The sequence below is a fragment of the Sphingomonas sandaracina genome, assembly GCF_036663695.1.
Taxonomy (GTDB): domain Bacteria; phylum Pseudomonadota; class Alphaproteobacteria; order Sphingomonadales; family Sphingomonadaceae; genus Sphingomonas.
The window spans coordinates 115,344-346,029 of sequence record NZ_JAXOJK010000001.1; the positions used below are offsets into that span (position 1 = coordinate 115,344).

At 65.2% G+C, this 230,686-nt stretch carries 189 protein-coding genes, 2 tRNA genes, 1 pseudogene and 4 riboswitches (2 of these 196 only partly in view); of the genes and pseudogenes, 93 read left to right on the forward strand and 99 right to left on the reverse strand.

Going from position 1 to position 230,686, the window contains the following annotated elements; translation table 11 throughout:
• Positions 1-125 carry the beginning of a MarR family winged helix-turn-helix transcriptional regulator gene (locus U1707_RS00460; protein ID WP_332798204.1) on the reverse strand. Its footprint begins 373 nt before the window's first position, so only the first 125 of its 498 coding nucleotides appear in the window; it begins with the start codon at positions 123-125; the stop codon falls past the left edge of the window.
• Between the two features lie 341 nt (positions 126-466).
• The gene (locus U1707_RS00465) at positions 467-2,044 is read right to left on the reverse strand and encodes a GH39 family glycosyl hydrolase (RefSeq protein WP_332798205.1); all 1,578 of its coding nucleotides are present in this window, start codon (positions 2,042-2,044) and stop codon (positions 467-469) included.
• Positions 2,045-2,518: 474 nt separating this feature from the next.
• On the opposite strand from U1707_RS00465, the gene U1707_RS00470 reads away from it, so the two are divergent.
• Genes U1707_RS00470 through U1707_RS00485 form a run of 4 tightly spaced genes read left to right on the forward strand, consistent with a single transcriptional unit; the run spans position 2,519 to position 10,991 of the window.
• Positions 2,519-5,620 carry a TonB-dependent receptor gene (locus U1707_RS00470; RefSeq protein ID WP_332798206.1) on the forward strand — a complete coding sequence of 1,034 codons (3,102 nt, stop codon included), beginning with the start codon at positions 2,519-2,521 and terminating at the stop codon, positions 5,618-5,620.
• A 54-nt stretch (positions 5,621-5,674) separates the two neighbouring features.
• On the forward strand, positions 5,675-7,225 hold the full coding sequence (locus U1707_RS00475) for a tryptophan halogenase family protein (protein ID WP_332798207.1): 1,551 nt from the start codon (positions 5,675-5,677) through the stop codon (positions 7,223-7,225).
• On the forward strand, positions 7,222-8,751 hold the full coding sequence (locus U1707_RS00480) for a tryptophan halogenase family protein (protein ID WP_332798208.1): 1,530 nt from the start codon (positions 7,222-7,224) through the stop codon (positions 8,749-8,751). The genes U1707_RS00475 and U1707_RS00480 overlap by 4 nt, the downstream gene beginning before the upstream one ends.
• Positions 8,752-8,786: 35 nt before the next feature.
• The gene (locus U1707_RS00485; protein WP_332798209.1) at positions 8,787-10,991 is read left to right on the forward strand and encodes a beta propeller repeat protein; all 2,205 of its coding nucleotides are present in this window, start codon (positions 8,787-8,789) and stop codon (positions 10,989-10,991) included.
• 67 nt (positions 10,992-11,058) lie between these two features.
• Here the strand turns inward: U1707_RS00485 and U1707_RS00490 are convergent, their stop codons facing one another.
• From U1707_RS00490 to U1707_RS00500, 3 genes are read right to left on the reverse strand one after another with little or no spacing between them, the layout of a single operon-like run.
• Positions 11,059-12,690 (reverse strand): alpha-L-fucosidase, encoded by a 1,632-nt coding sequence (locus tag U1707_RS00490; RefSeq protein WP_332799006.1) that lies wholly within the window; start codon positions 12,688-12,690, stop codon positions 11,059-11,061.
• A 2-nt stretch (positions 12,691-12,692) separates the two neighbouring features.
• Entirely contained in the window at positions 12,693-13,493 is an 801-nt protein-coding gene (locus U1707_RS00495; RefSeq protein ID WP_332798210.1) for an SGNH/GDSL hydrolase family protein, read from the reverse strand.
• On the reverse strand, positions 13,490-15,790 hold the full coding sequence (locus U1707_RS00500) for a glycoside hydrolase family 31 protein (RefSeq protein ID WP_332799007.1): 2,301 nt from the start codon (positions 15,788-15,790) through the stop codon (positions 13,490-13,492). The genes U1707_RS00495 and U1707_RS00500 overlap by 4 nt, the downstream gene beginning before the upstream one ends.
• Positions 15,791-16,294: 504 nt before the next feature.
• Here U1707_RS00500 and galA point away from each other — a divergent pair.
• The 4 genes from galA to U1707_RS00520 all read left to right on the forward strand — a co-directional run bounded on the left by galA (position 16,295) and on the right by U1707_RS00520 (position 25,398).
• Positions 16,295-19,225, forward strand: coding sequence for a beta-galactosidase GalA (galA, locus tag U1707_RS00505; RefSeq protein WP_332798211.1), 2,931 nt, complete (start codon positions 16,295-16,297; stop codon positions 19,223-19,225).
• A gap of 112 nt (positions 19,226-19,337) precedes the next feature.
• Positions 19,338-20,972, forward strand: a complete 1,635-nt coding sequence (locus tag U1707_RS00510) for a DUF5597 domain-containing protein (RefSeq protein ID WP_332799008.1) — start codon at positions 19,338-19,340, stop codon at positions 20,970-20,972.
• A 35-nt stretch (positions 20,973-21,007) separates the two neighbouring features.
• The gene (locus U1707_RS00515) at positions 21,008-23,896 is read left to right on the forward strand and encodes a TIM-barrel domain-containing protein (protein WP_332798212.1); all 2,889 of its coding nucleotides are present in this window, start codon (positions 21,008-21,010) and stop codon (positions 23,894-23,896) included.
• Positions 23,897-24,303: 407 nt separating this feature from the next.
• Positions 24,304-25,398 carry a serine hydrolase gene (locus U1707_RS00520; protein WP_332798213.1) on the forward strand — a complete coding sequence of 365 codons (1,095 nt, stop codon included), beginning with the start codon at positions 24,304-24,306 and terminating at the stop codon, positions 25,396-25,398.
• A 37-nt stretch (positions 25,399-25,435) separates the two neighbouring features.
• Here U1707_RS00520 and U1707_RS00525 read toward each other — a convergent pair whose 3' ends face one another.
• On the reverse strand, positions 25,436-26,458 hold the full coding sequence (locus tag U1707_RS00525; protein WP_332798214.1) for a potassium channel family protein: 1,023 nt from the start codon (positions 26,456-26,458) through the stop codon (positions 25,436-25,438).
• 123 nt (positions 26,459-26,581) lie between these two features.
• Positions 26,582-26,659, forward strand: a riboswitch (Fluoride riboswitch).
• Positions 26,660-26,682: 23 nt separating this feature from the next.
• On the opposite strand from U1707_RS00525, the gene U1707_RS00530 reads away from it, so the two are divergent.
• The 7 genes from U1707_RS00530 to U1707_RS00560 all read left to right on the forward strand — a co-directional run bounded on the left by U1707_RS00530 (position 26,683) and on the right by U1707_RS00560 (position 33,347).
• Positions 26,683-28,059, forward strand: coding sequence for a voltage-gated chloride channel family protein (locus U1707_RS00530; RefSeq protein WP_332798215.1), 1,377 nt, complete (start codon positions 26,683-26,685; stop codon positions 28,057-28,059).
• An 86-nt stretch (positions 28,060-28,145) separates the two neighbouring features.
• Positions 28,146-28,478 carry an ArsR/SmtB family transcription factor gene (locus tag U1707_RS00535; protein ID WP_332798216.1) on the forward strand — a complete coding sequence of 111 codons (333 nt, stop codon included), beginning with the start codon at positions 28,146-28,148 and terminating at the stop codon, positions 28,476-28,478.
• An 11-nt stretch (positions 28,479-28,489) separates the two neighbouring features.
• Entirely contained in the window at positions 28,490-28,918 is a 429-nt protein-coding gene (arsC, locus tag U1707_RS00540) for an arsenate reductase (glutaredoxin) (protein ID WP_332798217.1), read from the forward strand.
• Positions 28,918-30,204 carry an arsenic transporter gene (locus U1707_RS00545; protein ID WP_332798218.1) on the forward strand — a complete coding sequence of 429 codons (1,287 nt, stop codon included), beginning with the start codon at positions 28,918-28,920 and terminating at the stop codon, positions 30,202-30,204. The genes arsC and U1707_RS00545 overlap by 1 nt, the downstream gene beginning before the upstream one ends.
• Before the next feature lie 46 nt (positions 30,205-30,250).
• Positions 30,251-30,994 (forward strand): arsenical resistance protein ArsH, encoded by a 744-nt coding sequence (gene arsH, locus U1707_RS00550; RefSeq protein ID WP_332798219.1) that lies wholly within the window; start codon positions 30,251-30,253, stop codon positions 30,992-30,994.
• A 122-nt stretch (positions 30,995-31,116) separates the two neighbouring features.
• On the forward strand, positions 31,117-32,010 hold the full coding sequence (gene yghU, locus U1707_RS00555; RefSeq protein WP_332798220.1) for a glutathione-dependent disulfide-bond oxidoreductase: 894 nt from the start codon (positions 31,117-31,119) through the stop codon (positions 32,008-32,010).
• Positions 32,011-32,093: 83 nt separating this feature from the next.
• Positions 32,094-33,347 carry an NAD(P)/FAD-dependent oxidoreductase gene (locus U1707_RS00560; RefSeq protein WP_332798221.1) on the forward strand — a complete coding sequence of 418 codons (1,254 nt, stop codon included), beginning with the start codon at positions 32,094-32,096 and terminating at the stop codon, positions 33,345-33,347.
• A gap of 247 nt (positions 33,348-33,594) precedes the next feature.
• Here U1707_RS00560 and U1707_RS00565 read toward each other — a convergent pair whose 3' ends face one another.
• The 4 genes from U1707_RS00565 to U1707_RS00580 are packed head-to-tail and all read right to left on the reverse strand — an operon-like array spanning position 33,595 to position 35,992.
• Complete coding sequence (locus U1707_RS00565; protein WP_131584835.1) at positions 33,595-33,825, reverse strand: hypothetical protein; 231 nt, start codon at positions 33,823-33,825, stop codon at positions 33,595-33,597.
• 57 nt (positions 33,826-33,882) lie between these two features.
• Positions 33,883-34,680: a sterol desaturase family protein gene (locus U1707_RS00570; RefSeq protein WP_332798222.1), complete on the reverse strand. Its 798-nt coding sequence runs from the start codon at positions 34,678-34,680 to the stop codon at positions 33,883-33,885.
• Positions 34,677-35,474, reverse strand: coding sequence for a fatty acid desaturase (locus U1707_RS00575; RefSeq protein WP_332798223.1), 798 nt, complete (start codon positions 35,472-35,474; stop codon positions 34,677-34,679). The genes U1707_RS00570 and U1707_RS00575 overlap by 4 nt, the downstream gene beginning before the upstream one ends.
• Complete coding sequence (locus U1707_RS00580) at positions 35,471-35,992, reverse strand: sterol desaturase family protein (protein WP_332799009.1); 522 nt, start codon at positions 35,990-35,992, stop codon at positions 35,471-35,473. Before U1707_RS00580 ends, U1707_RS00575 begins: the two co-directional genes overlap by 4 nt.
• Positions 35,993-36,266: 274 nt before the next feature.
• Here U1707_RS00580 and rsgA point away from each other — a divergent pair, with 274 nt between their 5' ends.
• Complete coding sequence (rsgA, locus tag U1707_RS00585) at positions 36,267-37,262, forward strand: ribosome small subunit-dependent GTPase A (RefSeq protein ID WP_332798224.1); 996 nt, start codon at positions 36,267-36,269, stop codon at positions 37,260-37,262.
• Between the two features lie 188 nt (positions 37,263-37,450).
• Here rsgA and U1707_RS00590 read toward each other — a convergent pair whose 3' ends face one another.
• The 5 genes from U1707_RS00590 to U1707_RS00610 all read right to left on the reverse strand — a co-directional run bounded on the left by U1707_RS00590 (position 37,451) and on the right by U1707_RS00610 (position 39,860).
• Positions 37,451-37,789, reverse strand: a complete 339-nt coding sequence (locus U1707_RS00590) for a Rap1a/Tai family immunity protein (protein ID WP_332798225.1) — start codon at positions 37,787-37,789, stop codon at positions 37,451-37,453.
• Between the two features lie 46 nt (positions 37,790-37,835).
• Positions 37,836-38,585 (reverse strand): L,D-transpeptidase, encoded by a 750-nt coding sequence (locus U1707_RS00595; protein ID WP_332798226.1) that lies wholly within the window; start codon positions 38,583-38,585, stop codon positions 37,836-37,838.
• A 94-nt stretch (positions 38,586-38,679) separates the two neighbouring features.
• Positions 38,680-38,991: a hypothetical protein gene (locus tag U1707_RS00600; RefSeq protein ID WP_131584855.1), complete on the reverse strand. Its 312-nt coding sequence runs from the start codon at positions 38,989-38,991 to the stop codon at positions 38,680-38,682.
• A gap of 165 nt (positions 38,992-39,156) precedes the next feature.
• Positions 39,157-39,507, reverse strand: coding sequence for a hypothetical protein (locus tag U1707_RS00605; RefSeq protein WP_332798227.1), 351 nt, complete (start codon positions 39,505-39,507; stop codon positions 39,157-39,159).
• Between the two features lie 14 nt (positions 39,508-39,521).
• Complete coding sequence (locus U1707_RS00610) at positions 39,522-39,860, reverse strand: hypothetical protein (RefSeq protein ID WP_332798228.1); 339 nt, start codon at positions 39,858-39,860, stop codon at positions 39,522-39,524.
• Positions 39,861-40,046: 186 nt separating this feature from the next.
• On the opposite strand from U1707_RS00610, the gene poxB reads away from it, so the two are divergent.
• Entirely contained in the window at positions 40,047-41,795 is a 1,749-nt protein-coding gene (gene poxB, locus U1707_RS00615) for a ubiquinone-dependent pyruvate dehydrogenase (protein ID WP_332798229.1), read from the forward strand.
• Between the two features lie 17 nt (positions 41,796-41,812).
• On the opposite strand, the gene U1707_RS00620 is transcribed toward poxB, so the two are convergent.
• From U1707_RS00620 to U1707_RS00635, 4 genes are all read right to left on the reverse strand, one after another.
• Positions 41,813-42,175 carry a hypothetical protein gene (locus U1707_RS00620; RefSeq protein ID WP_332798230.1) on the reverse strand — a complete coding sequence of 121 codons (363 nt, stop codon included), beginning with the start codon at positions 42,173-42,175 and terminating at the stop codon, positions 41,813-41,815.
• Between the two features lie 165 nt (positions 42,176-42,340).
• A complete protein-coding gene (locus U1707_RS00625) occupies positions 42,341-43,606 on the reverse strand; it encodes an MFS transporter (protein ID WP_332798231.1) in 1,266 nt (421 codons plus the stop codon).
• A gap of 309 nt (positions 43,607-43,915) precedes the next feature.
• Entirely contained in the window at positions 43,916-45,508 is a 1,593-nt protein-coding gene (locus tag U1707_RS00630; RefSeq protein WP_332798232.1) for an ArnT family glycosyltransferase, read from the reverse strand.
• A gap of 126 nt (positions 45,509-45,634) precedes the next feature.
• On the reverse strand, positions 45,635-48,085 hold the full coding sequence (locus tag U1707_RS00635) for a TonB-dependent receptor (RefSeq protein WP_332798233.1): 2,451 nt from the start codon (positions 48,083-48,085) through the stop codon (positions 45,635-45,637).
• Positions 48,086-48,448: 363 nt separating this feature from the next.
• On the opposite strand from U1707_RS00635, the gene U1707_RS00640 reads away from it, so the two are divergent.
• A complete protein-coding gene (locus U1707_RS00640) occupies positions 48,449-50,881 on the forward strand; it encodes a TonB-dependent receptor plug domain-containing protein (protein ID WP_332798234.1) in 2,433 nt (810 codons plus the stop codon).
• A 69-nt stretch (positions 50,882-50,950) separates the two neighbouring features.
• Here the strand turns inward: U1707_RS00640 and U1707_RS00645 are convergent, their stop codons facing one another.
• Positions 50,951-51,628 (reverse strand): nitroreductase, encoded by a 678-nt coding sequence (locus U1707_RS00645; RefSeq protein WP_332798235.1) that lies wholly within the window; start codon positions 51,626-51,628, stop codon positions 50,951-50,953.
• 129 nt (positions 51,629-51,757) lie between these two features.
• On the opposite strand from U1707_RS00645, the gene U1707_RS00650 reads away from it, so the two are divergent.
• The 3 genes from U1707_RS00650 to U1707_RS00660 all read left to right on the forward strand — a co-directional run bounded on the left by U1707_RS00650 (position 51,758) and on the right by U1707_RS00660 (position 53,482).
• Positions 51,758-52,030: a hypothetical protein gene (locus tag U1707_RS00650; RefSeq protein WP_443025626.1), complete on the forward strand. Its 273-nt coding sequence runs from the start codon at positions 51,758-51,760 to the stop codon at positions 52,028-52,030.
• A 495-nt stretch (positions 52,031-52,525) separates the two neighbouring features.
• Complete coding sequence (locus U1707_RS00655; protein ID WP_332798236.1) at positions 52,526-52,810, forward strand: CsbD family protein; 285 nt, start codon at positions 52,526-52,528, stop codon at positions 52,808-52,810.
• 399 nt (positions 52,811-53,209) lie between these two features.
• A complete protein-coding gene (locus U1707_RS00660; protein WP_332798237.1) occupies positions 53,210-53,482 on the forward strand; it encodes a hypothetical protein in 273 nt (90 codons plus the stop codon).
• A gap of 56 nt (positions 53,483-53,538) precedes the next feature.
• Here the strand turns inward: U1707_RS00660 and glpK are convergent, their stop codons facing one another.
• Complete coding sequence (gene glpK / locus U1707_RS00665; protein ID WP_332798238.1) at positions 53,539-55,032, reverse strand: glycerol kinase GlpK; 1,494 nt, start codon at positions 55,030-55,032, stop codon at positions 53,539-53,541.
• A 113-nt stretch (positions 55,033-55,145) separates the two neighbouring features.
• Between glpK and U1707_RS00670 the strand changes: the two genes are divergently transcribed.
• The 3 genes from U1707_RS00670 to U1707_RS00680 all read left to right on the forward strand — a co-directional run bounded on the left by U1707_RS00670 (position 55,146) and on the right by U1707_RS00680 (position 59,680).
• Complete coding sequence (locus tag U1707_RS00670; RefSeq protein WP_332798239.1) at positions 55,146-56,660, forward strand: glycerol-3-phosphate dehydrogenase; 1,515 nt, start codon at positions 55,146-55,148, stop codon at positions 56,658-56,660.
• Positions 56,657-57,448 carry a DeoR/GlpR family DNA-binding transcription regulator gene (locus U1707_RS00675; RefSeq protein WP_332798240.1) on the forward strand — a complete coding sequence of 264 codons (792 nt, stop codon included), beginning with the start codon at positions 56,657-56,659 and terminating at the stop codon, positions 57,446-57,448. Before U1707_RS00670 ends, U1707_RS00675 begins: the two co-directional genes overlap by 4 nt.
• A gap of 144 nt (positions 57,449-57,592) precedes the next feature.
• Entirely contained in the window at positions 57,593-59,680 is a 2,088-nt protein-coding gene (locus U1707_RS00680; protein WP_332798241.1) for a catalase, read from the forward strand.
• Between the two features lie 143 nt (positions 59,681-59,823).
• Here U1707_RS00680 and U1707_RS00685 read toward each other — a convergent pair whose 3' ends face one another.
• Both U1707_RS00685 and U1707_RS00690 read right to left on the reverse strand, forming a co-directional pair.
• Positions 59,824-60,204: a hypothetical protein gene (locus U1707_RS00685; protein ID WP_332798242.1), complete on the reverse strand. Its 381-nt coding sequence runs from the start codon at positions 60,202-60,204 to the stop codon at positions 59,824-59,826.
• 108 nt (positions 60,205-60,312) lie between these two features.
• Positions 60,313-61,485, reverse strand: a complete 1,173-nt coding sequence (locus U1707_RS00690; protein WP_332798243.1) for a methyl-accepting chemotaxis protein — start codon at positions 61,483-61,485, stop codon at positions 60,313-60,315.
• 235 nt (positions 61,486-61,720) lie between these two features.
• On the opposite strand from U1707_RS00690, the gene U1707_RS00695 reads away from it, so the two are divergent.
• The 4 genes from U1707_RS00695 to U1707_RS00710 all read left to right on the forward strand — a co-directional run bounded on the left by U1707_RS00695 (position 61,721) and on the right by U1707_RS00710 (position 68,465).
• On the forward strand, positions 61,721-64,294 hold the full coding sequence (locus U1707_RS00695) for a TonB-dependent receptor (protein ID WP_332798244.1): 2,574 nt from the start codon (positions 61,721-61,723) through the stop codon (positions 64,292-64,294).
• Between the two features lie 7 nt (positions 64,295-64,301).
• Positions 64,302-65,573, forward strand: coding sequence for a histidine-type phosphatase (locus tag U1707_RS00700; protein WP_332798245.1), 1,272 nt, complete (start codon positions 64,302-64,304; stop codon positions 65,571-65,573).
• 225 nt (positions 65,574-65,798) lie between these two features.
• Complete coding sequence (locus U1707_RS00705) at positions 65,799-66,173, forward strand: DUF2946 family protein (protein WP_332798246.1); 375 nt, start codon at positions 65,799-65,801, stop codon at positions 66,171-66,173.
• Between the two features lie 72 nt (positions 66,174-66,245).
• Positions 66,246-68,465 carry a TonB-dependent receptor gene (locus tag U1707_RS00710; RefSeq protein ID WP_332798247.1) on the forward strand — a complete coding sequence of 740 codons (2,220 nt, stop codon included), beginning with the start codon at positions 66,246-66,248 and terminating at the stop codon, positions 68,463-68,465.
• 108 nt (positions 68,466-68,573) lie between these two features.
• Here the strand turns inward: U1707_RS00710 and U1707_RS00715 are convergent, their stop codons facing one another.
• Complete coding sequence (locus U1707_RS00715) at positions 68,574-69,923, reverse strand: sensor histidine kinase (RefSeq protein WP_332798248.1); 1,350 nt, start codon at positions 69,921-69,923, stop codon at positions 68,574-68,576.
• A 47-nt stretch (positions 69,924-69,970) separates the two neighbouring features.
• Complete coding sequence (locus U1707_RS00720) at positions 69,971-70,645, reverse strand: response regulator (protein ID WP_332798249.1); 675 nt, start codon at positions 70,643-70,645, stop codon at positions 69,971-69,973.
• A 121-nt stretch (positions 70,646-70,766) separates the two neighbouring features.
• Between U1707_RS00720 and U1707_RS00725 the strand changes: the two genes are divergently transcribed.
• The 3 genes from U1707_RS00725 to U1707_RS00735 are packed head-to-tail and all read left to right on the forward strand — an operon-like array spanning position 70,767 to position 76,647.
• Entirely contained in the window at positions 70,767-72,029 is a 1,263-nt protein-coding gene (locus U1707_RS00725) for an efflux RND transporter periplasmic adaptor subunit (RefSeq protein ID WP_332798250.1), read from the forward strand.
• Positions 72,026-75,229 (forward strand): efflux RND transporter permease subunit, encoded by a 3,204-nt coding sequence (locus U1707_RS00730; RefSeq protein WP_332798251.1) that lies wholly within the window; start codon positions 72,026-72,028, stop codon positions 75,227-75,229. The genes U1707_RS00725 and U1707_RS00730 overlap by 4 nt, the downstream gene beginning before the upstream one ends.
• The gene (locus U1707_RS00735; RefSeq protein WP_332798252.1) at positions 75,226-76,647 is read left to right on the forward strand and encodes an efflux transporter outer membrane subunit; all 1,422 of its coding nucleotides are present in this window, start codon (positions 75,226-75,228) and stop codon (positions 76,645-76,647) included. Before U1707_RS00730 ends, U1707_RS00735 begins: the two co-directional genes overlap by 4 nt.
• Before the next feature lie 13 nt (positions 76,648-76,660).
• Here the strand turns inward: U1707_RS00735 and U1707_RS00740 are convergent, their stop codons facing one another.
• The 4 genes from U1707_RS00740 to U1707_RS00755 form a co-directional block, all read right to left on the reverse strand.
• A complete protein-coding gene (locus U1707_RS00740; RefSeq protein WP_332798253.1) occupies positions 76,661-77,317 on the reverse strand; it encodes a hypothetical protein in 657 nt (218 codons plus the stop codon).
• A gap of 230 nt (positions 77,318-77,547) precedes the next feature.
• On the reverse strand, positions 77,548-79,971 hold the full coding sequence (locus U1707_RS00745; protein ID WP_332798254.1) for a TonB-dependent receptor: 2,424 nt from the start codon (positions 79,969-79,971) through the stop codon (positions 77,548-77,550).
• 170 nt (positions 79,972-80,141) lie between these two features.
• Positions 80,142-80,861: a CbtA family protein gene (locus tag U1707_RS00750; protein WP_332798255.1), complete on the reverse strand. Its 720-nt coding sequence runs from the start codon at positions 80,859-80,861 to the stop codon at positions 80,142-80,144.
• A 16-nt stretch (positions 80,862-80,877) separates the two neighbouring features.
• Complete coding sequence (locus U1707_RS00755) at positions 80,878-81,105, reverse strand: CbtB domain-containing protein (RefSeq protein WP_332798256.1); 228 nt, start codon at positions 81,103-81,105, stop codon at positions 80,878-80,880.
• A 30-nt stretch (positions 81,106-81,135) separates the two neighbouring features.
• Positions 81,136-81,286: riboswitch (cobalamin riboswitch) on the reverse strand.
• 9 nt (positions 81,287-81,295) lie between these two features.
• Here U1707_RS00755 and U1707_RS00760 point away from each other — a divergent pair.
• The gene (locus tag U1707_RS00760) at positions 81,296-81,859 is read left to right on the forward strand and encodes a histidine phosphatase family protein (protein WP_332798257.1); all 564 of its coding nucleotides are present in this window, start codon (positions 81,296-81,298) and stop codon (positions 81,857-81,859) included.
• On the opposite strand, the gene cobF is transcribed toward U1707_RS00760, so the two are convergent.
• The 5 genes from cobF to cbiE are packed head-to-tail and all read right to left on the reverse strand — an operon-like array spanning position 81,838 to position 86,303.
• The gene (gene cobF / locus U1707_RS00765) at positions 81,838-82,641 is read right to left on the reverse strand and encodes a precorrin-6A synthase (deacetylating) (protein ID WP_332798258.1); all 804 of its coding nucleotides are present in this window, start codon (positions 82,639-82,641) and stop codon (positions 81,838-81,840) included. The two genes, U1707_RS00760 and cobF, sit on opposite strands and share 22 nt — an antisense overlap.
• The gene (locus U1707_RS00770; protein ID WP_332798259.1) at positions 82,638-83,954 is read right to left on the reverse strand and encodes a cobyrinic acid a,c-diamide synthase CobB; all 1,317 of its coding nucleotides are present in this window, start codon (positions 83,952-83,954) and stop codon (positions 82,638-82,640) included. The genes cobF and U1707_RS00770 overlap by 4 nt, the downstream gene beginning before the upstream one ends.
• Positions 83,951-84,736: a precorrin-4 C(11)-methyltransferase gene (gene cobM, locus U1707_RS00775; RefSeq protein ID WP_332798260.1), complete on the reverse strand. Its 786-nt coding sequence runs from the start codon at positions 84,734-84,736 to the stop codon at positions 83,951-83,953. The genes U1707_RS00770 and cobM overlap by 4 nt, the downstream gene beginning before the upstream one ends.
• Positions 84,733-85,098 carry a cobalamin biosynthesis protein gene (locus U1707_RS00780; protein WP_332798261.1) on the reverse strand — a complete coding sequence of 122 codons (366 nt, stop codon included), beginning with the start codon at positions 85,096-85,098 and terminating at the stop codon, positions 84,733-84,735. The genes cobM and U1707_RS00780 overlap by 4 nt, the downstream gene beginning before the upstream one ends.
• Positions 85,095-86,303 carry a precorrin-6y C5,15-methyltransferase (decarboxylating) subunit CbiE gene (gene cbiE / locus U1707_RS00785; protein WP_332798262.1) on the reverse strand — a complete coding sequence of 403 codons (1,209 nt, stop codon included), beginning with the start codon at positions 86,301-86,303 and terminating at the stop codon, positions 85,095-85,097. The genes U1707_RS00780 and cbiE overlap by 4 nt, the downstream gene beginning before the upstream one ends.
• Between cbiE and U1707_RS00790 the strand changes: the two genes are divergently transcribed.
• Positions 86,302-87,051: a cobalt-precorrin-6A reductase gene (locus U1707_RS00790; protein WP_332798263.1), complete on the forward strand. Its 750-nt coding sequence runs from the start codon at positions 86,302-86,304 to the stop codon at positions 87,049-87,051. The two genes, cbiE and U1707_RS00790, sit on opposite strands and share 2 nt — an antisense overlap.
• On the opposite strand, the gene cobJ is transcribed toward U1707_RS00790, so the two are convergent.
• From cobJ to cobW, 6 genes are read right to left on the reverse strand one after another with little or no spacing between them, the layout of a single operon-like run.
• Entirely contained in the window at positions 87,027-87,785 is a 759-nt protein-coding gene (gene cobJ / locus U1707_RS00795; RefSeq protein WP_332798264.1) for a precorrin-3B C(17)-methyltransferase, read from the reverse strand. The two genes, U1707_RS00790 and cobJ, sit on opposite strands and share 25 nt — an antisense overlap.
• Positions 87,782-88,507 (reverse strand): precorrin-2 C(20)-methyltransferase, encoded by a 726-nt coding sequence (gene cobI, locus U1707_RS00800; RefSeq protein ID WP_332798265.1) that lies wholly within the window; start codon positions 88,505-88,507, stop codon positions 87,782-87,784. The genes cobJ and cobI overlap by 4 nt, the downstream gene beginning before the upstream one ends.
• The gene (locus U1707_RS00805; protein ID WP_332798266.1) at positions 88,504-89,133 is read right to left on the reverse strand and encodes a precorrin-8X methylmutase; all 630 of its coding nucleotides are present in this window, start codon (positions 89,131-89,133) and stop codon (positions 88,504-88,506) included. Before U1707_RS00805 ends, cobI begins: the two co-directional genes overlap by 4 nt.
• Entirely contained in the window at positions 89,133-90,188 is a 1,056-nt protein-coding gene (locus U1707_RS00810; protein WP_332798267.1) for a ferredoxin-like domain-containing protein, read from the reverse strand. The genes U1707_RS00805 and U1707_RS00810 overlap by 1 nt, the downstream gene beginning before the upstream one ends.
• A 32-nt stretch (positions 90,189-90,220) precedes the next feature.
• Positions 90,221-93,481, reverse strand: coding sequence for a cobaltochelatase subunit CobN (cobN, locus tag U1707_RS00815; protein WP_332798268.1), 3,261 nt, complete (start codon positions 93,479-93,481; stop codon positions 90,221-90,223).
• 5 nt (positions 93,482-93,486) lie between these two features.
• Positions 93,487-94,524, reverse strand: coding sequence for a cobalamin biosynthesis protein CobW (gene cobW, locus U1707_RS00820; protein WP_332799010.1), 1,038 nt, complete (start codon positions 94,522-94,524; stop codon positions 93,487-93,489).
• 164 nt (positions 94,525-94,688) lie between these two features.
• Positions 94,689-94,922, reverse strand: a riboswitch (cobalamin riboswitch).
• Between the two features lie 175 nt (positions 94,923-95,097).
• Here cobW and U1707_RS00825 point away from each other — a divergent pair.
• Genes U1707_RS00825 through U1707_RS00840 form a run of 4 tightly spaced genes read left to right on the forward strand, consistent with a single transcriptional unit; the run spans position 95,098 to position 99,570 of the window.
• Positions 95,098-97,383, forward strand: a complete 2,286-nt coding sequence (locus U1707_RS00825; protein WP_332798269.1) for a TonB-dependent siderophore receptor — start codon at positions 95,098-95,100, stop codon at positions 97,381-97,383.
• Positions 97,384-97,394: 11 nt separating this feature from the next.
• A complete protein-coding gene (locus U1707_RS00830) occupies positions 97,395-97,694 on the forward strand; it encodes a hypothetical protein (protein ID WP_332798270.1) in 300 nt (99 codons plus the stop codon).
• Positions 97,691-99,289 carry a PepSY-associated TM helix domain-containing protein gene (locus tag U1707_RS00835; protein WP_332798271.1) on the forward strand — a complete coding sequence of 533 codons (1,599 nt, stop codon included), beginning with the start codon at positions 97,691-97,693 and terminating at the stop codon, positions 99,287-99,289. The genes U1707_RS00830 and U1707_RS00835 overlap by 4 nt, the downstream gene beginning before the upstream one ends.
• Positions 99,286-99,570, forward strand: a complete 285-nt coding sequence (locus tag U1707_RS00840; RefSeq protein WP_332798272.1) for a DUF3325 domain-containing protein — start codon at positions 99,286-99,288, stop codon at positions 99,568-99,570. The genes U1707_RS00835 and U1707_RS00840 overlap by 4 nt, the downstream gene beginning before the upstream one ends.
• An 11-nt stretch (positions 99,571-99,581) precedes the next feature.
• Here U1707_RS00840 and U1707_RS00845 read toward each other — a convergent pair whose 3' ends face one another.
• Positions 99,582-100,148, reverse strand: coding sequence for a cytochrome b (locus U1707_RS00845; RefSeq protein WP_332798273.1), 567 nt, complete (start codon positions 100,146-100,148; stop codon positions 99,582-99,584).
• A 105-nt stretch (positions 100,149-100,253) separates the two neighbouring features.
• Between U1707_RS00845 and U1707_RS00850 the strand changes: the two genes are divergently transcribed.
• The 6 genes from U1707_RS00850 (at position 100,254) to U1707_RS00875 (ending at position 109,713) form a co-directional block, all read left to right on the forward strand.
• Positions 100,254-101,681 (forward strand): glycosyltransferase family 2 protein, encoded by a 1,428-nt coding sequence (locus U1707_RS00850; RefSeq protein ID WP_332798274.1) that lies wholly within the window; start codon positions 100,254-100,256, stop codon positions 101,679-101,681.
• A gap of 247 nt (positions 101,682-101,928) precedes the next feature.
• Positions 101,929-105,123, forward strand: coding sequence for a TonB-dependent receptor (locus tag U1707_RS00855; protein WP_332798275.1), 3,195 nt, complete (start codon positions 101,929-101,931; stop codon positions 105,121-105,123).
• A 196-nt stretch (positions 105,124-105,319) separates the two neighbouring features.
• On the forward strand, positions 105,320-106,078 hold the full coding sequence (locus U1707_RS00860; RefSeq protein WP_332798276.1) for a SapC family protein: 759 nt from the start codon (positions 105,320-105,322) through the stop codon (positions 106,076-106,078).
• Between the two features lie 5 nt (positions 106,079-106,083).
• Positions 106,084-107,112, forward strand: a complete 1,029-nt coding sequence (locus tag U1707_RS00865; RefSeq protein WP_332798277.1) for a cupin-like domain-containing protein — start codon at positions 106,084-106,086, stop codon at positions 107,110-107,112.
• Positions 107,113-107,123: 11 nt separating this feature from the next.
• A complete protein-coding gene (locus U1707_RS00870; protein ID WP_332798278.1) occupies positions 107,124-108,635 on the forward strand; it encodes a tryptophan halogenase family protein in 1,512 nt (503 codons plus the stop codon).
• A 37-nt stretch (positions 108,636-108,672) separates the two neighbouring features.
• Complete coding sequence (locus tag U1707_RS00875; protein ID WP_332798279.1) at positions 108,673-109,713, forward strand: SMP-30/gluconolactonase/LRE family protein; 1,041 nt, start codon at positions 108,673-108,675, stop codon at positions 109,711-109,713.
• A 2-nt stretch (positions 109,714-109,715) separates the two neighbouring features.
• Here U1707_RS00875 and U1707_RS00880 read toward each other — a convergent pair whose 3' ends face one another.
• Complete coding sequence (locus U1707_RS00880) at positions 109,716-110,222, reverse strand: cupin domain-containing protein (protein ID WP_332798280.1); 507 nt, start codon at positions 110,220-110,222, stop codon at positions 109,716-109,718.
• A complete protein-coding gene (locus U1707_RS00885) occupies positions 110,219-111,337 on the reverse strand; it encodes a Gfo/Idh/MocA family protein (RefSeq protein ID WP_332798281.1) in 1,119 nt (372 codons plus the stop codon). The genes U1707_RS00880 and U1707_RS00885 overlap by 4 nt, the downstream gene beginning before the upstream one ends.
• 356 nt (positions 111,338-111,693) lie before the next feature.
• Here U1707_RS00885 and U1707_RS00890 point away from each other — a divergent pair, with 356 nt between their 5' ends.
• Positions 111,694-112,620, forward strand: coding sequence for a crotonase/enoyl-CoA hydratase family protein (locus U1707_RS00890; RefSeq protein ID WP_332798282.1), 927 nt, complete (start codon positions 111,694-111,696; stop codon positions 112,618-112,620).
• Positions 112,621-112,658: 38 nt separating this feature from the next.
• On the opposite strand, the gene U1707_RS00895 is transcribed toward U1707_RS00890, so the two are convergent.
• Positions 112,659-114,632: a putative bifunctional diguanylate cyclase/phosphodiesterase gene (locus U1707_RS00895; RefSeq protein WP_332798283.1), complete on the reverse strand. Its 1,974-nt coding sequence runs from the start codon at positions 114,630-114,632 to the stop codon at positions 112,659-112,661.
• A gap of 262 nt (positions 114,633-114,894) precedes the next feature.
• Here U1707_RS00895 and U1707_RS00900 point away from each other — a divergent pair, with 262 nt between their 5' ends.
• Positions 114,895-116,091: a multidrug effflux MFS transporter gene (locus U1707_RS00900; protein ID WP_332799011.1), complete on the forward strand. Its 1,197-nt coding sequence runs from the start codon at positions 114,895-114,897 to the stop codon at positions 116,089-116,091.
• A 33-nt stretch (positions 116,092-116,124) separates the two neighbouring features.
• Here U1707_RS00900 and U1707_RS00905 read toward each other — a convergent pair whose 3' ends face one another.
• Positions 116,125-117,450: a metal-dependent hydrolase family protein gene (locus U1707_RS00905; RefSeq protein WP_332798284.1), complete on the reverse strand. Its 1,326-nt coding sequence runs from the start codon at positions 117,448-117,450 to the stop codon at positions 116,125-116,127.
• 201 nt (positions 117,451-117,651) lie between these two features.
• Between U1707_RS00905 and U1707_RS00910 the strand changes: the two genes are divergently transcribed.
• Both U1707_RS00910 and U1707_RS00915 read left to right on the forward strand, forming a co-directional pair.
• Positions 117,652-119,163, forward strand: a complete 1,512-nt coding sequence (locus tag U1707_RS00910) for an ATPase domain-containing protein (RefSeq protein ID WP_332798285.1) — start codon at positions 117,652-117,654, stop codon at positions 119,161-119,163.
• A gap of 1 nt (position 119,164) precedes the next feature.
• The gene (locus tag U1707_RS00915) at positions 119,165-121,144 is read left to right on the forward strand and encodes an ATP-binding protein (RefSeq protein ID WP_332798286.1); all 1,980 of its coding nucleotides are present in this window, start codon (positions 119,165-119,167) and stop codon (positions 121,142-121,144) included.
• An 84-nt stretch (positions 121,145-121,228) separates the two neighbouring features.
• Here U1707_RS00915 and U1707_RS00920 read toward each other — a convergent pair whose 3' ends face one another.
• The 5 genes from U1707_RS00920 to paoA form a co-directional block, all read right to left on the reverse strand.
• On the reverse strand, positions 121,229-121,843 hold the full coding sequence (locus U1707_RS00920; protein WP_443025627.1) for a hypothetical protein: 615 nt from the start codon (positions 121,841-121,843) through the stop codon (positions 121,229-121,231).
• Positions 121,844-122,212: 369 nt separating this feature from the next.
• Positions 122,213-123,172, reverse strand: coding sequence for an NAD(P)H-dependent flavin oxidoreductase (locus U1707_RS00925; protein WP_332798288.1), 960 nt, complete (start codon positions 123,170-123,172; stop codon positions 122,213-122,215).
• A gap of 89 nt (positions 123,173-123,261) precedes the next feature.
• Positions 123,262-125,454, reverse strand: a complete 2,193-nt coding sequence (paoC, locus tag U1707_RS00930; protein WP_332798289.1) for an aldehyde oxidoreductase molybdenum-binding subunit PaoC — start codon at positions 125,452-125,454, stop codon at positions 123,262-123,264.
• 5 nt (positions 125,455-125,459) lie between these two features.
• A complete protein-coding gene (locus tag U1707_RS00935; protein WP_332798290.1) occupies positions 125,460-126,410 on the reverse strand; it encodes an FAD binding domain-containing protein in 951 nt (316 codons plus the stop codon).
• Positions 126,407-127,057 carry an aldehyde dehydrogenase iron-sulfur subunit PaoA gene (paoA, locus tag U1707_RS00940; protein ID WP_332798291.1) on the reverse strand — a complete coding sequence of 217 codons (651 nt, stop codon included), beginning with the start codon at positions 127,055-127,057 and terminating at the stop codon, positions 126,407-126,409. Before paoA ends, U1707_RS00935 begins: the two co-directional genes overlap by 4 nt.
• Positions 127,058-127,164: 107 nt before the next feature.
• On the opposite strand from paoA, the gene U1707_RS00945 reads away from it, so the two are divergent.
• Positions 127,165-127,365, forward strand: coding sequence for a hypothetical protein (locus tag U1707_RS00945; protein ID WP_332798292.1), 201 nt, complete (start codon positions 127,165-127,167; stop codon positions 127,363-127,365).
• A 41-nt stretch (positions 127,366-127,406) separates the two neighbouring features.
• Here the strand turns inward: U1707_RS00945 and U1707_RS00950 are convergent, their stop codons facing one another.
• The gene (locus U1707_RS00950; protein WP_332798293.1) at positions 127,407-128,822 is read right to left on the reverse strand and encodes a dihydrolipoyl dehydrogenase; all 1,416 of its coding nucleotides are present in this window, start codon (positions 128,820-128,822) and stop codon (positions 127,407-127,409) included.
• Positions 128,823-128,924: 102 nt separating this feature from the next.
• Here U1707_RS00950 and U1707_RS00955 point away from each other — a divergent pair, with 102 nt between their 5' ends.
• Positions 128,925-129,551, forward strand: coding sequence for a glutathione S-transferase family protein (locus U1707_RS00955; RefSeq protein WP_332798294.1), 627 nt, complete (start codon positions 128,925-128,927; stop codon positions 129,549-129,551).
• A gap of 47 nt (positions 129,552-129,598) precedes the next feature.
• Here U1707_RS00955 and U1707_RS00960 read toward each other — a convergent pair whose 3' ends face one another.
• The gene (locus U1707_RS00960) at positions 129,599-131,692 is read right to left on the reverse strand and encodes a glycoside hydrolase family 97 protein (protein ID WP_332798295.1); all 2,094 of its coding nucleotides are present in this window, start codon (positions 131,690-131,692) and stop codon (positions 129,599-129,601) included.
• A 2-nt stretch (positions 131,693-131,694) separates the two neighbouring features.
• Positions 131,695-132,831 (reverse strand): annotated as a pseudogene (locus tag U1707_RS00965) (alpha-amylase family glycosyl hydrolase); the annotation flags it as partial.
• A gap of 125 nt (positions 132,832-132,956) precedes the next feature.
• On the opposite strand from U1707_RS00965, the gene U1707_RS00970 reads away from it, so the two are divergent.
• Entirely contained in the window at positions 132,957-134,063 is a 1,107-nt protein-coding gene (locus tag U1707_RS00970) for an MFS transporter (RefSeq protein ID WP_332798296.1), read from the forward strand.
• 12 nt (positions 134,064-134,075) lie between these two features.
• On the opposite strand, the gene U1707_RS00975 is transcribed toward U1707_RS00970, so the two are convergent.
• The 3 genes from U1707_RS00975 to U1707_RS00985 are packed head-to-tail and all read right to left on the reverse strand — an operon-like array spanning position 134,076 to position 135,778.
• Positions 134,076-134,645 (reverse strand): DUF1190 domain-containing protein, encoded by a 570-nt coding sequence (locus tag U1707_RS00975; protein ID WP_332798297.1) that lies wholly within the window; start codon positions 134,643-134,645, stop codon positions 134,076-134,078.
• 11 nt (positions 134,646-134,656) lie between these two features.
• Positions 134,657-135,070 carry a DUF350 domain-containing protein gene (locus U1707_RS00980; RefSeq protein WP_332798298.1) on the reverse strand — a complete coding sequence of 138 codons (414 nt, stop codon included), beginning with the start codon at positions 135,068-135,070 and terminating at the stop codon, positions 134,657-134,659.
• A gap of 33 nt (positions 135,071-135,103) precedes the next feature.
• Positions 135,104-135,778 (reverse strand): DUF2491 family protein, encoded by a 675-nt coding sequence (locus U1707_RS00985; RefSeq protein ID WP_332798299.1) that lies wholly within the window; start codon positions 135,776-135,778, stop codon positions 135,104-135,106.
• Between the two features lie 232 nt (positions 135,779-136,010).
• Between U1707_RS00985 and U1707_RS00990 the strand changes: the two genes are divergently transcribed.
• Genes U1707_RS00990 through U1707_RS01005 form a run of 4 tightly spaced genes read left to right on the forward strand, consistent with a single transcriptional unit; the run spans position 136,011 to position 138,897 of the window.
• Positions 136,011-136,445, forward strand: coding sequence for a YjfI family protein (locus tag U1707_RS00990; RefSeq protein ID WP_332798300.1), 435 nt, complete (start codon positions 136,011-136,013; stop codon positions 136,443-136,445).
• A 25-nt stretch (positions 136,446-136,470) separates the two neighbouring features.
• Complete coding sequence (locus U1707_RS00995; RefSeq protein WP_332798301.1) at positions 136,471-137,217, forward strand: PspA/IM30 family protein; 747 nt, start codon at positions 136,471-136,473, stop codon at positions 137,215-137,217.
• Positions 137,217-138,386 carry a glutathionylspermidine synthase family protein gene (locus U1707_RS01000; RefSeq protein ID WP_332798302.1) on the forward strand — a complete coding sequence of 390 codons (1,170 nt, stop codon included), beginning with the start codon at positions 137,217-137,219 and terminating at the stop codon, positions 138,384-138,386. The genes U1707_RS00995 and U1707_RS01000 overlap by 1 nt, the downstream gene beginning before the upstream one ends.
• Complete coding sequence (locus tag U1707_RS01005) at positions 138,379-138,897, forward strand: ankyrin repeat domain-containing protein (protein WP_332798303.1); 519 nt, start codon at positions 138,379-138,381, stop codon at positions 138,895-138,897. The genes U1707_RS01000 and U1707_RS01005 overlap by 8 nt, the downstream gene beginning before the upstream one ends.
• A gap of 138 nt (positions 138,898-139,035) precedes the next feature.
• On the opposite strand, the gene trhO is transcribed toward U1707_RS01005, so the two are convergent.
• From trhO to hppD, 5 genes are all read right to left on the reverse strand, one after another.
• Entirely contained in the window at positions 139,036-139,992 is a 957-nt protein-coding gene (trhO, locus tag U1707_RS01010; RefSeq protein ID WP_332798304.1) for an oxygen-dependent tRNA uridine(34) hydroxylase TrhO, read from the reverse strand.
• Between the two features lie 54 nt (positions 139,993-140,046).
• Positions 140,047-140,412, reverse strand: a complete 366-nt coding sequence (locus U1707_RS01015) for a Rieske (2Fe-2S) protein (protein WP_332798305.1) — start codon at positions 140,410-140,412, stop codon at positions 140,047-140,049.
• A complete protein-coding gene (gene maiA / locus U1707_RS01020) occupies positions 140,409-141,053 on the reverse strand; it encodes a maleylacetoacetate isomerase (RefSeq protein ID WP_332798306.1) in 645 nt (214 codons plus the stop codon). The genes U1707_RS01015 and maiA overlap by 4 nt, the downstream gene beginning before the upstream one ends.
• Positions 141,050-142,375, reverse strand: a complete 1,326-nt coding sequence (gene hmgA / locus U1707_RS01025) for a homogentisate 1,2-dioxygenase (RefSeq protein ID WP_332798307.1) — start codon at positions 142,373-142,375, stop codon at positions 141,050-141,052. The genes maiA and hmgA overlap by 4 nt, the downstream gene beginning before the upstream one ends.
• Positions 142,376-142,664: 289 nt before the next feature.
• A complete protein-coding gene (hppD, locus tag U1707_RS01030; RefSeq protein ID WP_332799012.1) occupies positions 142,665-143,726 on the reverse strand; it encodes a 4-hydroxyphenylpyruvate dioxygenase in 1,062 nt (353 codons plus the stop codon).
• 87 nt (positions 143,727-143,813) lie between these two features.
• Here hppD and U1707_RS01035 point away from each other — a divergent pair, with 87 nt between their 5' ends.
• Positions 143,814-144,302, forward strand: a complete 489-nt coding sequence (locus U1707_RS01035; RefSeq protein ID WP_332798308.1) for a MarR family winged helix-turn-helix transcriptional regulator — start codon at positions 143,814-143,816, stop codon at positions 144,300-144,302.
• Here the strand turns inward: U1707_RS01035 and U1707_RS01040 are convergent.
• Positions 144,257-145,132, reverse strand: coding sequence for a LysR family transcriptional regulator (locus U1707_RS01040; RefSeq protein WP_332798309.1), 876 nt, complete (start codon positions 145,130-145,132; stop codon positions 144,257-144,259). The genes U1707_RS01035 and U1707_RS01040 overlap by 46 nt on opposite strands.
• Before the next feature lie 94 nt (positions 145,133-145,226).
• Here U1707_RS01040 and U1707_RS01045 point away from each other — a divergent pair, with 94 nt between their 5' ends.
• Both U1707_RS01045 and U1707_RS01050 read left to right on the forward strand, forming a co-directional pair.
• Positions 145,227-147,368 (forward strand): malate synthase G, encoded by a 2,142-nt coding sequence (locus tag U1707_RS01045; RefSeq protein ID WP_332798310.1) that lies wholly within the window; start codon positions 145,227-145,229, stop codon positions 147,366-147,368.
• Positions 147,343-147,888: a gamma carbonic anhydrase family protein gene (locus U1707_RS01050; protein WP_332799013.1), complete on the forward strand. Its 546-nt coding sequence runs from the start codon at positions 147,343-147,345 to the stop codon at positions 147,886-147,888. Before U1707_RS01045 ends, U1707_RS01050 begins: the two co-directional genes overlap by 26 nt.
• A 61-nt stretch (positions 147,889-147,949) precedes the next feature.
• Here U1707_RS01050 and U1707_RS01055 read toward each other — a convergent pair whose 3' ends face one another.
• The 4 genes from U1707_RS01055 to U1707_RS01070 all read right to left on the reverse strand — a co-directional run bounded on the left by U1707_RS01055 (position 147,950) and on the right by U1707_RS01070 (position 153,529).
• Positions 147,950-149,281, reverse strand: a complete 1,332-nt coding sequence (locus tag U1707_RS01055; protein WP_332798311.1) for an OmpP1/FadL family transporter — start codon at positions 149,279-149,281, stop codon at positions 147,950-147,952.
• 49 nt (positions 149,282-149,330) lie between these two features.
• Positions 149,331-149,741, reverse strand: a complete 411-nt coding sequence (locus U1707_RS01060; protein ID WP_332798312.1) for a DUF2147 domain-containing protein — start codon at positions 149,739-149,741, stop codon at positions 149,331-149,333.
• Positions 149,742-150,065: 324 nt separating this feature from the next.
• Positions 150,066-152,393 (reverse strand): 3-hydroxyacyl-CoA dehydrogenase/enoyl-CoA hydratase family protein, encoded by a 2,328-nt coding sequence (locus U1707_RS01065; protein ID WP_332799014.1) that lies wholly within the window; start codon positions 152,391-152,393, stop codon positions 150,066-150,068.
• A complete protein-coding gene (locus U1707_RS01070) occupies positions 152,393-153,529 on the reverse strand; it encodes a thiolase family protein (protein ID WP_332798313.1) in 1,137 nt (378 codons plus the stop codon). The genes U1707_RS01065 and U1707_RS01070 overlap by 1 nt, the downstream gene beginning before the upstream one ends.
• A gap of 131 nt (positions 153,530-153,660) precedes the next feature.
• On the opposite strand from U1707_RS01070, the gene U1707_RS01075 reads away from it, so the two are divergent.
• Together U1707_RS01075 and U1707_RS01080 are read left to right on the forward strand one after the other, a co-directional pair.
• Entirely contained in the window at positions 153,661-155,346 is a 1,686-nt protein-coding gene (locus U1707_RS01075; protein WP_332798314.1) for a long-chain-fatty-acid--CoA ligase, read from the forward strand.
• Positions 155,343-155,732 carry a MerR family transcriptional regulator gene (locus U1707_RS01080; RefSeq protein WP_332798315.1) on the forward strand — a complete coding sequence of 130 codons (390 nt, stop codon included), beginning with the start codon at positions 155,343-155,345 and terminating at the stop codon, positions 155,730-155,732. The genes U1707_RS01075 and U1707_RS01080 overlap by 4 nt, the downstream gene beginning before the upstream one ends.
• A 113-nt stretch (positions 155,733-155,845) precedes the next feature.
• Here the strand turns inward: U1707_RS01080 and U1707_RS01085 are convergent, their stop codons facing one another.
• Both U1707_RS01085 and U1707_RS01090 read right to left on the reverse strand, forming a co-directional pair.
• A complete protein-coding gene (locus tag U1707_RS01085) occupies positions 155,846-158,368 on the reverse strand; it encodes a PhoX family protein (protein WP_332798316.1) in 2,523 nt (840 codons plus the stop codon).
• Positions 158,369-158,419: 51 nt separating this feature from the next.
• Positions 158,420-160,831, reverse strand: coding sequence for a TonB-dependent receptor (locus tag U1707_RS01090; protein ID WP_332798317.1), 2,412 nt, complete (start codon positions 160,829-160,831; stop codon positions 158,420-158,422).
• Positions 160,832-161,002: 171 nt separating this feature from the next.
• Between U1707_RS01090 and U1707_RS01095 the strand changes: the two genes are divergently transcribed.
• A complete protein-coding gene (locus U1707_RS01095; protein ID WP_332798318.1) occupies positions 161,003-162,679 on the forward strand; it encodes an alkaline phosphatase D family protein in 1,677 nt (558 codons plus the stop codon).
• A gap of 94 nt (positions 162,680-162,773) precedes the next feature.
• Here the strand turns inward: U1707_RS01095 and U1707_RS01100 are convergent, their stop codons facing one another.
• Positions 162,774-163,412 (reverse strand): glutathione S-transferase, encoded by a 639-nt coding sequence (locus U1707_RS01100; protein WP_332798319.1) that lies wholly within the window; start codon positions 163,410-163,412, stop codon positions 162,774-162,776.
• A 95-nt stretch (positions 163,413-163,507) separates the two neighbouring features.
• The gene (locus U1707_RS01105) at positions 163,508-165,649 is read right to left on the reverse strand and encodes a TonB-dependent siderophore receptor (RefSeq protein ID WP_332798320.1); all 2,142 of its coding nucleotides are present in this window, start codon (positions 165,647-165,649) and stop codon (positions 163,508-163,510) included.
• Between the two features lie 242 nt (positions 165,650-165,891).
• Here U1707_RS01105 and U1707_RS01110 point away from each other — a divergent pair, with 242 nt between their 5' ends.
• Positions 165,892-166,152 (forward strand): hypothetical protein, encoded by a 261-nt coding sequence (locus tag U1707_RS01110; RefSeq protein ID WP_332798321.1) that lies wholly within the window; start codon positions 165,892-165,894, stop codon positions 166,150-166,152.
• A 202-nt stretch (positions 166,153-166,354) separates the two neighbouring features.
• On the opposite strand, the gene U1707_RS01115 is transcribed toward U1707_RS01110, so the two are convergent.
• Positions 166,355-167,650 (reverse strand): N-succinylarginine dihydrolase, encoded by a 1,296-nt coding sequence (locus U1707_RS01115; protein ID WP_332799015.1) that lies wholly within the window; start codon positions 167,648-167,650, stop codon positions 166,355-166,357.
• A gap of 191 nt (positions 167,651-167,841) precedes the next feature.
• Positions 167,842-167,918 (reverse strand) — tRNA-Pro (locus U1707_RS01120).
• Positions 167,919-168,038: 120 nt separating this feature from the next.
• Here U1707_RS01120 and lepA point away from each other — a divergent pair.
• Positions 168,039-169,859, forward strand: a complete 1,821-nt coding sequence (gene lepA, locus U1707_RS01125; RefSeq protein WP_332798322.1) for a translation elongation factor 4 — start codon at positions 168,039-168,041, stop codon at positions 169,857-169,859.
• Positions 169,860-170,135: 276 nt separating this feature from the next.
• Here the strand turns inward: lepA and U1707_RS01130 are convergent, their stop codons facing one another.
• A complete protein-coding gene (locus U1707_RS01130; RefSeq protein WP_332798323.1) occupies positions 170,136-170,354 on the reverse strand; it encodes a hypothetical protein in 219 nt (72 codons plus the stop codon).
• A gap of 306 nt (positions 170,355-170,660) precedes the next feature.
• Between U1707_RS01130 and U1707_RS01135 the strand changes: the two genes are divergently transcribed.
• From U1707_RS01135 to U1707_RS01155, 5 genes are all read left to right on the forward strand, one after another.
• Positions 170,661-172,943 carry a TonB-dependent receptor gene (locus tag U1707_RS01135; RefSeq protein ID WP_332799016.1) on the forward strand — a complete coding sequence of 761 codons (2,283 nt, stop codon included), beginning with the start codon at positions 170,661-170,663 and terminating at the stop codon, positions 172,941-172,943.
• Between the two features lie 231 nt (positions 172,944-173,174).
• Positions 173,175-176,543: a polysaccharide deacetylase family protein gene (locus U1707_RS01140; RefSeq protein ID WP_332798324.1), complete on the forward strand. Its 3,369-nt coding sequence runs from the start codon at positions 173,175-173,177 to the stop codon at positions 176,541-176,543.
• 75 nt (positions 176,544-176,618) lie between these two features.
• Positions 176,619-177,374 (forward strand): molybdate ABC transporter substrate-binding protein, encoded by a 756-nt coding sequence (gene modA, locus U1707_RS01145; protein ID WP_332798325.1) that lies wholly within the window; start codon positions 176,619-176,621, stop codon positions 177,372-177,374.
• Positions 177,375-178,064, forward strand: a complete 690-nt coding sequence (gene modB / locus U1707_RS01150) for a molybdate ABC transporter permease subunit (RefSeq protein WP_332798326.1) — start codon at positions 177,375-177,377, stop codon at positions 178,062-178,064. It abuts the gene before it with no gap.
• Positions 178,054-178,653 (forward strand): ATP-binding cassette domain-containing protein, encoded by a 600-nt coding sequence (locus U1707_RS01155; protein WP_332798327.1) that lies wholly within the window; start codon positions 178,054-178,056, stop codon positions 178,651-178,653. The genes modB and U1707_RS01155 overlap by 11 nt, the downstream gene beginning before the upstream one ends.
• A 33-nt stretch (positions 178,654-178,686) precedes the next feature.
• Here the strand turns inward: U1707_RS01155 and U1707_RS01160 are convergent, their stop codons facing one another.
• Both U1707_RS01160 and htpG read right to left on the reverse strand, forming a co-directional pair.
• Positions 178,687-180,918, reverse strand: a complete 2,232-nt coding sequence (locus tag U1707_RS01160; RefSeq protein ID WP_332798328.1) for a glycoside hydrolase family 3 N-terminal domain-containing protein — start codon at positions 180,916-180,918, stop codon at positions 178,687-178,689.
• Between the two features lie 80 nt (positions 180,919-180,998).
• Positions 180,999-182,933 (reverse strand): molecular chaperone HtpG, encoded by a 1,935-nt coding sequence (htpG, locus tag U1707_RS01165; protein WP_332798329.1) that lies wholly within the window; start codon positions 182,931-182,933, stop codon positions 180,999-181,001.
• Between the two features lie 168 nt (positions 182,934-183,101).
• Between htpG and U1707_RS01170 the strand changes: the two genes are divergently transcribed.
• Entirely contained in the window at positions 183,102-183,779 is a 678-nt protein-coding gene (locus U1707_RS01170) for a peptidylprolyl isomerase (protein WP_332798330.1), read from the forward strand.
• Positions 183,780-183,855: 76 nt separating this feature from the next.
• Here U1707_RS01170 and U1707_RS01175 read toward each other — a convergent pair whose 3' ends face one another.
• Entirely contained in the window at positions 183,856-185,472 is a 1,617-nt protein-coding gene (locus tag U1707_RS01175; protein ID WP_332798331.1) for an NAD(P)/FAD-dependent oxidoreductase, read from the reverse strand.
• Positions 185,473-185,538: 66 nt separating this feature from the next.
• Between U1707_RS01175 and cobO the strand changes: the two genes are divergently transcribed.
• From cobO to cobS, 5 genes are all read left to right on the forward strand, one after another.
• Positions 185,539-186,144 (forward strand): cob(I)yrinic acid a,c-diamide adenosyltransferase, encoded by a 606-nt coding sequence (gene cobO / locus U1707_RS01180; RefSeq protein ID WP_332798332.1) that lies wholly within the window; start codon positions 185,539-185,541, stop codon positions 186,142-186,144.
• A 173-nt stretch (positions 186,145-186,317) separates the two neighbouring features.
• Positions 186,318-186,511: riboswitch (cobalamin riboswitch) on the forward strand.
• A gap of 172 nt (positions 186,512-186,683) precedes the next feature.
• Entirely contained in the window at positions 186,684-187,091 is a 408-nt protein-coding gene (locus U1707_RS01185) for a DUF1636 domain-containing protein (RefSeq protein ID WP_332798333.1), read from the forward strand.
• Complete coding sequence (gene cobT / locus U1707_RS01190; protein WP_332798334.1) at positions 187,088-188,101, forward strand: nicotinate-nucleotide--dimethylbenzimidazole phosphoribosyltransferase; 1,014 nt, start codon at positions 187,088-187,090, stop codon at positions 188,099-188,101. Before U1707_RS01185 ends, cobT begins: the two co-directional genes overlap by 4 nt.
• Positions 188,098-188,688, forward strand: a complete 591-nt coding sequence (locus U1707_RS01195; RefSeq protein ID WP_332798335.1) for a histidine phosphatase family protein — start codon at positions 188,098-188,100, stop codon at positions 188,686-188,688. The genes cobT and U1707_RS01195 overlap by 4 nt, the downstream gene beginning before the upstream one ends.
• On the forward strand, positions 188,685-189,407 hold the full coding sequence (gene cobS, locus U1707_RS01200; protein ID WP_332798336.1) for an adenosylcobinamide-GDP ribazoletransferase: 723 nt from the start codon (positions 188,685-188,687) through the stop codon (positions 189,405-189,407). The genes U1707_RS01195 and cobS overlap by 4 nt, the downstream gene beginning before the upstream one ends.
• On the opposite strand, the gene U1707_RS01205 is transcribed toward cobS, so the two are convergent.
• From U1707_RS01205 to U1707_RS01215, 3 genes are read right to left on the reverse strand one after another with little or no spacing between them, the layout of a single operon-like run.
• Complete coding sequence (locus U1707_RS01205; protein WP_332798337.1) at positions 189,369-190,841, reverse strand: cobyric acid synthase; 1,473 nt, start codon at positions 190,839-190,841, stop codon at positions 189,369-189,371. The two genes, cobS and U1707_RS01205, sit on opposite strands and share 39 nt — an antisense overlap.
• Positions 190,829-191,767: an adenosylcobinamide-phosphate synthase CbiB gene (cbiB, locus tag U1707_RS01210; RefSeq protein ID WP_332798338.1), complete on the reverse strand. Its 939-nt coding sequence runs from the start codon at positions 191,765-191,767 to the stop codon at positions 190,829-190,831. The genes U1707_RS01205 and cbiB overlap by 13 nt, the downstream gene beginning before the upstream one ends.
• On the reverse strand, positions 191,760-192,734 hold the full coding sequence (locus U1707_RS01215) for a threonine-phosphate decarboxylase (protein ID WP_332798339.1): 975 nt from the start codon (positions 192,732-192,734) through the stop codon (positions 191,760-191,762). Before U1707_RS01215 ends, cbiB begins: the two co-directional genes overlap by 8 nt.
• 102 nt (positions 192,735-192,836) lie before the next feature.
• Here U1707_RS01215 and cobU point away from each other — a divergent pair, with 102 nt between their 5' ends.
• Both cobU and U1707_RS01225 read left to right on the forward strand, forming a co-directional pair.
• Positions 192,837-193,391: a bifunctional adenosylcobinamide kinase/adenosylcobinamide-phosphate guanylyltransferase gene (gene cobU, locus U1707_RS01220; RefSeq protein WP_332798340.1), complete on the forward strand. Its 555-nt coding sequence runs from the start codon at positions 192,837-192,839 to the stop codon at positions 193,389-193,391.
• Positions 193,392-193,723: 332 nt separating this feature from the next.
• Entirely contained in the window at positions 193,724-194,461 is a 738-nt protein-coding gene (locus tag U1707_RS01225) for a Crp/Fnr family transcriptional regulator (protein WP_332798341.1), read from the forward strand.
• On the opposite strand, the gene U1707_RS01230 is transcribed toward U1707_RS01225, so the two are convergent.
• The 5 genes from U1707_RS01230 to U1707_RS01250 form a co-directional block, all read right to left on the reverse strand.
• Complete coding sequence (locus U1707_RS01230) at positions 194,458-194,676, reverse strand: hypothetical protein (protein WP_332799017.1); 219 nt, start codon at positions 194,674-194,676, stop codon at positions 194,458-194,460. The genes U1707_RS01225 and U1707_RS01230 overlap by 4 nt on opposite strands.
• A gap of 106 nt (positions 194,677-194,782) precedes the next feature.
• Positions 194,783-195,799: an arginine N-succinyltransferase gene (locus tag U1707_RS01235; RefSeq protein ID WP_332798342.1), complete on the reverse strand. Its 1,017-nt coding sequence runs from the start codon at positions 195,797-195,799 to the stop codon at positions 194,783-194,785.
• Positions 195,796-197,001 carry a hydrolase gene (locus U1707_RS01240; RefSeq protein WP_332798343.1) on the reverse strand — a complete coding sequence of 402 codons (1,206 nt, stop codon included), beginning with the start codon at positions 196,999-197,001 and terminating at the stop codon, positions 195,796-195,798. The genes U1707_RS01235 and U1707_RS01240 overlap by 4 nt, the downstream gene beginning before the upstream one ends.
• Positions 197,002-197,041: 40 nt before the next feature.
• Entirely contained in the window at positions 197,042-197,944 is a 903-nt protein-coding gene (locus tag U1707_RS01245; RefSeq protein ID WP_332798344.1) for a DUF481 domain-containing protein, read from the reverse strand.
• 52 nt (positions 197,945-197,996) lie between these two features.
• The gene (locus U1707_RS01250) at positions 197,997-198,479 is read right to left on the reverse strand and encodes an RNA pyrophosphohydrolase (RefSeq protein WP_332798345.1); all 483 of its coding nucleotides are present in this window, start codon (positions 198,477-198,479) and stop codon (positions 197,997-197,999) included.
• Between the two features lie 58 nt (positions 198,480-198,537).
• Here U1707_RS01250 and U1707_RS01255 point away from each other — a divergent pair, with 58 nt between their 5' ends.
• From U1707_RS01255 to U1707_RS01265, 3 genes are all read left to right on the forward strand, one after another.
• Positions 198,538-199,440, forward strand: a complete 903-nt coding sequence (locus U1707_RS01255) for a histone deacetylase family protein (protein WP_332798346.1) — start codon at positions 198,538-198,540, stop codon at positions 199,438-199,440.
• Positions 199,441-199,473: 33 nt separating this feature from the next.
• Positions 199,474-200,835: a cryptochrome/photolyase family protein gene (locus tag U1707_RS01260; RefSeq protein WP_332798347.1), complete on the forward strand. Its 1,362-nt coding sequence runs from the start codon at positions 199,474-199,476 to the stop codon at positions 200,833-200,835.
• A 213-nt stretch (positions 200,836-201,048) separates the two neighbouring features.
• Positions 201,049-202,293, forward strand: coding sequence for a class I SAM-dependent methyltransferase (locus U1707_RS01265; protein ID WP_332798348.1), 1,245 nt, complete (start codon positions 201,049-201,051; stop codon positions 202,291-202,293).
• A 128-nt stretch (positions 202,294-202,421) separates the two neighbouring features.
• Here the strand turns inward: U1707_RS01265 and U1707_RS01270 are convergent, their stop codons facing one another.
• Both U1707_RS01270 and purF read right to left on the reverse strand, forming a co-directional pair.
• Positions 202,422-203,132: an SDR family NAD(P)-dependent oxidoreductase gene (locus tag U1707_RS01270; RefSeq protein WP_332798349.1), complete on the reverse strand. Its 711-nt coding sequence runs from the start codon at positions 203,130-203,132 to the stop codon at positions 202,422-202,424.
• Positions 203,133-203,149: 17 nt separating this feature from the next.
• Positions 203,150-204,607, reverse strand: a complete 1,458-nt coding sequence (purF, locus tag U1707_RS01275) for an amidophosphoribosyltransferase (protein ID WP_332798350.1) — start codon at positions 204,605-204,607, stop codon at positions 203,150-203,152.
• A 131-nt stretch (positions 204,608-204,738) separates the two neighbouring features.
• Here purF and hisI point away from each other — a divergent pair, with 131 nt between their 5' ends.
• Genes hisI through U1707_RS01295 form a run of 4 tightly spaced genes read left to right on the forward strand, consistent with a single transcriptional unit; the run spans position 204,739 to position 207,874 of the window.
• Complete coding sequence (gene hisI / locus U1707_RS01280) at positions 204,739-205,101, forward strand: phosphoribosyl-AMP cyclohydrolase (RefSeq protein WP_332798351.1); 363 nt, start codon at positions 204,739-204,741, stop codon at positions 205,099-205,101.
• Entirely contained in the window at positions 205,098-205,583 is a 486-nt protein-coding gene (locus U1707_RS01285) for a hypothetical protein (RefSeq protein ID WP_332798352.1), read from the forward strand. Before hisI ends, U1707_RS01285 begins: the two co-directional genes overlap by 4 nt.
• Positions 205,584-205,615: 32 nt before the next feature.
• On the forward strand, positions 205,616-206,068 hold the full coding sequence (locus U1707_RS01290) for a MerR family transcriptional regulator (RefSeq protein ID WP_332798353.1): 453 nt from the start codon (positions 205,616-205,618) through the stop codon (positions 206,066-206,068).
• 3 nt (positions 206,069-206,071) lie between these two features.
• Positions 206,072-207,874, forward strand: coding sequence for an acyl-CoA dehydrogenase C-terminal domain-containing protein (locus tag U1707_RS01295; RefSeq protein ID WP_332798354.1), 1,803 nt, complete (start codon positions 206,072-206,074; stop codon positions 207,872-207,874).
• A gap of 151 nt (positions 207,875-208,025) precedes the next feature.
• Here U1707_RS01295 and U1707_RS01300 read toward each other — a convergent pair whose 3' ends face one another.
• Positions 208,026-208,295, reverse strand: coding sequence for a DUF1488 family protein (locus U1707_RS01300; protein ID WP_056049042.1), 270 nt, complete (start codon positions 208,293-208,295; stop codon positions 208,026-208,028).
• Between the two features lie 180 nt (positions 208,296-208,475).
• Between U1707_RS01300 and U1707_RS01305 the strand changes: the two genes are divergently transcribed.
• A complete protein-coding gene (locus U1707_RS01305) occupies positions 208,476-208,667 on the forward strand; it encodes a hypothetical protein (protein WP_332798355.1) in 192 nt (63 codons plus the stop codon).
• 72 nt (positions 208,668-208,739) lie between these two features.
• Here the strand turns inward: U1707_RS01305 and U1707_RS01310 are convergent, their stop codons facing one another.
• On the reverse strand, positions 208,740-209,075 hold the full coding sequence (locus U1707_RS01310) for a hypothetical protein (RefSeq protein WP_332798356.1): 336 nt from the start codon (positions 209,073-209,075) through the stop codon (positions 208,740-208,742).
• 37 nt (positions 209,076-209,112) lie between these two features.
• On the opposite strand from U1707_RS01310, the gene U1707_RS01315 reads away from it, so the two are divergent.
• The gene (locus U1707_RS01315) at positions 209,113-209,310 is read left to right on the forward strand and encodes a hypothetical protein (RefSeq protein ID WP_332798357.1); all 198 of its coding nucleotides are present in this window, start codon (positions 209,113-209,115) and stop codon (positions 209,308-209,310) included.
• 19 nt (positions 209,311-209,329) lie between these two features.
• On the opposite strand, the gene U1707_RS01320 is transcribed toward U1707_RS01315, so the two are convergent.
• The gene (locus U1707_RS01320; protein WP_332798358.1) at positions 209,330-209,674 is read right to left on the reverse strand and encodes a hypothetical protein; all 345 of its coding nucleotides are present in this window, start codon (positions 209,672-209,674) and stop codon (positions 209,330-209,332) included.
• A 97-nt stretch (positions 209,675-209,771) separates the two neighbouring features.
• Between U1707_RS01320 and U1707_RS01325 the strand changes: the two genes are divergently transcribed.
• On the forward strand, positions 209,772-209,972 hold the full coding sequence (locus U1707_RS01325; protein ID WP_332798359.1) for a DUF5818 domain-containing protein: 201 nt from the start codon (positions 209,772-209,774) through the stop codon (positions 209,970-209,972).
• 106 nt (positions 209,973-210,078) lie between these two features.
• Here U1707_RS01325 and U1707_RS01330 read toward each other — a convergent pair whose 3' ends face one another.
• The 10 genes from U1707_RS01330 to U1707_RS01375 all read right to left on the reverse strand — a co-directional run bounded on the left by U1707_RS01330 (position 210,079) and on the right by U1707_RS01375 (position 222,931).
• Positions 210,079-210,444 carry a DUF4440 domain-containing protein gene (locus tag U1707_RS01330; protein ID WP_332798360.1) on the reverse strand — a complete coding sequence of 122 codons (366 nt, stop codon included), beginning with the start codon at positions 210,442-210,444 and terminating at the stop codon, positions 210,079-210,081.
• 93 nt (positions 210,445-210,537) lie between these two features.
• Positions 210,538-211,329 (reverse strand): uroporphyrinogen-III C-methyltransferase, encoded by a 792-nt coding sequence (gene cobA, locus U1707_RS01335; RefSeq protein WP_332798361.1) that lies wholly within the window; start codon positions 211,327-211,329, stop codon positions 210,538-210,540.
• Entirely contained in the window at positions 211,319-213,916 is a 2,598-nt protein-coding gene (locus tag U1707_RS01340; RefSeq protein ID WP_332798362.1) for a molybdopterin-dependent oxidoreductase, read from the reverse strand. The genes cobA and U1707_RS01340 overlap by 11 nt, the downstream gene beginning before the upstream one ends.
• Before the next feature lie 133 nt (positions 213,917-214,049).
• Positions 214,050-214,388 (reverse strand): nitrite reductase small subunit NirD, encoded by a 339-nt coding sequence (gene nirD / locus U1707_RS01345; protein ID WP_175518279.1) that lies wholly within the window; start codon positions 214,386-214,388, stop codon positions 214,050-214,052.
• Positions 214,385-216,889, reverse strand: coding sequence for a nitrite reductase large subunit NirB (gene nirB, locus U1707_RS01350; protein ID WP_332798363.1), 2,505 nt, complete (start codon positions 216,887-216,889; stop codon positions 214,385-214,387). The genes nirD and nirB overlap by 4 nt, the downstream gene beginning before the upstream one ends.
• Positions 216,890-216,926: 37 nt before the next feature.
• Positions 216,927-218,309 carry an MFS transporter gene (locus U1707_RS01355; RefSeq protein ID WP_332798364.1) on the reverse strand — a complete coding sequence of 461 codons (1,383 nt, stop codon included), beginning with the start codon at positions 218,307-218,309 and terminating at the stop codon, positions 216,927-216,929.
• A 367-nt stretch (positions 218,310-218,676) separates the two neighbouring features.
• Complete coding sequence (locus tag U1707_RS01360; RefSeq protein ID WP_332798365.1) at positions 218,677-219,891, reverse strand: CmpA/NrtA family ABC transporter substrate-binding protein; 1,215 nt, start codon at positions 219,889-219,891, stop codon at positions 218,677-218,679.
• On the reverse strand, positions 219,891-220,469 hold the full coding sequence (locus U1707_RS01365; protein WP_056414275.1) for an ANTAR domain-containing response regulator: 579 nt from the start codon (positions 220,467-220,469) through the stop codon (positions 219,891-219,893). The genes U1707_RS01360 and U1707_RS01365 overlap by 1 nt, the downstream gene beginning before the upstream one ends.
• 91 nt (positions 220,470-220,560) lie before the next feature.
• Positions 220,561-222,489, reverse strand: a complete 1,929-nt coding sequence (locus U1707_RS01370) for a glycoside hydrolase family 84 protein (protein WP_332798366.1) — start codon at positions 222,487-222,489, stop codon at positions 220,561-220,563.
• Between the two features lie 365 nt (positions 222,490-222,854).
• A tRNA-Pro gene (locus U1707_RS01375) sits at positions 222,855-222,931 on the reverse strand.
• Positions 222,932-223,093: 162 nt separating this feature from the next.
• On the opposite strand from U1707_RS01375, the gene U1707_RS01380 reads away from it, so the two are divergent.
• From U1707_RS01380 to mazG, 8 genes are all read left to right on the forward strand, one after another.
• Positions 223,094-224,140 carry a lytic murein transglycosylase gene (locus U1707_RS01380; RefSeq protein ID WP_332799018.1) on the forward strand — a complete coding sequence of 349 codons (1,047 nt, stop codon included), beginning with the start codon at positions 223,094-223,096 and terminating at the stop codon, positions 224,138-224,140.
• A 99-nt stretch (positions 224,141-224,239) separates the two neighbouring features.
• Complete coding sequence (locus tag U1707_RS01385; protein ID WP_332798367.1) at positions 224,240-225,403, forward strand: D-alanyl-D-alanine carboxypeptidase family protein; 1,164 nt, start codon at positions 224,240-224,242, stop codon at positions 225,401-225,403.
• Between the two features lie 28 nt (positions 225,404-225,431).
• Positions 225,432-226,409: a DNA polymerase III delta subunit-related protein gene (locus U1707_RS01390; RefSeq protein ID WP_332798368.1), complete on the forward strand. Its 978-nt coding sequence runs from the start codon at positions 225,432-225,434 to the stop codon at positions 226,407-226,409.
• 50 nt (positions 226,410-226,459) lie between these two features.
• Complete coding sequence (metG, locus tag U1707_RS01395; RefSeq protein WP_332798369.1) at positions 226,460-228,007, forward strand: methionine--tRNA ligase; 1,548 nt, start codon at positions 226,460-226,462, stop codon at positions 228,005-228,007.
• Positions 228,007-228,798: a TatD family hydrolase gene (locus U1707_RS01400; protein WP_332798370.1), complete on the forward strand. Its 792-nt coding sequence runs from the start codon at positions 228,007-228,009 to the stop codon at positions 228,796-228,798. The genes metG and U1707_RS01400 overlap by 1 nt, the downstream gene beginning before the upstream one ends.
• The gene (locus tag U1707_RS01405; RefSeq protein WP_332798371.1) at positions 228,795-229,559 is read left to right on the forward strand and encodes an MBL fold metallo-hydrolase; all 765 of its coding nucleotides are present in this window, start codon (positions 228,795-228,797) and stop codon (positions 229,557-229,559) included. The genes U1707_RS01400 and U1707_RS01405 overlap by 4 nt, the downstream gene beginning before the upstream one ends.
• The gene (locus tag U1707_RS01410; RefSeq protein ID WP_332798372.1) at positions 229,556-230,143 is read left to right on the forward strand and encodes a retropepsin-like aspartic protease family protein; all 588 of its coding nucleotides are present in this window, start codon (positions 229,556-229,558) and stop codon (positions 230,141-230,143) included. The genes U1707_RS01405 and U1707_RS01410 overlap by 4 nt, the downstream gene beginning before the upstream one ends.
• A gap of 69 nt (positions 230,144-230,212) precedes the next feature.
• Positions 230,213-230,686 carry the 5' portion of a nucleoside triphosphate pyrophosphohydrolase gene (mazG, locus tag U1707_RS01415; protein WP_332798373.1) on the forward strand. Its footprint extends 261 nt past the window's final position, so only the first 474 of its 735 coding nucleotides appear in the window; its start codon is at positions 230,213-230,215; its stop codon lies off the right edge, out of view.

The following is a 230,686-nucleotide window of genomic DNA, read 5'->3' on the forward strand; positions in this document are numbered from 1 at the left end:
CACCACGCCGTCGTCAGTCCGACCGGGCGGACCAGTTGGTTCCCCGTGTCCACGAGGTAGCCGTTCGTCTCGAACACGCTCAAGGCGAGGTCTCGAACAGTAGCGGACGTCTCTTGTTGATCCATGACCTAGCATCCTGTCAAACTGACAATGTGCTGTCATAATACTGGTGCCGGCAGATGGTTCCGTGAACTCTCCGTTGTCGCTGCGTCCTTCCCGCTTGCAGCCGTATACGAGGACGCGGACCGTCGAGCCGGTGATGGTTGTGGCGATGGCAAGGGCCGCGGCCACGATGCTCGGCTAATCGTTCAGGTGTAGCCTGCTTGGCAGGCCACCAATCCACAGCCTGCTTGCAGAGCTTGGATCGACGTGTGCATGCGACATCAACGGATCCCGATCCTAACGATCGTATAAATTTCGAAGTTCTGCAGATCGCCTTAGCGCTGCACGATTTTTCAGATCATGATTACTCGTGGCGTAGTTCCACCATCACCACGTCTTGCTCGCGCATCGGGAGCGTCAGGCGATAGGGTTTTCCGGCTTGTACATGGACGGTGCTGACCAATGGCGTGTCGGCTGTAACATCCTGTAGTTCTTGTAGTTGCGTACCGGTCAATTTGGCGGGGCGACCCATTTTCAAATAGGTCGAGTATGCGTCGTTCTGCTGAAATCCGGTGCGTCGTGTTCGTAGCTGATATGATCCGGGCTTCAAGCCCGTCAGCTCGAGCGTGAGCGGTGTGCTCGGGGCTGGCTCACGCAGCTTGGTGAAGAACGGCCGGTTGCTGACGGGCTGCTTCGGCAGTACCGCCGTCCAGGCCAACACTTGTACCGTTCCGTCTTTCAGTGTTGCGATGCTCTGATCGTCTCGTGTGGGCAACTCACGATCACCGAGATCGGCAAGGTACTTATAGGCGAACCACGATGCCTTGCGTACGCCTTGTGGCGTCATCAGCCCGAACCCTCCCTCGAACGGGCGGGTCTGCGGTCCCGGCTCCTCGAACAGGTCGCTATATGTCCAGTAGCTCATGCCCTGCGCCAGTCCCTCGGTACGACGCAGCTTGGACAAGATGTACGCGGCACTGAGATAGTCGTCGTGAATAGGGTCGCGTGGATTGTAGCTGGTACTCCATTCGGTGAAAAAGAGGGGAAGACTGGAGCGCCCGGCGGCGTCCATCTCCTTGCGAACCTTGCGCACGTCCTGAACGACGGCATCGGGATTGCGCGAGAGCTTGTTATCGCCCTCGCCCTTTTCGTCTAAAAAGCCGCCTTCCACGCCGTAGGTGTGCGTGGTGACGAAATCGACGGGGACGCCATTTGTATTAGCATTTGCGAGAAATTCGGGAATCCATGCCGCGCCGGCAGTCGAGGGGCCGCCGATGCGCAAGAGTGGATCGACCGCTTTAACGGCGCGCGCGGTGCGTGCATAATAGTCGAAATACGCTTTCTGGTCCGCCTTTTCCCAGAATCCGTCCAGGTTCGGCTCGTTCCAGAACTCGAAATACCAGCTGCGCACTTCCTTTTTGCCGTATCGCGACACGGCATGGCGAACGAACGCGTCGACCAGTGCCGTCCACTTGGCAGGCTGAGGGTGGGAGGTATTACCCTTCCAGTAAAAGATCGTCTGATTAGACTGTTTCATGGCATCAGGCGTAAAACCGAGTTCGACGAACGGCTTCAGGCCCATTCCCAGCAACTGGTCGTAGAGACGATCGACACGTCGCCAATCATGGACGGCTTTGCCGTTTACCTCACGGTACACCCCGAGCTGATCGGCGAAGATATTGTGAAAGCGGATGTATCGGAAGCGCAGTTCTTTTTGGACGGTGTGCAGTTGCGCGATACTGTCGTCACGGATGAGCGTGCCTGGATAGTCCGCGCCGATCGACATCTGTGCCATCCGATTGCGCGACCTTGTTTCGCCGTGCACGTCCACCACGATCCGACGAGTTGCAACATCTCGCGCGGTTGCACCGCTCGGAACGATGGTTTCCAGCATTAGGCCGGATGCGAGGGCTATTGCCCGACCCGCGTGGCGAAAATCCATCCTGCGTTCCCCTGCCCAAAGCCCGTGGGTACGATGGTAGCCCTATCGGTACAACCGAACTCGCGTCGCCGTCCGCAGCGGTCGGAATGCTGGGTGTAGCGCGGCGGCAAACGGTCATCGCCAGGAAGCATTGCAGATGGACTGCGCCCGATCCAGCAAGACGTAGGACAGCAATGCTTGCTTAACCTAGAACGATCGAGGCGGGAATTGCGGCCGTAATGGCAGCGGTCCGCGCTATAGCAACAATCCGTTTTCGGGACATCGGTGGAGCGGGCAGACCCGACAGTGACTCGTCTTGGTGACTGTTTGACGAACGCCAGTCGTGGCGATTGTTCGATACCAGTCAAAAATAACAAAAATTTCAATTGTCCTATAATAGTTGTGGGGCTAACGCGGCGGACAGCATCAAGGTCATAAGATGTGTGTTGGAGGATGTGACGTGCCCGGGGCCGTCGCAGAATGGGGGAGGAATATATGAACGTGTCTATTATCGAGTCCGGTCGACGTCGGAATGGCGCGGTTGCGATGCGTGCCGGCGTATCCCTGGCGGCTTTGCTCGCGTCCAGCGGCACAGCCTGGGCGCAGGCCGAGACACAGCCCATATCCCCCAACACGACCCAGGCCGCAGCGCCGGGGCAGGGCGTTGGCGATCCAGCCGCCGACCAAAGTGGTGGCGACATCGTCGTCACCGGTCGCCGCGCCGCGCTGGAAGCTGCCGATGAGCGAAAGCGCCGTAGCGAGACGATCGTCGACTCGGTTGTCGCCGACGATGCGGGCAAGCTGCCCGACAACTCGATCACCGAAGTTCTGCAGCGTGTGTCGGGCGTGTCGATCGTCCGCTTCGCTGCGCTGGGCGATCCCGATCATTATTCCGTCCAGGGTTCCGGCGTGCAGGTGCGCGGACTGACCGGCGTGGCATCGCGGCTCAACGGTCGCGAGATCTTTAGCGCGAACAACGGTCGCGCGATCCTGTGGAGCGACGTGACGCCGGAACTGATGTCCGCGGTCGACGTGTACAAGGCGTCGACAGCGGACTTGATCGAAGGCGGCACCGGCGGCCAGATCGATCTGCGGACCAAGCTGCCGTTCGACTTCAACGGCAAGTTCCACGTCGCGGGCACGGGTGAACTTGCGCTCGGCGACATGGCGAACAAGGCCGATCCGTCGGGCTCCGTGCTGGTCACCGACTCCTTCGATACGCCGATCGGTCGGATTGGGCTGCTCGGTGACGTTGCATTCAGCCAGTTCAGCTCGCTGTCGCAGTTCATCCGCGTCAGCCCGTTTTTCAAGACGACGCTCAGCGATGGCAGCAGCAAGTACGTCCCCAGCGGCTTCGCGTATGGTGACGAGGCGTTCCAGTACAAGCGGTACGGTATCTACGGTGCAGCACAGTGGCAGCCGGCGGACTCGCTGACTTTCACCGGCAGCTTCTTCCAGTCGCGCTACAAGAGCCAGTCGAGCGATTACGGTACCCAGCTCGACTCGCAGACGTTGGCGGTCGATCCGGCGAGCAGCACGTTCGACGACAACGGTTTGCTGACGAGCACGAACGCGCTCTTCAATCGCGATACGAACACGTTCTTGCCCACAGGCGGCGCGGTCAACAGCAGCGGCAACAAGGGGTTCGTACAGAGCAATACGCGAACGCGCGATTACTCGCTGTCGTTCGCCTGGGCACCGGCAAACAGCCACCTGTCGCTGAAGGGCTCGCTGCAGCGCGTCGACTCTCGCCAGATCTATGACCGCATCGACATCTTCCGCGATATCGGTTTCGGCCAGAGCTTCGGCATGGACTTGACGGGTGATCTGCCGAATATCAGCGTCAATCCGGCGACCCAGGCATCGTTCGCCAATCCGGCGAACTATCTCTGGACGGCGTCTATGCCGCACAACGAGAGGAACAAGGGCCGTCTCGACGCCGGGCAGCTCGATGCCGAATACAAGTTCGACAACAGCTTCTTCCGGTCGGTCAAGGTCGGTGGTCGATACGCCAAGCGGACCGAGCGCGATCTTGCGAACGGCTACAACTGGGCGGCACTCGGCCGCGGCTGGAACGGCGATCCGCAGCTGACCTATGCCAACGCGGCACCGGGCGACGTCGCCAGCCACGCGTTCAAAGATTTCTTCCGCGGCGAAACGACGCTGCCGGGCAACCTGTTGTTCGCGTCGGAGGATTTGGCTTCGCGGTTCAACGTCAACCGCACCGGGCTGGTGACGGCGCCGCCTGCCGGCTTCTGCACTGGCCGTGAGTTCGACTGTTCGGCTTCGGGTCCTTTGCCGACAACCGGTTATGGCGGTCAGTTCAATCCGGACGGTACGCTGGCGATCCGCCAGCCGGGCTTCATCCTGCCGGGCGATCAGGTCGACAACCGCACCGAGAATATCGCGGGCTATGCGTTGTTGCGTTTCGGACCCCAGGAGGATGCGCGTGGCATATCCGGCAACGTCGGCGTGCGCGTCGTGCACATCGCGAATGAAGGCAGCGGCTTCATCCAGCAGAACGGTGGCACCGTCTTCATTCGCAGCAACGGCGTTCAGCAGACGCTTGCGAACACTTTCCTCGCACGCGGCGGGAAGGCCAAGTTCACCCGAGTCCTGCCGTCGATCAACTTAGAATATGCGCCGACGGACAAGATCAAGGTGCGTGGTGGCTACAACATCACGATGGATCTGCCGACGTTCAACGCGCTGCGGGCCTCGGGTTCGATTGGCGTGGCGACGACACCCAGTCAGACTCCGGGCGGGATCGGGACGTTCAACAACTTCACCGCGGACACCGGCAATCCGTTACTGAAGCCGACGCTGTCGAACAATTTTGATATTTCGCTCGAATATTACGGGCGGGCGGGTACGTCGTTCCACGTCGCGCCGTTCTACAAGCGGCTGACGAACCTGCCGATCTATTCGCTGACCAACCGGCAGGTCACCGTTCAGTATACCGACGGGACGACGGAGAGCGTCTCGGCGTCGGCCACCGATTACAGCAACGCCACCAAGGCCGCGACGGTCAAGGGCGTGGAGGTCGGGGGGCGCTTCTTCTTCGACATGCTGCCGGGCGCACTTGCCGGGATCGGCTTCGAGGGCAACTATACCTTTATCAAGAGCAGCAATCCGGGCGATGTCTACCGCGACATCACCGGGACGGTCAGGAACGACGCGCCGCTCACGGGGCTGTCGAAGCACAATCTGAATGCGACGCTGCTCTACGAGCGTAACCCGATCTCGCTGCGGATCGCTTACTCCTGGCGCTCGCAATATCTGCTGTCGACGAACAGCAACGGCACGAACGGCACATACACCTATTACAGTGCGCCGGGCGTCGTCAGCAATCAGGACGGCGGTCTCGATGCCACCACCCAGATCGCGCTGCCGATCTATGGCGGGAACTACGGGTCGGTCGATGCCGGCGTCCGCTTCAAGGTAAACGACTATCTGTCGTTCGGCGTCCAGGGGACCAACCTGACCGCGTCGACGCAGCGTACGCTGATGGGCGGCTATCCCGGCGGCAAGCTGGTCGGGCGTAGCTGGTTCCAGGCCGATCGCCGGATCAGCACTGGTATCAGCCTCGCCTTCTGACGATGATGCGCCGCTCGTCGACACAGGGTCAGCGAGCGGCATAGCGAGGTTGCCATGACCAAGCGGATCCTGATTGTCGGTGGCGGTACGGCCGGTTGGCTGACCGCGGGCTATCTCGCCAAGCGGCTTGGCGCGGACCTGCCGGACGGCGTCGCGATCACGCTTGTCGAGTCGCGGGACATCGGTATTCTCGGGGTCGGCGAGGGGACGTTCCCCACGATCCGGCGCACGCTGGCGACGATCGGGATCGACGAGGCCGACTTGGTCCGTCGCTGTGGCGCGACGTTCAAGCAGGGCGCCAAGTTCGTCCACTGGCGCCACGTGCCGGGGGAGGGGGCGACCGATCATTATTCGCACCCCTTCCAGGTCGCGGATGCGAGCGACGGCCTGGAGCTGCTGCCCTATTGGCTGTTGGGGCATGGCGGCACGGAGAATTGGGACGAGGTTTCCAACCCGCAGAAGAAGGCCGCAGACCGGCATCGCGCGCCCAAATTGGCGACGAACCCGGACTATGTCGGACCGCTGAACTACGCGTTCCATTTCGATGCGGTGGCCCTTGCCGGGCTGTTGCGCGAGCAGGCGGTCAAGAACGGCGTCCGGCACCTGACCGACACGGTCAACGAAGTGCTGCTCGATGCCGATGGCGCGATCGGTGGCGTGCGCACCGAGCAGAACGGCGTGCTGGATGCCGATCTCTACATCGACTGCACCGGCTTTCGCGCCGAACTGATCGGCAAGGCGATGAAGGTCCCGTATCGATCGTGCCGGGACGTCCTGTTCTGCGATCGCGCGATCGCCGCGCAGCTACCCTATGCCCGGCCCGACGAACCGATCGCCTCCTACACGATCTCGACCGCGCAGAAGAACGGATGGATCTGGGACATCGGGCTCGATCGCCGGCGCGGCATCGGCCATGTCTACTCGTCCGATCACGGCGACGACGAGACGGCGGAACGAGTCCTGCGCGGCTATCTGGGCGCGGCGGGTGAAAAGGCCGACGTGCGCCATTTCAAGTTCGATGCCGGCTACCGCGAGGTCAACTGGTACAAGAACTGCGTCGCGGTCGGGCTGTCGAGCGGGTTCTTCGAGCCGCTCGAGGCGACCGGGATCGCGTTTGCCGAAGTATCCGCCGGTATGATCGCCAACCTGTTCCCATGGGGCGGCGATTACGAGACGTCCGCGCGCCAGTTCAACGCGAACATGCTGCGCCGGTACGAGCGCGCGCTCGACTTCATCAAGTTGCATTATTGTATTTCGGAACGGCGCGACACGGCGTTCTGGCGCGACAACGTGGCCGATGCGTCGGTGCCCGACAGCCTGCTGGAACTGCTCGACCGGTGGCGTTTCCGACCGCCCAATGAGCTCGACATCGACGGCCAGGTCGACATCTTCACCGAGGCAAGCTGGCAGTATGTCCTATACGGCATGGGCTGGAAGACGGATCTGACCGCGAAGGCCGGCGCGCTGCGCTATCACGCGGATGCACGGCGTGCGTTCGCCGAGGTCCAGCGGCAGGCGCAATATGCGATCGCCAACCTGCCGTCGAACCGCGATCTGGTCGACTATGCCCGCACGCGTAACTTCGGCGCGCGTGTGGCGGTATGACTGCCGCCGCCGCACGGGTCACGAAAGTCGTCATCGTCGGCGGCGGCACGGCCGGCTGGATGGCGGCCGCTGCGCTCTCGCGGCTGGTGCCCGGCGGCGTGTCGGTCACGCTGGTCGAGTCCGAGGAGATCGGCACGGTGGGTGTCGGCGAGGCGACTATCCCCTCGCTGCTCGATTACAACCGGATGCTCGGGATCGACGAGGACGCATTCGTCCGCGCGACCGGCGCGACGTTCAAACTGGGCATCGAGTTTCGCGACTGGGCGAAGCTCGGTGACGCCTATATGCACCCGTTCGGTACGCATGGCCGCGATATCGGCGGGGTGTCCTTTCACCAGCTCTGGCTGCGGCAGGCGGCGTTGAATAGCGCGGATATTGGAACGATCGGCGACTATTGCCTGGCTGCGGTGGCGGCACGGCGCGGACGGTTCTCGCGCCCCAGCGCCAACCCCCAATCGGTCCTGTCGACACTCTCCTACGCGTTTCATTTCGACGCTGCACTCTATGCGGGTTTTCTACGCGACTTGGCGGAATCGGACGGCGTGGTTCGCGTCGAAGGCCGGGTCGTCGACGTCGAGCGCAACACGGAAACGGGCTTCATCGATGCGGTGCGTCTTGCAGGCGATCGTCGTATCGACGGCGAGCTGTTTATCGATTGCAGCGGCTTCCGGTCGCTGCTGTCGGGTGAAGCACTCGGTGTTCCCTTCACAAGCTGGAAGCAGTGGCTGCCGTGCGACCGGGCCTGGGCCGTACCCAGCGAGCGAAGCGGCGCACTGACGCCGTACACGCGCGCGACCGCCGACGTTGCCGGATGGCGCTGGCGTATTCCGCTGCAGCACCGGGTCGGGAACGGCCATGTCTATTCCAGCGCACATATCGACGACGCCGCCGCGAGGGAGGCGTTGCTTGCGGGTCTGGACGACAAACCACTCAGCGAGCCGCGCCAGTTGCGCTTCGAAGCGGGGCGGCGCGATCGGCTGTGGGATCGGAACTGCATCGCGATCGGCCTGTCGGGCGGGTTCCTCGAGCCGCTCGAATCGACCAGCATCCACCTGATTCAGTCGGGGATCACGCGGTTGATGGGCCTGTTTCCCGATCGCGGGTTCGATGCGGTCGAGATCGACGAATATAACCGTGGCATGCTGCACGAATACGAGCAGGTTCGCGACTTCATCATCCTGCATTATCACGCGACCATGCGGTCGGATTCGGCGTTCTGGAATCATTGCCGGACGATGGCATTGCCGCCCTCGCTACAGGCCAAGCTGGACCTCTGGTCGGGGAAGGCGCGCGTGTTTCGCGGACAGGATGATCTATTCACGCCCAACAGCTGGATCGCGGTGTTGCTGGGCCAGGGCATCGCGCCCGCGTCGTTCGACCCCCTGGTCGCCGCGCTGCCGGCCGAGGAGTCCGCGCGGTTCCTGGCGCATGTGCGCGATATGGTCGACAAGACCGCCGCGGCGATGCCGACGCACGAGGCGTTTATCGCCCAGCACTGCGCCGCCCAGACGCACCGCGCGGCATGACCCGGGGTCGACGAAACTCCGGCGGACGTCTCGCTTTGGCGAGGCACGTCGGCGCGACGCTGGCGTTGCTGATGGCGTCCGTCGCTGCGCCGGCGGCGACCCGCGCGCCCGATACGGTGGCGTATCGCTGGACCAACGTCAAAGTGGGCGCGGGGGGATATGCGCCCAACATCGTCTTCAGCGTGGTGGAGCGGGGGCTCGCCTATCTACGGACGGATATGGGCGGCGCCTATCGTTGGGACGACAAGGCGGGGCGCTGGATACCGCTGCAGGACGGCAACGCGACCCCGAGCTATATGGGCATCGAGAGTATCGCGCCCGATCCCCGTAACCCCGATGTCGTCTACATGGCGGCGGGCGTCGGTGCGCGTCAGCCTGCGGCGATCCTACGATCGGCGGACCGCGGACGGTCCTGGCGGATCACGCCGGTCCCGTTCGCGATGGGCGGCAACGAGGACGGTCGTGGGTTTGGCGAGCGGCTCGCGGTCGATCCCCACGCGACGCGGCGGCTGTTCTTCGGTTCGCGGCATGACGGTCTGTGGCGCAGCGACGATGCCGGGGCGACCTGGGCGAAGGTCACGAGTTTTCCGGTTGTCGGGCTCGGACGCCCCGGCGCTCGCCAGACCCATGGCGGGATCGCCTTCGTCGCGATCGATCCCACCAGTGGTCGAGCAGGCCGGCCTTCCCAACGGCTTTGGGCGGGCGTCGCCGATCCCGGCGATACGCATCTCTACCGCTCGGACGATGGTGGTGAGACGTGGGTCGCGGCGGCCGGCCCGGCGCTGCTCGCCGCCAGGGGCGTCGTCGATCCGCGGGGAATCTTGTGGGTAGGCTATGCAAGCGGGCTGGGACCGAGCGGCATCAGGACCGGCGCGGTGTGGCGCTACGACCGTGGCGGCGCCGGCCGCGACGTGACCCCAGCTGCGTGGCGCGATACCGGTGCGGAGGGTGCATTCCTGGGCATCGCAGTCTCGCCGATGTCGCCGGGGACCGTCGCGGTCACTACCGTCGACCGTTATCGCCACGGCGATTCGCTTTGGATAAGCCGCGACGACGGTGTCCGCTGGGACGATGTCGGATTGCGCAGTCGGCGCGACGTCTCGGAAACCCCGTTCCTGCTGCACGAAGGCAAGGGTGCCGATTTCGGCCACTGGATTTCCGGTCTCGCGATCGATCCGTTTGACCCGGGCCATGTCGCCTACACGACCGGCGCGACGGTCTATGCGACGCAAGCCTTGGCCCGTTCGGGCGTAGTGAACTGGGCTCCCTGGACCAAAGGCATCGAGCAGACGGCGATCATTACGCTGGCATCGCCGACCGGCGGCGCGCCCCTGATTTCCGGGTTCGGCGACCTTGCTGGGTTCGTGCACGACGATCTCGACCGTTCGCCACGCCCGACCTTCATCAATCCGTATATGTCGAACACGAACAGCATCGATTATGCCGGGCTGGCACCGAACGTGATCGTGCGCAGCGGCAGCCTGTATGCGGACCGGCCTCGCCAGGCTTCGATAGGCCGTTCCGATGACGGCGGCCGCACCTGGACCAAGATTGCGCTGCCACCCATGGGCGATCCGGCGAAGCGCGAGGACCTGAACGGTGATTGGCCGATCACCGTCTCGGCCGATGGCGCGACGATGGTCGTCGCAACCCCGGTCCCGTACGTCTCGCGCGATCGCGGACGAAGCTGGTCGGTCGTGCGCGGCCTGCCGGGCAAGACCCGCGCCGTGGCCGACAAGCGCGATCCGCGCGTCTTCTACGCCGTCGATGTCGAGAATGGCCGGATATTGGTATCCCGCGACACCGCGATCAGCTTTGCCCCCGTTGCGGGCCGGGGCCTGCCGGCTGATCTCGCTCCCGCCGGCCGGCAGGGTCGGGAAGCCCAAAGCGCGCTCCTTGCAGATCCCGATCGCACGGGAAATTTGTGGCTGCAGGCGGGAACACGACTGTTTCGCAGCGGCGATGGCGGCATGACCTTCGCACCGGCCAGCAGCGATCTGAGCGTCGAACTCTTCGGTCTCGGACGCAACGCCGTGTTTGCCGTCGGCTCGCTGGGCGGCACCCGCGGGGTGTGGCGCTCGGTGGACAAGGGACGGAGGTGGGCGCGTATCGACGACGACGCGCATCGCTGGGGCGGGCGGTACCGCGTCGTCACCGGCGACCCCCGGCGCGAAGGTCGGGTCTATATCGGCACGGACGGGCGCGGCGTGTTCTACGGCGATCCGGTGGCCGCGCGATAAGCTGGCAGTTACAAACGCCCGTCATGTGCCGCGAGGAGCGGCTCGAACGGGCGGATCGTCGCAATTGCTAGACCAGGCCGCGGCCTTCGAGCTTCAGCACGGGGACGAAACCCTCGCCGGGGTTGGCGGGCATCGTCAGGTGTAGGCCGCGTGCGTCACGGCGGTGCGCCACGCTGCCGCCGCCGAGCAGGGTCATGCGCTCGATCACGCCGTCGGCGAAGCGGTTGCGTCCCAGTGCCTCGATCGTGACGTCGCCCTGCGGCCAGCCGAGGAACAGTGCGTAGAGCGCGCCCTTGTTGGTGGTGAAACGCACGTCGCGCGGTGTGAAGAGGCCCGAGGACTGCTCGTTCTGCATGCCCGCCTGCAGCTTCGTCGGACCCTCGCCGTAGATCCGCCACGGCCGTGAGCCGAAGATCGCCTCGTCGTTGATGGCAATCCAGCGGCTCATGCCGTCGAGGATTTTCTCCTCCTCGCCGTCGATCGAGCCGTCGCCGGGCTGCGGTATCGAGAGCAGCAGATTGCCGTTCTTCGACACGACGTCGGCTAGCCGCTGGATCACCTGTTCGGCTGTCTTGTAGCTTTTGTCGTTGAGCCGCGCGACGTTGTAGAACCAGTCGCCGATGCAGGTATCTGTCTGCCACGGCTCGTCCCACAGATGGTCGGTGAAGCCGCGTTCGACGTCCTGCACTAGCCCGAACCGGGCATAGGGCTTCAACTGCTTGGCGGTCAGCACGACGTCGATCTTGCCGTGCCATTCGATCGAGCGATTATAGTAATCCGCCGCCGCCTGGAGCCCGATCGGCCCGAACGGCAGTTCGTAATCGTCGAAATAGCAGAAGTCGGGCTTGTACTTGTCGATCAGGTCGGTCTGGCGCAGCAGCCATTTCGCGGCATAGCCTGGATCGTTCGGCGGCGGGGTCTCGATCCACTGGCCGTCGTTCGCGTCGTGCCATGCGTTCATCGCCGCGATCGTATCGATGCCGTTCGGCAGCACCGCGTGCGCGCCGGTGTAGAGCTGTTGTGGGTCGAGACCGTCCCACCATGTGCCGTGGCCATCGGCGGTGCGCAGCGTGAACGCGTCGTATCGCTGGCCCTTCAGCGGCCCGGTCGGATCATAGCCGTAGGCTGTCTGATACCAATGCCAGCTATGCGCGGCGTGGTTCGAGACGCCGAACTTCAGCCCCGCTTTCCGTGCCGCTTTTTCCCAGGTGCCGACGACATCGCGCTTCGGCCCGACACGGAGCGAGTTCCACGCGTGATAGCGGCTGTCGTAGCAGTCGAGATTGTCGTGATGATTGGCGAGCGAGACGAGATATTTCGCCCCTGCCTTGGCATAGCGGGCGATCAGCGCATCGGGATCCCAGCGCTCCGCGGTCCAGCGGTTCATCACCTCCATCATCCCCGACTTGGTCGGATGGCCGTAGGTCTTGAGGTGATGTTCGTACGCCGGGTGACCCTGCATATACATGAAGCGGCCGTACCAGTCGCCTTGCTCGGGCACCGACTGCGGGCCCCAATGCGACCACAGGCCGAGCTTGGCGTCGCGGAACCACTCGGGGTAGCGATAGTGGTCGACCAGCGATTGCCAGGTCGGCTGTACCGGGCCGCGGGCCAGCCCCATCGGGCTTTGCGCGAGCGCGTGCGTAGCGGGGCCGAGTGCGGCGATCCCGGCGAGAACCGAACGGCGGCTGAGATCGATACTCACTTGGCGGCGACGGTGCGGCGGATCGCTGCGAGGGCGAGCGGGCGCATCACTGCATAGCCGGCGGGGGTCGGGTGGACGCCGTCGCTGGCCAGCCCCCGCTTCATTGCGCCTTCGGGGGTGGCGAGCGCGGTGTAGTAATCGACATAGATGAAGCCGTTCTTCGCGGCATAGGCCTTCAACCAGCTATTCAGCGCGCGGATCTGCGGCACCGGCTGCTTGTCCTTGCTCCACGGGAAGGCGGCGGCGGGCGGGGTCGAGGCAATAATGACCTTGATGCCGTTCGCGCGTGCCAGATCGGCCATGCTGGCGATGTTGCCCTGGACAATTTCCATCGTCGAGGCACCGGTGTTGCCGGCGATGTCGTTGGTGCCCGCCATGATGTGGACCGCGCGGGGCTTGAGCGCGATCACGTCCTCGCGGAAGCGCACGAGCATTTGTGGCGTGGTCTGTCCGCCGATGCCGCGATCGACCAGACCGCCGGTGAACAGCGTGCCGTCCGCGCCGATCCAGTTGTCCGTGATCGAGTCGCCCATGAAGACGACGCGGACCGAGGTGCGGGACGCCTTCAGCTGTTCGTTCTGCGCGCGATAGCGGCAGAGCTGGCCGAAATCGCGCGTGAGCATGTGCAACTTCCACGCCTCCCACCCGGCGCCGTCGGTCGGCGACGGATGTGCGGGGCAGGGGTCCGCGACGATCCCGACCGGATCGCCAGCATAGGGATCGCCCGGAACGTTGGTCTGTGCGACTGCCGGTAACGCGACTAGCGTCAGTGCCGCGATGGCGGTCCCGCGCATCACTTAGCCGAGACGATCTGGACCAGCGACGCGGTATCCTGCCCGGTCGGCAGCTTGCCCGATGCGGTGAGCCTGCGGGTCTTGTCGTCCCAGCGCAGGACTGCCTTACGCCCGCCCTTGGTCCGATAGTCGTTGGTCACGCCGTCGTCGTCGTACAGCGCGAAGCTTGAGTCCGCGCCGGGATAGACGCGGATGCTCTGGAGCGCCTGCGCGGTCGCCGTGCTCGGCACCTGGACGCCCATCGGGATGATCGACCCGGCGCGCACGAACAACGGAATCTTGTCGATCGGCGCATTTGCCGTGACCGTCTGGCCGCCGGTGAACCGCTGGTTGGTCCAGTAGTCATACCATTCGGCACCGGCCGGCAGATAGACCTGGCGGCTGGTCTTGCCCTGTTCGGTGACGGGCGCGACCAGGAAGGCGGGGCCGAACATGTACTCGTCGCCCATGTCGGCGACGTTGGGATCGTTCGGGAAATCCATGAAGAGCGCGCGCATCATCGGCGCATTGCTCTCGTATGTGTGGCGACCGAGCGAGTAGATGTACGGCATCAGCGAATAGCGCAGCTTCAGAAAGTTCGCGAGGACCGGCTCGGCTGCCTTGCCATATTCCCAGATCGCGGTGGCCGGCCGCTGGCCGTGGATCCGCAAGGTCGGCGTGAACACGCTGTACCCGAACCAGCGCGTGAACAGCTCTGGATAATCCGTGTAATCGGGCGCCATCGCTGTCGCGCCCGCGGGATCGAGCAGGACCGGACGTGTCGCCTTTGGTCCGTTCGGCCATTGCCAGCCGCCGATGTCGCTACCCCAATAGGCCATGCCGCTCGCGGTGAAGCCGAGCCCGGCCGGCACCTGCCGGTGCAGCGCCTCCCAAGTCGACTTGATGTCCGACGACCAGAACAGCCCGCCGTTGCGCTGTGCGCCGAGATAGGCGGCGCGCGACAGGATCAGGTTGCGCATGGTGGGACGATCCTTCGCCGATCCGTCCGCCACGCTCATCGTATGGAGCAGCGGGAAGACGTTGTGATAGCGGTCGCCCGAGCCGATCGAATAGAAGCTGCCGTCTGGCACCAGATCGGGCTCGGTCTCGTCGAGCCAGAACCAGTCAAAGCCCTGACTGGCGATGTTGTCGCGGATCCGCTCCCAGAACCAGTGGCGCGCATCGGGGTTGGTGCTGTCGAGCAACGCGCCCGCACGGTCGGAGCGGATCGGCAGGCCGTCGACGACGTTGCCGTCCTTGTCCTTGAGCAACCAGCCCTTGGTCGACAGCAGGTCGAAATACCGCGATTCCTTCTCGAAGCGCGGCCAGACGCTGATGATCGAATGCATCCCCATCGATTTCAGCTTGTCGTTCATGCCCTTGGGATCGGGGAAATACTTCCGGTCGATGTCGAGCTGGCCCATGCGCGACCAGTAGAACCAGTCGAGCACCATGATATCGAGCGGCAGGCCGCGGCTGCGATACCCCTCGGCGATACCGAGCAGTTCCTTCTCGGTCTCGTAGCGCGCCTTGCTCTGGATTAGGCCGAACGCGGCCTTGGGCGGCAGCGGGGTGGTGCCGGTCAGCGTGGCGTAGCCGGCATAGATCTCGTCGGTGGTGGCGCCGGTGATGACGAAGAACGAGACGCGCTCGCCGACGTCCGACTGCCAATGCGTCGCACTGTGCAGGCCGGGGGAGACGATTGTCGAGGACGGGTTGTCCCATACGATGCCGTACCCCTTGTTGGTGACCATGAACGGCACGCAGACCGTTTCGCCCGCCGGCGCGTCGTAGTTGTGGCGGCAGTCGATCGTGCGGCCGCGCAGATCGAGCTTGCCCTCCTGGTTCTGGCCGAGCCCGTAATAATGCTCGTCGGCGGGCGAGGCGAAGCTGGCGCCGACGCGGAACGTCTTCTCGCCGTTGACGGTGTGCGGCGCCATCTCCCAGCCGGTCATCTGCGTCAGCATCGTGCCGTCCGCCTTACGGATGGTCACCGACACGGGCGGCAGCGACGGCGCGAAATAGCGCTCCATCTGCGTCGGCGCCTTGGGCCAGGGCTTCGCGTCGACCGAGACCGACAGCGCGGTTGAAGTGAAGACGTCGGCGCCTGCGTCGTTGCGATGCGTCCAGCCGGCGGCGTCGGGCTTTGCGTTGGGCCCATCGCCGGGGGGCGCGTCAACTTGTCCGCGGTCGGTCGCGATCGTCACGCGGACGATGTTGGGGGCATAGGCTTCGACGGAGACGAGGCTGCCGTTGCGATCGACCGTCGCGATCGGGGCGGCAATCGCGGCCGTGCCCAGCGTCGCGAGCGATACCCCCATGGTCAACCGCGTGAGCAATCGTGAAGACCGGCCCATCCGTCGGTTGATGTAGGACCCGTAAGGCGACTGCGTGAAACCACGCGTTGGGGCAATGTGCATCGAAATCCTCTCCACGGGCTTATGCCCTACAGGTAGCGCTATCTTCGCTGTTCAGCGACTTTATCGTATAATTGCAGATATTGGGCGCAGATCAACTACATTTACTGTTCTCGATCGACGAATCTACCGAGACCATCAGCGACGTTCCTTTTGCCATGGAAACACGGTAAGCTGCACGCGGCGGAGCAGTTTCTGGGCGTCCGGGCTCAGCCAGTTGCGTAGATTACTGTGAATGACGCTCGATAAAACCGACCGCGACTGCCGACTAATCTGATAATATTCGACGGCCGATAGTATCGCGGCTTTCCTCCGGCCTGGTCGGGAGGTAGCGCTATCGCCGCATGAACCTAGCCGGTTGCCGGAAAGGACTTCGCCGCGCCACGAGCGCTTCGGGAGAGGGGAACGATGACGCAGCACCGGCACACGATCCGAATCAGCCGCAGGCTCTTTCTTGCGAATGGCGCAGTGCTGGGGGCGACGCTCGAGCCACTGAAAGCCGCTCGGGCAGCCGTCTTGCCGTCGCCGAAACCCGCCGCGGGGGCGTTGCCGATGCCGATGACCCGCGACGACTTGCCGGCCCGTCCCGTGATCGAGGACCCCGGCCGACTACTGCTCGACAGTGGGTGGCGGTTTCATCTTGGCGACATTCCGATGCCCGAGATCCGTGGGCATGGCTGGTCGTACAACAGCGCGAAGGCCGGGCAGGCGCAGGGTGCGGCGGCGATGCACTATGACGATTCGGACTGGCCCGAGGTCGAATTGCCGCACGACTGGGCGATGGCGATGCCCATCGCGGAAAGCGCCAACGTCTCGCAAGGGTATCGCCATCGCGGGTTCGGCTGGTACCGGCGTGCGCTGCGGCTCGATGCGCAGGATCGCGGGCGGTACCTGGAGATCCAGTTCGGCGGGATCGCGACCAACGCGACGATCTGGTTCAACGGATCGGTCGTCGCGCACAATTGGAGCGGCTACACCTCGGTGTATGTCGATATCACCGACCTCGCGCGGTACGGCAACGATCTGAACACGATTGTCGTGCGCGTCGATGCGCAGGCGATGGAGGGCTGGTGGTACGAGGGCGCGGGACTGTACCGCCATGTCTGGCTGGTGAAGCGGGATGCCACCTATATCGCCACCGACGGTATCCACGCCGATCCGCGACGCGGACCCGGCGGCGCGTGGTCCGTCCCGGTAACCGCGACGCTCGGCAATATCGGCAAGGGATCGGCCGCCGTCACGATCGAGGCGACGCTGATTGATCCCGACGGGCGCGTGATCGCAACGCAAACCGCCGACGGGACGGTGCCGTCGCTCGAGCCGACCGACGTGGCACTCACCATTCCCGTAGCGACTCCCAGGCTGTGGTCGGTCGAGACACCGACGCTCTACACGCTGCGGACCAGGCTGATCCGCGCGGGAAAAACGGTCGACGAACGGACGCTCAGGATCGGCTTTCGCACGCTGCGCTTCGATGCCGCGACCGGGTTTCACCTCAACGACCGACCGCTTAAGATCAAGGGGACGTGCAACCACCAGGATCATGCGGGCGTCGGTGTCGCGGTGCCCGATGCGCTCTGGGAATGGCGGCTCCGGCGCTTGAAGGATCTGGGCTGCAACGCAATCCGGTTCTCGCACAACGCGATCGCGACCGAGGTGCTGGACGCGTGCGACCGCCTGGGTTTCCTGGTGATGAGCGAGAACCGCAACTTCAACACCAGCCCCGATTATATCGCGCAGCTGCAATGGCTGGTGCGGCGCGATCGCAACCGGCCCAGCGTGATCATGTGGTCGGTCTTCAACGAAGAGCCGATGCAGGGGACGCCGGCGGGCTATGAAATGGTTCGGCGCATGTCGCGGACCGTCAAGGCGCTCGACGACAGCCGCCCGGTGACCGCGGCGATGAACAGCGGGATGTTCGCGCCCGTCAACGTCAGCCAGGCGGTCGACCTGGTCGGCTTCAACTACCAGCGTGACCAGTATGACCGGTTCCACGCCGCCAATCCGACGCTGCCGATGATCAGTTCGGAGGACACGTCGAGCTTCATGACGCGCGGCGCGTGGACGACCGACCGGGCTGCGCACATCATGGCATCCTATGACGAGGAACCGGCTGACTGGGGCAGTACCCACCGCGACGGCTGGAAATCGATCGCCGAGCGGCCGTTCGTTGCGGGCACGTTCGTGTGGACCGGGTTCGATTATCACGGCGAACCAGCACCCTTCGAATGGCCGTCGGTGAGCAGCTATTTCGGGATCATGGACCTGTGCGGGTTTCCGAAAATGGCGTTCTATCTCCACCGTGCGCAGTGGATCGACGACGTCCCGCTGCTCGACCTGATGCCGCACTGGAACTGGCCGGGCCGCGAGGGGCAGCCGGTCAAGGTGATGGCGCTGACCAACGTCGATACGGTGCGCCTGATGCTGAACGGCACGGTGATTGGCGAGAAGGCGGTCGATCGCTTCACGATGCCGCAGTGGCAGGTTCCGTATACGCCGGGGAGGCTGGAGGCGATCGGCTATCGCGCGGGGCGTGAGGTCGCACGCAGCGTCGTCGAGACGACCGGCGTGCCCGTCGCGCTTCGGATCACGCCCGATCGCCGTGTGATGGCATCCGACGGCGAGGACGTACAGCCGTTCACGATCGATGCGGTCGATGCGCGCGGTCGCCATGTGCCGACCGCCAATCTCCCAGTCGCCTTTGCGGTGACCGGTGGTACCATCATTGGTCTCGGCAACGGCGACCCGATCAGCCACGAGGCCGAACAGGGTGACAGGCGCGCGCTGTTCAACGGGCTGGCTCAAGTCATCGTTCGTGCCGGTAAAGGCGGAGCCGGGGCGTTGTCGCTCAAGGCGACGTCCGAAGGGCTGCGGAGCGCGACGACGACGGTTCGCCTGCTCACGACCACGCCGCGACCGAGCGTGCCGACGACTGCGGCGACGCTCATGATACAGGACTGGCGGCAATCCCCGGCATCCGCGACCCGGCCGTCGCCCGACATCGTGCTTGCGGACAACGACATGAACAGCTGGCTGTTCGTACGCGCCGGCGAGATCCAGCCGGCCCAGGGCGTGGGGACCTGGAGTGTGCTGCGTGCCAAGGTCACGCCGCATCGACCGGTGCGCGAGCATGGCGGGAAACTGGTCTTCCAGGCAGTCGTCGGTCGTGGAGAAGTCTGGATCGACGGTAAACGCGTCGGGACGAAGGCCGAGTTCGCACCGGCGACGCTCGTCGTCCCGATGCCCGCGGGCGAAGGCGAGCGAGTGATATCGATCCTGCTGGAAAGCGACGCAGGGCGACCGTCCGGTTTGGGAGGCATCGTGTTCGTCGAAGAATGACGCGCTGCGCCCGCGTCCGCCGTCGGTCCGGCGCGCAAGACTATTGGCACCGATGCGGCAGGGGGTTTCGGTCGGCGCTGCTTACACACAGAGGGATTCAATGATGGTTCATATGAAAAAGATGGTTGCGGGTTTGGTCCTCTCCGCGTCGATGATCACGGGCGTCGCGTCCGCGCAGACCGCGACCGAAATTCCGCGCATGGTCACGAAGGCCGGGCGGCATGCGCTGATGGTCGATGGTGCGCCGTTCCTGATGCTCGGCGCGCAGGTCAACAACAGCAGCAACTATGCGTCAGCACTGCCGCAGGTGTGGCCGATGCTCGACCGGATCCATGCGAACACCGTCGAGATCCCGATCGCATGGCAGCAGGTCGAGCCGGTCGAGGGCAAGTTCGACCTGAGCTTTCTCCAGACGCTGCTCGATCAGGCGCGCGCGCATGACAAGCGCGTCGTGCTGCTCTGGTTCGGGACATGGAAGAACACGTCGCCGGGCTATACGCCGGACTGGTTCAAGGCCGACAACCGGCGTTTTCCGCGGATGAAGCTGAAGGACGGCACGGACCATTATGTCCATTCGCCGATGTTCCGCACGACGCTGGAGGCCGACAAGCGCGCGTTCGTCGAGGTGATGAAGTACCTGAAGGCGCATGATCCGCAGAACACGGTGATCATGGTGCAACCGGAGAACGAGGTCGGCAGCTATCGCTCGCCGCGCGACTATGGCGCGCAGGCCAATGCGGTGTTTGCCAAGCCTGTGCCCGCGGAACTGGCGAAGGCGCTCAAGAAGCCGGGCGGAAGTTGGACGCAGATGTTCGGTGCGCAGGCCGACCGCGCGTTCAACACTTGGCACACCGCGCGCTTCGTCGACGAGATCGCCGCCGCGGGGAAGGCGATCAAGCCGTTGCCGATGTACGTCAACGCCTCGCTCGCCGGACCGTCGAACGTGCCCGATCCGACCGGCGTTGCCAGCGGTGGCCCTCAGCAGGACGTGCTGGATATCTGGAAGGCGGCGGCACCGGCGATCGATTTCCAGGCGCCCGACATCTACGACCGCGATGCGGGCCATGTCGCGCTGTACCTCGATGCGTATGCGCGGCCCGACAATGCGTTGATGGTGCCCGAGATCGGCAACGCCAAGGAGTTCGCGCGGTTCTTCTACGCGGCGCTCGGGCGCGGGGCGATCGGCTATGCGCCGTTCGGCATGGATGACACGGGGTATTTCAACTACCCGCTGGGGGCGAAGGCGCTCGACGACGACACGGTCGATGCGATCGGGCTGAAATACGCCGCGTTGTCGACGATGGCGCGCGACTGGGCGAAGATCGCATTCGAGCATCCGACCTGGGGTGTCGCCAAGCCCGACGAAGGCGCGGGGCAGACCGCCCCACAGTCGACGACGATGGGCGACTGGACGATCGCCACGAGCTACGGCGAATGGCAGTTTGGCCAGAAGGACTGGACCTGGATCAAGTCCGAACCTCCCGCATGGGCCAAGGATGCGGTCGGCGGGGTCGCGGTCGCGCATCTGTCGCCGAACGAATTCCTCGTGGTCGGCGATCATGTCCGGCTGAATTTCGGAACGGCGAAGGCCGGCCCGAAGAACGGCTCGGTCTTCCGGGTCGAGGAGGGGCGCGTTGTCGATGGACGCTGGGTGATGAGCCGCGTGTGGAACGGCGACCAGACCGATTACGGGATCAACCTCATCACGCCGGTCATCCTGAAAGTGACCATGGGCAGCTACAAATAACGCGCTAGAAGCTCGACGATATAAAGGGGATGACAATGACGAAGTCTTTCGGTTTCTCGCTGCTGCTGGCAGGTAGCGCCTTGACCTCGACGATTGCGCACGCGCAGGTCGCCAAGGGTGGTTTCGAAAAGATCGCGAACGGGATCGGCGTCGCGCCGTCGAGCGGCCCGGCGGGCTGGGTCGAGGTGACGGTGCACGGCGATGGGATCATCCATGTCGTCGCGAGCCCGACGCGCGTGCCGACCGCACCAAGCCTGATGGTGCCGACGCCGCCAATCGCCGGCCAGTATACCGTGACCCGGCAGGGCAAACGCGTACTGATCGCGACCGCGCGGGATACCGCCGAGGTCGATCTGAAGACCGGCCGCGTCCGCTTGCTCGATGCTGCCGGAAAGGTCCTACTCGATCAGACCGCCGCGCCCGCCTTCTCGCCTACCAATGCCGACGGCAAGCCGTTCGTGGTCGCGTCGCAGCAGTTCAATCGTGGCACGGACGAGGGGCTGTATGGCCTGGGCCAGCACCAGAACGCGCAGATGGATTACAACGGCGAGGACGTCGAACTTGCGCAGCACAACATGGACATCGCCGTCCCGTTCGTCGTCTCGACGCGCAACTATGGTCTGCTGTGGGACAATGACGGGATCACCCGGTTCGGCAACCCGCGCCCCTATTCGCTGGTCGGCACCGATGGCCTCAAGGTGACGAGCGGCGGCAAGCCCGGTTTCACCGCGCAATATTATCTCGGCGATCGGCTGGCGGTGACGCAGCAGGAAGCGTCGATCAACTACCAGTATATCAAGGATCAGGCGAAGTGGCCGGCTGCCGCCAAGGCGCAGACGGTCGCCGCGACCGGGGGCCAGAACACAGCGGGCAACGCGGTCGAGACGCAGAAGGTCGTGTGGACCGGTGACGTGACGCCCGACGTCAGCGGGGTGCACAAGTTCCAGCTCTATGGCTCGAGCTATTTCAAGGTGTTCATGGACGGCAAGGAGGTACTGAACCGCTGGCGTCAGAACTGGAACCCCTGGTACGCGAATTTCGACCTGCCAATGACCAAGGGCAAGCGCGTCGCGGTACGGATCGAGTGGGAACCGAACGCGGGGTACATCGCGCTGCTCCACAACAACCCGCTCGCCGCGCCCGACCGCCATTCGGTGTGGTTCACCAGCGATATCGCAAAGTCGGTCAATTACTGGTACGTCCCCGGCAAGGACATGGACGAGGTCGTCGCGGGCTATCGCTCGCTCACCGGCAAGGCCGTGATGATGCCGAAATGGGCGTATGGCTTCTGGCAGTCGCGCCAGCGCTACAATACGCAGGACGAGGTGGTCGACGTCGTCAAGACATACCGCGACCTGAAGATCCCGCTCGATAACATTGTCCAGGACTGGTTCTACTGGCCCGAAAATGCCTGGGGCAGCCATCAGTTTGACAAGACCCGCTTCCCCGAGCCGAAGAAGATGGTCGACAAGATCCACGACATGAATGCTCGCTACATGATCTCGGTCTGGCCGAAATTCTATCCGACGACCGAGAACTACAAGGAGCTTGCGGCAAAGGGCTATACCTATCGCGGCAATCTCGATTTCAAGAACAAGGACTGGGTCGGGCCGGGCTATGCCAATACCGACTATGATCCGTACGCGCCGGAAGCGCGGACGATCTATTGGCGGCAGATCAAGGACAGCCTGGCGAAGATCGGTACGGATGCGTGGTGGCTCGATGCCAGCGAGCCGGACGTGCATTCGAACCTGTCGATCCCGGAGCGGATCGCCACGATGGGGCCGACCGCCGCCGGGCCGGGCGCGCAGTATTTCAACAGCTATCCGTTGGTCCATGTCGGCGCGGTCTATGACGGCTGGCGTCAGTACAAGCCGGACGTGCGGCCGTTCATCCTGACGCGGTCGGGCTTTGGTGGGTTGCAGCGTGAGGGCGCGGCGGTCTGGTCGGGCGACGTGGCGAGCCGCTGGTACGATCTGCGAGCGCAGATCTCGGCGGGCGTGAACATTTCGATGTCGGGCATCCCCAACTGGACGCACGACATCGGCGGGTTCGCGCTGGAGGATCGCTATTCGGCCAAGACGCCGACCGCGGCGAACCTGGACGAATGGCGCGAGTTGAACCTGCGCTGGTTCCAGTTCGGTGCGTTCAGCCCGCTGTTCCGCAGCCACGGCGAAGCGCCGTACCGCGAGATCTACGAGATTTCGCCGGAAGGGTCGCCGATGCGCAACTCGATGGTGTGGTACGACCAGCTTCGCTATCGCCTGATGCCGTATATCTACACGGTCGCGGCGGACACGTGGTTCAAGGACGGCAGCATCATGCGCGGTCTCGTTATGGACTATCCGAACGACCTGCAGGCGCGGAAGGTGAACGACGAATATCTGTTCGGGGACAGCTTCCTGGTGGCACCGGTCACCGAATACCGGGCGCGTTCGCGGAGCGTGTATCTGCCCGGTACGACGGTCTGGTACGACTTCAATACCGGGCAGGCGTATCACGGCGGCCGGAGCGTGACGGTCGCGGCGCCGTACGAGCGGATGCCGCTGTTCGTTAAGGCCGGCGCGATCGTGCCGATGGGTCCGGTCACGCAATATGTCGACCAGAAGCCGGATGCGCCGCTGACGCTGGCGATCTACCCGGGGGCGAACGGCAGTTTCGGCCTGTACGAGGATGACGGCACGAGCGAGCAGTATCGTGGCGGCGCGTATAGCCGTATCCCGGTATTGTATGACGACGCGACCGGGGTCGTAACGCTCGGCGCTCGCGAGGGGCGGGGGTATAAGCTCATGCCCGAGAGCCGCACGATCCGGGTACGGTGGATGACGGCCGGAAGTCCGCTAGATCTGGACGGCGCGGGAGATGCCTCGGTGACCTATCGTGGGGCAGCGGTGAAGGTGAACCGGCCGGGTTCCAAGCGCTAGCCCCCCCGTGCTTTCTGGACCGCGACCCTTAGCCAATACGGTGAAGCTTCCCCCGGCTTCGCCGTATTACCTCTTTGCGTGCTTTACGGACGACTGAGCGCCGGCGTGAGGAGCAGTGACGGCGGAGCATGTTCGACGCCGGATCGTCTTACACCGGGCGGGCATCGAACATGCGGACGTTTACGCGTCATCACTTCGGCATGGCGAGCTGCGTGTTGACGACGCCCACCAGAGACCATGCGACGATCTCTTGTTCGACCTGACACTGCAATTCGCCGATGAAGCCTCGAGCCGTGGCCCGTTTCGTTCGTCAGCGCGTCGAACGGGATGCGAAGTGCCCCCTAGGGGTCGCCCCGCGGTTTCGGCGGGGTGACAGGGCGTTTCAAGGAGATAAAAGGGAAGCGGTGTTGTCATTCGAATCAGTGTGTCGTCGCGTCGGTAGCCTTGCCGGTGTTTGTGCTCTTGCCGCCTGCGTTCCGGCGGGACGCCAACCGGTGTCGCCCGCGTCGGTGCCGATCACCGTCGAGACGACTGCTCCCGCCAGAACGCCGCCAAAGTCATCGCCGCGGCGCGCGCAACCGTCAGCCGGTCTGCTCAATGCTGTTCAGGCGCTGGGGGCGGGCTTCAAGGGTGAAGCGGGCATCAGCGTCCGTGATATCGATGAGGGCTGGGTGGTCGCATGGGAAGGCGACAGCCCTCGTCCCCAGCAGAGCGTCAGTAAGCTGTGGGTGGCTATCGCGGTGATGGATGCCGTGGACAAGGGGCGGCTGACGCTTGCCGATCGCGTGACGGTCACGCGATCCGATCTCACCGTGTTTCACCAACCGATCAAGGCGCTCGTCGGGAAAGACGGCTACACGACGACGATCGGCGACCTGTTGCGCGGGGCGATGACGCGCAGCGACAACACCTGCAACGACGTCCTGCTGTGGCGGGTCGGCGGCCCGGCCGGGATCAACCGCCTGCTTGCGGACAAGGCGATCGACGGCGTCAGGTTCGGCCCCGGGGAGCGAGAGTTGCAGGCCCGCACCGCGGGACTGGACTGGCGACCGGAATGGGCCGGAGGCTGGGGGTTCCTACAGGCGCGCGCGGCGATGACGTATGAGGCGCGCGACAGGGCGCTGCGCCGCTATCTCGCGGCTCCGATCGATGGTGCGTCGGCCAATGGCGTTACGTTGGGACTATCTCTGCTGGCGCAGGGCAAACTCTTGAGCGCGCGTTCGACCGCCTCGCTGCTGACGTTGATGCGATCCAGCAAGACCGGCCCGCTTCGCCTAAAATCCGGACTTCGCCCCGGCTGGACGCTCGCGCACAAGACGGGGACGGGGCAGGATCTCGGCACCCTGTCGACCGGCTATAACGACGTGGGATTGCTCGTTGCGCCGGATGGACATCGCTATGCGGTGGCCGTGATGATCGCGAGCACCCGCCAGCCGATCCCGGTACGGATGCGGCTGATGGGCGACGTGACGCGCGCGATCGTGGAGGCAGCCGACCGGTAATCGCGAGTGCCGCCTCTCGGAAGCGCGCGCGTCGTGATCAGTGGCGAGGGACGACCTCGACGATCAGGTCGCCCGCTTCCAGGCGATGCGCTTCGGGTTCCCAGAATCCGAAATCCTGATGCCCGCGATAGATGCGGTGGCCGAGCCCGGTCGCGATGTCGGCAAGCGGCCTGCCGACTTCGTCTGCGGTTACGGCGCGCTCGCGAAGCGCGACCCTGCCGCCGGTCGCGGCGAGGTCGGCCATGTAATCCGCGATGTGCGGACCGTGCGTCGAGCCAGCCAGCAGCAGACCGGCGAAACTGGCAGGATTGATGACCACGGTCGCGCCCGCCTGATGCGCGATCGCTTCGTTGTCCTCGGACCGGATCACCACGCTGATCGGCAGTTCCGGCGCGATCCGTCGCGCCGTCAACACGATCAGGATCGACGTATCGTCGCGGCCTGCCGAGACGATCAGCGCGCGTGCGTTCGCCAGACGCGCGGCCTCCAGCGCCGCGTTGCGTGTCGCGTTGCCTTCCATCACGGTCGTCCCATAATCCTCGGCGGTGCGCAGGGCCGCCACATTCTCGTCGATCACGACGATCATGCCCGGATCGGCACCGCGCCGGACGAGTTCGCTGACCGCCTCTGACCCGCTCGAGCCGAAACCGGCGACGACGACATGGCCCTCGAGGCGCCGCTGGATCACCGACATACGCCATTTCTCCCAGACGCCCTTGAGCAAGAAGTCATATGCCGTCCCCAGAAAGATGAGCCACACGAAAAGCCGGATCGGCGTGACCACGAACGTATCGAACATCCGTGCCTGTTGCGTAACCGGCACGATGTCCCCGTAGCCGACCGTCGTCACGGTGATCATCGTGAAATACAGAATATCGGCAAAGGTCACCGGTGCGCCGGAATTCTGTCGGAGGCCCTCCCGGTCGAACCAATGGACCGCCAGCGCGATGCCGATCAGCCCCAGTGCGACCAGCGCGCGCCAGGACAAGGCCAGCCACGCCGGCGTACGGCTCTGGCGACGCAGGCGGTAGTGCACGGTATCGGCATCGTCGGTGTGCATTCGACGCTTTTGCAACGCGATGGGTTCGCTGTGAAGCTGTTCAGTTCGCCGTGACGCGACTGTGAGCTTTTACGGGCCTAAGTCGATGACGGAGTTGACGACCTGATCTTGCAAATCCATAAGCCGCCCCACGGTGATGGATTTCCGCCGGGCCTTCTGGGCCGAACCGCTCTGGCAAGAGCTGATGATTCCTACTTGGGACCGCTAGGCGGCAAGGGGGAATCGTGCGCGCTGTTTTTAACAATGTCATTGACCGGTCGAGCGCTGCGGCATGTGTCCGCGATCGTCACGCCCAGGCCGTGGCGGTCGTGCGCTGGGCACTGGTTCTCGTGCCGATGGCGGCAGTCGTCGGAACGCTGTGCGCGTCGTTTCTGTGGAGCCTCGATGCCGTCACGCGGCTGCGCTTCGCGTGGCCCTGGTTGCTGTACCTGCTGCCGTTGGGCGGCTTCGTGGTTGGGCTGCTCTATCATCTGACCGGCCGTTCGGTGGAGGGCGGCAACAATCTCATCGTCGAGCAGATCCACGAGCCGGGGGGCGGGGTGCCGCTGCGGATGGCGCCGCTGATCTTGTTCGGCACAGTAATGACGCACCTGTTCGGCGGTTCCGCCGGGCGGGAGGGCACCGCCGTCCAGTTGGGCGGGAGTATCGCCAGCGGCTTCGGTCACGCGTTCAATCTCGATGCGGAGGGCACGCGCATTCTGCTGATGACCGGCATCGCCGCCGGGTTCGGTGCGGTATTCGGTACACCGATCGCGGGCGCCGTGTTCGCGCTGGAGGTGCTGGCGATCGGACGCATCGAATATCGCGCGTTGATGCCGTGCCTCGTCGCGGCGCTGGTCGGCGACTGGACGTGCCTGGCCTGGGGCATTCACCACAGCATTTACCGGATCGATGCTGTGGTGCCGGTCGACGCGCTGCTCGTCGCCAAGGCCGCTATCGCCGGGGTGGCGTTCGGACTGGTCGGCCTTGTCTTTGCCGAAGCCAATCACGCGCTTGGCGGGTGGCTGAAGCGGATCGTCCCCTACGGCCCGCTGCGCCCCGTCATCGGCGGGGTCGCGGTCATCGCGCTGGTCACCCTGTTCGGGACACGCGATTATCTCGGTCTCGGGACGCTGGCGGCCACACCCGATAGCATCACCATCGCCAGCTTCTTTGGGCCCGACACCCATCCGTGGAGTTGGGCTCTGAAGCTGTTGTTCACCGTCGTCACGCTCAGCGCCGGCTTTAAGGGCGGCGAGGTGACACCGCTGTTCTTCATCGGAGCGGCGCTCGGCAACGCGCTTGCGCCCATGTTCGGCGTACCGACCGGCATATTCGCCGCGATCGGCTTCGTCGCGGTGTTCGCCGGTGCGGCCAATACGCCGCTGGCCTGCACGTTCATGGGGATCGAGCTGTTCGGTGCTACCTATGCGGTGCCGATCGCGGCGGCCTGTTTCGTCGCTTATGTCTGCTCCGGGCATAACGGCATCTACCTGTCGCAACGCATCGCCGTGGCGAAGCTGCCGGCGAGCGGCTTGACCCCGAACGCAACGCTGCGCGAGGCACGGGCATACCGCGCCGCCCGCCGCCGAGGTCCGACCCCGTTGCGTGGCGATGACTAGCACTTAGCCCGTTCCCGTGAGCCGCTTCTGAAGCGGCCAGCAACCGGAGACCTTCCCTGTATCAATGTATCGTCTATGCTGGATATATGGATACTGATTCGGCAATCCTGGCCCTGAGCGCACTTGGGCAGTGCACACGCCTAGACGCGTTCCGCCTTCTCGTGCGCCACGAACCAGAAGGCATGGCGGCAGGGGAGATCGCTCGCCAGCTTGCTATGCCGCAGAATACGATCTCGGCGCATCTCGGCATCCTTTCGCGCGCGGGCGTCGTCCGCTTCGAAAAGCGTAGCCGGTCGATCATCTACCGCGCCGACCTGGACGGGTTGCGCGCGCTGACGCTGTTTCTGGTCAAGGACTGCTGCGCCGGCGCGCCGGAACTGTGTGCGCCCCTGCTGACCGAACTCGCCCCCTGCTGTTGAAAGGACGTCCCGTGGCCGTCGATATCATCGTCTATCACAATCCCGAGTGCGGCACGTCGCGCAACACCCTCGGCCTGATCCGCAACGCCGGTATCGAGCCGCACGTCGTCGAATATCTGAAGACCCCGCTCTCCCGCGCATTGCTGCTCGAATTGATCGACCGTGCCGGCATCGTCCCCCGCGATCTGCTGCGGGAGAAGGGGACACCCTATGCGGAACTGGGTCTGAGTGACGCCACACTGTCGGACGATGCGCTGGTGGACGCGATGATGGCGCATCCGGTCCTCATAAACCGTCCTCTGGTCGTGTCGCCGCTCGGCGTGAAGCTGTGCCGACCGTCCGAAGCCGTGATCGATCTGCTGCCCGACCCGCAACAGGGGGCGTTTGCCAAGGAAGACAGCGAAAAGGTCGTGGACGCTAAAGGGCATCGCATCGCCTGATGCTGATCGCGCTCGCCATCTTCGTCGTCACGATCGCACTCGTCATCTGGCAACCCAAGGGCCTCGGCATCGGCTGGAGTGCGCTGGGCGGCGCGGCTGTCGCACTGCTCGCAGGCGTCGTGTCGCTGTCGGACGTGCCGGTGGTGTGGGGCATCGTCTGGAACGCGACCGCGACGTTCGTGGCGATCATCATCGTCAGCCTGTTGCTCGACGAAGCCGGTTTCTTCGAATGGGCGGCGCTGCACGTCGCGCGCTGGGGCGGCGGGCATGGTCGCCGGTTGTTCGTGCTGATCGTCCTGCTGGGTGCGGCGGTATCCGCGCTGTTCGCCAACGATGGTGCGGCCCTGATCCTGACGCCGATCGTCATCGCAATGCTGCGTGCGCTGGGATACAAGGACAGGGCGACGCTGGCGTTCGTCATGGCGGCGGGGTTCATCGCCGATACCGCCAGCTTGCCGCTGATCGTCTCCAACCTCGTCAATATCGTGTCGGCGGATTTCTTTCGGATCGGTTTCGCCGATTATGCCTCGGTCATGGTGCCGGTCGACCTGACGTCGATCGCCGCGACCTTGGCCGTGCTCTTCCTGTTCTTCCGGCGCGACATTCCTGTCGGCTACGATGTGGCACAACTGCGCGATCCGCGTGATGCGATCCGCGACCCTGCCACGTTCAGGGCGGGTTGGGTCGTGCTCGCGCTGCTGCTCGCAGGCTTCTTCCTGCTCGAACCCATCGGTGTGCCGGTCAGTGCCGTCGCCGCTGTCGGCGCCGTTCTGCTGCTCGCGATTGCCGCGCGCGGTCACGTCATCCAGACGCGCAAGGTATTGGCCGGTGCGCCGTGGCAGGTCGTGATATTCTCGCTTGGCATGTATCTGGTCGTCTACGGCCTGCGAAACGCCGGGCTGACCGATCACCTTGCGGGCATCCTCGACTACACCGCGCAAGGCGGCATCTGGGGCGCCGCATTCGGCACCGGAATCATCGCTGCGCTGCTGTCGTCGGTGATGAACAACATGCCGACCGTGCTCGTCGGCGCGCTGTCGATCGACGCGACGCACGCCACGGGGGCGATCAAGCAGGCGATGATCTACGCCAACGTGATCGGCTGCGACCTCGGCCCAAAGATCACGCCGATCGGCTCGCTCGCCACGCTGCTGTGGCTGCACGTCCTGGGCCAGAAGGGCATTCGGATCGGCTGGGGCTATTACTTCAAGGTCGGCGCGACGCTGACGATCCCCGTACTGCTGGTTACACTAACCGCGCTGGCAATTCGGATCGGCGCAGGGTGATCCCACCGCGACCGATCTTGCCTGATTGAACTGGATACCCTGCCTGATGCCGCTCCTTACCCTCTCCGATCCCGATCATCTGCCTGCGCTCGATCGGCGCTATGCGTTCGATCGTCCCGCCCTTGGGCTGGGCGTCGGTGACCCGCCGCCGCGTATCCTGCTGCTCTACGGCTCGCTGCGGGAGCGATCCTATTCGCGCCTGTGCATCGAGGAAGCAGCGCGTTTGCTGCAGTTCTTCGGCTGCGAGACGCGCATCTTCGATCCCTCGACGCTGCCGCTGCCCGACCAGGTGACGGGGGACGATCACCCGGCCGTCCATGAGCTGCGGGAACTGTCGATGTGGTCGGAGGGGCATGTGTGGTGCAGCCCCGAGCGGCATGGCCAGATTACCGGCATCATGAAGCTACAGGTCGATCACCTGCCGCTGTCTATGGGCGGAATGCGCCCGACGCAGAGCCGCACGCTGGCCGTCATGCAGGTGTCGGCCGGATCGCAGTCGTTCAACAGCGTCAACACCCTGCGCGTCCTTGGCCGCTGGATGCGGATGGTGACCATCCCCAACCAGTCGAGCGTCGCCAAGGCGTTCGAAGAATTCGACGACGCCGGCAGGATGAAGGCATCCAGCTATTACGACCGCATCGTGGATGTGATGGAAGAGTTGGTGCGGTTCACGGTTCTGCTGCGTCCGCACACCGTCCAGCTTGTGAACCGCTACTCCGAGCGCAAAGAGGCGGGGGTGCCGATCGACGCCGCAACCGACCTGTCGAGCATCGCCTTATCGCCAAGGTGACGAATGCCCTGGCTATCCAGGCCCATGACTATTTCTTTGGCATCACCAGGTCGGCTCTGCTTGCGCAACCCGGTGTAACGGGTCAATCCGCCAGGACGTAAGACATGCCGCGGAGATTCCGAATGACCGAAACCGGAGACTATACGCCACCGAAGATCTGGACCTGGAACAAGGAGAGCGGAGGGCGGTTCGCGAGTATCAATCGGCCGATCGCGGGCGCCACGCACGACAAGGCGTTGCCCGTCGGCAAGCACCCGCTGCAGCTGTATTCCCTTGCCACGCCCAACGGCGTCAAGGTGACGGTGATGCTCGAGGAGTTGCTTGCGGCCGGGCATACGGGTGCCGAGTATGACGCGTGGCTGATCAAGATCATGGACGGCGACCAGTTCGGGAGCGGGTTCGTCGCGGCCAATCCCAACTCGAAAATCCCGGCATTGGTTGATCACAGCGGCGCCGATCCGATCCGGGTTTTCGAATCGGGTTCGATCCTGGTCTACCTCGCCGAGAAGTTCGGGGCGTTCCTACCCACGGAAGGGGCCAAACGCGCCGAGGTGCTGTCGTGGCTGTTCTGGCAGATGGGGGCGGGACCGATGCTTGGCGGCGGGTTCGGGCATTTCTACGCCTATGCGCCGGTGAAGATCGAATATGCGATCGACCGCTTCGCGATGGAGGTGAAGCGCCAGCTCGACGTGCTCGACCGACGTCTCGGCGAAAGCGAATACCTCGGTGGCGATGCCTATACGATCGCGGATATGGCGGCATGGCCCTGGTATGGCGCGCTCGTGACCGGACAGGTTTACGAAGCCGCCGAGTTCCTTCAGGTGACCGACTATAAGAACGTCCTGCGCTGGGCCGATCAGATCGGCGCGCGGCCGGCGGTACAGCGCGGACGGATGGTCAACCGCGTGATGGGCGATCTCGCGAGCCAGCTTCACGAACGCCATGATGCGGGCGACTTCGACACCATGACACAGGACAAACTGGACGCCGCAGCGACGGCAGCCCCGGCGGGCTGAAGGTCTAGCGAAGCTAAGCTGCCACGGCCCGCGCGTCGATCGACACGCGGGCCGCAGCGCCCGAGCATGGAGAACTCGACCGAATGACGTCACACTATGACGTGCTTATCGTGGGTGGCGGCCATGCCGGCGCGCAGGCCGCGATCGCTTTGCGTCAGCGCAAGTTCGTAGGGTCGATCGGGATCGTCGGCGACGAACTCGACCCGCCGTACGAACGCCCTCCGTTGAGCAAGGACTATCTCGCGCGCGACAAGCCGTTCGAGCGGCTTCTCATCCGTCCTCGCGCATTCTGGGTGGAGCGCCAAATCGATCTGTTGCTCGGGGCGCGGGTCGTTGCGGTCGATCCGGTGGGGCATGGCGTAGCGTTGCAGGACGGTGCGACGCTGGGATACGCCACGCTGATATGGGCTGCCGGTGGAACACTGCGCCGACTGACGTGCGCCGGCCACGATCTGAAAAGCGTACACGGCGTCCGAACGCGCGCCGACGTCGACCGGATGATCGCCGAGCTTGACGACGTGACGCGTGTGGCCGTCGTCGGCGGCGGCTATATCGGTCTGGAAGCGGCTGCCGTGCTCACGAAGCTCGGCAAGGCGGTGACCGTGCTGGAGGCGCAGGATCGGGTGTTGGCGCGAGTCGCCGGGGCACCGCTGTCCCGCTTCATCGAGGACGAACATCGGAAACGCGGCGTTGTCGTCAGGTTGGGCGTGGTCGTGGACTGTATCGAGGAGCGCAGCGGTGCGGTATCGGGCGTTCGGCTCAAGGGCGGTGAGGTTGTGCCCTGCGAGATGGCGATCGTGGGTATCGGCATCGTACCTGCCGTCGGGCCGCTTCTCGCGGCCGGCGCCGACGGCGGTGATGGCGTTTCGATCGACGGTCGGTGCCGCACCAGCTTGCCCGACATCTACGCCATCGGCGACTGCGCCGCGCACGCCAATCGCTATGCGGACGGGGCCACGATCCGTCTCGAATCCGTCCAGAATGCCAACGACCAGGCGGTGGTCGTGGCCAGGAACCTGACGGGCGAGCCGGCCGAATACGATGCCTTGCCATGGTTCTGGTCGAACCAGTACGACATCAAGCTGCAAACGGTCGGCATTTCTGCCGGTTACGATCGCACCATCGTCAGAGGTGATCCCGCGGACCGATCGTTCTCCGTCGTCTATGTGAAAGCCGGCAGGGTCATAGCCCTGGACTGCGTCAATGCGGTGAGGGACTATGTCCAGGGACGGTCGATCATAGGCGGCAAGATTACCGGCATCGATGGTCTGGAAAACATCGAGAATCCCCTCAAGATGTTGTTCGAAAGTTTGGCAACCGGCCGAGTATCACCCTGACATAAGGCCGGACCGAGCTACCGGACCGACAAGGCTTGATGTCACGTACTGCCAGTCATCGGCCTGACCTGTACTGTCGGTTCTCTCGGTCACGTTGACCTTGTGATCCGCGACGATACGAACTTAACGTTTATGCTTGCGCACCGAGGATGGTAAAGGCGGCTATCCTGCGAGCGCCGTCCTCGCCGTCGCAGACAGACAGTCGCTCGCATGGTTTGCCTTCCGTCCCATACCAGATGCAGCGCGATCAGTTCGCGGTCTCTTTACGGGCGCCGACGATCATACGACGGGCAATCTGGCGGACGCCTTCGTCATCCTTGGTATCGTCGTTGGCCGGGTCTCCGAGATGGTCCAGACTGTCTTCCATGAAGTCCAGCAGTCCCGGATGCTGGGCTTCGACATACTCCATCAGCTTGAACAGCAGATGCTCGGTCGCGATCTCGCGTTGGCGGGCATTTACGGCAGTGGCGTCGGTCATCTTTATCTCCCTCATAAGAAAGCAAAACGCGCCCGAGGAGATAAGGAGCCGGGTTATCTAGCGACCTGGGTACACCGGGTCAGCGACCGCCGGCACGGCATCGGCGGCCGCCGCGCGGCGTTCGGCGCGCGCGTGCTCGCGGGTGAAGTCACCAACGCCGCGATCGGTACTGCACAGCCTGTCCCAGTGCCGGAAATACAGGCCATAATTGCATGCGTAGAGTTCATGGTGTCGTTGATGATGGCTCGCCGTGATCAGCCAGCCGCCAAGCCGTCCGGACCACATGAAGCGCGGGAAGATCTCCCATCCCATATGGTTGGTAACGCCCATCACCGTCATGATCGTCAGCACGACGGCCAGTCCGCTAACGTGGATAGGCACGAAGAAAACCAGCAACGGGATCACGACGGCGCCGGTCAGCGCCTCGATCGGGTGGAAGGCCATCGCCGCCCACGCGGTCGGTGGTCGACTGGCGTGGTGAAGCGCGTGCGCGAGCTTGAACGGCTTGGGCCGGTGCATCCACCGATGCGTCCAATAGAACCAGGCGTCATGGAGCAGGAGGTAGAGCAACACCGACACCGGCCAATACCAGAGCGGATAGGCGTCAAGGTCCGAATAGACCCGTGTCCAGTCAAGATGCTGCCAACCCCAGGCGACGATCCCTGCCGGAACGCCGTAGATCGCGGCCGACGCTAGGCTCCACACGATCTCGCGCCGAACCTGCGGGTCGAGCCCGAGATACAGGCCAGGATGCTTGCGCCGCGTCGCCCACGCGAATGCACCCGAGACGATCAGATAGCGGACCCCAACGATCACCGTCATCGCGATCGCGGAGACTGTTATGGTAAGCATCATATCGCGCGTCGTACCATCGCGGGGTTACCGGATCGTGCCGCGATGGCGCGCCGTCGCGCAGGCAGGCCCCACCACGGCGTACCGGGCGACAGATGATGCTCGTGATGATACCCGCCGAAGTGGAAGCACGTCAGCAGCGACACCAACAGCGGGATCTTGGCGCTGTGCGCGTGGTGGTGATCGGCAAAGGGTTCGTCCCGCTCGCGGTGCGGCAGCCAGGTCCCGAAGACGAACAGCTGCAATACGGCGCCGAGTGCCGGTATCGCCCAGAATACCACGATGTTGCCCAGCGGCGCCCCCAGCAGGAGCGTGTAGACCAGCGCTACGACGGTGATGCGAACGATCTGGCCGTGTGAATAATAGGTCCGGAAGAACTGTCCGAACCACCCGAACAAGCTGGGATCGCCGCCATGGAAATCGGGATCGCTTGCGGTACCGGCATGGCGATGATGGAGATGATGCTGCGGCAGGAGCGTGGCATAGGACAGGCAGGCATAGAGCGACAGGCAGGTCGCGCCGGTCAGGCGGTTCAGTCTGGGATACCCGGGCGCCAGCGCACCATGCATCGAATCATGGGCGACGATGAACAGCCCGGTACTCAGCCACGTCTGGACGAGGACCATCACGGCCGCGAGCGGCACCGTCTCCAGGCTCCAACGCCAGAAGAAAATCCCGCTGACATGAATTGCGAGCCAGACCGTGACGATCGCCGCGGCAAGCGACAGTCCGATCCATACCTGGCGCCGCGCAGCCGCACCGCTTGGGGACGCGGGCAGGGCGGTTCCCCCGCTCATTGATCCACCGCGACGGGCCCGGATGCCTCGGGCGAACGCGAAACGCGGCGTTGCGGATCGGCGTTGGCGCGCAGCTGCGCCTTCAGCACGGCGGGCTTGCGCGCGAACAAGAAGCCGTGGCTGACCGTGCCGTCCTTACCCTCGACCGCGTGATGCAGCCGATGCGCCTGCAGGAGACGCTTGAAATAGCCCTGCTTCGGGACCCACCGGAATCCACCGCGCTGATGCACCAGCAGATCGTGGACGAAGGCGTATATCCCACCATACACGGTGATGCCCAGGGCCGCCCACCAGAGTGGCGGCCACCAAAGGCCGACTACGAACATCACGATCGGCACGATCGCGAACGCGATGGCATAATAGTCGTTCTTCTCGAACCAGCCGTCCTGTTCCTCGTGGTGCGACTTGTGCCAGCCCCAGCCCCAACCGTGCATGACGTATTTGTGCGTCGCCCACGCAAAACATTCCATGAACAACACCATGCCGGCGACGATCGCGAGTTTCTCCACCCACGACATCAGCGTCTGGCCCCGTGATCGGCCGATCGATGCGACGATTTCATCATTCGCCATATATACGCGCTAAGACGTTGCGATGCGAGGCATTGCGCCGAGAATATCGCTGATCGCCCTCAACCCGCCGGGGTTGAGGGCGGCGCAAACCTATTGTCGTAAGATCGCGGAGAGGCGACATCCCACGTGCTGCGTTGCGATCGCCGGCGTCCGACCCGAGCCGGAACGAACGGCGCATTCTACCCGATGCCGGTCGACGGAAACGCGCTATAGCCGTGGCATGACACCGAGCACCGACACGCTGGCAGACCTTGGCTGGACCGCGCATTTCAACGATCAGATTTCGGACGAGGAGGCGCAGCATTGCCACCCTGTCCGCGTCATGGCGGTCCATCGCGGGACGATCGCCGTTGCGGGGGCCGGGTCCCGGGACTTAATCTCGCCGTATATCCCTGGCGCCGATCCGTCGGACGATCACCCCACGGTCGGCGATTGGCTGCTGTTCGACGATGCGATGGGACAACCGATCCGGGTCCTCCGCCGGATCAACCTGTTCAAGCGACGCTCGCCGGCCGATCCGCGCAAGGAGCAGATGATCGCGGCCAACGTCGACACGGTGTTCATCGTTGCATCGTGCAACCAGGATTTCAGCGTCGCGCGGCTCGAGCGGTATCTGGTGCTGGCTCGCGAGGTCGGCGTGCAGCCGGTGGTGGTTCTGACCAAGTCCGACCTGACCGATACGCCGGAGACATTCGCCGCCGCTGCCCGATCGATCGAACCGGGCTTGCTGGTCGAAACCGTCGATGGTCGCGATGCCGACGACGTCGCGCGTCTCGCCGCGTGGTGCGGACCGGGCAAGACCGTCGCGTTTCTCGGATCGTCGGGTGTCGGCAAGTCGACCCTCGTCAACACGCTGCGGGGCTCCGACAGTATCGCGACGCAGGCGATCCGGGCCAACGACGGTACCGGCCGCCATACGACGACCGTCCGCGAGATGCATCGTCTCGAACGAGGCGGGTGGCTGCTCGACCTGCCGGGAATGCGCGAACTACAGCTCTCCGAGGCCGCTACGGGCATAGCCGAGGTCTTCGACGACTTCACCCTCATCGCGCAGCAGTGCCGCTTTTCGAACTGCTCGCATATGGTCGAACCGGGTTGCGCGATCCAGGCGGCCATCGCGGCCGGGACCCTGACCTCGGCACGGTTTGACCGTTGGCGCAGGCTTGCGGCGGAGGAAAAAGGGCCCGCGTCAACGGGCGGTCGACGGCGGTCCTAGGCGTGCGCCCTGCGATGGCGTGGCGCCTGGCGGGTCGTCGCTAGCGTCGTGTGTCAGTCGCCGCCCCGCCGATGCCGTGACGGACAGCAATGTCGTAGTGTCCGTGCGCGGGACCTTCTACGATCCGCCGTCTGCCTTTCGTTTTCCGATCTGTACGAAGCCGCGGGTGGCGCGTCCGCCTGACGTGCCTATTTTCGCTTCCGCTTCCGCTTGACCACGGTGCTTTTGCACGGAAAGTTCAGACGCAAGGCATCGCGCACGACAAAGGATGGCGCGTCGCCCCATCTTTCGTCGTGCGTGCGCAGGTATCGACGGACCGACGCAACCGTGTCGAGCGTCGAGGCGTGCGCGGGCGATGGACAGATCTGGTGTGCCTGCGACAACGTGTCGAACGCGCCGATGATGTAGCCGGTGCAGAAGGTGGCGGCAGGATCGGAGTCCTTGCCGCGACAATCCCTGACCAGTTGCTCGGTCGTCAGCGAACTGACGACGACAGGTGCTTTCGCCGATGCCAGTGCGGCGATCATCAACAGGATCATGCGGTTCTTCTCTTCGATCGAGCTGGCGTGATGGTCATGCGGCCGGTTCGCGTTCCGCCGCGACGTCGAGATACGGCAGCAGGCGAAGCCGCGGGAACACCTCGTCGAGCGTTTTCGTGTCCGGCAGGATATAGACGACGCCGCCCGTCTTCCTGAGCAGAGGGCTGAGTTTGCGCGTGTAGAATGGCGTGCCGACGTTGATGCAACCGAACGAGATGCGGTTATCGTCCGGCGAAGGCGAAAGAAGCCGCTGAACGCGCTTCTCTTTCTTGTTCGTCGTGATGACCGCATGCAGTGCGACGGAATTGGCGTAATCCACCCACAGCACACGTTGATGGCCAAAGGCGCGACCGAACTTCGCGACGTACCGGCCGGCTGGCGTCGTCCGCTCGGCTGGCCCGATATCTTCGAGTTTCTTGGCGCCGACACCCGGCGAGGAGTCATCGCCTACACCGATACCGAGCAGCACGGGTGTCTGCCCGAGAAGCTTTCCATCAGCCGCGAACAGATAGAGCAGCGCGGCCGGCTTATCGATGACGATGTAGGGTAGCGCGCCGTTGTCTTGCGCCGCGTGGATCCAGGCGATCAATCGCGAGGCGGACTCCGTCGGGATGGAAGGAGGGGCGGCGACTTGGGTGCTGGCGACCTTGCGCTTCGCATGCGTCGTTTTCGCAGACGAGGCCTTCGCAGACCCGGCTTTCGCAGGCGAGGCTTTGGCTTGGCGCGCGGTACGGCCGGCGGTTTGCGCGCTCGAACCGCACGGTGCCACCGCAAGCGACAGCAACGCGACAATTCGAAACGAAAAGGAAAACGGCCCTGGGACTCTCATTCGTGGATTTTGCAGGGCCGTTTTCCGTTACTGACGATGTTGGTGGCGATCAGCCGCGCGGCTTGCGCTGACGCTGCTTCTGTTGCTGCTGCATCTGCTGGTCAAGGCCATCGACGCGACCATTGAGCTGGTCGATACGCTGACCGTTCTGCTGAGCCTGACCGGCTGCAGCCTGCGCCTGCGTAAGTGCCTGGCCCGACGTCCCTTCGACAGTGCGCAGCCGGCCGTCGATGCCATCGATCCGCGTGTTCACCGTAGCGATCTGATCGTTGACATAGCCCTTGGTCGCACAGCCACCGAGGCCGACCGAGCCGACCAGGATCAACGCCACGACCGAACGCTTTGCAAAGGTGGAATTCATTCTCGAACCTCTCTGTAATGGTATTCCGCGCAACCAAGCTCCCGGCCCGGACCTTTTGGCAATTGATTTTGGGTGAGATGTGCGTGTTCCGGGTCAAGATGAACCACTCTGCTTCGGCAACGTGGCGGCCAACTGCGATCGACCGTCACCTTCCCTTACAGCGTCTTAGCGTGCGCTCGTTTCGCTTGGAGCACCGGCGGCGTCTTCGTACCACTGCGCATATGGCGTGCCGGCAACCATCCGGCGATTGAGGTCCGGCGTGCCGTCATGCCACCATACCTGCCCACGTTCGCCGAGCGCGACCTTCGCCAGGTCGACGTTGGCACGAGCCTCGGCCAATGCGTCCTTGTCGGCCTTGCGCAACGCGACACCCACCGCACGTCTGGCCTGCATCAGTTCGGCGACCAGAGCGCTGCGACGCTCCTCGGGCAACGAGGGATCGGATCGTCGCCAAAGCCTCCCCCGAACGACGAAGTATCGACCGTCCGGGGTTACCGGGTGCACGTCTGCAGTCATGCCGCAGTCATGGCTCAGCGTATCTTCTTCGCCGGGGCGGCGGTGAAATCGGGATCCTTGTTCGCAACCCAGTCGACGAACTTGCGGATGGTCGGATGCGCGAGCAGGCTGTCGACGTCCATCCCGGCGCGCTGCAGTTCCGAATTGGTGAAATTGGTGGTCAGCGTCTGCTGGCAGACCGGGTGCATCGGCACGACATCGCGTCCCCCCCGGCTTTTCGGCACGGGATGATGCCAGACGATGGTGGCCCCGGTCGGTCGCCCGCACAACCAGCATTGCTCCGTTTTCGGAGCGTCCGGCTCGGCGGCAAGCGGGTCCTCATACGGCATGTGTTTCGAATGTTTGCGAGCCATGGGTGTACCTGAGCTGTGTCGACGGGCGCTTTCGACGGTCGATCTCTCAGAGCCCTTTCGTCGTCGTCGCGCAAGTCGATGCACGGTTAAAGATTGCGTGGGCTGCATCCCGTTCGTCGCGAAACGCGTTTGCGCTTCACCCGTCGCTGGACCGACAGCGTTTACCGAATTGCCTGGAGGCGTTGCATGCCGAAGACCATCGTTGCCGACCTGTTTGCCGAAACGCTGCATCTGGCCGGGGTCCAGCGCATCTACGGGGTCGTGGGCGACAGCCTGAACGGACTGACGGACAGCCTGCGGCGACAGGGCAAGATCGAGTGGGTCCATATGCGCAACGAGGAGGCTGCCGCGTTCGCCGCGGGCGCGGAGGCGCAACTGACCGGCCGGCTCGCGGTTTGCGCCGGGTCATGCGGGCCCGGCAATCTACATCTCATCAACGGCCTGTACGACTGTAACCGGACGCGCGTCCCGGTGCTGGCGATCGCAGCACAGATTCCGAGCGGCGAGATCGGGTCGAACTATTTTCAGGAAACCCGTCCCGAGGCGCTCTTCCGCGAATGCAGCGTGTATTGCGAGACGATCTCCGACGCCGACCAGATGCCGCGGACGCTGGAAACCGCGATCCGCGCCGCCGTCGGTCATCGCGGCGTTTCGGTCGTCGCGATGCCGGGCGACGTGGCGTTGCGGTCGACCACCGGTACGCTTGCCCGATCGGCGGGGGCTCTGTTGCCACCACGCTCTGCGACGGTTCCTGCCGATGCCGATATCGGTGCGTTGGCGGCGTTGCTGAATGGTGCTTCGAAGGTGACGATCCTCGCTGGGCGCGGTTGTCGTTCCGCGCACGCCGAATTGCTGCAGGTCGCCGAACGGCTTCAGGCGCCGATCGTCCACGCACTCGGCGGCAAGGAATTCATTGAATACGACAATCCGTACGACGTCGGCATGACCGGGCTGATCGGCTTTTCGAGCGGGTATGATGCGATGATGGGCTGCGATGTCCTGCTGATGCTGGGTACGGATTTCCCCTATCGCCAATTCTACCCGGTCGACGCCAAGGTTGCGCAGATCGACCTGCTTCCCGAAAATCTCGGACGGAGGACGGCGATCGATATCGGGCTGGTCGGCGATGTCGGTGCGACGCTGACGGCGTTGGTCCCGCGTCTGACCGGCGCGCGTGATGGCGCATTCCTGCAGTCCGCGCGAGACAATTACGCCGAGGCCCGTAAAGGACTCGACGAACTCGCCTCGGGCACTCCGGGCAGCGGGGTGATCCATCCTCAACACGTCGCACGGGTCGTCAGCGAATATGCGGCCGACGATGCGGTGTTTGCCTGCGACGTCGGCACGCCGACGATCTGGGCTGCGCGCTACCTGAAGATGAACGGAAGGCGGCGCCTGATCGGATCGTTCAACCACGGCTCGATGGCCAACGCGTTGCCGCAGGCGATCGGCGTGCAAGCCGCTTTCCCGGATCGGCAAGTCGTCACGCTGTCAGGCGATGGCGGTCTGGCGATGCTGATGGGCGAGTTGCTCACCGTTCGCCAGCTCGGGCTTCCAGTGAAGATCATCGTGTTCAACAACGGCACGCTTGGTTTCGTCGAGATGGAGATGAAGGCTGCGGGGTTGATCGAAACGGGCGTCGCGTTGGACAATCCCGATTTTGCGGCGATGGCGCGGGCGATCGGCATGCACGGCGTGCGGATCACGGATCCGGGCGACGTTGAGGCAGGCGTTCGCGATGTCCTGGCGCATCCGGGACCGGCGCTGCTCGATGCGGTGACGGCGCGTAACGAATTGTCGATGCCGCCCAAGATCACGTTGGAGCAGATGCGGGGCTTCACGCTTTACATGGCCAAGGCCATCATCAGCGGTCGCGGAGATTCGGTCGTCGAATTGGGCAAGACGAATGTCGGTTTGCTGAAGCGATTGTTCTAAACGATGCCGTTTCAGCATTACTGATAGCGTGCCGTTCGGTCGAAGCCGACATTCGTTTTGGCCATCTTGGCGAGCTTGCGAACGTAGGACCGGACATGGCGGTCGAAGCGGGTGTCGTCATACACGCCGCGCCAGATGAACTCGTCGCGATCCAATAGCGTCTTCAGATCGACGGCGAAGCGCTTCTGGTCGATCGCCGAATCCTTTGCCTGCATCAGGGTGCAGACCATCTCCTCGGCACTCGCCTTGTCGCAATCGTCCTGCTGGCCCCAGCCACCACGCTCGGCCGCGACCTGATCCGCGCGTGATGCCGCGATCCGGCTATCCAGCCACTTGCGGACTTTCGCCGCGTCCCAGTCGGTCGGACCTTCGTTTGCCATTGCTCATTCCCGATCGCGCAGTCGGCGGCGGTAGCGCCGGTCCTTTTCGCGAGCCCGCTTCATAACGAGCGCCATGCGCTTTGGAAAATACGGTCGCAGTTCGCTCGGTAAGATAACCCCGCTATGCCGTTAGGTACGGAACTGCTGGTGATCGCGCGGTCCGCATCAACCCCGGTTTTTAGTCTCCGGCATCGCAACCAGATACAGCCCCAGGCCAAGCCCGGCCACGACCGCCAAGGTCAGGAAGCCGGCGGTATAGCCGGCGCTTACGATGATTGCGCCTGCCAGTGACGCCGACAGCGCCGCGCCGAGCCCTTGCGCGCTTGCGACCGCGCCCTGGCTGACGTTGAAGCGGCCGGTGCCCTTGGTCAGGTCGGCGATCACGACCGGGAACAGCGCGCCGAAGATACCTGCGCCGATGCCGTCGAGCGCCTGCACGCCGACCAGCCACCACGGATCATTGGACACGGTGTACAGCGCACCACGCGCGGCCAGGAACGCGAACGCCACGAGGAACAGCGGTTTGGTCCCCCATTTCTCGGTGTTGCGTCCGACGACGATCGCGACCGGCACCATCACCAATTGCGCGGCGACGATGCACGCGGCGGTGAGCGATGTCGCCTGATCCTTGCCGACCGTGCGTGAGAGAAGCTGGCTGACCGACGTGAGCATCGCGGCATTGGCGAGATGGAACAGGAACGCGGTTGCCGCGAAGATCATCAGCGGCTTGTTCTCGATCAGCACCTTCCAGCCGCTTGGCTCCTCACAATCATTTTCCGGTTCGCAGTCCAGGCCGCGCGCGACGGCGTTGTCGATCGCGTCGTTGTTGATCCTGGACGCGGTGACGATGCTCGCCACGGTCAGCCCGCCCATCAGCCAGAACACGACGACGGGTCCGAACTTCCACGCCAACACGCCCGCCAAGGCCGCGGAGACCGCGTTGCCCGCATGATTGAACGCCTCATTGCGCCCGACGCGTTTGGCGAACAGCTTCGGCCCGACCAGTCCGAGCGTGATCGCCGATATTGCCGGCGCGAATACCGCACCGGCGACGGCCGCAACCGACTGGGTCAGCGCCACGACCGTGAAGCCCGTCACGATCGGCAGCGAGATGCTGCTGAGCGTCACGAGCAGCGCGGCGATCATGACGATCTGCGGCTTGTTCCTGGCGCGATCGATCAGGCTGCCCGCCGGGGTCTGCGATATCAGCCCGACGATCCCGGCGATCGTTAGCACCGCGCCGACGGTCGCTTCGTTCCAGCCATGCGCCGGCCCCCGGACGGCCAGCAGGTAGATGGCAAGATACGGCCCCAGCCCATCGCGGACGTCTGCGAGGAAGAAGTTCAGTGCGTCCAGCGTCCTGCCGGGGATGGGTTCGCTGCCTGTCGTCTCGCGCGTTTTTCCCGCGGGAGCGGTGTCCATCATAGCCATGACAATTCCTGAAGATCGCGATTGTGGGACACGGAACGTTCGCGCAACGGCGGGGCGGTAAACTACTGACTTAGATTAGGCTTTCCCGGCCGGGGTAACATCCTCTGTCGAATATCTCCAATGATCTCAAAACCTAAACTGAAACTGAACGCGGGTGGGGAGGGTGATTTACGCGCGAATTTATGGGTGGTGGGCAACCGGTGGTCTCGTGACAGGCTACCTGCGCCTTATCGTTGGACGTGCGGAAACTCGGTGGAGGCGACAAGCGCGCCCCGATGTCGGGCTATACCCTTACCTTCTGCGCTAGCTTCAGTCCGCGCCGGTCATCGTCGAAAAGTTGTGCGAGCCGCTGCCGGTCGCGAGGAGATCTGGTCGCGGCGTTATCGGCCCAGCGCGCACCGCGACTGACGTCGCTCCGAGGCCGACAGGGAAGCTGGTTTGGCGCTGGCTATAGTCCGGCGTCCGGACCGCGTTCGCCAGGACGACGCTGTGCGGATACGCAAACCGCATCCGTTCCCCGACGATGACGACGCCGCGAATACCGAGTTGATCGAGCGTGGCACGGGCTTCGCTCGGTGTTCGCGCGGTCAGGACATATCCGCGGCCCATGAAGTCGCTGGTCGATAGCCACTGCGACGCGCGCGCGACCCAGATCCGCCGCTGTCCGCCATCAGCATAGGCGGCCGCGGCGATCACCGCGCCTTCACCGCCGGCCCGGCCGTCGACCAGCCAGATACCCGGCGTATCGATGATGGTCCGCGCGATCGCTGGCGCGCCGAGGTCCGGCTTGGCCGGGAGGTGCGCCAGAGCCACGGCGGGGATGGCGAGCGTGGCGACGGTGCAAGCAACAGCGGCCGCGCGATAGACCGCCGCAAGCGTCCACAAGGCTTGAACGCCCAACGCAGCCAGGATTGCACACCACGGCAGCAGCGGAAGGATGTAGCGATCGACCAACGCGACCGGGATCGCGGCCTGGAAGATCAACGTGGCGAGAATGACGGAGACGGATAGTCTGACGACGGCCCCCGAGCGGGGATCCTGCCAGCCTTTGATCGTGCCGATCACAACGAGGAAAATGCCGCTCCAACCCAGATTGGCGTGCACCGCCCGGAGATTGGCGACGAGCGAGTCCCAGGCATAGGCCAGACCTGGCGCATAATTGAAACCGCCGGCTGAGATTTTGAAGGAGATCAGATACCAAGGCAGGATCAGCAGACCGGTAATGGCGCCGGCGATCCACAGCTTCCGATCGCGGAGTAGCGGCCATCGCCACGACAGGACGATATCGATCGCCGGTACAAGGGCGACGAGCAGCCCGTTACCCTTCACGAGCGTCGAAAACACCGCGAGCGCGGAGAACAGTGCGAGGCGTGACCAAGAAGGGCGGTCAGCCGCTGCCAGCCAGGCGATGGCGGCAAGTCCGACGACCAGCGTCACCGGCTGATCGAGCAGAAAATAGCGCGCGCTTTCGGCCTCAAGCGGCAACAGCAACACGGCGAATGCCGCGGCGATTGCCAGGCGCGGTGTGCCCGCCCGGAACAGGCCCCAACCCACAAGCGATGCCGGAAGGCCGGCGATGAACGCGCTGAGGATTGCCGCGCCGAAGGCGGAGGGGCGCAGGATAGCGAAGAGGGGCGCGATCAGTGCGTACCAGCCGGGGGGCCAATGGCCGATCGAAAGCTTCGGAAAGTGCGCGTAAAAGCCCTGCGCGAAGGTCATGGGCGAGGGCAGGCCAGCCCGCAGCCAGTCGCCGATGAACAGCGTGTTCACGTAATGCGAGGACTCATCGGGATCGATGAAGCTCGCCGAAAGACCGCCCGTCAGCGCGGCGAGCGCGAGCGCCGCCAGCCCGAGAAGCGGCGCGAGTGCGATTGTTCGCGTGACGGCCCCCCGGTTGGTCATCGGGGAAAACTAACCCACTGCGCAGCCGATCGCCATGATCATTCGGTACCATTCTGGCGCCGATCGCCTGGCCCGAAGCCGATGCCGTGCGGGCAGCAAGGGCTTCGGGCCGAACGCGACATTCGGTCAGAAAGCGCCGGACAGCGTGAAGAACACCTGCCGCGGGGGCGTCGCGTAGCTGTTATAGGTCTTGCTCGCCGCGCCGACGACGACTTCGTAGATGCCCTTGCGATTGGTCAGGTTGGAGACGTTGACCGAAAGCCGCAGCGTCTTGAGGCCTATGCCGCTGATCGGTGGCAGCGCGTAGCCGGCCTGTGCGCTCAGCAGCAGGCGGCCCGATACCGACTGATCGTTGGTGTAGGTGGCGAACCGGCGGCCGACGAAGTCGCCGATCACCTGCACGTCGAACGGGCCATCGTTCGCGCTGGCCACAACCTTGTTGAGCCATTTTGCGGTGTTCGGCACGTACTTGCCCGACGTCGGCACGACCGTCGTGCCGCTGATGTAATTGTCGTTATATTTCGAGCTGTTGTACGACAGCGCATCGTACAGCGAGAAATGCGGTCCGAACCGCAACGTCGTCGCGAAATCGACGCCGTTGGTCGTGACGCCACCGACATTCTGGAGGATCGACACGCCGCCGATGACCGACGAAATCACCGGAGTTGCGCTGATCTGCAACAGGCGGTTGCTGAAATCGACGTGGTAATAGTTCAGCTGCGTTTCGATCCCGGTGATCGGACCCAGCGATACCTGTCGATGCGACCGGACGCCGGCTTCGTAGGTCCACGAGCTTTCGGGCGACGTCCCGGCCTTCAACTGGTCGAACGCCTGCTGGCTGCCGAGATTATAGGGGGAAAGCCCGGCTGCAACCGAGGTCTGGAACTGGCGGACATTCTTCTGCGCGTTGGCGAACAGCTGCTCCGACGAGGTCACGTCCCAGGTACCGCCGATCGCCGGCAGGAACCATTTCTTAGTGCTGATCTTGCCTTCGGGCAGGCCGGTCGAGGCGCCCGACAACGCGCCCGGCAGTGGCTGAACGGGTACCGCGCCATTGGCGAACTGCAAACTCGACTTGAAGCCGGCCTCCAGCGTGACGGCGGGCGTGACGTGCCAGCGGTCCTGCAGATGGAACTGGACGATATCGACATCCACGTCGCTGCCATATTGGGTCAGGCGGCGCAGCGCCGGATCGGCGCGGACATAGGGCGTCGAGGGATTGTCGTTCGGAAAGGCGTACCAGCGGCGGCGGACGGTGTTCGCGTTGTGCTCGTACCATCCGCCCAGTTCGATCTCGTGGTTGCCGACGTCGATCGCGAGCCGCGACAACAGGCCCTCGCGGTCGACGGTGTATTCGGTCGTCCGCAGTGCATAGCCCGAATCGCCGAACACCTGCTTCAGGTTCTGGCCGGGATAGTAGATGCGAAACAGCGCGGGCAGGCCGGCTACCGTGATCGGCCCGGCGATCTGCCCCTCGCCGTCGTCATGATGGTAATACGCCTGGTTCGAAAACGTCACGGCATCCGAGAAGCGATAGTCGAGCTTCAGATAGCCGAGATAGTCCTTGCGCTGCGCGTCGCCGTAATAGTTCAGGTAATTGGCCGGCGCGTTGGCGGGCACGTTGCCGTCGGCATCCAGATAGGCGAGCGCTGCGGCGAAGTTCGGATACAGCAGGCCGCGATAATAGGGTTCGATCCCGCCGGCATTGTGCGCGACCGAATCCTGGTTCGGCTCCTGCTTGTTGGAATAGGCGAGATAGCCGGTCAGCGTGACGTGACTGTCCTTGTGGACGACCTTCGCATTGACCTGATAGCCGCCCTGCTTCGCGTCGAACTCCCACGCGCGTGCCTTCTGGCGGACCGCGGACAGATAGCCGCTGTTGGTGCCGCCAAGGCCTTCGAACTCGCCGCTGTCGATCCGCAGATAGCTGCGTTGCGCATCGTAGCTGCCCAGCGTCTGTGCGAAGCGGAGACCCAAATCCCGTGCGGGATCGCTCGTGAACGTCTCGATCGCGCCGCCCAGATTGCTCGCCGATGCGGTGCCGAGATCGGCGGCACCCGACGACAGGCGGACTTGGCCGACATTCTCGCTGATCACCGCGCGTTGTGGCGAGAGACCGTTGAAATTGCCGTAGGATTGATCGCCCAAGGGCACGCCGTCGAGCGTGAAGCCGAGCTGGTTCTGGTTGAACCCGTGGACGACGAGCGAGATGTTCTGTTCGTTGTTGCCCCACGGATCGGCGGTTTCGAACTGGACACCGGGCAGCGTCTGGATCGCCTTGACGGGGTTCACGCCCGGCATGGTCTTCTGCATTTCGACGCCCGACAGCGCGACCGAAGACCGCGTCGTGCGGCTGGCGGTCACCATGATCGTGCCGTCGGCGTTATCGTTACGGGGCGTGTCTTGGGTCACCTCGCTGGCGGCGGGTGCGGCTGCGGGTGTGCCATCTGCAACGGCCGCACCATTCGCTGGCACCGGCGCGGCCTGTCCAACCGACGGCGTTGCACAGGCCATCAGCCCAATCGCGGCCGAAGACAGGTATAGCGAAGCGCGACACACGCCGCGGAACTCGAACATTGCAGATCCCCTTGTCACCGCTCAAATGCGGATTGAGGGGCGGCCACTAGGCGGGGTCCGCGACACAGCGGTGTCGATACGATTACATATATTATACAGTTGCGACGAAACGCTTCAGGATACGGTCGGGCGTGCGATGGCCCCGGTCGGCTGTCGTCATCCCGTTAAACGAGCGCAGTAGCCGCGGACGTGCGACCTGTGCGGCAGTATCGCGGACGGGATGTTGCGACGCGTGCACTCGGTCAGGCGATCTTTTCAATTATCGCAGGCACGTTCAACGCCTATCGAGATCGTCGAGTACGTCCATACGTATCGAAATGCAGCGAGATCGTCGCAGAACGATCACTCAAAAGGGACCAATCCATGACCGTTTATCGTACCGCGCTGGCGCTTACCGCCTCGGTCTTCGCCCTGGCCAGCGCGTACCCCGTATTCGCGCAAGATGCGCCGGCCGTCGCCAGCGCAGACGCGGGCGCGGGCGCGTTGCCCGATACGCAGGACGACATCATCGTTACCGGAACACGCGCCGTCGGCCGATCGAGGCTCGACAGTGCGTCGCCGGTCGACGTGCTGAGTTCGGCGGCACTCCAGCGGCAGGGGACGACCGAACTCGGTGCGGCGCTGTCGGCGATCGCGCCGTCGATCGACTTTCCGCGGCCGTCCGCGGTCGATGGCACCGACGCGATCCGTCCCGCGACGCTGCGCGGTCTTCCGCCCGACCAGACATTGGTGCTGGTCAACGGCGTGCGCGGCCATACGGCGGCGTTGCTGAATGTCGGCGGCTCGGTCGGGCGCGGGGCGGCTGCGGTCGATCTGAATACCATTCCGACGGTGGCGCTCGACCGGATCGAAGTGCTTCGCGACGGCGCGTCGGCGCAATATGGCTCGGACGCGATCGCCGGCGTCGTCAACCTGCGCCTGCGCGAGGCGCGGTCCGGCGGCGGCGCGACGGTCAATTACGGCTTCTACAACACCGATATCGATACCGCGCGCGGCAGCCGCAGCACCACTGGCGAGCACGCCGTGACGGTATCTGGCTGGCAGGGCATTGGCTTCGGCGAGGACGGGTTCCTGACCGTGTCGGGCGAGTATCTGAATCGGCAGGCGACCAATCGTGCCGATTTCGATCCGCGCGTCACGCCGACCCGCGTCACCGGCAGGTTTGGGGATCCCCAGGTCGGGCAGTACAGCATCTTCGCCAACGCCGGCACGACCCTGACGGGCACGTGGAAGCTCTATGGCTGGCTCGGCTATCAGGACCGCGACACGCGCAGCGCCGCCTTCCCGCGGCTCGACAACGCCACCACCCGGCTTGCCGGCTACACCGACGGTTTCCTGCCGCTGATCAATACCAAGTCGCGCGATCTCAACTCAGCGGTCGGCCTCAAGGGCGAGGTCGCCGACTGGAACGTCGACCTGAACGTCAGCTATGGACGCAACAAGATCGGCTTCCGTACGCTCAGTTCGGCCAATTATGCGTATGGCGCGGCGACGCCAAAGGACTTTTCCGATGGCGCGCTGATCTACGACCAGCTCGTCGCCGGGCTCGACGTCAGCCGCAAGCTCGACGTGTTGCAGGGGCTGAACGTCGCGTTCGGCCTGGAAGGACGCCGCGAAGGCTTTGAGATACAGGCCGGCGAGCTCGCCTCGTACGGCTACCCGACCACCGGCGCAGTCGCCGGTGCCTCGCCAGGCGCCCAGGGGTTCGGCGGCTTTTCCCCGGCGAACGTGGTCGACCGCCATCGTCGCAACGGCAGCGTCTATCTCGATCTCGAGGCGCAGGTGACCGACAAGCTGCTCGTCGGCGTGGCGGCGCGCGGCGAGGACTATTCGGATTTCGGCAAGACCGGTACCGGCAAGATTTCCGCACGCTATGATTTTGCACCGTGGTTCGCGTTGCGCGGTACCGCCTCGACCGGCTTCCGCGCACCGGCACTCCAGCAGCAATATTACACCTCAATCGCGACCGTCATTCAGGACGGCGTACCGATCCAGACGGGCACCTTCCCGTCGGTCAGTCCCGTCGCGACGCGGCTGGGCGGCCTGCCGCTCGAGCCGGAGAAGTCGACCAACCTCTCGGTCGGCACGGTGCTGCGGTTCGGACGCTTCGACCTGACCGTCGATGCGTACCGGATCCGCATCCGCAACCAGATCGGCCTGTCGGAGAACATCACGACGTCGACCAGCCAGTCGGCCGCAGTCAACGCGCAGATCGCCAGCCTGCTCGCAGGGTCGGGCGCGACGGCGGCGCGGTTCTTCGTCAACGGTCTCGCCTCGACCACCAAGGGTATCGACGCGGTCGCGCATTACCGCATGCCGACCGATGCCGCCGGCACGTTCGACCTGACGATCGCGGGCAACGTCAACGACAGCGACGTGACGCGCGTGCCGACCTCGACCTCGACGCTGAACCCCGCGCCGACGCTGTTCGCGCGCAGCCGCATCCTGACGCTGGAGGACGGTACGCCGGGTGTGAAGGTCACCGGATCGGTCGACTGGTCGCTCGACCGGCTGGGTGCGCTCGCCCGCGTCACCTATTATGGCGACGTCAACCAGCCGGGAACCACGCAAGCCGCGGACGTTCACAGCGGTAAGCACGTCATCACCGATGTCGAACTCCGCTATCAGGCAACCAGGGGTGCGCAACTCGGACTGGGCGTGAGCAACCTGTTCGACGTGTATCCCGATCAGACGATCCCGGCGAACAACACGACCGGGGTGATCGGCTTTCCCTATTACTCGCCGTTCGGCTTTAACGGACGCTACCTCTACGCGCGTGCCGGGCTCAGCTGGTAGGTAGGGCGATGACGTCCGGACCGGGCTCGCTCTTTTCCGGACGTCGGCCGAGTCAGCCGATCGATGCAGTCAGTCGACGAAGCCGACGAACACTGCGGCCTCGTCGACCGAACGGCGCTCGGACACGACCGCGTTGGCGGGAAAGTCCTCGTCTGGCCAACCCAGCGCGATGCTCTTCATGATGACCTGATCGTCGGGGATGCAGGCGTGTTCGCGCACGACAGGCGACTGCATGATCCCCTGGCTGTTGATGACCGTACCTAGCCCGCGCGACCATGCCGCGTTGACGAGTGCGGTGGCCACCGCGCCGCAGTCGAACGCGGTATCGTCGCTACCGGCGACGTCGCGGTCATAGGTGATTATGATGCAGACGGGAGCATCGAACTGGCGAAAGCCGCGCATGACCCAATCCTGCCGGGCGTCCTTGTCGTCGCGAGCGATGCCCATTGCCGAGAACAGCTGTTTGGCGACGCCGATCTGACGCTCGCGGTGCGCGCCCGCAAAAGCCTCGCCGGTGCGAAACTCGCGCGATTGCGGGACGCCGGCCGCCATGCGCTGCGTGTTGCCCGTCCGGATCGCATCGAGTGCGTCGCCGCCGACGACGTAGAAATGATAGGGCTGCGTGTTCATCGACGACGGGGCGCGCATCGCGAGCATCAGGACCTCCTCGATGACCGCCCGCGGGACGGGGGCCGGCAGATAGCCGCGAATGCTTCGCCGACCGAGGATTACGTCATCGAAGTTCATGGGCCCGCTCCGTCGCTTTGGTCTGCGCAGTGCATACAGAATTCTCCTCCGTCGGACAGCCCGACGAAAACGCTGAACGGGGCGGCGAAAGATGACAGCAAGTGTGACAAAGATCACATGGAACATCGGGTGATCGTCGACGGTATTTTGTGGGTCTGCTTCAACACGAAGGAACTCAGTATGCGTCGCACCGCTCTCCTTATTCTGCCGATGATGATGATGTCGGTGTCGCCTGCCTTGGCCAAGGGATGCATCCGTGGCGCGGCCGCCGGCGGTGTCGGCGGCCATTTCGTCGGCAAGGGCCATGCCGTGATGGGTGCCGCCGCCGGTTGCGTGATCGCGCACCATCATTACGCCAAGCAGGCGCGTGCCCAAAAGGCTGCCGCCCGTTCGCACGGCTGAGGACGAATAGTTCGCTTTGCCGGTCGGTTAATTCGACCGGCGAAGTGTCACTTCGCGCGAACGCCGGTTGGTGCGTAAAACGCTGATCATAGTACAGAAATACCTGAATATTTTTTCGTTCCGGTGAGTTTAGGAAGCAGCAAGATGCCAGCGGGTTCGAGCGAACCCGAACGTCTTATTCCCCAACACGGAATGTATCATGATCGCCTACCGACCCACCGCTATCCTGACCTCGGGCACCGGCGCTCTGTCGCTGGCCGCGTTGCATCAACTTGCGGCCTCCTGACTTATGCTGCTTCGCTGGATCGACGGGTCCGCCTTGTGAGCCAAGTGGCAAATCGATCGATCGGGATACGGACGTGGGTTCGGACGTTTCGGATCCGATTCATTCGCACACTGAATCATTCGGCAAACGCCAGCAGGACCCGGTAATTCGTACCGGCTCCTGATGTCCCGCGCCGTGGTGGCACTGATTTTCAACCAAGGAGATACCTCATGAACAACGACACACTCGCCGGCACGGGTTCGGATCTTGGCGGCAAGCTCAAGGAAGGTCTCGGCAACGCGACCGGCGACAAGTCGCTCCAGTCCGAAGGCGTCGCGGATCAGTTGAGCGGTACGGTCCAGAAGACCTATGGTCAGGCCAAGGACGCAGTCGAAGAGAACGTACGTCCGCTCGTCGACTATGTTCGCCAGTTCTCGAAGGAGCGTCCGTTCGCCGCCGCGGCCGTGGCAGGCGTTCTCGGGATCGCGCTGATCAACACCCTGCGCGGCAAGTAAGCGACTTGGCGGGGGCGATCCGATCGCTCCCGCCATTTTAGCGAACGGGGACCAAATGAGGTAAATACGACATCGCAGGAAACGCGATTTGACGCGAGCACAGGAGTGTCTGAAGTCCGTCGCACGCCGTCTCATTGGACTTCCGCTCCCGACACCATGGACACGGCCGATCGCAACTGCGCGACGTTTGGCTAGACGTTGACCTGTACGAGCGCTTTCGGTGGCTGCCGCGCGGTTGTCCAGAATGCGGGTACGTCCCCGCAACGGTTGGCATGGCAGCTATCGCTCAATCGCTGGCGTTCTATTCTCACGGGTACAGATCGGTCACTTGGCCGGACAGGCGATACGCGTTGGACTCAATGATTGCGGACGATTGAAACTTTGCGAGGTCAGCAAGACATGACAGGGCATACCGACTTCAACGCTCGGTACGATACGCGGCACGATATCGGGAGTCTCAAGCTCCGGTCGGACGACGAATGGGAGGGACTGTGGCACGCCGATGATGGCCGTGCGCGCCCAACCCGGACGATGGAACTCTGCATGGTCGCCGTCGGAGCGGTCGTGGCATTGGTGATCGCCCAGCGCGGATGGCGTCGCGTCTCCACGCCGGTAAAGCCGTTCGTGCCCTCGGCGGCCGACATTCACGTTCGGTTGCCGCCACCGCGCTGACTATAATTTCTACATGTGTTCGGGCGCGCCATTCCTGCCTCGAGCACTAGGCAATCCTACTGCGGTGATCGCAGCGTACGTTTCAGCGCGTCGTGCCAGCCGGCAACCAGCACCGTCCGGCGGTCATCAGTCATCGAAGGTTCAAAACAGCGATCGCGCGACCATAGCGCTTCAAGCTCGTCCAGGCCGGACCACACGCCTGTAGCTAGCCCGGCATGAAACGCCGCCCCGCGCGCGGTCGTCTCGAGATCCTCCGGGCGTTCGATCGGCACCTCGAGCAGGTCAGCCAGAAACCCGCACAGCCAGTCGTTGGCCGCCATGCCGCCATCGACACGAACCGTGGCCGGTCGTCCACCGCCGTCCGCAATCATCGCCGCGACCAGATCGAGCGTCTGGTAGCCGACTGCCTCCAGAGCGGCGCGGGCGAGATGCGCCTGCGTAGCACCTAGCGTAAGCCCGAAGATTGCCGCCCGCGCGTCGGCGTCCCAATGCGGCGCGCCTAGTCCGACGAAGGCCGGCACCATGTAGACGCCGTGGTTGTCGGGGACCTGCGTCGCCATGTCGTCGGTATCGCGCGCATGGGTGATGACCCCGATTCCGTCGCGCAGCCACTTTACCGCCGCACCCGCAACGAAGATTGATCCCTCGAGCGCATAGGTCGTCTTGCCGTTCAGGCGATAGGCCGGCGTCGTCAGCAGTCGCTGTTTCGACCGGATGGCGTCCGTCCCGGTGTTGAGCAGCATGAAACAGCCGGTCCCGTAGGTCGACTTGGTCATGCCGCGCTTGAAGCATGCCTGGCCGAACAAGGCCGCTTGCTGATCGCCGGCGATGCCCGCAACCGGGATCTGGGCATCGAACAGACCGGGCGCGGTCAACCCGTATTCATGGGCATTGTCGTGAACCGCGGGCAGCATGGCGATCGGAACGCCGATCAGGTCGCACATCGCCGGGTCCCAGCGGTCTTCGCGTATGTTCCACAACAGGGTGCGCGACGCGTTGGTGACGTCGGTCGCGTGGACGGTGCCCCCCGTCAGCCGCCATAGCAGGAAACAGTCGACCGTACCGAATGCGAGCAGCCCTCGCTCCGCACGTTCGCGAGCCCCTGCGACATGATCGAGGATCCACGCAATCTTGGTCCCCGAGAAATACGGGTCGAGCAGCAATCCGGTGCGCTCGCTGACCTCCGCCTCGGCGCCCGCCGCGCGCAATTCCGCGCAGCGGGGCGCCGTCCGACGATCCTGCCACACGATCGCGCGGTGGATCGGCACGCCCGTCTCGCGATCCCATACGATCGTGGTTTCGCGCTGGTTGGTGATGCCGATCGCGGCGATATCGCGGGCGCCGACGCCGCTCTTGCCGATCGCCTCGCGTGCGGTCGCCATCATATCCCGCCAGATATCCTCGGGATCGTGTTCCACCCAGCCAGGCGCCGGATAATGCTGCGTGAACTCTACCTGCGCCGATGCCACCCGCCTTGCACGGGAATCGAAGACGATGCTCCGCGTCGACGTGGTTCCCTGATCGATCGCAAGGATGTGCTGTCCGGCCATATCGTCCTCTCCGCTGGCCATTTGATCTGTGCCCGTTTCAAAAGGCCGTCAATACTTTCGTTTGCCTTCGAATTGCGGTAAACCGCGCGCAATCGAAAGCGGAAGGCTGAACTGTGAGTCTATTCCCGTCCCCGGACTACGACCTGCTGATCGTCGGCGGCGGGATCAATGGCGCTGGGATCGCCCGCGATGCGGCGGGGCGCGGGCTGCGTGTTTTGCTGGTGGAGCAGGACGATCTTGCCAGCCACACGTCGTCCGCCTCGACCAAGCTGATCCACGGGGGGCTGCGCTATCTTGAATATGGCGAATTCAGGCTGGTGCGGGAGTCGCTTATCGAACGCGAGCGGCTGTGGCGCATGGCACCGCACATCATCTGGCCGCTGCGCTTCGTACTGCCGCAGACGCAATCTCCGCGGCCGGCTTGGATGGTACGCCTCGGGCTGTTTCTCTACGACCATCTCGGCGGGCGAAAGCGTCTGCCTGGGACCGAGACGATCGCTCTCGACCAGTCGGCGTTTGGCGAGGGGCTCGCGGCACGAACGGGCAGGGCGTTCGTTTATTCGGACTGTTGGGTCGAGGACAGCCGCCTCGTCGTACTGAACGCGCGCGACGCCGCAGATCGTGGCGCGGATATCCGCACGCGCACCCGCCTCGTCGCCGCGCAGCGCGAGGGCGACGCATGGGCGGCGACGATCGTCGATGCGAGCGGCGAGCGTAGCGTCCGCGCAAAGGTCCTGGTGAATGCCGCCGGGCCCTGGGTCAGCGACGTGATCGGTCGTGCAGACGGCGTCCGCAGCGAAAGCAAGGTGCGCCTCGTCAAGGGCAGCCACATCCTCGTGCCGCAGCTTTACGAGGGGGCCCACGCGTTCATGTTGCAGAACGAGGACCGCCGGATCGTCTTTGCGGTTCCTTATGAGGGCAAGTTCACGCTGATCGGCACGACCGACCTGCCGTGGGACGGTGCGCCCGGCACCCCGGTCATCAGCGAGGCGGAGACCGAGTATCTCGTCGCTACGGTCAATCGCTATTTCACGCGCAAGCTGACGCCGGACGATGTCGCTTGGAGCTATGCCGGCATCCGCCCGCTGCACGACGATCATGCCGGCAACGCGTCGGCGGTAACGCGCGATTACGTGCTCGATCTTGATGCGGGCGACGGCAGGGCGCCGATGCTGAGCATCTTCGGGGGCAAGATCACGACCTATCGCAAGCTCGCCGAGCACGCGATGGCCGAACTGACGAAGGTCATGCCTGATATCGGTCCGGCGTGGACTGCCGGCGTGGCACTGCCGGGCGGCGATATGCCGGACGGGGACTTCGACCGATTCCTCGGACGGCTGACGGCCGAGCGGCCTGCGCTGCCCCCCGAACTGCTCCGACGGCTGGCACGCGCGTACGGCACCGATGTCGCGGCGCTGCTTGGCGACGCGGCTGATCTCGGCGCGCTCGGCGAGGATTTCGGCGGCGGACTGACCCGGCGCGAAGTCGATTATCTGATCGCTCGCGAATGGGCGCAGACGAGCGAGGACATCCTGTATCGCCGGAGCAAGCTGGGGCTGCACGTTCCGGCGGGGACGGCGGAGCGGTTGGCCGGCTATCTCGACGACCGTCCGTCGATCCGGGCATGACCTCGACGCCGCTCGACCATGCGGTGATCCGCCACCGGCGGATACTCGAACTGGCCCGCCAGACCGGGAGCGTCACGGTCGAAGCGCTGGCGGCGGAGTTCGGGGTTTCGTCGCAGACGATCCGCAAGGACCTGAACCAGCTGTCGCAGGTGGCGATGTTGTCGCGCGTCCACGGCGGTGCGGTGACGACGTCGGGCGTCGACAACCTTGATCACGGTGCCCGGCGCTCGTTCGCATCGGCCGCCAAGACGGCGATCGGTGCAGCGGCCGCGCGGTTGATACCCGACGGTGCCAGCCTGTTCATCACGATAGGCACGACCACCGAAGCCGTCGCCCAGGCGCTGACTGGTCATCGCAACCTGTTAGTGATCACCAACAATCTGAACGTGGTCGACATTCTGCGCGGCACGCCGTCGATCGAAATCCTGACCGCGGGCGGGCGCGTCCGCGCGGCGGATCGGGCGGTAGTCGGCACGCTGGCGATGGACTTCATCCGCGGGTTCAAGACCGATTTCGCGGTCATCGGTGCGTCGGGGATCGATGGTGACGGAACGTTGCTCGACTTCGACGTCGACGAAGTGCGCGTGTCGCAAACGATTATCGCGCAGTCCCGCAAGGTGATCCTCGCGGCGGACAGCTCGAAGCTTCATCGCCCCGCGCCGATCAGGATCGCCGGTCTGGACGCGATCGATTATCTCGTGATCGATCGCCTCTGCGACCCGGCCGTCCTCGCGGCCTGTCACCGCGCGAATGTCGACGTCGTGGAAGCCTTCGCCAAGGGCCGGTAAGCCGCCGCCATTGGCCCCGGTACTCGACCGCTACGTCCGCAAGTATATCGGGTCGAGGGCAATCTTAACCGCTCCCGCGCGGTCATCCTTCGCAACCTTTGTCGTTCCCGAACCGTTCCCTGCAAGAATGATACGAGGATTCCCATGACCGACTTTTCAGATCTCAACGCAGGCGCGGGCGGCGAGACCCATCAGGTCACCGACGCCGATCACCCGGTCCTGACGACCAACCACGGCACGCCGATCTCCGACAACCAGAACCAGCTCAAGGTTGGCGCGCGCGGTCCGGTCCTGCTCGAAGACGAGGCTTATCGCGAGAAAATCAACCATTTCGATCACGAGCGTATCCCCGAGCGTATCGTCCACGCACGCGGCAGCGCGGCGCATGGCTATTTCGAATGTACCGAAAGCCTGTCCGACATCACCGTCGCCGATCTCTTCCAGAAGAAGGGTCAGCGCACCGAGGTCTTCACCCGGTTTTCGACCGTTGCCGGCGGCGCCGGTTCGATCGATACGCCACGCGACGTGCGCGGCTTTGCGGTCAAGTTCTACACGCGCGAAGGCAATTGGGATCTCGTCGGCAACAACATTCCGGTGTTCTTCATCCAGGACGCGATCAAGTTCCCAGACCTGATCCACGCGGCCAAGATGGAATCGGATCGCGGTTATCCGCAGGCGGCGACCGCGCATGATACGTTCTGGGACTTCATCAGTTTGATGCCGGAATCCACCCACATGATCATGTGGGCGATGTCGGACCGCACGCTGCCGCGCACCTTCGCCAATATGGAAGGCTTCGGTGTCCACACCTTCCGGTTGATCAACAAGGAAGGCAAGTCGACCTTCGTCAAATTCCACTGGAAGCCCAAGGCCGGCCTCGCGTCGACGATCTGGGACGAGACGGTCAAGATCGCGGGTGCCGATCCCGACTTCCAGCGCCGCGACCTCTTCGAGCGGATCGACCGTGGCGATTACCCCGAGTGGGAACTGGGTCTCCAGTTGTTTGACGAGGAGTTCGCGAACAGCCAGCCTTACGATGTCCTGGATTCCACCAAGATTATCCCGGAGGAAGTCCTTCCAGTGAAGATCGTCGGGCGGATGGTGCTCGACCGGTATCCCGACAATTTCTTCGCGGAAACGGAGCAGGCCGCGTTCGTGCCAAGTCACGTCGTTCCCGGTATCGGCTTTTCGAACGATCCCCTCCTTCAGGGGCGCCTGTTCAGCTACACGGATACGCAGTTGTCCCGCCTTGGTTCGGTCAATTTCCACCAGTTGCCGATCAACGCAGCCAAGGGGCGTGCGTCCGTGGCCGGCAGCCCGTTCATGAACCAGCAGCGCGACGGCCACATGCAAATGGCAGTGCCGAAGGGTCGTGCGAATTACGAGCCCAACAGCCTGGCCAAGGCAGGTGAGGAAGCTGGAGCCCGTGAAGATCCGGACAAGGGCTACAAGACCTTCCCGTCGGACGAGCAGGGCCAGAAGCTGCGGATCAGGCCGGAGAGCTTTGCGGATCATTACAGCCAGGCACGGATGTTCTTCCGCTCCATGGATCCGGCCGAGCAGGCGCATATCGCGTCTGCATTGGTGTTCGAACTGTCGAAAGTCTCGCTCGAGCACATCCGCATCCAGATGATGGCGAACCTCCGCAACGTGGACGAGGATCTGGCAACGCGCGTTGCCGCCGGTTTGGCCATGGACTTGCCGGAAGCATCGCCGACCGCCGCTCCCGTCCTCGACATGGACGTGTCGCCAGCCCTGCGGATCATCCGCGGACCGCTGGAGAAGCACACACTGGGAGGCCGTACGGTCGGCATCCTGATCGCCGATGGCACCGATGCGAGTGAACTGAATACGCTGAAGGCGGCGATCAAGAGTGCTGGCGGTCAGGCGATGACGATCGCACCCAAGGTCGGCAAGGTTCCGTTGTCGGACGGGTCGTCGATTGCTGCCGATGCGCAGCTGTTCGGCCAGCCGTCCGTGACGGTCGATGCCTGCGCGGTGATCCTCAGCGAGGCAGCCTGCGCCAAGCTCGTCAAGGAAGGCGCAGCCGTGCAGTGGGTCATGGATGCGTTCGGGCATCTGAAGGCGATCGGTCACAATGCCGCCGCCAAACCGTTGCTCGACAAGGCCGGCGTGGAAGCGGACGAAGGCGTCGTTGCCCTTGGTGCGTTCGTCGAGGCCGCGAAGAAGCGCTATTGGGATCGTGAGCCTAACGTGCGTACGCTGGCCTGAACGAATAGGTGTCGCTTCGGCCTTACTGGTCGAGGCGACACTTTTGTTCGGGTATCTGATCAAGAAAAAGCCACGCTCGGTCAGACCGAGGGTGGCTTTTCGTATCGCCTTAAACCCGCCGGGAAAACCGGGCGGGTCGAAGATCAGGTCTTCTTGCGCGCGCGCTTCGGGCTTGCTGCAGCCTCGACGTCCTCGGCTTCGTCCGGCGAGTCTTCGCCTGCTTCGGTAAGAGCCTCGCCAAGCGTCTTCAGCTTGTCCTGCGACTTCTCCGCCTTGTCGGCGATCTTTGTCGTTGCCGTCCCCAGGCGATGCAGCAACGCATGGACCCGGTCCGCGTCGGGCTCACCCTTTTCAAGTTGCTTGCGGAGTGCGGCGAGGTCCCGCAAGATTCCCTTGGCGCCCGGCGTGTCGATCTCGGCGAGCGCGGACTCCCAATCCTCCACCATGTCGGCACCCTTTGCCGGCTTGGTGGCATCGAGTCCGCGATTGATCGCGTTCATCGTTCCTGCAAATTTAACAGCCATGTGTCGATCTCCGCTGCCATGATTTGGCAAACTCAGAACGAAACCGGCTCGCCGATATGTCCCTCCAATCGCAGCAATCTCGATCAATTCGGTTGCATTATTCTGACGTCATGCACGGATTGACTGCTGACCGTAGGTAAGGACGTTTGCGGCTGTAGACGTAGCCTCCCTAATCCGGCTCGAGAGCAGTTTCACTTCGTTCGCCACCACCGCAAAGCTCCTGCCTCGCTCACCGGCGCGGGCGGCTTCGATCGACGCGTTGAGCGCCAGCATCGACGTCTGCCGCGTGACCGAACCGATGTCGTCGACGATCTGCGCCAGTTTCGACAAGGTATTCTCGTGCGCCAGGCGGCGCGTTTCGGCTTCCTGTCGAAATCTGTGCGCGCGGTCGGATTCCGTCTGTTCCGCGAGACGCATCGCGGTCACGTCCGTCGCCCATTTCACCACTTTCACCACGGCGCCGTTCTGATCGAGAATGGGATTGTACGTCGCCTGCAGATACACGTCGGCACCCCCCTTCGTCCGTCGGCGATACTCCCGTTGCTCGAACCGGCCGGCACGCAGATTGGCCCAAAGGTCGACATAGTCCTGGGACATTCGGTCTTCCGGGGAGCACAAGATGCTATGATTGCGTCCCGCCAGTTCGCTTGCGGTGTAGCCCATCACCGACAGGAAATTCCGGTTCGCGGTAACGATGGTGCCGTCGATCGTCATTTCGAGCCAGCATTGCGACCGGTCGATCGCGTCGAGCGTGCTGCGGTGCTCGACGCCGTCGACGAGTTCCTGATCGGCCCTTTGCAGCGAAGCGCCATTCAACAGTACCGAAGTCTCAAGCGCGTAGAGAGTATAGAGCGAATGGGTAAGCCTGGACAGCGTTGCCGGATCGCTTCCCAGCGCGGCGGACAAACGGGCATGCCGGGCGTGATAGCTGCGTAGCAACCCTGCCGAGAACGCTATCTCCGTCGTCCGGTCCATGCTGCTCGCCCGGCCTCGGCGGACCATCTTGCCGATAAGCTTCTGACTGAGGCCGCCGGTGAATTTAAGTTCGGTATAGTCGATATCGCGGCGAACGAGTTTTTCGATCTCGTCGGTCGCGAGATCGTACGGCGTCGCGTCGCCAGCGAACGGCTTCCAGAACCGGCGAATGTCCTCATCGACGCCATCCTTGATGATCGCCCAGATCTCGCGAAGATCGCGTTCGAGCGTATCGTCCGGATCGAAGGCGATACGAAGATCGCGGATGTCGTCCTCGTTGAAGTGTGAAGTCTTTGTGATCGTCATCGCGGCCTCGTTTCGTCAAGGCGGCATAACGCGATACAGTCAAAATGGTGTTAAGCTGCCTGAAATAAAGCCTTTTTGGGGGAGTGGCTGCGCTTCGTGGTTGCGTCCCAAAACAGCCTTGAGACAGCGCCTTCGTCCCGCAGGCCTGGGTGACATGGATATGTCACGACACCGTCGCGGAACTGTCGCGGGCGATCGGTAGGCGACCCCCAGTTGGGCCGGGGACTTTCAAAGAATGAGTGGGATTTCGAAAGCTGCGTTGGCAGCGGGCGCGTCGCTGTGCGCCATCCTGGCAGGACCGGTCCTGGCCCAAGCGGCGCCGGCTGCACCAAAGGAGGACGCCGCCCCCGGCGACATCGTGGTGACTGGCACCCGCGCCGGCGAACGCAAGGCGATCGAAGAAAAGCGGACCGCCAACAACTTCGTCGACGCGGTGTTCGCGAACGACGTCGGCAAGCTGCCCGATCAGAACGTCGCCGAAGCGGTACGCCGCCTGCCGGGTATCTCGGTCGCCAACGATCAGGGCGAGGGGCGCTACGTCATCGTCCGCGGGATCAACCCGGATCTGGTGAACGTCACGTTGAACGGCATGACCCTGCCCGCGCCCGAGCCGGAGGGCCGACAGGTCAAGCTGGACGACATTCCCTCGGCCCTCATCAGCGCGGTGGTGGTCAACAAATCGCTAACCGCGGATCAGGATGCGAACGCGATCGGCGGTTCGGTCGACATCCGCACCCTGTCGGCGTTCGACCGGAACAAGGGCTTCTTCACCGACGCCCGCGCCGCTTATGGGTGGTCGCGGCTCAACGGCAAGCATCCCTATGAGGGCGATATACAGGTCGGCGGCCTCTTCGGTCCCGATCGCCAGTTCGGCGCCGTCCTGTCGGTGAATTATTCGAAGCGGCCGATCGAATCCGAAAATTTCCAGGGCTCGACCAACTGGCGCGTGCCCACGGAAGCCAACGGTTTCGTGGTGCCCGACCAGTACGGCCTGCGTGACTACAACCTGACCCGGACCCGCAAGGGTGCGGTGCTCAATCTCGACTGGCGGCCGAGCGACACGACCAAGTTCTTTCTCCGCGGGACATACTCGGCGTTCGACGACAACGAAACCCGCGATCAGTTCATCATCGACAACCAGTCGAGCTTCTCTGCCCAGACCGCCACGACCGGACGGTTCCGCGGGCGCGGCAGTGTCCGCGTGCGGCGGCGCGAGGAGAAGGACAACACCAAGTCGGTACAGGGCGGCGGCGAGTTCGACCTCGGGCCCGGCCATCTGTCCTTGACGGGAAGCTATGCGCGAGCCGAGAAGCGCGATCCGCTGCGGTCCGAATATAACTTCCGTACCGGCGGCACCGCGCTGACGGTCGATTACGACGTGGCCAATACGCCGTACGATTTCGTGCCAACGACGACGCCCGCCCAGACTGCGTACGGGTTCAACAGCGTCAACTACGATCGGCGCCTCGCCATCGAGAAACTGGCGCAAGGTCGGGTCGACTATGCCATTCCGCTGGCGATCGGTTCCGGCTCGGTCGTCAAGATCGGCGCGAAATATCTCGACCGGCACAAGACCAACAACCGCGACTTTCTTACCTACGGACTGGCCAGTGGGCGGACGTTCACGCTCGCCAACGTCTCGTACCTCGGCGACACCAGCTTCTATGGGAGCGACTACACCTACGGACCGCGTGTAGGCTACGACACCGCACAGGCGTATCTCGCCGCCAATCCCGGCACGATCACGGTGAACACGGCCGGTTCTGTCAACAACACCCTGGCGAACGATTACGACGTGAAGGAACGGATCATCGCCGGCTACGCGATGGCGACGCTGAAGTTCGACAAGCTTACTCTCGTTCCCGGTGTCCGGGTCGAACAGACTAGGGACCGTAGCCAGGCTAAGCTGATCACCGCGACCTCGTCGCTGACGTCCGGCTATAACAGCTTCGGATCGCGGCAATATACCGATGTGTTTCCCGGCCTCAACGCGCGGTACGATGTGACCGAAGACCTGGTCGTGCGCGGCGCCGTGACGACCGCGATCGGTCGCCCGAACTACGCGCAACTCGCGCCATATGTTTCGGTCGACCTGACGACGTCGCCCAACTCCGTCACGCAGGGCAATCCGAACCTCAAGCCTTACAAGGCACTTAATTTCGACGGCGCCGTCGAATATTATCTGCCGGGGCAGGGGCTGATCTCGCTCGGCGGATTCTACAAGAAGCTCGATGATCCGATCTATGCACAGGCTTTGCTCGGCCAGACCGGCAGTTTCGCCGGACAGGCGTTGACCAACGCCACCGTCTCGACGCCGCTCAACATCGACAAGGCGAAGGTGTACGGCATCGAAGCCAATCTGCAGACGCGGTTCACCTTCCTGCCGTCGCCGCTCGACGGTTTCGGGGTGGCGGCGAACTATACGCGGATCTGGGGTGACGGGACCGGCACGATCCAGGGCGCGCCGTCGCGGAGCGGCGACATCCCACTGTTCCAGCAATCGAAGCATGTCGGCACGGCGCAGATCTTCTATGAGAAATACGGCTTCGCGGTGCGGGCGGCCTATTCCTACCGCTCGGCGTATCTCGATACGCTGGGGGCGACGGCCGCGCTCGACCAATATACCGACAACAACGGGCAGCTCGACCTCAATGCGAGCTATCAGGTCTCGCCCGAACTGACCTTTTTCGCCAGCGCGACGAACCTGACCGATGCGCCCTGGCGTCGCTATATCGGCAACAAGGCGCTATTGGTCGAGCGCGAGCGCTACGACATGTCGGTACGCTGGGGCGCGCAACTCCATTTCTAGGACTGCCATGCGATCGATCCTCTCCGCCGCTGCAGCCATGATCCTGCTGGCCTCGACCGCATCGCTCGCGGCTGGGCAGGGCGGCGGGGCGGGCCGCGGGCAGGGGGCGGTGCCGGTCGGACTGCACGTCGACCGGGTCGTGATGCTGATGCGTCACGGTGTGCGTCCGCCGACCAAGTCACCGCCGATGCCCGCCGGCACGGCTGCGCAGGCCTGGCCTGAATGGCCGGTCAAACCAGGCTACCTCACCCCGCACGGCGCCGATGCGCTCCGTCTGTTGGCCGCTGCCGATCGTGCCGCCTTGGTCAGCGAAGGCGTACTGCCGCGGACTGGATGCGGCGCAGTGCGGATCATCGCGGATAGCGATCAGCGGACGATCGCGACCGCGCAGACCTGGGGCGCCGCGATCGCACCCGGGTGCCCGATCGATATCGCGCACCGGCCGCAGGACGTCGCCGATCCGGTGTTTTCGCCGATCGACGAAGGTGCCGTTTCGTTCGACGCGGTGCAGGCGCGCGCGGCGGTGCTCGACGACATCGGCCCGGCCGGCATTGCGGGCGAGGAACGTCGCCTGCGGCCGGTGCTGTCCCGGCTCGATGCGATCCTGTGCGGGAGTGCGCGAACGGCGTGCGGGATCACGCGCGAACCGTCGACGCTGGCGGCGATCAAACCCGGCGCGCGTCCGAAACTCGCCGGTGCGCTGGATCGCGCATCGACCGTCGCGCAGATCCTGCTGCTCGAATACGCCGACGGCAAGCCGATGCGCGACGTCGGCTGGGGACGCGCGACGGCCTCCGATATCGAGCGGGCGTCGGAACTGCATGCCGTCGAATTTCGCCTGATCGCGCGACCCGAATATGTCGCGGCCCGTGGATTATCCGGCATCGGCACGATTATGCGTCAGGCGATCAGCGATCCGCGCAAGGACGCGCCGGCCGTTACGATGCTGTCGGGCCACGATACCAACATTGCCAATCTGGGCGGTCTGCTCGACCTGCACTGGCAGGTGCCGGGCCTCGCCGGGGACGATCCCTCGCCGGGTGGCGCGATCCTGTTCGAGCGGCTCGCCGACCAGCAGGGCAGGCTCTACGTCCGCGCGGTCTATCGGTCGCAAACGCTCGATCAGATCCGCAACCTCACCGTGCTGGGCGGAGCGGCCAAACCCTATCGCAGCGTCATGCCGATCGCCGGCTGTTCCGCGCGTGGCGTTCGCGGGCTCTGCACGCTGGCCGCGTTCGAAACGCTGATGACGGAGCGTCTGGTCGGGCAATCCGGCTAAGTCTGGCGTCGCATTTCGTTTGGACTGTGATGAGGCACCATAGTACCGCGCCCGCGATCGGGGTCCACGAGCTTGCTTGCGGGCTGTGGAATTGGCGTCTACGGGCCGACGAATGTTACACTACAACATCACACTGCCGAACTGACGATGAAGGTGGGCGTTCGCGATAGCGGGCAGCGGCGTGATGTCACACGGCTGCGATACGCAACGAGCGACGCGCCCCGCTTGGCCCTGCTCGTCGCGGCGCTGTTCGCTACCCTGTTTCAGGGTTTCCTCGTCCAGGCGCATGCGCATATGCACCGTGACGTGGCGTCGATCGTCCACATGGTCGAGGCACAGGCCGTCGCGGCCGCGACCAGAAACGGCTCCACCCAGCAGGACGAGACGGATTGCCCCTTATGCTGGGAGATCGCGCACGCCGGCGCGTTCGTCCTGCCCGAGGGCACGGTTCTCCGCACGCCCGAGCCGAGCATCGTCTGGCTGGTCGGGCTGTTGCAATCGGTGTCCGCCCGCAACGGACGCTCCCATACCTGGCGCAGTCGCGCACCGCCGCTCCCCTCCAAGCCTGACGATTTTATCCGCGGGTCGCGGCGTCGATGAACGCCGCCCCCCGTACCGCGTCGGCATCGCGCGATCGCGATCCGTCGCTTGAGGTTCCTGGAGCTATTCACAATGCGACATCTTCTCCTGCTGGGCGCAGCCACGGCTGCGCCCATCGCTATGATCTTCCCTGCACCCGCATCGGCACAGGCTGGCCCCGCCGATACCGCGCCGACACCGCAAGGCGATACGCCTGCCCCGACCGTCGATCCGTCGGTGGCGGCAGCCTCGACGCCGTCGGCCGCAGCGCCCGTCAGCGACATCGTCGTGACCGCGCGGCGGCTGGATGCCGCACGCGACGCGATCCTCCCCTCGCTCGGGTCGAGCGACTACACGCTCGATCGAGCGCTTCTGGAGCGTCAGCCGGGCGGCCTCAATCGCAGCCTGGCGCAGGTCCTGCTCCAGGCACCGGGCGTGACGCTCGACAGCTATGGCGCGATCCACGTCCGCAACGAGCACGCCAATCTGCAATACCGGTTGAACGGGGTGATCGTGCCGGAGAGCATCTCGGGCTTCGGATCGACGTTCGATCCGCACATTGCCAAATCGATCGACCTGCTGACCGGCACGCTGCCCGCGCAATACGGGTACCGAACCTCGGGCGTCATCGATCTGAAGACCGAGAACGGGGCATTCGAGAACGGCGGCGACCTTAGCCTCTATGGTGGCAGCCGCGGCACGATCCTGCCGAGCGCCAGCGTCCATGGGGCCAGCGGCGGGCTCAACTATTTCGCGTCGGGCAGCTATCTCGAAAACGATCTCGGCGTCGAGAACCCGACCGCGTCGCGCGACGCGATCCACGATCACACGCGCCAGTATCGCGGGTTCGGTTACGTCTCCGACATCCTGTCCGAAACCAGCCGATTGACGGCGTTCGGTGGCACCTCGATCGGGTATTTCCAGATCCCGAACAATCCAGGACAGCCGGCGGCGTACACGCTCAACGGCCAGTCGACGTACGACTCCGCCAAGCTCGACCAGAACCAGCGAGAGATCACCCATTACGGCGTGCTGGCCTATCAATATGCCGGCGATGCGCTCAACTTCCAGATCGCGCCGTTCGTGCGCTATTCGCAGACCCGGTTCACGCCCGATCCGCAGGGCGGCGACCTGATCCTGGCGGGCGTCGCCGATACGTCACGCCTGTCGAGCCTGACGGCCGGCGTCCAGGCCGACGGCAGCTACAAGCTGTCCGACAGCCATACGCTGCGCTTCGGCCTGTTCTTCCAGAACGAGCGGACGCGATCGAACGTCACGTCGCGCGTGTTCACGGTCGACGATTCCGGCGCGCAAACGTCCGACGTACCCCTTACGATCAATGATCGCGGCGGCCGGACGGGGCAGCTCTACGGGGTGTATCTGCAGGACGAATGGTCGCTGACCCCGAAGCTGACGCTGAACTACGGTGCGCGGTTCGATGCGGTCCGCGCCTATTCCGACGAGCAGCAGGTCAGTCCGCGAGCCAATCTCGTGTGGAAGGCGGATGGCGGGACGGTGTTCCATCTCGGCTATGCGCGCAACTTCACGCCGCCGCCGCAGGAACTGATCGCGTCGCCGACGCTTTCGCTGTTCACCGGCACCACCAAGGCGACGCAGATCACGACCGCCGATCCGGTCCGTGCCGAGCGCGAGCATTATTTCGACGGTGGGGTGCAGCACACGTTCGGTTCGGCCTTCAAGCTCGGCGTCGACGCCTATTACAAGATCAAGCGCAACCTGCTCGACGAGGGACAATTCGGCCCCTCGCTGGTACTGTCGCCGTTCAACTACGCCAAGGGGTACGCCTGGGGAACCGAAGTCACGGCCAGCTACACCAAGGGGCCGCTTGACCTGTATGCCAACGTCGCGCGCGGGCAGGAGAAGGGCAGGAACATCGTCTCGAGCCAGTATTTCTTCGCACCCGACGAAATCGCCTACATCGCTAACCACTATATCTTCACCGACCATTCACAGCGCTGGACCGCGTCGGCGGGTGGCAGCGTGTCGATCGACGACGGCATCGGCAAGCTCGTCCCGTCGGTGACGATGCTGTACGGCGACGGCCTGCGCGCCGACGATCCCGCCGGCATCGTGCCCAATGGCGGCAAGCTGCCGTCCTACTTCACGGCGGATCTTGGCATTACGCAGACCATCGACGGGCCGGGCGTGCTGAAGGGCGTCGCGATCAGCTTCAACGTCACCAACATCGCGGACAAGACCTATCTGCTGCGTGACGGATCGGGTGTCGGCGTCGGGGCTCCTCAATATGGCGCGCGCCGCGGCGTCTTCGCGAGCCTTCGCAAGAGCTTCTGAACCAATATGGCGGTCGGTCTCAGCGCCGGCCGTATCGCCGACATCGTCAGCGACGACCGGGGTCTGAGGCGCCCCGGTCTTCGTTGACGATCGCACGGCATGCGTCGATCAGGCGTCAGGGGATTCCGGCACCCCCGGTCGGGCGAACGTGATCGAGAAACTCAGCCCCGCGCCGCGTCCCGGCGCAATCTCCGATGAATTGCGGCATCCCGGCGTGATCTCGAATACGCCGCCATGCGCGCGCGCGACCCTGTCGACGATCGACAGCCCGATGCCAGATCCTTCCGAACGGGAGCCGTCCGCGCGCCAGAACCGATCCTTCAGGCGTGCGAGGTGCTCGGCGGGTACCCCATCGCCATCGTCGGACACGCACAGCCGCCGATCGGGTCCGACGTGCACCGTGATGGTGGTGCCGATCGGCGTATGGCGGGCGGCGTTGTCGACCAGGTTTTCGAGCGCGAGCGTGACCGCGCCGGCATAGCCGAACACGCTGGATGCGCTACCGGTCCAGCGATCGTCGAGGGCGATGCTGCGGCCGCCGGCAATGATCCCGGGGGCGCGGTCGGTGACGACCGCCGCGGCCAGTCCGGCCAGATCGAGCGGTTCGCCGCTATCCTCGATCGGGCGTTCGAGATCGGCCAGCGCCAGAAGCTGACCGACGACCCGCGCCGCGCGATCGACCGATGCGAGCAACGCGGCGCGTATCGCGGCGTCGTCGACCGCGTCGGCGCGAAGCCGGATGACCGCCAGCGGGGTGCGGAGTTCGTGCGCGACGTCCGCCGCGAACGCGGTCTGCGTCTTGAACCCCTGCTCCAGTCGATCGAGCGCCTCGTTGGTCGCCGCCGCCAGCGGTTCGACTTCGGACGGCAGCGTTCCCCGTGGCAACCGCGTTCCCAATGTCCGGGGACCGATCGCGGCGGCAGTGGCCGACACCGCCTGCATGCGCCGGGTCAGCCGCCGCGTCAGCAGCGCGCCGATCAAGGGCACCAGTGCGGCTACCGGAAGTATCAGGAGCGCAAAGCGTTTGAGGAAGGCGCTGACGATATCGTCGGTGATCACTTCGGGTGCCGCGCCGTCCTGCGACGCGACGATCCAGCGCCCACCGGCGATCGACACGCTATACGCCTCGATCACGCCGCGGCGGAAGAAATGCGCGCCACGGGTAAGCGGCACAGCGTCGATGATCCCCGGTCGAGCGGGACCTTTTGCCATCAGGACGGCGCGATCGCGGTCGATGATCGCGATCGCCATGCCGTCGGTCAGCGCGTCGCTGCGGAGTGCAGCCGACAGAGGTTGGGCGTTAAAGGGCAGGGCGTTCGCGACGACCGCCGCCTGCTGGCGGAGCAGCCGGCGCTGGTAGTGATCGGCGGTACTGTGGAGCAGCATTGCGACGCCGAGCGACAGCGCGACCGTCGCGACCAGCGCGGTCGCGATGTTCAGCGCGATGAACTGGCCCAATAGCGATCGGGGCAGCGATCGGGGCAACCATCGCGCCAAACGCGGCCTCATGGCTTGCAGACGATGATGTAGCCGACCCCGCGCACCGTCTCGATCCGGGCGCCGCTCGCGGCATCGTCGAGCTTCTTGCGCAGGCGGTGGACATAGACCTCGACCGCGTTCGAGCCGAGTTCGCCGCCGAGGCCGAACAGATGATCCTCGGCGATCCGCTTCGGCACGACGTTGCCGGCGCGGCGCAGCAGGAGTTCGAGCAGCTCGGTTTCGCGCACCGACAGCGCGATGGTCGCGCCGTCGACATGCGCGACGCGGATTTCGAGATCGAAAGTCAGCCGTCCGCAGGTCAGCGACCGCCCGAGATACCCCCCCTGGCGGCGCAGTACCGCAAGCAGCCTGGCGTGAAGTTCATCCACATCGAACGGCTTGACGAGATAGTCGTCCGCGCCTTCGTTCAACCCGCGGATGCGGGCGTCGATCGTGCTCCGGGCTGTCAGGATCAGAACCGGCCGGGTATCGCCGCGCGCCCGCAATCGGTGGAGCAGGGCCAGTCCATCCTCGTCCGGCAGGCCAAGGTCGAGCAGGATCGCGGCATAGTCGGCTTGCTGGAGATAGGCGTCGGCTTCCTCCGCGCTGCGGGCAAGATCGACCGACAGGCCGCGCGGGCTCAAGGCCGCGGTCAGAGCCTCGGCGAGCGCGCGGTCGTCCTCGATCAGCAATATCCGCATCGATCTCGTCCCCCCCCGTCCGGTGCCGCCGTCTGACCCGTTTCGGTGCAGTGCAGCATCCGTAAGCGCGCTGTAAGCCAGCGGCGCTACCGGCTCCAGTCTAATCCCCAAGGGGCTGATTATGCACGCATCGACGACACCCGAAACGCTTCCCCCGACCCGCGCCCTCTCTCGATCTGCGCAGATGCGCTGGCTCGCGATCGCGGCCGGCGTGATCGTCGGACTGGTGTTGATCGTCGTGCTGATCGGCAAGCTCACGCATCACGAGCCCGCGGCCGCACCGGTCACCCCAACCGGGACGTTCCGGCCTACCCGGGACCAGATGGCTGGGCTGACGACGATGCGCGTCGGTTATGGCGCGTCCGATGCGCGGACGCTGGCGAGCGGCGCGATCACCGTCGACGGCGATCGCAGCACGCCGGTGCTGATGCCCTATTCGGGGCAGGTGGTGCGCGTGCTTGCGGATGCCGGACAGCACGTGACGCAGGGCCAACCGCTGTTGCTTATCAAGACCAGCGATTTCGTCGATGCGCGCAGCGGGCTGTTCGCGGCACGGGCGGCAGCGCAGAACGCGCAAGCGCAACTCGCCACCGCAGAACGTACCGCGGACCGCCAGCGGCAGATCTACGAGACGGCCGGCGGCGCGCTGAAGGATTACCAGCAGGCGATGACCGACCTCGCCGCCGCGCAGGCGACCGCGCGCACGGCGCAGGCGGCGCTGGGGGCGGCGCGCGACAAGCTGTCGATCCTCGGCAAGTCGCAGGGCGAGATATCCCGGCTGGAGAATGTCGGCGAGGTCTCGGGCATCCACGACGTGACTACGCTGCACGCGCCGATCTCCGGCCTGATCGCGTCGCGCGACGTGTCAGCGGGGCAGTATCTGTCGCAGGGCGGCGACAAGCCGGTGATGACGATCACCGATCCGTCGCGCGTCTGGCTGATCGCGCAGCTTGCCGAGGGCGATGCGAGCGCCGTGCATCTCGGCGACAGCGTCACCGTGACGACGCCGGCGCTGCCGGGTCGCAGCTTCCACGCGACGATCGACCTGGTCGGCGCCGCGCTCGATCCGCAAAGCCACCGCCTGCCGGTGCGTGCGACCATCGCCAATCCGGACGGTGCGCTGAAACCGCAGATGTTCGCGAGCTTTTCGATCCAGCGCCCGCATAGCGGCGATGCGCTGCTGGTGCCGGCCGAGGCGGTGATCCATGAAGGCGAGAATGCCCGCGTCTGGGTGGCCCGGCCCGACGGGCTGCTGGTCGCGCGCACCGTGACCGCGGGCGAGGAGCAGGACGGCAAGGTCGCGATCGTCGCCGGCCTCACATCGGGCGAGCGCATCGTCACCGCCGGCGCGCTGTTCGTCAACGAAGCCGGTCTCGGCGAATGAACCGCATCGTCGAGTTCGCGCTGCGTCAGCGGCTGCTGATCGTCGGGATCTTCGTCGCCATGCTGGTGGCGGGGGGCGTCGGCTTCTACAATCTCAACATCGAGGCGTATCCCGATCCGGTCCCGCCGATGGTCGAGATCATCACGCAGACGCACGGCCTGTCGGCCGAGGAGATGGAGCGCAACGTCACCATCCCGATCGAGGTCGGCATGGCGGGCATCCCGCATCTGACCGCGATCCGCGCGATCTCGCTGTTCGGGCTGTCGGATATCAAGATCCAGTTCAGCTACGACCTGACCAACGACCAGGCCAAGCAACAGGTCATCAACCGCCTGTCGCAGCTGCCCCCACTGCAAGGTGGCGCACAGCCCACGCTGTCGCCGACCAGCCCGGTCGGCGAGATCTACCGCTACAAGATCACCGCGCCGAAGGGCTATTCGGTGATGGACCTCAAGACGTTGCAGGACTGGGTGCTACAGCGCCGGTTTAAGCGCATTCCGGGGGTTATCGACGTCACCGGCTGGGGCGGCAAGCTGCGCACCTATGACGTGGTGATCGACAACGACCGGCTCGCCGCGCACAATGTGACGGTCGCGCAGGTGCTGGCGGCGCTCGGCAAGAGCGACGGCAATGTCGGCGGCCAGACGATCAACTTCGGTGCGCAGGCCGCGATCGTCAGGGGCATCGGCCTGATCCAGTCTGTATCGGGGATCGAGAACGTGCTGGTCGGCACCGGCGGCGGCCAGCCTGTCCTGCTGAAGGACGTCGCGCACGTCCGCATCGGCAATTCGCCGCGGCTCGGCATCGCCGGCTACAACGACCAGGACGACATCGTCCAGGGCATCGTCCTGATGCAGCGCGGCGCGCAGTCGATGCCGACGATCCTGGCGGTGCAGAAGGAAGTCGCCGACATCAACGCGTCGGGCATCTTGCCGCCGGGCGTCCATCTCGACCGGGTCTACGATCGCTCCGACCTGATCCACCTGACGATCCACACCGTGTTGGAGAACATGGTGGTCGGCATCCTGCTGATCTTCGCGCTGCAATGGATATTCCTCGGCAATCTGCGCAGCGCGATCATCGTCTCGGCGACGATTCCGTTCGCGCTCGCCTTCGCGATCCTCGTCCTGGTGCTTCAGGGAGAAAGCGCGAACCTTCTCTCGGTCGGCGCGCTCGATTTCGGGCTCGTAGTCGATGCCTGCGTGATCATGGTCGAGAACATCTTCCGTCATATGGTCGAGCGTTCGGCGCATGTCGAAACCAGCCAGAGCGAGGGACGGGGCGGGCATTACACGATTGCCAACCGCTTCTCGGCGGTGCTCGGCGCGAGCTCGGAAGTCAGTCGCGGTATCTTCTTCGCCGCCGCGATCATCATCGCCAGCTTCCTTCCGCTGTTCACGCTGACCGGGGTCGAGGGCCATATCTTCGGCCCGATGGCGAAGACCTACGCCTATGCGATCACCGGCGGTCTGATCGCCACCTTCACCGTCGCGCCGGTGCTGGCGACGCTATTGCTGCCGGACAAGCTGTCCGAGGTCGAGACGTGGATCGTCGGCAAGCTGCGCCGCGTCTACGAGCCCGCCGCGGCGTTCGCGCTGGGCAACCGGGTCGTCGCGATCGGTGGTTCGCTGTTGCTGATGTTTGCCGCATTGGTCGGCGTGCGCTCGCTCGGGATCGAGTTCCTGCCGCATCTCGAAGAGGGCAACATGTATATCCGTGCGACCTTGCCCGCGTCGGTCAGCCTCGAGGCGGGGCAGCCGGTGGTCAACGGCGTCCGCCGCATCCTGATGCAATATCCCGAAGTCCAGGCGGTGCTGTCCGCGCATGGCCGGCCCGACGACGGAACGGATTCGACGGGCTTCTTCAATGCCGAATATTTCGTGCCGCTGAAGCCGTTCGACACGTGGCCGAGCGGCGTCACCAAGGAGACGCTGACCGAGGAACTCTCGAAGCGGCTGTCGGCCAAATATCCCGGCGTCGACTTCTCCTTCTCACAGATCATCGAGGACAACGTCGAAGAGGCGGCATCTGGCGTGAAGGGCGCGAACTCGATCAAGCTGTTCGGGCCCGACCTGACGACGCTCGAAAAATATGCCGACCAGATCAAGGCGCAGATGTCCAAGGTCCGCGGGATCGAGGACCTGGGCGTGTTCCAGTCGCTCGGCCAACCCACGGTGCGGATCGACGTCGATCGCGCGCGCGCCTCGCGCTACGGGCTGACCCCGGACGACATCAATGCGACCGTCGCCGCGGCGATCGGCGGGCAGTCGAACGTCGACCTGTACGAGAAGGGCACCGATCGCCACTTCCCGATCGTCGTCCGCCTGAAACCCGAACAGCGCGATACGATCGACGCGATCCGCCGCATCACGATCGGGGCACCGTCGCCCGATGGCGCAGGCACGATCCAGGTGCCGCTGTCCGAGGTTGCCGACGTCAAGCTGACGACCGGCGCGTCGTTCATCTACCGCGAGCATCAGGAGCGTTACATCCCGATCAAGTTCTCGGTCCGCGGTCGCGATCTCGGCGGGGCGGTCGACGAGGCGCATGCGCGGATCAGCCAGACCGTCCACCTGCCACCCGGCTATCACCTCGAATGGGCGGGCGAGCTCGACAACCTCAACAACGCGGTCGCGCGATTGGAAGTGGTGGTGCCGATCAGCCTGCTGGTGATCCTGCTGCTGCTTTATGCGAACTTTGGCTCGATCCGCGACAGCCTGCTGGCGTTCTCGGCGATCCCGATGGCGATCATCGGCGGCGTGCTCGCGCTGGCGCTGACCGGCACCGCGTTCAGCATCTCGTCCGCGATCGGTTTCGTGGCGCTGTTCGGGATCGCGGTGATGGACGGGATCCTAGTGGTCACGACCTACAACCACGCAGTCGACGAGGGGATCGCGCACGAGAATGCGTTGGCGACCACCGTGCGGCACAGCCTGCGTCCGGTCGTGATGACGTGCCTGGTCGCGGCGATCGGCCTGCTCCCCGCCGCCCTGTCGAGCGGGATCGGCAGCCAAGTGCAAAAGCCGCTGGCGTTGGTCGTAGTCGGTGGGATGACGCTCGCGCCGATCCTGATCCTGCTTGTCCTGCCGGTGCTGATCGATCGCTTCTCGAAGCGGGTACCCCCTGAGGATCGCGGCGCACACGGGCGCGACATCGGCCACCATACAAATACTGACGGCCATACGGAGGCCACGGCATGAAGCGTCTCGCCATTCTCCTTCTTGCGGGCGTAACCAGCGCCTGCACGATGGGCCCGCGCAATCTCGACGCGCATGCCAGCCTGCCGCCGGCACCCTCGGCGCAGACCTTCGCACCGTCCAGCGGCGTGGCGCAGGCCACCACGCTCGCGGCGGTACCGGCCGAGTGGTGGCGGACCTTCGGCAGCGCCCAACTCGACGCACTCGTCGACGAAGCCAAGGCACATGCGACCGATATCGCCGTGGCCGAGGCGACGTTGCGTCAATATCGCGAGCAGGGCGCGGCGACCGCAGGCTCGGCGCTGCCGCAAGCCGATGTGAACTACCAGGCGGAACGCACGCGCATCTCGAACGCGCTGTCGCCCGCCGTCGCGGACCAGAACCAGCAGCTCTATACGCTGCATACCGCGCAAGTGACGGTCAGCTATGCGCCCGACCTGTTCGGGGGCACCCGCTCTAAGATCCGCTCCGCGCGCGCCGCGACCGAGACGCAGCGCCAGCGGCTCGCGGCGGCGAAAACCACGGTAATTGCCAATCTGGTCGAGGCGGTGATCCAGCGCGCCTCGCTTGCCGAGCAGATCGTCGCAGCGCAGACCGCTATTGCGGTCAACCGCGACATCCTGCAGACGTTGGTCAAGCGCCAGCAGCTCGGTGCGGTCGGTGCCGCGGACGTCTCCACGCAACAGGCCGCACTGGCGACTGCTGAGGGTGCGCTGCCACCGCTAGTACGCGCGGAAGCGCATCAGCGCGTCGTGATCGGCACGTTGATCGGACGATCGGCAGGATCGGACCTGCCGCCGCTGCCGCCGCTCGCGTCGCTCACCCTGCCGCGCGACCTGCCACTGGTAGTTCCCTCCGATCTCGTTGCGCGCCGGCCCGACGTGCTGGCGGCGCGCGCGCAGCTCGAAGGGGCAGGGGCCGATGTCGGCACCGCGATCGCCGCGCGTCTCCCGGCGATCTCGCTCAGCGGATCGGCGGGCGGGACGTCGGAACGGTTTGGCGACATGTTCAAGAGCGGCAACCCGTTCTGGACGCTGATCGGCGGGATCACGCAGCCGATTTTTCATGCGGGCGCGCTTCGTCATCAACAGCGTGCTGCCGAAGCGGCGCTGGAGGGGGCGAAGGCGCAGTATCGGGCGGCGGTGCTTCAGGCGTTCGGCGACGTGTCCGATGCGTTGACCGGGCTGCGGACCGATGCCGATGCGCTCGACTCTGCGACGCGCGCGACCGATGCGTCGGGTCGTGCACTTGGGTTCGTGCGGCGTCAGCTGGCGCTGGGCGATGTCGGTACGCCGGCGCTGCTCAACGCGACCGCGACGGATGCGCAGGCGCGGGGGCAGGCGGTGCAGGCCCGTGCGGCCCGGCTCTCCGATACGGTGGCGCTGTTTCAGGCCGCGGGGGGCGGCGTAGTCGGCGGATGATCGCCCGTCTTCGTCAGCCTCCCGGCTTTTCGATCCAGATCGTGGCGTGCGGCAGGTCGAGGACGATCCGCTTGCCGGCAAAGGCATCCCAACCGATCCAGCGTCCGCCTCGACCGTCGTCATGGACGGGAAGCGTCAGCGCGCCGTATGTGACGGTCCGAACGACGCTCGCCGGTTGGTGAGCCGCGTCCGCATGGAACGGGATCGGGCTATCGCCCCATGCCGCGCTGTAGCCGTCCGTCGTGAGCGTGAGGCGGATGGGAATGGAGCGGGTGCCCAGCGACGCCATGTAGGATTTGCCTACCGCAGCGATCCGGCCCGTACTAAAATCGAGCCGCACCATTTCCTGCGTCAGCACATCGCGACCGACGTCCAGCATCGTGCCGTCCGTTGCGACCGCGCCGAACTTCGCCTTCGAGATCGGCCGATAGGTCGAGCGCAGCTTGACGTCGATGGTCGGGCGCAGCGGGAGCGCGTCGGTCGTCGCGGTCCGCGCGGATAGATCGGGCATATGCGGCAGCCGCTTGGCGAGCGGCTCGGCGAGCGTGGTCGTCGCGGCGTCGGGATCGAGGACGGCCTTCACGGCGATCGTCCGGACCATCGCGGCAACGTGAAGACCCGATTGCGTGACGGCGATCTGGTCGGACTGAATCGTATGCCAGACGGGCATGGACAACATCCTCGGTACGGATGTCGCGACGAGGCGAGGTCTTTCGCCTTCCGAAGAGGATACGCCGCCGGTTGGATCCCGGTTTGCCGAGGAGCCAGACGACGACGCGTCGCGACGATGTCACCCGATGCCGCGATCGTCTTACAAGCGCCTTACGCGGCGCGCGGACGTCATCTGATCATACGGCAATTGCGCGCGGATCACGCGGCGGCGCGTGATCCGCGCGCGTCTCAGAAGCCCTTCTTCAACGAGATGAACACCTGGCGCGGGGTGCCTGCGAGCAGAGTCTGGTTGTCGCCGCTGGCGGTGAACCCGTTCGTGCCGACCGTGGAGATATACTTCTTGTCGGTGAGGTTGGTCACGCTGCCCTCGATCGCGACGCCGTGCATCGGTCCATCGCCTTCGAACCGGTAGCCGATGCTCGCATCGACCAGCACGCGCCCCGGCACCGATTGATCGTTGAGATACGTGAAGTAGCGCTTGCTCATGTAGTCGGCGCCGACGCGACCGGTGAAGCCGGACTGTTCGATCACGATCTCGCCCTTGAGCATGTGCTCGGGGCTGTCGACCGCCATCTTGCCATCGGTCGCGACCAACACCGCGCCGCTCGCGGACAGGACGTCGTCGGCGTATTTCGACTTGTTGTACGAATAGCTGGCGAACAGCGATACCGGCGTGAAGATCCGGTAGTTGACCGCGACTTCGGCGCCGTAGGTGTGGACGCTGCCGACGTTGTTCAGCGTCGCCGGATTGCCGATGATCCCCGCGCCGTTGGAGAAGCCGAGCAAGCGGTTCGAGAAGTCGATGTAATAGCCGACGGCCGACGCCTGCAGCGGACCCTGGCGGAAGCGCAGGCCACCCTCTGCAGTTTTCGACCGCTCGGGCTTCAGCTGGCCGCGGATCGCGTCGAACCCGGCCTGCGTGGTCGAGAACGGCCCCGTCGTTGCGGACGAGACATAGGCGCGCACGTTCTCCTTATAGTCCGCGAACAGCTCGGCGCCGGGCGTCAGCTTGAACAGGATGCCCGCCTGCGGCTGGAACCAGTCCTTCGCGCTGATCTTGCCGACGGCCAGCGGCGAGGTCGTCGCCGGCAGCATGATCGCGCGGTTGGTGACGTAGAATCCCTTCCAGCCTGCGTTCAGGACCAGGCGATCGTCGACGAGGCGGATCGTGTCGCCGACATGATACTGGATCGTATCGGTGGTGTATTTGCCGTCCCACTGCGTGGCATACGGATTGCTCTGGAACTGCAGCGTATCGCGGTTCGGCGTGGCGCTGTCGGTCATCCCGTAGAACCGGCGCGCCTGCGTGAACGTGTTCGTCTCGTACCAGCCGCCCAGTTCAAGCGTGTTGGCGCCGTGCACATAGGCCAGATTGCTCAGCGCACCGCCGCGCTTCATCGCATATTCCGTGGTGCGGAACCCGAGCGGGCTGGCCGCGGTGATCGGCGTACCATCGGCGTTCGGCGCACCTGCCGGGGTCGGCGAATACGGCGTGATCCACGACCCCTGGCCCTCGTTGTCGTGATAATAGCCGGTCGTGCTGAGCGTGAGTTCGGGCGTCAGATTGGCATCGAACGTGACGCCGCCGAGATAATCGCGCCGCAGACCGCCGGCATCGTAATAGGCATCGTCGACCGTGCCGAAGCCAGCCGGGAAGGTCGTGCCGGCGCCGGCCCAGGGTTGCGCGGTGCCGACGGCGACCGCTGCCTGGTTCTGCGCGACCTTCGCGATCTGCAGCGCGAGCGGATAATTGTCGGCGATGTTGTCGTTGCGCAGTCCACGACGACGGATGATGTCGAGGCTGAGATCCTGGTAATCCTGCTCGCGGCGATCCGAGAAGTTCAGGAACGCCGACAGGCTGCCGAGCGCACCGAGATCCTTGACGATCTTGCCGTTGGCCTGATGCTGGCGCTGTACGCCGTCGCCTTTCCATTTGTCGGTCGAGAGAAAGCCGTAGCTCAGATACCCTTTCAGGCCGTCGCCCAGATCGCCGCTGTCGACCCGAGCGAACGCGCGGTAGGTGTCGTTCGAACCGTAAGTGGCGCCACCGGTCACGTTGGCTGTGTCGCGAGGCTTGTCGCTGAAGAATTCGATCGTGCCGCCGAGATTGCTCGTCGATGCCGTGCCGAGCGCGCCGGCGCCCTGCGCGACATCGGTGCGCGCGACGTTCTCCGAGATGATCGCGCGGCTGATGTGCAGGCCGTTGACGTTGCCGTAGCTCATGTCGCCGAGCGGCACGCCGTCGAGCGTGAAGCCGAGCTGGTTCTGGTTGAAGCCGCGCAGCGAGATGCGCACCGCCCATTCATAGGCGCCGAACGGGTCGGCGGCCTGGAAGTTGACGCCCGGCAGCTTCTGGATCGCCTTGAGCGGGCTAGATCCCGGCGTCAGGCGCGCGATGTCGGCGGCATTGACGCTCTGGACCTGGCGGCTCTGCCCGAAACCGAGCACGACGATGTCGCCGGCCGGGGCGTCCGTCTCCACTGGCGCTGTCGCCGGTTGCGCGGTCATCGGTTGCTCGGCCGTTGCCTGCGCCGTCGTTGCGGGGGTGGCCGACGGGTCGGTGACGGTCTGTGCCGCTAGCGGTGTCGCACATGCGCTTGCGGCGAGGACATAGGGGGCCGCGCTGGCGAGCAGGCCGGAAAGACGGTTCATGGTAGTTCCCCGAGCCGCCCCAGTGCGACTTCGGGTTCGCCATTGCCGCGGGACGTTACGGGCCGGCGACGCTTCGATGACGTTCCCGCGACTCCCCGCGTTTATCCGACCGGACGAGCGATTGGGCCCGTCGGCAGTCGGACGGGCGCCGACTGCGTGAGCCGTGCCAGTTAGACAGTGCGCCGATCACGCAGAATGCGATCGACCTGCCAGCCGAACGCGATCCCGATGACGAGGAACAGGATCGTCTGCGTGGCGATCGACGCGACCCTGAATTGCCAAAGCAGGCTCGCCGGGAATGTCGCCGGAACCTCGTCGATGGTCGGCAGGAGCAATTGCAGCGCGGCGACCAGAACGACATAGCCCATGACGCCGGCCAGGATCGCATCGATCGCGGACCACCGCCCGCTCAGACGCTGCCGTATCCAGATGCCGGCAACCGCGGCCAAAACCGAAAAGCCAATCATTCCGAAATAGGCGACGGTCCTGAGCCTGACGGTCTCGTGAAGTCCCACTGCCGGCGGGGTCGGCGGGTATTTGATCGCCGGTACGACGACGATCACGACGATGGTCAGCAGCGCGAGCAGCAGCGACAGGCTGCGCGGGCCGATCCGGACCACGCGACCATAGAGTACCGCAAATACGATCGCGAACAGCCCGCCGAGCGCGGTTCCGTACATCAGCATCGCGGTAAAAAGGCCGGCCGTCTTCTGGACGGTTCGACTGACGAGGTCTTCGTCCATGCCGGGCATGGCATGGACCGCGTGGGCGGCTTCGAAGGCGATGGCGGCGTCGATCCTGGGCTCGGCGAAGATCAGTGCGAACGTCGCGGCGACCACGGCGCCGAGAATGCCCGCAAGCATGCCGTGCCACAGCATATGTTTCATCATGAAGGCAGACCCTGTCTTAGTGGCAGGGGAAACCCAGCAGATGCCGTCCGTCGTGGACGTACTCATGCACGTACATGCCCTGGAACAGCGCGAACGCGCCCTGTTCGGTGCTGACGAAATACAGCATGATCAGCGCGATCACCGTGCCGAGGACGGCCCAGGGTGCGATCTCGTCGAGCGGAATGCCGGGTGTCGTCCCGATCGCGATGTACGGGTCTTGCGGGGATAGCGCGCGTGCTGCCATGTTCAGTCTCCTACCGGGATCTCGCGCCCGGCGAACGTTGAGGCGTCGGGCGGGGTCTGGCTCTCGACAGGATAAGCCCCGTCGATCACAGTGGCGCGACCGCGCCGGTATCGCACCGGCTTCCCGCCCGGCTCCGATCGTTCCGCTGTGAAGCGACGGGGCAGGGGCGTCAACCGATTTGGAGCAACCGATGGCTACCCGTCTCGTCCTGATGTGCGCGGGCGCCACGCCGACGATGCGGAGCGGTGGCTTCCCCGATCCGGCGGATCCGCTCGACGAGGGGAGCCGCGCAAAGGCCGGCGCTATCAGGCTGGACGGACCGTCTGCGGCGTGCGTCTGGTCGAGTCCGGCGGCTGCGGCGCGTGAAACCGCGATTGCCCTTGGGCTGGACGCGGTACCTTGCGAGGCGCTCCGCGATATCGATTACGGTGCCTGGACCGGGCTCTCGTTCGACGCGGTCCATGCGCGCGCGCCGAACGACCTGACGGCGTGGCTTGCCGCACCCGAACAAGGCGCACCGGGCGGCGAGACGATGGACGCCGTTGCGGAACGCGTCGAACCCTGGCTTCGCAGCATGGAGCCCATGGACCAGCCGATACTGGCGATCACGCATGCCACCGTCATCCGCGCGACGATCGCCGCAGCGCTGTCGATCCCGGTAACGACGACACTCCGGATCGACATCGCACCGCTGTCGATTACCGTGCTATCGTTCAATCGCGTTTGGCGTCTTCAGGAACTCCGTCGCTGCTGATCGTCCATCGGCGCGACTGCTGATTGCGGCGGGCGACGCATCAGGTATATGTCCATTATCCAGCCATGCTCGGCGCGCAACGCTGCACGATGCGATGCGATATGGTGCGCTATTAGGGCAAGCGGGCCCGCGACCAGCGCCTCGTGCGGCATGCCTAGATACGCTCCCCACCAGATGTCGATACCGTGAGGATCGAGCGTCTCGAAGGCGCATCCGCCGTCGAGCATGACCGCCAGCGTATCGACGCCCGTCGGCCAGCCGTCGCGTCGCAACCGCCGTCCGGTGGTGATGAGGACCGGCGCACCCAGCATGTTCAGGGGAATCGCATGTGCCGCCGTCAGCGCCTGCAAGCTGGTAATACCCGGAACGACATGGACGCGCAGCGAACGACCCTCGCGATGCAATCGCTCGGCGATCCTCAAGCTGCTGTCGTACAGCGATGGATCGCCCCACACGAGCAGCGCCAACCGTCCGCCTTCCGGCAGGTACGTGTCGATTGCAGTTGCCCAGCACGCGGCGATCGCGTCATGCCAGTCGTCGACCGCGGCCAGATAGTCGCCATCGGTACCGCGCTTCGGCAGGTCGAACTCCACGACCTGCGTCCCGCCGGTCAGGACCGCGGCGCAGATCGTTCGGCGCAGGTCGATCAGGTCCGATTTCGCATCGCCCTTGCGGGGGAGCAGGATGACGTCTGCGGCGTTCATCGCAGCCTCCGCCGCCCGCGTCAGGTGATCGGGATTGCCGGTACCGATCCCGATCAGATGCAGGTCGATTCCGTTCACCGGCCATGCGCGATCAAGTGGAAGAAGGTGCCGGACACGTTACCGCGGTACGATCCGCTCTCCGTGACCGGCGTCCCCTCCGCATCGCTGACATCGGCGAGCGGTCGATCGGGTTGGTCGAGGATGGTCGAGTAATGGAATTCGTGACCGCGCAGATCGCTCCCCGCCGCAACGCCGGCCATCGGCGCAAGCAAGGTCGCCTGGCGATAGCCCAGATGCATGCGCCGCTGCTCATAGCTCGTGACCAGACCGAGCAGTCCGGCCATACGATGGCGCACACCCTCGGCATCGATCAACGCTTCGCCCAACGCCATATACCCGCCGCACTCGCCGTGCACGGGCCGCGTGACGGCATGGCTGGCGAGCGCGGCACGGAAATTGTCCGCCTGAGCGAGACGCCCGGCATGCAGCTCCGGGTAGCCGCCCGGCAGCCAGACGAGATCCGCGTCCCGTGCGGGGCACTCGTCGGCGAGCGGCGAGAAGGGCAGGATTTCGGCACCTGCGCTACGCCATCCGGCCAGCATGTGAGGATATGCGAACGAGAACGCGGCATCCTGCGCCAAGGCGATGCGCTGCGCCGGTGGCGTGAAGCGGTGTGGCTCGACACCGTTCCGCGGCGTCGTCGCGGCGGCGGCGGCGGCGGCGCGGATCGCGGCGAGATCGACGTGATCGCGCAGGAACACCGCATAATCGGCGATCCGGGCATCCAGATCGGGATGCTCCGACGCCTGCACGAGCCCGAGATGCCGTTCGGGCAGTTTCAGATCGCCGCGTCGCGGCAATGCGCCGAACACGCGCACGCCGGCGGCGGCCATGCCGCTGCGCGCAAGCCGTTCGTGACGTGGGCTCGCGACCCGGTTCAGGATCACGCCGGCGATCGGCAATCCGGGATCGTACAGCGCAAAGCCGAGCGCGGTGGCCGCGGCCGACTGCGCCTGTCCCGATACGTCGATCACCAGGACGACCGGCCAGCCCATCCTGCGCGCGATATCCGCGCTGGCGCCGGTACCGGTCGCGCCCGGTTTCGCCACGCCGTCGAACAGGCCCATCGACCCTTCCGCCAGCACGAAATCGGCATCGTTCGCCAACGCGGCCAGACCGTCGAGCATCGCGCCGTTCATCGCCCAGCTATCGAGGTTGAACGATGGCCGCCCGCTGGCCGCGCGGTGGAACGCGGGATCGATATAGTCCGGGCCGCTCTTGAACGGTTGCACCGCAAGTCCTTCGTCGCGCAGTGCACGCAGCAGGCCCAGCATGACCGTGGTCTTGCCGGTTCCCGATGCGGGTGCGGCGATCATCAGGCCCGGGATCATGACGCGTCTCCTGCAAACCGCGAGTTCGCGTCCTGTGGTCGGAACCGCCGGTCGTACCCTGCTGCATAGAGGCTGCTTTCGCCGAAATCGTCCGACGCGAGAACGCGACCGACCAGGATCAACGCAGTCCGATCCGGGCCGTCGGCCGCTGCCTCGACGATCGTTGCCAGCGTGGCGCGGACGACGCGTTCGTCCGGCCAACTCGCGCGCCAGACGATCGCTGCCGGACAATCGCCGCCATACGCCGGCGCCACCGCCGTGACCACGTGCGCGAGATTGTGGATCGACAGATGGATCGCCAAGGTCGAACCGGTCGCGGCGAACGTCGCGAGATCCTCGGCGGGCGGCATCGTGCTCGCGCGTCCGGGCGTGCGGGTCAGTACGACCGACTGGGTCAGGCCAGGCAGGGTCAGTTCGGCTTCGAGTGCAGCCGCTGCCGCGGCAAATGCTGGTACGCCGGGCGTAACCGTAAATGGGATTTCGAGCGCACGCAGTCGGCGGAGTTGCTCGCCCATGGCCGACCAGATCGACAGGTCCCCTGAATGAAGACGAGCGATGTCGTGGCCTTCGCCGTGTGCATCCACGATCGCCATGATGATCTGATCGAGCGACAGCGGCGCGGTGTTGACGATCCGCGCACCGGGCGGGCAATGGTCCAGCAAGGCGGCGGGCACCAGCGATCCGGCGTAGAGGCACACCGGCGACGCCGCGATCAGATCGCGTCCCCGCAATGTCAGCAGATCGGGCGCACCGGGGCCGGCACCGATGAAATGAACGGTCATGCGGCGGGTCCTTGGGCGATGGCACAGGTTGCCATCCGGTCGGGAGAGATGTGGCGGCGGGTCAGCAGCGATGCGCGGTCGCCGGCTGCCGCTAGCGCTGCGGCCTCCGCGACACTGCCTGTGCCGCGTGCATCGAGGCTGAATTGGGAGCGAGTGGCCGTGATTATGCTGCGCAGCATTTCCGGCGTCACCGCGATCAGAGGCAGGTCGAGTTTAGCAGCGAGCGGCGCGAGCAATGCCGTCTTGTCATGGGGCGCAGCGAGTGCCGTCACCGCAGGATGGCCGCTCTGCGCAAGCGCGAGCGCGGTCTCGCACGCTGCCATATCGGCCGCGGCACGAAAGCCGAAACCTGCGACGATCATAGCGTGACGCTCCATTGCACGACGGGATACTGCGCGCGCCAACCGCGGCGCGTGCCAAGCGGCGCCGCTTCGGCCAGTTCGATCCGTAGAAGCGTGCCGCCCTTGGCCGCATGCCACTGTGTCAGCAGGGCCTCCGACTCCAGCGTGACGGCGTTCGCGACCAGACGCGTAGCTGCATCGAGCATCGTCCATAGTCGTTCCAGCAAGGCGTGCGACAGCCCCCCGCCGACGAAGACTACATCGGGCAGGGGGAGGCCCTCGAGACCGTCGGGCACCCGCGCGTTCACCACCCGAAGCCGGTCGACCCCCAGCGTTGCCGCGTTGAGGCGAACCCGGTCGGCACGAACCGCATCGGCCTCGAAAGCGACCGCCTCCGTAGAGGGGTGCGCCAAGAGCCATTCGATGCCGATCGACCCAGATCCGGCGCCGATGTCCCATAGGCGTTCGCCCGGCCTGGGCGCGAGGGCAGAGAGCGTCAGCGCCCGGACTGGTCGTTTCGTGATCTGCCCGTCATGCTCGAACCAGTGATCCGGGCGTCCGGCCGCGCAGGGCAGCACGGCACCGTCGCCCGACACCGATATACCGACCGCCACGGGATGCGCGATGTCGGAAATGTCGAACGTGGCGGCAGTGGTTCGGCGGATGCGTTCGAACGGACCACCAAGCGATTCCAGGATCCACAGCGTGCTGGCGCCGAACCCAACCCCGTCGAGATATCGTGCTAGCAGCCCGACTGCCGTGCCGTCGCGTACCAGGACTATCGCCTGCCGCCCCGGCGCTAGGATCGGCCGCAACCGTGTGAACGGTGCGGCGTGCAGCCCAACACAGGCCGTGTCGTCGATCGACCAGCCTAGCCGGGCTGCGGCGAACCCGAACGTCGACACGGCGGGATGCGCGACCCATTCGTCGCGGCGCAGATGGCGGGCGATGACCGTACCCGCGCCGAACCAGAATGGATCGCCCGATACCAGCATCACCACACGACGCCCCCGCTGTTCGAGCAGGAGCGCGATGCCGTCCTCGAACGGTATCGGCCAGGGCAGGACATCACATGGGAGATCTGGTAGGAGCGCGAGGTGTCGCGTCGCGCCGGTCACCAGATCGGCGTGGTGGATCGCGGTACGGCTTGCAGACGACAGGCCTGCCGGTCCATCCTCGTTGATCCCGACAATCGTCAGCCACGGACTTCGTTCAATCTCAGCCATGCCGTCCATCCTGATCCTTGGCGGCACGACCGAAGCCAGTGCACTCGCGTCCGCTCTTGGGGCTCGCGGCATTACGGCGGTGCTCAGCTATGCCGGCCGCGTCGCCAATCCGAAGCCGCAGCCGGTGCCCGTGCGGATCGGCGGGTTTGGTGGCGTCGATGGCCTCGCGGCCTATCTTCGTCGAAACCGAATAACCCATCTGGTCGATGCCACGCATCCCTTCGCAGCGCAGATGACCCGCCATTCCCTTGCCGCGGCGGCTCAAGCCGGTGTCGCGCATCTTGCTTTCACACGGCCGGCATGGGCGCCGGAGGACGGCGACACATGGCAGAGCGTCGGCGATATCGACGCGGCCGTTGCTGCGTTGGCGGGGCCGCGTCGGCGCGTGATGTTGGCGCTCGGCCGCATGCAAGTCGACGCGTTCGCCGCGCAGCCGCAGCATCGCTATCTGCTGCGCTTCGTCGATCAGCCCGATCGGGCGATCGGATTGCCCGATCATCACGTCGTCGTCGACCGCGGACCGTTCACCGTCGCACGCGACCTGACGCTGATGCGGGAGCAGTCGATCGACGTCGTCGTATCCAAGAATGCGGGAGGTTCGGGGGCAGTGGCCAAGGTGATCGCGGCGCGCGCGCTGGCACTGCCCGTGCTCATGATCGAGCGTCCCGTCCTGCCCGCCCGGACCGAAGTCTGCGCCGTCGAGGAGGTGCTTCGCTGGCTCGGTCACGACGCCGATCTCGGTGTGTAGAGGAATGGCGTGCCGGCGCGCGTGATCATGCGCGTCGAGCTCGACCCGACGATGACGACCGTCCGCATATCCGCCATCTCCGGCAGTGCATCGGGCAGGGCGACGATTTTCAGATTTTCGTCCGGCGTGGATACGGCACGAGCGAACAGCACCGGCCGCGTATCGGCGCAGGTATCGCGCAGGATCGCCAGCGCCGTGCCGAAGCCGTCGGGACGCGCCCTGGAACGGGGATTGTAGAAGGCGATCGCAAAATCCGCTTGTGCCGCCAATCGGATCCGGCGCTCGATCAGCGCCTGGGGCTTGAGATTGTCGGACAGGTTGATCGCACAGAAATCATGGCCCAACGGCGCACCGACCCGCGCACTGGCGGCGAGCATCGCGGTGATCCCCGGCAGCACACAGATATCGAGCGCGCGCCATGCCGGTGGTCCGTGCTCGATGGCTTCGAACACCGCCGCCGCCATCGCGAAGACGCCTGGGTCCCCCGAGGAGACGACCACGACCTTTTGCCCTCCATGCGCCAATGACAATGCGTGGTGTGCGCGATCGAGTTCGACGCGGTTGTCGGACGGATGAAGCGTCAACCCCGGGCGCGGTGCGACGCGCGCGACATAGGGGATGTAGCCGATGACGTCGGTCGCCTCGGTGAGAGCGGCCGTGACCTGCGGGGTGATCAACGCCGCGTCGCCCGGCCCGAGCCCGACGATCGCCAGCGATCCGGCAACAGCCGTCACGGTCTGCGCCCCTGGCCGTGGATCAACACGATGGCGAAATAGGGGGCGATACTGGCGGCATCGGCGAGGCGCGTGACGCGCTGGTCCGGCATCGCGGCATATTCCACCAGCCATGCCGAATCCTCGCGGCCAGCCGCCACGACCGCCCGCCGCAGCTTGGCGAGGTGTCGCCCGATCTTCATCACGACCAGCGCGTCGGTATCGCGAATGCGCCGCGTGAGATCCTCCTCGGATAGCGTCGCGGTCAGCACCGTCAGCACGTCGTCGCCCCAGGTAATCGGCACGCCACTCGCGGTCCATGCGCCCGACATGCCGGTGATCCCCGGCACCACGCAGACCGGCGCGATATCGGACAGCCGCGAGTGCAGATGCATGAACGATCCGTAGAAAAACGGGTCGCCTTCACACAGGACGACCACCTCCTCGCCGGTCCGCGCAAGCGCCGCCAGATGCTGGGTGCAGTCGGCATAGAAGGCCGCAAGCAGGCCGCGGTAGCGAGGGTCGGATGTCGGGATTTCGGTCGTGACCGGGTATTCCATCGCGTATTCGACGGCGTCAGCACGCAGCATGCCGTCGACGATGCGTCGCGCCTGGCCGGGTTTGCCGGCCTTGCGGAAGAACGCGATGTGACGCGCACCGCGCACGAGGCGGTCGGCCCGGACACTCATCAGGTCCTGCGCACCCGGGCCGAGACCGACACCGTGGATCGTCCCGATCGTCATTCGGCGTAACTGGCGAGCGCGTTGATCGCCGCCACGGTGATCGCGCTGCCGCCCATCCGGCCTTCGACGACAACGCACGGCACCGGCTGTTCGCCCCAGAGCGCGGCCTTCGACTCCACCGCGCCGACGAAGCCGACCGGGCATCCGATGATCGCGGCGGGACGCGGACATTCCGGGTCCTCGAGCATGTCGAGCAAGTGGAACAAGGCGGTCGGCGCATTCCCGATCGCGACAAGCGCCCCCGCCAGATGTGGCCGCCACAACTCGAGTGCCGCAGCCGACCGGGTGGTCGCCAAGGCGCGCGCGAGCTCGGGCGTTTCGCTGTCATGAAGCGTGCAGATCACCGGGTTCGCCGCAGGCAGTCTTGCGCGCGTGATACCCTCGGTCACCATGCGCGCGTCGCACAGCACCGGTGCGCCGGCGGACAGCGCGGCCCGTGCGCTGACGGCGAATGCGGGCGAGAAACGGATATGCTCAGCCAGGCCTACCAGCCCGGACGCGTGGATCATCCGTACCGCCACCGGTTCCTCGTCCACCGAAAACGCCGTCAGGTCTGCTTCGGCGCGGATCGTCGCGAACGACTGACGATAGATGGCGGCGCCGTCGGTCTCGTAGATATGCGGCATCAGGTGGCTCCGAAATGGGCGAGGACGGCAGGCGCGTCGAGACCGGCGAGGAAAGGGGGATCGCCCGCGCGCGCAGCGAAGCCGAGATCGAACCGTCCGCCATTGCCGGTCAGGACCACATCGGCGGCGATCGACCGCGCGCATCCCTTGGCACAGCCCGACACGTGCAGTCGGCCAGTGACCTTGTGTGCGAGGCGGAGGGCAAGGTCACGCGTTGCGACGCTGGCGTGCGGGCAGGCGGGGGCGCCGACGCAGGCGTCCACGCGAACCGTCGCGGGGTCTGCGTCGCCAGCGAGCGAGACGCCGGGTGTTCCGCCCTCGACGAGGATGGTTCGCCACGGCGTCACGCGGATCGCGCTTGCGCCGCTTGCTTGCATGAAAGCTGCCAGCGCGGGTGCGTCGATCCGTCCGAACGGCAGGCCGTGCGGGACGCCGACCGTATGATCGGGCTTTGCGGTCGTCGGCTGCGACCGGACCGCTGCGATCATCGGCAAAGCGGCAGTATGTCGCGCCATCCGTCCCGCGGTCGCGCCGCCCGTGTCGACGAACCAGTGGGCCAGTGCGATCAGCGCATCGACTTCGCCGCCGACCGCAACGCGTGCTCCCTGATCGCGACCATCGGCGCGCAGCATCAAGTCACCGTCGCTGCAGCGCTCGATGCGAAAATCGGCAGGGTCGTCGCGCAGCACCGGAGCACCGCCGGCATCGATCGCGAAGCCGACCTTGCCGGGCAGCTCGGGCAGTTCGGACAGGCGATCGGCCAACTCGGTCGCGATCCGGTAGGTGTCGTCGCCGACGCGCCAGTCGGGGTCGACCAGGATCGCGCGACGGGCCTCGGTGAGCGGGTCCGGATCGACCAGACCCAGGTCGCACAGTCGGGCGACGAGCGGCTGCCAGGCCTCGACGCCGCGGATCTGGAGGTTGGCGCGGTTGGTCGCATCGATCTGGCCGTTACCGTACGTGGTCGCAGCCTCGCACAGCCCGAGCACCTGTTCGCGGATCAGCCGGCCCAGCCGCGGGCGGACGCGGACCAGCAAGCCGTCCCCGGCCGCCATGGGGCGCCAAGCCGTCGGGCACCAGCCGCGGATCACCCTGTAATCTCCAACTGCGCGAGGATCGAGTTGCGTCGCGTGGTCCACAGGCCCGAGGCGTGAAGCGCGGCGAAGCGCTCCTCGAGCGCTGCGAGCGCTTGCGGATTGGCGTTCGCCATAAACGCCCTCACATCGTCGCGCGCCAGCGTCGCATCGTAATACAGATCGATCGACTGCGGCGACACGGCGTCCGCCAAATGCGCGAACGACCCGAGATGATCGAGCGTGGCCGCGAGTTCCGCCGCGCCGCGAAAGCCATGCCGCATCATCCCGGCGACCCAGTCCGGCTGCGCGGCACGGGCGCGAACGACGCGGGCGATTTCCTCGCGCAGGGACCGTGCGCGGGGGCGCTCGGGATCGGTGGCGTCGAGATGGTAGAGCGCGGCGGCGCCCCCCGAGAGTGTCTTTGCCGCCGCAAAACCGGCTTCGTGCGCAGCATAATCGGCGGCCAGCAGCAGGTCGGTCTCGGGCAGGTCCTGGACATGGACGAAACTGTCGGCGGCAGCGACGCGACGACGGATACCGCCGGTGTCGAGGCGGTCGCCGCCGTCGAGGGCGTATGCCGAGGCCGCGAGCCACGCTTCGCCGGCGGCCAGCCGAGCCTCCGGCGTGTAGGTTTCTCCCAGATCGTCCATGCGGACGCCGTAGCGTCCGGGGGCAGGACCATAGACGCGCGGGGTCGGCGGGGCTTCGACGAACGGGTTCAGATCCGCGGGCTCGTCGCGGCCGGCAATCGCGCGGACGGCTTGGCCGAACATCGTGCACAGGCTGGGGAAAGCGTCGCGAAACAGCCCAGACACGCGCAGGGTTACGTCGATCCGCGGGCGGTCGAGGCGCATCAGTGGCAGGATTTCGATTCCGGTCACGCGCTGCGACGCCATGTCCCACACCGGTTCGGCGCCAAGCAGGTGGAGTGCCATCGCGAACTCTTCGCCGGCGGTGCGCATCGTCGCCGATCCCCACAGGTCGACCACCAGCCCCTTGGGGTAATCGCCCTGGTCTTGCAGGTGACGGCGGATCAGCTCCTCGGCCAGCAGCACGCCTTGCGCGTGCGCGGACCGCGACGGCACCGCACGCGGATCGGTGGTGTACAGGTTGCGCCCGGTCGGCAGCACGTCGGATCTACCACGCCACGGCGACCCCGAAGGTCCTGACGGAACACGGCGGCCGGCGAGCGCGGCAAGCAGGCCGTCACGCTCCGCATCGCCATGCGCGCCCCGCCCGAACACATGCAGTCCGTCGCCGAACCGGCTGTCCTTCACGTCGCAGACGAACGTGTCGATCCGCGTGACGACGTCCGCCGCCGTTGCCGCCTGCGCCAGCCCCAGCGTATCCTCGAGACCCAGCGCGTTCGCCTCGTCCAGGATGTCCGCCTGCAATCGGCCGCGCCGCGCCGGATCGAGCCCGTCGGCATTGGAAAACTCATCGAGCAAGGCTTCGAGACGATCCATCCCCACGCCGCTTTTCGCGCCGACCATCGGCGGCGGAACATGCCCCAGCGTAACCGCCCCGATCCTGCGTTTCCCCTGTGCCGCCTCGCCGGGATCGTTGACGATGAACGGATAGATCACGGGCATCGCGCCGGTCAGTGCCTCGGGCCAGCACGCGTTCGACAGCGCGACGGCCTTGCCCGGCAGCCATTCGAGCGTGCCGTGCGCCCCGACATGGACCACCGCATCGGTCCCACGCGCCTGCAACCACAGATAGAACGCGACATAGCCGTGGCGTGGGCACCGCGAGAGGTCGTGATATTCCTCGGTCCGGACGTCGGATCGTCCGCGCTCGGGCTGAAGCGCGACCAGCGCGGTACCGACCGACAGCGCCGCGAACCGGAACGCACCGGCGTGGACGGCGGGATCGTCCTCCGGTTCGCCCCATACGGCGACCAGTTCGGCTTGCAGCGAGGCGGGCAGGGCGGCCAGCGCAACGCGGTACGCGGCGACCGGCCAGTCGATATGCCGCGATCCGAGCGCAGTCGCCAGATCGTCCGCAGGACCCAGCGCATACCCGGCGTGCGCCAGATCCGCCAGAATCGCATCGACCGACGTCAGGGCATCCAGCCCGACCGCGTGCGCCATCTGGTGCGCTTTGCCGGGATAGGTCGACAGGATGATAGCCGGACGTCGCTCGGCTGCAGGCTTGGCCGCCAGCGCGATCCAGCCGTCGACCCGCGCGGCGATGGCATCGACGCGCTCGGCATCGGCGCAGTGCTCCCGGCGCGCATATTGCAGGTCGAGGTCGGGCGAGGCCGCTTCCTTGAAGCTTACGACGCCCGCGAAGATTCGTCCGTCGACCTCGGGCAGGACCACATGCATGGCTAGGTCGGCAGGGGACAGACCGCGAGGCGCATCGCGCCACGCGGCTCGATCGGACGTCGCCAGCGCGACCTGGAAGACGGGGACGTTCGCCCCGTCGAGCGGTGTCGTGTCGTCGTTGCCCCTGCCCGAAAACGCGGTAGCGTTCACGATCGCGACGGGGCCGAGCGCGCCTACCCAGCGTCGCAACCAACCGCTGCCGTCACCGTCCTTCAACGACGGCACGAACAACCCCAGCACGTCGTATCCGCGCGAGGTGAACGCGCCAAGCAACGCGGCGACCGGATCCAGGTCCTGCGCCGTCAGATAGGATCGATAGAACACCAGCAGGATGCGCGGCTTCGACGACTGGAACAGGAATGCCGCCGGGCAGGCGATGCCAGCGTCCGGTCGCCATCCGCCGACTGACGGCATTTCGCCCGCCGTCCGCTTCGTTTCGGCATGCAGACCCGATGCGGAGGCGAACTGCGCCAGCGCCTCGCGTGACGCACCCGCACCGCCGGTATCGCATAGCGTCGACAGGCGCCGCAACAGCGCGACCGGAACGGTGGATGCCGCGTCCAGCCGGCGGTCGTGCCGGCCGTCGGCGGGAAGCACGGCTAGCGCGATCCCGCGGCGCCGGGCCAGCGCTTCGACTTGCTGGAGCCCGTACGACCAATAGGCCGTCCCGCCGATCAGCCGGATCAGGATCGCCTTCGCACCGGCCAGCGTCCGCTCGACATAGGTATCGACCGACAGCGGATGCGTAAGGTCGGCAAGATTGGCGAGACGCAGGCTTGGCACTGCATCGCCCGCCGCGACGGCCTCGTGCCACCCGGCGCTGAACGCGGCGAGATCGCTGTCGGAGAACGACAGTATGACGAGATCAGCGGTGCTCTGGCCCAGGTCCTGGGGGACAGCGCTCTCCTCCAGTCCGTGGCTTTCGCGGAAGACGACGTGCACCTGGATCAGGCTCCCAAGGCTTCCCCGATCACGTCCGGATCGAGCCGTCCCCGCTCGGCGATGACGACCAGTCGCGTGCGACGCGGCTCGTCGGCGCGCCATGGCCGATCGTAATGCGCGCGGACCCGCGCCCCGACCGCCTGCACGAGCAACCGCATCGGCTTGCCCGCGACGGCGGCGTAGCCCTTCACGCGAAGGACATCGCCGCCGGCGCCCAGCGCCTCGATCCGCGTGGTCAGTGCCGCGGGGTCTTCGACCGTGTCCCATTCGACGACGATGCTGTCGAAATCGTCGTGCTCGTGATCGTCCTCGCCGTCATGATGCGAGGGACGCGCGGCGATGTCGTCTTCGGCCGCCGCGCCGAGCCCGAGAACGACGCGCGGGTCGACGATACCGTCGACCAGTTCGACGATCGGCAACGGTCGTGCAGTCTCCGCAGCGATCACGGCGCGTGCCGCCGCGATGCCGTCCGGGCCGGCAAGGTCGCATTTGGTCAGCAGGATCAGGTCGGCACAGGCGAGTTGATCCTCGAACACTTCCGACAGTGGCGTTTCATGATCGATGCTCGGGTCGGCGGCGCGCTGCTCGTCGACCGCGGCCAGATCCGGCGCGAAGCGACCCGCCGCGACCGCTTCGGCATCCGCCAGCGCGATGACGCCGTCGACGGTGATCCGCGACCGGATCGCCGGCCAGTCGAACGCCTTCAACAGCGGCTTGGGCAATGCGAGGCCGGACGTCTCGATCAGAATATGGTCGGGTCGGGGATTAAGCGCGAGCAACGTCTCCACGGTCGGGATGAAGTCGTCCGCGACGGTGCAGCAGATGCAGCCGTTCGCGAGTTCGACGACGTTCTCGGCCGGGCAATCGGGGATCGCGCAACCCTTGAGGATGTCGCCGTCCACCCCCAGCGTGCCGAATTCGTTGACGATCACGGCAAGGCGACGTCCGCCCGCGTTGCGGATCAGATGGCTGATCAACGTCGTCTTGCCCGCGCCGAGAAAGCCGGTGACGATGGTAACGGGAATCTTGGACAGATCGGGCATGCTAGTCTCCTCGCGCCGTGCGACGATGGGCGGGACCTGCATGATCATCGACGCGCGACGCTGGACGGGCGCGAATGCCCATGCCACGCACCGATGCAGCTCCAGCCGCATAGGTTCGTCGCTCAGACGGAGAACCGTGCCGCGGCCATCCCCTGGACCAAGGCAAGAGCGACCCATCGCCGGCAGGTCTCCTGGCTCACGGGTCACAGCTCGAATGCGCGGCCTTCCCAGAATGCGCGACGGGCGCAGGGTCCAGTGGCGGCCTCCTTCTTGCGAAGGACGCGTGGCACTCTCGCTCACCGCTTACAGTTGCAGGGACAGCCGCGGATTTGGGGACGAACCCCGCACCGCATTCCCATTCAAGCCTTTCGCAAGGCACCGGCGCGATCAACAAGGTCCGGCTCAGCCGGTCCTTGTCCGTCGCTTAGCGCACGCCCGACAGATTGCCAATTCGCGATCGCGATCAAATTCCGCACGTCGCTACCTTGGCCGCAAAACATGACATGAATGTTAGATTGATAGTGACTCGCAAAAGCGACTGCGGTAGAGGCCTCGACATTGAAGGGGTTCAGCATGAGTTTTATGAGCGTATTGTTGGCTGGCGCCGCGCTGGTCGGAGAGCCTGCGCGTATAGCCGAAGATAAAGCGGTTCGGTCGGACGAACTGACTGTGCCGAACGAAGATCAGAAGTCGGACGAAATCCTCGTCGTCGGAAAGAGTTACGGTCGCGAAATCGGCAAGACCGTAACGCCGCTCAAGGATACGCCCAATACCGTCACGGTGATCGAGCGCGAACAGATCGAGGCGCAGAACCTGTTCACGCTCGAAGACGCGCTGACCGCCACCAACGGCATCACCGTCAACGGCGTCGGCAGCGAGGATCCGTCGTTCCTGTCGCGCGGGTTCATCATCAACAATTACCTGATCGACGGCGTTCCGACGTTCTCCCTAGGCTTCCCGGCGGTGGTGCCCGACCTGTTCTTCTACGATCGGCTCGAGGTGCTGCGTGGCCCGGCCGGACTGTTCAGCGGTTCCGGGAACCCCGCGGGCAGCATCAATCTGGTGCGCAAGCGCCCGCTCGATACGACCAGGGTCCAGGCGAGCGCAGGCTATGGCAGCTACGACAACGTCCGGCTCGAACTCGACGTATCGACGCCGATCGGCCCGAAGGCCGGCATCCGCGTCGGGGCCATGCTGCACGATCAGGACCAGTTCTTCGACACCGCGCACCGCAACCGCGTCGGCGCGTTCGCGACCGGATCGCTCGAGATCGGCGATCGCACGACGCTGACGGTCGGCGGGAACTATGATCGTTTCCGCCCGGCGGTCCAGTCGGGCCTGCCCGGCATCATCGGCGGTGCCGACGGCAGCGACGGGCAGTTGCTCGACATTGACCGGTCGACCTATCTCGGCGCCGACTGGAACCGGTTCGAGAGCAAGAGCTGGACCGGGTTCGCCGAACTCACGCACAAGGTGAGCGACCGCTGGACGCTGCGCGCGACCGGGCTGTTCACCGATGTCGATCGGGTGGACATCTACAGCTATATCGGCAGCCAGCCGGTCACCGCCACCAACGGCGTCACCAGCCACATCGCCTATCGCGGCGACAGCAAACAACGGACGCGGTCGTTCGACTTCAACGGGATCGGCAGCTTCCCCCTGTTCGGGCGCGACCAGACGCTGATCCTGGGTGCCGATTATCAGGCAAGCTCGGGGACGGCGTTCGCCACCAGATTGTCGAACTATGCGAGGATCGACGTGTATGATCCGGTATCCCCGGTCGAACCGCCACTCGATCCCTACGGGGCGCTGCCCTATTATCCGGTACAGGGTACCGGCGCGACCTGTCCCGACAGCGGCACCGCGATCACGCCCGCACCGGCTAATTGTGTGCTGCAGGTCTATGGCGGCTCGGGGACCGACGTCGAGCAATACGGCCTGTACGGCCAGATGCGCCTGAGCCCGATCGCGGGGCTGACATTGGTCGGGGGTGGTCGTTTGACGTGGTGGGACACGACCCTGACGACGCTCCTCACGCCCACCGGGCCGCTGCCCGCCGCGTCGCGCTACGGGTACGACAATCGCTTTACGCCGTATGCCGGCATCGTCTGGGACGTCACGCACGCGCTCAACGTCTATGCGAGCTATGCCGACAGTTTCACGCCGCAAGCGCCGCCGGTCGGCCGGACGCGGCCCGATGGACGTCGGATCGAACCGCTGACCGGCAAGCAGTTCGAGGCGGGGACCAAGCTGTCGCTGATGGGCGACCGGCTGTTGCTGTCCGCTGCGGCGTATCAGATCATGCAATCGAACCGGCTGTTCAACGATCCGGACCTGCCGACCAGCGTCCTCCAGATCGGCAAGGTCCGCGCGCGCGGGATCGAGGCCGAGGCGAGCGGCGAGATCCTCCCGGGCTGGCGCATCAACGGCGGCTACAGCTACACGCGGACGAAATATCTCGAAGACGCCAATCCGCTGTTCGAGGGTATCAGCCTGGTGCCGATCGTCCCGAAGCACATGGCGAAGATGTTCACCAATTACGCGCCGGCGGACGGACCGCTTGCCGGCATCAGCCTCGGTGGCGGCCTTACGTGGTTCGGCAGCACCTTTGGCGGGACGGCCGCGGTGTTCAATCCGGACGGTACCGTCCGCACCCGGTCCAGCATCGTTCGCCAGGGGAGCTACGCCGTGCTCGACCTGCGCGCGGGCTATGCGTTGACGCCGCGGCTGGGCGTATCGGTGAACGTCAACAACGTCCTCGATCGTGATTACTACGCGCGGATCAGTTCGTCGGGGCGCGGCAATTACTATGGCAGTCCGCGCACCGCGTTCGCGACGCTGCGGTACACCTTCCTGTGACGGCAGGCGACATGCATGCCCGCGCCCGCTGGGCACGACGCGGCGATATCGGCCTGCGGATCGTCGCCGCCGTGCCGCTCGGCTATGCCACCGCGAGTTTGTGGGCGATGGCGCTCGCCCGCATCCTGCCGGGCGAGCGCATCGAGGCGACCGTCGCCGCGACGTTGATCGCGCTCGCATTGTGCGCGGTGGCGGCGATGTGGGCTTTCGCCGCGCGCAGCGGTTGGCGCGCGCTGTGGACGCTGGCGGCCGCAGCGGGGATTGCGGCGGCGATCACCGGGCTCTCGATCGCGGCGACGGGGCGGCCATGAGCAAGGGCTTCCGGCAATCGCAGGCGTTCCTGCACACCTGGTCGGGGATGCTGCTCGGGTGGATCCTGTTCCTCGTGTTCGTCGCCGGCTCGCTCGCGTTCTGGCGCGAAGGGCTCAACCGGTGGACGCGCCCCGAACTCGCGCGGATCGAACAGCCGATGCGCGTGTTGGCGGGGTCGCAGGCGTTCCTCGCGAAGACTGCGCCGGATGCGAAGAGCTGGTTCATTCCGATCGTGACGGACCGGATGCCCGGCGCGCAGCTGTTCTGGGTACCACAGCCCAAGCCCGGCGAGGAACGGGGGCGGGGGCGGCACGGCGGTCGCGGACGTCGCGACACCCAGGCGCTGATCGGTGCCAATGGGCAGGTCGCGCACGCCCGCGACACGCGCGGCGGCGAGTTCTTCTACCGCTTCCATTTCGATCTTCATTACATGCCGGTGATCTGGGCACGGTGGATCGTCGGGTTCGCGTCGATGATGATGCTCGTCGCGATCCTGAGCGGAATCGTCACGCACAAGAAGATCTTCAAGGATTTCTTCACGCTGCGCCGTGGCAAGGGACAGCGATCGTGGCTGGACGGGCACAACGCCACGGCGGTGCTGGCGCTGCCGTTCCACTTGATGATCACCTATACCGGCCTCGTCACGCTGATGGCGTTGCTGATGCCCTGGGCGGTCGTCGCCAATTATACCGACGAGCGCGTGGTTTCGTCCGCGCTGTTTCCCAGCGCGACGGTGGCCGAACGTACCGGGCGGGCCGCACCGCTGATCGATCTGCGACGGATCGCAGCCGATGCCGAACATCGTCTCGGTGCGCCGGCGAGTTTCATCGAGGTGAGCGATCCCGGCGATGCCGCCGCGCGCGTCACGGTGAGCCAGAGCTTCGGTTCGATGCTATCCTCGCGAACACCGCGACTGGCCTATGACGGCGTGTCCGGGAACCTCGTCTGGCGGTCGCCCGTACCCGGCGCGGCGGCCGAGACCGCAGGCGTGATGATCGGACTGCATGCCGGCCGCTTTGCCGGATATGGCGGGCGGTGGCTGTATTTCCTGTGCGGTGTCGCGGGCACGCTGATGGTCGCGAGCGGACTCGTCCTGTGGACCGTGAAACGCCGCGAGCGATTGCCCGATCCGGAACGACCGCATCTGGGCTTCCGGGTGGTCGAACGGCTGAACGTCGCGGTGATCGGTGGCTTCCCGCTCGGCGTCGCATCGTTCTTCTGGGCCAACCGACTATTGCCGATCGCTCTCGGCGGTCGCGCGCAATGGGAGATCAACATGCTGTTCATCGTCTGGTCGATGTCGGCGTGCCTGGCATTCGTCGCGAAGCCCCGACACGTGTGGCCGCTGCTCTTCACCGCGACCGGTGTGCTGCTGGCGTCGTTGCCGCTGTACGACAGCGTCGCGACCGATCGCGGCATCGTCGTCATGCTGGCACGCGGCGACCTGATGATGGCGGGGGTCGACGTCACGATGGCGCTGTTCGGCTTTGCGTTCCTCGCGGTCGCGCACCGTGTCGCGCGTCATAGACCGAAGGCCAGGGGCGTTCGCGCATCTCGGACCGCCGACGCCCGCGTGCTGGAACCCGCCGAATGACCGTCGTGCCGCTGATCCTGTCGATCGCCGCGTTCCTCCTGCTCGGTTTGTCGAGCGACGTGCATCACCGTCGTCGGTTCGGGGTCTGTCCGGCGGCGGCACGACGCGCGAGGCTGCGAACCATGGGTTGGCTCACGCTCGGCGCGGCGTTCGTCCCGGCGATTGCCGCGCGCGGCTGGGTCTTCGGACCGATCCTGTGGGTCGGAACGATAATGGCAGGCGCGGCCATCGTCTTCCTGGCGCTCAACCTGCTCCCGGACACACGGGCGCAGCGATCCTGACCCGCGCAGCGTCAGTCTCGTCCGGCGCCGGGTACGATCCGGCGGAGTTCGCGGTGGCCGTCGATCCATTCATGCTTGAGCGCCCCCGCGATGTGCAGACCGACCAGCAGGTAAAGGATATAGGCCAGCCACGCATGCGCGGCGCCGAACACAGAATGCAGCGTCTCGCGCGTTGCGGGATCGATCGACCCGAACGCGATTCGCGGCCATTCGACCAGACCGTAGAGATACATCGGGTGGGTCGCGGCATCCTTCCACGCCGAGTCCATGATCCAGCCCGACAGCGGCACCGCGAAGATGATCGCGTATAGCAGCCAATGCGTGACGTGCGATACCGTAACTTCCCAGCGCTGATAGCGGGTCGGCAGCGCGGGCGGCTGGTGCGTCAGCCGCCACAGCAGCCGCATGATCGCCAGACCGAGCACCGTGATGCCGATCGACTTGTGCAGGTCGATGACGGGGCGGACATGATCGTCGGCAAGGTACGGCCACACCCAGGCGAGCCCGACGTTGATGAGGATGCCCAACGCCACGAGCCAGTGCAGCGCGATCGCGACCCCGGTGTATTTCCTGACCATTCGCCTTCGCCTCGTTCGTCGTCGCGGCGGGTCTTTCCTCCGCGTTCGCGATTTGCGCAATAGCCCATTCATCTGGCCCGCGGTACGCACCGCGCGATGTCACCGATGACCGCAATCTTCGCCGCGCAATCGCCGCGCCTGTCGCCACGGCGCGTACCGATCGCCAGCCGCCTGATCGGCTTGGCGGTACCCCTCATATTCGCCGTGCTGGTGCTGCAAGCCTTCCTCCGTCAGGGGCTTGCGGTGTGGTCGGTCGGCATCGCCTATATCCTCTACGATACCGCGCTGCTGGTGTTTACGGCGTGGCAGATCCGCGAACTCGCTTACGCGCCGCCGCCCGCCCTGGATGGCAGGCCGGCACCGCGTTTCGGCGTCATCGTCGCGGCGCGCAACGAGGCCAGCGTCATCCGCCTGACGATCGACCGGTTGCTAGCGCAGGAGCGCCCGCCGGAGACGATCATGATCGCCGACGACGGATCGGACGACGCCACGCCGTCGGTCATGCGCGACGGCTATGCGCTCGCCGTGCCGTTGCCCGGAGAGGTCGCGTCGGTCGATATCGGCGGCACGCGCATCGCGTGGCTGCGATTGCCGCATGGTGGCAAGGCGCGGGCGCTCAATGCTGCGCTCGTCCGGATCGACGCGGCGATCGTCCTGACGGTTGATGCCGATACGCTGCTCGAACCCGGCGCGATCGCGGCGATGCGCGCTGCCTTTGCCGCGGAACCCGAGCTGGTCGCGGCGACCGGTGTGCTCGCGCCGATCTGCGGACCCGGGCTCGGCGGTCGGCTGTTCGAGTGGTTCCAGTCCTATGAATATGTCCGCAACTTCCTGTCGCGCGACGCGTGGATGCGGCTGAACGGTCTGTTGTTGATCTCCGGTGCGTTTGCCGCGTTCCGGCGCGACGCGGTGATCGCGGTCGGTGGCTTCGATCCCGACTGCATGGTCGAGGATTACGAACTGATCCACCGGCTCCATCGCCATGCCCACGATACCGGGCTCGACTGGCGGGTGCGCGTCGTGGGCGGGGCACTGGCGCGAACCGATGCCCCGGCGAGCATCCCCGCGTTCCTCAAACAGCGTCAGCGCTGGTTCGGCGGGTTCCTCCAGACGCAGCATTGGAACCGCGACATGGTCGGAAACCGTGCCTATGGCCGGCTCGGCACCCGGATGTTGCCGGTCAAGGCCCTGGATACCGTGCAGCCGATCTACGGACTGACCGCATTCGCGATCCTGATCGGACTGGTGATCACCGGACGGTTCGCGCTGGCGCTGCCGATCCTGATCGTGATGATCGTCAAGATCGCCATCGATCTAAGCTTCCACGTCTGGTCGCTCGGCATCTACAAGCGATGGACAGGGCAGCGCGAAGGGCTCGGGCTCGGGCCCGCCATCATTGCCGCGATCGCCGAGCCGTTCACCTTCCAGCTTCTGCGTCACGTCGGTGCGATCTATGGCTGGGTGGCGTTTCTGCGCGGCGGTCAGACGTGGGGACGACAAACCCGCACTGCGCTGGAACACCGAGCGTCCTGATCTTCCAACCAAAATGAATTAATCTCCTCCGGGCAAACAGGTAGATCGCCGGATTCATTGGGCATTATCTCCCGCATCTTGCTCTGCATCATAGCAATTGCAAGTGTTCGGCACCTCGAACGCTATTCCCAAATTGAATGCTTATTGCCAAGGTCTTATGACCAGTTATGGTAGCGCTCGCACAAGCCAAGAATAATCGGCGGTGCGGGGCCGCGGTCATGGTGATCGCGAGGAAGAGGGGATGAACATGAAGGCTGTAGGTCTTTCGTCTGCGCTCGCGCGCTCAGCGTCCGTCGTGGCACTCGCTACGTGTCTTACAGTGTCCGGACCTGCGTTCGGACAGACGCAGACGGGCGCAGAGGCGACCAATGCACAGCCGACGACGGCGCCTGGGACCTCCGCCGACCCGACGACCGCGGCGGGACAGCTGACGACACCGGCCGCAGCACCGTCATCCGAATCCGCGCAGGCCCCGGCGGGCGACGAGATCGTCGTCACGGGCGTAAGGGCCAGCCTCGAACGGTCGATCGCAATCAAGCGCAACTCGACCGGCATCGTCGACGCGATTTCCGCCGAGGATATCGGCAAGTTCCCCGACACGAACCTCGCCGAATCGTTGCAGCGCATCACCGGCGTGTCGATCAACCGTACGAATGGCGAAGGCGCGCTGGTCACCGTCCGCGGCTTTGGTCCGAGCTACAATCTCGTCACGTTGAACGGTCGCCAGCTGGCCACCGCGAACGTGCAGGTCGTCGGTGGCGATCAGAATTCGGACAGCGCACAGGGCGCGAGCCGCTCGTTCGACTTTTCGAACCTCGCATCTGAGGGCGTCCGTACACTGGAGGTCTACAAGACCGGCCGTGCGTCGGTACCGACCGGCGGCATCGGCGCGACGATCAACGTCGTCACCCGCCGTCCGCTCGATGGCAAGGGCGGCCTGACGGGCAGTATCGGTGCGAAGGGCGTCTACGATACCAGCACCGATGGCTGCCTCGATTGCGGATCGAAGGTCACGCCCGAATTGTCCGGGGTGGTAAGCTGGGCCGACCCGACCGACCGGTTCGGCGTCTCGCTGTTCGGCAGCTACCAGAAGCGTAACTTCACCTCGATCTCGGCGACGTCCAACGACTGGAACGTCATGTCCTACAACGACTTCCTGACCGGTGGTTTCACGAAGGGGGACGGCAGCACGAAGATCACCGGCGCCCCCACCAACGCGAACCAGCTCATCGCGTTTCCTAACGACAGCCGCTACCATTATGCCGAGGGCAGTCGCGAGCGCATCAACGGCCAGGCGGTGGTCCAGTTCAAGCCGATCGAGACGCTGACGCTGACGGCGGATGCCTTGTTCGCGCAGAACACGCAGAAGGAAATCCGCTCGGATCTCTCCAACTGGTTCAGCCGTCCGTTCGACGAAGTACGATTCGACGCCAACCCCGTGGTCGCCACCGCAAACTATCTGCACGAGACGATCAATGGCGCCAAGGACGAAGGATTCGAGGCGCAGAACCGCGGGCAAAAAAGCCGGGTTCAGGATTTCGGCCTCAACGGCAAGTGGGAGCTGACCGACAATTTCACGGTCAACCTCGACGGCCATTACAGCAAGGCATCGAGCCGGCCGGACAACCCCAACGGCAACAGCTCGACGCTGGTCGGCATGGCCGCGAACGTCGTGACCTCGCACTCGGTCGACTATACCGGCGACATTCCGAAGCAGGACATCACGCTCAACGGTCCGTTGACGGTAAATCAGGTCGGATCGCAGATCGGGCGTACCTACGCCTCCACGCAGGACCAGCGCGTGAAGGAACTGCGCGCCGATTTCGGTTGGGATCTCGGGGGCGGCAGCCGGTTCGACTTCGGCGGGAACCTGCGTGATACCAACATGCACCAGACACGGGTCGCGACGCAGCAGGTGTTGGGCGATTGGGGCATCACCAATCCCGGCGACGTCGAACGGTTGGCACCCGGCGCGTTGCAGGCATTTTGTCTCGTCTGCAAATTCAAGCATTTCGACCCCGGTAACGATCCGGAATCGCAGACCGCATTCCGTGGCGATGCGGCGAACATCTACTCGATCCTGTCACCATTCTATGCCGGCACCGGCAACGCGATCGGGGTGACGACCAACGAAGACAACCGGGTCCGCGAAAAGATCTGGTCCGCTTATGGTCAGGTGACCTGGAAAGGCGAACTGGCCAATCGACCGGCCACATTGGTCGCCGGCGTGCGCTACGAGCACACCAAGTCGACCTCGACGTCGCTGGTGGCGGTGCCGGCCGCGATCAATTGGGTCTCGGACAACGACTATACGGTCGTCATCTCGAACCAGAACAGCTTCCTCACCGATGGCGGGTCGTACAACAACTTCCTGCCGTCGATGGATTTCCAGGTCGAACTGCAGACCAATCTGATCGGTCGCCTGTCGTTCAGCAAGACGATCGCCCGGCCCGAATATGGCAGCCTGTTCACGTCGACGAGCGTGTCAGGCCCCACCCGGCCGATCGCAAACGGCGGTATCGCGTCGGGGTCGACCGGCAATGCCCAGCTGATCCCGCTCGAATCCGACAATCTCGATGCATCGATCGAATGGTATTACAAGTCCGACAGTTACGTTTCGCTCGGCATCTTCGACAAGCGGGTGCGCAACTTCATCGGTAACGGCCAGTTCACCACCGAACTGTTCGGCCTGCGCGATCCAAGCTCGGGTGCCGCGGGAACGCGTTCGGGACAGGCCAAGGCCGCCTTGCAGTCTCTCGGGGCCGACCAGAGCGACGTGAACCTGTTCGCCCTTACCGCGCTGCTGGATCAGACCGGTTCGATCGGTGCGGCGACGACCGTGTTCCAGGCGAACTACAACGCCACCACCCGGTCGCTGAACGACGATTTCGTCAAGCAGATCAACAGCAGCCGGGATGTCGTCGCCAACGGTACGGACGCGCTGTACCAATTCCAGCTGACCCGACCGGTCAACAACAAGGATGCCGAGATCTACGGCCTCGAAGTCGCGGGGCAGCATTTCTTCGGCTCGAGCGGCTTCGGGATCGGCGCGGCCTACACGTTGGTGCGCGGCGATGTCGGCTTCAACATCGGCGCACCGCGGACCGAAAATCAGTTCGCGCTGCTCGGCCTGTCGGATACGGCCAACGCAACGTTCATCTATGACAAATACGGCCTGTCGGTCCGTCTGGCCTATAACTGGCGAGGCAAGTTCCTGTCCGGGATCAACCGGCAGGATTCGCGCAATCCAGAGTTCACCAAGCCGTTCGGCCAGGTGGACATGAATATCAGCTACGACATCACGCCGAATTTCGCCGTGTCGCTGGAGGGTATCAATCTGACCGAGCAAAAGCTCAGGACGTACGCGCGCGACGAAAGCCAGCTGTGGTACGGCCAGGAACTCCGACGCCGCTTCCTCCTGGGTGGACGTTTCCGCTTCTGATCGCCCGCGCGATAAAACGGCCCGGCTGAGGGTCGCCAGAGAGTCTAGAGTCTGCCCGGAGCCGCACATCGCTCGGGGCAGGCGACCACCGGAGGGCCCCGATGCCGGGCTGGCACGGTACACGGGGCACGCATTGCGCGTGGCCTGTGCACTGTTCATGATGCGGGGTCTTCCCTTTACCGACACGAGGCTGAACGTGACGAACATCGTCCTGCTCAACAATATCGATCACGGCGATCTGGTGATCGCAACGGGTCACGGACCCGAGTTCGGCGATGCCGTGAATCAGGTGCTCGTCTTCCCGACCGAATGGCAGGACGTGCAGCGCGAATATCCGATCCTGTTCCGCCGCGCCGAAAATGGACAATATCAGTCGGTGGCGCTGGTCGGGCTGGATCGCGACGAAAACCTGTTTCTCGCGGGTGGCGAATGGCGGGCAAGGTACGTTCCAGCGCTGCACAGCCGTGGTCCGTTTTCGATCGGCGTGCAGCGTTCCGAGGACGGCGGCGAGGACGAGCCGATGATCCATATCGATCTCGACCATCCGCGCGTCGCCAAGGGCGCCGGGCAGGGGACGGGTCAGGGAACCGGGCAGGGAAAAGGGCAGCCGGTCTTCCTGACGCATGGCGGCAACAGTCCGTATCTCAATGCCATCGCCGACGTGCTGCGACGCATCCATGCAGGCGTACTCGCGAACGAGCCGGTGTTCGATGCGTTCGAGGCGGAGGGATTGATCGAACCCGTCGCGGTGGAGATCATGCTGGACGAAACGACGAAATACACGCTCGACGATCTGTACACGATCTCCGCCGACCGGCTCGCGGCACTCGACGGCGCGGCGTTGCACAGATTGCAATCACGTGGGTATCTCGAGGCCGCATTCTGGGCGATCGCGTCGCTGGGGACGGTTCCGCATCTGATCGAACGGAAGACCGACAGGTTGTCGGGACGGTGATCGACATGGCGACGCTGCCGTCGGTGCGGACGATCGAAGGGGCTGCGCGCGCAGACGTGGATATCTCGGCGTTGATCGAAGCCGGCGAACCGGTCGTCCTGAAGGCGATCGCGGCGGACCTGCCACTCGTCGAGGCCGGGCGTCGCGGCGTCGAAGCGGCCATGGCCTATCTGTTGCAATTCGATGCGGGGCGGCCGGTGGTCGGATTCGTCGGCGCGCCCAATATCGGCGGACGCTTCTTCTACAACGCCGATCTCACCGGGATGAACTATACCGCCGGACGGGCACCGCTGGCCGATTTTCTCGAACGTATCCGTGCTAATATTTCGACGGAGGCACCGGAGTCGGTCTATCTCGGCTCGACCGATCTCGACGTATATTTCCCCGGTCTGCGCGCGGATAACCCGGTCGTGGGTACAGATGTCCTGGCCGGCAGTGGCGCATCGCTTGCAAGCCTCTGGATCGGGAATCGGACGACCGCCGCGGCGCATTGGGACATGTCGAACAATATCGCCTGCCCGCTGGTCGGGCGACGTCGCTTTACGCTGTTTCCCCCAGACCAGGTCGCGAACCTGTATCCCGGGCCGCTCGAACCGACGCCCGGGGGGCAAATGGTCAGCATGGTCGACTTTCCTTCGCCCGATTACGCGCGGTATCCGGGATTTCGCAATGCGCTCGCCGCCGCCCGTGTCGCCGAACTCGATCCCGGCGACGTCCTCGTCTACCCGGCGCTGTGGTGGCACCAGGTCGAGGCGCTCGACGACTTCAACGTCATGGTCAATTATTGGTGGAACGACGCCCCCGCCTTCGTCGATACGCCGATGACGACGCTGCTTCACGCGCTGCTCAGCCTGCGCGACCGGCCGGTCGGCGAGAAGCAGGCCTGGCGCGCGATGTTCGACTATTACGTGTTCGGTCCCGCCGACCGCGCGGGGGAGCATCTCCCGCCGCATGCGCGCGGCGCGCTCGGCACGCTCGACGACATGGCCGCACGGCGTCTGCGCGCGCAGGTCCAGCAGCGATTGAACCGATAGCGATGGCCAGCATGATCGACGGGCAAAAATCGCGTCGCGTGGTGATCGCAGGCGGCGGAACGACCGGCTGGCTCGCCGCGGCCGCGTTGTCGCAACAACTCGGCGCCTTGCTCGACATCATTCTGGTCGAGTCCGAGGAGATCGGTACGATCGGAGTCGGCGAATCCACCATCCCGACCGTACGCGCCTTCCACCGCCTGATCGGCCTCGACGAGCAAAGGTTCATGGCCGAAACCGGGGCCACCTTCAAACTCGGCATCGCGTTCGAGAATTGGGCGCGGATCGGCGATCGCTACATTCACGCGTTCGGCGAAACCGGGCAGTCCACCTGGATGGGGGCGTTCCACAACTTCTGGCTACAGGCACGCGAGGCTGGGTTCGGGGGCGATTTCGGCGACTATTGCCTCGAGCTTCAGGCCGCGGACGCAGGCCGGTTCGCGATCGGCGGCACCGCACCGGAGCTCAGCTACGCCTATCATCTCGACGCCGGACTGTACGCGCGGCACCTCCGCGCAGTCGCCGAGGGAGCAGGGACGCGACGTATCGAGGGGGTCATCGAACGGGTCGAACAGGATGCAAGCGGTGACATCGCGGCGCTGATCCTGCGATCGGGGAAGCGGATCGAGGGCGATCTCTTCATCGACTGCACCGGCTTCCGTGCGCTGCTGATCGGCCAGACCCTGGGCTCGCCGTTCGAGAACTGGCGCCACTGGCTGCCCACGGATAGCGCGGTGGTGACGCAGACGCGCGCGACCGGACCGGCGATGCCCTACACCCGGGCGATCGCTCACGGTGCGGGGTGGCGCTGGCGGATCCCGCTCCAGCACCGCGTTGGCAACGGCCTGGTCTATGACAGCCGCCACCTCTCCGCCGACGAAGCAAAGGCGCGGTTGATCGCCGAGGTCGAGGGCGAAATGCTGTTCGAGCCTCGCCTGATCCGCTTCGAACCGGGGTGCAGGCGCGAGGCGTGGCGCGGCAATTGCGTTGCGCTGGGGCTTGCCGGTGGCTTCGTCGAGCCGTTGGAATCGACCGCGATCCATCTCTCGATGATCGCGATCACGCGGCTGTTGCAGATGTTTCCCTTCGACGGCAATCATGCGGCAGCGGCGCGACGGTTCAACGCGCAGGGCACGGCCGATATCGAGCGGATTCGCGACTTCATCGTGCTGCATTATGTGCTGACGGAACGTGACGATACCGCATTCTGGCGTGCATTTCGGACGATGGCGATACCGGAGTCGCTGCAGGAGCGCATCGAGCTGTTCCGCGAAAACGGCATCGCCTATCAGGACAAGGACGAGCTTTTCCGTGTTGATTCCTGGGCGCAGGTCATGGTCGGCCAGCGCCTGCTGCCGAATGCGCATCACCGCATGGCAAAGATCATGGGTGAGACGCGGTTGCGGCAGACGCTCGACGCGATGAGGGCGGACGTTGCGGGCAAGGTCGCGGCGCTTCCTGCGCACGAGGATTTCCTGCAGCTTTACTGTCCTGCGGCCGTCGCTGCCGTCATGAGACCGTCATAGGGTTGGAGGACCTTCGTTGAATTCGAGGCATGACGGCGTGGCCGATGCGACCCTGACGCCGGACCGGCGTACGATGATATTCGGCGCGCTCGCACTCGCCACCTTGCCGGGGCGGGTGGACGCGGCGACCGCTATCCATATCCAACGTCTGTCGCCCGCGTTCGACCGAATGGTCGCACCCGACGCCCGAGTATCGGTCGTCGCGACCGGGATACGCTGGGCGGAGGGACCGCTCTGGGTCGATGCGGGCGCGTATCTGCTGTTCTCCGACCCGCCAGCGAATGTCGTGCGCCGATGGCAGAAGGGCGGCATCGCCCGACCGTTTCTGACGCCGTCCGGCGCGGCGCGGACCGATCCGAAACGGGTCCGCGAACCCGGCGCCAACGGGTTGGCGCTCGATCGCCAGGGCAGGTTGCTGATCGCGAACAGCGGCGGACGGTCGATCGACCGGTTCGACCTCGTCACCCGACGCCGCGAGGTGCTGGTCGATCGCCATGACGGCAAACGGTTCAACAGCCCGAACGACCTGCATGTCGCGCGCGACGGCACGATCTATTTCACCGACCCGCCCTATGGGCTGACGGACGGCGATGCGTCGTCGCTGAAGGAAACGCCAGTGAACGGCGTCTATCGCTGGACGCCGAGTGGGGCGGTCGATCTCATCGACGGCACGCTGACCCGTCCGAACGGCATCGCCCTGTCGCCCGACGAGACGCGGCTCTATGTCTCAGTTTCGGATGAAACCGCGCCCCGAATCATGGTCTACGACCTGGACAAGACGGGGCGGCCGCAGCGCTCACGCGTGTTCCTCGATGCCAAACCGATGCTCGCCAAGGACGCACCGGGGCTGCCCGACGGCATGAAACTCGCCAACGACGGTACGCTGATCTGTTCGGTGCCGGGCGGCATGATGTTCCTTTCATCCGACGCGCAGCCCCTCGGACTCGTATCGACCGGCGGGCCGATCGCCAACTGCGCCTTCGGGGAGCGCGGTCGTGCGCTGTACCTGACCGCGAACGACCGCGTGCTCCGCCTGCCATTGCGCGCAGGCTGGCAGGATCGCGGCCGGCCAGCCTGAGATCAGCGTCCCCGTGGCAGCTTCATACCGAGCAGCACCAGTCGCCCTCCGGTGATCCCGAACCAGTGCGGCACGCCGGCCGGAATGAGCAATATGTCCCCGGGTCCCAGCGTCCGCGTCTTTCCGCCGACGATCCGCGCACCTTCGGTGAGATCGGGTTTGACCGCCTGCGGTTCGGCAAGCGTACCGCCTGAGATCAGCGTGCCTGCGCCCGCAATGACGATCGCATATTCAGCCTGATCGGGGTGCACCGCGGGGCGGCCCGGCTTCTTCCAATATTCCAGCGCGGCGACGGTAGTCCCATCGCGGACCAATGGCTGGTAAGCAAAGCCCTGTCCGGGTTTCATCGCGGCGGCCATCGCCGCGACCTGCGCCTTTACCTCGGCATCCGAGGCGAAGCCGGTCGGATCGACTGCAGTCGCCGGTGCGGAAGGCGTCGCCGCTACTGCGGGGGCTGCACCGATCAGGCCCGCCAATATCCCCGCCGCCAGCGTCAGCGCGCGCTTCATGCGCGATCCTTCCGCGCGCCATCCAGGCGGATCGTTCGTCCTTCCCGCGCGGAGCGATAGATCGCCTCCACGATCCGCATGTCGCGCAGGCCTTCCTCCCCCGACACGATCGGTTCGCGACCTGTCCGAATGCTCTGCACGAGATGATCGAGCTGCCCTGCGAACTGCGTCTTGCCGGGGCCGGGCGGGGCCATGACCTCGCGCTCGCGGCCATCCTTGCCGAGCCACATATGATTGCCGTCATACCGCGTCGCGGGCTCGAGCTCGATGCGGCCCGTGTCGCCCATCAACAGGATATGGTTCTGGTTGGCACTGTACATCGACTGACAGCTGGCGATCACCCCCGAGGGGAATTCAAGCGTCCAGTCGATGATGTCCTCGACCTCGGTAAAGCGTGGATCGCGACGATCGGTCGACTCGCGCGCCGTCACCGCGATCGGTTCCTCGCCAGTCATGTAGCGCGCTGCCTGAAGACTGTAGATGCCCATGTCCATCAACGACCCGCCACCCGACAGAGCGCGCTTCAACCGCCATTTCGACGGGTCGCGCTGCACGAAACCATGTTCGGAGCGTACATAGCGGATCTTGCCGGCCGTCCCCGCGCGCGCCAGCCGGATCGCTTCGAGGTTCGTCGGCTCGAAATGGCAGCGATAGCCGATCATCAGCTTGCGGTTCGCGGTCTTGCACGCGGCGATCATCGCCTCGCACTCGACGACGGATATCGCCATCGGCTTTTCGCACATCACGTGCTTGCCGGCCTTCGCCGCGCGGATGGTATATTCGGCGTGCATCGAATTGGGCAGGCACACATACACGATGTCGACGTCCGGATTGTCGCGGATCGTGTCGAAGGTCGCGTACGAATAGACCGATCGTGCCGGCAGTCCGTGCTCCGCGGCGACCCGTTTCGCCTTGGCGGGATCGCCACTGACCACCGCGGCCAGGCGGCTGTGCGTGCAGTTCGCGAACTGTGGGATGATGACGTCGAGGCCGTAAGAGCCCAGTCCGACGATCGCATAGCCCAGCGGTCGATCGCGCGTCCCCGCGCCGAACGCGCGGGAGGTGAGCGTCAGCGCCGCCGCCGAGATCATCAGGTCGCGTCGTGCAATGTCCATGTCGAATATCCCCGTCCTGCACACAGGTCTGACGGTGAAAACGACGGCGCGCAAGCCCGCGGGTTGGTTGTATGACCGGTTCTGCCAAGTGTGGTGGTCGAAACGCTTTTTGCTGCCGTAGCGCGATCGGACTGAATTGCGGCCGAGATCCCAGCGCGACGCCGGCGTCCGACTCTTACAATCAAAACAAGCACCTATGTCATGCAGCCAGCATCTGCGACGATTGTCTTGCGTATTGCAATTGAATAGCGGCAAGACTTACCACCCCGGCCGGTGCATTACACACCCGCATTTGACGCGAACTCCGCCTAATCTTTCCCGGCAGCAAACCGCTGTGCGTAAAGAAGGAAGTCGAGATGACTGTCGAATACCCATACGTCATGTCCGCCAGCCGGGGCCAGGCTCAACATCGCGGGCCGATGGCACTACCGGCGTCGCTCCTGACCCGACAACCGTTCGCATTCGCGGATCTGGAGGTCACGTTCGATCCCGAACTCGATACGTTGTGGACGTACATGCGGCAAAAGGTCCGCCCCAGTTTTAATCCCGGGCTGCTTGCCGAGTTCGGCCAATGGCAAAACGATATCGCCGAGGCGTGCGCATCGGAGATGATGCCGATCCGCTATGTCGTCCTAGGCTCGCGCTTTCCCGGCGTATTTTCGCTGGGCGGCGATCTCGATCTCTTTGCCGAGCATATTCGTCATGGCGATCGTCAGGCGCTGGTCCGCTACGGCCGCGCCTGCGTTCGAATCCTGCATCGCAACATGCTTAGCCTCGATCACCCGATCATCACGATCGGCCTGGTCGAGGGCGATGCGCTGGGTGGCGGCTTCGAGGCGTTGCTGTCGTTCAACGTCGTCATCGCCGAGAGGGGCACGAACTTCGGCCTGCCGGAAACCAATTTCGGGCTCTTTCCCGGAATGGGCGCGCATTGTTTCCTGTCGCGACGCCTGGGTGCCGCGCGGGCCGAGCAGATGATCCTGAGCGGGAGGACCTACAGCGCCGAGGAGCTTTATGATCTGGGCATCGTCCACGCGCTGGCGGATCCGGGCAAAGGGCGCGCCGAGGTTGAGCAGTATATTCGTCAGAACCGTCGGCGCCACAGTGGGCATTGCGCGATCTACGAGGCGTCGCGCTCGGTCAATCCGCTGCCGCTTGCCGAACTGGAGGCGGTCGTCGATCTATGGGCGGATGCCGCGCTACGTCTGAGCGAGTTCGATCTGAAACTGATGCGGCGTCTGGTCGGGGCGCAAACCCGCTTGCTGACCAAGGCGACCAACTAGGGGCTCAGGCCGACTAGGATCTCAGGCCAGCTAGTATCTCAGGAGCGCATCTGCGTTTTCTGGACGTTGCCGGCGAGCATGGTCGCGACCACGCTTGCCGGCATCGGCCGCGCGAGCAGAAATCCCTGCACCGCATCGCATCGGGTACGGCGTAGCTGGGTCAACTGCGCCTGTGTCTCGACGCCCTCGGCAACCGTCCGCATCCCCAGTTTCGCGGCGAGGTCGATCACCGTCTGCACGATCGCGACCGATGCCGGGCTCTGTTCCAGATCGGTGATGAACGAGCGGTCGATCTTGAGCGTCTGGAACGGAAATTTCGTGAGATAGCTCAGCGAGGAATAGCCGGTGCCGAAATCGTCGAGCGTCGTGCGGACGCGAAGCCGGTTGATCCCCTCCAGCGCGGCGAGCGACGCATCGATGTCCTCAAGCAGCACGGACTCGGTCACTTCGAGTTCGAGCCGTTCCGCCGCGAAGCCGCTTGAGGCCAGCGCATTCACGATCACCGTCGTGAGATTGGCCGACCGCAACTGGATCGGTGACAGGTTGACCGCGATCGTCACCGCCTCCGGCCATGCGCTGGCGATCCGACACGCCTCGCGGATCACCCATCCGCCGATCGACACGATCAGGCCCGTGTCCTCGGCGATGGGAATGAACTCAGCAGGAGAGATCGCGCCGTGACGCCGGTTGGTCCACCGCAACAGCGTTTCGCAGGACAGCACGTGCTCGCCCGCTAGGTCGAAGATCGGCTGGAACACGAGATGAAACTCGCCCCGTCCCAGCGCGCCCTGCATTTCGGCGGCCAAGTCCCGGTTGCGCGAGATCTTCTCGTCCATCAGCGGCTCGTAGAAGCACATCTGCCCGCGGCCGCTGTCCTTGGCCCGGTACAGCGCCAGGTCGGCGTTCTTGAGCAGGGTGTCGGCATCGACACCGTCCGCGGGTGCGATCGCGATGCCGATCGACGCCTTCACCTGTAGCAAGCGGCCGTCGTGCAGCACCGGCTTCTCGACGAGCGTCAGGATGGTCTGGCCGATCGATGTCGCCGCCGCCGACGACGTCACGGTGCACACGACGGCAAATTCGTCGCCGCCCAATCGCGCGACCACGCCGTCACGGCCGAACGCGCGATCGAGCCGCCGTGCGATATCGGCGAGAAGCGCATTGCCCGCGAGATGACCGAAGGAGTCGTTGATCTCCTTGAAGCGATCGAGATCGAGCCAGTGGATCGCCAGCCAATGATCCGTATTCGACAGGTCCTGCAACCGCGCCTCGAACTGCTCGCGAAACGCGGTGCGATTGGCGACGCCGGTCAGGTCGTCGCGGCGCGCGACGGCCGCGTGATGCTCGGCAAGCGCCGCCTTCTCGCGTGATGCGACCGTCGCCTTCAGGATCACGCCATAGGTCTGCAGGGTGATATCCATCATCGCGACGACGAACAGCAGGATGACGACGGCGAGCGCGATCTTGAGCGGTTCGAACGATATGAGCAGCCCGATCGCCAACGGTACCGAGGCGAAGCTGAGCTGCGACAGGGCGATCCACGGCCGCCCGGCGTTGCGGCCGGCGATCCCCGCCGCATAGCCGATCGTCGTCGTCACCGCGAGCAGCTGCAGGACGCCGTCATTGGTGTTGACGAGGGTCAGCAGTCCGAACGTACCCAGCAAGGACGAATACCCGATCGCGCCGGAGCGGTAGAGCCGTTCCTGCTGGCGCGCCCAAAGTCCCGGCGCCGATCGCCGGGGCTGAAAACCCGAAGCGCTCTTCGCCTTCAAACGCAGCGCATCGGCGATCCGTGTGCCTGCGACCAGCGTGATCGCTATCGCGCACCCGATCATCCACATGTTGCCGCTGACCACCGCGACGATCATCGTGATCGCACTGCTCGTCACCGCACCGATCACGAGCGATTGCGGCGAGGCGTAGAGCGACTCGACCAGCGTTTCCTGCACGTAGGCGGCGATCGTCTGATCGGAGTGGCGCAACTGCCTCAGGCGGGTAATCAAACCGATCATGCCGGTCTACATGGGTGAAGAAGGTGTAAAAGAAACAAACAAACATGGATCGGTCGGACGAAAACGAAATTTTATTTGCATTACGGCCGGTGCGCAGAAAAGGGCGTCGGTTCGTCCTTCAGGAGTGCCGTCACACCCCACGCGCCGCAGCGTATAGTCTTGCAGACCCAGCGGCATAGCCCGCAGCGGTCGATCTTCCGTGGCATTCCCGACGCGATCCGCCTAGGCGCAGGAAATGAACGTCAAGATCTCTGACCCGTCGATGCAACCACGCGAGTTCGTTGCCTTTATCGCCGCGCTGATGGCCGTCAATGCGCTCGGCGTCGATCTGATGCTGCCTGCATTGGCCGATATCGGGCATCAGCTGAACATCGCGACGGCCAACCATCGGCAGTGGATCATTACCGCATACATGCTGGGGTTCGGTACCGGGCAGCTCGTCTACGGTCCCCTGGCGGATCGTTACGGGCGCCGGCCGATCCTGCTCGTCACGCTCGCCGGGTTCGTCCTGGCGAGCATCTTCGCCGCCGGATCGCAGACTTTCGCGGCGCTCCTCGGCGCCCGCGTGCTGCAGGGGTTGATGTCGGCGTCGACCCGCGTGCTTGCGGTCGCCATCGTGCGCGATCGCTATGCCGGTCGACAGATGGCGCGGACCCTGTCGGTGGCGCAGATGATCTTCTTCCTCGTGCCGATCATGGCGCCGAGCCTCGGCCAGATGCTGCTTGCGTTCGGCCCCTGGCGCTTCATCTTCTACGCGCTCGCCGGTTTCGCCGCGTTGGTCCTGGTCTGGTCCTTCACGCGACTGCATGAATCACTGCCGGTCGCGAACCGGACGCCGCTGTCGATAGCCGCGCTTCGCAGGGGCTATACGCTGACGCTGACGAACCGGTTTTCGCTGGGCTATGCGATCGCGGCATCGATGACGTTCGGCGGGATCATCGCCTTCGTATCGTCCGCGCAGCAGATCTTCGTCGATCAGTTTCATGCCGGCGAGCGCTTCACGATCCTGTTCGCGGTCTGCGCGTTCTCGATGGGCTGCGCATCGTTCGCCAACAGCCGGCTGGTCGAGCGACTTGGCACGAGGCTGATCTCGCAAAGCGCCGTCCTGGGACTGATCGCGCTGTCCGTGTGCCACATCGGACTGATTGCATCGGGCATGGAGACGCTGGCAAGTTACATGGTGTTCCAGGCCTTGAGCATGACCTGCATCGGTCTGTGCGGGTCGAACTTCGGGTCGATGGCGATGGAGCCGGTCGGGTCCATCGCCGGCACCGCGTCGTCGATCCAGGGGTTCATCACCAGCGTCGGGGCGGTGATCGTCGGGTCGCTCATCGGTCAGTCGTATAACGGCACGACCTACCCGCTCGCGATCGGGTATCTCGCGATCGGTGTCGCGGTACTGGCGGTCGTGTACGTCGTCGAGGGCGGCAAGCTGTTCCACGCGCATCATAGTGCCTGAGGGACCAGCCTGACGCCGCCATTTCGAGATCGATCAGAGGCTCTTTGCCGCGCCCTTCACGATCTGGCCGCGGTGCATGACGAAATCGACGTGCTCCAGGCGTGCGACGTCCTGTAGCGGAGAGCCGGTCACCGCGATGATGTCCGCGGTCTTGCCGGGTGCCAGCATTCCGATGTCGTCGCGCCCCAGCAGGTCTGCTGCGCCGACCGTCGCGGCGACGATCGCCTGCGCGGGGGTAAGACCGTTGCGGACGAGCAGCGCGAACTCGGTGGCGTTGTCGCCGTGCTTCGAGACGCCGGTGTCGGTGCCGAACGCGACCTTCACGCCGGCCGCATAGGCCCGCCGGTGGTTTGCCGCCATCGCCGCCGCGGCGGCCTCGGCCTTGACGATCGTCGCGGGCGGCAGGGCGCCGCCCCGGGCCTGCGCCAGCGCGGCGACCGGGGCGATCTCGGTCGGGACGAGATAGGCCCCCTTGGTCTTGAACAGCCGGATCGTCTCCTCGTCGAGGAACGTGCCATGCTCGATCGAGTCGACGCCGGCGTCTAGCGCCGCCTTCGTCCCCTCGGTCGCATGGCTATGCGCCGCGAGCTTGCGGCCTAGCGTATGCGCCGTCTCTATGATCGCGCGCATTTCCTCGGGCGTCATCGCCCGACCGAGCCCGCCGCTGACGTTGGACAGCACGCCGCCCGTCGCGGCGAACTTGATGACCCGCGCGCCCAGCGCGACCTGCGCGCGAACCGCCCGGCGGCAATCGTCGGGGCCGTCGCACAGGTTGATTTCCTTCGCATGCACCGCTTCGGCAAAATCTTCGGCCAGCCCGTTGCTGCCGTCGCCGTGCCCGCCCGTTACCGAGATCATCTCGCCGGCATTGGTGATCGTCGGGCCTTCGACGGTACCGGCATCGATCGCATCGCGCAGTGCGCGGATACCGCGAGGGTCGCCGCCGAGATCGCGTACCGACGTGAACCCGGCGTTCAGCGTCGTCCGGGCGTTGGCGACGGCGGTCATCTCGTCGTCGAACCGGTCGCGGGTCATCGCCTCGAGCCGCGCGCGCATCGGGTCTCCGCCGATTCCCCAGAGGTGGACGTGCATGTCGACCAGGCCCGGCAGGACGAACGCGTTGCGCAGATCGATCAGCATCGCGCCGTGCTCGGGTGCCACGAAGCCGTCGCGCAATTCGGCGACCTTGCCGTCACGGACGATGACGGTGGTGTTGCCGCGCGGCGCCTGGCCGGGCCGGTCGAGCAGGGCGCCCGCCTGAATGTAGGTCGTCTTGGACGATGGGCTCAACGGCGGTGTTTGTGCCAGTGCCGACACGGAAACCGTGGCTGTGAGCGCGATCAGACATGCTTTGAACATCGAATTTCCCCTGAGCGGATCATGCTCGTCCAAGCACTGGGCTTCGGCAAGTCCTCGTTTCGACTTTATCGCCCGCCCGATACGCACCGCTCTTGGCCAATTCGTAGTTCCCACAGGATTGCCAACCGCCGGGGGGCGTCTATGGTCCGTTAGCCCTAACGCGCTAGCATCGTTGGGAGATACTCGATTTAGGATGCCATATTGCCAACCGATCCGCAGACCACCGCGATCGTATCGACCGGTATCGCCGGGCTCGACGACATTCTCGGCGGCGGGCTGACGCCGCAGCGCATGTATCTCGTCCAGGGTACGCCGGGGACGGGCAAGACGACCTTGGGACTGGACTTCCTGCTCACCGGGGTCGCGGCTGGCGAGGCCGGGCTTTACATCACGCTGGCCGAAACCGAAGTCGAGCTTCGCGCCGTCGCCGCGACGCATGGTTGGTCGCTGGATCAGCTCGACCTGTTCGAGATGGTCCCCGCCGACGGCTTGGGAGAGGATCAGGAGCAGACACTGCTTCATCCGAGCGAGGTCGAACTCGGCGAGACCATCCGCGATATCATGACGAAGGTGGACGCGCTGAAGCCCGCCCGCGTCGTCATCGACAGCCTGTCCGAACTGCGGCTGCTGGCGCAGAGCCCGGTGCGTTATCGCCGGCAGATCCTTGCATTGAAGCATCTGTTCTCGACGCGGGAGGTCACCGTCCTTATCCTCGACGACAAGGGCGCGTCGGGCAGCGATCTTCAACTTCACAGCATCGCGCACGGCGTCATCTCGCTCGAACAGACGCTATCCGGATTCGGTTCGCAACGTCGTCGCCTTCATGTCGTGAAGATGCGGGGCGTCCGCTATCGTGGCGGCTATCATGATTTCGAGATCGAGCGCGGCGGGCTTCGCGTCTACCCGCGGCTCGTCGCTGCCGAACATGGCCGGACCTACAATGACGACGCGGTATCGACCGGATCGGAGGCGCTGGATGCGTTGCTCGGCGGCGGTCTCGTCCCCGGCACGGCAACCTTGCTCACCGGGCCCGCGGGGGTCGGTAAAACCACGACGGTCGTCCAGTGCATGGTCGCGGCTCTCCAGCGCGGCGAGCGCGCAGCGTATTTCCTGTTCGACGAGCGTCTGCCGACGTTGGTCAAGCGCAGTGCCGCGCTCGACCTCGATATCCAGCCGTTCATGGACTCCGGCCAGTTGAACATCCGGGCAATCGACCCCGCCGAGATGTCGCCGGGCGAATTTGCGGATTCGGTGCGGGCGGCGGTCGAGGAGGACGGTGCGCGTGTCGTCGTGATCGACAGCCTGAACGCGTATCTGCAATCGATGCCGAACGAGCAGTTCCTGATCCTGCAGATGCACGAGATGCTGACATATCTGGGGCAGGAGGGCGTGGTCAGCCTGTTGATCCTTGGTCTGCACGGCATGATGGGTGACGTTCGGCAGGACGTGGACCTCAGCTATCTGTCGGATTCCGTCGTCCAGCTCCGCTATTTCGAAGCGCAAGGCGAGGTCCGTCAGGCGATCTCGGTCATCAAAACACGGACGGCACGGCACGAACGCACGATCCGGGAGTTTCAGATTGGTGGCAAGGGTTTGCAGGTCGGCGAGCCGTTGCGCGAGTTCCAGGGCGTCCTGACAGGCGTCCCGACCTTTTCGGGTGAAGGCAAGACACTGATGGCTAGCAAAATGGGTTCCTTGGAAGAGCACGGCTGAGGTGGAGGATCGGGTTCTGATTCTCGCGCCGCGGGGACGAGACGCCACGATCGCTGCCGAGTTGCTTGGCCGCCACGGGATCTCGTCGCAGGTCTGTGCGGACAGGACGCAATTGCTGGATCACATCCAAGCTGGCGCGGGTGTCGTCATCGTGACGGAGGAGGCTCTGGCGGGTCAGGACCAGTCGGGGCTGACGGAATGGGTCGCGTCGCAGCCGAAATGGTCGGACTTGCCGTTCGTGGTTCTCGCGAACGGTGCACCCGCGCCCAGGACCAGCGCTGCGAGTGATCGCCTCACGGATCTCGGTAACGTCGTCCTGCTGCAACGGCCGTTACATGCGGAGGCGATGCTTGGCGCGATCCGGTCTTCGCTGAAGGCGCGCCGGAGACAGTATGAAGTGCGGGATGCCGCCATGACGCTGGAGCGCGCCGTGGTCGATCGCACGGCCGAACTGGAAGCCGCCCGGGAAAGCCTGACGATCGCGCTAGAGGCTGCCGGCATGGGCAGTTGGGACATTGATTTTGCCACCGGTAACGCGCGGCGGACTGCGCGGCATGACGAGATTTTCGGGTACGCAACGCCGTGCGCGATATGGAACGTCGATATTTTTCTCGGCCACGTCGATCCCGCGCAGCGATCACGCATTGCCGCCGAGTTCGATGCCGCACTCGGATCCGGCTCGTTGGATATCGAATGCGCGATCACCACTGTCGACGGGGCCAGGAAATGGATCGCCGCCAAGGGCCGCGTTACATATGCCCCGGACGGCAAACCGCTGCGGATGACCGGCGTCGTATCCGACGTGACCGAAAAGAAGGAAGCCGACGCGCAACTCGCCCAGGCGCACAAGATGGACGCGATCGGGCAACTGACCGGCGGCGTCGCGCATGATTTCAACAATCTGCTGACGCCGATCGTCGGCAGTCTCGATCTCCTGCGCCGACGGCACAAGGATGACGAGAAAACGCAACGCATGGTCGCCGGCGCGCTGCAAGCCGCCGAACGCGCCGCGACGCTGACCCAGAGGCTCCTCGCGTTCGCACGTAAGCAGGCGCTTCAACCCAAGGCGGTCGACATCGGCGCGCTGATCGACGGGATCGTCGACCTCGTCCGCCGCTCGCTCGGTCCGACGATCACCGTGGTTCTCGAAGTGCCCCGCCATCTTTCCTCGGCACGGGTCGATCCGAACCAACTCGAACTGGCACTGCTGAACCTCGCGATCAACGCGCGCGATGCCATGCCGGGCGGCGGTCGGCTGATCCTGGCCGTTGCGGAGATCGTCGTCGACGACCGCAACGTCCTCGGTCTCAACGCCGGCCGCTATGTCAGGCTGACCGCGCAGGATACGGGCACCGGGATGGATCGCGCCACGCTGGCCCGCGCCACCGAACCCTTTTTCTCGACCAAGGGCGTCGGCAAGGGGACGGGGCTGGGCTTGTCGATGGTCCACGGTCTCGCCGCACAGTCCGGCGGCATCCTGCATCTTCGGAGCGAGCCCGGCGTCGGGACCGCCGTCGAGCTATGGCTGCCGGCGACCGACGAGGTCGCGAGCGATGCCACCGATCATGCCGAGGAGCCCGCACCCGCGCGGCGCGCGGCGAAGATCGTTCTCGTCGATGACGAGGAACTGGTACGCTCTGCGACCGCGGAAATGCTGCGCGACCTGGGCTATGTCGTGACCGAATTCGGCTCGGCCAGTCAGGCGCTGTCCGCGATCCGGTCGGGCATCGATGTCGACATGCTCGTCAGCGACTATCTCATGCCCGGCATGACCGGCGGTCAGCTGATCACCGAGATGCGCGCCAATGGCATTCGGCTGCCGACGCTCCTGGTCACCGGCTATGCGGCGGCCGGTGACGACGTGCCGTCCGACGTCGTCCGACTGGGAAAGCCCTTCCGTCAGGTGGACCTGGCCGATCGGGTGAGCCATCTGTTGCGGATCCAACCGACCGGCGTCCGCCGGCTTCGTGTCGTCGAGTAAAGCTGGCCATCGGTTTCTCGCACCCGACCAGACGGTACCAGAACCGTCCGATCTAATCGGGCACCGACGCCGCCGCAGCCAGGGTCACCCCAACGGCACGGCTCTAAGTTTTGCGGAATCGAGATGCCAGCGCAACCGCTCGGCCGTTGCCCCGTCGACATCGTTGACGCGTCGGACGACGTACGTCCCGCGGAAGCGCTGGCGAGATCCATCGTCCAGCGTAGACTCGACGGTCACCGGAACCGTCTGATAGACCGACCCAGCGCCCGCGCTGCCCGGCGCAAGCACGCCGATGATGACCCGTGTCGCGCGCGTATGGGCGAAGCCCGCCTCGAACGCCGCCAAAGTCTGGCCGGGACGCCCCGCATCACCCCATTGGCGCCACGCCGTGTCGAAATCGCGCGCGTTGATCGCGGCGTAATAGCGTTGCACGACGGCCGCCGCTGCCGCCATGCCCTTCGGCGCAGCGTCGCATCCCGGCATCCGTGGTCCGTCCCCCGCGAAAAGGGCGCAACTCCGCGCGATCTCATCGTCGATCATCGCGCAACTATTGGCCGCATTGCAGGGCGGGTGCGTCGCCGGCGAGACATTGCGACAGATCGCCACGCGGCGCGAGGCGGCGGCCGCCCCGATCTCGGCGAGACACGATTTCTTCACGAGGGGAGGCGGTGCTGATGCGACCTGCGCGTTCGAACTCATGGGCGGCACTGGGGGCGGTGTCGATTGCGACCGACTGTCGGCAGTAACGCTAGAGTCAGCGGTAATGCTGGCACCATTGGCCGGCACATCGTCCGACCGATCGGACGATACGCCGCAACCCGCTAGGACACATAAAGGGACCAATGCCCATGCCATCGACGTTCGCGTCATTGTCCAGCCCCTCTCGTTCGTTCTCAGATCCATTGCGCCTCAGAAACGCTGACATTTTGACCAGGGGAACCCGACCAGCCTGGTCGATACCGCACTGACGACAGTGTCGATCATCGCTTTCTCCTCGTCGCTTGCGCCCGAGAAGAATGGCTTGAACTGTGGACGATGATCAGCGGCGATCGAGCGCTCGGCCGTGCTTCAACATCCGATCCGGACTCGCGCCGCACGGTATTCGCGCTCCAGCCGGTCTACCCGGTCGGCGACGCTCTCCACCTTGCTGACCGCACCGATGCCCTGGCCCGAGCCCCAGATGTCTTTCCATGCCTTGGGTTTGGAACCGTTGCCGCCGCCGAAGTCCATCGTCTTCAGATCGCCCTCGGGCAAATTGTCGGGGTCCATGCCCGCCGCCTCGATCGAAGCACGAAGGTAATTGCCATGCACGCCGGTGAAGAGGTTGGAATATATAATGTCGGAGGCTTTGCCCGCGACGATGCCGTCCTTGTACGCCTGATCCGCGTTCGCCTCGATCGTGGCGATGAAGGGCGAGCCGATGTAGCCGAAGTCCGCGCCCATCGCCTGCGCGGCCAGCACCGCGTCACCGGTCGCGATCGAGCCCGACAGCGCGAGCGGACCATCGAACCACTGGCGGATTTCCTGAACGATCGCGAATGGCGACAGACGTCCGGCATGGCCACCGGCCCCTGCCGCAACCGCAATAAGTCCGTCCGCCCCCTTCTCGATCGCCTTGCGCGCGAACCGGTCATCGATCACGTCATGCAGCGTGATGCCGCCCCAGCCATGCACCGCGGTGTTGAGGTCTTCGCGTGCGCCGAGCGAGGTAATGACGATCGGGACCTGCCATTTGGCACACGTCGCAAGATCGCTTTCGAGGCGGTCGTTGGATTTGTGAACGATCTGGTTGACCGCGAACGGGGCCGCCGGGCGATCCGGGTTGGCGCGGTTATGCGCGCTTAGCTCTTCGGTGATCCTGTGGAGCCACTCGTCGAGCATCGCCTGCGGCCGCGCGTTAAGCGCAGGGAAGGACCCGACGATGCCGGCCTTGCACTGCGCGATTACCAGGTCCGGGCCGGAGATGATGAACAGCGGCGAGCCGATGACGGGCAGGCGCAGGCTTTTTAGAATGGCGGGTACGGTCATGCGAGTTTTCTAGCGCAACCCATTCGCGCGCGCCAGAGCCGGTTTTGCCCTCCATGCGATCGTCGTTTCGACCGGATGGAGGGCAGGGCTCAGACCATCTTGCCGATGACCTTGTCGAGCGTCAGCGGGTATTCGCGAATGCGGACGCCGCATGCGTTATAGACCGCATTGGCGATCGCCGCCCCGACGCCGCACAGGCCCAGTTCGCCGATCCCCTTGGCCTTCATCGGCGACGACTTCGTGTCGACCTCGTCCATGAAGAACACGTCCTGCATCGGAATGTCGGCATGCGCGGGCACGTGATATTCGGCGAGGTCGTGGTTGACGAAATAGCCGAACCGCGTGTCTACGATCGCGTCCTCCATGAGCGCCGCGCCGACACCCATCGTCATCGCGCCGATCACCTGGCTACGCGCCGATTTCGGGTTGAGGATACGGCCGGCGGCAAACGCACCGCTCATCCGACGGACACGGATTTCACCGGTCGCGGAATCGACGCCTACTTCGACGAAATGCGCGCCGAACGTGCCCTGCGCGTAAATCTTGGTGAGGTCGCCGAACTCGATCGAGTCCTCCGCCGAAAGACCGGCATCGCCGGCCGCTTCGGACAGAGAAATGCTACGGTTGCCAGATTTCACCTTGCCGTCTTCGAAGACGACGTCGTCGGAGTTGAAGCCAAGCTTGCGAGCGACCGACTCGCGCAGGGCCATGCACGCCGCATAAACGCCCGCCGTCGAGCTGTTGCCACCCCACTGGCCGCCTGAGCCCGCTGAGGCAGGGAAGCTGCTGTCGCCGAGCAGCACGATGACCTTATCCATCGACACGCCCATTATCTCGGCCGCAGTCTGCGCGATGATCGTATAGCTGCCTGTGCCGATGTCGGTCATGTCCGTAGCGACCGTCACGACGCCCTTCTTGTCGATCCCCACGCGCGCGCCCGACTTCATCGTGACGTTGTCGCGGAAGGCCGACGCCATGCCCATGCCGACCAGCCAACGGCCATCGCGGACCTGGCCCGGTACCGGGTTGCGCTTGTTCCAGCCGAAGCGCTCGGCACCGGCCTTCAGGCAACCGACCAGATCGCGCTGCGAAAACGGGCGCGAAGGTTTTTCAGGATCGACCTGCGTATCGTTGACGATCCGCAACTGGACCGGGTCCATCTTCAGCTTCTCGGCCAGTTCGTCCATCGCCGCTTCGAGCGCGAGCAAACCGACCGCTTCGCCCGGAGCGCGCATGGCGTTGCCCTCCGGAAGATCGAGCACGGCAAGCCGCGTCGCGGTCATGCGGTTTGCACCCGCATATAGCAGGCGCGTTGCGTTCGGTGCGGTCTCGGGACCACCGCCGGGGAGATCGCCAGACCAGCTTTCATGCGCGATCGCGGTGATCTTGCCGTCCTTCTGCGCACCGATCCGCAGGCGCTGGATCGTCGCGGGGCGATGCGTCGTGTTGTTCATCACCTGGGGCCGAGCGAGCGCAAGCTTCACCGGACGCCCGCCGATCGCGCGCGATCCCAGCGCCGCCATGACCGCATCGCTGCGGACCCACAGCTTCGACCCGAACCCGCCGCCGACATAGGGCGACATGACGTGGATGTTTTCCTTCGGCAGCAGCAACGTTTCGCTCATGTCGCCGACCGCCCAGCTGATCATCTGGTTCGACGTCCACAGCGTAAGCTTGCCGTCCTTCCACGCCGCCGTGGTGGAGTGCGGCTCCATCATCATGTGGCTTTGGTCGGGCGTGGTATATCGCTCGTCGAGCTTCACGGCAGCCTTGGCAAAGGCTCCTTCGAAGTCACCGACGGCGGTGTCCGGCGTGCCGCTCTTCGGCTTGGTCGCCGACCCTTGTGCGGCAGCAAGGTCGAATTTGCCGGCCGTCCGCGCATAATTGACGCGGAGCAACTTGGCGGCGGCGCGTGCCTGCTCGAAAGTCTCGGCGACGACAACGGCAACCGCCTGGTCGTAATGCTGAACGTCGGGCCCGGCGAGCATCCGCGCCGTGTGGTTCTTCGCCTTTCCGAGCTTGCCGGCGTTCTCATGCGTGACGACGGCGAGCACCCCAGGTGCCGCCTTCGCGTCGGCGACGTTGATGCTCTCGATCCGACCCTTGGCGATCGCGGCACCGACGATGTAGCCATAGGCGGCATTGGGGGCGACGTCGCTGCGTTCACAGGCGTAGCGTGCGGTGCCGGTGGTCTTCAGCTTGCCGTCGACGCGGTCGAGCGGTTTGCCGAGCACCTTCATGCGGTCGGTCGGGTTCGCCGTGGCGGGGGTATCGAACTTCATGGCGATCAGGCCTTTGCGTCTTCGAACACGGCGCCGATGGTGCGTTCGACCAACGGCAGCTTGAACGCGTTCTGTGATGTGGTGCGGGCACCGGCGAGAACTACTGCTGCGGTCGCCTTGGCGCCGTTGGGCATCTGCGCCTCGGCGGCTTCGACGCGCCAGGGCTTGTGTGCAAGACCACCAAAGGCGAGCCGACCTCGACCGCCCGGCTGGATCACCGCGGCAACCGAGATCAGCGCAAAGGCATAGGACGCACGGTCACGCACCTTCTGGTAGATATGCGTACCGCCGATCGGCTTGGGCAACGTCACGCCCGTTATCAACTCGCCGGGCGCCAGCGACGTCTCGATGTTCGGCGTCGCGCCGGGAAGGCGGTGGAAGTCCGCGATCGGAATCGCCCGCGTCTGGCCGGCTGCGTTCACCGTCTCGACCGTCGCGTCGAGCACGCGCATGGCAACGGCCATGTCGCTTGGGTGCGTCGCGATGCACGCCTCGCTCGTACCCAGGATCGCCAGGTTACGGTTGAACCCGCCGATCGCCGCACAGCCGCTACCGGGCTGACGCTTGTTGCACGGCTTGGTCGTGTCGTAGAAATACGGGCAGCGCGTCCGCTGGAGCAGATTGCCTGCCGTCGTCGCCTTGTTGCGAAGCTGACCCGATGCGCCGGAAACCAGCGCGCGGCTCAATACGCCGTAATCCTTGCGCACGCGTGTATCGGCTGCGAGGTCGGTATTGCGGACCAGGGCACCGACGCGCAGTCCGCCATCGGACGTGGGCGTGATCTTGTCGAGGCCAAGGCCGTTGACGTCGATCAGATGCTGCGGCGTCTCGATCTGCAGCTTCATCAGGTCGAGCAGGTTGGTGCCGCCAGCGATGAACTTGGCGCCCGGCGTCCGGACCGCGGCGCTGGCCGCGTCCTTGGCGGACGTCGCACGTTCGTAGGTGAAGGCCTTCATGCCGTGCGCTCCGTGCCCGCGACGTCGTGGATGGCGTCGATGATGTTCGCATAGGCACCGCAGCGACAGATGTTGCCGCTCATCCGCTCGCGCAACTCGTCGGTCGAGACCGTCGGCCTTGCGGCGATGTCGCCGGTAACATGGCTGGGAATGCCCGCCTTGATCTCGCTGAGCGTGGCAACGGCCGAACAGATCTGGCCGGGCGTGCAATAGCCGCACTGATACCCGTCATGCTTGACGAAGGCGGCCTGCATAGCGTGCAACTTCTCCGGCGTGCCTAGGCCCTCGATCGTCGTGATCTCTTCGCCCTCATGCATGACGGCGAGCGTCAGGCAGCTGTTGATACGGCGACCCTCGACGATGACCGTGCAGGCACCGCACTGGCCGTGATCGCAGCCCTTCTTGGTGCCGGTCAGGTTCAAATTCTCGCGAAGCGCGTCCAGCAAAGTGGTGCGCGTATCGACCGTGATCTTCGTCGTACGGCCGTTCACCCTGAGCGTGACCGGCATCGTCGGCGGAGCCGATTGTGGCGTACCCTGCGTCTGCGTCTGCGCCTGCGCGCTAGGCGCGGCCGCCAGCGTAGCCGACGCGACACCACCGGCGATCACGCCGCGGCGCGACACCGGAAAACCTTCATCGTGATGCATATAAACCCCTGTATATGTTGGCCTAACGGGCGAGAGCGGCCAAAGTTGCGCAGCTTTACAAATGGTTCCGTTGGTCCGGTCCATGAAGCTTTTGACAAGGTGTTGTAATGCGGACGATTTCTTCGAGCGTTTCGGTTCGACTGTATCATCTCGACGACAGCGGCGAGGGCGGGGCGGCGACGACGCTCTTCTACGGACCGCTGGGCGAGGCGCTGGCGATCGCCGCGCAGCAGGAAGACGATGTTCAGTCGGGGCTCTATCTGGCAACGGAAAACGACGTCGTCGCGTATCTCGACCTGGAGGACTAACTTCCCCCCTGACCCTCCCCGCCAGGGGAGGGCCAAGTAATTCAGGTCCCCGGCGTGAATCCGTCGTCGCGGTCCGGCGGGGTCGGCGAATGCACCGCGCTGCAGATCGACCGCAACGCGCCCTTCATCCCCTCCTCGAACGTCGGATGATAGAAGGGCAGGTCGAGCACCTCGGTCGCGGTCCAGCCGCTCTGGATCGCCCATGCGATCAGGTGTGCGCTGTGCTCGACCGCCGGGCCCGCCATCGTCGCCCCGGTCAACCGGCCATCGCGACGGTCCGCATAGAACCGCACCAGCCCGGCATTGCACGCCTCGACCTTCGCGCGACCCTGATCGTCGTACGAAGCGGTCCCGATCACGCTCTCCGCATCATCGTCCCCGGCGATCTTGCCGATCACTGCAACGTTGGGATGCGTGAAGGTGATGGCGAACGGCACGGTCCGCTTGCCGGACGTCACGTCGGGATAGCTGGCGGCGTTGCGGCCGGCGATCATGCCCTCCGCCGATGCCTCGTGCAGCACCGCACGATCGTGATCCGCGTCGCCGGCGATGAAGATCGGCGCGCCGCCGCACTGCATCGTCGCGCAGTCGTAATCGGGCATGCCGTGATCGTCGAGCGCGAGGCCCGTCGTCTCCAGCCCGAGGTCCTTGATCCGCGGAGGCCGTCCCGTCGCGATCAGCAGATAGTCGAAGCGCTGCTTGCCCGATGCCGAACCGGTCCAGGACAGAAGGGCACCGCCGTCCGCCGGCTGCACCTTGAGCTCGACGCCGAGATGGATCGGAAATTCGCGCGAGAGGATTTCATGAAACGCCTCGCCGACATGGCGATCCTTCAATCCGCCGATCGTCTCGCCGGTGTCGAACACAATCGTCTCAACGCCGAGCCGCGCCAGCGCCTGCGCGAGTTCGAGACCCAGCGCACCTGCGCCGACAACGCCGACCGACCGCGGCAGGTCGGCGAGTTCGAAGATGCTCTCGTTGGTCAGCACGCGGTCGCGCACGCAGTCGAACATTGCGGGGATCGCAGGGCTCGACCCGGTCGCGATCACCACCGACTTCGCATGGACCTGGCGACCATCGCTCAGCGAGAGGATCGTCGCACCGGCGAATTTGGCGCGTGCCCTGACCTTCACGTCGTCGGGCAGCTTTTCGATCGATCCTTCGACGCCCGCAACGAACGCATCGCGTTCTTTACGGACGCGGTTCATCACCGCGACCCCGTCGACCTTGCCCGCTGCCTCGATCCCGAATACCGACGCCTGCTCGACCGCGTACATCGCATTCCCTGCCGCGATCAACAGCTTGGAGGGCATGCACCCGACGCTCGCGCAGGTCGTGCCGCCAAAGCCTTCGTCGATTAGCAGCGTGCTGGCGCCGTTGCGGCGCGCGCTGCGTTCGGCGGCGAGGCCCGCGGTTCCCGCACCGATGATCGCAACGTCGCAGGTCAGGTTGGTCATGAGTCTCTCCGTTGCCGGAGGATTCCGGAGCCGCGACCAACGAAACCTTCGATGCCGTCCAGCCGTTCCGCGGTGCAGCACATTCCTACTCGAAGGACGCTTATGTTAACCCTCCACCATCTGAACTACTCGCGTTCGATCCGCGTGCTGTGGTTGCTCGAAGAACTCGGCATCGAATACGACCTGGTTAAATATGAGCGCGACGCGAACTTCCGTGCGCCCCCCGAACTGAAGGCGATCCACCCGCTCGGCAAGGCGCCGGTGCTGGTCGACGGCGACCTGACGCTTGCCGAGAGTGCGCCGATCCTGTCGTATATCGACGCGCGTTATGGCGACCGACGCTTCTCCCCGCCGATCGAAACCGATGGCGCAGCGATCCACGACGAGTGGCTCCAATATGTCGAAAGCTCGGCGGCGTTGCCGATCATGATGACGATGTTCGGCAAGCGGATGGGTGGGCTGCCCGACGGCCTGACCAAGTTCACCGGCCCCGAAGTGACCAAGACGCTCGACTATATCGGCACTGGGGTCGGCGATGGCCCGTACCTGATGGGCGAACAGCTGATGTTGGCCGATATTCAGATGTCTTACATGCTGGCGATCGCCGAGAGCAGCGGATTGCTTGCCGATCATCCCGACGTCGCAGCCTATCTCGACCGCCTGCGCGCGCGTCCCGCGTTCATCGCCGCGACCGAGATCGGCGGACCGCTGATGGCACCGCGACGCTGACGATACCGGGTCGTCACGTCGTAGGACGGGACGATCCGAACACCGGTCTAGCGTGCCTTGAAGCGGATCGCTTCGCCACCGCCGGGGGCGAGGGGCAGCGTCAGCGTATCGCCCTTGCGGACCGTCTTCGTTTCGATCGTGATCGCGTGACGCGCCACAGTCTTGTAATCCGCGCCCGGACCGTCGCGGTAGATCTGCGCGGTATAGCTCTTACCCGCATCGAGGAAATCGAGCGCTACGGTCAGTGAGCGAGCATTCTCGTCGGTTACGCTCCCCAAATACCAGTCGTTCGATTTGCGATCCTTGCGCGCGAACGTCACGTAATCACCGACTTCGCCGTTCAGCACGCGCGTGTCCGACCAGTCGGTCGGCACGTCCTTGATGAACTGGAACGCAGCCGGATACTTCGCGTAAGTTTCCGGCGTATCTGCAGCCATGACGATCGGCGAATACAGCACGACGTACAGCGCAAGCTGCTTGGCGATCGTTGACAGGATATCGCTGTCGTCCGAACCCTTAAGGCTCAGTACGCCCGGGGTGAAATCCATCGGTCCTTCGAGCATCCGCGTGAAGGCTAGGTTCGCCTCATGCTCGGGCGGGTTCTTGCCGGCCCAGCTGTTATATTCCATCCCACGTGAGCCCTCGCGGGCGATCCAGTTGGGATAGGTGCGGCGCAGGCCGGTGTCCTTGACCGGTTCGTGGCTGTCGATCGCGACCTTGTACTTGGCCGCCGTGGTGACGACGCGGGTATAATGCTTCACCATCCACTGGCCTTCGTGCCACTCGCGGTGCTGCGAGCCATCGGGATCGACGCGTTCGATCTGGCCGGCATCGGTGACGTAGCCGGTCTTGATCGCCGGTATGCCGTGATCGCGCGCATAGCCGAACGCGCGATCGAGCTGGCTGTCGTAATGGCTTGCCGAACCGCCGGTCTCGTTATGGCCGATCAGGTACACGCCCTTGGCCTTGGCGTATTTTGCTAGGACGTTCGCGTCGAAGTCGGGGGTTGGCGTGTCGAACTGCATCGCGTTGCCGTCGCCGAACCAGTCGCCGTCCCAGCCGACGTTCCAGCCCTCGACCAGCACGCCCGGGATCTTGTTGGCGCTGGCAAAGTCGATGTAGCTTTTGACGTGCGCGGTGGTCGCGCCGTGCTGCGGCCCCGTCGCCCAGCTCCATTTGCCGGTGATCATGTTCCACCACACGCCGACGAACTTGCCGGGCTTGACCCAGCTGACGTCGCCGAGCTTGTTGGGTTCGTTGAGGTTCAACTCGAGGTGGCTCATGTACAGGCCGGGCGCGTCGTTGGACAGGATCAGCGTCCGCCATGGCGTCGCGAACGGCCCGGTGCGCGTGACCTTCGGCGCGCCGGCGCCGGGGGTGAGGACCGCCTTCAATGTGTTGCCCTCGACCTTGGCGACGTTCATTCCGGCATAGTCGGTCAGCGCCGCCTCGTGCAGAGCGACATGCGTACCGCTGGCGAGCTTGATCGTGATCGGCGTGGCGGCCGTGCCGACATCGGCCAGCGGCGTGCGGTTGTAGAGATATTCCTCGCGGTTCCACTCGAACGCCGGCTTCCACCACGCGGTCGCGTCTTCGGCAAAGGCGAACTGCGTCAGTTCCTCGGCAATGTTGATCGTCTTGAAGTTCGGCTGTTCGGGGAATTCATAGCGAAAACCCACGCCGTCGTCCTGCAGGCGGAAGACGACGTCGATCGCGCGCTTCAGGCGGTCGGTCTCGACGAGGCGGATGCGCATCTCGCTATGGTTGTCGCGGATCGATTTCCACTCGCCCCAGGGCTGCGTCCAGGTCGAGTCCGCCTTGTTGCGGGCGATACTCTCGATCTTGAGGTGGCGGTCGAACTGCGGGGCGTCGGTGAACAGGAAGCCGAGCCGTGACGGCTTGACGATCAGTTCGCCGCTGCGGGTGATGCTGTAGCTCGCCTTGCCTTCGCCATCGGTCGCGACGGTGACGACGATGCTACCGTCGGGTGAGGTCGCGATCGCGCTCGGGATGGCGGAGGCGGGCTGCGGCTTGATCGTCTCGTTGGAGGTCGGGGCGGGGGCAGCGTCCTGCGCGAACGCCGGCTGTGCAAAGGCGGGCAGGGCGATCAGCGATGCGGTAAGAAGGAGAAGGGTCTTCATGATTAAGCGATCCTTTCGGCGACGAGAGCCGCATAGGCGCCGAGGGTCCAGCCCCCGGCCTGGGTGGGTTGAAGTGTATTGACGCTATCGCGCACGCGCCAGCGTCCGGATTGCGCCGGCTGCCAGTCGAGCACGCTGCCGCCCATGTTGAACACGCAGAGCATTGCCTCACCATCGCAGTGCCGCTCGAATACGAGCAGGGCGGGACCGACCTCGACCAGCGTCAGATCGCCGACCGCGAGCGCCGGATCGGACTTGCGTAGCGCCAGCAGACGCCGGGTGAGGTTGAGCAGCGAGTCCGCGTCACAATGCTGCCGATCGACCGCGAGCGCGGCATGATCGCGCCCGACGGGAAGCCAGGGTTTCGCGTTCGAAAATCCAGCATTCGGCGCATCCGCCGCCCACGGCATCGGCGTGCGCGCGCCGTCGCGGGAGAGGGGCAGCGGCCAGTTCGCGATCGCCTCGCGATCCTGCAGATCCTCGAATGGCACCTCGACCTGGGTCAGCCCGAGTTCTTCGCCGTTGTAGAGGAAGGTGTTGCCGCGCAGGCAGACGAGCAGCAGCATCTTCATCCGTGCGAAGGCGTCACGCACCGCCGGGTTGCTGGCGGCATCGACCCAGCGCGAAACCGCACGCGGCGCATTGTGGTTCTCGAACGCCCAGCTCGGCCAGCCGAGTTCGGCATCCGCAGGCCACAACAGGATCGCGTCCGCCACCGTCTCCGGATCGAGCGTGGACGCGTAGAGGAAGTCGAAGCCGTATGCGCTGTTCAGCCGGGTGTTGCCACGCGTGAACAGCTTCATCTCGTGGTCGCTGTCCGCCCCGCCGACCTCCGCCACCGTAAAACGATCGCCATAGCCGTCGATCAGCCGCCGCAACCTTTCGAGAAACGCAGGAATATCGGCGTGGCTCTGGTTGTGGACATGCGCCTGATAGTCGAACGGACGCGTCTTCAGGCTGTTGTCGCTGACCGGCGGGTTATCGGTCAGCGCCGGATCGTGCATCGCGAAGTTGATCGCATCGAGGCGAAAGCCGTCGACGCCCCGATCGAGCCAGAATTTGGCGGTATCAATGATCTCGTCCTGCACAGCCGCATCGTGAAGGTGCAATTGCGGCTGCTCCTTCAGGATTTTGTGCATAACCTCGCATTCCTGTGGATCGACGCACCGCTGACAGGGCTGCTCGTCCAGCCGGTGATCGGGCATTACAGCGACCGGACCTGGGCGCTGCTCGGGCGCAGGCGGACGTATTTCTGGCCGGCGCGGTGCTTGCGACGATCGCCTTGCTGGCGATGCCGAACGCGCCAGTGTTGTGGATGCTCGACGGATCGCTGAACGTCGCGATGGAGCCGTTTCGCGCGTTTGTCGAGGACATGCTGGGAAGCCGACAGCGCACCGCGGGGTTCGCGTTCCAGACGGCATTTATCGGGGCGGGCGCCGTCGTCGGCAGTCTGGCGCCGATGCTGCTGACCGATGTGTTCCAGGTGGCGAATACTGCCCCGGCCGGCGGCATACCGCCGTCGGTACAGTACGGCTTCTCCATCGGCGCGCTGGCGTTGTTCTTTGCCGTGTTATGGACCGTGCTGACGACGCGCGAATATTCGCCCGCGGAGATGGCGACGTTCGAGGACGAGGCCGCGGTTACGTTGCAGGACCGGCCCACCCGCTCCAGCGCCAGGCTTGCCCCGGTCTGGATCGCGTTGGGGGCGATCGTTATCGCGGCGGTGGCGCGGTTCGGGCTCGACAAGCCGGTCTATCTGCTCGGCGGCGGGCTGATCGCGTTCGGCGCCGCACTGCTGGTGCGGTCGGGCAGGGAGGGTAACGTCCTCAGCCAGATCGTCAGCGATCTCGGCACGATGCCGACGACGATGAAGCGTCTGGCGCTGGTTCAGTTCTTCACCTGGTCGGCGCTGTTCATCATGTGGACGAACTGGGTCGGCGTGCTGTTCGCGGTCTATAACGGCGTGGCGACATTATGGGCGTTCGTGACGCCGGCGCTGGCAAACCGGATCGGTCGCCGCGATACCCATATCATGGGGCTGCTGAGCGGTGCCGCCGGTTTCGCCTCGTTTCTCGTGGTGCGCGATCAGTATCTGTTGATCGGGTCGATGGTGCTGGTCGGGATCGCCTGGTCGTCGATCCTGACGATGCCCTACGCCATCCTGTCGAACGCGCTGCCCCAGGCCAAGCTCGGCGTGTACATGGGGCTGTTCAACATCTTCATCGTCCTGCCGCAATTGATCGTGTCTTCGGTAATGGGGCAGGTGGTGCGGACGTTCTTTCCCGGCGACGCGGTCTGGGCGATGCTGATCGCCGCGGGCGTGATGGGAATGGCGGCGATCGCGATGCTGCGCGTTGGTCGCGACGCCTGACGGGCTAGGAGGTCAGCCGCCGAAGCTGCGTCCGCCGAAGCCACCACCGAACCCACCACGCGAGATCACCGAGCTCCGCGACTGAACGCGGGCAGGGGCCCTTGCCGTGGTGGGCGTGAACGCATCCGAGCCGACCCGCGTCCGGCCGGTGACATAGTCGCGGTTGATCCGGCCGCCGGCACCGCCGTAATAATTGCCGTCACGGTCGCGGTACATCGGTGCACCGCGATTGCCGAAGCCGCCGTTCAGCGCCTGCCCGACCAGGAACCCGGTCAGCAACGGCGTGAAGAAACTCCCGCCGCTGCCGTTATTGCGAGGCTCGCACTGCGCGGCACCGAACTGTTCTTCGCACGTCTGCTTGTCCTCGAACCGCGGCGCGGTCTTCGCGGCATCGGCCTTGGCCTGCTCGAACGCGGTGTCGCACTGCACCGCCGAAAGCGCGCCAGCCGCGCGGCACTCCTGAACCGACGCATAGCTCTGCGCTTCGACGGGCTGGCCGCCGACATCGCCGTCGCACGCGGTTAGCGAGATGCCTGAGCCCGCGATCAGGCCGGTGAGGACGATCGATCTGGAACGCTTCATCGGTGTGCCCCTCAATTCGTCATGCAGGCGGCGTTGAGAATGCCAACGCAGAGCGAGATGCTCCCCATATAGGTGGCGGCAGCGATTTCGCCCCGGACAATCCGGTCGTTGAAGTCGCGCATTACGAAATGCTGGACGATCAGGAACGTGACGATCTGGATCACGCCAGCGAGCAGCGCCCACACCGCGAACTCGAGCAAGGTGACGGTATGCGTCAGCGCGGAGGCGAGCGGCAGGACATACCCGAGCAACGCCGCACCCAAGGTGATCGCTGCAGCGGTGTTGCCTTCGCGGATCAGCGACTTCTCGTGATACGGTGTCGCGACCTGATAGACGATCTTGAACAGGATCGTGAACGCCCCCGCCGCGACGAACGCGATCAGGAAGGCGAGCGCGCTGGCGCCGAAGCTATATTGGTCGATCATGGCATTTCCCCCGGGAGCCGTCTGCGCGTGACGCTAGGCTCTGAACTCGCCGAGTTCCAGTGCCACGCCCAGCATGATCTCGAACGAGACCTCGCCCGCCTCGTTCTCCATGTCGATCGCGAGCAACAATTCGCGCCCATCGTCGCCCGGTAGGTCGCGACTGAACAGCATGCAGGTCTGGAAGATGCGGCGGTCGACGATCCCGTCGCGGTCATCGTGCAATTCCTCCCAGAACGTCACGGGCTCCTGCTCGCTCGCTTCGGGGCCGAACCAGGCGCGGCTGTATTCGGGCAGTCCCTCGGCGGTGAAGGTGCGTGCCTTGAGGCGGCTCTTCCACGCCGGACGCTCGGCGGCGAACGACGGGTAGCTGCTGTCCCACGGTGCGAATAGCGTGACATCCGTCACGTCCTGCCCATCGCGGTCGTTCGACACCGCCTGGAACATGATATCGTCGTCGGTGTAGAACCGGTGGACGAACCCGCCTTCGTTGAGGTCTATGAGACCCTGTGCGACGATCACCAGCGTATCGCGGTCAAACGGGAACAGGAGTTCCGATCCGAACCGCCGCCAAGCTAGCGGATCGACGGTCACCGTCCGCCCCAGCGTAATGTTGCGGACGACGGGCAGGGCGTTGCCATCAAGCGCTGGCTTGCGGCCGAACAGGCGATCGAACATGCAATCCTCGCGTGTGTGGTTGGCGTTCTTCATAGGGCAAAGCCGGGGGGCTCGCAAAGCACGATCGAGTGTCAACATCCCCCCGCTCCGTCATCCTGATGAAAGTCAGGATCCAGAGCCACGAAGGGCGGTGCTTGATTACCCTGGATCCCGACTTTCGTCAGGATGACGGAAGGAAGAGCGCAATGACGGACGTGGGGAGGGTGGCAGGCGCTCGTGAAAGGCCTATGTGTCTCCCCGAGCGACAAGCACGGGAGTTCTTGCATTGACCGACATCTGGACCGTCCGCAGCCTGAAGGCGGCGCTCGATACGTCCGAGCCTGCGAAAGCCGGCGAGTTTTCCGCTCGGGTTCTGGAAGGCGCCGACCCGGTCTTGCTGGTGACGATGCACCACCACGGCGACCTCGAACTGTTCGTCAACGTGAGCGAGGCGCAGATCGCGTGCTCGACTTTGCTGTGGCCGTGCGACGAGCAGGAGGACCAGCTAGCGTTCAACACGTTCCTGTTGAAATCGCAGAAGCTGGTGCCGCTGTCGAACTTCGGGATCGGCACGGTCGAGGGCCGCGACTATTACGAGCTGTTCGGCGAACTCGCGACGTCGAGCCCGCTCGATACCGTGATCATCGAACTGCGCACGCTTGCCGAGAATGCGATCGATGCGGCCACCGATTTGCGCCACGCGCAGATCCCCGCGGCCTGATTTAGATACAAACGGAGAGACTGGCATGGCCATCTGGAGCAAGCTTTTCACCCTCGGTCGTGCCGGCGCGCACGAAGCCGGCGCGGCGGTCGTCGACGCGAACGCGCTGCGTATACTCGACCAGGAAATCCGCGATGCCGATAAGGCGCAGGGCAAGGCACGAGACGACCTTGCGGGGCTCGTCGCCCGTCGCCGCATCCTCGAAACTGAGGTCGAAAGCTTCCGCGCGCAGGCAGCGAAGTACGAGGCTTCGGCGCGGATCGCGGTCGAGAAGGGTAACATGGATCTGGCGCGGCAGGTCGCGCAGCGGATCGCCGATCTCGAGCAGGACATCGCGCTTAAGAGCCCACAGGTCGAGGACATGCGCGCCGCCGAGGAGCAGATCCACACCGCCGTCGCGCAGACCGACCGCAAGATTGAGCAGCTCCGCCGTGAGGTCGAGGTCGTCAAGGTCAACGAGTCGGTGCAGAAGGCGCAGGCGTCGGTCGCGTCGGGCAGCATGGGCGCGGGCAACAAGCTTGGTTCGGCCGCCGACAGCCTCGCGCGTATTCGGGAACGCCAGGCGATCCGCGGAGAGCGGATCAAGGCGGCGGGTGAGTTGGAAGACCGTCGCACCGGCGCTGATCTCGACGAGAAGCTGCGGCTGGCGGGTATCGGGCCGGGCCAGTCGTCCGCAGACGACGTGCTTGCACGCCTGACCGCCCCCAAGGCTCCGCAAGTCGGCCAGACGCTGCAGATCGAGCAGCGCGACGACAAGAATTCGGACTCCTGATGCGCCGGATCGCGGTCGACCCGCGCGGCGACTGGCGCGAACGGGCCGACGCGATCGGGTTCGTCTATCACGACACCGATGGCGAGCCGTACTGGGATGAGGGCGCCGCCTACGCGTTCACCCTTGCGGAGATCGAAGAGGACCTCGAGCCCGCAGCGGAACAGTTGCACGCGATGTGCCTCGACCTCGTCGACGAGATCGTCCGCGACCAGCAACTGATGGAACGCCTCGCGATTCCGCGCGAGCAGTGGAATTACGTCGCGGAGACGTGGCGGACGCGCCAGCCGTCGCTCTATGGGCGGTTCGATTTCGCCTATGACGGCACCGGGCCAGCCAAGCTCTACGAGTATAATGCCGACACCCCGACATCGGTGTTCGAGTGCGCGACGTTCCAATGGATGTGGCTGGAGGATCTGCTCGCGAACGGTGCATTGCCGGCGGGGACGGACCAGTTCAACAGCCTGTTCGACAAGCTGCGCGAGCGGTTCCGTGCGCTGTTCCCGAGCGGCGGCTTCGTTCACTTTGCCGCGGACGCGTCGGCGATCGAGGACCGCCAGACCGTGCGGTTCTTCGAGGATCTAGCGAGCCAAGTCGGGATCGAGCCGAAGTTTGTCGAGATGAAGGACATCGGTCTCGCCGCGGACGGGCGCTTTATCGATACCGACGGGTTCGAGGTGCAGGCCGCGTTCAAGCTGTATCCGTGGGAGTTTATGCTCCGCGAGCCCTATGCGCCGAACCTTTCGCGCGCCGACGTGCGCTGGATCGAGCCGGCGTGGAAGTCGATCCTCTCGAACAAGGGTATCCTGCCGCTGCTGTGGGAGCGCCATCCCGAGCATCCGAACCTGCTGCCCGCGTTCTTCGACGATGATCCGGCGGCCGAGATTCTCGGGCCGAAATATGTGCGCAAGCCGTTGTTCTCGCGCGAAGGCGCGAACGTCGAGGTGATCGGCGAGAGCGGCCACGTGGTGCTCGACCAGGGTTACGGAGCGGAGGGTGCGATCCGCCAGGCCTATGCGCCTCCACCCGTGTTCGACGGCCGCCATCCGGTGATCGGCGCGTGGATAGTCGGCAACGAAGCCGCGGGGATCGGCGTTCGGGAGGATGACACGGTCGTGACGCGCAATCTCGCGCGGTTCGTGCCGCATATCATCGAGGCGAATGATGACTGACGCTCGAGACCTGCCCCCGTTGCCGCCGATGGAGCGGCTGGTCGAACTGATGTTCGACGCCGCGCGGACCGGGCGGGACGAGATGATCCCGGCGTTGTTGCAGGCGGGCGTCGATATCGAGGTGACCGACGCGAAGGGCTTCACGCCGCTGGTTATCGCCAGCTACAACGGCCAGGCCCCGGCCACCGCTGCGCTCCTCGCGGCCGGCGCGCAAGTCGACGGTGCAGCGGACGCCCGCGGTAATACCGCGCTGATGGGCGTCTGCTTCAAGGGCTATACCGAAATCGCGCAGATCCTGCTTGATGCGGACGCCGACGTGAACCGGCGGAATGGCGCCGGCCAGACCGCGCTGATGATGGCGGCCCTGGTGAACAAGACGGCGATCATCGACCTGTTGCTGGAGCACGGTGCGGACCCGGCGATCGTCGATGCGGCAGGAAACAGCGCGCATTCGCTGGCGGCATCGCAGGGTAACGCGGCGTTGGCCGCACGTTTCGCAACGACCGGTTAGCCCTCTACGCCACCACCCCGGCGAAGGCCGGGGTCCAGTTGGAAAGGTTGTAGTAACGGCAAACTGCGCTTCGTTAGCGCCGTTCCCCAATTGGACCCCGGCCTTCGCCGGGGGGGGGAACTGGCAAGGCCCCGTGGATCAATCCGCCCCATGGGTCTTTGGCAAAACCGCCCCGACATGCGCCTCACCTCGAGCCTCAGCCAGCCGCATCTGCCGCTCCCGCTCGGCATAGCCCGCCCGCTGAATCTCATCCCGCGCATCATGACACGCCGGGCAACTCACCCCCTCGACATACAGAGGCGAAGACCGATCCGCCACACTCACCGGCATCCGGCAAGCATGGCACAGGACGTGACTTCCCAAAGCAAGCCCATGTCCGACCGCAACCCGCTGATCGAACACGAAACATTCCCCCTCCCAAAGGCTCTCCGCCGCGGGCACGGTTTCCAGATATTTCAGGATGCCGCCCTTGAGGTGATACACCTCGTCGAGCCCCTCGGCCTTCAGGAACGCGGTCGACTTCTCGCAACGAATGCCCCCGGTGCAGAACATCCCGATCTTCGGTGGTGGTCCGTCCCCGATCAGCTTGTCGCGATGCTCGCGAAACCAAGCCGGAAAGTCCCGGAACGTCCGCGTCTGCGGATCGACCGCGCCGGCAAACGTACCGACCGCGACCTCGTAATCGTTGCGCGTGTCGATCAGAATCGTCCCCGGCTCGGCAATCAGCGCGTTCCAGTCCTCCGGATCGACATAATGGCCGACGCCCTCCAGCGGATTGATCGCAGGCTCGCCCATCGTCACGATCTCGCGCTTCAGCCGCACCTTCATGCGGTGGAACGGCATCGTCTCGGCGCGAGACTCCTTGACGTCGAGGTCGGCACACCCCGGCAGTGTGCGGATATGTGCGAGTACCGCGTCGATGCCCGCCTCGGACCCGGCAATCGTCCCGTTGACCCCCTCGGCAGCAAGCAGAAGCGTGCCCTTTACCCCGTTCGAGCAGCAGGCGAGCGCAAGTGCCGGCTGGATCGCGGCGATGTCGGCGAACGGCGTGAAGCGGTACAGCGCTACGACGCGGATTGGGAGGGTTTCGATCATCGGTCTATCATGCAGGGATGGGGCGCTGTTCCTTAGCGCAAGTCGCCCCCCGCGTCAGCCTGCGGTGACGATCATCCCATCGACTACCGCCACCGGCCAGGGCGTCAGCCGCGCGCCTCCGCATGGCCCACCGACGCACGCGCCGCTGTCGATCGCGAACAACGCGGAGTGCCAACTGCACGCGATCAGGTCGCCACGCGGCGTGAGATAGTCGTCGAGCACTTGTGCAAGCGGCAGGCCCATATGCGGGCAGCGATCTACATAACCGAACACTGCACCGTCCTTGCGCACGACGAAGCCGTGGAAGCGGCCGGCACGCATTTGGAGCACGAAGTTCCGCGCCTTGCCCTCGGCAATCGCATCAAGCGACGCGAGCTTGATCCCGCCCGGCGTGGCAGTCAGCCGTTCGCCGTCGCTCATGCGCGGTCGGCATCCGGCTGCCGGTCCGGGTGCGCAGCGGCGAAGGCGGGCAGAGCGCGCGCGTTATCGGCCGCAGCACGAAGGTACGGGTAGGGGCTTAGATCGACCGCAAACCGCTCGGCCGAATAGACCTGGGGCGCGAGGTGACAGTCGGCGATCGTCGGTGTCGCGCCGAACGCGAAGCCGTCACCATGCCGAGCGATCTGCGCTTCCAGCGCGGCGAAACCGTCGCCGATCCAGCGTGCGATCCACCGGTTCACCGCTACCTCGTCCGCCCCGAACTCCGCCCGCAAGGCGTTCAGGATGCGGAGATTGTTCACCGGGTGGATGTCGCACGAGATCGTCGCGGCCATCGCGCGGACGATCGCCCGGCCGTTCGCGTCCGCAGGAAGCAGCGGTGGATCGGGATAGGTCTCGTCCATCCATTCGAGAATCGCGGGGCTCTGCGTCAGGACCGCGCCGTCGGTCTCCAGCGCCGGCACGAGCCCCTGCGGGTTGAGCGCGCGATAGCCCGCCTCACGCTGCGCGCCTTTGCGAAGGTCGTGCGTGACCTGCGCATACGCCAAGCCCTTCAAGGCAAGCGCGATGCGGACGCGGTAGGCGGTGGTCGAGCGCCAGTAGCCGTGCAGGGTCAGGCTCACTTCGGCAGGATCGCCTTGGGGAAATCCGACCAGACCGCATCATAATCGAGCTGCGAATGCTCGAGCGCATAGGCGGTCGGCTTATATGGCCAGCAGCTCTCCAGCATGAACGCCATCGTCCCGTCGATCTTGTGCGGCTTCAGATCCGCCGCGCTCGCACCCTGCCAACTCGCCAGATCGGGTCCGTGGCCGGACATCAGATTGTGGAGCGAGATGCCGCCCGGCGCGAACCCCTCAGCCTTCGCGTCATAGGCGCCGGTGATCAGGCCCATGGCTTCCGACATGACGTTGCGGTGGAACCAGGGCGGGCGGAACGTCCCCTCGGCAACCATCCATCGCGGCGGGAAGATCACGAAATCGGCGTTTGCGCGGCCGGGCACGTCGCTCGGCGAGGTCAGCAGCGTGAAGATCGACGGATCGGGATGGTCGAAGCTGACCGTGTTGATCGTGTTGAATCGCGACAGGTCGTAGCGCCACGGCGCCAAGTTGCCGTGCCACGCGACCACGTCGAGCGGCGAGTGATCGAGCGTCGTGGTCCACAGCGACCCCATGAACTTCTGGACGACCTCGACCGGTTCGTCGCGGTCCTCGAACCACGCGACCGGCGTCTCGAAATCGCGCGGGTTGGCGAGGCCGTTGGCACCGATCGGGCCGAGATCGGGGAGGCGGAACAGCGCGCCGTGGTTCTCCGCGACATAGCCGCGCGCTTCGCCATCGGGGAGTTCGGCGCGGAAGCGGACGCCGCGGGGGATCAGCGCAATCTGGCCGGGGGCGATGTCGATTAGGCCTAGTTCGGTCAGCAGTCGGAGCCGTCCGGCCTGCGGCACGAACAGCAGTTCGCCGTCCGCATCCATGAACACGCGCGTCGTCATGTCGGTGTTCGCAGCGTAGACGTGGAGCGCCACGCCTTCGAGATCAGCGGGATCGCGGTTGGCGAGCATCGTCGTCATGCCGTCGATCAGGTCGATGTCGTGAGCCGGGGCCTCGATCGGATCCCAGCGCAGGCGATTGGGGGCGAGTGGCGCGTCGGTGGTGCCGGGCGCGAACCGCTTGGCGCCGTCGTAGCGCTCGAACGGCGGATGTTCAGCGGTCGGGCGCATCCGGTACAACCAACTGCGGCGGTTCTCGTGGCGCGGTGCGGTGAACGCGGTGCCGGACAGCTGCTCGGTGTAGAGGCCGAACGCCGGGCGCTGCGGCGAATTGCGGCCGATAGGGAGCGCGCCGGGAACTGCTTCGGTTGATATGTGGTTGCCGAAGCCGGGCATATACTCAGTCTGGCCGGCGGTCTCGCCTGCGGCGTCGATCGGCTGGTGGATTGTCATGGCTTCCTCTCCGTCACCTGTTCCGATCAACGCCCGAACCGCCGGCCGTTTAAACTTCTGACCTCAACCAAGAGGATGAGGTAACTCCATTGACCGTCTGCCGTTTGGCGGACGACGGTGCAGCAGATACTCCGTCACCCCGGACCTGTTCCGGGGGCCACCGTACCGCAAACCAACTGCTTCGGGTTTTGCGGAACCGTGGATGCCGGAACAAGGCTCTCCTGAGCGTAGCCGAAGGGCCCGGCATGACGGATAAACTTGTGTTCGACGGTCGTCATTTTGCTTCAGGTCACGCGTCGACGGTAATCACCCCACGCCGGATCTGGTCGAGCTCGATACTCTCGTACAACGCCTGGAAATTGCCGTTGCCGAAGCCCTCGTTACCCTTGCGCTGGATGATCTCGAAGAAGATCGGCCCGAACATGTTCTCGGTGAAGATCTGGAGCAACAGCCCCTCCTCGCCGACATTGCCGTCGATCAGAATGCGGTTGCGACGCAGACGTTCGAGGTCGTGGCCGTGGTTCGGCACGCGCTTGTCGACCAGCTCGTAATAGGTCTCGATCGTGTCCTGCAGCTTGACGCCGCGCGCGCGCAGCTTCTCGACCGTTTCGAAGATATCGTCGGTGGTCAGCGCCAGATGCTGGATGCCCTCGCCGTTGTAATCCTTGATGAATTCCTCGATCTGGCTCTTGTCGTCCTGGCTCTCGTTGAGCGGGATGCGAATTGCGCGGTCGGGCGCGATCATCGCCTGACTGAACAGGCCGGTCGCCTTGCCCTTGATGTCGAAATACTTCTGCTCCTCGAAGCCGAAGATCTGGCCGTAGAACTCGGCCCAGGTCCGCATCTGGCCACGCTTCACATTGTGCGTGAGGTGATCGAGCAGATCGAGACCGACGTTGTTCGCCGCCTCCGCTTCCGCTGCGCCCGGAACCTGGTTCCAGTCGTCGTACAGGCTGCCAGCAGCGCCGTGCTTGTCGACCAGATACAGCAACGAGCCGCCGATCCCTTCGAGCACATAGCTACCCTCGCCGAGCGCGCCCATGTTGGCATCCGCCGCCTTGGCGCCGCGCGAAAGCGCCGCATCGAACGCCGCCTTCGCGTCGTGAACGCGAAACGCCATGCCGCTCGCTGAGGGACCGTGATCGGCGCGGAACGCGGCGGCGTGACCACCATCTTCCCGGTTCAGCAGCAGGTTGATCCGGCCCTGCTTGTAGCGCGTGACGGCCTTGGTGGGGTGCGTCGAAGCGGCGACGAAGCCGAACTGTTCGAACTGCGCAGCCATCCGGTCGGGATCGGGCGAGGTGAACTCGGCAAACTCGAACCCGTCGAGTCCCATCGGGTTTACGTCCATGTGATCCACGACTTGGCTCCTAGATTGGTATCCGTTGTTACCAATCTGGCGGGTTGAACAACTGGTGTCAATCGTTACGAATTCAACATGGCTCATCGCGCGCTCGTCCTGGACGATTTCATTCCGTATCGCCTGTCGATCACCTCGAACCTCGTCAGCGAGGCGGTGGCGGACACGTACGAGGCGCTGTTCGGGCTGACGATCCCCGAATGGCGACTGGTGGCAGTGGTCGCCGAGGCGGACGGCATCACGCAGCAGCAGATCGGCCAGCAGACGCGGATGGACAAGGTGACGGTCAGCCGCGCGGCGATCGCCTTGGTCGAGCGTGGACTTATGCAGCGACATGCGAACCCGGAGGATCGCCGCTCGCATCTTCTGCGGCTGACCGACGATGGCGACACGCTCTACGCCTCGGTCGCGCCGAAAGCGCTGGATCTGGAGCGGCGGATCTTCGCCGGGTTCTCAGGCGCGGAGGTCGAGCAGTTCGTCGCGATGCTGCGGCGGATCGATGCGGTGACGATCGACCTCGTTCAGGACTCCCACGGCGGCATCGGTGACCAGAGACCGCGCAGGTAATCGAGCAGCGCGGTAGTGCCTGACGACACGGGCCCGCGTGCGTGCACAGCGTAGATGCCGACATCGGCCGATCCCGCCAGTTCGGGTAGAACGCGCACGAGGCGGCCGCTCGCTAGATCGGCGCTGACGTCCCATAGCGAGCGGAGCGCGATACCGACGCCCGCCAGCGTGAGTTCGCGGACGACCTCGCTGGAGTTAGTGGCGACATAGCTTGGGCGATCGATCGTCAGGTCGCCATCAGGCCCCGCCAACCGCCACGGCATCTGGCCTTTTGCTGCAAGCAGGCGGTGTTGTGGCAGCGCGTCGGCGTCGCATGGCGGATCGTAGCTGGGTGCGGCGCATAGCACGCGGCGGCTGTCGGCAAGGCGATAGCCGGTGAGGCTCGGTGGAACGGCAGGTGCGATCCGGATCGCGAGGTCGAGCCGGTCGCCGATGACGTCGGAGAAGCCGTCGGACAGGTCCAGGTCGAGCTCGACCGCCGGATGTGCGTCGAGAAACGGTTTCAGATGCGGCGCGATGTGCAGCCGGCCAAACGACGTCGGTGCGCTGACCCGCAACGGACCGGCAGGGGTGTCGGCACGGTCCGATACGCGCGCCTCGGCGTCGCGGATCGCTGCGAGGATCTCCACCATGTCGCGGTGATACGCCGCACCGCGTGCGGTGAGGTCGAGCCTGCGCGTCGTCCGGTTGAGCAACCGCACGCCGAGCCGGGCCTCAAGCCTCGCGATGCGTTTCGAGACCATTGCCGGCGAGATGCCAAGCGAACGCCCCGCCGCGCTTAGGCTGGCGGTGCGGACGACCTCCGCGAACAGGACGATGTCGGGATCCATTCGTTCTCCAGGCGACCAACAGCTTTCAGTTTATGATGTCTAGTGGCGAAGGTGGCGGGCGTCTATCATGGTCGACAGAGCATAGGAGAGCAGCATGGCCGAGATGATCGACACCTATCAGGACAAGGCAGGGCTGAAGATCGCCGCGTCGCTGGTGGACTTCATCGAGACGCAGGCGCTGCCGGGTACGGGGCTCGACGCCGCGTCGTTCTGGCGCGGGATCGCCGACATCTATGCCCAGTTCGGGCCGGAGAATGCGGCGCTGCTCGCCGTCCGCGATGACCTTCAGGCCAAGATCGACGCTTGGCATGAGGGCCGTGCCGGCAAGCCGATCGACCAGGCCGAGTATCAGGCGTTCCTGCGTGAGATCGGCTATCTGGTGGACGAGCCTGCGCAGTTCACGGTCGCGCCGACCAATGTCGATGCGGAAGTCGCCTCGCTCGCCGGCGCGCAGTTGGTGGTGCCGATCCTCAACGCGCGTTTCCTGCTGAACGCGGCGAACGCGCGCTGGGGGAGCTTGTACGACGCGCTTTACGGCACCGATGCGATCCCGGGCGCGGCGTCTGGCAAAGGCTATGACGCCGCCCGCGGTGCACAGGTGATCGCTTGGGCAAAGTCCTTCCTCGACGAGGCCGTGCCATTGGCCAGCGGATCGTGGACCGACTGGACCGGTGGCACGCCCGAGCTTGCCGATCCGAGCCAGCTTGTCGGGCATGCTGGCAACAACATCTTGTTGCGTCACAATGGCCTGCACATCGAACTGGTAATCGATCCTCAGCATCCGATCGGCCGCGACGACCCCGCGAACCTCGCCGACGTGGTGCTCGAATCCGCGCTCAGCACGATCGCTGATCTCGAAGATTCGATTGCCGCGGTCGATGCCGAGGACAAGGTCGTCGCCTATGCCAACTGGCTCGGACTAATGAAGGGCGACCTGACCGCGAGCTTCGACAAGGGCGGCCGCACGGTCACGCGCGCGCTCGAACCGGACCGGCAGTACACCGCACCCGACGGCAGCGCGTTCACGCTCCCCGGTCGCAGCCTGATGTTCGTGCGCAACGTCGGCCACCTGATGACGACACCCGCGATCCTGCTTGCCGACGGCAACGAGGCGGCCGAGGGTATCCTCGACGGCATCGTCACGTCGCTGATCGGCTTGCACGACCTGAAGGGCACCGGCCCGATCCGCAACAGCCGCGCGGGCTCGATCTACATCGTCAAGCCGAAGATGCACGGCCCCGACGAGGCCGCCTTCACCAACCGGCTGTTCGACGCGATCGAGGACCTGCTCGGCCTCGCGCGCCATACGATCAAGGTCGGCGTGATGGACGAGGAGCGGCGGACCTCGGCCAATCTCGCCGCGTGCATCGCCGCGGTAAAGGACCGCGTGGTGTTCATCAACACCGGCTTCCTCGATCGCACCGGCGACGAGATGCACACGTCGATGCGGGCGGGGCCGATGATCCGCAAGGGCGACATGAAGTCCTCGTCGTGGATCAAGGCGTATGAGGATCGCAACGTCCAGATCGGGCTCGCCTGCGGGCTCAGCGGCAAGGCGCAGATCGGCAAGGGCATGTGGGCCGCGCCCGACCGGATGGCCGACATGCTGGAGCAGAAGATCGCGCATCCGATGACCGGCGCGAACACGGCCTGGGTGCCGTCGCCGACCGCCGCGACGCTGCACGCGACACACTACCACCGCGTCGACGTGTTCGCGCGGCAGGCGGAGCGTAAGGCGGAACCAGTCGCGTCGCTCGATGCGCTGCTGACGATCCCGGTCGCGACCGGCCACAACTGGCAGCCGGACGAGGTGCGCGAGGAACTGGAAAACAACGCGCAAGGGATACTCGGCTATGTCGTGCGCTGGGTCGACCAAGGCGTCGGCTGCTCGAAGGTGCCCGACATTCACGACATCGGCCTGATGGAGGATCGCGCGACGCTGCGGATCAGTTCGCAGCACATGGCGAACTGGCTGCTCCACGGCATCGCAACGCCCGACGAGGCGGACGCGGCGCTGCGGCGGATGGCGGCGAAGGTCGACGCGCAGAATGCAGGCGATCCGCTGTACCGGCCGATGGCGGGGCATGAGGACGACAGCCTCGCCTTCCAGGCCGCCCGCGCGCTCGTGTTCGATGGTCTCGCGCAGCCGAGCGGCTATACCGAGCCGCTGCTCCACGCCTATCGCGCGCGGGTGAAGGAAAGGGATGCCGATGCCGCTCTACGCGATCGAGGGTAAACGACCGACGCTGGCCGACGACGTCTGGGTCGCGCCATCCGCCGACGTGATCGGCGACGCGCGACTGGGGGAGGGGGCTAGCGTCTGGTTCGGCGCGGTGATCCGCGCGGACAACACGCCGATCCTCGTCGGCGCGCGCACCAATATCCAGGAGGGCGCGATGCTCCACTCCGATCCTGGCGCGCCGCTGACTGTCGGCGAGGGTTGTACCATCGGCCATCACGCGATCCTCCACGGCTGCACGATCGGCAACAACGTGCTGGTCGGGATGGGCGCGACGATCCTCAACAACGCGGTGATCGGCGACGATTGCCTGATCGGCGCGAACGCGCTGGTGACGGAGGGCAAGGTGTTTCCCGCCGGGAGCCTGATCGTCGGTTCGCCAGCCAGGGCCGTGCGGGAATTATCGCCGGAAGCGATTGCCGGGCTGAAGATGTCGGCCGCGGCCTATGCGGCCAAGCAGCGCGCCTATGCCGAGGGTCTGACGCTGGTCGACGAACAATCCGGGCCCGGGAAATAACACCCACCCCGGCTGAAACCGGGGTGGGTGCTGCCCAAAATCTAAACCCGCGCGCGCCAGTTCAGAAGGTCAGGCGACCACCGAGCGAGACCTCGATCGCATGCGCGTTCTGGAGCAGGCCTTTGGTCAGGATCGGCGTCTGCACGGCGGTGCCGGCATAGGCAGCGGTGACGCGATCGATCGTCGTGTCGCTGAAGTCGATATAGTTCGCGCCAAGATCGAACGCCATGCGCGGGGTCAGCTGGTAGCTGCCACCGGCTGCATAGGTCCAGCGGTTGGCGTCAGGAACGCGCGCGTCGCGCAGGCCGTCTTGGGTAGGCGTCTTGGCGCGCTGGATGCCAGCGCGCAGCGTTGCCTTCGGCGTGACGTCGTAGTCGAATCCGCCCGCCAGGCTCCAGCTGTCGCGATAGCTTTCAGGAATCGCGGTGTTCAGCGGCGCGCCGAGATCGATCGTGTCGAACTTGCTCCAGTTGTATGCGACGACTTGTGCGTTCAGCGTCAGCTTGTCCGTACCGCGGAAGCGGCCGGCGACGATAACTTGGCCGGGCGTGTTGAAGCTTGCCGTGGCGCCGTCGATCGAAACGTTCGAACTGGCCAACGGGCCGACCAGCCCGGTGATGTTCAGGCTGCCCTTCAGCTTATGGCGGATGCTCGATTTGTAGCTGATTCCGACGGTCGCAAAATCATTGTGCAGCTGGACGCCCGCGGTCCAGCCGAGATCCCAGCCATCGCCCTTCAGTTCCTGAAAGCCGTCCGGCTGCGCTGCCGACAGGTTGGGTAGCGCGTTGTTGAGGATCGCATCGGTGTATTCGATGTTGAGCGCGCCGCCGACGCGCAGCCAGTCGGTCACCGCGACGCCGATTGAGGGCTGGATGTCGATCGTGCGCAGCCGCGTCTTGTCCGCCGTGTAGCGCGCCCAGCTATTGGCTTCGTAGTTGGTGGTGAAGCTGAACGGCGACGTCACCGCGACGCCGATCGCGATGCGGTCGGTCAGCGGATAGGCGATCGAACCCGACGGAACGATGCCGTTGTTGATCGGATCACTGGAAACGCCGTTGCCGCCGATCGGGGCGTAGCTGTTCCCATTAGGCTGCCCAGTTGCCGAGAAGGTCGGACGGCCGATCACGGTACCGTTGTCGACCACGTCGCCCTTTGGCCGGATAACGGTCGCCGCGATCGCGGCGCTGCCGTCGCGGATGCCGGCGATCGCGGCTGGGTTCCACCACAGCGAGGCGGCACCGGTGTCGGCGGCCTCACCCGAAAACGCACGGCCCGTGCCGCGCGCTGACTGCGACTGCAGATAGAAGGCGTTGGCAGAGGCGGCGCTCTCGAAGCCAAACGCGGAGACGAGCGCAGTGACGGCCAGCAACGGGGCCTTGGTACGGAACGACATGGGAAAGTCCTAAACTAAAATACTGATTGTATGAGTAGGAGGCAGCGCCTCAGCGGACGCGCGTCCAGGTCTGCGTCTTGCAGAGCGGGAAGAAGACGCAGCCGCGCAGCTTCAGTTGGTTCGCACCGACGGGCGTGATCTTGCCGCTATAAGTCTTGCCGTCCTCGGCATTGTAGACCTGCCCACTGCTCCACACGCCGTTCGTATCGGCCTTGAACCCGCTCAGCATCTGCATCCCCTGGATCGGGCGATTGCGCAGCGCGGTGTTCGCATTGTTGGCATCCTTCATCGAAGGATTGGCCCGCAAGGCGTCGGAGGTGAGGATCTTGCCGCAGATCGACGGGCCACAGCGGGCGATCTCGACGATGGCGTTGTGCGTCTCTGTCTTCCAGCGACCGATGACGGTCTCGGCGGTGGCGGGCGCGCCGGCGAGCATGGCGGCGATAAACAACAGGGACATCTTCAATCCTCTCCTAGTGTCGTTGGGGGCGCCGTATGCGTACGGTCGCCAAATTTCTCGTCAGGCCGTCGACGTTATCGCGACCTTGTTGCCGTATACGGCAGTTATCGATCGTGACTAGAATTGTACGAAGACAAGTCAAGTCTTCTTACTGATTTCAGCGGTGAAAAGGCGTTCATCTGACCCAATTCGTCACGAGGACTCCGTCATGCCGGGCTCGTTCCGGCATCCACCGTTCCGCATACCCGACGGCATCGAGTTGGCGGAACGGTGGACCTCGGAACTAGTCCGGGGTGACGGAGTGGATGGAGCGAGTGCTGTGCCTCAGTTCCGCAGCGGCTTGCCCGTCTGCAGCATGTGGACGACGCGCGCCTGCGTCCGGGTATCCTTTACGCTCGCCATGAACGCTGCGCGTTCCAGGTCGAGCAATTGGTCCTCGGTTACGGTATCGACCAGATCGGCCTCGCCACCGGTCAGGACCTCGGCCAGACGATCCGCGACGACGAGGTCATACTCGGTTGCCATGCCCTTCTTGTGGAAGTCCGCGACTGCCATGTTAAGCCCCGTACGGCCGCTTTCGCCGGCAAGGCGGAAGGTGGGTTTTTCGGGCGCGACATAGCCGTCGACCAGCGACAGCGCCTTGGCCTTGGCGTCCGCTAACAACCGGTCGCGGTTCATCGTGATGCCGTCGGCGTTGCGCAGAATCATCATCTCCTTGGCCTCCGCCGCCGACTTGGCGACCTGTGCGGTAGAGACCGCCTGGAACACCTTCGTCAGCACCGGCATCGGTCCGTTCGGCAGCGTGCGCGACTTGGTCCAGCGGTCGAGCATCTCGCCATTGCCGCCCCAGCCGGGGACGAGACCGACGCCGCATTCGACGAGCCCCGCATAGGTTTCGGCATGCGCCTGGACCGCGTCGGAGTGGAGCAGGATCTCGCACCCGCCGCCGAGCGCGAGCCCGGCCGGCGCGCTGACGACCGGGAAGGGCGCGTATTTGAGCGCCTTGTACGCCTGCTGCCCGCCTTTGACGCTGGCCTCGACCATGTCCCACAGGCCCGCTCCGACCGCGAACATCGCCGCGCCGAGATTCGCACCCGCCGAGAAGTTCGACGCTTCGTTATAGACCACCAGCGCCTTGAAGCGCTCGCGGACGACCGGGATCGCCTCGTTGATGAGCGCCACGACCTGATCGTCGAGCGCGTTCATCTTGGTGTGGAATTCGAGCGCCGCGACGCCGTCACCGACATCCCAGAGCGAGGCCGACAGGTTCTGGAGGATCGGCTGCAAGCGGAGCTTGATGTCCTCCAGCAGTTCGACGCCGTCCGCGCGCGGCACATCGGCATACGCACCGTCCGCGGTGAGATACTGACGCCGCCCGTTCTCGACGCGGTAGAACGGACGATCGCCCGCGGTCGTCAGGATCGCCGGAACGTCGCGACCTTCGGCGGCCAGGCGCGCAGCGAGCACGCCGGGACCCATCCGATCGATCAGCTCGAACGGCCCGTATTTCCAGTTATAGCCCAGCTTCATCGCATCATCGATCGCGACGACGTCGTCCGCCGCCTCGCCGACGAGCATCGCCGCATAGGACAGCACGCTGCCGAGGATCGTCCACGCATAGGTGCCGATCTTGCCCGGCTCCGCGATCAGTGCGGCGAGATCCTTGCCGGTCTTGCCGGGGAGTTCGGCGGGCTTTGCCTCGGGGCGATACTCGCCGGTTGCAAGGTCGAGCGACAGCTTGGTCCGGGTCGCCTTGTCGAAACGGTAGAAGCCACCCTTGCCCTTGCGACCGGTAAAGCCCTCCGCGATCATCTTGTCGACCAGCGGCAGCGGACGGAGCGTATCGAAATACGGATCGCCAGCGGGCAGCGTGGACGACAGGCTCTTCGACAACAGCGGCATCAAATCGACGCCAACGAGATCGACAAGCCCGAAGATCCCGGTCTTCGGCACGCCCATCGGACGGCCACCGATCTGGTCAGCTTCCTCGACGGTCAGCCCCTGGTCCATCGCCGCGTTGATCGCGATCGCCAGCCAGTAGGTGCCGATGCGGTTGGCGATGAAGCCCGGCGTGTCCTTCGCGCGGACGATGCGCTTTCCCATGAAACGATCGACGAAATCCTCGACCTTCTCGGCGACCGCGACGTCGGTGTGCTCACCGCGCACGATCTCGACCAGCCGCATGTAACGCGGCGGATTGAAGAAGTGCGTGATGAGGAAGTCGGCCTTGAACTGGTCCGAGCGCCCCTCGACGAGGTTGCCGAGCGGGATCGTCGAGGTGTTCGATGAGACCGCAGTGCCGGGCCGCTTCAAAGCCTCGAGCTTGGCGTACAGCGCCTGCTTGATATCGAGCCGCTCGACGATCGCCTCGACGATCCAGTCGCACTCGGCGACGCGACCCAGATGATCGTCGATATTGCCCGTCTCGACCAGCTTGGCCGCGCGCTTCGACATGAAGGGGGCGGGGTCGGTCTTGAGCATCTTGGCGACCGCACCCTTGGCCACCGCATCACGGTCGCCGCCCTCGGGCAGGTCGCGCGGCATGATGTCGAGCAGCAATACCGGGATGCCAGCGTTCGCGACCTGCGCGGCGATGCCTGCGCCCATCACGCCTGCGCCGATGACGCAGACCTTTTTCACAGCGTCGACCATCACGCGCGCTCCAGCACCGTCGCGATGCCCTGACCGCCGCCAATGCACTGGGTCGCCAGCGCATAGCGGCCACCCTCGCGCGACAAGAGCGCAGCCGCCTTGCCGACGATCCGCGCGCCGGTCGCGCCGAGCGGATGGCCGATCGCGATCGCGCCGCCATCGAGGTTGATCGTCTCGTCCTTCAGGCCGAGATCGCGGATGCAGGCGATCGCCTGGCTCGCGAACGCCTCGTTGATCTCTACCACGTCGAGGTCGGCGACGGTGATGCCCGCACGCTCCAGCGCCTTCTTCGACGCGCCGATCGGACCGAGGCCCATCGTCTCGGGCGCGCAACCCGACACGCCGATCGACTTGATCCGCGCGAGGATCGTCAGCCCGTGCTTCTTCGCGAATTCTTCCGAGGTGACGAGGACGGCGGACGCGCCATCGGTCAGCGGCGAGGACGTGCCGGCCGTCACCGAACCGTCCGCGCTGAACGCAGGCTTCAGGCCGGCAAGCGCCTCAGTCGTCGTGCCCGCGCGGATCGTACCGTCCTGGCTGACCGGGCCCGCCTTGGTCTGAATCGTCACGATCTCGTCCGACAAGCGGCCATCGGCGCGTGCGGCGGAAGCCTTGTCCTGGCTCTTCACCGCGAACGCATCCTGCTCCGCGCGCGTGATCTGGTACTGTCGCGCGACGTTCTCGGCGGTCTCGCCCATGCCCATATAGGCGCCGGCGCTCTTCTTCGCGAGTTCGGGGTTGGGCAGGGGGTTGTAGCCGCCCATCGGCACGCGGCTCATCGACTCGAGGCCGGCGCAGATGAACGCCTCGCCCGCGCCGACCGCGATCTGGCCATAGGCGATGTGGATCGCGCTCATCGACGAGCCGCAGAACCGGTTGACCGTCATCCCGCCGACCGAGATCGGCAGGTCGGCGATCTGCGCGATCAGCTTGGCGACGTTGAGACCCTGCTCGCCCTCGGGGAACGCGCAGCCGAGGATGATGTCCTCGATCTCGGCGGGATCGACGCCGGTCTTGTCGAGCAACCCGCGAATCGTCTGCGCGGCGAGATCGTCCGGACGGACGCGGGCGAGGTCGCCCTTGCCGGCGAGGTGGAACGGCGAACGGGCGTACCCGGCGATGACGACGTTGGTCACGATGATCCTCTCATATTGCGGTCGACCCGGTTAACGCTTGCGGGTTACCCTTAAGGTGCGATACCTCACCTTTACGTCAAGGTGAAGCGGCCGACAATATGGCTTACGCACACCATCTTATGGAGAGCGAGATGCAGGATGTTTCCGGGGGCAAGGCGATCGGTGTGCCGTTGCAGGGCGAGCCACGGCTGCTGGGCGACATGCTCGACACGTCGGTCCGCCGGTTCGGGTCGCGCAACGTCCTCGATTTCATGGGCCGCACGCTGACCTATGCCGCGCTCGGCGAGTCGGTCGATCGGGCCGCCCGCGGGCTTCAGGATCTCGGCGTCGTGAAGGGGACCCGGGTTGCCCTGTGCCTGCCGAACACGCCCTATTACCCGATCCTGTTCTTCGCGATCCTCAAGGCCGGCGGGATCGTCGTCAACGTCAACCCGCTCTATGTCGAGCGCGAGCTGGCGCATCTGCTCGAGGATTCGGGCGCGACGATCATCGCCACCTGCGACATCGCCGAAATCCACGCGCGCGTCCTGAAGGTCGCGGGGCAGATGGGCGTGAAGCACGTCATCACCTGCCCGATCGCGGGTGCGCTGCCGACATTGAAGTCGATCGCCTACCGCATCTTCAAGCGCGCCGAGATCGGCCATGCGCCGAGCGATGCGCGCCATTGCACGTTCGATTCGCTGCTGAAGGCGAAGGGCGCGCCGGTCCCGGTCGCCGTGTCCCCGGACGAGGTCGCGGTGCTGCAATATACCGGCGGCACCACCGGTGAGCCCAAGGCGGCGATGCTCAGCCATGCCAATCTCGTCGCGAACGCCGATGCGATGGTGACGTTCGTCGGTGGCGAACAGCCTGAGCAGGACCGCGTGCTCGGTGCGCTGCCGCTGTTCCACGTCTTCGCGCTGACGACCGTGCTGACCTATTCGATCCGCACCGGCGCGGAGATGATCCTGCTGCCGCGCTTCGAATTGCAGCAATTGCTCAAGACCATTGCCCGCACCAAGCCGAGCTATTTCCCCGCGGTCCCGACGATCTACGCGGCGATCACCACCGCCGCCGAGACGCAGAAGATCGACCTGTCCTCGATCCACGCCTGCATCTCGGGCGGCGCACCGCTCCCCGCCGAGGTCCGTGTGGCGTTCGAGACGGCGACCGGCGCGAAGCTCGTCGAAGGCTACGGCCTCTCCGAAGCCTCGCCGATCATCACCTGCAACCCGATCGGCGGGCTCAACAAGCCGGGCTCGGCGGGCTTGCCGTTCCCCGGCACGACGATCGAGATCCGCGATCGCGAGGACCCGACCCGGCTGCTGCCGGTCGGCGAAAATGGCGAGATCTGCGCACGCGGACCCCAGGTCACACAGGGCTATTGGCACAAGCCTGCCGCGACCGCCGAGCTGTTCGCGGACGGCGCGCTGCGCACCGGCGACGTGGGCCACCTCGATGCGGACGGCTATCTGTTCATCGTCGACCGGATCAAGGATTTGATCCTCGCCGGCGGCTACAACGTCTATCCGCGCGTGATCGAGGAGGCGCTGTACGAACACCCCGCGGTCCTCGAAGCGGTCGTGATCGGCGTGCCCGACAAATACCGCGGGCAAGCTCCTAAAGCGTTCGTCGTGCTGGCCGAAGGTGCGGTCGCTACCCCCCTCGAACTACGCGATTTTCTCCGCGACAAGATCAGCAAGATCGAGCTTCCCCGCGAGGTCGAAATCCGCGACAGTCTCCCCAAGACGCTGATCGGCAAGCTATCCAAAAAGGAACTTGTTGCAGAAGAGAACGCGAAAGCGGCGGCGTCGGAGGAGAGGGGCACCGCGACGTGAACGACCGACAGGACGATCTTACCGGCATACAGGAGGTCTCGCGCATGCTCGGCGTGAGCGCGCGGACGTTGCGGTTCTACGAGGACAAGGGGCTGATCGAACCCTGTCGGATCGGCACTACGCGGGTCTATACGCGGCGCGAAGTGGCGCGGATGCAGCTGATCCTGCGTGGCAAACGCCTCGGTTTCACGTTGCGCGATATCGAAGAGTTCCTCGACCTCTACGACGCCGATCCGCAGCACGTGGAACAGATGCGCGCGCTGGCCGAACGCTGTCGCCAGCGGATCGACTTGTTGGATGCGCAACGCGAGGCGATCGTCCAGACCCGCGATGAACTGGAGAAGATCGAGCAGGAGGCCTTGGCGCGCATCCCGATCGACAACTGAAATTCCTTCTCCTTCTCCTTCTCCGAAAGGGAAGGGAAGGGAAGGGGGTGCGGGGGGGGGGGGGGGGGGGGGGCCGCCCGCCCCCCCCCCCCCCGCACCCCAAAACTCAGAGCTTAAAGCCCCACCACGCCACCGTCGTTCTTGGTGATCACGATCGTCGACGACCGCGGCCGTGACGGGGTCGTCACCGGGCCAGCCTGGTTGGCAGGCCAGCTGCTTGTGATCTTCGTCGGATCGCCACCTTCGCCGGGATGCTGGATATTGACGAACAGCGAGCGGCCGTCCGGCGTCGAGTAGATGCCCGTGATCTCGCACTCCTTCGGCCCGACCAGGAAGCGGCGGAGTGCCGCGCCTGGAGCCTTGCCGACCCGGGTCGTCACGACGCTGGTGGTCGTCACATTGGCGGCGGTCGTCAGCGTGTTGTTGACGACGCGCGTGCCGCCATCGTTGACTATTCCCGGGACGGACGCGAGCAGCATGCAGTTGGTGACATCGGTATAGGCGCCGTCGTCGGTTTCGATCCACATGACCGGCGCGATCGTCCCCGATGCATTGCTCGGCAGGCCGAACCACAGTCCGTCCGGCGACGAGAAGTCGTTGGTCGCATCGAGGCCCGACAGGTTGATGTTGGTCGCATTGAGATCGCTGCCCGAGCCGAAAGCATAGATGTCCCATGCGAACGTCAGCGCCTCGGACGTATCGCCTGTCTCGCGCAGACGGATGATGTGGCCGTTTGCGTTGCCGCGCGTTGCCTGCGCAGTCGTCGGGGGATCTGCGTTCACGACATCCCCCTGCGGAAGCTTGGGATCCGTGTAGGCGCGTGGGTTGGGCGCATCGGTGTTCGCGGGCGTACGCGACGAGTTGTTGGTGAGCGTGCAATACATCTCGCCGGTCGCGGGATTGACCGCGGTCCACTCCGGCCGATCCATCCGCGTCGCCCCCAGCGCATCCGCCGCCAATCGCGTGTTGATCAACACATCGACCTGGCTCGAGAACGGATATGCCGCATTGGCCGAGGTGAGGGGGCCCTGACCGAATACGAGCGGCATCCACTGGCCGGTGCCATCCGCCGCAAGCTTCGCGACGTAGAGCGTTCCCGTATCGAGATACTTGTCACCGATCGCGAGCCGGTTCGCAGCCGTCGCGTCGGCTGCCGACCACGGCGTCGCGGACACGAACTTGTAGATATATTCGTTCTGCGCATCGTCCCCCATGTAGAACGCCGGCTTCACGCCCGCGATCGTCCGGCCGATCTCGCAGCCTTCATGGTTCATGCGGCCGAGCGCGGTCCGCTTGCGCGGCGTCGAGGCAGCATCGAACGGGTCGATCTCGACCACCCAGCCATATTGGAAGATCTCGTTGCGGAAGTCGCCCGTACCATCGGCAGGCGCGCCGGCCTGTGCGGTGATGTTCCAGCGGGAGTAGAGCGTGCTGGTCGTGTCGGCGGGCTTCACCGTCGACCATCCGTAATTGCCGCCAGTGTTGCTCTCGGTCTTGCCATAACGCGCGAGCGAAACGTTGGCTTTCACGCCGGCAGGACCGCTTGCGGCACGGCGTACGCCGTCGCCGACTTCGCGCTTGAAATAGCCGACCCAGTTCTCTTCGTTCGTCAGATACGTGTTCCAGGGCATCGTGCCGTTGGCGCAATTGTTGATCGTGCCGCGGCCCATGGTGGCATCGGGCGAGTAGCGCGTCTTGAGGCTGTCGGCGCCGCGCACGGGGCCCGAGAAGCTCATCGGCGTCAGCGGCGTGATGCGGCGGTTGAACGACGAGGCTGCCGCGTAGCTCCAGGCTGCAGCGCGGTTGACCTCGATTACCGAGACGCCGTGGCACTCCATCTCCTTCAGCGCCTCGGCTTCGGGACGCACGCCAGCGGTCGTGGTGGGACCGTTCGGATGCAGATAGGCCTGCGTGATATTCTCGTGGTTGAGCACGAGCAGACCGCGCGTGTTGCCGTTCGCGTCCGGCGTACCGCTGGCGGACAGCCCGAAATAGCTCATGCCGTCGTGATGATCGCCTGCCCGCTTCGAGAAGGTCGCGTCGGTACCGTCGTTCGCATAGGCGCCGACCCCGCTGCCGATCGGATCGCCGAGCCGGTACAGGACCGTCACCGCATAGCCGGTCGGCACCGCGACGACGTCGGCAAGGCTCTTCGCAACGGCCGTAAAGCCGAGCGACGCCGCGCCTACCGTCACGCTGGTGGTGGCGGTGACCGAGCCGCTCGCCGATACCGCGGTGAACAGGAAGCTCAGGACGGTGCCGGCTGCGGCGCCCGGCACGACGAACGTCGCCGTGCTGGTGGTCGCCCCTGCGAGCGTGACGCTCGGTCCCGCGGTCTGCGTCCAGCTGACGCTGTCGACCTGGCCGATCGCGGCCCCGGTCAGCGTCGCTACCCGACCCGCCGACGAGCTGCCGCCCGCGGTGGCGGTGACCGTGACGGGGCTCGCGCCGCCATCGTCATCATCGTCACAACCGGTGAGCAGCATACCACCGAACACGGCGGCGGCAGTTGCCGACATGCCGCCCAGCAACGTCTGACGTCGCGAATAACGTGTGTCGATCAGGTCGTTCAGATGCGGATTGGCGGTCGGATTGGTGTCGATGTCGCCATCGGTATAGATCGTCTCGAACGTCATGTTTGGTCCCCCCGGGGATGAATAGTCGGTGCAGTCGCGGCTATCGGTAATTTAGAACCTTGCGCCCAGTTCGACGCCGTAGAAGCGCGGTTCGCCGGCGATGTAGGTCGGGATGCCGAAGCCCCCGCCGGTGTTGCCCGCGTCGATCAGATAGCGTTTGTTGGTCGCGTTGCGGACGAAGCCGCCGACGCTGTAGCGGCCTTGCGCGAACTCCAGCCCGGCGCGCGCGTTGACGAGCGTATAGCCGGGCGTGCTGATCGCCGGGTTGTTCGGCAGTTCGAAGAACACCTTCGTCCGGTAGTTGATGCTCGGCGTCGCATAGAACGTCGCACCACCGACCGGCAGGCGCAGCATCAAGCCGCCCGATGCCGTCGTCTCGGGCTGAAGGCGGAAGCGATTGCCCGCGAAGACGCCGTTCGCGGCCTCGTCGCCGATACCGCCATCGATATAGGCAAACGTCGCGAATGCCGACAGATACGAGGCAAGCCTGAGATTGCCTTCGAGCTCGACGCCGAGGTTCTTCGCCGATCCCGCGCTCTGCGTGGTGGTGACGCCGTTATTGGTGACCGATACCTGGAACCCGTCATAGGTCTGATAGAAGACCGATGCCGCGCCGCTGAACGGCCCGACGCGTCCCTTGATGCCGCCTTCGTAGTTCCAGACATTCTCCTGCGGCACGACCTGCAGGTTCGGACCGACGCCGAACGCCGTATTCTGCGCGGCGAGCTGGACCACTGGCGAACGGCGCCCCTTGCTGATCGTAGCGTAGAGATTGACGTCGTCGTTGAGCTTCAGCAGTGCGTTGAAGCGCGGCAGGATCGCAGTGAAGCTCTTCTGGGCGACGAACTTGTTGCCGTTCGTGTTCGCCGTCCCCAGCAGGCTGGTCCGAATGCCGAGCGCCGCGAGGATTACCGAGTTCGGCTGGACCGACGAATAGCCCGACTGACGATCCTCGATCAGGATGCGCGCGCCGGCGGTCAGTTCGAGCGCCGGCACCGGGATATAGGTCGCGTCGGCGAACACCGAATAGGTGTCGTTGTTGCCGTAGTTCGTGAACTCGGCGGCATACGGTATCGCCGTCGCCCGACCACCCGTCAGCGCCGCGGTCGCGCGCGTCGCCGGGATCGTGCCGTTTGGTGCGACGCAGGCCGTACCGGTCGTGATACCCGCTCCGTTGAGCGACGCGCGGATCGGTGCGTAGGCGGCCGCGACCGAGCAGGCGAGATAGGTGCCTTCTTCGGTCGCGAACGGTACGCGTTGATAGCCGTTCTCGAAGAACGCGTTCCAGCCGACCGAGGCGCGGTACTTCGGCCCTTCGAAGGCGAAGCGGCTCTCATGGCTCCACTGGTCGCCCTTCGCATCCTCGGCGAATTCGAGGTACGCGGCAGGGCCACCGTCCGCATCGAAGATTTCGAGTGCGTCGAACCGGCGATAGCCGTTGACCGTGGTGAACGTGATCCCCGGCGACAGGTCGGCGGTGATCGTCAGGTTCGCGTCGTAGACGTTGCGATCGAGGCCGAGCTTGCGCGCGCCGAGTGCGGCTTCGCTGTAGGGCGAGCCCGAAAGTTCGGCGTTGCCGTAATCGCCGGTCTGCCCGCCGGTCGGGGCATGTGCGCGGCTCTTGAAGGCCGTGCCGGGGTTGCGCTGCCCGTCATAGGTAAGGACGAGGTCGGCGGTGATTGTATCGCTCGGGCGATAGCGCAGCGAGCCGCGCAGGCCGCGCTGATCCTGGCCGTTGAGATCGTCCTGGTCGACGCCGCCCTGATTCTGGTTCGGTACGTTCGGATCGCCGGCGATGTTGCGGACGTAGCCCTTGCGGTACTTGTACGCGAAGGCGAGGCGACCGGCGAGGACGTCGTTGCCCGCGTTGAGGAAACCCGACACCTGGGTCCGGTCCAAATTGCCGTAGGAGCCGTTGATCGCACCCGAAACGCCGGGTTCCGGCTTGGCCGAGATGACGCTGATCGCGCCGACCGCAGCGGCCGTCCCGAACAGCGTCGCCTGCGGGCCCTTCACGACCTCGATCCGCTCGAGATCGAACAGATCCTGATAGGCGCCGCGCGACCGGCTGATATCGATGCCGTTGTAATACAGGGTAACGCGCGCACCCTGTTGCGACGAGCCGTTGTCCGACGTGATGCCGCGGATGACGAAACCGGGATTGTTCGCGCTCTGCTCCTGGATCTGCAGACCCGGGATATATGCGGCGACTTCGCTCAGCGAGTTGACGCCGATCGACGCCATCTTCGCGCCGGTGATCGCAGTAACGGTGACGGGCACATCGGCAACCCGCTGTTCGCGCTTCTGTGCGGTCACGAGAATCTCGTCGCCGGACATGTCGTTCGGGGCTCCAGCCTCGACTCCGGTCCCGGCTGCAGTCTGTGCACCGGCCTGTGCAAGTGCTGCGGTCGAGCAGGTCGTGGCGAGCGTCGCAAGTGCGAGCCGCGTAAAGATGCGTGTCATTGTGTCCCCCGTGTTCGTGCAACGGCACTAGGCAGGGAACGTGACGGTTAGACGGCGTCTTCATGAAACCAAGATGACAGTTTAGTCGCGCCATTGTCACATGGTTGCCACCGCACTGTCGCCGAGCGGGATTAGCAGGCGGCTGAACACCTGTAACGAAAGCCCGACCCGATGACGATCAACCGCCGCGATGCTTTGAAGACTGCGCTGAAACTCGCCGGTTCGGGTGCGACGCTCGCGCTGCCCTCGGCCGCGACGCATGCAGCGGGCGCGGCCAAGCTCCGCTTCGATCACGGCGTGGCGAGCGGCGATCCCTCGCTCGACGGTGCCATCCTGTGGACGCGCGCCACCCCGATCGAGACCGCGCAAGCCGGTGATATCGCGCTGACCTGGCACGTCGCCGAAACCGAGGGCGGCAAGCCGCTTCGCTCGGGCAGCGTCAAGGCGCGGGCAGCGCGCGATTTCACCGCGAAGGTCGAGGCGACCGGGCTCCAGCCTGGCCACGAATATCGTTACTGGTTCGACGGCGCGGACGGCACGCGCTCGCCGGTCGGTCGGTTCCGCACGCTGCCGAAGGGCAAGGTCGCCGACGTCGTGATGGCAGTCGTCTCGTGCCAGCTCTACGCGGGCGGTCTTTTCAACGCATACGACGCGATCGCGAAGCTCGATCGCGTCGACACGGTGTTGCACCTCGGCGATTATATCTACGAATACGGCGTCGACGGGTACGGCGCGGACATAGCCAAGAAGATCGGACGCTTCGTCGAGCCGCGCCACGAGATCCTCAGCCTGGCCGACTATCGGATGCGCCATGCGCAGGTGAAGCGCGACGTCGACATGCAGGCGGCCCACGCCCGCGCCGCGTTCATCTGCGTCTGGGACGATCACGAGGTCGCCAACGACGACTGGATGCACGGCGCGGAGAATCACGATCCCAAGACCGAAGGCAACTGGGAGGCTCGCAAGGCGGCGGCCATGCAGGCGTATTTCGAATGGATGCCGATCCGCGACCCCAAGCCGGGCCAGCCCTGGGCCGCGATCAACCGCAGCTTTGATTTCGGCGACCTCGCGACGCTGGTGATGGTCGAGACCCGGCTGCTCGCGCGCAGTCATCAGGTCGTGTCGAAGGGCGAGGACATCACGCAGGCCGAATACGCGCCGATGCTGGCGGAGCGCGCGCGTACCGATCGCGAACTGCTCGGCCCAGCGCAGCTCGCCTGGGTCGAGAAGACGATGGCGACCTCGGTCGCGGCCGGCAAGCCGTGGCAGGTGCTCGGCAACCAGGTGGTGATGGCCAAGGTCGCCGGCCCCGACATGGAGCGGCAGCTTGGTCCGGTGAAGTTCGCCGAGACGATGGCGAAGCTGCCCGCGATGTGGCGCGAGCGCCTGATGGCGAGCATCGCCTCGTACCGGGCCGGCCTGCCGTTCGGCTTCGACAGCTGGGACGGGTATCCGCCTGCCCGCGAGCGGTTGTATGCGGCGTTCAAACGGGCGAAGTCACGGCCGATCGTGCTGTCCGGCGACAGCCATGCGGCCTGGGCGAACGACCTGCACGATCAATCGGGCAAACTGGTCGCCGCCGAGTTCGGCTGCACCGCGATCACCAGCCCGTCCTATGGCTCGCTGCTGCCCGGCATCGGCGCGCTCATCGCCGACGCCAACAAGGGTGAGGTCCGGTTCTGCGATCAGGACGGCAAGGGCTTTACGCTGCTGACGCTCACGCCGGAGCACGTGACCGCGGACTCGGTGACCGTGTCGACGGTGTTCGCCAAGCCCTATACCCAGGGCAGCGCGGCCCGCTTCCGCGCCTATGCCGATCGCCCGAACCAGCCGCTTGAGAAAATCTGACAGTACAGAGGTACAGGTCTGCGGGGCGAAGTATAGGCGGGAGCAGGGCAGGGCAGGGTGGTGCGGCGGTCGGAAACGGTCGCCGTACATCCACTCAAGGTGGTGGCGGTTCCGTCGGAAACACGATCGGCGCGTCGCCTGGCTGCCAAGGCTCGAGCCTGACCATGATCCGCGCGAACAGCCGCGACGAGACGTGTCGTGCCAGCCAAGCGTGCAGGCCGGGCAGCGGCAGGCCGTCGAAATACGCCCGGTCGGTTTGCGCGAACTGGCGGACGAACGGGATGATCGCCAGATCGACAGGTGACGTCGCACAGTCGCCAAGATGCGCGCGGCCGCGCAGGATCTCGTCGAGGCGCGCGAGAAAGCCGGTCGCTGCGTCCCGGTGAGCGCAAGGTTCGACCCCGTAGCGGTCCGCATATTTGTATCGGTCGAGATGATATTTGAAGGCGCCGTCATTGGTCGCGACCAGCGCGGCGTCGCTATCGTCGAGCCACGCGGTGCGTCCGGCGGACGCGAACGCCCAGCGCATGATCTCCAGGCTTTCGTCGATCACCGATCCGTCCGGCAGCACGAGCACCGGCACGGTCCCCTTGGCCGATACATCGAGCATCGCCGCGGGCTTGTCGCGCAGCTTGACCTCACGCAGGGCGACCGAAGCCCCGGTGGCGACGATCGCGAGACGCGCACGCATCGCATAGGGGCAGCGACGAAAGCTGTAGAGTATCGGGACCATCGGCGGCCCATAGCGCACCATGTCGCGTCGGTCTTGCCCCCGCCGCGACCAGCAGCCCGCAGGCTATCAGCCGCGGCGGGGCAAGCGCCAGGGGATCAGAAGCGGTACCCGATCGTCGCCTGCACGGTCCGTCGGTTGCCGTACCAGCACCAGCCGTAATTGGCGAAGCACGACGTCAGATACTTCTTGTCGAACACATTGGTCGCATTGACGCCGAGATTGACGTTGGTGAGGCGCGGGCTCAGCTTGCCGAGGTCGTAGCGGATGAGCGCGTCGAACACCGTATAGGCAGGCGAGTAGCGCGCGACGCCATCGGAGTAGAAATCGGCATAGGTCTTGTCGACATGGCGGACCGCACCACCGATCGCGAAACCTGACGCGGGCCCATCGGTGGGCGCCCATTCGAGGTTCGCCGAGATCCCGCCGCGCCCGACCGTCGCCAGCGGCAGGCCGATATTGGCGGGAACGACGTCCTCGACCTTCTTCACGCGCTGGCGGCTATAGGCGAGCTTGGCGTTGAAGCCGTACGGCAGCGGTGCGCTCGCCTCGACCTCGATGCCCTGCGACCGGACTTTGCCGACCTGATCCGCGGTGAAATCGGGATAGGACACGACGACGTTGCTCTGCTCGATCCGGAACCAGGCGGCGGTGACGAGGATGGCGGTGCCGGCGGGCTGGTATTTCGCACCGACCTCGACCTGTTTGCCGAGTGACGGCCGGGCGAGGTTCCCGTCACGCAGCCGCGCGTTCTGCGGCTCGAACGATGTCGAATAGCTTGCATACGGGGCGAGCCCGAACGGCAGCAGATACAGCGCGCCGGCGCGCCAGGTGAACTTGTCGTCCTTCTGCGATACGCCATCGCGCGCTTGACGCGCCCAGTCCTGGCGTCCGCTGAGCGTAACTCGCAGACCACCGACCGAGAGCTGATCCTGCGCGTAGATGCCTTGCTGGCGTTGGCGGACATTGGCCGAACCAATACCCAAGGAACCCGCAACCTCGGACGGTGTCTGCGGGGTCGGCATCGTGCCGTAGACCGGGTTGAACACGTCGATCGGCGTCCCGCCGCCAAACGCCGAAAGCCCCGCCGAATGCGCGACTTGGCGATCAGCGCCGAACAGGAGGCTGTGCGTGACCGGTCCGGTCACGACCTTGCCCGTCAGCTGGTTGTCGAACGTCCAGTTGTTGAGCTGCTCGCGCGTCGAATAGGACGAGCGGTTATAGACGGTGGGTGCTGTTGCCAGCGCATCGAGCGCCGTGCCGCTGGTATAGATCAGCCCCATTCGGCTCTTCACATATTGGTAGCGCCCCGACGACCGCAGCGCCCAGCCGCTCCCGAAATCATGGTTGAAGATATAGGTCAGCGCAGCCTGTTCGCGGCTGAAGAAGTCGCCGGGCTCGCCGCCATAGAATTTGGTCGAGATCTTGCCCGCCGGGTTGTTGATCAGCGTGCCGAGCGTCGGGAACACGCCGTAATTGCCGTTGAACGGATCGTGCGAATAGGCGCCGAGCACGGTGAAGCTGGTGTTGCTGCCGGCACCGGCCGTCACTGCGGCGGAAATCGTCTGGCGCTCGCGCTTCCCCTGGCCCTGGGTCTGCTGATCGTCCGCGCCATTAGCGCTGCCATAGACGCGCCACAGGACGCCGCTGCCCGCGCGCCCACCGATATCGGCATCGACGCGGTAAAGGTCGTAGCTGCCATAGGTTCCGCTCACCGCGCCGTAGAGATCGCGGTCGAGCGGCAATTTGCTGACTTCGGCGACCAGCCCGCCAGGGCTCGACTGGCCGTACAACACCGAGGCGGGGCCCTTCACGATCTCGATGCGGTCGAGCCGCGAGACGTCGACCTGCGGCACCGCGTAGCCGGTCGCGCTGCCGAACTGCTTCAGCCCGTCGAGATAGACGGGGGCGTCGAAGCCACGCAGCTTGAACTGGTCGTACACCTCCGCGCTCGCGCCGCGCGTCTCCGGGGTAACGCCAGCGACGAAACGCAGCGACTGGTTCAGGTTCTGCAACCCGAGCTCGGCAATATCCTCGCCCGTGATGACGCTGATCGACTGCGGCGTCTCGGCGAGCGGCGTATCCGTCTTCGTCGCGGAAACTGCCTGATCGCGCGTATGCTGCCCCGTCACGACGATGGCGTTCGCATCACCGTCGTCAGCACGGACTTGCGCCTGCACCGGCAGAGCGGCGAGCGTAGAACCAAGCAGAAGGGCAGAGCCGAGACGGCGACGTGTCATTAGGTTTCCTCACTGAGAAGCGCCCCGCTAATGTTTATGATAACTATTATCAATAGTAAGTTGAGGATCGAGTATTTGTCGCTTGCATCTGCGGCGTCTCGGCAACACCCGCTCGCCCATAAACAGCGCCGGTCGAAGTGAGGGATGGCATGAGGGTACAGAATATTGCGGTAGAAATTGCCTCAGCCGGGGACGTTGCGTGGTTTGCCCGAAATCCGGACCGTCGGCTGCGAATCCGCAACATGGTTCGGGGTGAATTCAGCGACGTCGGCGGCGAACCGCCGGTCGGCATGGCATGGCGGACGATCGTGATCGAAGCCCAGCCCGGCGCGCGCAGTCGACAGGCCATCGCCTTGCCCCTCGGAATCGCGATCGAAGACCTCACGGACGAGGCACTGTTCGACCTGTTCGTGCAAGTGGCACCGCCCGGCGCACGGCAGATGATCGCCGCGCTCCGCAAGGTTAAGCTTCCCGGCGCAGCCGGCGTGACCGACACCCTGTAGAACAACGTCAGCGGATCGTCGGCATACCGGGCCAAATTCGGGATGGATCACGGCGGACATAGCGTAACGGAAGTTTTCAAACATGACTGCCGTGTTAGCTTGTCCAAAGAGACGCGCGCCTTGCGGTTAAGCGTCCTCGGTGCCCCGCCCGGATACGAGAGTGTCGCACGGACGGGCGGGGCGCTTCACACCGTCCTCAGCCTCAGATTTCGTCGGCGCCGAACCCAAGCGTCCGGGTCAACGCCTCACGCGCTCGCCAGCAGCATTCCCAAAGGCGGGGGTCGCCGAGGTCGTCCAAACCGATCGCCTCCGGCCATTCGCGTGCAACGACATCTTCGATCCGCCCGCATACGGTTTCGTCGAGCAGGAAGCGGGGATCGATCGATGCCAGCGCATCCTCGCTGACCTGGACCCGCAACCGCAGGCAGGCGGGGCCGCCACCGTTGCGCATCGATTCTCGGACATCGACGACTTCGAGCCGTCGGATCGGGCCACCGGTCTCGATCTGCTCGGTCAGCCAGGTCCAGACCGCTGCATTCTCCCGTGCCTCGGCGGGGAGCACCAGGGTCATCGTGCCGTCGACCAACGTGACGAGCTGAGAGTTGAACAGATAGGTGCCGATCGCCGTCTCGAGGCTGACCCGGTCGGCAGGCACCGCGAGGATCACGACGTCGGGCACGATGCGCGCGAGGTCGGCGTACAGCGCCGCGGGATCGGCAAAGGCCTGTTCGTGCGTGAAGAGGACATGCCCGTTGGCGACCGCGACGACATCGTTGTGAAACGCGCCGGCGGCAATCGCCGCATCGCTCTGACGGACCATCATCGTACGTGCGGCAGTCAGGCCGGGGCGCCGCGCGACCGCTTCGCTCGCGGTGCGCGACTGGCGGGACGGAAAGCCCCCGGACTGCCCCTCGCCATAAACGAATATCTCGACACCGCCACCGCCCGATTGCGGCACGATCCGCATGAAGTTCGCCGCGCCCTCGTCGCCGAAAGCGGCGGGAACAGGCGAATGGACGCGAAAGAACCGTGGGTCGGCGAAGGCTAATCGCAACTGACGCTCAGTCTGGCCGCATTCGCTGGCACGGTGCGGCATGGTCGACAGGTTCGCCACCGAGATGTGGCACAGTCCGTCCGCCGTGTCGGGCGCCGGCGAGACCGTCCCGGCGTTCGCGGTCCACATCGCAGACGCGGAGAATGCGTTGGCGACGAGAGCCCGATCGGCTTGCCACGCGGTGGCGAGCACTTCGGCATCGCTGCCGGAAAAGCCCAGCCCGCGTAGCCATCCGACATTCGGACGGACATGGGGCAGGAAGATGCCCTGCTTGAAACCCAGTGCCATGAGCCGTCGCATCTTGGCGATGCCCTGGAGCGCGGCGAGCCGCGGCGCCGACACCGCACCCGCATTGTTTGCCGAGGCGAGATTGCCGATCGAGAGCCCTGCGTAATTGTGCGTCGGCCCGATCAGCCCGTCGAAATTGACCTCAATCACGACAATCCTTTCCGTGCTGTAGCCGCGTACCATCGACCGATAGCGCGTCGGTGCACGATCAGGCCAGCGCCTGGCATGAAAAAGGGGCTATCTGCGTGAAAGTTACGACCGTGCCCGCAGCGGCGAATATATCGCAGCACATAATGCAGGTGGCAGATGCTCGGGGAAAATGGGGATGTACCCCAAAAAATCGGCAATGGTCGGGGCGATAGGATTCGAACCTACGACCCCTGGACCCCGAGACCAGTGCGCTACCAGACTGCGCCACGCCCCGACAACATTGCCGGTGAGCGCCCTAGCCGCGACATCCCGAACGTTCAAGACAAATATGGCGCGCCGCGTTGCGTGCCACGGCGATCTATCGCCCGCGCGACGTCACTGCTAGGAGCGCGCCATGACTCCGCTCGACCGCATCCGCAATTTTTCCATCATCGCCCATATCGACCATGGCAAGTCGACGCTCGCCGACCGGCTGATCCAGGAAACTGGCGGCCTCACCGCGCGCGAAATGTCCGAGCAGGTGCTCGACAACATGGACATCGAGAAGGAGCGCGGGATCACGATCAAGGCGCAGACCGTGCGCCTTGCGTATCACGCGAAGGACGGCCTCGATTACGTCCTCAACCTGATGGACACGCCGGGCCATGTCGACTTCGCCTATGAAGTGAGCCGCAGCCTCGCCGCGTGCGAAGGCGCGCTGCTGGTGGTCGATGCCGCCCAAGGCGTCGAGGCGCAGACGCTCGCCAACGTCTATCAGTCGATCGAGCACGACCACGAGATCGTGCCGGTGATCAACAAGATCGACCTTCCCGCCGCCGAGCCCGAGAAGGTCCGCAAGGAGATCGAGGACGTGATCGGCATCGATGCATCCGAGGCGGTGCTCGCGTCGGCGAAGTCCGGGATCGGCATCGTCGAGATCCTCGAGGCGATCGTCACCAAGATTCCACCGCCCAGCGGCGACCCGGAGGCGCCGCTGAAGGCAATGCTGGTCGACAGCTGGTACGACCCGTATCTCGGCGTTGTCATCCTGGTGCGCGTGATCGACGGGGTCCTGAAAAAGGGCCAGCAGATCAAGTTCATGCAGACCGGCACGATGCATCTGGTCGATCGGGTCGGCTGTTTCCGCCCGAAGATCGAGCAGCTGACTGAGCTCGGCACCGGCGAGATGGGTTTCATCACCGCGCAGATCAAAGAGGTCGCGCAGACCCGCGTCGGCGACACCATCACCGACGCGAAGCGGCCTGCGTTGGAGGCTCTGGCGGGCTTCAAGGAAGTCCAGCCGGTCGTGTTCTGCGGGATGTTCCCGGTCGATGCCGCCGAGTTCGAGAAGCTGCGTGAGAGCATCAGCAAGCTGCGGCTGAACGATGCGAGCTTCTCGTTCGAGATGGAGACGTCGGCGGCTCTGGGCTTCGGCTTCCGCTGTGGCTTCCTCGGGTTGCTGCATCTGGAGATCATCCAGGAGCGGCTGACGCGCGAATATGATCTAGACCTGATCACCACCGCGCCTTCCGTCGTCTACGAGATCGAGCTGACCCACCCCGATTCGGCCGGCACGACGCATATCGAGCTGCACAATCCCGCCGATATGCCCGAGCCGAACAAGATCGCGACGATCAGCGAGCCGTGGATCGAGGCGACGATCTATGTTCCCGACGAATATCTCGGCAGCGTCCTCAAGCTGTGTCAGGACCGCCGCGGCATCCAGAAGAACCTCACCTATGTCGGCGGTCGCGCGCAGGCGACCTACGAACTGCCGCTGAACGAGGTCGTGTTCGATTTCTACGATCGTCTGAAGTCGATGTCGAAGGGCTATGCGAGCTTCGATTATCACCAGGTCGGCTACCGTGAAGGTGATCTCGTCAAGATGGGCATCCTCGTCAACGAGGAGCCGGTCGACGCGCTGAGCATGATCGTCCACCGCGGCACCGCCGAAGTCCGCGGCCGCGGCATGGTCGAGCGGCTCAAGGAACTGATCCCGCGCCATCTGTTCAAGATCCCGATCCAAGCGGCGATCGGCGGCAAGGTTATCGCGCGCGAGACGATCAGCGCGATGCGCAAGGACGTGACCGCCAAATGCTATGGCGGCGACGCGAGCCGCAAGAAGAAGCTCCTGGAAAAGCAGAAGAAGGGCAAGCTGAAGATGCGCGAATACGGCTCGGTCAGCATCCCGCAGGAGGCGTTTATCGCAGCGCTGAGGATGGGCGACGACGCGTAGGCGCCCAAGGCTAAGCGGCGCAGCGCTTAGCTGAGGCTTGTGCCGAGCCGGCCGGCGACCGGCCGAGCTCGCACTCGGTCGGGTCGTCCGACGACGCGGCTTTGCCGCGGCGCGATGCATGCGCGGTCGAATGACAGTCAGCCCTTCCTTGTCCTCCCGCGAAGGCGGGAGCCCAGTCTGGATCCCCGCCTTCGCGGGGAAACATGCTACCCTGTGTCTCTAGAGGACAAACGCCGCACCAGCCGGATTGGTGCAGCGCATCGGCATCCACCGCCATCACTCGTACGTCGCGATCCCGAACGCGATGTAGCCGACGCATAGGATGATCCGCGTCAACCAGGCGGCTTCGCCGTGGAGCGCCACGGTTGCCGCGATCGCGACGATCCAAGCCGCCATGATCGCCCAAGCTTGCCAGGCGAAGGGGAACGGGAAGATGCCACCGGTCATGCTAGGTTCGAACCAGCCCGAGCCTCTGATCGACAGCCAGAGTCGCATCAGCAAATCCATGACGTGGTGCTAGCATAGCGTATCGGCCGGTCGCCAGCGGCAAAAATATCGCCCTATTCTGCAAACCGCCGCCCGCGAAAACACGCCGTACCCAACTGTCATCATACTAACACAATCGCCGCCTAACCGCCAGATTGGGGAGTGAGCGTCGCGAGGCGTCGTCGAGCCGTCCGGGGAGGGCGGTCGAGGACAAGCCGCGACGTTGTATCTTGGGATGTGCGGCCGGTCGTCAGGGACGGCGCCGCATTATTGGGGAATGAAATTTTGAAGATTTCGGTCGTTAAGTCGGCGCTGATGCTCGGCGTCGCGTTCGGTTCGGTGCTGGCTGGTTCGGCGGCGTTCGCGCAAGACGCGGCACCGGTCCAGGAGCAGGCTGCTCCGGCGGAAGGTCTCGGCGACATCGTCGTCACCGCGGAGCGCCGGTCCGAGAACCTCCAGCGAGTACCGCTGTCGGTCGGCGTCGCGTCGGGCGATGCACTGCGCGCCTACACCGCCGGCGGCGACGACACGCTGCTCGCGCTGTCGGGTCGCGTGCCCGGCCTGTACGTCGAATCGACCACCGGCCGCATCTTCCCGCGTTTCTACATCCGCGGCCTCGGCAACATCGATTTCTACCTTGGCGCGTCGCAGCCGGTCACGATCATCCAGGACGACGTGATCCTCGAGCATGTCGTGCTGAAGTCGAACCCGGTCTATGATGTCCGCCAGGTCGAAGTGCTGCGCGGGCCTCAAGGGTCGCTGTTCGGCCGCAACACGACCGCCGGTATCATCAAGTTCGACACGATCAAGCCGAGCAACGACTTCGAGAGCCGCGCGTCCGCATCGGTCGGCTCCTATAACAGCGTCAGCCTTGATGCCGGTGTCGGCGGCCCGCTGATCAAGGACCTGTTGTCGATCCGCCTGTCGACGCTGATCCAGCACCGCGAGAACTATGTCGACAACACGTTCGCCGGCGCCAGTGCGGATAACACCGCCACGCCGCGCAAGGACGCTATGGGCGGCTTCGACGATCGCAACGTGCGCGTTCAGCTTGCCCTTACGCCTGGCGAGCGGTTCACGTTGGACCTGTCGGGTCACGCCCGCTGGTATGACGGCACCTCGACGCTGTTCCACCGCGGCGCGCTTAAGAAGGGCTCGAACGACGTGTCGGCCGAACCCCGCAACGTGGTTTCGAACGACGAGGGTAACGACAACCCGCAGAGCTACAACACCTATGGCGGCTCGGCCCGCGCGACCTACGACTTCGGTCCAGCCGCGCTGACCTCGATCACCGCGTACGAGACCACCTCGGGCTTCAGCCGCGGCGACACCGATGGCGGTGCGGCCGCGAACTTCCCGGTTGGTGGTCAGCCGAACGGCTTCGGCCAGTCGCAGGGCCAGATCCGCGATCTCGATCAATGGTCGCAGGAAGTCCGGCTTGCGGGCACCCCCGGCGGTCGGTTCAACTGGCAGGTCGGCGGCCTGTATTTCGACACTCGCGACATCACCGACTTCTATCAGCGCGGGTTCTTCCTGACGACGGCGGCGCGTAATCCTAACAACTGGGTCCGCCTGCACAACGTCAACACGTCCTGGGCAGGCTTCGGGCAGCTGAGCTATGAGCTGGTCGACAAGCTGACGCTGACCGTTGGCGGCCGCATCACCGAGGACAAGAAGCGCACGGAACTGCTCAAGACCGCGGACACGGCAACCGGCGCCGTCACGTATCGCGGCCGTACCGACGTCACCCTGAAAGCCACCAAGCCAAGCTGGGATGCGAGCCTGTTGTATCAGGCGAGCCCGGACGTCAGCTTGTACACGCGCGTCGCCGAAGGCTTCCGCGGACCGACGATCCAGGGCCGGTCGGCAGTGTTCAATTCCGACTTCACGACCGCCAAGTCGGAGACGATCCTGTCGTGGGAGGGTGGTGTGAAGAGCCGCCTGCTGAACAACACGCTGAGCCTGAACGCGACGGTCTTCGCCTACCGGGTCAAGGATATCCAGCTGAACGGCAACGACGTGAACGGCAACGGCGTGCTGTTCAACGCCGACAAGGCGGATGCGTATGGCATGGAAGCCGAGGCGAACTGGAAGCCGGTACCGAACCTGACGCTGGGTGCAGGCCTCAGCCTCTTGCACAGCAAGATCCGCGACAAGAACGTCTATGCGCAGGTCTGCATCCTGAACAACATCGTGGTCTGCACGGTCGAGGATCCGACGATCAAGGTGGGTGCCAACACGTTCGCGCAGATCGACGGCAACCCGCTGCCGAACGCGCCGGAATACAATATCGACCTGAACGCCCGCTACGACCAGCCCCTCGGCAATGGCGGTCGCGCCTTCATCGCGGGCGACTTCAACATCCAGGGCTACACGCAGTTTGTGCTCTACAAGACCAAGGAGTTCACCGCGAACGGCAACTTCGAGGGTGGCCTGAAGATCGGTTACGCCGCACCCGACGACGCGTATGAACTCGCGGTATTCGCGCGCAACATCACCGGCGAGAAGAACCTCAAGGGCGTCATCGAGAACTACATGGCCGCGGTATTCAACGAACCGCGGATCATCGGCGTATCGCTCAGCGGCAAGTTCCGCTGATCTGACCTTCCCCCCTCCCGCAAGCGGGAGGGGCCGATGGTGGGCTCGCGCCATCACCAAAGACAGCGCGTGTTCAGGCCGGGTGCCCCCCTCGGTCCCCTCCCGCATGCGGGAGAGGATGCACCCCTCACGGCCGCGTGACGCATTTGTCAGCAGCGTCCCCCGAAAACGCGTTGTAGCGCCCTGAAATTGCGATTTGCCGTTTTCCTTTCGTCGGTTGATACTCTTCAGATGTCGCTCAATCCCGTATTCTACGATGCAAGCGGCCGCCGGCGTCGGCGGTTCACCTTTGCAGTCGTGACGTTCGTCGCATTGCTGCTGTTGTCGATCGCGGTATTCGCGGTGTCGATCGGCGCAGTGCCGACGGCGCCGCTGCTGCCGATCGAGCCCGAACACCCCGCACTCCACAAGCTGCCGGCACCGCGCGGCGGTATCCTCCGCGAGACCCGCCGCGACCTCGATTACTATGCCAAGCAGCTCTTCGGGACGAGCGCGGCCAGGCCAGGCGTCGGTAACGGCGCGAACCCGCCGCTTGCTATCGCCTTCCACGTGCCGTGGGACGTGGCGAGCACGGCCAGCCTCGCGCGGCACGTCGAACAGCTCGACTGGCTGATCCCCGGCTGGGTGTCGATCACCGGCGCGGATCACCGGATCACCGTGTTTCGCGATCAGCCGGCACGCGACATCCTCAACAAGGCGGTCCACCGGCCGGTGATCCTGCCGATGGTGCAGAACGCGGTCGACGGGGACTGGGACGGCGCGGGCAGCGCCGCGCTGTTCGCGGATCCGAAGGCCCGCAGCGCATTCCTGGACAAGCTGGTGCCGTTCCTCAGCGCGAACCACGCAGGCGGTGTGTTCTACGATTTCGAGAATCTGCCGGCATCGGCGCAAGCCGACTACCGCACGTTCCTCGCCGAGACGCGCGCACGGTTTGCGCCGCGGGGTTGGGCCGTCGCGATCGCCGCGCCGGTTGCCAACCCCGACTGGAACCTGCCCGCCTATGCCAAGGTGACCGACAAGATCTTCCTGATGACGTATGACGAGCATGAGACGAGCGGCACGCCCGGTCCCATCGCGTCGCAGCGCTGGTTCGCGCACATGGTCGCCGATGCAGCGCGCGGCATTCCGCCGTCGAAGCTGGTCGTTGCGATCGGCTCCTACGCCTATGACTGGCACGCTGGCGCCGAGAGCGGCAACGGCGACGCGCTCGACGTCGAGGAAGCGTGGCAGAACGCGGCGGACTCGGGCATGATGCCGACCTTCGACAAGGCCAGCGGCAACAGCAGCTTCGCCTATTCCCAGGGCGGCGTGAAGCACCAGGTCTGGCTGCTCGATGCCGCCTCAGCCTACAACCAGATTGCGTTCCTGCAAAAGGCGGGCTTGGGCAGCGTCGCGCTGTGGCGGCTGGGGTCGGAGGATCCCGGCCTCTGGTCGATCTGGGGACGCAATCACCGCAAGCTCCCGGTACCCGATTCGATCGACAAGATGCCCGCCGGCACCAACGTCGATATCGAGGGCAGCGGCGAGATTCTGAAGATCGCGGCCGAGCCCGTCACCGGCATTCGCGACGCGGTGCCGGCAAAGGACGGTACGATCGCCGACGTGAAATTCACGCGGATGCCGTCACCCTATGTCGTGGTCCGGACCGGCTATCGCCCGAAGCAACTCGCGCTGACGTTCGACGACGGGCCCGATTCCGAATGGACGCCGCAGATCCTTGACATCCTCAAGCGCGAACAAGTGCCGGCGACGTTTTTCGTCGTCGGCGAGAATGCGCTGACCGAGCGGTCGCTGCTCGAGCGCATGGTGAACGAGGGGCATGAGATCGGCAGCCATACCTATACGCATCCCAACCTCGCCAACGTTTCGCAGCGACAGGTAAAGTATGAACTGAACACCACGCAGCGGCTGTTCCAGGCGTTTACCGGGCGCTCGTTCCGGCTGTTCCGCGCGCCCTATTTCGGCGACGCCGAGCCGAGCACCGCCGACGAAATCGTTCCCGCGCTGGAAGCGCAGCAGCGCGGCTATATCTCGGTCGGCCTCCACGTCGATCCCGACGACTGGAAACGGCCGGGCGTGCAGGCGATCATCGACCGGACGATCGCCGGCGTCGAGGCGGGCAATCCCGAGCGCAGCGGCAACGTCATCCTGCTCCACGACGCCGGCGGCAACCGTGCCCAGACCGTTGCCGCGCTGCCGATCATCATCGAGCGATTGCGCGCGATGGGCTACAGCTTCGTGCCCGTATCGACACTGGCGGGGCTTTCGCGCAACCAAGCGATGCCTGTCATTTCGTCGAGCGATCGCGTCGCCGCGGTGGCGGATCTCGCCATGTTCACCACGCTCGGCTGGATGATCGTCGCCCTGCGCTGGATTTTCGGGATCGCGATCACGATCGGCATCATGCGCGCCCTGGCCTTGTCGGCACTCGCACTGATGCAGGCGCGACGAGAGTTGAAGACCGTGTTTCCGCCGATCGATCCGTCACGGTTCGTGACGGTGATGATCCCGGCATTCAACGAGGAACGCGTGATCGTCCGCGCGGTGGAGGGCGTACTTGCCTCGACCGACGTCGCGATCGAGGTGATCGTGATCGACGACGGATCGAGCGATGGCACCAGCCGCGTCGTATCGGAAGCGTTCGCAAATGACGATCGTGTCCGCCTGCTGACGCTGGATAACGGGGGCAAGGCGCGCGCCCTCAACCGCGGGCTCGAACTGGCCCGTGGCGAGATCGTGATCGCCCTGGACGCAGATACGCAGTTCGAGCCGATGACGATCGCGCGGCTTGCCCGGTGGTTCGTCGATCCGAAGCTGGGTGCGGTCGCCGGGAATGCCAAGGTCGGCAACCGCGTCAACCTGATCACCAGATGGCAGGCGCTCGAATACATCACCGCGCAGAATCTCGAACGGCGTGCACTTGCCCGGCTGAACGCGATGACCGTGGTGCCGGGTGCGGTCGGCGCGTGGCGGCTCGAAGCGATCCGCAGCGTCGGCGGCTATCCCGACGACACCCTCGCCGAGGATCAGGACCTGACGATCGCGATCCAGCGGCATGGCTGGAGCGTGCAGTACGACCAGTTCGCGGTCGCCTGGACCGAAGCGCCCGAGACGATCCGCGCACTGGCGAAACAGCGCTTCCGCTGGGCGTTCGGGACGTTGCAATGCCTCTACAAGCACCGCACGGCGATCGGCCGGTCGCATCCGCGCGGGCTCGGCTGGGTTGGCTTGCCGCAGGCGATCGTGTTCCAGATCATCCTCGCGTCGATCTCGCCGATCATCGATCTCGCGCTGCTGATCAGCTTCGCCTCGACCTATGTTGCGGTGCAGGCGCATGGCTGGGAGCAGACGAGCCACGACGTCTACACGATGCTGGCCTATTGGCTGATCTTCACAGCGATCGATCTGCTTGCCGCGACGATCGCGTTCGCACTGGAGCGCAAGGAGCGGTGGCGTCTGCTCTGGCTGCTCATTCCGCAACGGATCGGCTATCGTCAGGTTATGTACTATGTCGTCCTCAAAGCGATCGCGCAGGCTTTGCGCGGTCCGCTGGTCGGCTGGGGCAAGCTGGCGCGGACGGGCAGGGTAACGGCGAACTAACGGGCAACGCCTTGCCGCGTGCGGCGTTACCGTGTCACTTGGCCATTGATAGGTTGAAATTGTGGGATTGAGATAATGCGGTTTTGGATGGTGACGCTGGCGATCCCGGCAGGCCTGGCCAGCGGGGCTGGGTTTGCGCAGAGTCCGCCGCTCGTGCTGGCTGCGGCGTCGTTGCAGGAATCGCTGACCGCCGCCGCTGACGCCTGGGCGAAGAAAGGCCACGCCAAGCCGACCATCTCGTTCGCCGCGTCGTCGGCGCTCGCGCGGCAGGTCGAGGCGGGCGCACCTGCCGATCTGTTCGTCTCCGCCGACGAAGGCTGGATGAACGAACTCGCGACGAAGAACCTGATCGTCGCCACGACCCGCGTGACCTTCCTCGGCAATCGCCTGGTGGTCGCAGCACCCGCGGGCAGCACGGTGCGTATCCCCGTGCGCCCACCCGCCGCGCTCGTCCGGGTGTTGACCGCCGGGCCGCTGGCGATGGCGGACACCGCAGTGCCGGCGGGCAAATACGGCCAGGCGTCGCTTGAGAAGCTGGGCGTTTGGGCGCAGGTCTCGCCGAAGGTCGTGCGCGCGGAAAATGTCCGTGCGACCCTGGCGCTGGTCGAGCGCGGCGCGGCGCCGCTCGGGATCGTCTACGCTACCGACGCGAAGGCATCCGCGAAGGTCCGGATCGCAGGCGTTTTCCCCGAGGCCACGCACCCCGCCATCACCTATCCGATCGCGCGGTTGAAAGCGTCGACCAACCCCGCAGCGGAGGCGTTCCGCCGTTTCCTCGTCTCGCGCGAGGGCAAGGCGATCTTCGTGCGCTACGGATTCTCCGCGCGCTAGATGCTCGATGCCACCGAATGGGGAATCGTCGCACTGTCGCTGAAGGTCGGCGGCATGGCGATGCTGGTGACGTTGCCGGTCGCGTTCGCGCTGGCGTGGCTGCTCGCGCGCGTGTCCTTTCTGGGCAAGGTGATCGTCGATGCGGCGATCCATCTGCCGCTGGTCGTGCCGCCGGTCGTCACCGGCTGGCTGTTGCTGCTCGCGTTCGGCCCGCGGGGACCGGTCGGCGCGTGGCTGCAGGACTGGTTCGGCGTGACGGTGCTGTTTCGCTGGACGGGGGCGGCGATCGCGGCAGGCGTGATGGCACTGCCGCTGATGGTGCGCGCGATGCGGATCTCGATCGAGGCGGTCGACCGGCGACTGGAGAACGCCGCGCGGACGCTAGGCGCAGGGCCGTGGCGCGTCTTCTGGACGCTGACATTGCCGCTCAGCATCCCCGGCGTGCTGGCCGGCGCGGTGCTCGGCTTCGCGCGGTCGATCGGCGAGTTCGGCGCGACCATTACGTTCGTCTCCAACGTTCCGGGTGAGACTCAGACCTTACCGCTCGCGATCTATTCGGCGTTGCAGCAGCCGGGGGCGGATGCGCTGGTGTGGCGCTTGTCGTGCGTATCCGTGGGCCTGTCGCTCGTCGCCCTGATCGCGTCCGAACTGTTGACGCGCCGCGCCGGCCGGGGCCTCCATGTCCTTTGAGATCGATATCGACAAACGCCTCGGCGATGCGCGGGTGTCGCTGACGCTCGATGCGGGCGAGGGGGCGACGGTTCTGTTCGGCCCGTCCGGCGTCGGCAAATCGAGCGTCCTGAACATGGTCGCCGGGCTGCTCCGCCCCGATCGTGGCCGGATCGTGGTCGCCGGCGAGACGTTGTTCGGCGACGGCATCGACGTTCCTCCCGAGCGCCGCCGTGCTGGCTATGTCTTCCAGGAAGCGCGCTTGTTCCCGCACCTTCGCGTGCGGGCGAACCTTCTCTACGGCGCAGCGCGCGACACGCCTGAGTTCGAGGACCGTATCGGCTTCCTCGGCATCGGCCATCTGCTCGAACGCTGGCCGCGCACCTTATCGGGCGGCGAAGCGCAGCGCGTCGCGATCGGCCGCGCGCTGCTCAGCCAGCCGCGCTTCCTGTTGCTCGACGAGCCGCTGTCGTCGCTCGATCGTGGCCGCCGTGAGGAGATCATGCTGGCGATCGAGCATGTCCGCGACGTTCTCAAGCTCCCGATACTGATGGTCACGCACGACCCGGAGGAAGCCGAACGTATCGGTACGCAAGTCGTACGGATGTAGCGGTATTTCCTCCCGAGCACGCGCGATCGGGAGCTAAACGAGCTCGAAGCTTTGCCGCTCGCCGTCGATCGAACTGGTGGCAACCCAAAGGTCGAACAAGCCCGGCTCGACCACCCAATCGCCGTCACCCCAGAAGCGCAGATCCTCGCGCTTGAGCGAGAGCGCCACGCGTTTCGAAGCTCCAGGCGCCAGCGAGACACGCGCGAACCCTTTCAGTTCGCGGACCGGTCGCGTCCGGCTCGCGACGCGGTCGTGGATATAGAGCTGCACCACCTCGTCGCCCGCCCCCGCGCCGGTGTTGGTGACGGTGGCGGACACGACGAGCGTGTCGGTCATGCGCGGCGGGACCGCCACGTCCGAGACCTGGAAACGGGTGTAGCTCAGGCCATGGCCGAACGGGTAGAGCGCGTCGTTCTTGGTTTCGCGGTAGCGCGACTTGTACTCCTGACTGCCCGTCTCCGGCGCCGGGCGACCGGTGTTCTTGTGGTTGTAGAAATACGGCTCCTGGCCGCTTTCATTTGGGAAGCTGGCGGACAGTTTGGCGGACGGGTTGACGTCGCCGAACAGGACATCGGCGATCGCATGACCGCTTTCGGAGCCTAGGAACCACGTCGCCAGGATCGCCGGCGCATCCTTGACCGCGCCGTGCAGGGCTAGCGCGCGGCCGTGGCGGAGCAGCACGATGACGGGCTTGCCGGTCGCGGCGACGGCCTCGGCGAGCGCCATCTGCGGGGCCGGGACCGTGATCTCGGTGCGGGACTGCGCCTCGCCCGACATGAGCTGCGATTCGCCGACCGCGAGCAGGACGATGTCGGCGGCTTGCGCGGCGGCGACAGCGGTGGCGATCCCGCCGGGCAGGGCGGCTTCGATGTCCGATCCCTGAGCGATCGTGACGTTCAGCCCGCGCGCGCGCAGGCCGTCCGCGATCGAGACGTTGAGCTTTTCGTCGGCCATGAACGCCCAGGTGCCGACGACGTTCTTGCGATCTTCGGCGAACGGTCCGATCAGCGCGATCCGGCCAGGGTTCCGCTTCAGGGGCAACAGGTCGCCGTCGTTCTTCAACAGCACGATAGACCGCGCGCCGGCCTCGCGACTGAGCTTCAGCATCGCCGGCGTCGACACGCTCGTGCGCTCCGCCTTGCGACTGACCGAGCGATAAGGGTTGTCGAACAGCCCGAGCGCCTCCTTCAGATGCAGGACGCGGCGGACTCCTTCGTCGAGCCGCGCGAGCGGGACCTCGCTCTTCTCGACCAGGTCGGGCAGCCATAGATTGAACAGGTTCGACTGCATGGCCATGTCCATGCCGGCCATGAACGCCTTCTTGGCGGCGTCGCGGCCATCCTTGGCATAGCCATGCGCGATCAGTTCCTCGTCCGCGGTATAGTCGCCGACGACCATCCCGCGAAACCGCCACTCGCCGCGCAGCAGGTCGGTCATCAGCCAGCGGTTGCCGCTGGCAGGAACGCCGTCGATATCGTTGAACGCGCTCATCAACGTCGCGACACCGGCATCGACCGCCGCCTTGAACGGCGCGAGGTGGACCTCGTGCAGCGTAGCCGGCGAGATCTCGGTGAAGTTGTAATCCTGACCGCCTGAGACCGCGCCATAGGCGGCGAAATGCTTGGCGCACGCCGCCACCCGCGTCGGGTCGCGAAGGTCGTTTCCCTGGAAGCCGCGGACACGCGCCTTGGCCAGCTGAATGCCGAGATAGGGATCTTCGCCAGACCCTTCCGCGACGCGTCCCCACCGCTGGTCGCGCGCAACATCGACCATCGGCGCGAAGGTCCAGTGAATGCCGAGCGCGGTGGTTTCCAACGCAGCAGCGCGTGCGGTGCGTTCGGCGAGGTCCGGATCGAATGCGCAGGCCTCTGCGATCGGCAGTGGGTAGGCGGTGCGCAGGCCGTGGATCACGTCGCCGGCAAAGATCAGCGGGATCTTGAGCCGGGTCGCCATCGCCGCGTCCTGCGCGGCCTTGGCACCGGCATAGCCGACGCCGTTGAACAGCATGCCGATCTGCCCGGTCCTGATCCGCGCGATCTGTTCGGCCGCACCGCCGCTTGCGAGGCCGGGGTTGAACGGCACGCCGATCGGGCGGATCTGATCCGAGAAGCAGCTGAGCTGGCCGGCTTTCTCGGCCGGCGTCATCTTCGCGATCAGGCTCTCGATCCGGTCGCTCTGCGCGAACGCGGCGGTCGAGCCGAGCGACAGCCCGGCAATGGCCGCGCCGCCGGTCAGCATCTGGCGGCGATCTAGAATGGGCGACATGTCCTGCTCCTCGTCTTCGGAACGGGGGGTAGTCGTTGGACCACGGTTCCGCAAATCCGCGGAACCGTGGTCGGGAACGCTCAGCCCAGCGCGCGCGTGAAAAGGCGTGAAAGCCGGGCGGAGAAGGCACGGGCGTCGAGCGGACGCTCGCCATCGGCGATCTGCGCCTCGTCGAACAGCAGATGCGCGGCATCCTCGCGCAACGCCGTCTCGTCCTCGCCAAGCGCAGCAAGCCTGGCGATCAGCGCCGAGCGCGGGTTGATCTCCAGCACCGGCTTGGCGGCGGGCATCGCCTGACCGCTGGCGGCAAGGATCCGCTCGAGCTGGCGGTCCATGCCGCTGTCCGCCGCGACGAGGCAGACCGCGCTGTCGGTCAGACGCTCCGATGCGCGCACTTCCGATACGGCATCGGCAAGCGTGGTCTTCACGAACGCGATGAAGTCGGCGACCTCCGGCGTGGCGTCGGCGGTCGGCGCGGTGGCGCCATCGGCAAGCGGGATCAGGCTCAGATCCGCGGCGCCCTGCGTCACCGACTTGAACGGCTTGCCGTCATGATCGATGCCCGCGGTCACCCAGAACCCGTCGACCGAGTCCGGCAGCAACAGCACTTCGATCCCGCGCGCGCGGAACCCTTCGAGCTGCGGCGATGCTTCGAGACGGTCGAGATCGGTGCCGACCGCGTAGTAGATCGCGGTCTGGTTGTCCTTCATCGCCGCGACATAGTCCGCGACCGAACGCCATGCCCCGCCGGACGTGGTCGTCTTGAAGCGCGCGAGCTTCAGCAACGGTTCGCGACGTTCGAAATCCTCGTACAGCCCCTCCTTTAGGACCGCGCCGAAATTCTCCCAGATCTTGGCATAGGCTTCCGGATCGCGCGTCGCGACCTTGTCGAGTTCGCCGAGCACGCGCCCGGTCACACCCTTACGGATCGCGGCGAGCATCGGGCTTTCCTGGATCATCTCGCGCGAGACGTTCAGCGGCAGGTCGGACGAATCCACCAGCCCGCGCATGAAGCGCAGGTAGCGCGGCAGGACGTCCGCATCATCGGTGATGAAGACGCGCTTCACGTACAACTTCATGCGGCCATTACGATCGGGATCGAACAGGTCGAACGGCTTGGCGCCGGGGACATAGGCGAGCACCGAATATTCGTGCAGCCCTTCCGCGCGGTAGTGGAGTGTCAATGCCGGCTCGTCGAACTGGCCCGAGACGCTGCGATAGAAGTCGGCATAGTCGTCCGCCGTGATCTCGGACTTGGGCTTGGTCCAGAGCGCCGCCCCGTCGGCGATCTCGACCGGCTCGGCATCGGGCGTTTCGCGCAGCGTGATGGGGACGGGGACGTGACCCGACTGGTCGTTGATCAACCGCTCGACGGTGTAGCGCTCGGTATAGGACGATGCGTCCTCAAGCAGATGCAGCACGACGCGGGTGCCGCGGGACGGCGCCTCGGCGGTGTCGACCGGCGCGATTGTGTAGGTCCCGAGGCCGTCCGACGACCAGACCGACGCAGTATCGGCACCGGCGCGGCGCGACACAACATCGACCTTCGATGCGACCATGAACGCGGAGTAGAACCCAACGCCGAACTGGCCGATCAACTGCGCGCCGTCCGATCCGGCGGACGCGGCGATGCGGTCCATGAAGGCCTTGGTGCCCGACCGTGCGATCGTACCGAGCGCCTCGGCCATGTCGTCGGCGGTCATGCCGATTCCGTTGTCCTCGATCGTCAGCGTCTTGGCCTCGGGATCGAGCGTGATCGCGATCTGCGTGCGGGCATCGCCCCCGACCGTTTCTGCACCCAGCAATTCGGGCGCGCTCAACGCCTCGTAACGCAGCTTCTCGCAAGCATCGGCAGCATTCGAAATCAGCTCGCGCAGGAAAACGGTCTTATCCGAATAGACCGAATGCACCATCATATGCAGCAAACGCGAAACGTCCGCTTCGAAAGCGTGGGTTTCGCCGTGCTCCGTATCGGAAGGCTGGGTATCGGCGGCTGGAACGGTTTCGTCGGTCATGTGCTGTTACGGCGCTCTTATGGGTAGGGACGGTCGAGAGTTGGCCGGCTTGGAGGGTAAATTCAAGAGCGCGTCGCCGTCGGACAGGATGCCTTGAGCCAGCCGATGTTGCGTCGGCCTCGCTTGGCGGTTAGCGGGCCTCGATCAGCCGCTAAAGGAATGACCAACATGCGCCGTTTTCTCATGGGATTGGCCGGAGCAGTCGGCATCGCGGCCTCGGTCTTCGCGGAACCTGCGTCGCGCGTCACGTCGGTGGCCAAACCGGGGATCGTGCGCGTCCGCCTCGTCACGTCGGAGGGTCCGATCCTGCTGGCGCTCGACGCGCGGCATGCGCCCAAGACGACCCAGAACTTCCTCGAATATGTCGATGACGGACGTTTCGACGGGACCGATTTCTATCGTGCGAGCCGGCAAAAGTCGTCGCCGAAGACCGGGTTCATCCAGGCTGGCATCCGTACCGACGCACGTCGGATCCTGCCACCGTTTCCGCTGGAGACGACGGCGATGACCGGCATCAAGCACGGCGATGCGACGATCTCGATGGCGCGGGGCATGAACCCGGCTTCGGCAGGCGGCAATTTCTTCATAACGATCGGCCCGGCGCCGGCGATGGATGCGCGCGCGGGGTATCCCGGCTATGCGGCATTCGGGCATGTCATCGCCGGTATGGACGTGGTGAAGCGCATCCTCGCCAAGCCGACCGGCGGCGGGATGGACGCGTTCAAGGATCAGATGATTTTGAAGCGCGTGGCGCTGGTGAGTGCGCGGCGGCTCGACGGGGTGGCGAAACCTACGGGATTGCCGCGGGCCTGGCTGATCAAGACGCGCCCCGATCGGGGAAAGTGAGTGGTCCGTTATCCCGGGTTGGTTCCACACCTATCCGCGTGAACATGTCCACCCCGGCGGCGGCCGGGGTCGGAGTTCATGCAATCAGGCTAAGCGCGACGGCTTCCGCAACCTTGATCCCGTCGACCGCCGCGGACAGGATGCCGCCCGCATAGCCGGCACCTTCGCCGGCCGGGAACAGCCCGGCGGTGTTGAGGCTGACGAAATCGTCGCCGCGCGTGATACGGACCGGCGACGACGTTCGTGTTTCGACTCCCGTCAGGACCGCGTCGGGATGGTCATAGCCGGGGATCTCGCGCCCGAATGCGGGCAGTGCCTCGCGCAACGCGGTGATTGCGAAGTCGGGCAGGCATTCGGACAGGTCGGTCATGTGTACGCCCGGCTTGTACGACGGGATCACCGAACCCAGCGCGGTCGACGGCCGCCCGGCAAGCAAGTCGCCGATGCGTTGCGCGGGCGCCTTGTAGTTCGACCCGCCGGCGACATAGGCGCGCGATTCCCAGTGGCGTTGCAGTTCGATGCCCGCGAGCGGGTGGCCGGGATAATCACGTTCGGGGTCGATCCCGATCACGATGCCGGAGTTCGCGTTGCGCTCGTTGCGCGAATATTGGCTCATGCCGTTGGTCGCAACGCGGCCTTCCTCGGAGGTAGCGGCGACGACGGTGCCGCCCGGGCACATGCAGAAGCTATACACCGTGCGGCCGTTCTTGCAGTGGTGCGACAGGCTGTACGCCGCCGCGCCGAGATCGGGATGGCCCGCGCATGGCCCGAACCGCGCCTCGTCGATCCACGATTGCGGATGCTCGATGCGGACCCCGATCGAGAAAGGCTTGGCCTCGACATGGACCCCTTTGGCGTGGAGCATCTCGAACGTGTCACGCGCGCTGTGGCCGACCGCGAAGACGACGTGGTTGGCTTCGAGATAGTCGCCGGTGCTGAGGTGGAGACCGCGCAATTGGCGCACGCCGCCCTCAGTGGCGACATCGAGACCGTCGACCCGCGTCGAGAAGCGGTATTCGCCGCCGAGCGCCTCGATCGTCTCGCGCATGCTCTCGACCATCGTGACGAGGCGGAACGTGCCGATATGCGGGTGCGCTTCGGTCAGGATTTCCGGGGGCGCGCCGGCCTTGACGAACTCGGTCAGGACCTTGCGGCCAAGGTGGCGCGGGTCCTTGATCTGGCTCCAGAGCTTGCCGTCGGAAAACGTGCCCGCACCGCCCTCGCCGAACTGGACGTTGGACTCGGGGTTGAGGACGCTTTTGCGCCAGAGCCCCCAGGTGTCCTTGGTACGTTCACGAACGACCTTGCCGCGGTCCAGGATGATCGGGCGGAACCCCATCTGCGCCAGGATCAGGCCGGCGAACAATCCGCAGGGGCCTGCGCCGACGACCACCGGGCGCGGACCTGTGTAGCTCGCGCCGCCCTTGGTGACGAACCGATACCCCGTATCCGGCGTGCGCTGGATGTAGCGATCCTTGCGAAAGCGCGTGAGGACGGTGTCCTCGTTCTTCAGCGTGACGTCGACCGAATAGACCAGTTGAATGTCCATCTTGTCGCGTGCGTCGTGCGCCCGCCTGGCGACGGTGTAGCGGATCAGGTCGCGCGGGGTGACGCGCAGGCGGTCGCGGATTGCGGCGGGGAGCGCTTCGTCGGCATGATTGAGCGGCAGCTTGAGGTCGGTGATGCGGAGCATGAGGGATGCTCTAGCGCCGCGCGCCGTGATCCGCCATCGGGCGCAGGGGCGGGAGCAAAAGAGGACATGACCATGCGGACCGACGACGAGCAGAATGCCAAGAGCGCCAAGCGCAAGGAAGTCCATGACCGGATCGTCGCGAGCAAGACGATCGAGAAGGGGCTGATCATCGTCCACACCGGCGCCGGCAAGGGCAAGTCGACTGCCGCGTTCGGGATGGCTGTGCGGATGCTCGGCCATGGACGCAAGGTGGGCGTCGTCCAGTTCGTGAAGGGTGCGATGGCGACCGGCGAGAAGGCGATCTTCGACGCGTTCCCCGATTTGTGCGAGTTCAAGCCGATGGGCGAGGGCTTCACCTGGGACACGCAGGACCGTGCCCGCGACATCGCGGTGGCGCGCGAGGCGTGGGACGAGGTCAAGCGCATGATCGCCGACCCGTCCTATGCGATGGTGGTGGCGGACGAACTGAACATCGTGCTGCGCTACGACTATCTGCCGGTCGACGAAGTGCTGGCAGCGCTGGCCGCCAAACCCGAGATGACTCACGTCGTCGTGACCGGGCGAAATGCGCCGGATGCACTGATCGAAATGGCCGATCTGGTCACCGAGATGACGCAGGTGAAACACCCGTTCCGGTCCGGGGTAAAGGCGCAAGCCGGCGTCGAGTTCTAGGCGGCTTCCAGACGGCGTTTAGCCCGGCCGCAACGCGCGCTACCAACGCTCCGTCATCCTGACGAAAGTCAGGATCCAGGGTAACGGGCGAGAACCTTTGTGGCCCTGGATCCTGACTTTTGTCGGGATGACGGGGTTTGCGGCAAGTCTTGCGCCGTGTCTTCCTCCCGCCTATCGCTCCACCCGCGACAGGTTCCCCCGACGCTAGCGCCGAGGGGGATGAAAATGGGAACGGGAAACACCCGGCTGCCCCTGCAACTGTACGCGGCGAGCCATCGTGCCACATGCCATTGGGATGGTCCCGAGAAGGCGGCGCGGCCGGCGTTGACCCGCGAGCCAGGAGACCTGCCCGTCGCGGTCGTCTTTCGTCCGGCCAGGGTGCGCCGAACGGACGGGTAACACCCCGAGCGACGACATCGCTTCGTGTCGCGCGAAGGCTGGAGGCGTACGCCTTTTGCCCTTCGCGTGGTGCGGGATCGACTGTCCGGAGGGGTACGCATGCCAAAAGCACATCATCTTGTAATCGTTCGAGCATCCGCATGCTGAAGCCGGCCGCAGACGGCGTCGCCGTGGTAGCCTGCAACACATGCCGCCACTCCGCCGACGCGCGCGACGACGCCGAGGGTCAGCGCGGCGGCGCGCGGCTGGTCAGCGCATTGAAGGCGGTCCAGGCCAGCGATCCGGCCTATGCCGACGTCGCCGTGCAGGAGATGCCATGCCTGTTCGCATGCCAGGATTTCTGCACGATCCACCTACGCGCGCCCGCCAAGGTCGGCTATGTGCTCGGCCGGTTCGAGCCTACCGAAGACGCCGCTCGCGCGATCCTCGACTATGCGCGCCTCTACGGCGAAAGCGCGTTCGGGCAGGTGCCGTTCAAGCAGTGGCCACAGGGCGTGAAGGGGCATTTCATCACCCGCACCCCGCCCGCCGGGTACGTCGTCGAATGACCGCGTTCGCATCGCCCGCCGCGTTTCTCGCGGCGCTGGCGGCGTTGCCCCAACCCGACGAAGCGGCGCGCAGGGCCGCCGCGCTACGCCAGGACAGCCTCACCAAGCCGCGGGGATCGCTCGGCCGACTGGAGGACATCGCGATCTTTCTGGCCGGGTGGCAAGGCCATGCGCGGCCCCGGCTCGACCGGGTCGCGGGCATCGTGTTCGCGGGCAATCACGGCGTCGTCGCACGCGGTGTCAGTGCGTACCCGGCGGCGGTGACCGCGCAGATGGTCGCCAATTTTGAGCAGGGTGGGGGGGCCGTCAACGCGCTGTGCAGCGCGGCCGGGATTGACCTGGAGATCGTCGCGATCGATCTCGATCAGCCGACCAAGGACTTCACCAGCGCACCGGCGATGTCCGAAGGCGAGTGCCTGGCTGCCATCAACATCGGCGCGGCGGCGGTGCCGAAAGGAATCGACCTGTTGATCCTGGGCGAGATGGGGATCGGCAATTCGACGGTCGCCGCGGCCTTGTGCGCCGCCAGTTTCGGGGGCTCGGCAGCCGACTGGGTAGGGCCGGGAACGGGTGTCGACGCGACCGGTATCGCGCAAAAGACCGACGCGATCGACGAAGGCCTCGCGCGTCACGCGCGATCGCTGACGACCCCGTTCGAAATCCTGAGGCACCTCGGCGGACGCGAGCTCGCGGCGATCGCAGGGGCGGTGATCGCCGCGCGGTTGGCCGGCGTACCGGTCATGCTCGACGGCTTCATCTGCGGTTCGGCGATCGCGCCTATCGCCGCCGCCCATCCCGACGTCGTGGCGCATTGTCTGGCAGGGCATCGCTCGACCGAGCCCGGCCATGCACGCCTGCTCGACGCGCTCGGGCTCGATCCGTTGCTGTCGCTCGGCATGCGGCTGGGGGAAGGCAGCGGTGCGGCGGTCGCGACCTTGATGGTGCGTGCGGCATTGGCCGTTCACGACGGCATGGCGACATTCGCGGAAGCCGGTGTTTCGGAGGCATGACGACGCCGCACATGCTGTACCTGATGCGGCATGGCGCGCCGGCGAAGGAAGGGCGCCTGCTGGGGCGAACCGACGATGCGGTGACGCAGGCAGGGATCGCGGCCTGTACGGCGCGGGCATCGCGGCTGGCCGTCGATCACATCGTCTCTTCCGACCTGGCTCGCGCGAGGGATTGCGCGCACGCGATCGCTACGCCGCTGGGGGCGGGGCTGACCGTCCGGCAGGACCCTAGATGGCGCGAGCTCGATTTCGGCGCGTGGGACGGAATGGCGCCATCGTCGATCGACCCGCTGGCGTTGGCGCGCTTCTACGACGATCCGGACGAAGCGCCTCCACCAGGCGGCGAGCGCTGGTCCGCGTTGCAGGACCGCGTCGTATCCGCGCTCGACGATCTTCCGGCTGAACCGACCCTGATCGTCACGCATGGCGGCGCGATCCGGGTGGCGCTTGCGGCAATGTGCGGCTTCGACCGGCGACAGATCTGGGCGTTCGACCTGCCCTATGCGGCTTTGCTGTCGTTGCGGGTCTGGCCGAGCGCCGACCCGGCCATGCCGTCGGTCGTCCAGATTACCGGGCTCGCGACGTGAGGCGACTGATCCTCGCATTCGGGTTCCTGACCCGGTTGCCGATGCCCCATGTCGCGGCCGAACCCGGCGATTTTGCCGCGGCGGTCCGGCTATACCCGCTGGTCGGTCTGGCGATCGGCGCGCTGGTCGCGGGTGCCGGCTGGATTGGATCGCTGATCGATCCCTGGGTCGGCGCCTGCGCGGCGCTGCTCACCTGGACCGCAGTGACGGGAGCGCTGCATCTCGACGGACTGGCCGACCTGACCGACGGCCTCGGCGCGGCGCACGGCGATCGGACGCGGCTGCTCGCGGTGATGTCCGATCCGCATATCGGGAGTTTCGGTGTCGTCGCGATCGTCGGACAGATGCTTTCAAAGCTGGTCGCACTCCACGCGATCGGCGCCACGACATGGTGGCCGCTTATCTTTATTGCCGCCGCAGCGCGCCTCGGCCCCCTAGTCTGGGCACCGCTGTTGCCGCCGTTGCGCCCAGAAGGCCTTGCCGCCGCAGTTTCGGACGCCGTGAGGCCGCGCGATCTTATCGGTTGGGGGCTGCTGTTGCTGCTTGCGTGCGTCCCCGCGCCCGTCCTGCTCGCGACGCCCTTTCTGATCTTGGGATACGCCGCCTGGCTTCGGCACAAGATCGGCGGCATTACCGGCGATGCACACGGGGCAGGGATCGAACTGGTCGAGACCGGGCTGTTACTCGCGTTCTGCGCGAGCGCCGCTTTGCTGCGCTAGGGCAAGCATGGCGTCGAGGTCGAGATGCCGTTCGAGCATTGCGGCTATTCCATCGAGTGCGTCATCGATCGACGCGGCATGATCGGGACCGATCGCATCCACCCCGATCCTCGCGAGCCATGCCGCGCGCTGCTCGGCAAGCCCCAGCAGGCCGTGGACATAGCTGCCCGACACAAGACCGTCGGGGCTTGTCGCACCCTCGGCGCTGCCATCGGCGCGGCGACAGACAGGGCGTCGAGTCGCGACGCCTGTCGTGATGCCCATGTGCATCTCGTACCCGTCGAACGCCGCGCCTTGGGCCCGACCGCGGACGCGCTCCAGCGTCTTGACACCAGTGAGGATCGTGTCGACGTCGAGCAAGCCAAGACCGTCGATGCGCCCCACCGGCCCCTCGATCCCGTCTGGATCGGCGATGCTGCGACCGAGCATCTGGTAGCCGCCGCAAAGACCGAGCACCGGCTTGCCGCGGCGATGATGCGCGCGGATGTCGATGTCCCAACCCTGCGCGCGGACGAAGGCGAGATCGGCGATCGTCGCCTTAGATCCGGCGAGCACGATCATGTCGACATCGGGGATCGGGGTGCCCGGCGGCACCATCACCAGCGCGACGTCGGGTTCGAGGCGGAGTGGATCGAGGTCGTCGAAATTCGCAATCCGCGGCGTGATCGGGCACGCGATCGTTACCCGGCGCTGCGAACCGCCAGCGGGGCGTTCGAGGATCACCGCATCCTCGCTCGGCAGGCGCACCGCGTCGGCCAGCCATGGCACGACACCATAACCACGCCATCCGCTTCGGGCCTCGATCGCGCGATAGCCGTCCTCGAACAGCGCGGGATCGCCGCGAAACTTGTTGATCAGGAATCCGCGGATCATCGCCGCGTCGGCCGGATCGATGACCGCACGCGTGCCGACGATCGCCGCGATCACCCCGCCCCGGTCGATGTCGCCGACCAGGACGACGGGTACGTCGGCAGCGCGCGCGAAACCCATATTGGCGATGTCGCCGGCACGCAGGTTGATCTCCGCCGGACTGCCCGCCCCTTCGACGATCACCAGATCGCAGCTTGCCGACAGCCGGGCGAAGCTGTCGAGTACGTCGACCAGTAATCCGTCGCGCCCCTCGCGCCAGCGGGCGGCGGCGAGGGTGCCGCGCACCTGCCCGCGGACGATCAGCTGCGAAGTACGATCGCCCTGCGGCTTGAGCAGTACCGGGTTCATGTCGACGCTGGGCGCAACGCGACAGGCAATAGCCTGCGTCGCCTGCGCGCGGCCGATCTCGCCGCCATCGGCAGTGACGGCGGCGTTGTTCGACATGTTCTGCGGCTTGAACGGGCGGACGGACAGACCGCGATTGGCGAACGCACGACACAAGCCTGCGACCAGCACCGACTTGCCGACGTCCGAGCCCGTCCCCTGCAGCATCAGAGCAGCCATGCCATCCCCCCTGCGATCACCAGCAAAATTCCGATCAGGCGACGATAGACCTGCAGCGCGCGGCGGATATCGGTGCTGGCGACATCGGTACGTCCGTCACCGATATAGGGCTTGGCGATGCCGACGCCGTCATAGGCCAGCGGCCCTGCCAGTCGAACGCCGAGCGCGCCGGCCATCGCCGCCTCAGGCCAGCCCGCATTGGGCGAGGCGTGTCGGCCGGCGTCGCGCAGCATCGTCCGCCATCCTCCACCGCCGGCGATGCAGATCAGGAGGCCGCTGATCCGCGCCGGCACGAGGTTGACCAGATCGTCGGTCCGCGCGGCAGCCCATCCAAAGGCGCGCCAACGATCTTCGCGGTGGCCGATCAGGCTGTCGGCCGTGTTGATCGCCTTGTACGCCCACAGACCCGGAACGCCCGCCACGAGCAACCAGAACACCGGGGCAACCACTCCGTCGCAGACGCTTTCGGCCAGGCTCTCGATGGCGGCGCATGCGACACCGGTCTCGTCGAGCGAGGTTACGTCGCGACCGACGATCATGCCGACCCGGGTTCTTGCAGCATCGAGGTCCCCGGCTTCGAGTGCCGTCGCACACGGCGCGACGTGATCTTGAAGGCTACGGATCGCGAGCCCCGGCGCAGCCAGCAGGCCCAGCCCGATCCACGCAGCCGGACCAAGCACGAAACGCACGAGAGCCACCAGGGCCAAGGCGATGCCGATCGTCACGCCGAGGAGCAGGAGCAGCGCGAGAATGCCGGCGACGCGCCGTTTGGCGAACGACAAGGTCGCCCCGTTCCAGCGATCCTCGGTGAATCCGATCAGCCGGGCGAAGCCACCGACGGGATGGCCGATCCGCGCATAGAGCGCAGGCGGCCAACCGATCGCCACGTCCAATACGACCGCGACCAGAGCGACAGGCTCAGCCATGCGTGAGGGCAGCATCGAGACGGGCGAATGCGGCCTCGTCGGCGGGAACGCCCAGTCTCAGCCATCGGGGCGCGTAATCGAAGCGACGGGTGAGGATGCCGTGGTGCGCAAGACGGTGGAATACCGCGTCGGCCGCATCGCTTTCGATCAGGCGGAACAGCGGGCAGTCGCCAGAGACGTCGATGCCATGGCGAAGCAGCAGGGCATCGAGTTGCTCGGCGCGCGCCGCGATCGATCGCCGCGCCTGTGTCTGCCATGCCGTGTCGTGATAGGCCGCGCGACCATAGGCTATCGCATGAGCGGACACGGGCCAGCTTCCCAGCCTGCGTCGCATCGGCGTGACGATATCCAGCGGCGCGATCATGAAGCCCAGTCGGAGGCCGGCAAGTCCGAAAAATTTGCCGAACGACCGCAACACGATCACCCGATCGTCCGCTGCGAGATGCGGCACGATGCTGGTCTCCGGCATGACATCGACGAACGCCTCGTCGACGATCAGCCACGTGCCTCGTCGGGCGATGGCGAGCAGTCGTTCCGGCGGATCGCGGTGCCCGTCGGGATTGTTGGGGTTGGCCAACAACAAGGCCCCATCCGTGACACCGTCTATCGTCGCGCGGTCGATAGTCTGCGGGTTCGTGAAGACGTCTGCATGCGTGCCATAACCGGGAACGACGACCCGGTGGGGGAAGGGGAGGGGGAGCGCGTCGAGCAACCGCAGCCCGATCTCACTGCCGGGTAGCGCCACGACCCGGTCCGGACTGGTGCCGAACGCGTCTGCCGCTGCGGCTTCCAGTTCGAGAAGCGTATCGGGCGAGGGCAGTGTCGCAGGATCGACGTCGATTGGATCGAACGGCATCCATGGTCGGGGATTGATCCCGGTCGACAGATCAAGCCACGGACGCGGCGCTTCGGGAAACAGCCGCGCGGCAACGTCGATCCTTCCTCCATGAACGCGCAGTGCCGACATATCATCTTTCACAGGATCGAACGGGCTTTCGCTTGATCTTCGCGGCGTCATCGTCATTCCGCTGACGCGCCGCAAGCGCGAAGGAGACGTGGGATGTATTCAGTGGACGCGCCGTTCGGCAAAACTCTCTTCGTACTGGGCGGTGCGCGATCCGGGAAAAGTCGCCATGCCCAGACGGTCGCCGAGCACGCGGCCTCGGGAGGTGGCGACCTCGTCTATCTCGCGACCGCGCAAGCCTTTGACGACGAGATGGTCGATCGTATCGCCCGACATCGCGCGGACCGCGACGCACGCTGGCGTACCGTAGAGGCACCGATCGACCTTTCGAAGGCGCTGGCGGATGTCGATCGCGAGGACAGCGTCATCGTGGTCGACTGTCTGACCCTCTGGGTGACGAACCTTCTGCTGGGCGATCATGACATCGAAGCCAGAACGGACGACCTGTTGCATGCCATCGGAAATCTACATGGCCGCGCGGTGTTCGTGTCGAACGAAGTGGGTATGGGAATAGTCCCCGACAACGCGCTTGCCCGCCGATTCCGGGACGAGGCTGGTCGTCTGCACCAGCGCCTCGCCGCGCAGGTCGACACCGTCGACATGGTTTTCGCGGGCATGGCTCAGCGTTGGAAGACCACGGTTATCGAGGGGAGTGTGTAAATCTACAGCTTTGCATTCCCACGAGTGGATCACCATCCGCCTTTGCCGAACGATATCGACGTCCCGACGTGCGCGCGTTTTCCGAAACGTGACTCGTAAGACAATGTTTACAGGAGATTGCCGATCCTGCCTCCGGAGCTCGCCACCCTTCCGGTCACTACGAACCGCGGGTGCCACGGTAGATCGTTACTTATGATTATCCCTCATTCATAACATACGTATAAATATTTCGCTCGGGTTTATGTTATGATGTATTATTGTCAGCCAATATTTGGGCCCTGATGACCGAGAGTGACTTGTGCTCCCGCCCCGATCATTGCGGGAATACCTATATGAGTTTACCGTCCGGACCGCTGTCATTGCTGGTCCGCAAACTCGAAACGCACGCGGTTCTCGATGCCGACGACAGGTCGGCGCTACTGTCGCTTCCCCATACCTGCCGGACGTACGAGGCATCGTCATATCTGGTGCGCGAGGGCGACGCACCGGTGCAATGTGCCGTGTTGCTGACAGGCTTCGCGTATCGCCAGAAGCTGAGCGGCTCGGGCATGCGACAGATCGTCTCGATGCACATTCCGGGCGAAGCGCTGGATTTCCAGCACCTGTTTCTCGAGATAGCCGACCACAATGTCCAGACGCTGACCCGGGCAGACGTCGCGACGATCCCGCGTAAAGCCCTGCGCGACCTAGTCCACTCGCGGCCGTCTATCGCCAATGCCATCTTCATCAATACGCTGGTCGAGGCGTCCATCTTCCGCGAGTGGATCCTCAATATCGGTCGTCGCGATGCACGGTCGCGACTTGCGCACTTCCTCTGCGAGTTCGCAGTCCGCCTGGACATGCAAGGTCTGACAGGTCCCGATGGGTATGAGCTACCGATGAGTCAGGAGCAGTTGGGCGACGCGCTCGGCCTTACCGCGGTGCACGTCAACAGGACGATCAAAACGCTCGAATCCGACGGACTGATAACGCGAAATCGGCGGCGGATCAGTTTTCCCCGCTGGGAAGCGTTGCGTGAAGTGGCCGATTTCTCGGCTCGCTATCTCCACCTCGTTCAGCAGCGCGGTTAACGCTCGCGCTGCTGCGCCACGGAATCGATCAACCGGCCGCCGGCCATGAAGACGGCGATCGGACAGGCCGCGAACAGGAGCCATCCCCCGTAGCCCGGATATTGCTGCAGGTAATGGATGCCACGCTCGACCGCGCCGAGCCCAAGCCCATAGATGACCAGGAAGGCTTCGAACTTGGTCTTGACGATGAAGAGGCGGGAAAATCGGGTCCACATACCGATCATTCAGCAAGAGCTGTGCCAATGGCAGACTTGCTCACTTTTCGACGACAGCACATTGGTTAATTGTAAATTAACCCGACGTTTCCGTGGATAGCGGCGATCAGAGACGCGTGACGTGCAGGACCGTATCGCCCTCGCCGACACCGAGAACATCCGCGCAAGTCTTCGCCAACATGATCTCGTTTCCAGCGTCGCGCACAGCGCCAAAAGCCGCTCGGAAATCCGCGAGGTGCCCCGTCGCGACCAAAGCCTGCGTACCACCATCGCCGTCCAACCCGGCGACACGGCTTTCGCGGGCTTCCGCGATAGTGTGAACGCGGTCGGTGCGGGCAGTCATGGTCGGACCACCGTCGAAGATATCGACGTAGTTTTCGAACGCGAACCCTTCGTTCTCGAGCATCCGCATCGCCGCACGGCCGGAAGGGTGCGGCAGGCCGATCGCGGCACGGGCGGTTTCGGTCAGCATCGCAGTGTAGATCGGATGCTTGGGCATCAGGTCGGCGATGAACTGGTGGCCGTTGATCGCATTGAACCGATCCGCGTCCTGGAAATTCATCCCGAAGAACCGACCGGCGAGCCCGTCCCAGAACGGCGAGCCACCGGCCTCGTCGATCACCCCGCGCAGTTCGGCGAGGATGCGATCCGCGAAGCGCGCGCGGTGCATCTTGATGAAGAGGTAGCGACTGCGGGCGAGCAACAGCCCAAGCCCTCCGGCGCGCTCACCGGGATGAAGGAACAGCCCGCCGACTTCACTTGCGCCCTCGAGGTCGGTGGCGAGCGTCAACATGTCGGCGCGGAAGGTGCGGTTCAGCTCGCGGCTATGCTGCGTCAGCTGGCCGATACGGTAGCTGTAGAACGGGTAGCTCTGGCCGACCTGCGTGAAGATCTGGCAGGTGCCGCGCACCTCCCGCGTTTCGACATTCTCGAGCACCAGGACGAACAGCTCGTCCTGGACCGGGCCGTCGATGCGCGCGAACGCCGCGTGGCTGCGTTCCAGCTTGGCGGTCAGCGCACGTCGATCGGGCGGTAGGTTGGTGAAGCCGCCGCCGGTCAGCTTTGCCATTTCATAGAGGTGCTGCAGATCGTCGTCGACCGCGGCCCGGATCCTGAAGCTCACAAGCGGCCCTCCGCGATACGCAATATGGTGACGGCCGACAGCGCGGCGCGCTCGGCCAGGCTGTCGGGGATCATGAATTCCTCGGTCGAATGGATCGCGCCGCCGCGCACGCCCATCGTGTCGACCACGGGCACGCCCGCCGCGGCGATGTTGTTGCCGTCGCAAACGCCACCGGTCGCCTTCCACGCGATGTCGAGGCCGAGGTCGCCACCGGAGACCTTCACTAGGTCGAACAGACGCGTCGCCGCTGCGTCGATCGGTTTGGGCGGGCGGTTGAAGCCTCCATGGACTTCGATCCGGACATCGTGTTCGGCAGCGACGATCGCGACCGAGGCGTCGATATGCGACCTCGCCCGCACGATCTCTTCGAGCGCTGCGGGACGGAAATTGATGCGCAGGATGGCCAGGTCGGGAACGACGTTGTTAGGCCCGCCGCCCTCGATCCGCGCCGGGTTCACTGCGAGCCGCGGGCCACGCGCTGTCGACAGCCGCACGGCCAGATCGGCGGCGGCGACGATCGCGTTGCGGCCGTCGTCGGGATTGCGACCGGCATGGGCGCTGCGGCCGCGGACGATGATCGAAAAATTCCCGGTACCGCCGCGCGCGCCCGCCAGCGTGCCGTCGGCGAGCGCCGGTTCGTAGGTCAGCGCGGCGACCTTGCCCTGGGCGGCACTGGCCAGCAGCGCGGCGGACGAGAAGGATCCGGTTTCCTCGTCCGAGTTGATGACCACGTCATAGCCGATCCCGACCGCCAGCGGGCTCCCCTCGACCGCGGTCAGTGCGGCGAGCATCACCGCCAGTCCGCCCTTCATGTCGGCGACACCAGGGCCGTTGAGGCTGCCGTCGTCTTGCCAGCGAAGCGACTGGAACGGGTGATTGGCCGGATAGACCGTGTCCATATGCCCCGTGAAGAGCATTCGCACCGGCGCCGCGGGGCGAACGACAAGGTGCAGGTGCTTGCCGTGCTGGAGCGAGGAGACGATTCCGTCCGACCCGACGCTGTCGACCGCGGTAGGTTCGACCAGCGCGATCTCGCCCGGCAGCTGCGTGAACGCGTCGCCCAGCAAACCCGCCATCGTCGCCAGCCCGGTCAGGTTGCGCGTGCCGCTGTTCACCGCCGCCCAGGTTTCGACCTGCGCCAGCATCGGTACCGCCCGTGCCGTTTCCACGGCATCGCGCTCTACATTGGAAAGTCCCCTCATCGTCCTACCCTAGCCGGGCCGGACGCATGAGGGAACAGGATCAGAAGCTGTACACCAGCGATGCACGGCTGGTGGTGTCGGTCGATACCGAACCAATCGGCGGCTCGCTCTCATATTGGACGTTGTACGACAGCGCGGCAGAGAGCGGCCCGATCAGCTTGGCGGTCACTGCCGTCGTTCCGCTCAGCGTGCTGTTATACCGCTGGACATAGGCGGACGCGACCTGGCTGATCGACAACCCGCTGAGGATGCGGATGCTGAAATTGGCGGTTCCGCGCGCGGCGACGCTGCTCTGTTCGGTGTTGTCGGTGAATTCGGTGTACCGATAGGCCGGTCCGAGTTCGAGATCGAGCTTGGTCGCGGCGGTCTTGAACACGCTGTAACCGGCACCGACCGAGGTCGAATAGCGGTTGAAATAGCCGAGGAACCGGTCGCCCTCATACTGGGCCACGCCGTAGATATAGGCGCGTTCGTCGATCTTGTAGTTGGGTTCGTACGAGGCGAGGTAGTGCTCGCGCGTCGTGATGTTCAGGTTCGACTGGTAATCCGCCTGCGCGTGCAGTTTCTGGCGCCAGCGCAGGCCTTCCCGGTTGAGATCGACAACGGCGGTACCCCCCGACGTGTCCGAGTTGCCGGTCGTCAGATATCCGCCGACCTCCGCCTTGCCGCTCCACAAATCGAGAAAGCTCGCCTGGCGGATCACCTGCGTGCGTTGTTCGACGCGGTCGGCCTTCCACTTCTCCGCGACCGCGAGCACCGCATCGCCGCTGAGCGGATCGGCGGCGCGCGCGTATTTCGCGATCGTGTTGACGTCGGCCTCGTTGCCCGCCTCGAGCGCGGCATCCAGCATCGCGCGGATCGTCTCGGGAATCATCACCGAGGTCGGATCAGGCGCGTTGGCGAGCAACAGCGGGGCGAGGATGATACAGGATAAGCGGCGCACGGCGGATTCCGTAACGACAGCGCAACGCTATGGGAACTCCGCTAAGGGTACGTTATGCGCCGAGATGAGGCGCGAAGGCGGCGAGTACCTCTTCATACAGTGCCTTCTTGAACGGAACGATCAGCCGCGGCAGGTCGGCGGGGTCGCTCCAGCGCCATGCACGAAACTCCTCGTGCTCGGTTGCGATGTCGATGTCCGCGTCGGTGCCGAGGAAGCGATACAGGAACCAGCGCTGCGTCTGGCCGCGCCATTTGCCCTTCCACACCTTGCCCAGCAGCTCGGGCGGCAGGTCGTAGACGAACGTGCCGGGGGCCTCCGCAATCAATTCGACCTTGTCCGGCATGACGCCCGTTTCCTCGCCGAGTTCGCGTAGTGCTGCGGCTTCGGCGTCCTCGCCCGGATCGATCCCGCCCTGCGGCATCTGCCACGCCTCCGAAGGCGAGTCGTTGCGCTGGCCGACGAAGACCTTGCCCTCGGCATTGACCAGCATGATCCCGGCGCAGGGGCGGTAGGGCAGGGTCGAAACGTCGATCAAGATAGTCTCCGGAATGCAGGTGCTTGGGGCTCGGGTGGCGGGCTCCTACCTACGGAGCATGATCCACGTCGTCCACCATCCCGACTATGTTACCCCCGCACCCGCGCGATCGACCTATCGCTGGAACAAGAACGGGCTGATCCGTGACCTGTTGCTCGAAAAGGGCGATATGGTCGCGTGGCATCGGGCCGACACGACGCCGACCACATGGCTGGAGGCGGTGCATGACGAGGATTACGTCGCGGAGGTCCTGGAAGCGCGTGTGCCGAAGGAGAAGGAGCGGCGGATCGGGTTCCCGGTGACGGCGGCGGTGGCATCGCGCGCGGCGATCGTGCCGCACGGCACATGGCTCGCAGCATGCCTCGCGCTGGAACACGGGTTTGCCGCGAATACGGCGGGCGGCAGCCACCATGCGCTGGCGAACACCGGCGCGGGATTTTGCGTATTCAACGATTTGGCGGTGGCGGCGGCGCGCTTGGTCGACGAAGGCAGGGTAGCACGCGTGCTCGTCGTCGATTGCGACGTGCACCAGGGGGACGGGACCGCCGCGCTGCTCGCCGGACGGCCGGAAATCGCGACCTACTCGATCCATGCGGAGAAGAATTTTCCCGTGCGAAAGGCGCGGTCGACGCTCGATGTACCGTTGCCAGATGGCGTGAACGACGAGGCGTATCTCGCAATCCTGGAGCAGACCCTCGTACCGTTGCTCGACGAGTTTCTGCCGGATCTGATCCTCTATCAGGCGGGGGTCGATCCGTTCGACGGCGATCGTCTCGGGCGGTTGGCGCTGACGCTGGACGGTTTGGCGCGGCGAGAGCGACTGATCGCTGGCCTGGCGATCGCGCGAGGCGTGCCGCTCGCGAGCACCGTCGGGGGCGGTTACGGGGAGGACGCGCTGGCGATCGCCGAGCGGCACGTGGCGGCAATCATCACGCTGGGCGAAACTTTCGCGACGGCATGATGCTGGATTGCGCTTTGCTGCGTTAGGCGCAGGATGACGACACCCACTCTTGTCTGGCTGCGCCAGGACCTTCGCCTCCACGATCAACCCGCGCTGATCGCCGCCGCGCAGGCCGGACCGGTTATCCCGGTCTATGTCCTCGACGACGACGCCCCAGGCAAATGGAAGATGGGCGGGGCACAGCGATGGTGGCTGCACAACAGTCTCGACGCGTTCGGCAAGTCGTTGGCCGACAAGGGATCGAAGCTGGTGCTGCGACGCGGCGATGCGGTCGAAACGCTGACGGCGTTGATGAAGGAGACCGGTGCCGAGCAGATCCATGCCATCTGGCATTACGAGCCGTGGTGGCGCAAGGCCGAGGCGGCACTGGGCGATCGGCTCTACCTGCACGATGGCAACCATCTCGCGCGCGTCGAGGATGTGAAGACGGGTTCAGGTGGGCAGTTCAAGGTGTACTCCTCGTTCTGGAAGGCGCTGAACCAGATGATGCCGCCGGGCGAGCCCGAGCCTGCACCGCGGACGATCCCGGCGCCGAAGTCTTGGCCTATCAGCGACACGCTGCCGGATTGGGATCTGCTGCCGACCAAGCCGGATTGGTCGGCCGGGTTCGCCGACTGGACACCGGGCGAGGCGCAGGCGCTGAAGAACGCCAAGGCGATGGCGCCGATCGTCGAAGCGTATGATGTCGACCGCAATATGCCGTCTACCGAGGGCACGTCGCGCCTCTCCCCGCATCTTCATTTCGGCGAGATTTCTCCGCGGACCGTATGGCACGCGGTCGACGGGCACGGCGACGCGACGACGTTCCGCAAGGAACTCGCCTGGCGGGATTTCACCGACGGCGTCGTTCTGACGATGCCGAATTACGGCGACACGAACGGCCGCCCCAAGTTCGACAAGCTGCCCTGGCGCTCGGGCGAGGATGCCGACGCGGACCTGAAGGCATGGCAGGAAGGCAAGACCGGCTATCCGATCGTCGATGCCGGCATGCGCCAGCTTTGGGCGACCGGCTGGATGCACAACCGCGTGCGGATGATCACGGCGAGCTTCCTGGTAAAGCATCTGCTGATCGACTGGCGCGAGGGCGAGCGCTGGTTCTGGGATTGTCTGGTCGATGCGGATTACGGGAATAATTCGGTGAACTGGCAGTGGGTGTCCGGGACCGGCGTGGATTCGAACATGTTCGGGCGGATCATGGCGCCGCTGACGCAGTCGGAGAAGTTCGATGCGGGGGACTATATACGCGAATGGGTACTGGAACTGGCGAAGGTGTCCGGCGCGGCCATCCACGATCCTGACGAGTCCGGGTGCCGGCCCCGTGATTATCCGGCGAAGATCGTCGGGCACCGGGAAGGGCGGGAGCGGGCGCTCGAGGCGGGCCGACACGCACGATAAAGCCACGTCCGCTCCCCTCCCTGAAAGGGAGGGGCTGGGGGTGGGTTGGCCGGTTCAAGCTAATGACGGTCGACCAAGCTGAACCCGACCCACCCCCATCCCCTCCCTTTCAGGGAGGGGGAGCGTCGTGGCCTTGGCGGGTGATCGCGTTCCAGCCGTTTCCGCGCCGTCAGCTCTTTCCTAGCCGCGGCCCCTGTTGCATGGAGCGCCGCGATGACTGCCGTTCCCGCTTTTGACGATGTGCCCGCCGCGCAGGTTTCCACGGTCGCGCGCGTTGTTGCGCCGGTGTTCCACCGCCTGCTCGACAGGATCGACGCGGGGCTCGCAAGCGGCGGAATCGATGCACGACTACCCGACGGCACGCGGAGGCTGATCGGCGGACGCGCGCCGGGTCCGTTGCCGGTAGTCGTCGTGCACCGGTGGCGAGCACTGGTCCGGCTGGCGACGGCGGGTTCGGTCGGCTGGTACGAGGGCTGGGCGGCCGGGGACTGGTCGAGCCCCGACCCGGTGCCGCTGTTCGACCTGTTCATGCGCAACCGACGCTCGCTCGGGGGCGCGGCGCGATCGGGTGGCGTGGTGCGGCTGACAGCGCGGGTGTGGCACCGGATGCGGCGCAACGACCCGACCGGCTCGCGCAAGAACATCGCGGCGCATTACGACCTGGGGAACGATTTCTACGAGACGTGGCTCGATCCCAGCCTGACCTATTCGAGCGCGATCTTCGCCGAGCCGTTCGACGACGCCGAACCGCACGAAGCGGCGCAGACGACCAAGCTACGCGCGATCCTCGACCGCACCGGGGCTCGGCCCGGCGATACGATCCTGGAAATCGGTTGCGGCTGGGGTTCGTTCGCGGAACTGGCCGCGCGCGCGGGGGTCGGCGTGGATGCGCTGACCTTGTCGACCGAGCAGAAGCGACAGGTCGACGAGCGGATCGCGACCGCGGGGCTCGACGGCGTGCGCGTGGCGCTGACCGATTACCGCGACGTCACCGGGACCTATGATGCGGTCGCGAGCATCGAGATGGTCGAGGCGGTCGGCGAGGAATATTGGCCCGTGTATCTCGATGCGATCGCACGCGCCCTGAGGCCAGGTGGGCGCGCGGCATTGCAGTATATCTCGATCGACGATGCAATCTTCGACTCCTATTCGCGGAGTGTCGACTTCATCCAGCGCTATGTGTTTCCCGGCGGGATGCTGCTCTCGGAGCCACGGTTTCGCGCACTGGCGGAAGCGCGCGGGCTTGCGTGGGAGGACCGCCGCGGGTTCGGCCTCCATTACGCCGAGACCTTGCGGCGGTGGCGGGTGGCATTCGACGCGGCGGTCGCGGAGGGGCGGTTGCCCGCACGGTTCGACGCTCGGTTCGTGGCGCTGTGGCGCTACTATCTGATGTATTGCGAAGGCGGGTTTCTCGGCGGCGGGATCGATGTCGCGCAGGTTACGCTGGTGAAGCGCTGACGTTCGACCACCCAGTCCGTCACCCCGGGCTTGTTCCGGGGTCGACCGTTCCGCGGATTATACGCCGTCGAGTTCGCAGCACCGTGGATGCCGGAACAAGCCCGGCATGACGGGGGCGGGGCGGCGGCTTACGCCACCCGCTCGAAATGGCCGGTTTCGAAGCCTTCGATCGCCAGCGAGACGATGCGGTCGGCCACTACCATCGGCTCCTTGACCGAATTCGGATCTTCGCCCGGATAGGCCCGCGCGCGCATTTTCGTACGCGTCGCGCCGGGATCGACGATCGCGGTGCGGATCGCGCTGATCTCGGCCATCTCGTCGCCATACGCGCCGAGCAACGTTTCGAACGCTGCCTTCGAGGCACCATACAGCCCCCAATAGGCGCGCGGCTTCCGACCCACGCTGGAGGTCACACCGATCACGCGGGCCGACTTGGCCTTCTTCAACATCGGATCGAACGCCGCAATCAAAGCCGCTTGCGCGCTGACGTTGAGCGTCAGCACCTGCGCCATTTCCTTCGGATCGATCGCCGGGACCGACGACAGCGAGCCAAGCATGCCGGCATTCAGCACCAGAATGTCGAGCGCATCCCAACGGTCACCGATCGCGGTCGCCAGCCGCGCAATCGCTTCGCTCTCGGCTAGATCAAGCGGTGCGATCGTCGCCGAGCCACCGGCCGCGTGGATCGCCGCCTCGACCTCTTCGAGCCCCCCCGGCGTCCGCGCAGTCAGGACGACGTGCGCGCCCTTCGCCGCCAGTGCGATCGCGGTCGCAGCGCCGATACCGCGGCTGGCACCGGTGACCAGGGCCAGCCGGCCTTCGAGAGGCTTGTCCGTCATCATAAGCTCCGCGAGTATCAGATGACGCGTTCGGCGAGCATCGCGAACTGATCGACTTCCGAGCCTTCGTCATGGTCGGTCAGCGTGGTCGGGTAATCGCCGGTGAAGCACGCATCGCAATATTTCGGGCGCACATCCGCGCGCTTCGCCTCGCCGAGCGCCTTGTAGAGGCCGTCGATCGAGATGAAGTTCAGGCTGTCGGCATGGATGAAGCCGGTCATGCCGCCAAGATCGAGCTTGGCCGCGAGCAGCTTCGCGCGCTCGGGCGTATCGACACCGTAGAAGCACGAATGCCGCGTCGGCGGGCTGGCGATCCGCATGTGAACTTCGGCGGCACCCGCCTCGCGCATCATCTGGACGATCTTGAGCGACGTTGTGCCGCGAACGATCGAATCGTCGACCAGGATGACCCGCTTGCCCTTGATGAGTGCGCGGTTGGCGTTGTGCTTCAGCTTCACGCCGAGATGGCGGACCTTGTCGCCCGGCGAAATGAACGTGCGGCCGACATAATGCGAACGGATGATGCCGAGCTCGAACGGGATGCCCGATTGCTGGGCATAGCCGATCGCCGCCGGGGTGCCCGAATCGGGGACCGGGATGACGAGATCGGCATCGACCGGCGATTCGATCGCCAGCTGCGCGCCGATCGACTTGCGCACCGAATAGATCGAGTGGTCGTCGACGATCGAATCGGGACGCGAGAAATACACCCATTCAAAGATGCACGGCCGCGCCGCCATCGGCGCGAACGGGCGGATCGAGCGGATCTCGGAACCCTGGACGATGACCAGTTCACCCGGCTCGACCGCGCGGACGAACGTGGCACCGACGACGTCGAGCGCGACCGTCTCCGAAGCGAAGATCACCGCGTCGTCGAGCTTGCCCATCACTAGCGGTCGGATGCCGAGCGGATCGCGGCAAGCGATCATGCCCTCAGGCGTCATCACGATCAGTGAGTACGCGCCTTCGATCTGCTTCAACGCATCGATGAAGCGGTCGAGCAACGTCCGGTAATTGGACGTCGCGACGAGGTGGATGATCGTCTCGGTATCGCTGGTCGACTGGAAGATCGACCCGCGGCGGACGAGTTCGCGTCGCAGCCGCATCGCGTTGGAGATGTTGCCGTTATGCGCGATCGCAAAGCCGCCGGTGGACAGCTCGGCATAGAGCGGCTGGACGTTGCGCAGCGCAGTCTCGCCGGTCGTCGAATAGCGCACATGACCGCAGGCGACGGTACCGGGCAGGGCGCGGATCACGTCGTCGCGGTCGAAATTGCCCGCGACGTGACCCATCGCGCGGTGGGTGTGGAAATTGGCGCCGTCGAAGGTCGTGATGCCGGCGGCTTCCTGCCCGCGGTGCTGCAGCGCGTGCAACCCCAGGGCTACGAGCGCGGCTGCGCCATCGGTGGCGGATACGCCGAACACCCCGCATTCTTCGCGGAGTTTGTCGTCGTCGAAAGGATTGGTCGTCTGCATGCCGGATCTCACGTCGTGCGGAAGCTGCCCTATACGAGCGGATCGCGGGCTTGTCGCCTGTTTGTAATAACATTGCGCGGATCGTTTTGAGGGGCGGTCGCATCGGGGCAGGTTTCGGGTATATCCACGCCATGACAAACAGCCGCGACACGGGCCTGACGCTCGACCCGAAATTCGACTCCGCCGGGCTCTTGACCGCCGTCGTGACCGACCGCGTGTCGGGCGACGTGCTGATGGTGGCGCATATGAACGCGGAGGCCTTGGCCGTGACCCAGGCGACCGGGGAGGCGCATTTCTGGTCGCGGAGCCGGGAAAAGCTCTGGAAAAAGGGCGAGACGTCGGGGAACGTGCTGCGCGTCGCCGAACTGCGGATCGACTGCGATCAGGACGCAATATGGGTGATCGCCGATGCGGCGGGGCCGGCATGCCATACCGGCGCGCGGACATGCTTCTTCCGACGGATCGAAGACGATCGGCTGGTACCGGCCGAATGAGGCGGGTGCTGCTGCTCGCGGTCGCGCTGGCCGGGTGTGGACGGGAGCCGGCGAAGGCGGTGGCGGACAGCGCGGGGGCCCGGCTCGAAGCGGCGGCACGGATTGCGGGGATCGTGCCGGACCCGAACGCGCCGCTGCAGGGATCCTGGGCACGCGATACCGACCGGGTGTGCGTCGTGGGTACCGAGAAGACGAGCCGCATCGGGGTCAGCATCGATTACGGCGAGGATCAGGGCTGCGCCGCATCCGGGACGGTCGAACGTTCGGGCGGCGCGCTCAAGCTTGCGTTCGGGGCGTGCACGTTCGCCGCGCAGTTCGACGGAGATCGGATCGTCTTTCCGGCCGAGATGCCCGAGGCCTGCGAATCGCTGTGTACCGGCCGCGCTTCGCTAGCCGCACTTACGGTCGATCGGATCAGCGAATCCCGATCGGAGGCCTCGACGTTGCGATCGACGAGCGGGAAGTTGCTTTGCGGCAATTGACGTTGACGTAAACGAGAGTTATTTATTCCAAAATGGCGACACAAGCACCTCCCCGATCGCAGACGTCCCCGCAATCCTATGCGGCCATCGAACCACGCCATGATCGAGAGAGCTTCACGATCTCCGACCTGTCGGCCGAGTTCGACGTCACCGCGCGGGCGCTCCGCTTCTACGAGGACGAGGGCCTGATTGCGCCCGAGCGTCGTGGCACGCAGCGTATCTATTCGCACCGCGACCGCGCGCGTCTCGCCTGGATCCTGCGTGGCAAGCGCGTCGGGTTCAGCCTCGGCGAAATCCGCGAGATGATCGATCTCTACGATCTCGGCGACGGTCGGCGTGCGCAGCGCCAGGTCGTGATCGAGCGCAGCCAGGCGCGGATCGCGCTGCTGACCGCGCAGAAACGCGACATCGATCTCGCCATCGACGAACTCACCAGTTTCGTGGCCCTCCTCGAAGTGAGCCGCGCCCAGGACAACCAAGGATAAACCATGCCCCAGTATACGCCCCCCGTCCGCGACACGCGTTTCGTCCTCGAGCATGTCGTCGGCCTCGATCGCTACAATAACCTTCCTGGCTTCGATGCGGCCTCGCCCGACGTCGTCGACGCGGTGCTCGAAGAAGGCGGCAAGTTCGTCGCCGAAGTGCTGTTCCCGCTCAACCTGTCGGGCGACCAGCAGGGTTGCACCCGGCATGAGGACGGCTCGGTGACGACGCCGGACGGCTTCAAGGAAGCGTATAAGCAGTATGTCGAGAGCGGCTGGGCGACGCTCGGCAACCAGCCGGAATATGGTGGGCAGGGGATGCCGCACGTCGTGTCGACCGCGTTCCAGGAATACATGATCTCGTCGAACATGGCGTTCGCGATGTATCCAGGGCTCACGCACGGTGCGATCGCCGCGCTGATCGCCAAGGGCTCTGACGCGCAGAAGGCGATGTACGTGCCAAAGATGGTGTCGGGCGAATGGGGCGGGACGATGAACCTGACCGAACCGCAATGCGGCACCGATCTCGGCCTGATCCGCACCAAGGCCGAACCGCAGGCGGACGGATCGTACGCGATCACCGGCACGAAGATCTTCATCTCGAGCGGCGAGCATGACCTGACCGAGAACATCATCCACCTCGTGCTGGCCAAGACGCCGGGCGCCCCGGACAGCTCGAAGGGCATCTCGCTGTTCGTCGTGCCGAAGTTCCTCGTCGAGGAAGACGGCTCGTTGGGTGCGCGCAACGGCGTCACCTGCGGCTCGATCGAGCACAAGATGGGCATCCACGCGAACTCGACCTGCGTGATGAACTATGATTCGGCGACCGGCTGGCTCGTCGGCGAGGAAATGAAGGGCCTCGCCGCGATGTTCATCATGATGAACGCCGCCCGCCTGGGCGTCGGCCTCCAGGGGCTCGGCGTGGCCGAAGTCGCCTACCAGAATGCCGTCCAGTACGCGCAGGACCGTCGCCAGGGTCGCGCGCTGACCGGGCCGAAGGAGCCGCAGGAGAAGGCGGACACGCTGTTCGTCCATCCCGACATCCGCCGTATGCTGATGGAGGGCAAGTCGCTGACCGAGGGCCTGCGCGCGCTGATCCTGTGGACGGCACTTCAGGCCGATCTCGAGCATCACGCCGAGACCGAGGAAGAGCGCCAGTTGGCCGGCGACATCATCTCGCTGCTGACCCCGGTCATCAAGGGATACGGCACCGACATGGGCTATGCGGTCGCGACCAACGCGCAGCAGGTTTACGGCGGTCACGGCTACATCGCCGAATGGGGCATGGAGCAGTATGTCCGCGATGCCCGGATCGCGATGATCTACGAGGGCACCAACGGCGTCCAGGCGATGGATCTGGTCGGGCGCAAGCTCGCACAGAATGGCGGGCGCGGGATCCAGGCGTTCTTTAAGCTGGTCGCGGACGATGTCGCCGCGGCGAAGGGCGATCCGGCGACGGCCGCATTCGCCGAGGCACTGGAGAAGGCCAACGGTCAGCTTCAGGCGGCGACGATGTGGTTCATGGCGAACGGCATGAAGAACCCCGAGAACGTCGGCGCGGGCGCGGTCAGCTACATGCACCTGATGGGCATCGTCGCGGTCGGCGCGATGTGGCTGCGGATGGCGGTCGCGGCGACCAAGCTGAAGGCGGCGGGCGAGGGCGAGGCTGCGTTTCTCGACGCCAAGCTGGTGACGGCGCGCTTCTATGCCGAGCGGATCCTGCCGGATGCGGGCGCGCTGCGCCGGAAGATCGAGGGTGGGGCCGAGTCGCTGATGGCACTACCGCCCGAGATGTTCATGGCGGCCTGATCGCCATAATCGCCCTGGGCTCGCGGATGCGGCCCAGGGCTGACACGAAAACGGCCTGCCACCCTTAGCGGTGAGCAGGCCGTTTTCGTATCGGTCGCAGCGCAGACAGCGCTACGATCACCCGGTAAGCCGCCATGCCGCGGCTGTCGGATTATTCCAAGTCGTTCTCGTCGACGACGACGGTGGTTGCCGACGGCTTGCGCTCGATAGCGGCAAGGCAGGCGTCGATGATGTCGTCGTTGAAGCGGTTGAACAGCTCGATGCCGTCGTCCTCGGGCTCGTCGCCGCTGAGTTCCTTGAGAACCGCGTATTTCACCGCGAACTCATATTCGTCGCCGTCGAACTCGCCGGTAAATTCGATCTGCTTTTCGACATCGTTGTCGACGACGCTTGACTGGTCGATTTCGAGACTGTTTGCCATGCTGGAACTCCTAGAATTTGGCCGTCTAGTGCCCGCCCATGCGTAGGAGCGCAAGCATATGATTTGATCGGGCGGCCGCCATACTGCGGCCGGTGATTGCCTGCCGGCACCGCGCCACCCGCAGGACGATGCATCCGAAACGAGCCCGGCACCGTACCTCGTGGAAAATGGGAGATCGCCATGCCGCATGCATCATGGACCGTCGACGCCGATCGCGAGCTTGCCCGCCAATATATGTCCGGGCGCGACGTCGAGGATATCGCGACGGGGTTCGGCAGGACGGTGAGCGCAGTCCGGACCCGCGTCGGTACCCTCGGATTGCAGAGGCGCAAGACGGCAGCGTTATGCAACCGGCCGGCAAGCGCTTGGTGAGATCGGGCCATCGCGCACCATCCGCTACTCGAGCGAAAAGCTTCTGATATCTTAGCCTGTTGTTCTGGCGTGTTACCGCAAGCCCATGAGTTTCATCGCACGAACCACGGTGTGGTAGGACACAGGTCCGCCACGCGCGGCCGTTAAATGGTGTTCCGTGCACAGCGCCACCAGCGCGCCGATCTCAGGGATACCATCCGCATCACCGGTTCGCCTGCGATGGTCACGGACGGCCTCTTCGATACACCGGATAACTGGCTCGGCGCGGTTGTAGGCCTGGGCACGCCGGGGGCCGTGGCGAAGCTCGATATCGTCTATTCCGTCCATCATCGCCGACGATGGGTAGCACAGTAATCCGGTTGGCTTCACTACTCGCGTTTCCCCTTTGCGGATCACGATGATCGCCAACTTCCCAATTCTCCACGGATCGTGCTAACGGCGGGCCATGCTGAAAATACGGTCCAAGCGACGCGCAGATCACACCGCTCGTGCCGCAGAGCGTCTCGCACTTATCGAGGCATCGATCACGGCACTTGAAAACGAAGACCTGCTGGATCTTGCCGATATCTTCAAAGGGCAGGCCCAGACGCCGTTGGCCGAAATGGCATCGGCCGAAATGGAAAAACGCGCGATCAGTCTTTGAGACTGCCGGGTTACTAGGGTCAGGCTTCTGCAAGACCGGGCTTGGCGGGGTCGATGTCGACGCTGGTATCGCTGGGTTCATAGCGGACCGTCCATTGCGGATACCCGCCCGGGGCCATGACGATGTCTGGCAAACCTATCGGGTCACGCCCGGTCTCTACCCAGCCCGCGCCATGACACCTGTCGCAAGCCATGCGCTTGCAGCGAAAGCTGACCAGGTCGATCTGCGTGTTCCACTGACCGCGCCCCTGACACACCGGGCATAGCGCATCCAGGCTGCCTTTGCGGGGCTGAAGCGGCACGATATCGAATGCGTGTGGGCTGTCGGGACCGTCGCAGTAGACGATATTGCTGGCGTGAGACATGCGTTTTCCTTGTCCGCGCCACATCAAAATGCAAGGCCGGTTACGACGATTGTCGGTGACTGACGGTAGCTTTCGCGGTGAAAGGAACAGGCGTTTGATGATACTCGGTAGCAGGATCGATGAGACTGGCACGCTGCTGCGCGATGGCGGCGCATTCTACCTGCGACGTGACCTGGGCGGCCGGTACGAGTTGGAACTGCACCGTACGCCGGTGGATCTGGTAGAGAAGCGCGTTCGCCTTATCGGTACGCTGGTCGGCCCGGATCTTGTCAACGCCGATGGCGTGGCTCCGGCCTGACACGAGTAGTAGAACATTTCCGGTCGACGACTGCATTCATCGCTCAGAATTTCGCACCATGTACGGAGAGGACAGTGGGGAGGCGGATGACCGCCCCCCTAAGTGATCACGCTGCGCTCGCAACCAGTGCAGGCGTCTGCTGGTGCTGAACGACACGCCACTCGTCATGCTCCAGACGGCGCATCGTCGTAGTGCAATAGGCGGTGTAACCGGTCGATCCTTCCCGGCTCGCCTCGGCCTTGTACGCGATCGCGATCAAGCCCTCTTGCGGCCGCATGACCTGCTGTTCGCTAAACGTCACATCCGACCAGCGCGGCGTGTCCGCGACCGCCTCGATCGCTTGCGCGCCCGTCAATACGAAGGGCTGCTCCGGCAGCACCATCACGCACTCGTCATCGATCAGAGCACGGTACTGCTCGACATCGCCCGTCCACAGGCTTTCTTCGAAAGCCCACACCCGATTGTCGTCCATTCTATTTCTCCTTCGCCTGCTATCGAGCGCGGGGAAGGTGCAGTTCGTTCCCTGGGATCAGGCAGACCATGGGCTTTCGATCGTCCAAGCATCCTATGTTGCCGAAGCCAGCCGTTCGTCAGTATGGATCGAGGCTTGCCGCACGGTGTCGGACGTTACCGCAATAGCCTCGCCGATTAGCAACAGCGAGGGATCATGGTCGCTGATCGTCTCGACCAGAAACGCCAGCGCCGACAGCCGCCCGCGCAGGATGCGCTCGGTCGGGAGCGAGACGTTGACCGCGACCATCACCGGCGTATCGGGCGATCGGCCCGCCGTGATCAGGTTGCGCCCGACTTCGGCAGCGGCGGCGCGCCCCATGTAGACCGCGAGCGTCGCATCGGGCGCGGCAAGGGCGGTCCAGTCGAGATCGAGCGCTTCGCCGGCGCGGGCGTGCGCGGTGACGAACGTCAGCTTTCGTGCGAGGCCGCGCAGCGTCAGCGAGGCGCCACCCGACGCCGCTGCGGCGCTGGCGGCAGTGATGCCGGGGCAGATCCGCACCGTGATGCCGTTAGCGGCGAGGTGGTCGAGTTCTTCGGTCGAGCGGCCGAAGATCGACGGATCGCCGCCCTTGAGCCGGACGACGCGCTTGCCGGCGAGCGCTGCCCTGGCGAGCAAGACGTTGATCGAGACCTGATCCTTCGAATGGCGGCCCGATCGCTTGCCGACACTTACCCGCTCGATGCCGTCAGGAATGAGTGCAAGGACGCCTGCGCCGACCAACGCGTCGAAGAACACGATATCGGCGGCGGCGATCAGCCGTTCGGCCTTACGCGTCAGGAGATCGGGATCGCCGGGGCCGGCACCGACCAGCCAGACCGAACCAGGCGGGAAATCATGCGACATTTGCTGATCCTTGCGTGACGAGGAGTTTGGCGAGGGCCGGGCGGCACGATCCGCAATTCGTGCCGGCTTTCAGCGCAGCCCCGATCGACGGAACGTCGGCGAGTTGCTGGTCGGCGATCGCGGCGAGGATGGTCTTCAGCCCAACGTCGAAGCACGCGCAGACGATCGGCCCGCGGTCGACCTGCACGCCCGGTGCGCGACCGGCGAGCAGGGTAGGCGCGGCAACCGCTTCGCTCAGTTGTGCGACGAGCCAATCGCGCAGTGGCAGCGTGCCGTTGCGCGTGACGAACAGGACGGCCGCGAGTTTGCCACCATCGAGGATCGCGATACGGCGCGAACCCCGTGCGGCATCCATTGCCTCGATCCGCTGGCCCTTCGGCAGCAGTGTGTCGAGTGTGGCCGCGTCACCGTTGCCCGCCACGTCCCACGCCGTTCCGCATGGCACCGCGACGCGCGTTGCCCAAAGGCAGTCCGGGCGGCTAGCCAGTTCGCCGCGGACGACGACGAAGCCGCGCCATTCGATCGCCACGACCTCGATACGCACGGGGGTAGACTTGAAGCCCGGCTGACCCGAGATCGGATCGGCGAGCGGGCGGGGGAGGAGCCCCGCACGCCCCCCGGTCGCGGTGCGATCGGTCCAGTGGATCGGCACGAACAGCTCGCCGACCCGCTGCGTCGCGACGACGGTCGCGCGGAAGACGCTGTCCCCCTGCGGCGTCGTCACGCGCGCCAGCCCGCCATCGACGATCCCCAGCCGGGCCGCGTCGTCGGGATGGATCTCGACCAAAGGCTCCTCGCGGTGCCGTGCCAGCTTGGGCGACAGGCCGGTGCGTGACATCGTATGCCACTGGTCGCGATAGCGCCCGGTGTTGAGCGTCATCGGCCATTGCGCAAGCGGCGCGGCCACCGGTTTCTGCACGACCGGCACCAGCCGCGCGCGACCATCCGGCGTCGAGAAACGCCCATCCGCGAACGGCGTGCCGCCCCAGCGGAACGGCGTCATCGCGTCATACTCGGCATTACCCTTGGCTGCGTGGCCGGGCAGCGCGAACAGCCGCGTGCCGTCATTCTCATACCCTGACAGCCGGCAATGCTCGCGCCAGATCTCGGCGGGGCGATCATAGGAAAACGCGGTCTTCCACCCCATCCGCCGGCCGACTTCGGAGACGATCCACCAGTCGGGTTTCGCCTCGCCGGGCGCAGCCATGAAGGCGCGCTGGCGGCTGATCGTGCGGTCGGAATTGGTGACGGTGCCGTCCTTTTCCCCCCACGCTAAGGCGGGCAGGTGGACATGCGCGTGGACCGAGGTATCGGTCGTCGCGATCACGTCGGACACGACGACGAACGGGCACGCCTCCAGCGCCTCGCGCACACGGCCCGCGTCGGGCATCGACACCGCCGGGTTGGTCGCCATCACCCACAGCGCCTTGATCCGGCCGTTGCCGAGCTCGCGGAACAGGTCGACCGCCTTCAGCCCTGGCTTGGTCGCCATGTTCGGCGCGGCCCAGAACCGCCCGACACGCGCGACGTTCTCGGGCGCGAAATCCATGTGTGCGGCAAGGCTCGATGCCAGCCCGCCGACCTCGCGACCACCCATCGCATTGGGCTGACCGGTGATCGAGAAGGGCGCTGCACCCGGCTTAACGATGCGGCCGGTCGCGAGGTGGAGATTGGTGATCGCATTGACCTGATCGGTGCCCGACAGCGACTGGTTCACGCCCTGGCTGAACATCGTCACGGTCTTCGGCGTCGCGGCGAACAGCTCATAGAAGCGCCTGAGGTCCTGCGGCGAAACGTCGCAGGTTCGCGCCACCGACCACAGGTCGCTGCCCTCGCCGATCTGGTCCCAGAACGCATCGGGTGTCGACACATGCGCGGCGAGATAGGCGTAATCGACCACGCCCGCGTCACGGCACCACGCCAGCAAGCCGTTCATCAGCGCGACGTCGGTGCCGGGCCGGATCGCAAGATGCAGGTCGGCCTCGTCCGCGGTCTCGGTCCGGCGCGGGTCGATCACCACGAGCTTCGCGCCAGCATCACAGCGCGCGCGGATGCGTTGATAGACGATCGGATGGCACCAGGCGGTGTTTGATCCGACCAGCACGATCAGGTCGGCGGCGTCGAGATCGTCGTAGCTCGCGGGGACGATATCCTCACCGAACGCCCTCATGTGGCCCGCGACTGCGCTCGCCATGCACAGCCGCGAATTGGTGTCGATGTTGGCCGAGCCGATGAAGCCCTTCATCAGCTTGTTGGCTACGTAATAGTCCTCGGTCAGCAACTGCCCGGAAACGTAGAAGGCGACGCTGTTGGGACCGTGTTGCGCGATCGTGTCACGGAAGCGTTTGGCGACGAGGTCGAGCGCCTTGTCCCACGACGCGCGCCGCTGGCCGATCATTGGCGTGAGCAGGCGGCCTTCGAGCCCGATCGTCTCGCCGAGATGCGTGCCCTTCGAGCAGAGCTTGCCGGCATTGGCGGGGTGGTCTGGGTCGCCGGCGATGCGCGCGGTCCGCTCGCCGGTCGAGGTCGCGAGGATGCCGCACCCGACACCGCAATACGCACAGGTGGTGCGAACGGGCGCGTTCAAAGCCCCTCCCCTTCAGGGGAGGGGTTGGGGGTGGGGCGTCTCAGGCTCGCAGAGACGAACGACTTTGTGTGCGGCACCGCCCCACCCCAACCCCTCCCCTGAAGGGGAGGGGCTTGAGTATGAAGCACACCCCTCACGCCGCCGCCTTCATCGTCGAGGTCCGGCACAACAGCACCCGCCCACCGCTCACCTTCACCGGGATCACAGGCGTACACCCCTTGTCCTCGCCCAGCGCCTCGCCCGTATCCAGCGCGATCCGCCAGTTGTGCAGCGGGCACGCCACCGCGCCGCCGTGCACGATGCCCTGCGACAGTCGCCCACCCTTGTGCGGGCACCGGTCCGCCAGCGCGAAGACCTTGCCGTCACCGGTGCGGAACACCGCAATGTCGTCACCGCCGGTGACCTGCACCGTGCGGCTGCCGCGGACCGGGATCTCGTCGACCCAGCCGATATCGAGCCATTCGCCGATCATGCCATTTCCCTCCCGATAGCGACGGGCGGGTCGATGGGCGTGAAGCGCGCCATCGGCGCATGCTGCTCGCGATGCTCCCCCGCCGCGCGCGCCGCCCACGGATCGTCCTGCGTGAACTGCTGCGAGAACAGGAACCGCGCCGCCAGCGCATCGCGGCCCTCGGCATCATCGGCGATCCGTTCGCGAATATATTCCACGCCGATCCGCTCGATCCACGGCGCGGTGCGTTCCAGATAGCGCGCTTCCTCGCGGTACAACTGGATGAACGCGGCGCAGTACTGCATCGCCTCCTCCTCGGTCGCGACCTTGCACAGGAAGTCGGTCGCGCGGACCTTGATCCCGCCATTGCCGCCGACCGACAGCTCGTACCCAGAATCGACGCAGACCACGCCGAAATCCTTGATCGTCGCCTCGGCGCAGTTGCGCGGGCAGCCGCTGACCGCGATCTTGAACTTGTGCGGCATCCAGCTGCCCCAGGTCATCCGCTCGACCTTGACGCCGAGTCCGGTCGAATCCTGCGTCCCGAACCGGCACCAGTCCGACCCGACGCAGGTCTTCACGGTGCGCAGCGACTTGCCGTACGCATGCCCGCTGACCATCCCGGCGGCGTTGAGATCGGCCCAGACCGCGGGCAGATCCTCCTTCTTGATCCCGAAGATGTCGAGCCGCTGGCCGCCCGTAACCTTGACCATCGGCGCATCGTATTTCTCGACGACGTCGGCGATCGCGCGCAGCTCGCGGGGGTTGGTGAGCCCACCCCACATCCGCGGCACGACCGAATAGGTGCCGTCCTTCTGAATGTTGGCGTGCAGCCGTTCGTTGACGAACCGGCTCTGCTGGTCGTCCTTATAGTCGCCCGGCAGCGCGCAGAGCAGATAGTAATTGAGCGCCGGGCGGCACGACGAACACCCGTCCGGCGTCGACCAACTCATCTTCTGCATCACTTCGGGGATCGATCGCATGCCCTGCGCGACGATCTCGCGGCGGACGTCGTCGTGGCCAAAGCTGGTGCATTTGCACATCGTCTTGACGTCACGTTCGCCCGAATACTCGTCGCCCAGCGTGACCGCGAGCAGCGTCTCGACCAGCCCGGTGCACGATCCGCACGACGCCGACGCCTTGCAGGTCGCGCGGACCGCGTCGAGCGTCGCGTTGCCGGCGCCGATGCACGCCACGACCTTGCCCTTGGTGACGCCGTTGCAGCCGCAGATCTCCGCATCGTCGGAGAGCGCCGCAACGGCCGCCTTAGGGTCCGCTGCGCCTCCTCCGGAGGCGAAGGACTGGCCGAAGATCAGCATGTCGCGGATGGGGGCGATATCCTCAGCCCGCTTGAGCAGGTCGAAATACCAGCCGCCATCGGTCGTGTCTCCGTACAGCACCGCGCCGACGATCCGGTCGTCCTTGACCACGACGCGCTTGTAGATGCCGCGCGACGCATCGCGCAGGACGATGTCCTCCGCGCCCGCGCCGCCCGAGAAATCGCCCGCCGAGAACACGTCGAGCCCGGCGACCTTCAGCTTGGTCGAGGTCACTGATCCGCGATAGCCGCTGTGACTGTCGGTCAACCCGTCGGCGAGCGCACGGCACATGTCCCACAGCGGCGCGACGAGACCGTAGACATTGCCGTCATGCTCGACGCATTCGCCGACCGCCAGGATCGATGGGTCGCTGGTGACCATATGGTCGTCGACCTTGATCCCGCGGCCGATCTCCAGCCCCGCGTCGCGGGCGAGCGCGACGGAGGGACGGATGCCGACCGCCATGACGACGAGGCTGGCGGGGATCAGCGTGCCGTCCTTGAGCAACACGCCCTCGACGTGTGTTTCACCGACGATCTCGGCCGTGTTCGCCTCGGTGAGTATGACCTGACCGCGTGCCTCCAGCGCCGACTTGAGCAACCAGCCCGCTGCCTCGTCGAGTTGGCGCTCCATCAACGTCGGCATGAGGTGGATCACCGTCACCTTCATGCCCCGCAACGTGAGCCCGTGCGCGGCCTCCAGCCCGAGCAGCCCGCCACCGATCACCACCGCCGCGCCACCCTTTCCGGCGGCATCGAGCATGTGATCGACGTCCGCCATATCGCGGAACGAGATGACGCCGGGCAGGTCCTTGCCGGGGACGGGAATGATGAACGGATCGGAGCCGGTCGCGATCAGCAGCTTGTCGTACGACACGGTCAGCCCCGACCGCGCGGTGACGGTCTTCGCGGCGCGGTCGATCGCCTGAACCGGGTCGCTGGTCACGAGTTCGATCGTGTTAGTCGCGTACCAAGCGTGATCGTTGATGACGATCTGCTCGAACGTCTTCTCGCCCGCCAGCACCGGCGACAGCATGATGCGGTTGTAGTTCACATGCGGCTCGGCGCCGAAGATCGTCACGCGGTAGCGGGTCGGGTCGCGTGCGATCAGTTCCTCGACTGCGCGACAGCCGGCCATGCCGTTGCCGATCACGACGAGGTGTTCGCGGGTATCGGGGGAGGGGGTGATGTTTTGGAATTCCATCAGATCGTCCAGTCGCGTTGGAGCCGGGGAAGGGGGGTCACGCGGGGAGCGCGCCGTTGGCCGAGCGGTCGCTGGTGCGGCGTGCGTCGAGCGCGGCGTCGAGCAGCGCGCGCTCGTTCGATTTGTGCGTGGCGGAGAAGCGGACGGCGAGCGCGCAGACCGCCGTGCCCGCGACGATGTAGCCGAGCATTACGAGGCATTGCTGCGGGGTGGCCGATGCCTTGTTCAGGAATCCCGCTGCGACTGCGCCGATATTGCCGCCCGCGCCGATCAGGCCAGCGACCCCGCCCAGCGCCTTGCGGTCGATGAACGGCACCAGCGCATAGGTCGCGCCGCACGCCATGTGCGTGAACAGCCCGAACATCGTCATTGCCAGGATAGCCAGCGTCACGCTGCCGGCATGACCGAACAACACCAGCCCCACGCCTTCGCCCAGCATCAACACGAACAACAGCAGCGCACGGCCATCGAGCCCCTTGGCAAGCGCGATCCGGTCGCTCGCGATCCCGCCGAGCGCACGAGCAAACAGCGCGAGACCACCGAATATCCCGGCCGCGAGGCCCGCATTGGTCAGCGAAAGCCCGAACCGGTCGACGTAATAGCTCGCGGCGATGTTGTGGATGAAGATCTCGACCCCGAAGCAAGCGCCATAGGTCGCGGCGAGCATCCAGGTTCGGTAATTCGCGGCCGCGCGGCGGAAGATCGCCATGCCGGTCGCCTTGCCGCCGTCCAGTTCGATGCCCGCCGCGCGGAGGTCGACGATGTCGCCCTGCGGCGTGTCCTGCGTGTACCGCGCGTAGACCAACGCCATAACCACCATCGCAACACCCGGCACGAACATCGCCGCCCGCCATCCCCAGACTTGCTCAACGCCCAAGCCGATCAGCGCCGCGACGACCAGCGGCATCAGGCTCTGCGCCGCGCCGCCGCCCGCATTGCCCCAGCCGCCGACGGTCGCGTTGGCGGTGCCGACGACGTTGGGCGCGAACATCACGCTAGTATGATATTGCGTGATGACGAACGACGCGCCGATCGCACCGATTGCGAGGCGGAAGAACAGGAACGTCTCATAGGTCTGCGCGAACGCAAGCCCGAACACCGGGATCGCGCCGAGCAGCAGCAACCAGCTATAGGTGCGCCGCGGCCCGAACCGGTCGCAGAGCGGCCCGACCACCAGCCGCACCAGGATCGTCACCGCGACCGCGGCGATGTTGATGTTGGCGATCTGGTCCTTACTGAGGCCGAACTCGGCCTTGATCAGCGGCATCAGGGGCGCGGCGGCGAACCAGGCGAAGAAGCACACGAAGAACGCCAGCCATGTCACATGGAACGCGCGCATTTGCGGCGTGGCGGCACTGAACAGGTCGATCCGTGTGGCCTTGGGCGCGGTGATGTCGATACCCGGTGATGCGAACAGCATGTTTTCCCCCATCTGCGACGGACAAAGAAAAAGCCGCCCCGACGGCGACCTTGCGGACGCATCGGAGCGGCTTCGTTGCCTATGGACGATCGGTGGATCGCCCTACGCGGTCAGGTCCCGTCGTTGGAGCCGGTCTCGCGGTGATTTCGCGTCCGACTCCTTTGCCGGACAATGCGAAGATGACCGAAGTGGCCGTATCGCGCAAGCTTCATTTCGCACGTGCAGCAGATTCGGGATGCGAGACCTTTCCCACCCACTCCGTCATGCCGGGCCTGTTCCGGCATCCACGGTGCCGCGAGACCGGCAGTATGGGATGTGCGGCACGGTGGACCCGGAACAAGTCCGGGGTGGCGGATCGCGTTAGCCTTTATGGCAACCCCGCCAGATACCCCTCGATATCATCCGGATCGAACGCGCGCCGATCGAAGAAAGCATCGCGCCCGAGGATCAGCCGCCCCTGCGTCGATCCCGCGCCGATACTGTCCGCGCCAATCGCCCCCTCCAGCTTCGAACTCGCATTGGGCAGCGGCGCGTCTGAACCCGCCAGCGCCGCGCGGTACACGTCCGGCCGGAACACGCCTTGCGCGACGTCCGCCTCCTCGGCCGAGAACGGCGTGCCGTCCCACCGCACCATCTGCGAATACAGCCATGCCGCCTGACTCCGCCACGGGAAGTTCGCCGCCTCGCGGTACTGGAACATGAAGTCCGGCACGTGGATCGGCACCGCATCCTTCACCAGCCGCACCCGGTCGCCGATCGCCCGCGACACCGCATCGACCGGCGCATCGAGATAGTCCGCGCGAGACAGGATCGCCGCATTCGCCTCAAGCGTATCCGGATCGACGAACTGCGCAGCGGCGGCGTGAAGCGCGCGGATCAGCCGGTGGACGACGTCGCCGCGCTCGACCAGCGTCGCCGCGCGCATCGCCAGCACCTTCTCGACGCCCCGCCGCCAGATCTGCGCCGTCACCAGCGCGATCCGTCCGACTCCGCGATCGACCGCGACGCCGTTCCACGGCTCGCCGACGCAGATCCCGTCGACCTCGCCCGCCGCCAGCGCATCGGCGGCGAAGGTCGGGCTGGTCGTGACGATCTCGACATCGATATCCGGCCGAATGCCCACCTGCGCCAACCAATAGCGCAGCATGTAATTATGGCTCGAATAGCGATGCACCACGCCGAACCGCAGCCGCCGCCCCGCCGCAGCACGCGAGATCGCCACCGCCTTCAACCGCGCGCCGAGCAAGACGGGATCGCCCAACGCGTCCCCGTCCAGCACCTCCGCGGCCAACGGCAACGACAACGTGATCGCGTTGCCGTTCAGCCCCAGCACGAACGGTACCGCCATCGGCACCGCCGGCCGCCCGCGCCCGAGCGCCGTTGCGATCGCCAGCGGCGCGACCATGTGCGCGGCATCGGTATGGCCGTACAGCAGCCGGTCACGCACCGTCGCCCAGGTCATATCGCGGACCAGTTCGATCTCCAGCCCCTCGGCCTCCGCGAACCCGCGTTCGCGCGCGAGGATCGGCAGCGCCGCATCGACCAGTGGGAGGAAGCCGATGCGGACCCGGTCGAGCGCCATCACAAATCTCCCATGAGCGCATCGCTGGTGATGATCGCGTCGGCGATCTCGGCGATCCGGCGGTTGGATCGCATCGCCTGCGCGCGGAGCAGGCCGTAGGCGGTCGGCTCGTCGATCCCGCGGCGCTTCATCAGGATCGCCTTCGCGCGGTCGACCGTGGTGCGATCGGCCAGCGCGCTACGCGCTTCGTGAAGCTCGGCCTGCAACCGCGCAAACGCCTGGAACCGCCGGATCGCAAGATCGATGACGGGCTTGATCCGCTGCTTGGCGAGGCCGTCGACGATATACGCCGACACCCCCGCATCAACGGCCGCGGCGGTGGACTCCGCATCGCTCTGGTCGACGAACATCGCGATCGGCCGGGCCAGCGCCCGTGACACCGCGAAGAACTCCTCGAGCACGTCGCGACTGGGATTTTCGAGGTTGATTAACACTACCTCGGGCGCCGCCTTCTCCAGCGCCGCGACCATCCCCGGTGTACCGTCGATCACGACGATATCGTCGAGCCCCGCCTCGCGCAGGCCATCCGAGATAATCGCCGCCCGCGTAGTGCTTGTATCGATGATCGCGATCCGCATGGCTGTATCTTATGCCGCGCGGTTCCCGATGGCGAGGGCGCATCCCTTCGATCTGCATAGACGATCACGGAACCCAGAAACGGCTTTTGCCTCAGCCGCCCGAGCGTTCCGCTACCGGACCGGTGACCGGTAGGTGATCGGCTCCGATCAGCATCGGTGCATCGGCGACGAACCGGTCCAGCACGCCGTCAGCAATCTTGATCGGACCATCGAACCGGGTCGCGCCCGGTATCGACCGGATTGCCGCCGCCTCCGACGCGAGCCGCCCGGCCTCGACGAAGTAGCGCGAGGCAGCGGGACTGCCGCGATCCGCCGCATCTAGCCCGGCTGCAGTCAGATGGAGCGCGCGGCCCCATCGTTGCATCGCGTCCAGCCAGGGACGCGACTGCGCGGCGAAATCGGGATCGACGGTGCCCGCGCGGATGATGTCAGGAGCGTTCGTGATTTCGTCCGCACGTTGGCTAAGGTCGGCGATTGCCCGATGTCGCCCGGCATCGTCTCCGTCAGCGATTGCCTCGCGCACCCGGTCGAGCAGCGCCTTCAGACGCGGCGCCTGTTCCTGCCAGGGTTGGGTGCCGAAAGTCGGAGCCATGTGCTGCGTATCGAAAAACATCAGAAGTGCAGCGGTCGCACGCGCGTCGCCGCCGGCCAGATCCCTCGCGGTGGCATGCCATGTCCGGTCGGCATCATACCCCTTGTCGTTCCATCCGAACGCCGCGACGCCGGTCACCGCGACGCGGCTCGGTGCTTCCTGGTTCATCGGGTTCGACAGGATCCCGGTCAGTTCACCAGACAAACCGGCCTCGCGCCGGGCATACGGCGCCAGCAACAGCCGCCCCGCCGACTGCGCATAGTCGTTGACTGGATAATTGTCCCACAACAGCGTCTTTCGCCCGAACGCCTTCGTCGCGGCTTTGGCATCTGGCACCGAGATGGCGGGCGGTACGACATCGGTACCGGTCCATTGCACGACGATGCGCGGGTCGAGATATTGGCGTAACGCGGCCTTGTACGGGCTTTCCTTCGCATCGAAATACTCGGTCGGCACCATGATGAGCGGATGCGCGGCGGGATCCTTCCTGGTCAGATACGCCTGCACGCCATTCAGTAACCGCGCCTGCGCAATGCCGGCCGCTTGCGCACCAGACGGGCCGAAAGCCGCCATGTCCTTGTCGCAATTCCATTTGGTGTATTCGATATCGTCGAGCGCCACGTAGAAGCTGGTAATGCCGATGTCGCGCAGCGCATCGAACTTGCGTTCCAGCGCTTTCGCGTCGGCGGGGTCGGCGAAACAGACCGTGGGCCCCGGCGAGATCGCATACACGAAATCGACGTGGTTCCGACGCGCTGTCGTCGCCAATCCTGCGAGCGCGGTCAAGGTTGCTGCAGGATACGCCTCGCGCCACCGATCGCGCGCATACGGATCATCCTTGGGAGAATAGACGTAGGTGTTCGCCTTGACGGTCGCGAGGAAGTTCAAATGCTTCGTACGCTCCGTCATCGACCATGGGGCGCCGTAGAAGCCTTCGATGGTGCCGCGGATCGGCATTGCCGGGTGATCCTGGATGACGACCGCCGGGATGCTCGCCTGTGCCGCCAACTGGCGAAACGTCTGGGCGGCGTGAAACAGGCCGTCGGCATCACGTCCCGCCAATGTGATGACGCCCGCGTCACCCGCCGCGACGCTGGCAATCGTATAGCCCTCGGGATGGTCATCAATCACGGCGCCGCTCCGCGCCAACGCATCGCGCACGACGCCCGCGCTGCCGATCCCCACGACAATGTGCGGTCGGTCGATGAGGGGCGGGAGGCGTCGCGCCGTCGCGATGGTTTCTACGCCTGCCGACGCCAGTATTCGCCGCACTAGCATCACCGTCTCGCGGTCTACGCCTGGCGCTTCGATCAGGACTACCGAACGGCCCAGCGTGATCGCCCCCTCACCCAGCACAGAGGATACCGGTGCCGGAAACAGCGCTGGCAACGTCGCAGGCCGCGCAAAAGCAGGGGTCGCTACGATCACTGCCAAACTAGCTACCGACATCGTCAGGCGAGAAGCCGCGCAGGTACGTCGTGGCATGCCGCAATTCTCCGGTATCAAAATGGTATCATAGATACCATCTGTGCGATCGGCCGCCTCGTGGCAGATCATACGGTTCCGGGCAATGGAACGGCCTAGCCCGAGCATACCATCCGATAACCAGTCAACCTGGAGCTTGCGTCGCGAGTAAGAGCTGACCGTACGCATGCGTAGTGGCCTGACGCGCACGAAAGATGACTATTTCGGCGGGGTGCCTAGACGACGCAAGCGCAGCTCCAACCTGCGAGACGGAACGCCAATCGTATGGCCCGACGCTTAGTCAGTTCGGATTTACCGTGCTGAAAAGATGGTCGGGGAGACAGGATTCGAACCTGCGACCCCCTGGTCCCAAACCAGGTGCGCTACCAGCCTGCGCCACTCCCCGACGGCGCTGCGGTTAGGCGTAGTCGCCGGATTGTGCAAGCGCGTTATGATCTTTGTGTGACATGCTGGCGACGCATCGCGTGGGCCCGCGCCACGGCTGAATGTGCCGATCGTGCGACGATACGAGGTTCCGGTCGAGACCTCGCTGTGGCACAGCCTGACCATGGGTGGTTCATTGACAGCAGCGGCGCGCGTGCGCAGGGTTTTGATCGGCGTCGTCGCCACGCTGGCCGGCAGCGGCCCGGCGCTGGGACAGGACGATGCAGGATTTCAGGCGTATATGACGACGCTTCGCCAGCAGGCGCTGGCGGACGGGGTGAGCACGCGGACGGCCGATGCGGTGTTTCCGGGGCTAACGCTCAACCAGCGGGTCATCGACCTCGACCGGCAACAACCCGGCGCGACCAACAGCAGCGCGATCCCGGCCTTCGCGCCGTACCGCGCGCAGCATGTCGACGCGGCACGGATCGCGCGCGGGCGCCAGACCTATCAGGCGCAACGCTCGCGATTGCAGCGGATCGAACAGACCACCGGCGTACCTGAATCGGTCATGGTCGCCATCTGGGGGCATGAGACGAATTACGGCAGCTATACCGGCAATTTCGATCTGCTCCGGTCGCTTGCGAGCCTCGCTTATGAGGGCCGGCGGCGGTCGCTGTTCGCGGGGGAGTTTATCGCAGGGCTCAAGATGCTCGATCGGGGCGTAACGCGCGACCAGTTGAAGGGGAGCTGGGCAGGAGCCACCGGCAACCCCCAATTCCTGCCGTCGATCTATCTGCGTCTGGCCCGCGACGGCGACGGCGATGGGCGCGCGGATATTTGGAACAGCCCGGCGGATACGCTCGCCTCGATCGGCAATTACTTCGTCGATGCCGGCTGGCGTGCGGGCCAGCCCTGGGGTGTCGCGGTCAACGTGCCCGCCGGGTTCGACCGGTCGCAGGTCCGCAACCGTCTCGTGTCGCCACGCTGCCCGCGCGTGTTCGAGCGGCATAGCGGTTGGCGAACGATCGCCGAATGGCGTGCGCTGGGGATCTCGCCACAAGGTCGCAGTCTGCCAGCCGACAGCGTGATGGCGACCTTGCTCGAACCGGACGGGCAGGGGGCGACCGCGTATCTGCTCACCAGCAACTACCGGGTGATCCTCGATTACAACTGTTCGAACTTCTACGCACTCTCGGTCGGGCTGCTCGCCGACGCGGTCGAACGCTAGGAAATTGCGCGCAACGGATACGTGACGCGGTCGCCCGGCGCGGCTATGACCTGCATCACATCCTGCCCACGGACCGCCCTTTTGCTCACGGAATACCCCATGAAGAAGCTGATCGTCGCACCGCTCGTCGCCATCGCGCTGGCGCATCCGTCCATTGCCGCTGCGCCCCAATTCCAGACCGCCGCGCCGATCGCGTACATGGAGGACCTGTCGTCGGGCGCGGTGCTGTTCGCCCGCGATGCCGACCGTCGCATGCCGCCGGCCTCGCTCGCCAAGATGATGACCGTTTATGTCGCGTTCGACATGGTCAAGAAGGGCGAGTTGAAGCTCGACCAGATGATGCCGGTGCGGCCCGAGACCTGGGCGAAATGGCATGGTCCGGCAGCGGGTTCGACGATGTTCCTGTCGTCGGGCGAGAATGTCAGTGTGGCCAATCTGCTGTATGGCATCGTCACGCTGTCGGGGAACGACGCGTGCATCGTGCTTGCCGAGGGCATCTCCGGCTCCGAGCAGGCCTTCACCGAACGGATGAACCGCAAGGCGGCCGAACTCGGCCTCAAGGATAGCCATTTCGGCACAGCGAACGGCTGGCCCGACAACGGCGTCACCTATGTGACCGCGCATGACCTTGCCAAGCTCGCCGCCGCGACGATCACCAACTACCCCGATCTCTACAAGCAATTCTATTCGAAGCGCGATTTCACCTGGGGCAAGACGATGGGCGGCAGCGCCATCACTCAGGCGAACCGCGACCCGATCCTCGGTCGCGTCGCTGGCGCGGATGGCCTGAAGACCGGGCACACCGAGGAAGCCGGCTACGGCTTCACCGGGTCCGCCGTTCAGAATGGCCGCCGCCTGGTGATGGTCGTCGCCGGGCTGACGAGTTCAGGTCAACGCGCCGAGGAATCGGTACGCTTCATGGAATGGGGCTTTCGCGCATGGCAGTCCAAGCCGATCGTCGCGAAAGGCAAGAAGATCGAAACCGCGTCTGTCCAGCTCGGGGATTCATCGTCGGTCGGGCTCGTAGCGCCCAAGGCATTGACCGTGACGCTGCCCGCCGGCACGTCGCCGACGATGACCGCCAAGGTCGTGTACGATGGACCGATCAAGGCGCCGATCAGGGCCGGCCAGCATGTCGCCGATCTCGTCGTCACCACGTCCGACGGGCTTCAGCAGACCATGCCGCTGGTCGCCGAGAAGGACGTCGCCGAAGCCGGTTTCTTCGGTCGTGCATGGGCAGGGTTGACCGGCTTCTTCGGCTGATGACCTTGGTCCCGACGGCGCTGCAGGCATGACGTCGATCATCGGCAACGCCGCTGCGCAGTCTGCCTTCATGGCAGCGATGCGCGGCGGTTCGTTGCATCACGCGTGGCTGATCGCCGGGCCTCAGGGTGTCGGCAAGGCGAGCTTCGCGCGCGCTGCAGCGATGCGCATGCTGGCGGATGCGGCCGAGCCCGATGGCGGGTCGACTGGGCTCGAGGTTCCCGAGGGGAACAGAACGCGGTCGCTGATGGAGGCCGGGTCGCACCCGGATTTCCGCGTGCTCGCGCGGTTGCCGAAGGACGCCGAAAAGCCCGATCAGGATTTGGCGCGCAGCATCACGATAGCGCAGGTCCGTACGCTGCAACCGCTGTTCGCGACCACGCCGTCGATGAGCCCGCGGCGTGTGGTGGTGATCGATGCGATCGACGATTTGGAGCGGGGCGGGGCGAATGCGCTGCTCAAGAACCTAGAAGAACCACCGGCGGGAACGATCTTCCTGCTCGTCAGTCATGCGCCGGGCCGGTTGCTGCCGACGATCCGCTCGCGGTGCCGGCTACTCCGGTTCGAGGGGCTCTCGGACGGCGAGGTCGCGACCGCGATCCGGACGTTGCAGCCCGACGCGGACGAGGGCGAGGTCGCGGCACTGGTTCGGGCCAGCGACGGCGCGCCCGGTCGCGCGCTCCGCTATGCCGGGCTCGACATCGCCGCGATCGACGATGCCATCGCCGCGATCGCGCAGGACGGCGACCGCGACAACGGACGCCGGCTGAAGCTGGCCAAGGCTCTGGGGCTCAAGACCGCGCAACCCCGCTACGAGGCGTTCCTCGATCGTGCGCCCGCATTCATCGCCGACGCCGCACGGACGCGGTCGGGGCCCGCGCTGCTATCCGCACTCGACGCGCACGCCGCGGCACGCGAACTGGCAGGCGCCGCGATCGGCCTGTCGCTCGATGCGCAGGCCACCGTGTTCGAGATGGCGGGGATCGTCGCGACATTGCGCCACTGATCCGCCCGCGCAGGCTTCACCTGATCGGGGCGATGCTCTAGGAGCGCGGCATGGCCGACCCTTTCTATATCACCACCGCGATCCACTATCCCAATGGCCGTCCGCATATCGGCCATGCGTACGAGATGATCGCCGCCGATGCGATCGCACGCTTCCAGCGCCAGGCCGGGCGTGACGTCCTGTTCCAGACCGGCACCGACGAACATGGTCTGAAGATGGTCCAGGCCGCGCGTGACCGCGATATGCCCGTGCGCGAACTCGCCAATGAAATGTCGTCGTATTTCCACGAGATGGCCGACCGTCTTGGCATCTCGTATGACCGGTTCATCCGCACCGTCGACGAGGATCACTACGCCGCGAGCGCCGCGATCTGGCAGGCGATGGCCGACGCAGGCGATCTGTATCTCGACCGCTACGAAGGCTGGTATTCGGTCCGCGACGAAGCGTTCTACGACGAGTCAGAGCTGACCGGGGAGGGCGACGATCGCCGCTCGCCGCAAGGCACGCCGGTCGAATGGACCGCGGAGGAGACCTGGTTCTTCCGCCTTTCGAAATATCAGCAGCCGTTGCTCGATCTCTTCGCCGCCAACCCCGATTTCATCCGCCCCGAAAGCCGCCGCAACGAGGTGATGCGCTTCGTCGAGGGTGGCCTGAAGGATCTGTCGGTTTCGCGGACCAGCTTCGACTGGGGCGTGCCCGTACCCGGCAGCCCCGGCCACGTCATGTACGTGTGGGTCGATGCGCTTACCAACTACCTGACCGGGATCGGCTATCCCGACATGACCGGCGAGAAGGCAAAATACTGGCCGGCGGATATCCATTTGATCGGCAAGGACATCGTCCGGTTCCACGCGGTCTACTGGCCGGCGTTCCTGCTGTCGGCAGGCATCCCACTGCCCAAGAGCGTGTTCGGCCACGGCTTCCTTCTCACCCGCGGCGAGAAGATGTCGAAGTCGGTCGGCAACGTCGTCGATCCGATGGCGTTGGCGGATGCATTCGGCGTCGATGCGCTGCGGTATTTCTTCCTTCGCGACGTGAGCTTCGGCCAAGACGGCAGCTACTCACCCGAGGCGATCGTGACCCGAGTCAATGCCGAGCTGGCGAACAGTTTCGGCAATCTTGCGCAGCGGACATTGTCGTTCATCGCCAAGAACTTGGGCGGCCAATTTCCCATGGCCGGTACGGTCCAGGATGCCGACGGGATACTGATCGAGGAGGTCGTCGTCGCCTGTGCCGGGTTCAAGTCCGCCTTCACCGATCTCGCGCTGTCGCAAGGCATCGAGGCGTGGATGCGCGGTGTGTTCGCGTGCAACCAGTATATCGACGCACAGGCACCCTGGGCGCTGCGCAAGACCGATCCCGAGCGGATGAACGCGGTGCTCCGGACGCTGGTCCGCGCGATCCGCATGCTCGCGATCGCGATCCTGCCGGTGGTTCCGGATTCCGCTGGGAAAGTGCTCGAGCAGATCGGCGCGGCCGAGCGCGACCATGCCGCGATAGACGACGACGGCTGGTATGATCGTGTAGCTGCTTCCGACTTCCGGATCGCGCCGCCGGCGCCCGTATTCCCGCGTCTCGAACTACCTGCGGAGGTCTGATGCTCGCCGACAGCCATTGCCACCTGAACTACAAGGGCCTCGTCGAGGACCAGCACGCGGTGCTCGTACGGGCTAGGGCGTGCGGCGTCACGGCGATGCTCAACATCTCGACACGCGAGAACGAATGGGACGATATCGTCGCCACCGCCGAGCGCGAGCCTGACGTCTGGGCGACGATCGGAATCCACCCGAACGAGGCTGACGTGTATCCCGACGTAGATGCCGCCAAGCTGATCGAGCGCGCACGGCATCCACGCGTGGTAGGGCTCGGCGAAAGCGGCCTCGACTATTTCCGCGACACCTCGGACCGCGCCCGCCAGCAGGCGAGCTTCCGCGCGCACATCGTCGCGTCGCGCGAGACTGGTCTGCCGATCGTCGTTCATACGCGCGATGCCGAGGACGATACTGCGGCGATCATGGCCGAGGAGATGGGGAAGGGGGCCTATCCCGGCGTCATCCACTGCTTCACCGCGAGTGGAGCTTTCGCCGACAAAGCGCTGGATATGGGGCTTTATATCTCGATCTCGGGGATCGTGACGTTCAAGAACGCGCGGGACCTGCAAGAGACCGCCGCGCGCCTGCCGATCGAACGACTGCTGATCGAGACCGACGCGCCGTTTCTCGCGCCGGTGCCGCATCGCGGCAAGACCGGCGAACCTGGGTTCGTTGCCGACACCGCTGCGTTTCTCGCCAACCTTCGCGGCGAAAATGTCGAGGAACTGTCGCGCCGTACGGCCGAAAACTTCCACACGCTGTTCGGCAAGACGCGGGTGTCAGGGGCGGCGGCATGAAGATCACGATCCTCGGCTCCGGCACATCCTCCGGCGTGCCGAGGATCGGCAACGACTGGGGCGAATGCGATCCGACCGAGCCGCGCAACCGGCGCACGCGTGCGTCCGCGATCGTCGAGCATGACGGTACGCGGATCCTGATCGATACAAGTCCCGACATGCGCGAGCAGTTGCTGGCCGCCGATATCGATTGTGTCGACGCGGTGATCTGGACGCACGACCATGCCGATCATTGCCACGGCATCGACGATCTCCGCCAACTTTTCCACGCAGCCGGAGAGCCCGTTCGTGGCTACGCCCGGCCGTTCACGCTGGCAGCGCTCGACGCGCGCTTTACCTACGCCTTTCACGGTCGCCTCGGCTATCCGCCGACGATCGCCGCCGAAGTTCTGCCTGATCGGTTGACGGTCGGCGGGATCGATATTTCGGTGACCGACCAGCCGCACGGTAGTATCCATGCCGCCGGCCTGCGGTTCGAGGCAGCCGGAGCCTCGATCGGATATGCGACCGATTTCAACCTGATGACCGACGACATGGCCAGCCTGTATCAGGATTTGGACATCTGGGTGGTCGACGCGCTCCGCCGGCGACCGCATCCAACGCACATGGAACTGCCTGCCGTGCTTGCTTGGGTGGAGCGCCTGACGCCGAAGCGGACCGCGTTAATCCATATGGACAACACGATGGATTATGCGACGTTGCGTCATGAACTGCCGACCGGCGTCGAGCCTGGCTATGACGGGTTGATCCTGACAGCATGACCGACGACCGCGCGGCCCAGTTTGCGCTGTATGCAGTCATGCTGATCCTGCCGCTGTCGGCCTTGGTCGCGCGTCGATTGCCGTTGAAGCCAGTGCTGAAGATGGCGCTGGCCTGGGTCGCGATCTTTGCGGTTGGCCTGCTGATCGCGAGCCAGCGGGATCGGCTGTCTGGCTTCAAGTCCATGTTTTCCGATCAGCAGGTGAGCGGAACCGAAACTCGGATTCGCATGGCGGAAGACGGGCATTTCTGGGCGGATGTCGATATCGACGGTGTCCGCCGCCGGATGCTGATCGATAGCGGAGCGACGACGACTGCCTTGTCCGCTGCCACGGCCAAGGCTGCCAACCTGGATAGCGACGAAAGCCCGTTTCCAGCGATCATCGAGACCGCCAACGGTACGGTGTCGGCGCGCACCGCGACCGCAAAGAGCGTGACGATCGGCACTGTCAATGCAACCAACCTCGGCATCGTCACGTCGCCGGCGTTCGGCGAGACCAACGTGATCGGCATGAACTTCCTGTCTAGACTGGGATCGTGGCGGGTCGAGAATGCCACGCTCGTTCTTACGCCAAATAAGCAGTAGGTTTTACATAATGTCTATTATCGATCTAACATTATCTTTTAGATCGGGTGCTATCAATCGGAGTTCCTGATGATCGAACGGCTCGTTTCCATCATGGCGCGACTGCGTCATCCGGTCGAAGGTTGCGAATGGGATCGTGTTCAGACGTGGTCGACCATCGCGCCCTACACGATCGAGGAAGCCTATGAGGTCGCCGACGCGATCGCGCGCGATGACCCGGCGGACCTTAAGGACGAACTCGGCGACCTGTTGCTCCAAGTGGTATTCCACAGCCGTATCGCCGAGGAGTTCGGCGCGTTTACCTTGGCCGATGTCGTCGCCGCTATCAGCGACAAGATGGAGCGTCGTCACCCTCACATATTCGGCGACGCAACCTCCTCGCCAGGTTGGGAAACGATCAAGGCCGCCGAGCGCGCGGAGAAGTCCGATCACAGCGCTCTCGCCGGCGTGGCGATCGGCCTGCCCGCCTTGGCTCGCGCGGAAAAATTGCAGAAGCGTGCCGCGCGCGTCGGCTTCGACTGGCCGGATGCGGCTGGGCCTCTC

Bases quoted from the DNA above. Each gene is read 5' to 3' on its own strand.
- U1707_RS00465 (WP_332798205.1), bottom strand. From the start codon at position 2,044: ATGGATTTTCGCCACGCGGGTCGGGCAATAGCCCTCGCATCCGGCCTA.
- U1707_RS00470 (WP_332798206.1), top strand. From the start codon at position 2,519: ATGAACGTGTCTATTATCGAGTCCGGTCGACGTCGGAATGGCGCGGTT.
- U1707_RS00475 (WP_332798207.1), top strand. From the start codon at position 5,675: ATGACCAAGCGGATCCTGATTGTCGGTGGCGGTACGGCCGGTTGGCTG.
- U1707_RS00480 (WP_332798208.1), top strand. From the start codon at position 7,222: ATGACTGCCGCCGCCGCACGGGTCACGAAAGTCGTCATCGTCGGCGGC.
- U1707_RS00500 (WP_332799007.1), bottom strand. From the start codon at position 15,790: ATGGGGGTATCGCTCGCGACGCTGGGCACGGCCGCGATTGCCGCCCCG.
- galA (WP_332798211.1), top strand. From the start codon at position 16,295: ATGACGCAGCACCGGCACACGATCCGAATCAGCCGCAGGCTCTTTCTT.
- U1707_RS00510 (WP_332799008.1), top strand. From the start codon at position 19,338: ATGAAAAAGATGGTTGCGGGTTTGGTCCTCTCCGCGTCGATGATCACG.
- U1707_RS00515 (WP_332798212.1), top strand. From the start codon at position 21,008: ATGACGAAGTCTTTCGGTTTCTCGCTGCTGCTGGCAGGTAGCGCCTTG.
- U1707_RS00525 (WP_332798214.1), bottom strand. From the start codon at position 26,458: ATGCACACCGACGATGCCGATACCGTGCACTACCGCCTGCGTCGCCAG.
- U1707_RS00535 (WP_332798216.1), top strand. From the start codon at position 28,146: ATGGATACTGATTCGGCAATCCTGGCCCTGAGCGCACTTGGGCAGTGC.
- U1707_RS00545 (WP_332798218.1), top strand. From the start codon at position 28,918: ATGCTGATCGCGCTCGCCATCTTCGTCGTCACGATCGCACTCGTCATC.
- arsH (WP_332798219.1), top strand. From the start codon at position 30,251: ATGCCGCTCCTTACCCTCTCCGATCCCGATCATCTGCCTGCGCTCGAT.
- yghU (WP_332798220.1), top strand. From the start codon at position 31,117: ATGACCGAAACCGGAGACTATACGCCACCGAAGATCTGGACCTGGAAC.
- U1707_RS00560 (WP_332798221.1), top strand. From the start codon at position 32,094: ATGACGTCACACTATGACGTGCTTATCGTGGGTGGCGGCCATGCCGGC.
- U1707_RS00565 (WP_131584835.1), bottom strand. From the start codon at position 33,825: ATGACCGACGCCACTGCCGTAAATGCCCGCCAACGCGAGATCGCGACC.
- U1707_RS00570 (WP_332798222.1), bottom strand. From the start codon at position 34,680: ATGATGCTTACCATAACAGTCTCCGCGATCGCGATGACGGTGATCGTT.
- U1707_RS00575 (WP_332798223.1), bottom strand. From the start codon at position 35,474: ATGAGCGGGGGAACCGCCCTGCCCGCGTCCCCAAGCGGTGCGGCTGCG.
- U1707_RS00580 (WP_332799009.1), bottom strand. From the start codon at position 35,992: ATGTCGTGGGTGGAGAAACTCGCGATCGTCGCCGGCATGGTGTTGTTC.
- rsgA (WP_332798224.1), top strand. From the start codon at position 36,267: ATGACACCGAGCACCGACACGCTGGCAGACCTTGGCTGGACCGCGCAT.
- U1707_RS00590 (WP_332798225.1), bottom strand. From the start codon at position 37,789: ATGATCGCCGCACTGGCATCGGCGAAAGCACCTGTCGTCGTCAGTTCG.
- U1707_RS00600 (WP_131584855.1), bottom strand. From the start codon at position 38,991: ATGAATTCCACCTTTGCAAAGCGTTCGGTCGTGGCGTTGATCCTGGTC.
- U1707_RS00605 (WP_332798227.1), bottom strand. From the start codon at position 39,507: ATGACTGCAGACGTGCACCCGGTAACCCCGGACGGTCGATACTTCGTC.
- U1707_RS00610 (WP_332798228.1), bottom strand. From the start codon at position 39,860: ATGGCTCGCAAACATTCGAAACACATGCCGTATGAGGACCCGCTTGCC.
- poxB (WP_332798229.1), top strand. From the start codon at position 40,047: ATGCCGAAGACCATCGTTGCCGACCTGTTTGCCGAAACGCTGCATCTG.
- U1707_RS00620 (WP_332798230.1), bottom strand. From the start codon at position 42,175: ATGGCAAACGAAGGTCCGACCGACTGGGACGCGGCGAAAGTCCGCAAG.
- U1707_RS00625 (WP_332798231.1), bottom strand. From the start codon at position 43,606: ATGGCTATGATGGACACCGCTCCCGCGGGAAAAACGCGCGAGACGACA.
- U1707_RS00630 (WP_332798232.1), bottom strand. From the start codon at position 45,508: ATGACCAACCGGGGGGCCGTCACGCGAACAATCGCACTCGCGCCGCTT.
- U1707_RS00635 (WP_332798233.1), bottom strand. From the start codon at position 48,085: ATGTTCGAGTTCCGCGGCGTGTGTCGCGCTTCGCTATACCTGTCTTCG.
- U1707_RS00640 (WP_332798234.1), top strand. From the start codon at position 48,449: ATGACCGTTTATCGTACCGCGCTGGCGCTTACCGCCTCGGTCTTCGCC.
- U1707_RS00645 (WP_332798235.1), bottom strand. From the start codon at position 51,628: ATGAACTTCGATGACGTAATCCTCGGTCGGCGAAGCATTCGCGGCTAT.
- U1707_RS00655 (WP_332798236.1), top strand. From the start codon at position 52,526: ATGAACAACGACACACTCGCCGGCACGGGTTCGGATCTTGGCGGCAAG.
- U1707_RS00660 (WP_332798237.1), top strand. From the start codon at position 53,210: ATGACAGGGCATACCGACTTCAACGCTCGGTACGATACGCGGCACGAT.
- glpK (WP_332798238.1), bottom strand. From the start codon at position 55,032: ATGGCCGGACAGCACATCCTTGCGATCGATCAGGGAACCACGTCGACG.
- U1707_RS00675 (WP_332798240.1), top strand. From the start codon at position 56,657: ATGACCTCGACGCCGCTCGACCATGCGGTGATCCGCCACCGGCGGATA.
- U1707_RS00680 (WP_332798241.1), top strand. From the start codon at position 57,593: ATGACCGACTTTTCAGATCTCAACGCAGGCGCGGGCGGCGAGACCCAT.
- U1707_RS00685 (WP_332798242.1), bottom strand. From the start codon at position 60,204: ATGGCTGTTAAATTTGCAGGAACGATGAACGCGATCAATCGCGGACTC.
- U1707_RS00690 (WP_332798243.1), bottom strand. From the start codon at position 61,485: ATGACGATCACAAAGACTTCACACTTCAACGAGGACGACATCCGCGAT.
- U1707_RS00695 (WP_332798244.1), top strand. From the start codon at position 61,721: ATGAGTGGGATTTCGAAAGCTGCGTTGGCAGCGGGCGCGTCGCTGTGC.
- U1707_RS00700 (WP_332798245.1), top strand. From the start codon at position 64,302: ATGCGATCGATCCTCTCCGCCGCTGCAGCCATGATCCTGCTGGCCTCG.
- U1707_RS00710 (WP_332798247.1), top strand. From the start codon at position 66,246: ATGCGACATCTTCTCCTGCTGGGCGCAGCCACGGCTGCGCCCATCGCT.
- U1707_RS00720 (WP_332798249.1), bottom strand. From the start codon at position 70,645: ATGCGGATATTGCTGATCGAGGACGACCGCGCGCTCGCCGAGGCTCTG.
- U1707_RS00725 (WP_332798250.1), top strand. From the start codon at position 70,767: ATGCACGCATCGACGACACCCGAAACGCTTCCCCCGACCCGCGCCCTC.
- U1707_RS00730 (WP_332798251.1), top strand. From the start codon at position 72,026: ATGAACCGCATCGTCGAGTTCGCGCTGCGTCAGCGGCTGCTGATCGTC.
- U1707_RS00735 (WP_332798252.1), top strand. From the start codon at position 75,226: ATGAAGCGTCTCGCCATTCTCCTTCTTGCGGGCGTAACCAGCGCCTGC.
- U1707_RS00740 (WP_332798253.1), bottom strand. From the start codon at position 77,317: ATGCCCGTCTGGCATACGATTCAGTCCGACCAGATCGCCGTCACGCAA.
- U1707_RS00745 (WP_332798254.1), bottom strand. From the start codon at position 79,971: ATGAACCGTCTTTCCGGCCTGCTCGCCAGCGCGGCCCCCTATGTCCTC.
- U1707_RS00750 (WP_332798255.1), bottom strand. From the start codon at position 80,861: ATGATGAAACATATGCTGTGGCACGGCATGCTTGCGGGCATTCTCGGC.
- U1707_RS00755 (WP_332798256.1), bottom strand. From the start codon at position 81,105: ATGGCAGCACGCGCGCTATCCCCGCAAGACCCGTACATCGCGATCGGG.
- U1707_RS00760 (WP_332798257.1), top strand. From the start codon at position 81,296: ATGGCTACCCGTCTCGTCCTGATGTGCGCGGGCGCCACGCCGACGATG.
- U1707_RS00770 (WP_332798259.1), bottom strand. From the start codon at position 83,954: ATGATCCCGGGCCTGATGATCGCCGCACCCGCATCGGGAACCGGCAAG.
- cobM (WP_332798260.1), bottom strand. From the start codon at position 84,736: ATGACCGTTCATTTCATCGGTGCCGGCCCCGGTGCGCCCGATCTGCTG.
- U1707_RS00780 (WP_332798261.1), bottom strand. From the start codon at position 85,098: ATGATCGTCGCAGGTTTCGGCTTTCGTGCCGCGGCCGATATGGCAGCG.
- U1707_RS00790 (WP_332798263.1), top strand. From the start codon at position 86,302: ATGCCGTCCATCCTGATCCTTGGCGGCACGACCGAAGCCAGTGCACTC.
- cbiE (WP_332798262.1), bottom strand. From the start codon at position 86,303: ATGGCTGAGATTGAACGAAGTCCGTGGCTGACGATTGTCGGGATCAAC.
- cobI (WP_332798265.1), bottom strand. From the start codon at position 88,507: ATGACGATCGGGACGATCCACGGTGTCGGTCTCGGCCCGGGTGCGCAG.
- U1707_RS00805 (WP_332798266.1), bottom strand. From the start codon at position 89,133: ATGCCGCATATCTACGAGACCGACGGCGCCGCCATCTATCGTCAGTCG.
- U1707_RS00810 (WP_332798267.1), bottom strand. From the start codon at position 90,188: ATGGCGGCCGGGGACGGCTTGCTGGTCCGCGTCCGCCCGCGGCTGGGC.
- cobW (WP_332799010.1), bottom strand. From the start codon at position 94,524: ATGCCCGATCTGTCCAAGATTCCCGTTACCATCGTCACCGGCTTTCTC.
- U1707_RS00825 (WP_332798269.1), top strand. From the start codon at position 95,098: ATGAGTTTTATGAGCGTATTGTTGGCTGGCGCCGCGCTGGTCGGAGAG.
- U1707_RS00830 (WP_332798270.1), top strand. From the start codon at position 97,395: ATGCATGCCCGCGCCCGCTGGGCACGACGCGGCGATATCGGCCTGCGG.
- U1707_RS00835 (WP_332798271.1), top strand. From the start codon at position 97,691: ATGAGCAAGGGCTTCCGGCAATCGCAGGCGTTCCTGCACACCTGGTCG.
- U1707_RS00840 (WP_332798272.1), top strand. From the start codon at position 99,286: ATGACCGTCGTGCCGCTGATCCTGTCGATCGCCGCGTTCCTCCTGCTC.
- U1707_RS00845 (WP_332798273.1), bottom strand. From the start codon at position 100,148: ATGGTCAGGAAATACACCGGGGTCGCGATCGCGCTGCACTGGCTCGTG.
- U1707_RS00850 (WP_332798274.1), top strand. From the start codon at position 100,254: ATGACCGCAATCTTCGCCGCGCAATCGCCGCGCCTGTCGCCACGGCGC.
- U1707_RS00855 (WP_332798275.1), top strand. From the start codon at position 101,929: ATGAAGGCTGTAGGTCTTTCGTCTGCGCTCGCGCGCTCAGCGTCCGTC.
- U1707_RS00865 (WP_332798277.1), top strand. From the start codon at position 106,084: ATGGCGACGCTGCCGTCGGTGCGGACGATCGAAGGGGCTGCGCGCGCA.
- U1707_RS00870 (WP_332798278.1), top strand. From the start codon at position 107,124: ATGATCGACGGGCAAAAATCGCGTCGCGTGGTGATCGCAGGCGGCGGA.
- U1707_RS00880 (WP_332798280.1), bottom strand. From the start codon at position 110,222: ATGAAGCGCGCGCTGACGCTGGCGGCGGGGATATTGGCGGGCCTGATC.
- U1707_RS00885 (WP_332798281.1), bottom strand. From the start codon at position 111,337: ATGGACATTGCACGACGCGACCTGATGATCTCGGCGGCGGCGCTGACG.
- U1707_RS00890 (WP_332798282.1), top strand. From the start codon at position 111,694: ATGACTGTCGAATACCCATACGTCATGTCCGCCAGCCGGGGCCAGGCT.
- U1707_RS00895 (WP_332798283.1), bottom strand. From the start codon at position 114,632: ATGATCGGTTTGATTACCCGCCTGAGGCAGTTGCGCCACTCCGATCAG.
- U1707_RS00900 (WP_332799011.1), top strand. From the start codon at position 114,895: ATGCAACCACGCGAGTTCGTTGCCTTTATCGCCGCGCTGATGGCCGTC.
- U1707_RS00905 (WP_332798284.1), bottom strand. From the start codon at position 117,450: ATGTTCAAAGCATGTCTGATCGCGCTCACAGCCACGGTTTCCGTGTCG.
- U1707_RS00920 (WP_443025627.1), bottom strand. From the start codon at position 121,843: ATGAGTTCGAACGCGCAGGTCGCATCAGCACCGCCTCCCCTCGTGAAG.
- U1707_RS00925 (WP_332798288.1), bottom strand. From the start codon at position 123,172: ATGACCGTACCCGCCATTCTAAAAAGCCTGCGCCTGCCCGTCATCGGC.
- paoC (WP_332798289.1), bottom strand. From the start codon at position 125,454: ATGAAGTTCGATACCCCCGCCACGGCGAACCCGACCGACCGCATGAAG.
- U1707_RS00935 (WP_332798290.1), bottom strand. From the start codon at position 126,410: ATGAAGGCCTTCACCTACGAACGTGCGACGTCCGCCAAGGACGCGGCC.
- paoA (WP_332798291.1), bottom strand. From the start codon at position 127,057: ATGCATCACGATGAAGGTTTTCCGGTGTCGCGCCGCGGCGTGATCGCC.
- U1707_RS00945 (WP_332798292.1), top strand. From the start codon at position 127,165: ATGCGGACGATTTCTTCGAGCGTTTCGGTTCGACTGTATCATCTCGAC.
- U1707_RS00950 (WP_332798293.1), bottom strand. From the start codon at position 128,822: ATGACCAACCTGACCTGCGACGTTGCGATCATCGGTGCGGGAACCGCG.
- U1707_RS00955 (WP_332798294.1), top strand. From the start codon at position 128,925: ATGTTAACCCTCCACCATCTGAACTACTCGCGTTCGATCCGCGTGCTG.
- U1707_RS00960 (WP_332798295.1), bottom strand. From the start codon at position 131,692: ATGAAGACCCTTCTCCTTCTTACCGCATCGCTGATCGCCCTGCCCGCC.
- U1707_RS00975 (WP_332798297.1), bottom strand. From the start codon at position 134,645: ATGAAGCGTTCCAGATCGATCGTCCTCACCGGCCTGATCGCGGGCTCA.
- U1707_RS00980 (WP_332798298.1), bottom strand. From the start codon at position 135,070: ATGATCGACCAATATAGCTTCGGCGCCAGCGCGCTCGCCTTCCTGATC.
- U1707_RS00985 (WP_332798299.1), bottom strand. From the start codon at position 135,778: ATGAAGAACGCCAACCACACACGCGAGGATTGCATGTTCGATCGCCTG.
- U1707_RS00995 (WP_332798301.1), top strand. From the start codon at position 136,471: ATGGCCATCTGGAGCAAGCTTTTCACCCTCGGTCGTGCCGGCGCGCAC.
- U1707_RS01000 (WP_332798302.1), top strand. From the start codon at position 137,217: ATGCGCCGGATCGCGGTCGACCCGCGCGGCGACTGGCGCGAACGGGCC.
- U1707_RS01005 (WP_332798303.1), top strand. From the start codon at position 138,379: ATGACTGACGCTCGAGACCTGCCCCCGTTGCCGCCGATGGAGCGGCTG.
- trhO (WP_332798304.1), bottom strand. From the start codon at position 139,992: ATGATCGAAACCCTCCCAATCCGCGTCGTAGCGCTGTACCGCTTCACG.
- U1707_RS01015 (WP_332798305.1), bottom strand. From the start codon at position 140,412: ATGAGCGACGGCGAACGGCTGACTGCCACGCCGGGCGGGATCAAGCTC.
- hmgA (WP_332798307.1), bottom strand. From the start codon at position 142,375: ATGACAATCCACCAGCCGATCGACGCCGCAGGCGAGACCGCCGGCCAG.
- hppD (WP_332799012.1), bottom strand. From the start codon at position 143,726: ATGGACGTAAACCCGATGGGACTCGACGGGTTCGAGTTTGCCGAGTTC.
- U1707_RS01035 (WP_332798308.1), top strand. From the start codon at position 143,814: ATGGCTCATCGCGCGCTCGTCCTGGACGATTTCATTCCGTATCGCCTG.
- U1707_RS01040 (WP_332798309.1), bottom strand. From the start codon at position 145,132: ATGGATCCCGACATCGTCCTGTTCGCGGAGGTCGTCCGCACCGCCAGC.
- U1707_RS01045 (WP_332798310.1), top strand. From the start codon at position 145,227: ATGGCCGAGATGATCGACACCTATCAGGACAAGGCAGGGCTGAAGATC.
- U1707_RS01050 (WP_332799013.1), top strand. From the start codon at position 147,343: ATGCCGCTCTACGCGATCGAGGGTAAACGACCGACGCTGGCCGACGAC.
- U1707_RS01055 (WP_332798311.1), bottom strand. From the start codon at position 149,281: ATGTCGTTCCGTACCAAGGCCCCGTTGCTGGCCGTCACTGCGCTCGTC.
- U1707_RS01060 (WP_332798312.1), bottom strand. From the start codon at position 149,741: ATGTCCCTGTTGTTTATCGCCGCCATGCTCGCCGGCGCGCCCGCCACC.
- U1707_RS01065 (WP_332799014.1), bottom strand. From the start codon at position 152,393: ATGGTCGACGCTGTGAAAAAGGTCTGCGTCATCGGCGCAGGCGTGATG.
- U1707_RS01075 (WP_332798314.1), top strand. From the start codon at position 153,661: ATGCAGGATGTTTCCGGGGGCAAGGCGATCGGTGTGCCGTTGCAGGGC.
- U1707_RS01085 (WP_332798316.1), bottom strand. From the start codon at position 158,368: ATGACGTTCGAGACGATCTATACCGATGGCGACATCGACACCAATCCG.
- U1707_RS01090 (WP_332798317.1), bottom strand. From the start codon at position 160,831: ATGACACGCATCTTTACGCGGCTCGCACTTGCGACGCTCGCCACGACC.
- U1707_RS01095 (WP_332798318.1), top strand. From the start codon at position 161,003: ATGACGATCAACCGCCGCGATGCTTTGAAGACTGCGCTGAAACTCGCC.
- U1707_RS01100 (WP_332798319.1), bottom strand. From the start codon at position 163,412: ATGGTCCCGATACTCTACAGCTTTCGTCGCTGCCCCTATGCGATGCGT.
- U1707_RS01105 (WP_332798320.1), bottom strand. From the start codon at position 165,649: ATGACACGTCGCCGTCTCGGCTCTGCCCTTCTGCTTGGTTCTACGCTC.
- U1707_RS01110 (WP_332798321.1), top strand. From the start codon at position 165,892: ATGGTTCGGGGTGAATTCAGCGACGTCGGCGGCGAACCGCCGGTCGGC.
- lepA (WP_332798322.1), top strand. From the start codon at position 168,039: ATGACTCCGCTCGACCGCATCCGCAATTTTTCCATCATCGCCCATATC.
- U1707_RS01130 (WP_332798323.1), bottom strand. From the start codon at position 170,354: ATGCGACTCTGGCTGTCGATCAGAGGCTCGGGCTGGTTCGAACCTAGC.
- U1707_RS01135 (WP_332799016.1), top strand. From the start codon at position 170,661: ATGCTCGGCGTCGCGTTCGGTTCGGTGCTGGCTGGTTCGGCGGCGTTC.
- U1707_RS01140 (WP_332798324.1), top strand. From the start codon at position 173,175: ATGTCGCTCAATCCCGTATTCTACGATGCAAGCGGCCGCCGGCGTCGG.
- modA (WP_332798325.1), top strand. From the start codon at position 176,619: ATGCGGTTTTGGATGGTGACGCTGGCGATCCCGGCAGGCCTGGCCAGC.
- modB (WP_332798326.1), top strand. From the start codon at position 177,375: ATGCTCGATGCCACCGAATGGGGAATCGTCGCACTGTCGCTGAAGGTC.
- U1707_RS01155 (WP_332798327.1), top strand. From the start codon at position 178,054: ATGTCCTTTGAGATCGATATCGACAAACGCCTCGGCGATGCGCGGGTG.
- U1707_RS01160 (WP_332798328.1), bottom strand. From the start codon at position 180,918: ATGTCGCCCATTCTAGATCGCCGCCAGATGCTGACCGGCGGCGCGGCC.
- htpG (WP_332798329.1), bottom strand. From the start codon at position 182,933: ATGACCGACGAAACCGTTCCAGCCGCCGATACCCAGCCTTCCGATACG.
- U1707_RS01170 (WP_332798330.1), top strand. From the start codon at position 183,102: ATGCGCCGTTTTCTCATGGGATTGGCCGGAGCAGTCGGCATCGCGGCC.
- U1707_RS01175 (WP_332798331.1), bottom strand. From the start codon at position 185,472: ATGCTCCGCATCACCGACCTCAAGCTGCCGCTCAATCATGCCGACGAA.
- cobO (WP_332798332.1), top strand. From the start codon at position 185,539: ATGACCATGCGGACCGACGACGAGCAGAATGCCAAGAGCGCCAAGCGC.
- U1707_RS01185 (WP_332798333.1), top strand. From the start codon at position 186,684: ATGCTGAAGCCGGCCGCAGACGGCGTCGCCGTGGTAGCCTGCAACACA.
- cobT (WP_332798334.1), top strand. From the start codon at position 187,088: ATGACCGCGTTCGCATCGCCCGCCGCGTTTCTCGCGGCGCTGGCGGCG.
- U1707_RS01195 (WP_332798335.1), top strand. From the start codon at position 188,098: ATGACGACGCCGCACATGCTGTACCTGATGCGGCATGGCGCGCCGGCG.
- U1707_RS01205 (WP_332798337.1), bottom strand. From the start codon at position 190,841: ATGGCTGCTCTGATGCTGCAGGGGACGGGCTCGGACGTCGGCAAGTCG.
- cbiB (WP_332798338.1), bottom strand. From the start codon at position 191,767: ATGGCTGAGCCTGTCGCTCTGGTCGCGGTCGTATTGGACGTGGCGATC.
- U1707_RS01215 (WP_332798339.1), bottom strand. From the start codon at position 192,734: ATGTCGGCACTGCGCGTTCATGGAGGAAGGATCGACGTTGCCGCGCGG.
- U1707_RS01225 (WP_332798341.1), top strand. From the start codon at position 193,724: ATGAGTTTACCGTCCGGACCGCTGTCATTGCTGGTCCGCAAACTCGAA.
- U1707_RS01230 (WP_332799017.1), bottom strand. From the start codon at position 194,676: ATGTGGACCCGATTTTCCCGCCTCTTCATCGTCAAGACCAAGTTCGAA.
- U1707_RS01240 (WP_332798343.1), bottom strand. From the start codon at position 197,001: ATGAGGGGACTTTCCAATGTAGAGCGCGATGCCGTGGAAACGGCACGG.
- U1707_RS01255 (WP_332798346.1), top strand. From the start codon at position 198,538: ATGATCCACGTCGTCCACCATCCCGACTATGTTACCCCCGCACCCGCG.
- U1707_RS01260 (WP_332798347.1), top strand. From the start codon at position 199,474: ATGACGACACCCACTCTTGTCTGGCTGCGCCAGGACCTTCGCCTCCAC.
- U1707_RS01265 (WP_332798348.1), top strand. From the start codon at position 201,049: ATGACTGCCGTTCCCGCTTTTGACGATGTGCCCGCCGCGCAGGTTTCC.
- U1707_RS01270 (WP_332798349.1), bottom strand. From the start codon at position 203,132: ATGACGGACAAGCCTCTCGAAGGCCGGCTGGCCCTGGTCACCGGTGCC.
- purF (WP_332798350.1), bottom strand. From the start codon at position 204,607: ATGCAGACGACCAATCCTTTCGACGACGACAAACTCCGCGAAGAATGC.
- hisI (WP_332798351.1), top strand. From the start codon at position 204,739: ATGACAAACAGCCGCGACACGGGCCTGACGCTCGACCCGAAATTCGAC.
- U1707_RS01285 (WP_332798352.1), top strand. From the start codon at position 205,098: ATGAGGCGGGTGCTGCTGCTCGCGGTCGCGCTGGCCGGGTGTGGACGG.
- U1707_RS01290 (WP_332798353.1), top strand. From the start codon at position 205,616: ATGGCGACACAAGCACCTCCCCGATCGCAGACGTCCCCGCAATCCTAT.
- U1707_RS01295 (WP_332798354.1), top strand. From the start codon at position 206,072: ATGCCCCAGTATACGCCCCCCGTCCGCGACACGCGTTTCGTCCTCGAG.
- U1707_RS01300 (WP_056049042.1), bottom strand. From the start codon at position 208,295: ATGGCAAACAGTCTCGAAATCGACCAGTCAAGCGTCGTCGACAACGAT.
- U1707_RS01305 (WP_332798355.1), top strand. From the start codon at position 208,476: ATGCCGCATGCATCATGGACCGTCGACGCCGATCGCGAGCTTGCCCGC.
- U1707_RS01315 (WP_332798357.1), top strand. From the start codon at position 209,113: ATGCTGAAAATACGGTCCAAGCGACGCGCAGATCACACCGCTCGTGCC.
- U1707_RS01320 (WP_332798358.1), bottom strand. From the start codon at position 209,674: ATGTCTCACGCCAGCAATATCGTCTACTGCGACGGTCCCGACAGCCCA.
- U1707_RS01325 (WP_332798359.1), top strand. From the start codon at position 209,772: ATGATACTCGGTAGCAGGATCGATGAGACTGGCACGCTGCTGCGCGAT.
- U1707_RS01330 (WP_332798360.1), bottom strand. From the start codon at position 210,444: ATGGACGACAATCGGGTGTGGGCTTTCGAAGAAAGCCTGTGGACGGGC.
- cobA (WP_332798361.1), bottom strand. From the start codon at position 211,329: ATGTCGCATGATTTCCCGCCTGGTTCGGTCTGGCTGGTCGGTGCCGGC.
- nirD (WP_175518279.1), bottom strand. From the start codon at position 214,388: ATGATCGGCGAATGGCTCGATATCGGCTGGGTCGACGAGATCCCGGTC.
- nirB (WP_332798363.1), bottom strand. From the start codon at position 216,889: ATGGAATTCCAAAACATCACCCCCTCCCCCGATACCCGCGAACACCTC.
- U1707_RS01355 (WP_332798364.1), bottom strand. From the start codon at position 218,309: ATGCTGTTCGCATCACCGGGTATCGACATCACCGCGCCCAAGGCCACA.
- U1707_RS01360 (WP_332798365.1), bottom strand. From the start codon at position 219,891: ATGGCGCTCGACCGGGTCCGCATCGGCTTCCTCCCACTGGTCGATGCG.
- U1707_RS01365 (WP_056414275.1), bottom strand. From the start codon at position 220,469: ATGCGGATCGCGATCATCGATACAAGCACTACGCGGGCGGCGATTATC.
- U1707_RS01380 (WP_332799018.1), top strand. From the start codon at position 223,094: ATGGGTGGTTCATTGACAGCAGCGGCGCGCGTGCGCAGGGTTTTGATC.
- U1707_RS01385 (WP_332798367.1), top strand. From the start codon at position 224,240: ATGAAGAAGCTGATCGTCGCACCGCTCGTCGCCATCGCGCTGGCGCAT.
- U1707_RS01390 (WP_332798368.1), top strand. From the start codon at position 225,432: ATGACGTCGATCATCGGCAACGCCGCTGCGCAGTCTGCCTTCATGGCA.
- metG (WP_332798369.1), top strand. From the start codon at position 226,460: ATGGCCGACCCTTTCTATATCACCACCGCGATCCACTATCCCAATGGC.
- U1707_RS01400 (WP_332798370.1), top strand. From the start codon at position 228,007: ATGCTCGCCGACAGCCATTGCCACCTGAACTACAAGGGCCTCGTCGAG.
- U1707_RS01405 (WP_332798371.1), top strand. From the start codon at position 228,795: ATGAAGATCACGATCCTCGGCTCCGGCACATCCTCCGGCGTGCCGAGG.
- U1707_RS01410 (WP_332798372.1), top strand. From the start codon at position 229,556: ATGACCGACGACCGCGCGGCCCAGTTTGCGCTGTATGCAGTCATGCTG.